The sequence below is a fragment of the bacterium genome, assembly GCA_016703265.1.
Classification (GTDB): domain Bacteria; phylum Krumholzibacteriota; class Krumholzibacteriia; order LZORAL124-64-63; family LZORAL124-64-63; genus CAINDZ01.
The window spans coordinates 115,344-346,029 of sequence record JADJCK010000005.1; the positions used below are offsets into that span (position 1 = coordinate 115,344).

Sequence of the window (230,686 nt, forward strand, 5' to 3'; positions counted from 1 at the left end):
CTGTTCGAGCACTCGAACAACGCGTTCGCCGGGCAACGACGTGTCGACCTCGATCGCCAGCAGTTCCCGAACGCCATCATCCAACACGTTCAGCGTCCGGAACCGGCGACCGCTGTACAGCGTGTCGTGCATGAAGTCCAGCGACCAGACCATGTTCGGTGCAGCCGGTACCGCTAACGGCTGCCGCGGGCGATCACTCAAGCGCTTCTTGGTCCGGCGCCGGTGGTTCAGCCCCAACTCGCAGTACACCCGGTACAGCCGCTTGTGATTCCACTGCCGGCCGTGCAGGCGCAGCTGGTCGTGGTACTTCCAGAAGCCTCGCCGGGGGTACTTCTCGGCAAGGCCCTGCAAGGCGTCGATCACCTCAGCGTCGCGCACCAGGCGATCCTGAGGCGTCTTGTACCACGCGGCACGCGACAGCCCGACGGCGGCACAGGCCCGCTGAACCGACAGGTTCCTTTCGGCCACCAGATACCTCACGGCTTCTCTCTGCTCCGGTGGCCTTAGAGTTTTTTTTGGATCAGGCTCTTCAGCGAGTCGTTCTCCAGGCTGAGGTCGGCGTACATCCGCTTCAGCTTGGCGTTCTCGGCCTCGAGCTCCTTGATCCGCTTCAGTTCCGGCACCGACAATCCCCCGTACTTCGACTTCCATTTGTGGTAGGTCGACGGGCTGATCCCGTGCTTGCGGCAGATATCCTTGATCGCAACCCCGGCGTCGGCCTCGTTGAGGATCGCCACGATCTGGGTCTCGGTGAATTCGGACTTCCTCATCAGAACCTCCTGGCTTCAGTATGCCAGAAAGCTCTACTTCTCAACTGTCTGAATTATGGGTGAGCTTACGTAACCAGTGCAGTAATTCACGCCGCCTGGCAGGGCGATGGGTTGCGCAGGCGTCGCGCCGGCCTTCTTCTCCGTGGAGTCCCGTCCGCAGGAAGAGACAGGGGTTGCATCAAACGATGAGCACGGCCTGGTACGCAGACACACGCGAGGCATTCATGGCAATGCCCTCGGACACGATAAGAGATCAATTGGCGGCGCGTGCCGCCACAGCGGGTCTCGATGTCCCGCCGGATCAAAGCGATGAGTGGTTGCATAGCACGGCAATTCTTCAAGAGCACCCGGGGATCAGGTACAGATAATCAGAAGTGCGCTGCAATCCGAAGCAGGGCATGCCGTCCATCACGTGATCTTGGAATATGACTTCCGGAGACGTGGCCTACGCATGGACTGTGTGCTTCTCGCTGCGGGAGTGCTATTTGTAGTCGAGTTCAAGAGAACATCCGTGGGCAAGGCCGAGCGCGAACAAGTTATGAACTATGCAGTAAATTTGATTGAGTTCCACAAGGTGACCCAGGACTGGTGCCGAGACGGGCTGGGTATCGTTGTCCCTGCGATTGTACAAACGTCGTCGTCAGCGCGTAGCGCGCCAAGTGGCCGGGATTTGCATCAGGCGCTTGGGAGAGCGTGGCAAGAGCGCCGATAGTCTCTGGTGCCGGGACTCTCGGGCAGTCACTGAGTCTAGGACTTGCTAACGCAAGAGGCCTGTCATGCCCTGCCATGAATGACTGGCTGACGTCGATGTTCAGTCCATCGTCTTCAATCTTGGACGCTACCCTGTCTCTGTATGGAAATCACGACGTTTCGGCGATTGCAGAACACGCGGCGCCGGCGGAGGAAATTGCCGCGGCCACAAGAGAGATCCGCGCGTTGGCGGATGCGGCCCTGTCGCGCGGTGAAAAATTGGTGGTCTTCCTGTCGGGCGCACCCGGCGCGGGGAAGACGCTCGTGGGGCTGGATTTGGTGATGCGCGGTGAACTGGCTGCTGAAGCAGTATTTGTTACGGGCAATGCCCCGCTGGTCGAGGTGCTGCACAAAGCCCTAGCCACATCGTACCTGGCTTCGGGAAGGCGCGGCGGTTCGTGGGCGGCAACAGGCTATCGGCGTGAGGATTCTGCGATTGTAGCGGGTGCCGCCACCCACAAAATCGTGAAAGCTCATCGATTCTTGGGTAGCATCGGTTCCCGCCATGCCAATGTCGACGGTCGGATACTTGTCTTCGACGAAGCTCAGCGAACCTACGCCAAGGGCCGGCCCGTACAGGGGCGCGCGCTTGTCGATCACGAGGCGAATCTAGTGTTGTCCGCGCAAGAGGAGTCGTTTCGGGGTCAGGGTTCCGTTGTTGTCGCGTTGATTGGACACAATCAGGCAATTAATAGCGGTGAGCGGGGAATGGTTGCGTGGCTTGAAGCCGCTGACGCGCTAGGTTGGACTTTCGCGGCTTGCGATGACACGATGAATTTGGCTGAACTTGATGGTGACACGCGATGGAAGGGCCACGAGAGACGAATCCGCATGGCGAATGGGCATCTGCGGCAGTCGATGCGGTTTTACCGCAATGTCGAAATGGAGCAATGGGCGGACGCCGTGCTCTCAAATGATGCTCCCAGGTCCGGCGAAATCGCTCAGCGTCTTCGTGCGGCCGGCATCGAGATTCAGATGACTCGCGACCTAGAATCGGCACGAGAGTGGGCGCGCGACAGGGCTGTTGGGGGATTGCGCGCTGGCATTATAGCGTCGGGCCAGGCGCGACGATTAGCTGCTGCCGGCCTGTTTGTCGATCACAAGCCCGACATCGCGAGCTGGATGCTTGCGCCTAGCGCGGACCTGCGATCGTCAAACGCGCTAGAAACCGTCCAGAACCAATACCAGGTGCAGGGGCTCGAACTCGATTTTACCATCGTTGCGTGGGACCTGGATCTGCGGCGTGGCTTGAGTGGCTGGCAATCTCACAAGATAGTCGGTGATGGATGGCGCAAGGACCGGCATTCTGGGAATCGCATCGAACGGATATCGAGTGCTCTTGACAAGATCGAGGCGTGGCATGCTGCTGTATGTCCCAGAAGGGGATGTCAGTGGTCGAGATGATACCCGGCCGCCGCATGAGTATAATGCCATAGCCAAATTCCTGGAACATTGTGGTGTAGTGAAATTGCGGGCCCGCGATGTCGCCTGAATGCAAGAAAGGACTGCCACCTCTGGTGTGTCGCGACATCTTTTGGGGCTCTAGGTTACGCGGTTCGCGTTGCACGTGCTGGTCCGGATTCTGATCGCAATAGCGTCGTTGAAGATTCCGGGAATAATTGCGAATTGGACAATAGCGGGGAAGTCCGGGCGATCGGCGGGACGAACTATGTCAGTAGGCGGGCCCGAGGCCATCCCGTCAACGAGAAGTGGGCGGCAGCGGGTCTCGGCCACGGCTTCCACGCGTGAGACTCTGGCGAAATCTCGGTGCTTTCGGTCCATTTTCCACAGTGTGTGTCTCTTGGCAGGCAATCGAGCAGGTAAGGTGTCTCTAGCGAGCGCATCGCGATAAGGCTGGCGGGAGTGACCTCGTCATGCAGCGAGCAATCTTTCGCGAGGACAACTTGAATGAGGACCCAGTTGGCGAGATTGGCCGCAGCTACATTGGCTTCATTCCGTGACAGGAAGAATCGACGCTCGTTTCCTCGATGGTTGTCTTGACCTCGAGTTGCTTCTTGATGCCATTGCGCGTCGACAAGATGTCATAACCGAAGGCGTCGCTAAGCTGCGACATCCACGCAGCTTCGCATCCCGATTGCAATTCGCCGCGAAAAACGATCTCTTCACCGAGCTTTCCGAGCCAGTGTCGAAATAGGTCGGAATTGTCCGCAGTGCGCCGGGCAGATCGTAGTACTACATCGCGATATTGCGCCAGCCATGCCAAGTGGTTCTCGACATGGGTCGGAAGATACTCGGCCAACACAGTGTCGCCACATACGGCCGTCATGAGCCACTGCGGCTTGCTCACTTCGAGCAAAATGCGGGCGATCATGGCAAGAGTGATGTTGTCGGCGTGGTGGCCGAGAGACGCCAGCCGGTCACCCAAGATGATCGAATCGTCGCCGATCTTCGCCAGTTGTTGATCGATCAAATACTGAGCCATCGCGTCGAAATCCGCTGTGCCGGCGATAAATGCTGGCAGGCGTCGAGCCGCGGCTGTCCACTCGCTAATGCTAGGCCTCTTGCCGGTCTTGGCCGCGTAAACCAGCAGGTACACGCAATGGCAATGTCCGCGTGTCGGGGTCAACGCGTTGCCTCGGAGATATGCTGAATTGTGCAATCCCAATCAGAAGATTCCACGACGGACCCGGCGTTGGTCTCTGGCGCATCCCCATCCTGGGCGACGTACTCCTCAGGAAGTGAAACCGCGACAAGAGCGGGGTCGTCCATCAGTGCCGCAAGTGTCACCACCTTCGCCCGCAGGCGGCCATCGACAACTTGATCGATGGAATTCTTGCTTGCAAGGATCGTGAAGCGAGTTTGTGTGTCGTCCGGCAGTCCAAGACGGTGAATTCTGTCTTGCTCTGCGGGTAGTGCCCCGCACTGAATGTCCTGTCCAGATATACCGCGTGGTGGCACCAGTGATGCAAGCTGATTCCCTCCCCACATGCCGCAGGATTTGCAAGCAGCACAGAACAGGTCGAATCGTAGCGGAATCTGTCGAGTTGTTCTTCTCGTGTAGTTACAGCGGACTTTGAGGCTGAGTCGACCGGGGGAATGCCTCCGTGCACAATCGCTGGATTCCACTCGGCAAGCAGGCGACGTAGCTGTCGCAGATTGCGCACAAAGCTGGACCAAATAAGAACCTTTTCGCCATTCTCCGCGGCTGCACCGACGATGCGCAAAATTTCGCGGTACTTCCATGGGAGCTCGTAGTCGGTATAGCGGGAAAGAAGGTCGCGGAGCTGTTCGTCGCCGCGCAAGTCCAGCGGCGCGTGGTGGAACGCAATATCATCGTCCGAATCGGACCCGGCGACGAGCAAAGCGGGTTCGTCGCTGCTTCGAGCAGATACATAACGATCTTGCCAAGCTTGCGGAGGGAGTGCTTGCCGGCTCCGTCGAGAGCGAAGGAACCGCGATAGCGCCCGACAAGAGCGGAATAGATAGCGTCCTGAACCGCGCCCATCGGGTGTACGAGGAGCTCGATCTGGGTCGGAGGAAGTCCGAGGTCTGATTTCCTTGTCCGCACGAAGTAGCGCGATATGGCTTCATTGGTTGCGGCGAGCGCGCTTGGCGGGCAATCGACACGACTCTCCATGGCGCAGCTGGGCAGGATTTGATTTGCTTGACCAGGGTAAAGGAATTCAATCATGGCGACCAAGTCGTGGGGGCCTTGCGGCGTTGGTGTGCCAGTGAGAATATCGCGCCGTACGCCCGAGTATGCCATGTCGAGTGCGGCTCGCCCGTGCTTGCCGGCGCCCCCTCTCTTCACGCGATGGGCTTCATCTAGTACAATGTGCGTGCGAGCGCTTGCGGTCCATTCTTGCAAGCGCATATAGTCGCTGCAGAGACGGTGGTAGTTTGTAAGCATAATGTCTGCGGTTGCGGACAATGCGCTTTCGGGCCCCAGATGTACGGCGACTTTTGGCGGTCGGAAAAAGCAGACTTCGGCATCATCCTTCCAGGCGGCAAATGCGGTCAGAGGTGCCACTACTAGCATGCGTTCCACACGCCCTGTAGCCCGCAGTAGCGCAAAACATGCGAGGGCCACGCTTGTCTTGCCGGCACCCGGAACAGAGAAGTCCGCTCCGTGTGGTAGTGCCAGCAAATGCCCCAGGTTGCTAAGTTGAAATGGCTTGAGGCTGCGGCGAAACCCCGCCTCGTGCAAACGTTGAACTGATTGCAGTATCCAATTCCGGCACGCGGTCCAAAGCCGCAGTGCGCTGAACCCGGTCGTCCGCCAGCAGGCGCAGGCGTGCCAACATGGCCGGCCCAAATGTGACTTCCGCGCGAAACATCCGTTGGACATCGCGCAGGACCTCAAGGTTAGCCAGCATAACTTCGACGCGCACAATCATATGATAATGGTCGCCGCCCGTGATTCCGCGGGCGACGGCTTCCTCAAGTCGCGCCCACGCGCCGGTGGGAGTTTGCGCACTGCGCGTAACTATGACGTTGGGTTGTGGTGCGCCCTGAAGCTCGAGGCTGATCATCGCTTCTCCGTCAGTTGGTCCACCGCCGAAAGAAACGTAGTTAGCCGTCCTTGAAATGCGGTTTCATCCCATTCGGGCATGAGTCGCGCGGCGTCTAGTGCAGAAATGGCCTTAAGTGTCGCTTTTGAAGCGCGCTCCAATGCGGCCAGAGGTGCGTGCGCAGTCTCATGGGCGTCCTGGGCATCTTGCGCGTCATCTGCCACGCGGTCGATGGCTTGTTTGGCAAGGTCACATAGATCTTGATAGTCAGCAGTGTCCCCGGTCGTGAGCAGCACGGGCTGCTTTTTATCCAGCCGCGCCAGATACTCAAGAACAGTTCTCGTGCACGAGGGCGCATTCGCACCTCAAGCACATCATCGTACGCTAACAGCCGGAGAGTCGGCGGCCGCGGCCTCGCGCGCCACGTTAACCAGGGGCGCATAGCGATCATCGTTCTGTAACTCGGCGTCAACTCGGGCAGAAGCGTCGTCGCGGCGGAGGTGACGTAGGTCTCGGTAGTTGACGCCCGTGAGGGTGCCAAGATAGTAGACGTCCCGGACTGATTCACCATGGGTGCCTGGGCGATTGCGAGTGGAGTTTTGCGGTTCAGAACGCAGACTCGTGATCCTTGAAATCCGCAAGTTGCTTCGCACCCTGGCTCAATTCTACCAGTTGGTATACTTGTTTAAGCTTGTCGTGTGCATCCTGGACGTCACGCGTGCTGCGGTGCATGATCTTGGCCACATGCTGATAACTGCGAGCGTTCTTCTCGTAAAGTTCCTCGATAAGAAGGGCCTCGTTAATCCACGAGTACTCCTGCTTGAAGTCCCGAGCGATTTGGAGTTCGGTTTCGAGAAGTAGGATCTCATCGTGATTGGCGTCGTCGGGGAGAACAAGACACTGGACGTATTTGCAGTTTAGATTGTGGTCATCGCGGAGCATCCGCCGTAGTGCGGCCACGCGCCTGTTGCCATTGATTAGCACGCCCTCTGCCGTAACAACAGCAGGCTCGCGCTGCCCGCGCTCGCCAATGTCAGCGCACAAATCCGCGAATCCATCCTGTGACGCGATGATCTGCATTTGTACGTCCTGGGCGTGGGCCCCCAGGGGGTCTGCGCTAAAGAGATCCGGCTGGCCAAGGCTGTGCTCCTTCTGCTGCTGTTCCGCGCGTGTGCGGTGATTGAGGGTGTAAAAGCGCACCCAATCCACTTCGAGTGAGACCTTGTATAATAGCTTTTCTGCACGCGGCCACGCGATCAACTCGACCCGCTGAGTCTGTGAATTGATGCGGCCTTTGATGTATTCAAGGCGCTCTTGGTCCAGTCCTCGGTTGCTCATTTTAGCCCCTCACTGATGTGCAGCGTGCGGTGCCGAATCTCATGGAGATGTCTTTGCGCTTGCGGCCGTGGATTTGTTGAAAGTCTATGCGCCCGATGTTGTCTGGTGCTTCGGCGGCCGAAATGCCGAACGCACCGAGAAGACGCTCTGGGAACTGCAAGGCGGTGGTCGCCTCTTCGCGTTTGGAGGCTCTGCTGGGAAGCTTCATCATGTACGACATATACGCACGGTGGTGGCATGGCGATATTCGATCCCAATTGCGCGCTGCTGGCGCGGGCATGGGCGCTGGGGTGTTCCGCAGGGGACTGAAAAGATGACGCCATCCAGGTGATCGTCGGGGTTGCTGGCGAGCTTCTTTTTGATGCGTGATGCGCCGCGCCAAACATGATCTCCCGGATGCTGCTGAAGGCTGTTGCAAATCCACCACAAATAGAGTTCGTCCGCCCACGCCGGTCGGTGCCAGTTGGCGCTGCTGTGGGCGCCGTCAGGGTACCCTTTTTGAATCAGGGCGATAGTTCTACTTTGCCCAAGTTCAATGCGATATACCGTGTCGCTGGTGCGCGCTGGTGCGGAGTAATTACTAATTGCGCCCCGTTCGCGCAAGAATGCTAGAAACGTCTCCGCAAACTGACGTCTGTCTTGATTTGAGGCGGCGAGGCGACCGCGTATGCGCTCGATTGCTGCCGGCAGAGCGCTGACGTACTCGTCGCGTGTAAGTCCAAATCCATTGAGCACCGAGTCGTTCTCCGAGAGGGAGATGTGTATGAGGTTGACAATGTGGTCAATGATCTCCCCGGGAGGCGCGCCGCAATGGCGGCATGGAGAGCCGTTGGCGGCACTCATCGCTCCTGACTCCTCTTCTTTGTGGCGCGCCACGCTTCAATGTGGCGGTCGACCTTTTTGAGAAAATGCCCGTCGCCGGACTGGTGGCCTTGGGCTTCTCTGCGAGATCGATCCTTTCCCACATCGGCAATCGTCGGTGCACCGGCCAGCTTGTCGAGCAGGTTTATGGCCAGGTAGTGAACGACAGGCACCGCAACGCCATCACCCATGGCCATGTATGCGTCATTGTATGTGAAGTGATCGGGGAAAAATGGCTTGCGTTCCAGGCAGCATCCCCGAATCGTTCAGTGAAAATTCCCATTAGTCGTGCCGCTTCGATTCGTGACAATAGTCGACTCTGCAGGTTGCCGCTTTGCGCAAGAGGACGGTTTGCCGGCTGGATCCGCCTTTCGGTGTGCGGAGACATCCGGCGATGCCGTCGAAGCGCACTTCGGCCCGCTGCTGTCCATTGCGAGTGCGTTTGTACAGGAAGCCTATTGCCCCGGTTGTAGACGACTTTGCCGTGCGCACCTTCTGTCGACTCCTGTCCTCCATTAGGCTGATTAGCTGTCTTGTCTTTGTTTGCGAATCCAGAGTGACGTCGGCAGGGTGGGGTTCGATGATAGAGCTTACCTTCACGGGAGAGATGGGCGGTAGTCCGATGTTCCACCATACCCAGCGCGATTTTAGTTCCTCGGGGAGTTGCTCATATGCAGCTTGGAGCGACCGTGGGTGCCATGGTCCCTCCGTGGGCTTTTCGCTGGATACGCTGGAGATATCGAGCAGAGCGTCGACAGCAACAATGAAGATTCGTGGCCGACTCTGCGGCACAAAGAAGCGCGCATCCATGTGCAGGGCTCCGAGGCGCATCCCGAGTGCGGCGAGTGATTCGCATAGGCCGATGAGGTTCTCTCCGTACAATAGCCCGCGAACATTCTCGAGAACGATAATTCGCGGGCGTTGGCCCATGCGATGTAGCTGGAACATTATCTGCCAAAACGGCCAGTAGGTCCCACTGCGTCCTGCCGACATGCCGCGCTGCCACCCGGCCAGCGAAAGGTCCTGGCATGGAAATGAAGCCCATGCCATCTCGACTCCAAGCGGAAGAGGCAAAGGCACGCTCTTCGGATCTGCAGCGTGCGCGGCAATTGCATCTGCAATTACATCGACGCTTCGCGTGTCAAGGTGGGCATCGCCAAAGTTGTGCCGATAGATGCTGTTCTTCCTGGGGTCATTGTCGTTCGCCCATGCACAGGCCCAAGCATGTTTGAGGCCGAGCCGAGCCATGCCGGTTCCGGCAAAGAACTCATAGAACGTGCGGGTGTGCTTCTTTGTTGTCACGAAGTTCCTTCTTTGGGCGTGAGCGTTCCCCGAACGCGGCTCTAAACATCGTATGATTCTATCGTGTCGCCTGAGAAATTCAAGCGCTTGGTGACTTAGATTGGAGCGACGGATCTAGGTCATACTATCGGCACTAGGTTGAGATTTTGGTCCCCGAGGTCGCAATTCTGTCTGCATCTGCTTCAGTGGGAATCAGCACGATGAGTTCAGAGCGGAAGCGCCGGCACTTTAAAGACCCCCCCCAGCTCAGACTCCCTATGCCAGCGGACGAACTCAATCGATGGCCGCGGTGCGCCTTCAATCGGAGACCGTAGCGGCTGTCCGTGCAGCCCGCGAATGCGATCGAGCGTCTCATCGCCGCCGGTGAACTCCGCGGACACCAGGATCCGGCAATCGTCGCTCAACGTCCATGCGCCGGCGTCGAACAGCTTGTGCATTGTTGGTTCGACGGCGAAGCCGTTGTCGACCGTGTCCGGTCCTCTGCACGCGTGCCATTTGATGTGCGCGGCCTCGCAGCGAAATACTGCCCCTTCAGGGCAGCCCGAAAGCCCGTCACGGCGCAGCGATGTTCGTATGCGCGGAGGATGTTCTCGCGGAACCTGGGATCCCGGGGAATTCGATTGACCGTATACTGAGCCGTTTCAGCGACCTGGCCGACCAATGGCAGCCTGAGCCCAACGGAATCCAGAATGTCCTGATGCAGGCTTTCCTCGAAATGGCATTCCAGGACTGTGGCGACGACCGAGCCGAGAAACGCCGGATCGGCTTTCAACAGCGCCGCGAAGCCGTCCTCCAAGTGTCCCGTCGTGGCCCGGAGGGCCGCCATTTGCGGGAAGTCACCGGCTTGAAGGGGGAGGTTATCGGCTCCCGCGACTTCCCAAAGGCCGTCACTGCGCAGGTGCCAGTATGGGAGCTCGGGCTGGTGCCTGGACGCGACCGGGGGCGCATAGGCATTCAGCAGCGGATTCAGCGCGCTTTCCATTTCAGCAAATGGGATGTCGCGCTCGCCGTTCTGAAGCCTCGCGATCGCCAGCAGGAGCAGCAACGGCTTGTGCGGCGCACGACGCGAACCGCGTCGGTACACTTTCAGATTCGTGGCTGCGTGCAGGTATTCGGCAGCGGTGGGCAAGGTTTCAGGTCCCCGCATCGAAGATCTGGTGCAAGTTCAAGGTTTCTCGCCAACATCATACACCGCGCGTCATCTCTCTGGCAATGGAGCTTGGTCGCGGAGTATTGTCGGGCCGGTCCCGGATTAGCTACTATCGGACATCATTGCCCCATCACCCGACCACCCCTTCCTGAGCTCCCCCCGCCCGACATTCGTGTTACTCGACCGACGCTCCAGCAGCTCCGCATCGCGGACAACCCAGATGCCATCGCTCTGCAGATGCCAGAACGGGTACTCGGGGTGCGTGCTCCTGCGGCTGGGCCCAAACTCCCGCAGCAGATCAAACAGCGGCTGGTCGATCTCGCGATAAGCCACCTCGCGCCCCTCGCCGCGCGCGCAGCGCGCCAGCACCAGGAGCAGCAGCAGCGGCTTGTGTGGCGCGCGCTCGCCCTTTCGCGACCACTGGGTCACGTTCGTGATGCGATCAAGGAACTCGCTGCGATTCATGCTCGACCGGGCCCGCGATCGTCGATCCGTCGGCGCCAGGGGGCCGCGCGGCGTGTGTCCGGGAATGATGCGGGGGAAGATACCATGATCGGTGGGGTGGGGTGAATCGGGGGATGTGGGGACTTGCGCCGGCGCAAGTCGCGCAACATCCGGCCCCGGACCTTCAGCCCTGCTCACGCCGGGACCCCCCGATCACCACCGATCTTATGCAACCGCCCCGGCACGATCCCCGGCGCCACCCTGATCTCCCGAGCAAATGAGGCCATCGCCTCCGCGTTGCGGCCCGGCTTCCCGATGCGGCGCGCGCCCGCCGTCCATCCCTGCGGCGCGGGCACGAACCCGACGGCGACGCCCACCTCCGCGCACATGCCGGTCAGGGCGGCCGCGAACGCGTCCGGGTCGGGGGGCATCGTCAGGTGCGGCGGTTGTGGTGGGTGGGGGTGCGGCCTGGGTGCGCTGGGCTCGCCGAGCCGGGTGGTGGTGGCCGGCGGAGCGAGCTGGCGCGGCCGAGGTGGGTCGGGTGAGACTTCTTTCGGTATGGTCTAATTCTCCCGACACTGTCGGGAGAATTGCAAACGGCTGAAAAGTAGTCGGTTACGTCGCGTTTGGGGGGACTTGCGCCGGCGCAAGTCGAGCGGCCCAGGGTGGACGCGCATTCGGTTGCGGGTTGCCGGTCCATCACGCACTTGATCGTCGTTGGCTCCGCTCGCGTTGGTAGAGGAGGTCGCAAATTGCGACCACAGCTGCTGGAGATCGAGTGGCTTCCAGGGCTGCTGTCGGAGCGAGCCCATCTGCACTGTGCCGCGCGCCGCGTTCGCCTCCCGTGAAGGGTGGCGACCTTGTGCGTTTTCAACTTTACCATCAGTGATGGTAAAATTCCAAGGCCGACATTCAATCGGTTACGCGAAATTCGCTGGAACTTGCGCCGGCGCAATTCTGCCGCGCAGCGGCCTGCGCATGGGAAGTCCCGTGCTGACCGCCGCCCTGACGCGCACGCGTGATGCTCCGCACTGGGCTGCACATGACGAAAGCCCGCCTGACGGAAGTTCAGGCCTTTGCCACGGCGCATGTCGTCAGATGTTTTGCGCTAATGCCCAATTCTATCGACTGTGTCGATAAGATTCGTTTCTCAAAAGGTGTGGTGTTTTGTCGGGTCGCCACATTCTGCCGTCACTGACGGCGGAATTCCAACCGTGCGAAAATCAATCGGTTACGTCGCAATGAGCCGCACTTGCGCCGGCGCAAGTCGCCCCGTGCGCCATCTGGCCTGCTGCCTGCCTCATCGCCATCGCGTGTGCGTGCGTGGCCGCCTCGTCGGCGTCATCGCGCAGCCCCAGCAACTCCTCAGGAACGGCTCGTTTGGCGCTCCGCGCGCGGTACGTCGTCGGCAGTGAATCAGCCGCAACGTTGCACCGCGGGCGCCCATCGCCCGCGACGCATCGCGCCGCTTCCGTGAACGCTCGTTGGCACCAGGACCGTGTCGGTACGTCCGGCGGAATGGGATGGAGTCATGCCCAGGAAACGAAAGTCCGTAAATGCAGAGATCCCCGCGCGAACCGCCGGTCCATCGGAGAACTACGACCTGCTGGTGACGGGCATATCCGGCCTGCTGGATGAGGCTCGGGGCACAGTTGTGCGTTCGGCAAATAGCGTCATTGTGGCTGCGTACTGGGAGATTGGTCGACGGATTGTCGAATACGAGCAAGGAGGGCGGGTTCGTGCTGAGTATGGCGAGGATCTGCTCGCACGGCTGGCGCGTGATCTGGAACCTCGATTCGGACGAGGATTCTCCAGACGCGGACTTTACAAAATGAGAACATTTTTTTCGGATTGGCAGAAATTGCCGACACTGTCGGCAAAATTTCAAGCGCCTGTCGAATCGTCAGTTACGCCAATTCCGTTCCCCCTCTCGTGGTCCCATTATGTCCGTCTGATGTCCGTCGAAAATCCCGCCGCCCGATCCCTTTACGAAGTCGAATCGATCCGCTCCGGATGGTCCGTCCGCCAGCTCGATCGCCAGATCAGCACCCAGTTCTTCGAACGAGTCTCCGCTTCCGCCGATCCGGATCGCATGCTCGAGAATGCCCGCAAACCCGCGCCGGTCGACCCCGCCGAACTGCGGCACCACATCCGCGACCCCTACCTCCTCGAGTTCCTCGACCTGAAGGACGAGTACAGCGAAACCGACCTCGAGGACGCTATCGTGCGTCATCTCGAGTCGTTCCTTCTGGAATTGGGCGCCGGCTTCACCTTCGTGGCGAGGCAGAAGCGCATCCGCATCGGCGACGAGTGGTACCGCATCGACCTGCTGCTCTACCACCGCGCCCTGCGCTGCCTAGTCGTGGTCGACCTCAAGCTCGGTCGGTTCTCGCACGCGGATGCCGGCCAGATGAACCTCTACCTCAACTACGCGCGCGAGCACCTCATGGGCCCCGACGAACACGAACCGGTGGGCCTGATTCTCTGCAGTGCCAAGAACGACGCCGTGGTCCACTACGCGATGGGCGGCAATGAGGTTGTCCGGCAAACGGCCTGCGGCGAGGGCCCCTTACCAGACAGCCTCGCTTTGAAGCCCGGACTCATGGCACGCGCGGTCAGGTGCGGCAATCGTCGTCGCCGGACGCACCACGCCAGACCGCCAAGAGGATGTGCCAAAAGCACTTGCGCCGGGCGCGCTCGTCAGGCGCGGCCGTTCGCCGGTGACCTCACTGGAAAACATACCAAAATACTCGGAAATAATGCTAGCGTGGCGCACGGTCGCCTCTCGCGCCCTCGCGCGACCGTTCCTCGAGATCTGGAGGCCCACCATGAAATCCAACCAGATTCCCCTCGCCTGCCTGGCTGCACTCCTGATCACGTTCGTGTCCCCGCCGACGCAGGCCGGACCACCGGACGCTGCAAACTCGAAGGTCCACTTCCCCATCGCCGATTCCGCGGACTACACGATGGTGCTGTACGTCCTGCCGGACGGCACAGGGCCCGGCCTGACCAACGCAAAGGTCCTTGACCCGTTTCTGGGGACCATCAACGCGACGATCCTCGTCGAGCTCCGCGACAGCGACGACGTCCTGGTCATCGGCTATCCCGCAGTCGACGTCTGGCTGGAGGCCCGGGATGGGGGCTTGTCCATGTGCAGCGACAATCCGGCGATTGCCGATTTCAATTCAGAGTACCGCGCCGGTCTGGGCTTCGAATATTGCACGGAATTCTCGGGCCCGTTTTACGGGGGCGGCCACACGGATCTGGCCGCGGGGGATCAGGTGGTCGTGATGACGGCCTCGACGGGTTCGACTCCGATAACCTCCCCGCTGAACGACCTGCAGATGAACAGCGCCGACATCAACGGCGACCTGATCATCGACCTCAATGACGTGCCCCTGTTCACCAGCGACTACTACCTCGGTGTCTATGTCTTCCGTTCGGATTTCCACGCTGATGGCTTCGTGAACCTCAGCGACATCGGGGTCTTTGCCACGACCTACAACAAGAGCTGTCCCTGAGATGGTACTGTCCGGGGGGAGCGGTGCCTGAAGCCTCTGTCTTCATTAACTTTCCTCCAACCGCGAAAACGAGGTTGTCCAATAGAGGGCCCATCAAGAAGGCCCAATACTGGACAACCTCATTTCCACTCGGATGACCTGACGAGAGAGCCGCGCCCCCGGGGGCGCAGCCCTCCCCAACAACAAACCTACCTCACGATCGTCAACCTCTTCGCCCCCAACCGCTCCCCACCCAGGTCCAAACTCACGAAGTACACGCCCGCCGCCACCTGGCGCCCGCCATCATCGCGCGTGTCCCAGCGCGCCTCGAAGCGGCCGGCCGGCATGCGCCCCAGATCCACCTGCCGCACGCGGTGGCCGCGCAGGTCGTACACCGAGTAGCGCACCGAAGCGTCCTGGGCCAGCGAGAACGAGAGTGTCGACTCGCCGCCGGTGGGGTTGGGCCCGATCGAATGGAAGATGCTGATGCGCGGCTCCAAAGAAGCCGCGTCCGACGTCGACAGCAGGTTCAACGTGCCGATGCCGCTCGTGACGCTGCCGCAGCCGTTGGACACGACCACCTTGTAGCCGCCCTGGTCGGCGAAGGCCACGTTGGTGATGGTCAGCACCTGGGTCTGCGAGCCGCTGATCGTCGAGCCGTAGGGGCCCAGGCCGTCGACCAGGGGCACGTCGTTGTGCAGCCACTGGTAGCTCAGGCCGGGGAAGCCGCCGCCGGCAGCCGACGAGAACATCACGGTGGCGCCCAGGTTCACGTTCTGCGAGAACGGCGAGGGGCTCAGCGAGATCCAGGGCACGCCCGTCTCGGTGTAGCGCGCCCAGCGCGGCGAGTACGTGGTACCGCCCTGCACGCTGGTGAATTCGCCGCCCGCGTGCACCTCGTTGAACAGGGTGCCCAGCGCCACGACGCCGTTGTTGGCGCCGCCCGAGGCGTCGTGCCAGCTGGCGCCGTCCCACCAGGCGATGTTGTTGCAGCTGACGCCGCCCGCCGCGGTGAGCGTAGCCGCCGGCGTAGAGCCGGCCGCCGTTCGTCTTGAGTGCGCGCACGCCCACCGAGTTCGTGCCGCCCGAGCCCAGGTTGTAATAATTCGCGCCGTCCCAGCGCGCGATGTTCGGGCTGCCGGCCAGGCCGGGGAACTGGCCGCCGATGATGAGGCTGCCGTTGTAGACCTCCAGCGCGAACACCCAGCCGCTGAAGGTGCCGCCCACCTGCGACCAGCTGGTTCCGTCGAAGCGGGCCAGGCCGCCGGTGGCGATGCCGTTCGCGCTGGTGAACGTGCCGCCGGCGTAGAGGTAGCCGTTGTATTCCTTCAGTGCGTACACCTCGCCGCTGGGCATGCCGCCGATGTTCTCCCACACGTCGGTGGTCTCGTTCCAGCGCGCGACCCTCTGCAGGGCCGTGCCGCCCGACGACGAGAAGTTGCCGCCGGCGTACGTCGTGCCGCCCATGCGCTCGATGGAGTAGACGTTGAAGTTGAAACCGGCGCCCATCGGCTCCCAGGCCGGGGGCGGGAAGGCGCTGATCGGGTTCTCCCGCCAGCGCGCGATGCGCAGCGCGCCGACGCCGCCTGCGGTCGTGAAGATGCCGCCGGCGATGAGCTCGTTCGAGCCGTTGAATCCCGGGTACTTGAAGGATTCCAGGGCATAGACGGCGTTGTTCATGCCGGTGCCGAACGGGCTGAGTGCGCCGCCGTTCCAGCCGGCGATGTTGCTGGCCGTGCCCAGCCCGAGCGTGGGCTGCTGGAACGAGCCGCCTGCCACCAGGCGGCCTGCGAACGTTGTCATCGCGAGCACGTAGCTCGCGCTGCCGCCGCCGAACGGTGCCCACACGCTGCCGTTCCAGTGGGCGATGTGGTTGGCCGTGCCGCCCGCAAAGGTGAAGGCGCCCACGGCAATCAGTTCGTTGCGGTACGAGGTCGTGTCCTCGACCCGGTCGTTGGTGCCGCCGCCCAGCGCCTGCCACGCCGAGCCGCCCGGCGGCCAGAAGGCCACGTGATTGACCGTCGCCGCGCCGGCCGTGATGAAATCGCCGGCGATGACGATGCCCTGGTGGATTGTCACGCTCCAGATCGTGGCGGCAACATTGCCCGGAGTGTCGACGCCATTCTCGAAGGTGTGGAAGGTGCTTCCGTTCCAACCGACCATGTTGTTGCAGACAACACCGTTGAACGTGCGGAAGCCGCCGACGACCAGCAGTTCGCCTGCGAACACATCCAGGTCGTAGATGCCGCCACCATCGGTGCCGTTGGTGACGGTCGCGAAAAGCCCGCCGCCGGGGTATCCGTGCGTGAGGTGGATGGCGCCCAACTTGTAACCGGCGGCGCACAGCTCGCCGTTGAACTCCGCAAGCGCACGCACGGCCGTGCCCGTCTGCGAGCCGAAGTCGGCCTCTTCGACGTCATCCCACAGGTTCGCGCCGGCATTCCACCGCGCGATGTAGTGTGCCGGGATGCTGGCCTGCGTCGTGAAGTGCGTCATGAACGTGCCGGCGATGTAGAGCGAGCCGTTGTAGACGATCATGTCGTTCACGTTGCCGGTGTTCGTCGCCGAGAGGCCCTCCCAGGTCGTGCCCGTCCAGCGCCGCACGGTCTGGTCGAATGTGCCCACATCGTTGTCCCCGTCGCAGCCGGCGACGAGCTGACCATTGAACACGACCAGGCTGTACACCGAAAGCGGGATGCCGAACCCGAACGGCGACCACTGCGCCGTCGACGGATCGTACTGCGCGATGTTCTGCGCCGCCACGCCGCCGATCGAGGTGAAGTTGCCCGCCACCACCAGCCGTTCCTGGATCGGGCCGGCGCCGTCCGGGTCCCACGTGATGGAGTCGTAGATGTTGCCGTTCGAGCCGTTGGGCAGCGTGCCGTCGTCCATCGGGCCCTGGATCCAGTCCTCGCATTGGGCCGCAGCCACGGTGGGCAGCAGCAGCGCGGAAGCCAGCACCATCGCCACCGCGGTCTTCATTCGCAGATTCATCGGATTCTCCTCGGTCGCACAGGGTGGAGGCGGAGTTGCCGGCCGTCCATCCAGGACGGGTCGACGGCGTCACGCCGTTTCGTGCTTTCGAGGAGTCATACGCTCGGGGATGTCGGGGCGAACACGGTTGGCGGCGCCCGCTCATGACCGGGCGTGTTCAATGAAGGGCTGCCTGCCCCGGGTTCGGGTTCCGCCGGTACGCCGCCCGGTCCAACTCGCCCAGCGAGCGGATCGGCGTCGCCGGCGAGAGGTACTTCGCCAGGAATTTCCAGATCTTCACCCGCGTCTCGCGCGCCGCCCGCGTATCGATGCGGTCGAAGCTGTGGCCGCCCGGCACGTCCTGGAAGATCTCGTACTCGAATTCCTTGTCCTCGGCCTTCAGCGCGCGGATCAGGTGCTCGACTTCCAGCACGTTCACGTCGTCGTCGTTGGTGTTGGTATGGATGAGCAGCGGCGTTGCCAGCTTTGCCGCGTGGTTGACGGGCGAACGGCGACGGTACTCGGCCACGTCCTCGTTCGCGGTCTTGCCGATGTGGAACGCAGCGGAGAATTCCTCGCGGTAGTCGTCCTCGTAGTAGCCCATGCGCGCGACCAGGTCGCTGACCGGCACACCGGCGAAGCAGGCCGCGTACTCGCTGGGATTCTCGAAGATATCCATCAGCGCGATCAACCCGCCGTGGCTCCAGCCGACCACGCCCACCCGCGTGCCGTCGATGTACTCGAAGTTCTCGACCATGAAGTCGCGTGCGGCGTTGTTGTCGGCGATCTCGAGGCCGCCGTAGTCGATATTCTCGTAGAACGTCTTGCCGTAGCCGGTGCTGCCGCGGTACTCGGGCGCCACCACCACGTAGCCCTGCGCCATCAGCTCGCGGATGATGTGCGTGTGGTACGTGGTGAAGTTGGCGTGCACGCCGCCGTGGGGCAGCACGATGAGCGGGTGCTTCTTCGCGCGGTCCAGGTCCCTGGGCACGAAGGTATAGGCCCAGAACTTCAGCGGGTTGTTGGCGCCCATCGCGGTCGGATTCTCCACATGCGCGCGCGGCGGTCCGGTGATGAAGACCTTGTCGATCGCGGCGACGTCGCCCACCCGGTGGTACCAGAGGACGTCGTCGACCGCCTTCTCCAGCGTATCCAGCCGGTGGTCGAGTGCCTCGAAGCGCTTGTCCAGCTGCGTGGAGGTGGCCGGCGTGGTTGCGGCGGGGTCCTGCGCCATTGCCATCGTGGCCGTGCCGGCCAGCGCCAGTGCCAAAGCCACAGGCAGCGTCGTGACGAGGGGGAAACGGTGACGGCTCATCAGCAACGCCCTCCGGTGTGCGTGGTCCCGCCTGTCGCGGCCAACGGAGCGGTCATGCCACGGTTGAAGAGGTCGCGTCAACGGACCGACGACCTCGCTGGCCCATACAAGACAAATTAAGTATCATATCCATGCACTACGACCCTCCCCGAAAGGACTCCCGACATGGCCCACCCTGAGCGATGGAGGCGGTGCGCGGGTGCCGTGCGTCTGGAACGACCGTCCGCCGGCAGCCTGCTTGTCCTGTTCCTCCTGTTGGCCGCCGCTTCCGCCCAAGCCATTCCCATCGACCAGTGGACCTACAAGCTCGTCAACAACCAGCACTCGCAGACGCTCAGCCTCGGCTTCGGCGACGTCGATCGCGACGGACTGGTCGACATCGTCTCGGACCAGTACTGGTTCCACAATCCAGGGGGCGACATGCTGGGCGCGTGGACGCGCGTGGCGCTGCCCGTCGGCATGGGCGCCTTCGCGGTCACCGACGTCGACGGCGATGCTTTTGCCGACATCATCGCGCAGAAGACCGTCGGCGACCTGAACCTCTACTGGCTCGAGGCGACCAATGCCGGCGCTACCGCGTGGAGCCAGGTGCTCATCGGCGCGGTGCCTGTCGCCAGCCATCCCGAGGGCGCGCAGGGCTACCGCCTGGGGCAGATCGAGAGCGGGGGCAAGCCCGAGGTCGCCATCTCGAGCGGCGGCGGCATCTACTACTTCCGCATCCCGGCCAATCCCGCTGCCGGTGCGTGGCCGCGCGTGCGCATCAACGCGGCGCCGTCCGATGAGGGCTTTGCTTTGGGCGACGTCGATCGCGACGGCCAGCTCGATGTCGCCGCCACCACCGGCAACGCCAAGGGTGTCTTCTGGTACCGCAATCCCGGCGACGGCGGCGCCGACTGGTCGGGCACGCAGGTGGCCACCTTCACCGAGGCGGACTACCCCGATCGCACCGAGCTCGGCGATTTCAACGGTGACGGCCGGCTCGACATCGTCGCGAGCGAAGAGAACGGCATGCCGAACAACGCCTCGACCATCTGGTGGGAGCAGCCGCTGAACGCATTCGCCGGCAGCTGGACGGCGCACCCCGTCGTCACGCAGGGCAGCACCAACAGCATGGACGTGGCCGACATGGATCAGGACGGCAACGTCGACCTGGTGCTGGCCGAGCACTACGGCAACCTGCGGTTGCAGGTGTGGACGGGCAACGGCGCCGGCGTGCTGAGCCTGAACGTGCTCGCGACCGGCATCGAGAGCCACCTCGGCGCGCGCACCGTCGACCTTGACGGCGACGGCGACCTCGACATCGTCAGCATCGCCTGGAACACGCCGCAGAACATCCACCTGTGGCGCAACGACAACGGCGGCGGCGCCTCGCCCGTGCCGGGGACCGGCGGCGTGCCTGCCTCCGGGCTCATCGCCTCGCTCGAGGCCTGGCCCAACCCGTTCAACCCCGCCGTCGAGTTCGCCGTCGGGATGAGCGGCGCGGCGCTGCTGCGGGTCGACATCCACGACGTGGCCGGCCACCGCGTGCGGCAGCTCCACGACGGCTTCGCCGCTGCCGGCGTGCTGACATTGCGCTGGGACGGGGACCGACGACCAGGGCGCCCGCCTGCCGGGCGGCATGTACCTGGTGCGGGCGGCCTCCGGGGCGGCGCTGGTGGTGGCGAAGGTGTCTCTGGTCGGGGACGGGCGGGCAGCGCGTTAAGGGGATCCCGCGGCCCCGCTGCGTTCTGCCGCCGCATGCCGGCACTTCGTGCTTGCGGCATCACGTTTATAATTGTCCTATCATGAGAGCGTCGCGAGACCTTTCGGGATTTTTGCGACCGGTGTGGCCGGAAGTTGCAGCGGTAGCCAGGCTCCAGGGCACGAATGGATAGGAGGGCACCTCATGTGGATGGGCCCGATGTTGCGATGGATCGCGGCCGTGGGGTCGATGCGGCTGCGGCCGTTCGGGTTGGCGGCCTGCGCGGTGGCCATGGCTGCCATGCTGCTCCCGGCAGCGGGCGTGGCCGCTGCATTTTTCATCGGCATCGGCGGCGACGACGACTATCCAGGCACCCCGGCGCAGCCGCTCAAGTCGATCCAGCGCGCGGTCGACCTGGCCGCGGCCGGCGACACGATCCGCATCCTCGACGGCACGTACTCGGGCGCCGGCAACGCCAACGTCCGCTGGAGCGACCGCAGCCTGACCTTCATGTCCGACAGCGGCAACCGCAAGGAATGCGTGATCGACTGCAACGGGGCCGACGGATTCCGCTTCCTCGACACCGTCCTCACCGACACGCACCTGGTGCGCTTCAACGACCTTTCCGTCGTCGACGCCGACACGGCGATTGCCGTGCTGCGCACCGGCTTCAGCAACATCACGCCGGTCGACTTGCAGATCAGCCGTTGCGCCCTGCGCGACGGCTACGTGGGCGTGGCCTCGCACGGCGGCAATGTGCTGCTTGTCGACAGCGTCCTGGCGGACAATGAGCTGGCCGGCCTGCACGGCGGCTACGCGATCGGCCTGGCCATGAGCGGCTGCGAGGTGCGGGGCAACGGGACCGGTCTGTTCTTTACGCAGATGTACGGCCCCGGTCCCGTCGTGCTGGAGAACACGGCCATCGCGCTCAACGGCACCGGCATCCGGTACTGGCAGGAGAGCGCGAACATGGAGCTGCGGCAGTGCCGCGTCGATTCGAGCCTCACCGGCCACGGCCTGCGGGCCGGCTCCGATTTCAGCGTCCTGACCATCGACGGCTGCACCCTGCGCGGCAACGCCCAGCACGGCATCGCCAACACGCAGGGCACCTATCTCGTCGTCAACGACACGTACATCGCCGACAACGGCACCTCGGGCATCGCCATGCCGGCCGGCTACGCGGCACTGGACCTCGAGAGTGTCACCATCGTCGGCAACACGTCGTGGGGCATCGGCCCGTTCACCTGGGCTGCGCTCGAGGCGCCGATGGTTCCCATGGGGCCCCGCAAGAGCGACAAGGACCCGGCCCATCACATCCGCATCAACAACTGCGAGGTCTCGGGCAACGGCGCCGGCGGCGTCGCGATCGCGGGCGCCTACGACCCGATCCGCGTCACGTCCAGCCTCGTTGCGGACAACCAGGGCCTCGGGCTGCAACTGGGCGGCACGACCGCCGAGGCGACCTGCCAGCTTACTTCGCTGACGATCGTCGCGAACCGCGGCAACGGCATCGACGTGGTGGCGGGCCGGTGCACGGCCACGAACCTGCTGGTCACGAACAACCGGGGCGCTGCGGCCAAGGTGCTGACCGGCAGCGACCTGACGCTGGGCTGCTCGAACCTGTTCGGCAACGGCGGCGGCGACTGGGTCGGCGCCGTGCAGTCGCAGTTCGGGCTCTACGGCAACCTGTCGGTGGACCCGCTCTATTGCGGGCTGACCGCCGCCGACTACTTCGCTGCGCGAGGATTCACCCCTCGCCGCGGCCAACAGCGACAGCTGCGGCACCATCGGCCGCTTCGACGCCACGTGCCCCGCACCGCCCGACACGGTGCCGCCACTGCCGATCATCCTGCGCGACGTGCCCGGCGACCAGGGCGGCGCCCTCTCCGTGTCCTGGCCGCGCCATCAGCGGGACTCCGAGCTGGCCACCCTGCCCGTGCAGGAATACCTCGTGCAGCGCCACTGGGGCCTGGCCTGGCAGACGCTGGGCACCCTTGCCGCCACCGGCGCCGACACCTACAGCGTCGTGGTCACTACGCCCGACATCATGGTGCTGGGCCAGCCCGCACCGCTGGCACCCTATCGCGTCGTGGCGCTGACGGCCGCGCCCGGTGTCACCTACACATCGGCCGCCGACAGCGCCTGCTCGTTCGACAACCTGCCGCCGCCCGCGCCGGTCGTCGAGCTGGTGGAGTCCGAGGGCTTCCGCACCCTGACCTGGAGCCTGCCGCCGATCCTCGACCTTCGTTCGGTGTGCGTGTTCCGCGGCACCGAGCCCGGCTTCGTGGCCGGCGAGCCCGTCGGCTGCCCGAACAATCCGTACTTCGTCGAACACGACCTGGCCGGGTACTACTACCGCGTGCAGTTCATCGACACGCATGGCAACGCCGGCGCATTCTCGGAGGAACTGCACGGCCAGTATGTCTCGGACGTTCCCGGCGCCGGGCCGGTCGTCCTGCGATTGCTCCCCAACCGGCCAAACCCGTTCAACCCGCAGACGACCATCAGCTACGAGCTTCCGAGCGCCGGACGCGTGCGCCTGTCGGTGTTCGACCTGGCCGGTCGCTGCGTGCGCATGCTGGTCGACGCCGACCTGGGCGCCGGCCACCACGAGATCGTCTGGGACGGTCGCGACGACACCGGCCAGCGGCTGGCCTCCGGGCAGCTTCTGGCGCGACTGATGTCCGACGGGCAGATGCGGTCGCTGTTGATGGGGTTGGTGAAGTAGGGCGATTCGGTTGTCGCGGCGGCGGACCGTGAATAATATTGAAAATATGTAGTCATTTGCGCTACCATGCCGGGGCCTGCCCATGTCGCCGCTGCGGCGGTGGGCAAGGTGTTCTCGCCCGTGGAGTTCTGCATGGGGGGTCACGAGATATGCATACTCATCGGGTCATTCCTCACCGTTTGGCCGCGCTCGCGTTCGCGACCGCGATCATCATCTTCGCCCTCGCCGCCACCGATGCCGTCGCCACAACCCGGTACGTGGCCCCGTGGGGCAGTGACCTCAACCCCGGCACGGCGCTGTTGCCGATGGCCAGGGTGCAGACGGCGATCAACGCTTCGAGCGACGGCGACACGGTGCTGCTGGCGGACGGCACCTACTCCGGCACCGGCAATCGCGACATCGACCTTCACGGCAAGGCCATCCGTGTGGCGTCGAGTTCGGGACAGCCGCAATCGTGCATCATCGACTGCACCCACGACGGCGTGACGCTGCACTACGGGTTCATCTTCAGCGGCTTCTATAGCGCGCCGGCCGAGTTGTCCGGCCTGACGGTGATGGGCGCCCGGACGAGCGGTGACACCGCCGGCGCGCTGATGATGCCGGACGGCGCTTCCGAGGCGGCGACCGGCGCGGCGCCGGTGCTGGACCACGTGCGTGTCGAAGCCAACACCGGCAACGGCTTCTATGTGGGCTATGCGCGCCGCATGTTCACGGCGACCGACTGTTCGTTCTCCGCCAACTCCGGCAGCGGTGGCGTTTCACGGTCGGTGCACGCCATCGGCGGCCACAGCTTCGTGCGGTGCCAGTTCGTCGGCAACGGCGTGTCGGGGTACCGGTCGGGAGCCTACTGCTCCTTCCCGACGCAGAATCTCTACGTGGACTGCGAGTTCAGCGGGAACGTCCAGGACGGCTATCTCTGCACGAACACGCTGTGGCAGAGCGAGAACTTCAGCAACTGCACGTTCGCGGACAACGGCGGCCATGGCGCCAGCGTCAAGTACGCGGTGACCTACACCGGCTGCACGTTTGCCGACAACGTCGGCTGGGGCCTGCGGTTCGACATCATGGCCGGTGATCCAGGCGGCGTCACGGTCGGCACCAGCGCCTTCGAGCGGAACGACGCGGGCGGCATCGGCTGTTTCAGCGCCACGACGCTGTTCGGCAACATCAACGTGACGGACTCGACGATCTTGGACAACGGCGGCGCCGGCTTCACGGGTCTGGTCACGCGCACGGCCGGGAGCGTCAGCGGCTGTGTCATCGCGAACAACGGCGGGCCCGGGCTCGAACTCAGGCCGCTCGTCCCGCCCACCTACCCGAGCCCCGTCACCGGCAACTTCGTCGTGACGCGGAACACCATCGACGGCAACACGGGCGCGGGCCTCAGCCTCCGCTTCGAGAGCGGCCACGACCCGGCCACCGATGTCATGGGTGTGTCCGTGTCGCGCACCATCATCAGCGGGCATGTCACGGCGGCCTCCATCGCCGGCATGGTGCCCGGCGCGCTCAGCGTGGAATGTACCGACGTGTGGGGCAACACGGGCGGCGACTGGGTCGGGGCGCTGGCGCCGTTTGCCGGCCTGGACGGCAACCTGAGCGCCGACCCGATCTACTGCGGCAGCGCGATCCCCGAGGACCCGTGGTCGATCAGCGCCGCGTCGCCGTGCACGGGCGACGACGATCCGGCCTGCGGCCCGATCGGCGCGCGCGGCGTCGGCTGCGGAACCTACATCGACTGGTGCAACCTGGCCGGGCCGCCCGTCGTGTACGCGGCGGCCGCGGGTGTGGCCGGGCCGTTGACGGGATACGTCCAGATCATCGGCGTCACGTCGCTCGCCGGCGCCACGCCCGGGTTGCTGGCCCAGGCAGGCTGGGGGCCGAGCGGCTCCGATCCTGCCGCCGGCGGCTGGCTCTGGGCACCTGCGACCTACTACCGGGATGTCCACGGCCTCGATGTCTTCCGCGGGTGGTTCACGGTGGGCGCTTCCGGAACGTATGCCTGTGCATTCCGCTACGGATTCGCCGGCGGACCCTGGGTGTACGGCGATCTCGACGGGAGCGACAACGGCTACCAGGCGGCCCAGGCCGGCCAACTCGTGGTGGGCACAGCTTCGGGCACGCCCGATGTCCAGCCCGCGCAGCTGCGCCTGCACGCGGCGCAGCCGAACCCGTTCAATCCCTCGACCACCCTGCGCTTCGACCTGCCGACCGCCGGCTTCGCGCGGCTTGCGGTGTACGACCTGGCAGGACGGCTGGTGCGCACGCTGGTCAGCGGGCCGATGGAGGCGACAGCGCACACCGTCACCTGGGACGGCCGCGACGACAGCGGCCGGCCCGTGAGCGCGGGCGCCTATGCCGTGCGGCTGGAGGCCGACGGGCAGGTGCGCTCGCAGCTGCTGGCGCTTGTGAAGTAGGAAGGCCGTGGGCCGCGGCGGCTCCCGTCGCCGCGCTCCCGATGATATCGCAGGATTCCCGCCCGGGCCCGGTGAGGGCCCGCGGCGGTTTCTTCGCCTTTCCGGCCGGCGAATCCTGATCCTCAATTTTCGACGTAAATAGCGGCTTTCATGTGCGATACGTCCATTCCCGACGGCTCTCCCGTGGTATACTCGTTCCAGCGCCACGGTGAGCCGTGGCGGCACGCGGGGGACGGCATCCTTGACGGCGCATCGCGAAGTTCTGAAGCTCGGGGGTACCTGATGTCTGCCCGCACCCTGCTGTCCTGCCTGTTGCTCACGGCGCCGCTCGCTTCTGCGGCCGGGGCCGCGCCGGTGGCCTGGCATGTCAGTCCTGCCGGCAGTGACGCCGCCGCGGGCACTGTCGGCGCGCCGTTCGCGACCATCCAGTTCGCCGTCGATATCGCGGCCGATGGCGACACCGTGCGCCTGGCCAGCGGGACGTACAGTGGCGCCGGCAACGCGCCCGTGGCCTGGGCCGACAAGAGCCTGGTCATCGTCTCGGCGGACGGCGACCCCGGCTCCTGCATCGTCGCCTGCGCCGGGCAGGACGGCTTCCGCTTCCTCGACACCGATCTTTCCGATGCGCACGGGTTGCGCATCGCGGGCATTTCGTTCGCCGACGCCGACACGGCCGTGGCCGTTCTTCGCACGGTCAACGGCCTGAACCCGCGCGTGTGGTTGAGCCTGACCCGGTGCACGGCGCGCAACGGCAACGTGGGCGTGGCGTCGAACGGCGGCTGGCTGGTGCTCGATGACTGCGCCTTCAGCGGCAATGCCACGGCCGGCATCGCGGGCGGCTTCACCTTCGGGCTGACGATGAGCGACTGCATCGTGCGCGACAACGGCGTCGGCCTCATGTTCACGCAGATGAACCCGTCACCCCACGCCGAAGTCACGGGCTGCGCGTTCGTGGGCAACGGCAGCGGCATCCGCTATTGGCAGGAGGGCGGCGGGATGACGCTGCGCCAGTGCCGCGTCGATTCGAGCACCACCAGCCACGGCATCCGCACCTCGAGCGACTTCGAGGGGCTGCTCCTCGACGGCTGCACCGTCAACGGCAATGCCGGGCACGGCATCGCCAATTCGCAGGGTTCTGCCGTGATCATGACCGGCGGCGAGGCGTGCGGCAACGGCCTCAGCGGCGTGGCTACGGACGTCGCCGACGCGGCGCTGCGCCTGGATGGCGTGCGGCTGGCGGGCAACGGCGGTTGGGGTGTGGGGCGCTACCTGCGCAGTGACGGCAAGTCCGGCCCCGACGATTCCGGAGCCGCGGGTCCCGGCGTCAGGGACCAGGGCACGGCCAGCGGCTCGCCCGACAAGGATCCGGCCCACGATATCGACATCCGCGGCTGCGACATCGTCGGCAACCTGGCCGGCGGCGTGGCGTTGACGGGCGTGTTCGATCCGCTGGTCATCGAGGAGTCGACCATCGCCGGCAACGGCGGCGCCGGCCTGCAGGTGGGCAGCACGCGTGCCGGCGCGCTCTGCGGCATCGCGCGGGTGACCGTGGTCGACAACCAGGGCGACGGCGTGGAGGTGACCGCCGGCGCCTGGGATCTCACGCAGGTCCTCGTCTCGCACAACCAGGGCCAGGCCGTGCTCGTGTCCGGGGCGGGCGCCACGGTCTCGCCGTCCTGCACCGACCTGTTCGGCAACCTGGGCGGCGACTGGACGGGCGCACTGCTGCCCTACCTCGACACGGCGGGCAACGTGAAGGTCGACCCGTTCTACTGCGACCTTGCCGCCGGCGACTACACGCTGCGCGACGATTCACCGCTGTCCCCGGCCTACAGCGACGGCTGCGGCCTCATCGGCCGCCATGAAGTGGCCTGTCCCGCGCCGCCTTCGCTGGTGGCGCCGGTGCCGCGCGGCGCCGAGTCGCTGGCCCTGGCCAGCTGGCCGAACCCGTTCAACCCGCGCGCGACGGTTGCCTTCGACCTGCCGCGCGCCGCCCACGCACGCCTGGCGCTGTACGACCTGGCCGGTCGCCTGGTGCGCGTGCTGGTCGATGAACAGGTGAACGCGGGGCGCCACGAGGCCGTCTGGGACGGACGCGACAACGCCGGCCGCAACGCCGCCTCGGGCGTCTATGTGGCGCGCCTGGTCAGCGCGGGGGCCGGCGGGTCGGTGCGGATGCACCTGATTCGCTAGAATTCTCAGGCCAGGCGCCGCAGCACTTCCAGCAGCTCGACCATCGCGCCCGTGTCGCGTCCGCAATAGGCGCGCAAGGCGCCGAGGATCGCCTCGCGCTCGCCCGGCGCCAGGTCCGTGGCGTACACCGCGCGCAGCCAACTGCGGCCCGCGGACTGGCCGTCGGCGATCACCAGGTCCTCGTAGCCGCTGCCCGTCCACGCGGGCAATACCGACTTCAGCGAATACGAACCGTGCTGGGCCGGATGATAGACCGCGAACGTGCGGAACGGGTCGGCCAGGTCGCGCAGGCGAGCGCCCAGGTCGGCGGCCATCGCGGTGTGGGCCGGATAGGCACGGCCCAGCGACGCCAGCACCTGCTGTTCGAAGGTGGCGTTGAAGGCCAGCACGGTGCCGCGCGGACCGATGGCCCGCAGCGCCTCCAGCAGCGCCGGCCGCGGATCGTCCTGCGTGTCGGAGAGGAACTCGACGTGCCGCGATGAAGGCTCGCCGGGCGCTTCCTGCACATGCAGCGAGAACTGGAACGGCACCTGCTCGAACGGGCGCGTGCCGTCGAACAGCGGCACGGCCGGGTTCAGCGATTCGAAGTCGAGGTGCCACAGCGGGTACTCGAGCTGCGCGAGCAGTTGCTGCACCGCCGCCCGGTCCACGTGCGGCGCACCGGCGGTCACCGCCGCCTTCTGCACCAGCTGCAGACCCGACAGCTCGCGGTCGGGCACATCGCCCACGCCTTGCCAGCCGCGGTCCAGCCAGCCGAACGCCTTGCGGCCGGCCCTCACCATGGTGGTGACGTTGTTGTCCGGCAGGTTGCCCCAGCACACAGGCAGCATCGCGCAGTGGAACGGGTCGCGACAGTGCGGGCCGATGGGCACCTGCGGCCGCTCCCCGCCGATCGTCGCGGCGAACCGCGCGAACAGCGGCGACACCTCGGGCATCAGCGCGCGCACCTCGTCGGTCACGTCATCGCGTGCGAACAGACGCTCCGGCTCCACCGGCCCCTGGCGCACGTAGCTCGTGTCGATGTGCATGAGGTACAGGCGGTCCAGCTTCACGCCCGCACCCTCGATGGTGCCGGCCTGGAACGCCACGTCCCACAGGTTGATTTCCTTGACCCGCGTCGACGACTTCACCTCGATCAGGTCCCACGCCTGGCCGCCGCCCGCCGCGGGCGTCAGCACGTCGGCCCGCACATAGCGCCTTCCCGCCGGTTCGTCGCACAGGAAGCTGGCCTCGAACACGGGGCGCCGCTCCTGCAGCATCGCCCGTGTCACGGCCACCGTCGCCTCGATGTCGGGACGGTCGCCCGGGCCCGCGCCCGCCGGCACCTCGACGCCGCCCGGGAACAGCAGCTTGGCCAGGTCGCCCACGGTGTGGCCCATGTCGAACACGTACTGCATCGACGGCGGCGGCGCCGGGATCACGTCGCGGTCGTTGTACTGGGTCCACAGCAGCAGGGGGCATTGCAGGCCGGAGAGGAACTTCGACTTGGAGATGACGGGGTTGGCCGTGCCCATCGGGTGTCCTTCCGCAGTTGTCCGGTGATGGGCGAGGCGGGCTTGGCGTGGATTATCGCTCCTGGGGGCGCGCGAGTCCATGCCGGGATCGCCGATGCTCCGGCGGCGCGGGAGTGTTGTCGAGTGCGTGGGGTGTGAAACGAGGTTGTCCAATAAAGGGCCCGCAGCATGGGCCTTTACTGGACAACCTCATTTGTACTCCGGGAGAGATGAAGCATTCCCGGGTCAGCGGCCCGCCTGGCGGTCCGCCATGGCAGCCCGCGCAGATTCCATCTCGGCCCGCAAGGCCAGGTGAGCGGCATGCATGGCCGCAAGTTCCTGTTCCAGCCGCGCCGCGTTGGCCTCCTGCGAAGCCAGCTTCTCGCTGAGCACCTCGCCCGGCGTCTGGGGCCCGCGGGTGGGCGCATCCTCGCCGTCGCCGACGGCCAGGAGCGTCGGCGACACGGTCCCGTACGATGTGGGCACGTAGAGCAGCGTGAGCGACACGTCCTCGACATCGATGACGCCGGACGCCTCGGTGCCCATCAGGTGGACCGTCACAGGCGTGCCCGCCGTCGCGGTGAAGACACCGTTGAGGTGCACGGGAATGGAATAGGATCCGCTGGCGGCGCCCGTGGCGATCGCCACGTTCACGTCCTGCGCGGTGCCGAAACCGATACCGTCGTCGGACAGGCCGAGGGCGCCACTGGTCGCGGTGCCGCTCGTGTGGGTGATGCGGGCCACGCTTTGGCCCAGGGCCAAAACGAAGCCGTTGGCCGGTGGCGTGAGCGTGCGCGACAGGATCGACGCGACGGCGGTGTTCATGGAGGTGAAGTTGGTGTTGGTGACGCTGGCCAGGCCCGGCTCGTTGAACGATTCGACGGAGTTGATGCCGCCGATGGGGAACCGGACAGAGTCGTCGAGGGGCTCGTTGAGTTCGATCACGGCGGACTGTGTAAAGCCCGCGAGCGACAGGAGCGGATCACTATTGAACTCGCTGAGGAGCATAGCAAAATTGCTAAGGCGGCTCTGGAGGACAAGAGTGCCGTCCCCGAATACGTCGGATCCAAACTCGGCGACCATGCCGCCGTTTACAGCGCGACACGTCAGGTTCGCCTCGCCTTCCGGGCCGACCTGCGTACTCAGGACGGACGCGAATCCCCGCTTGATGTTGATGCCCGCCGTGACGGTGTCCGCCGCCTGCGCCCGCAGCGCGAACGGCGTCGCGCTCAGTTGCGTGCGCGGCAACTCGGCCTCGCCGTTCACGCGGATGCCGATGAAGCGCGGCGACGTCCTGGCCACGGCGCCGCTCAGGGGCGACACCGAGCCCAGCGCCACCGCAAACACGCCATTGCTGACCGGGACGCCGGTGTGCGCTTCGCTCCACAGGGCCGTTCCGCCGCTCGCCGTGTTGTAGACGGCGATGTCGAGGTTGACGGGGACCTCGAGCGGCTGGCCGCCCGCGTCGGTGAGGAATCCCTGGAAGGCAATGGTCTGGGGCACGGCAGCGTACGCCGCGGCGCCGGCGACCAGGGTGGCCGTCACGGCCACGAGTCTCAGCAGGTTCAGGGTGCGACAGGGGCGGATCATGGCTTCGGTCTCCTCGGAAGAAGGTATCGGTGACGCCTAGCGGACCATCAACATGCGCTTGGTGGCCGACCAGTCGTTGATGTTCAGGCGCGCGTGGTACAGGCCGCTGGCGACCGGGGCGCCGCGGTCATCGCGTCCGTCCCAGTGCATGGTGTGGCGCCCGGCGGGAAGCGTGGTGGCGAGCAGTCGGCGGACGCGCCGGCCGGCCAGGTCGAAGACCTCGAGCGAGACCTCGGCGTTGCGGGCCACGCTGAACGCGAGCGTGGTGCCGCCGCTGAACGGGTTGGGGTGGTTCGGCGCCAGGGCGTTGGCGAAGGTGGCGCCGTCCGCGGCTGGATCCTGCGGGTCGGGCCCGACTGCGCTCACGTAGCCGAGCCCGGGGCGCCAGAAGCCCTCGGTCAGGACGTAGCTGCCGCCGGCCGTATGCCCGACGACACCCGCTTCACCGACGGTGCCGGCCAGGCGGAAGCTGCCGCCGGCGCTGCCGACCGCGCCGCCTGATATCGTGGGGCTGGTCAGCGTCGCGGCCCCTGCGGCAGCCGGTGTCAGTCCCATCGTGCCGCCAGCCAGGGCCAGGGCCAGCGGGAACGCGCGGATGATCGATGGTCGCATGTCGCGGTCTCCTGTCTGTATTGGTTCAGCCTCAGCGCACCAGCATCATCTTGCGCGCCTGTGCCACGCCGTCGATCTCCAGTCGGTACACGTACATGCCGCTGGCCAGGCCCTTGCCGTCGAATCGCACGTTGTGGTCGCCGGCCGGCAGGTCGCCCTCGAGCAGCGTTGTCACGGCGCGGCCGCGTGCATCATACACGCGCAGCACCGCATGCGCATTGCGGTCCAGGCGGAAGGCGATCTCGGTCAGGGGATTGAACGGGTTCGGCGCGTTCTGGGCCAGTGCGCCGGCCGCCGACGGCAGCAGGCCCACGCCCGAGGTCGTCGGCAGCGTGTGGTGCGCGAAGTTGTACGAGGTCACGCAGCTGTTCACGGTGCCCGCGCCGCTGACATAGAGCTCGTTCCCGTCCAGGAGGATCATGTTCGAGACAATCGGCGCATTGCCGGCGTAGGCCGACCAGTCGGCGCCGTCCCAGACGGCCAGCCCGTTGGCCGGCACGCCACCGGCGGTCGCGAAGGCGCCGCTCACATAGAGAAGGCCGTCCCGCATGTCCATGCCGAAGGCGGACCATTCCAGGCCCGTGCCCAGGGCATGCCAGGTCGTTCCGTCCCACCGGGCGATGTAGTTGATGGGCTGGCCGCCGGCCGCGGTGAACAGTCCCCCCACATAGAGCGACAGTCCGTCGGCGCCGTCGCTGGCGACGTAGAGCTCCTCGCCGATGGCCGGGGACCCGGATCCGGTCGCCGTGAGGCCACCGCCCACGGCCGACCACGCCGTGCCGTCCCACTTCGCGATGCGGTTGGCGGCCACGCCACCGGCCATCGTGAAGTTGCCGCCCGCGTAGAGGTCGTGGCCGCCAGCGCCGTTCGGGCACAACCTGAGGACCTCGACCTTGGCGTTCGTACCGGAGCCCAGGGGGGTCCACTCGGTGCCGTCCCAATGCGCGACGTTGTATGCGTTGTAGATGCCTGCGGTGGTGAAAACCCCGCCCACGTAGAGGTCGGTGCCGCTGGTCGCAACCGTGCGCACCTCGCCGTTGACGCCCGTGCCCACGGTCTTCCAGGCGCCGGCATCCACGTCCCAGGCGGCGATGTACTTGGCCGCGGTCGACCCGGCCTGCAGGAACAGGCCGCCGGCGTAGATGACCTTGCCGCCCTCGGCGTCGATGCCCACGCCCGTTTCCCAGACGGTATTGTCCGGTGCGTGGCCGTTGCCGATGGCATGCCACGACGTGCCGTCATAGCGGGCGATGTTCTTCACCGGCGTCGTCTCGGCGGACCGGAATACGCCACCGACAAAGAGGTTGCCGCCGCCCATGCCGTCCGGCATGACGACCATGGCGTCGATGCTGGACGAGCCGGTGCCCGCCATGCTTTCGCCGACCGCCGACCACGCCGTGCCGTCCCAGCGCGCCAGCTTCGGGGCGTAGCTGCCGCCCGCATAGTCGAAGCTGCCGCCCACGTAGAGGTCGCCGTTCAGCACGGCGAACGCGCGAGCGCCATAGGCGCTCAGTCCGCTTCCCATGGCGAATCAGTTGCTGCCGTCCCACCGGGCGATGAGGTGGACGGAGACGCCGCCGGCCGAGGTGAAGCTCCCCGAGGCGTACAGGTTGCCGTCCTGCACGCCCAGCGCGGTGACGATGTTGTTCACGCCGGCACCCAGCGGACTCCACGTCGTGCCGTCCCAGCGTGCGATGCGGCTGAGCGCGGTGGCGCCCGAGGCCGTGAAGCTACCGGCGGCGTAGAGGCCGTCGGCGCCGGCCACCAGCGCGTAGACGGTGTTGTTGAATCCGTCGCCCAGCGGGCTCCACGCGGCGCCGTCCCAGCGCGCGATGCGGCTGGCGGCCACGCCACCGGCGGCGGTGAAGGAGCCCGCGGCGTAGAGGTCGCCGTTCCAAACGGCCAGGGCCTGGATGGTCGCGCCGGAGAAGCCCGTCCCCAGCGCCGACCAGTTTGCGCCGTCCCAGCGCGCGATGCGGTTGACAGGCACGCCGCCGGCCATCGTGAAGGAGCCGGCTGCATAGAGGTTGGTGCCGTCGGTGGCCAGGTCGCTGACCCCGTTGTTCACGCCCGTCCCCACGTCGGACCAGTCGGCACCGTCCCAGCGCGCCAGGCGGTAGTGGTTATCGCCGGCGATGCTGAACGTGCCGCAGAGGTACACATCGCTGCCGACAATCGCCAGCCCCGACACCTGGCCGTCGGTGCCGCGCAGGGTGAAGCGGTCGTCCCAGCCGTCGCTGCAGTCGACCTTGTCAGCACTGGTGAAGCGGGGCGCTCCGTCCGCACCGGTTTCCAGGTTCCAGCCCCGGGCGTCGAAGCTCCCGCGGGCGTCCGGCAGCAGCGAACCGTCGGGGGCCAGGGCGGTCTCGAGGCGGGCCGCCGCCGGCTCTGCGGCCGTCCCCGAGGTCGCCATCAGGAGAAACAGGCAGATAGCGACGATCCGTGCGCGCGGGCTCGTGCGCATATGTTGTTCTCCGGTAATGAGTTGGATGTTGACGAACGCTATTCCGGGATGAATTTCCGTGTTATCGCTATGATTTTACCCTGTCAGGAGCATGGGGTGCAAGGAGAGTTTTTGACTCTTTGTAATATGGAAATGCGACCTCGCCATCAACGCAACTGGTCACCGGGCCCCGGGTTGCGCTATGGTGCCCCGCGTTCGCGGCCCGCTCGGTTGGCACCGTTTCGGAGGAGTCCCGATGATGTTCGCGCTGGTAGGTCGACGGGTCGTGACGGCCTGGGCCGTCGTTGCCCTTGGCAGCATCGCCATGGTGCCGGTTCCGGAGGCGCAGGCGGCATCGCCGCGTGGCGCGGCTGTAGCTGGAGCGCCCGCGGCCGTGGGCGGCGAGGTGGCCGCCGAACCCCTGGCCATCGGCGAGACCTTCACGCTGGAATCCACGGTGCTGGGCGAGGTACGACGCATCAACGTCTACGCGCCCACCGGCGCGTTGGACGTGCCGGACGCCCGCCTGCCGGTCCTCTACATGCCCGACGGCGGCCTGGCCGAGGACTTCCTGCACATCGCCGGGCTGGTGCAGATCGGCGCGGCCAACGGCACCATGCGCCCGTTCCTGCTGGTCGGCATCGAGAACACCGAGCGACGCCGCGACCTCACCGGCCCGACAAGCGATCCCGAGGACCTGAAGATCGCCCCGCGCGTCGGCCGCTCGGCCGAGTTCCGCTCGTTCCTGCGCGACGAGTTGATGCCGCTGATCGATGCCCGCTATCCCACGAGCGGCGAGACAGCCATCGTCGGCGAGTCGGCGGCCGGCCTGTTCGTCGTCGAGACGTTCCTGATGGAGCCCGGGCTGTTCGACACGGCCATCGCCATCGACCCGAGCCTGTGGTGGAACCGCGGCGATTTGGTTTTGCGGTCCGGCGCGCTGCTGCGCGCGCGGCCGTGGCGCCTGGCCAACACACTGTGGCTGGCGAGCAGCGATGAACAGGGGATCGCCGTGCCGGTCGCGGCGCTGGCTGAATCGCTGGCGGTCTATACCCTGGCCGCGGGCGTGCCGGCCGTGGCCGATTCGGCGGCCGGCGGCGAGCTCAAGGCGGAGACGCCGGGGCTGCGCTGGTTCCACCTGCCGCTGCCTTCGGAGAAGCACGGGACGATCTTCCATCCGGCGGCGTTGCGGGCGTTTCGGGAGGCGTTGGGGGCACGCTGAGGAGGCGCCTCAACGCACCAGCGCCACACGACCGCCGGTGAACGAATCGCCCGCGCGCGCCCGCACGAGGTAGATCCCTGCCGCCACATCACGCCCGGCATCGTCGCGACCGTCCCATTCGCCGGTCCACGTGCCGGGCGTCAGCGTGCCGCTCCACAGGCGGCGCACCAGGCGCCCATCGAGGGAATGGACCGTGACGTCCGCACCGGCTGATTCCACCGCCGACGGGGCCACTTCGAAGGTGATCGTCGTGCGCGGGTTGAACGGGTTGGGGGTCGCGCGCAGGCCGGTGATGTCGGCCGCCGGCAGGGGCGCTGCGGACGGTGTGCCGGGGCCGACGCGTACCAAAGCGTCCTTCGTGACCAGCGGCAGAAGGACCAGGCCATCCATGTAGAATTTCGTTCGGTACGGTGCCAGGAGCAGCAACTCGAGCCTAGTCATGGCTTCTACGTTGCGACAGCGGAACGAGAACCGATAGACGACGCCCGGTCCCGTCACCGAGTTTCCGGCGCACAGCAGGCTGTGGCTGACGCGCAGTCGGCCGGCCAGGGTGTCGGCCTGGAATACGTGGAAGCGTGCCCCGCATGCCGCCGTCATCAATAGGCCTTCCTGCGTGGACGGGTCGGTCGGAGGCAGGAACTGCAGCGCCGCAGGGTCATACGAGAGGTAGGCGTCGTAGGCGTTGAAGGCCGGGCCCTCCACCGGCACCACCAGGTCCACCTGCAGGATATCGCCGGCCAGACCCTGCGCCGGCACGGGGATCACCGACAGCCGCATCGTATCGGTGGCGGCGGTGGCCATGTCGCCGGCACATGCCGGTCCGGGCCGGGCGGTGGCGGCCACCATCACCACCAACATCGCCATCACCGCCAGTACCCGGGCCCCGCCTGTTGTACGGCCGTTCGTGGTTGGGCGAGTCATCGTGTCTCCTCCCGGCGGGCGCGGTTGCAGGTCGCGCTCACCTGAACATGGACTTCAGCGCGCCCCAGGCCGCGCGCTCATTGCCGACAGCGCAGTCGAATTGCACCTGAGCGGCGGTCGCGACAAAGGGGATGGGCGCGTTCAGGCCGGTGCGCAACAGGCCGCTGCGCAAGGTGATGGGCGTGACGCCGCCGGCATGGCCTTCGAACGTGATGCGCACGACGGCACCGGGTCCGCTAACCGAACAACCCAGGTTGGCCACGTCCACGGCCACGGTGTCGGCGACGGCGGGTCCGAACCAGTGCAGGAATGAGGGGCAGGCCGCGCCTGTGACCAGCGAACCGGCTGTCACGCTGAGCGGGCGAATGACGTCGCTGTCGTATTCAACGACCAGCGAACAGCCGCGGAGGTCGGTGGCCCCGGCGTCGACCAGCACGTCGATCGTCCAGATCTCATCGCACTGGAACTGCCCGTTGTCGGGCGTGAAGCTCACTGTGGTCTGTGCCGCGGCGGCCGCGGCCAGCAGACACAACGCCAACGCTGCGGGCAGGCGGTGCGCGGCGGCAGTTGTGCGTTTGGCGAATGTTGTCATGCTGCATTCTCCCCGAAGTCGAATCCGATGTCACCGGCATAACGATTGCCGCCGGGGCGGCGGTCCTGTGACCGCCGCCCCGATGGCGGGTTGCTGCCCTACTTCAGCAGGGTCAAGTGACGGCTCTGCGTCCGATCCGGCGCGACGAAGCGGGCGATGTAAGCGCCCGACGCCGCCTGCCGGCCCTGGTCATCGGTACCGTTCCAGACCATGACATGCGGCCCGGCCGTCATGTCCTGATCCACGAGCGTCCGCACCAGTTCGCCGCGCACCGTGTAGATGCGCAACGTCACAGGACCGTCCTGGGCCAGCACAAAGCTGAACTCAGTCGACGGGTTGAACGGGTTCGGCACGTTCGGTCGCAGTTCGGAAACCGACGGCAGGTTGACCGGCGGCAGGTTGTTACCTGCGCCGTTCACGACCACCGGCTGGTTGGCCGCATCACGAGCCGTGACGTTGCCGATGCCGATCCGGGGATCACCCGCAGCCAGCGTGCGGAACGAGACCGTGGCGAGAACGCCTTCGCCCGCGATGCCCTGGTCACGCACGCCCATCAACGCGGCGTCGACCGTGCCGGGGGCAGGAGACAGGACCACCGCCAGTTCGCCTTGGCTCTGCAGCAGGTCGCCCGGGCGCATGCTGACGGGCTCGGCGATCGCCGGGTCCCAGGTCAACGGCACGCTCAGGCCCTGCAGTTTGCCGTCAGCCGCCAGGATGACGGCCACGTCGAACGTCGTGCCCACCGTACCCGGCATCTCCGCCGCCACGGCGATCGCATTGACGGCCGCCGGCTGCGCATGCGGCACGAGCTTGCTGACCAGGTCGTAGTTCATGGCGAACACGATCAGGTCTTCGAACTGCACGCGACTGTCGGTCATCGGCCGCGCATTGACGCTGTAGCCGGTCGTCCGGCCCACGTCCAGGTAGTTGAAGGGGCCGTTGTGTGCCACCGTGATGCCGTAATGGGCACCCAGAAGCGAGATGTCCGCCGTGCTCACCAGATTGTCGCCGCTGCCGGCGGTGATCTCGTCGGACACGTCGCCCAGATGGTAGTTCAGCGTGCCGCCGGTCAGGGCCGACGCCGCCGAGACATTGCCGCAGCCGTCAGTCACGAACGCGGCGTAGTACCAGAAGTCACGCGTGGCCGGCTCGTCGATGTAGCTCAGGGCCGTGGCCGACACCTGGGCGACATGAGTCCAGCCGGCGCCCGGCGGAGCAGTCGGCACGGCGCCGGTTCCGTCGTCGTACTCGGGATAGTCGCCGAAGCCTTTGCGCCACAGGTCGATGAACTCGGCGTCGCCACCGGGGGCGGTCCACGCCAGGGTGATCTTCGTGGTGCCGTCGCTGTCGTTGCCGAGCTTGACCTGCGTTGCGGTCAGGCCCGTCAGCACCGGCGGATTGGTCAGGTCGATGGAGACTTCGCCCGGCGCGCCCGGTACGCCCAGCAGCAGGACGTTGCTGCAGTCGCGCACGTCCACGGCGGTCACGGTCACGGTGCCGATCGCGTCGGTGAGCACGCCCGGCGCCTTGGCCAGGTTCAGGTTGAACAGCACGCCGCCGCCGGTCGGTCCGCACGGTGAACCCAGGACGGCCCGGTCCACCGTGTACGAGCCGCCGCCGTTATCGACGATTTGGTGGTTCAGGTTGGAGAATCCGCTGCTCCAGCTGCCCACTCCGGTGGCCATGGGGATGGACGTGGACGGAACGCCCGTGCACAGCACCAGTTCGGGGCTCAGCTGGAATGTCACGCTGACGCCCCGGCTGGCCGTTGTGTCCAGCCGGTTGAACGTCACCGGGATAGTGACGCAGGCGTTGGTCGGCGTCAGGCACAGCGCCGCGTCGCCGACGCTGACGTTGTTGTCGCCGTACATCACGCAGGCGCCGTTGACGGCATCCAGCCACGGCGCGTACGTGGCGCCGGTGGAGATGTCGTCGCCGAGGCTCGGGTTGCCGACGATGTTCGGACCACTGTCGTCGCCCCACCAGTTGCAGGTGGCGGTGACGGTCGTGGCCGCGTTCGTGGAGAGTCCGTAGGAAATGTTGTCGTGAATATTGCAGTTAACGACTGTGGCGTCGATCGACGAGCCCGGGTACTCGTACACCACGATCCCGGAGTCCCAGTTCGTGACCTCGCAGTCATCCATGGTGAAACTCAACGGCCCATCGCTGTAGGCGCTCGGGCCCCAGCTGAGGGCCAGGCCGGTGCCGACAAAGGTGCTGCCAGTCAGGCTCACGCTGGCGGCAACCTTATCGCCCGAGGTCATCTTTTCCGCTTTCGTAGGGGCTGCGGAAGCAGCTTGCCCGAAACAAGGGCCTTGCCCGGAGGTGTACGCGTAGAAGGCGTCACCCGTCGGGTTGGCCACGGTGCTGTCATCAAAGCTCCCGTCGGCGTCAATGAAGTACACGCCCGTTTGCGACGTGAGGACAGTGCAGTCGTCGAAGTGGGCAGTCGCTGGTCCGTAGACAAGCAGGCCCGTCGCCGTAACCGAAGCAGGGGTGTAATGCACACCTGAGACATCGCACCCGGTCGCAAACACCAGGGCGTTTCCAGATACCTGGATGCCGTTCTGGGCGGTGATCGAGGTCGGGCCCTGCCCGACCGTCGTCACACCCGTCAGGTGGGCGGTCAGGCCGGAACCGGTCATGACCACGCCTGTCTTCTGGAAATCATCCACGAGGACGTCCGTCATCGTGAAGGTGTGGGGCGTCGCGTCGGTGACGGTCGTGTAGACGCCCACGCCATGCTGAGTGCCGCTGAACGGCGTGTCCATGACGTTAAGGCAATTCACGTTCGTCAGCGATCCGCCCGAGTTCCAGTAACTGACTCCGCTAAACCGGTTGTTGCTGTTGCCACGCCCGAGGCCGTCGATCGTCAGATCTGCGATGTCAACGCCATCGGCATGGTCGACGAAGACGATGGGCTTCTGCACGTAGCTCGTCGTGAACGACAACGGCAGCACCACTGGCGAATCGATGAATGTCAGGCCGACACCCGCGCCGGTGATCGAGAGGCCGTCCACGTCGATGTGGACCTGCTCGACGTAATGTCCAGCAGCGACGGTGATGTCATCGCCGGGATTGGCTGCGTCGACGGCGGCCTGGATCGTGAAGTAGCCGAGGCTCTGCGTGACGTTCATCACCGGGTATTCTACGGTGACGTAATAGTTGCCGACGACAAATCCGTCGCCGTTGTTGTCAACATAGTTGGCGGCGGTGTCGCCGAACATCCAGTTGAAGCCGTACGCGACGTTTGTGCCGAACTCACGGGGAGCCCCTGAGCCGACGGCATTGACCGGGTTAAGGATATAGGCGGCCGAAGGTGCCGCGACGATCAGGCCAGCGACGTCCGCAAACGTCAGGCTCGGCGAGCCGGCATAGGTGTGAACCCAACTGGTGCCGCCGGCGGCTCCGGGCGTTTCGTAGACCTTGCAGACAGTCGTCTGCAGGAAGGCCCAGCCGGACGAATACCAGCGGTCGGCCGCCCACTCGGCGTTCGAGGGCTCGTTGGCGATCACTGCATAATTCCCGGCGCCGTCCGTGACCCACATGTTGAAGTAGGGGCCATACAACGACCCGGAAATGGACACATTGTCAAGCCTGTCAACATGAAGTGCACCGACTTGCTCAACGGTGGCGCCGTTGAGCAGGTTTGTTCCCAAGGCCGCTTTCTGGCCACCTTCGTAGATCTGGAACTCGACGGCTCCCGCACCCAGGTCCAGGCGGTCGACGATGTTGGGCGGAGATCCCGAAACAGTGGCGTTACGAATGACAAACGCATCCCAGCCCGGGTCCACGTTAGCGCCCTGCGCCCACGCCGCCCCCGCCGCCAGCAGCAGCGTGAGCAGACACAAATAGAATCTCTTCATGGTTTTCTCCCGTTTCAGCGAGTCGGAGTTGCCCAGTCGGGGAGGCGGCGAGCGGCCTGCATTTCCGGCGTCGCGCATCCCGCGTGAGGAATCAAGAGCGAGCGAATCACCTCCCGAACGGACGCTCGGCAGCCGTGAAGTCTTGGTGACAGGTCTTGGGCGAGACCGGCCCTGACGCACCTAATGGCGCCAACGGGCCCGAAGCAGGGGGTCGACAATAGAGGGTGTCCTGAGCATACAGAGGCAACACAATGGGCGAGATTGTCGGCACGATCTTCTGCGGGGGACCCTATCACAGGCGCAGGTGGGAAATCAAGGGGCTCACGTCCCCCATGAAACAAAATCGCGATTAATTCTGCTAATCGGGGCACCCGGATCCGCGATGGCGGTGGAATATTTCGGGCCGCCGGACACATTTTGCGATGGCATTCATTGATTCCCGGTCCTTACTTGTACTACAATAATCGACGTCGAATCGCCCGAATTTGACAGGGAAGTACCATGATGCTGCTGTTTGCGACCGAATTCCCCATAGACCACGGTCAGGACCCGATCGTGTTCCTCAAGGTTGTGCGCGAGTGGATCCTCGCCACCGAGGGCACGGCGCTGACCGAGGCCGATCTGGAACCCTTCATCGAGCGTGACGAGCTGACGGTGGCCGCCGGCGACGAGCTGGTGCGCCTGCTGCGCGTCAACGTTCCCGAAGACCAGTCCGTGGCCGTCGGCTACGCGCGCGAAGAGGGCCCGCTCAAGTGGGCCACGACGCTCGTGTTCTCGCGGCAGGCCGACGACACCTGGGTGTCGGTGCGCGTCTCCGTGGATGCGCGCGAGCGCGGCCTGCCCGTGCCCCCGGCGAAGAAGCCGGTCATCGTCCACACCCTGCTCGACGAGCTGGGCGGCGCGATGGACGGCGCCCTGGCCGCGCGCACCACGCCGGTGCGCCTGTCCGACCTGGACATGGAACTGGCTGTCCGCTGCGTGTCCGGCGAGGCGGGTTGCCGCCTGCCGGTGGTGTACGTCAGCGTCGACCAGACGGGCGGCCACGTGCTGCACGTCGACGCGCTGGCCCTGGCCCTGGCCGGCACCGCGCACGTGCTGGTCGAGCCCGACCGCATGTTCTCGATGCAGCTGAAGCATCTGTCCGGCTCGCGCAATGTCTATGGCGGCACCATCGGCGTGCACTGGCCCGACGGCAACGGCCGGCGGCCGTTCTTCGTCGGCGGCTCGTTCCGCACCGCGGCCGACCTTGGCCCGGCCGTGATCGAGGAGATACGCCGCGCCCTGGTGAACCGGCCGCCGATGCCGCGCTGTGCCTGGGCCACCGTGGCGCAGGCCCACGCCCTGCTGACGCCGCCGGTACTGAAGTCGAGCGAAGCCGAGGGCTAGGCGTCGGCGCGCCCGTGTGTGCTGCCTTTGGATCAGGGCCCCGGGGAATGCCCCGGGGCCCTTTCCATTACTGCACCCGAGTACATTGACAGGTGGTATAACCGTGGTTATACTAGCTTCATGAAGACCGCGATCTCCATCCCCGACGAGCTGTTCGAGGCTGCCGACAACATGGCCCGGCACATGGGCTTGTCGCGCAGCGAGCTCTACCGCACCGCCCTGGCTGCGTTCCTCGCGGCGCATGCCGAATCGTTGATCACAGAGCAGCTCGATGCCGTGCATGGGGCGACTCCCGCCGGCGGCCTTGATCCGGTGCTGGCCCGGTTGCAGGGCGCCAGCCTGGTCCGGGAAGACTGGTGATCAGCCGCGGAGAAGTCTGGTGGGCCGAATTGGCCGACCCGCGCGGCAGCGAGCCGGGCTTCCGGCGTCCGGTGGTGGTGGTGCAGGCCGATGCCTTCAATCGCAGTCGCATCGGCACTGTCGTCGTGGTCGCGATCACGTCGAACCTGGGTTTGGCAGCGGCTCCCGGCAACGTCCTGCTGCCCGGCTGCGACTCGGGCCTGGAACGCGAATCGGTGGCCAACGTCTCGCAGGTCCTCACGCTCGACCGGCGCTTCCTCGGCACGCGCGTGGCCGCGCTCCCGCCCGACGTGATGGCGGCCATCGACACCGGCCTGCGCCTGGTGCTGTCGGTCTGACCGCACACACTCCCTCAGGATCCGGTTGCATCCTTTCCCCGCCCGCCCGTATTGTGCCCCTCATCGGCCGATGATGCGCATTCGCCCTGGCTTCGCGGCATATCCGGTTGGCCCCGCTGCGAGGGGGAATGGCATGCGACGACTGTGGAAGCCGGTCCTGGTACTGGCGGCCGTGCTCTGCCTGGCGCTTGTGCTCTTCTCCCTGTACATGGAGAAGAACAGCACCTACACCTGCGACACCTGCGGCTCCGTCATGCTGGTCACCGAGCGCATGCTGCTGCCGGGCGGCGGCACCACCACCTGGGTGCGGCAGCGCCCGGGGATCGAGACCTGCGTGCACACGCTCAAGCCGGGCGCCAACCTGGGGCATTACGACCGGACCATCGCCGACGGGCAGCTGGTCCTCGTGCGCCGCAAGGAGGCTTACGGCGGGTTCATCATCGATCGTCGCCTCGGCAATCCCGACCGCGTCGAGATCACGTGGTGGTATCGTATCGATGGCGACGGCCACCTGGGACACTCCGGGGTCCACACCGGCACGGAAGCCTGTCGCTTTCCGCAGAACATCGAGTTCGGGCCGTTCAAGCTGGTCTGGTCGCCGAAAACGGACGGCAGCACCGTGGGCTACGGATTCGGGCCCGGCCTGAACAGGCTCGACCACGAATTGGCGATCTGCGCCACGGACCTGGGGGGCGTCGAGGACGTCGACGCGGCCTCGCCGCAGTGGCAGTACCGGCGCTTTTCCGAATAGCGCCATCACCCGCAACGGGAGCCAAGATGGGCAAGCGCCTGGGCCTGGTGGCCGACCCGCTCTTCCTGCGGCACGAGAAGCCGGGCCACCCGGAGCGCCCCGAGCGCCTGCTTGCGGTCACCGCCGAACTGGAGCGCACCGGCCTTGCCCTCCGACTTCACGACGGTGCCGTCGCGCCCGGCCACGCAGCCCGAGATCCTGCGCGCGCACGACAGCGCCCACCTCGACCGCGTCGTGCGCCTGTCCGCGCAGGCGCCCCTGATGTTCGACGAGGACACCTACGGCAACGATCACACCCTGGCCGCGGCGCTGCACGCCGCCGGAGGCGCCGTCGATCTGGCGGTGCGCGTGCTCTGCGGCGACCTGGACCGCGGCCTGGCCCTGGTGCGCCCGCCCGGGCACCATGCCACACCCGCGGCGACGATGGGCTTCTGCGTCTTCAACAACGTGGCGATCGCCGCGCGCGCGGCGCAGGCGGCCGTCATGGCGAACGGCGGCGCCACGCCCCGCGTGGCCATCGTCGACTTCGACGTGCACCACGGCAACGGCACACAGGACATCTTCTTCGACGACCCTTCGGTGCTCTTCGTGTCCCTGCACCAGTTCCCGCTGTGGCCGGGCACCGGCTGGTTCACCGAGGCGGGCGTGGGGGTCGGTCGCGGCGCCAACCTGAACGTGCCGCTGCCGCCCGGCGCCGGTGATGCGGGCCTGCGCGCCGCCTACGCGCGCCTGGTGCTGCCGGCACTGCAGCGCTTCGCGCCCGACCTGCTGCTCGTCTCGGGCGGCTGGGACGCGCACTGGCGCGATCCGCTGGCGCAGTTGCAATACACCCTGAGCGGGCAGGCCTGGCTGGGACAGGAGCTGGTGCGCGCGGCCGACGCGCTGTGCGGCGGCCGCCTGGTGGTGGTGCTCGAAGGCGGCTACGACACCGAGGTGCTGGCCCACGGCGTGGCCAACCTGGCGCGGTCGCTAGCGGGGCGCGATGAGGTATCCGACCCGCTCGGCGCCGGTGACGCGGGGGAGACCGATGCGACGACACTGATCGACCAGGTGGCCGCGCAGCTCGACTGATTAGGTCCGGCTCAGCCCCGCCTCCCGACACCCAGCTTCTTCATGCGGCTCTGCAGCGTCGTGGGCTTCAGGCCGAGTCGTTCGGCGGCGCCGTCCGCGCCGTAGATCCGGCCCCCGCACATCTCCAGCACATGGCGCAGGTGACGTCGCTCGGCAGCGGCCAGCGTCAGGTCGAGGTCGGCATCGACTCCGGCTGCGGACGTCGCCGCCATCGTCTCCGCCATCGTCGCTGTGGGGTCGCCCTCGCCCGTGGCCGCGCGCCGCGCACCACCCATGAAGAACCGCGCGTCCAGCGCCCCGGCGGACTTCATGATCGTCGCGCGCTCCAGCGCATTGACCAGCTGCCGCACGTTGCCCGGCCATTCCTGCGCTGCCAGTTCGCGCAGCGCCGCGTCGTCGACCGTCCAGGGGCCGCGGCCGGTGCGCCGCGCCAGACCCGCCAGGATGGTGGCCACCAGGCGCGGCAGGTCATCGGCGCGTTCGCGCAGCGGCGGCACCTGCAGCGGGAACACGTTCAGGCGGTAGAACAGGTCCTCGCGGAAGGCCCCGGCGCGCACGCGTTCCTCGAGGTCGCGGTGCGTGGCCGCGAGGATGCGCACATCCACCTTCACCGTGCGGTCGCTGCCCACCGGCTCGAACGTACCTTCCTGCAGCACGCGCAGCAGCTTGGCCTGCGCCGCCGAAGGCATGTCGCCGATCTCGTCGAGCAGCAGCGTGCCGCCGTTCGCGGCCAGGAACCGGCCGGGCCGCGCCGAGCCGGCGCCGGTGAAGGCGCCCTTCACGTGGCCGAACAGCTCGCTCTCCAGCAGCGACTCGGGAATGGCCGCGCAGTTGAGCGACAGGAACGCCTGCGCGCGGCGCGGGCTCCAGTGGTGCAGCGCGCGCGCCAGCACCTCCTTGCCCGTGCCGGTCTCGCCCAGGATGAGCACGGGCGCGGTCGTGCCCGCCACCTGCTTCGCCTGAGCGACCAGCCCGCGCATCAGCGACGACCGGCTGCCCTCGAGCGGCGCCGCCGGGTCGTGCGCCTCGTCGCGCGAGGCCAGCACCCGCTGCCGCTCGTCCAGCTGCTGGCGGTAGCGCTCGAGCAACTCGGCCTGTTCCGCGTAGCGGAAGGCCAGCGAGATGATCTGCCCGTACACCTCGGCCATCTCCACCGTGTTCTCCTGGTAGCTGTCGCAGACCACGCGGTCGAACGTGATCAGCCCCAGGTTGCGCTCGCCGGCGTACAGCGGCACCACCATGCACGAATGGCCGTGGGGCAGGTCGAGGATGCCGTCGTAGGGATCGCCCTCGCCTCCCGAGTGGTCGTGCTCGCGCAGCACCACCGGCCGGCGGTGCTCGAAGGCGCGTGCGATCGACGGGAAGTCGCGCAGGCGGATGCTGTGCTGCCGCACCTTCTCGTCGGCCAGGCGGCCGCGCGCCGCCAGCACCCGCAGCTCACCCTCGGCCAGGCCCAGCACCGCGGCCAGGTCGTGGGGGATCAGCTTCTGCAGCGAATCGAGCGCGCGGCTGAGCACCTCCGGAAGGTTCTCCGGCTCGCTGGCCAGGCGCGCCAGGTCCTTCAGGTCGCGGGTCGCATCGTAGATCGCGGTCATGGCGGGAGCCTTTCCGGGGGGCGCGGCGGACAACGAAATTTCGGTGAAGAAACGAAATATCGGTGATGAGTGCAACGATTATTCGGTGTTTTTCCAGCGGGCGCCAGGTCGAATTTCCGTAAACAATGATGCCACAACAAGATAATCGGATGATGGTGACTGGCCCCACCCTTGCGTTAGGCAGACCAAGCTAACCAATCACCCGCCCCCGAGGGCGACCCACCCGCAAGCAAGGAGAGTCCACCATGAGCAATCAGAACGTGATCAACGGCCTGAACGGGATCCTCGCCGACAGCATCGTCATGTACCAGAAGCTGCACCACTACCACTGGCGCGTGAAGGGCCGCGGCTTCTACCAGCTGCACGGCATGTTCGAGGCCTTCTACGACGAGTTCGCCGAAGTGACCGACAGTGTGGCCGAGCGTATCCTGATGATCGGCGGCGCGCCCCTGGCCAGCCTCACCCAGGCCCTGGAGCTGGCCTCGGTGAAGGAGGATGTGACCGTGCCCGACGGCCAGCGCATGGTGGCCAACCTGGCGACCGACCTGGAGTCGTTCCGCGCCAAGGTGCGCGGCGTGGTGGAAATGGCCGATGAGAGCGGTGACCGCGGCACCGTCAACCTGCTGGACCCGATCGCCGACGGCCTGGACAAGAAGCTGTGGATGATGGAGGCGTACCTGGCCGGATAGCCGGCCGGCCAGGATCGCCGCGGAAGGGAGTCGACACGTACCACTCGGCACAAGGGGGAGAAATCCATGAAGAAGGACAAGGACCAGGACAGGAAGCTGACCACTGCCGCGGGGGCACCCGTGGTGGACAACCAGAACTCCATGACCGCGGGCCCGCGGGGGCCGATGCTCATGCAGGACGTCTGGTTCCTCGAGAAGCTGGCCCACTTCGACCGCGAGGTGATTCCCGAGCGCCGGATGCACGCCAAGGGCTCCGGCGCCTTCGGCACCTTTACCGTCACGAACGACATCACCCGCTTCACGAAGGCGAAGCTGTTCGGCGCCGTCGGCAAGAAGACCGACCTGTTCGTGCGCTTCTCGACCGTGGCCGGGGAGCGCGGCGCGGCCGACGCCGAGCGCGACATCCGCGGCTTCGCCATCAAGTTCTACACCGAGGAGGGCAACTGGGACCTGGTCGGCAACAACACGCCGGTCTTCTTCCTGCGCGACCCGCTCAAGTTCCCGGACCTCAACCACGCGGTGAAGCGCGACCCGCGCACCAACCTGCGCAGCGCGAAGAACAACTGGGACTTCTGGACCTCGCTGCCCGAGGCGCTGCACCAGATCACGATCACCATGAGCGAGCGCGGCATCCCCGCCTCGTACCGCCACATGCACGGATTCGGCAGCCATACCTTCAGCTTCATCAACGCGCAGCAGGAGCGGTACTGGGTGAAGTTCCACCTGCGCTCCCAGCAGGGAATCAGCAACCTGACCGATGCCGAAGCCGAGGCGCTCGTCGGTCGCGACCGCGAAAGCCACCAGCGCGACCTGTTCGACGCGATCGCGAAGGGCGACTTCCCGCGCTGGACACTGTCGATCCAGATCATGCCCGAGAAGGACGCGGCAAAGATGCCGTACAACCCCTTCGACCTGACCAAGGTCTGGTACCACAAGGACTACCCGCTCCTCGAAGTCGGCGTCATGGAATTGAACCGCAACCCCGAGAACTACTTCGCCGACGTGGAGCAGGCCGCCTTCAACCCGGGCGCCATCGTGCCGGGAATCGGCTTCTCGCCCGACAAGATGCTGCAGGGCCGGCTCTTCTCGTACGGGGACGCGCAGCGGTACCGCCTCGGCGTCAACCACCACCAGATCCCGGTCAACGCGGCACGTTGCCCGGTGCATGGCTATCACCGCGACGGGGCCATGCGCGTCGACGGCAACCACGGCGGCACCATCGGCTACGAGCCCAACAGCGAGGGCCAGTGGGCCCAGCAGCCGGACTTCGCCGAGCCGCCGCTGGCCCTGGACGGCGCCGCCGCCAACTGGGATTTCCGCGAGGACGACGACGACTACTTCACGCAGCCCGGCCTGCTGTTCCGGCTGATGACGAAGGACCAGCAGCAGGTGCTCTTCGAGAACACGGCCCGGGCCATGGGTGATGCGCCGATGGAGATCAAGATCCGTCACATCGGCAACTGCCGGAAGGCGGACCGTGCCTACGGTGAAGGCGTGGCCAGGGCGCTGGGAATCGCCCTGGCGGATGTTCCCGACTGAGGTCGATGCAGGAAGGCAGGGGGGCTCGCGCCGCTAGTCCAGCGGCGTGAGCCCTTCACGTATCGCGTACTTCGTCAGCTCGGCAATGCTGTGGATCCCGAGCTTGTCCATCAGCGACTTGCGGTGCGACTCGACCGTCTTGGCCGACAGGGTCAGCCGGTCGGCGATCTCCTTCGTGGCCAGGCCCTCGGCCAGGAGCTGCAGCACCTCGCGTTCCCGTCCCGAGAGCAGGGCGAACGCGCCGCCTTCGCCCTGCCGCGCCATCTGCACGTAGTCGCGAATGACCTGCTCGCCGACCGCCGCGCCCAGGTGCACGCCGCCGTCGCGCACCGTGCGGACGGCCACCAGCAGTTCGTCGAAGCCGGCGTCCTTCAGCAGGTAGCCGCGGGCGCCGGCGCGCAGCGCCTCGAGCACGTAGCGGCGGTCGCTGTGCATCGAAAGGATGATCACGCGCACCGACGGCGCTTCCTGCGCCAGGTGCCGCGTCACCTCCAGGCCGTTGAGCCCGGGCATGGTGATGTCGAGCACGGCCACGTCGGGCTTCAGTTCGCGCGCCAGGTCGAGCGCGGTCAGGCCGTTGTCCGCCTCGCCCACCACCGTCAGGTCCGGCTGTGCCGACAGCAGCGGGCGCAGGCCCGCGCGGAAGATGCCGTGGTCGTCGGCGAGCAGGATCGTGGTCATCGCGGCCCTCCGGGAATGACGGCGCCCAGGCGCACGCGCATGCCGCGCCCCGGGGCCGAATCCAGTTCCATGCTCCCGCCCAATTGGCGCAACCGTTCCTCGATGGCGAACAGCCCGAACTGCGCCCCCGAACCGAGCCGCGCCTGGGCCGGGTCGCAGCCGCGGCCGTCGTCGGCCACCTCCAGGGTCACGACCCCGTCGCGGATCTCCAGCGTGACCTCGACCGCCTCGGCCTGCGCGTGCTTCACCACGTTGTGCAGCAGCTCGCGGGCCGATTTCCAGAGCGTCACCTTCAGGTCGTCGGGCAGCGGGTCGCGCGAGCGCTGCCGCACCTTCACGCGCAGCCCGTGCCGGCGGGCCGTGTCCTCGCCCAGCCATTCCAGCGCCGGCCCCAGGCCCAGTTCGTAGAGGATGGGCGGCGACAGCTCGAAGGTCAGGCCCCGCGTGTAGCGGATGGCCTGGTCGCTGAGCGAAACCAGTTCCTCGAGCGCGGCGTCGTGGCCGCCGAACATGGCGTCGCCGCGCAGCGACTGCAGGCGGATCTTCATCAGCGCCAGGGCCTGTCCCGGGTGGTCGTGCAGGTCTTCGGCGATGCGACGGCGCTCACGCTCCTCGGCCAGGCTCACCTCGGCAGCCAGGCGTCGCAGGCTTGCCGTGCGCTCGGCCACCTGGCGTTCCAGCGACTCGTTCACCTCGAGCAGCGTCGCGTCGTCCTGCCGGTGCTGGAACCAGGCGCGCAGCATCTCGGCCAGCGAGCGGATCAGCTCGCGCTCCTCCACCAGGAACGGCCCTTCGGCCGCTGCCGGGCGCTCCTCCAGGTAGGCCACCGTGATGTCGCCGGTGCGGCCGTCGCGCAGGCGGAAGGCCTCGGTCTGCAGCCACGGCGTCTCGCGGAATCCGGGCGTGGACCAGGTGCGGTCGCCGCAGCGGATGCGGCCGGCAGCCACGTCCGGGTGCATCCACGCCCGCGGCAGGCTGGCCGCCACGGCGGGCACGATGTCGTCGAGGGGGCTGGAGGTGTCCTGGAGCAGCCGCGCGGCACGGTGCAGCGCCGTCAGTTCCTTGACGCGTTCCTGCAGGCGGTTCTGGAGGGAATCGGGCAAGGGACGCCTTCCGGGTCCTGGACGCCTTCCGGGTCGGGCGCGGCCCATCGAAACTAGCCCGTGGACGAGGTCGGGACAAGGAGCACCCACTCAGGAAAAGCCTGAGCCCGAATCAGGTTCGGCCTGATTGCCCGGCCCCCGCCCGGGCAACCATCGTGTTGGGGCCACGATTCCCCCATCTTCCCGCGGGAGGGTCCCATGTTCGACTCCGGCCATACCGGCTTCATGCTGCTCGCCACCAGCCTCGTCATGTTGATGACGCCCGGGCTGGCCTTCTTCTACGGCGGGCTGGTGGGACGGCAGAACGTGCTGTCCATCATGATCCAGAGCTTCGTCTCGATGGGCGTGACCACGGTCCTGTGGTTCGTCTGCGGCTACTCGCTGTGCTTCTCCGGCGGCGCCGGGGGCATCATCGGGAACCTCGACCAGGCCTTCCTGCGCGGCGTCGACGCGACCACGCCCTACGGCGACGGCTCGATCCCGCTGCTGGTCTTCGTGGCCTACCAGATGATGTTCGCCATCATCACGCCCGCCCTGATCACGGGCGCCTTCAGCAACCGCGTGCGCTTCCCCGCCTACCTGGTGTTCCTGGTGGCGTGGCTGATGCTGGTCTACTTCCCGTTCGTCCACATGATCTGGGGCGGCGGCCTGCTGGCCAAGTGGGGCGTGCTCGACTTCGCCGGCGGCATCGCCGTGCACAACATCGCCGGCATGGCGGCGCTGGCCTCGGTCCTGTTCGTCGGGCGGCGGCGCGTGACCGAGCAGGGTCCGCACTCGATCCCGCTGGTCGCCCTCGGCACCGGCCTGCTGTGGTTCGGCTGGTACGGGTTCAACGCCGGCAGCGAGCTCAAGGCCGACCACATCACCGCGCTGGCCTTCATGAACACCGACGTGGCGGCCAGCTTCGCCGCCGTCACCTGGATGATCATCGAATGGTCGCGCGTGCGGAAGCCCCGCTTCGTCGGCCTGCTCACCGGCGCGGTGGCCGGCCTGGCAACGATCACCCCGGCGGCCGGCTTCGTCTCGACGACCACGGCGGCACTCATCGGCGTCATCGCCGGCGGCGTCTGCTACCTGGCCGTTGAACTCAAGAACCGCCTGCACTGGGACGACGCTCTCGACGTCTGGGGCGTGCACGGCGTGGGCGGCGCGCTGGGCATCATCCTGCTGGGCGTCTTCGGCTCGGTGGCGATCAACAGCGCCGGTGCCGACGGCCTTATCCACGGCGGCAGCACGTTCTTCTTCAAGCAGGTCGCGGCCGTCGCGGGCTCGAGCCTCTACGCCTTCGGGTTCACCTGGGGCATGCTGTGGCTCATCAACAAGGTCACGCCGGTGCGCACCACCGAGCAGATGGAAAAGACCCTCGACGAGTCGCTGCACGGCGAACAGGCCTACCTGGCCTGAGAAGTGGAGATTGTCATGCGCAGGACGATGATCGCAGGGCTTGTGCTCCTGCTGGCCGGCGCCGCAGCGGCGCAGGAAACGCAGATCTCAGGCTTCGTGGACGCCGCCTGGTTCTATGATGCCGCCACGAAGGCGGGCGAGTTCGGTGTCGACCAGGTCGAGGTCGACGTGGAGCACCAGGCCGGCGAGCGCGCCCTCGTGCGCGCCGACCTGGAGTGGCTGAAGGACGGCGAGGGCTACGTGGCCCAGGTCGAGCAGGCCTACGTGCAGTACACCGCGCGCTGCGGTTGGGCCCTCAGCTTCGGCAAGTTCAACGCGCCGATCGGCTACGAGGTGCTCGACCCCACGGGCATGTTCCAGTACAGCCACTCGCTGCTGTTCACCTACGCGGCGCCGACCAACCTCACGGGCGTGAAGGTGGCGCGTGACCTGGGCGCGGGCTGGGACCTGGCCGCGCACCTGTCCAACGGCTGGGACCGCTCCACGGCCGACAAGCACGTGACCGTGGGCGGCCGGCTGGGCCTCGTGCGCGGCGGCTTCAGCGGCGGCCTCAGCGCCATCTCGGGCAAGGAAGACATGCCGGGCGAGGGCGAGGGCGATCCGTCATCGCCCCTGACGCGCACCGTCTTCGACTCCGACCTGTCGCTGGTGCGCGGTGCCTGGCGCTTCGGCGGCGAGGTCAGCCTGGGCGACGTCACCACGGCGGGCGGCGACGCCCAGTGGCTGGGCCTGATGGCGATGGCGCACGTCGACTTCAGCCCCCGGGCGGGCCTGACATTGCGCGTCGACCACCTGGACGACCAGGACGGCTGGCTGTTCGGCACCGTCGACGGCCAGGTCCAGGCGCGGCGATCACTGACGATCGCCCCGACGTTCACCCTCGCCGACGGCCTCGGCGCCCTCGTGGAGATGCGCATCGACCAGAGCGACCGTGAGGCGTTCCTCGACAGCGACGGCCTGCCGACCGACAGTGCCGTCACGTTTGCGGTGGAGATGACCGGCAGCTTCTAGCTGCCGGCTGCTGGTCGTGACAGAAAAAGGGGGCCCGCTCGCCCGGGCCCCCTTCGTCTGCCTGGATGCCTACAGCCGCTCGGCCGCGAACGTGTCGCCCTGGTTGAAGTCGCCCGTCTCGAACCCGAGCCGGAACCACCGCTCGCGCTGTTCGCCGGTGCCGTGCGTGAAGGCGTCGGGCACCACGCGCCCCTGCGTCTGGCGCTGCAGGTTGTCGTCGCCGATCGCGTTGGCGGCCCGCAGGGCCTCCTCGATATCGCCCGGCTCGAGGATGTCGAAGCGCCGCTGCGCGTGGTGCGCCCAGAGGCCGGCCAGGAAGTCGGCCTGCAGTTCCAGGCGTACGGAAAGTTCGTTGGCATCGCCGCGGCCCGCCCGCTCCATGCGGTCGGTGATGCCCAGCAGGTTCTGCACGTGGTGGCCGATCTCGTGGGCGATCACGTAGGCCTGGGCGAAGTCGCCGGCAGCGCCGAACTGTTCGCGCATCACGCGGTAGAACGACAGGTCGATGTAGACGGTCTCGTCGCCCGGGCAGTAGAACGGACCCACGGACGAGCCCTGGCGTCCGCACGCCGACTGCACCTGGCCCTCGAAGAGCACGAGCCGCGGCTCGCGGTAGGTCTCGCCGGCGGCCGCGAAGATCTCGCGCCATACCTCCTCGGTGTCGGCCAGCACCACGCTGACGAACCGGGCGCCCTCGTCGCTGGCATCATCGACGGGCAGGCCGCCTGACTCGATGCCGGCAGACTGGCCCGAACCCGACTGCTGCTCCAGCAGCGCCGTGGGATCGCCGCCCAGCAGCGTGTAGATGATCAGGACGACCAGTCCGATGCCGCCCAGGCTGCCGCCGATCACGGCCGGGCCGCCCCGGCCCCGGCGATCCTCGATATTGCTGCTTCCCCGACGGCCCTGCCAGCGCATGCGTGGTTCCTTCCTGACGATGTTCGGCCCCAAACCCGACGATGTCGCCTCCCCACCCTACCGGCGACAGGCGGGGGCGTCAAACCGGATGCGGGCCGCCGGGAACCTTCCACGGTCTCCATCGATTGACAGCAGGTTGCGGGTGCCCGCAGATTCAGCCATGCCACCCCGGCGCCTCGCTCGATCGGCGACCGCAGGTAAACGGACTCCTCCCGGCGTTCGTCTTGTGGTCCGTAGCGAGGAGGACGCACATGGGAAAAGCCGATCATGACCTGCAGGGCGGAGCTTCACCCCCCGAAGCCGCGCCGGAAACCGACCTGATTCTGGCCCGCGCCGCCGCCCAGGGCGACGAGGAGGCCTGGCGCCGCCTGTACGACGCCACCTGCCAGCCGCTGTTCAACTTCCTGGTCTACCAGACCGGCGACCGCGAGGCCGCGCGCGACCTGCTGCAGGAAACCTACGTGACGGCGCTCGGGCGCCTGGACACGTACCGCGGGCAGGGCACGCTGCTGAGCTGGCTGCGGGCGGTGGGCCTGCGCAAGAGCCTCGACTGGCGACGGCGCGTCAAGCTCGGCGTCCGCAAGGTTGCCGCGCTGGCCCTCGAGCGCACGTCCCTCACGTCTTCCAGCGCCGAAGCGACGTTCCCCGCCCTGGGGGACGGCTTCCAGGCGGCCCTGAACCGCCTGTCGCCGCACCAGCGCGCCGCGCTGCTGCTGCGCGAACTGGAAGACGCACCCTTCGCCGAGATCGCCGCGGTCCTGGGCTGCGGCGAGCCGACGGCGCGGGTCCATCATCACCGGGCCTGCCGCAACCTGCGCACCTGGCTGCAGGGCGGCGACGACCTGGTCTTCAGCGAGCTGCCGGGAGGTAACCAGTCATGAAGCGCTACCTGAAGCACGATCGTTACCGGCTGGACGAACACGAGGCCGGGAGTCTGTGGTATGCGGTGCGCCGCGAGTTGAAGGACAAGGAAGGCGGCGGAGCGCACCGTCCCGCCGCGCGTGCCTGGCGTCCGGCGCTGGCGACGGTGTCGGTGGTGGCGATCGCCGTCGTGACGGTGTCGTGGTGGCTGGCCGGTCGCGGCCCGTCACAGGCGGAGCATGCCGCGCTGTCCGGCGGCGGCACCACCGTCGCGGCGCTCGAGGCACATGAGGCGCCTGCGAGGAACCGCCGAACCGGTGGCGTCGCCGGCCTCGCCGGCGAGTCCCAGGAGGCGAGGCCGCCGCGAACCGCACCGACTCCGGGCCGGCCGTGGCCGCCGAGCCGCGCCTGGTCGTCGCACAGAAGGCGACCGTGGCTGCCGACCGCAGCGGTGTCATCACCGGCCGCGTGGTCGACCAGTCCGACGGCACGCCGGTCGCTTTCGCCAACGTGATGCTCGTGGGCACCACGAGGGGAACCAGCACCGACTCGGCCGGCGTTTTCCGCTTCGAGCAGATGGAGCCCGGCCGCCGCCATGAACTGCAGGTGGTGATGCTGGGCTACGCGCCGCTCGACGTGGCGGTCGATCTGCCGGTTGACGGGCGCGCCGACGTGGCGTGCGGGCTGGAGCCCGTGGTGGTCGCCGCGCTGCAGCCGTTCGACGTGACCGGTGAACAGTACATGGTCGAGATCAAGAGCGCGGTGACCGAGAGCCGGGCGACCGGTGAGACCTTCGACAAGTACGCCATCGACTCGGTCGAGGATGCCTTGTCGAAGCAGGCCGGGGTCGTGTACCGCGCCGGCGAGAAGTACGTGCGCGGCGGCCGCTCGGGCGAGGTGTCGATGCAGATTGACGGCAGCGCGCCCAGGCCTGCCCCGGCGAGCGAAGGCGCAGTGCAGGTTTGGCCGTGGGGCAGTCCCGCGGCCGATCGGGCGGGGCCGACGCGAGCCGCGAAGCGCGCGATGCCGCAGCTCCGGCTCCGTCACCGGCGGCACCACGCCCCCCAACGGCGAGAAGTTCGAGCTGATGTACTTCGAGCACGCCGGCGTGAACCCGTTCGTGGCGACCGACGACGACGCGCTGTCGACCTTCGCCCTGGATGTGGACAATGCCTCGTTCTCGCTCGCCCGCAGCTATCTGGACCGCGGCGAACTTCCGCCTGCCGACGCCATTCGCGTGGAGGAGTTCGTCAACGCGCTGGACGCCGGCTGGCAGCGCCACGGCTCGGAGACCTTCCGCATCGGGCTGGACGGCGGGCCGTCGCGCTTCGGCGAGGGCTACCACCTGCTGCGCGTGGGCATCGTCGGGCGCAGTGTCGAGGACGGGCGGCGCAAGCCGGCCAACCTGGTCTTCGTGATCGACGTCTCCGGTTCGATGGACCGCGAATCGCGCCTGGGCTCGGTCAAGCGCGCGCTGCGCACGCTGGTCGACGAGCTGGGCGAGGGCGATCGCGTGGGCATCGTAGTGTACGGTTCGCGCGGCGACGTGCTGCTGCCGCTGACCGACGTCTCGCAGCGTTCGACCATCCTCGGCGTCATCGACGGGTTGCAGCCGAACGGCAGCACCAACGCGGTGGAGGGGTTGACGCTGGCCTACGACCTGGCGCGGCGCAACTACGATGCCGGCATCATCAACCGGCTGGTCCTGTGCTCGGACGGCGTGGCCAACACCGGCACCGCCACCAGTGCCGAGGGCATCCTCGCGCTGGCTCGCCGCGGCTCGGACGACGGCATCACCCTGTCGACCGTCGGTTTCGGCATGGGCAACTACAACGACGTGCTGATGGAGAAGCTCGCCGACCAGGGTGACGGCAACTACTTCTACGTCGACGGCCCGCGCGAAGCCGAGCGCGTGTTCCGCGAGAACCTGACCGGCATGCTGCAGACCATTGCCACGCAGGCGAAGGTGCAGGTCGAGTTCGATCCGCGTCGCGTGTCCCGCTGGCGGCTGTTGGGCTACGAGAATCGCGACGTGGCCGACCGCGACTTCCGCAACGACGCCGTCGATGCCGGCGAGGTGGGCGTCGGGCACCAGGTCACCGCGCTGTACGAGCTCAAGCTGGTGGGTGAGGGGCGCAGCGGCGATGACGACGAGGACGATGCCGCGCGCCTGGGCACCGTGCACCTGCGCTGGGAGGCGCCCGAGCACGATACCAGCCACGCCGGGAAGGTCACCGAGATCGAGCGCGACATCACGCGGGGGATGTTCGCGAAGTCGGAGCCGGACGGCTCGCCGCACCGCCGTGCGCAGGCGCTCGCGGCCGAGTTCGCCGAGATCCTGCGCGGCAGCTACTGGGCGAAGGAGAGCCGCCTGTCCTCGCTGGTGCCGGTCGCCGACGGCCTGGCCCGTGAACTGCCGCGCGACCAGGCCGTGCAGGACCTGGCCCGCATGGTCCGCCGGGCGGCGGATCTCAAGGAGGGGGACGGGGGACGACACCGCCAGCCGTTGCGGGACGAGTAGCCGCACCGGCGGCGGGCCCGAATCGGCCGGGCCGTGAAATGGGGCCCGTGGCGGACGAAGCGCCACGGGCCCCGTCCTTTCCGGGTTGGCCGCTCCTCGGATGACCTGCGGGGCGGTACGGGTCAAATGAACACCATTATCATCCAGAATCGGTTATCATGGGGCCCGTGGTCCGGGAGTGGAAGAATCCCCCTTGAACGGGGAATGGAAGGCCGCCTGGTCGGGGCGCGTGTGGGGAAGGTGCGGGATGTCGAAACGGATTCTGCTCGCAATGCTGCCGGTCCTGCTGGCCGGCGCCGGGCCGGCGCGTGGTGACACGCCGCAGCCGGCACCGACCACCCCGGCCGAACTCATCGCCGCCTCGCGCCACGCCTTCGACAATCGGTTCTACGCGCGCGCCGACTCCCTGGCCGAAGCTGCCTGCGCACGGTTGGAAATTGAAGGTCGTTCCGACCCGCTCGAGCACGCCACCGCCCTGGTGTGCCTGTCGCGCGCGCGCACGGCCCGGCGCTCCCTGGCCGACTCGGTGGCGGTGCGCTCGGCCCGCCGGGCGCTGGCCATGCTGCCCTCGGGCGCCGGCGATCGCGACCTGGTGCGGGCCGACGCACATGATGTGCTCTCGCTCATCCTCGATGAGCAGAACCGCGCCGATCTCGCGCTCGATCATGCGCGCCGGGCTCTGGCCCTGAGGCGCGCCGGCTACGGTGAGATACACGAAGAAGTGGCCGAGTCCTGGTACCGGCTGGGATCGGCGCAGATGAGCCTGGGTCAGGTAGACTCCGCCCTGGTGACGATGCGCACCGGGCTTGAGACGCGCCTTGGCTGCAATATCGAGAGCGACCGTCGCATCGGCGACTTCCACACCGAGATCGCCGAACTCCTCGAGAAACAAGGCGATCCCGATGCGGCGCGTGCCGAACTCGACATCGCCCTGCGGGAGTACGAAACGCGCAAGGGGCGCGCACATTCGGCAATGGTCCAGGGTCTTCAAAGGGCCGGACTGTTCGAGATGCGGAACGGTGACCTTTCGCGCGCGGTCGACCTGTCGCTGCAGGCCCTGACGGTGGCCGAGTCGGTGAAGAACTTCAGTCCCGCCAACTTGGCCCTCCTGCGGGGAAACCTGGCGGTCATGCTGAGCGAGATGGGCGATTTCGCGCGAGCCCACCGCCTGCTCGGGCAGGTGGTGCCGGTGTACCAGGCGGAGCTCGGCATGGACCATCGGCAGACCCTCTGGGCCGAGGTGGCGCTGGCGACGACCGAGGCTTCCCTTGGCGATACTCTCGCCGCTGCGGCCCGTTTCCGCAGTGTCTGTGACCGGTTCGAAGCGGCCGGTTCCATCACCAGTACCGGCTCGCTCACGCAGGCACGGGTCGGGCTGGCCGAGCTTGTCGCTGACCGCGACCCGCGCGCGGCGCTCGCCCTCATTGATGCCGCCGAGGCCGTCGAGCGCCTGCGACCCGACCCGAACTGGGGAGCGATGGCAGACGTGCAGATCATCCGGATGCGCCTGCTGGCCGACCTGGGCGATCGGGCGGGGGTGGCGCGAGCCGATACGGCCCTCGAGCGGACCTTGGAGGAACACGACCTGCACGGCACCGATACCGGGATCGGGGCGCTGGCCGCAGGCAGCCTGGCGCTGGCCAAGGTGGGACGCACGAAGGAGGCGGTGGCCCGCGCGCGCGCCGGTGCGTCGTTGTCGCGTGACCGGATGCTGCGCGACCTGCGTGCCCTTCCCGACCGCGAGGGGCTGACGCTGGCCGGCGAGCGTTCGACTTCACTCGACGCGCTGCTGAGTCTTGTGCTGGCGGGACACGGCGACCCGGCCGTCGCCTGGGACGAACTGATCCGCTGGCGGGGACTGGTGCGCGACGAAGTGATGCGCCGTCGCCTGCCCGCAGTGGCCCTGGGCGATACGTCGGTGCTGCGCGCCCATGCGGCGTGGGCGGCGGCGACCCGGCGCCTGGCCCAGTTCGAGGTGCGCGCGGCCGGTGCCACCGACGAGGCGGCGCTGGTGCGCCTGGCTGAACTGCGCGCGCGCGCCGACGACGCCGAACGTCGTTGGGCCACGGTGGCACCTCGGACGCACGCTCCGGCAGGCAGCGGCACCGGCGACGTGAACCTCGAGGCAGTGCGCTCGGCGCTTCCTTCCGGCTCGGCCCTCGTGGCGTTCACGACCGTGCGCACGCGTGGCAAGCCCGATCACCTGGCCGCGTTCGTGCTCGACCGGCAGGGCCGCGTGCGCGTGCGTGACCTGGGCGCCGTATCCGGGATCGAGGCCGCCCTCTCGCAGTGGCGATCGCTGGCCGGGCGCTCACCGAAGGGGCAAGCCGGCGCCGAGCAGGCGTGCCGTGATGCCGGTCGTCGGTTGCGCGAGCTGACCTGGGATGTCATCGCTCCGCTGACGGGCAACGCCAAGGACGTGGTCGTGGTTGCCGATGGCCCACTGCACCGCATGGCGTGGGCTGCGCTCCCGGTGGATGACGAGGCGTACCTGGTCGAACGCGGTCCCGGCCTGACGGTGCTCGAATCCGAACGCGACCTGCTGCGGGCAGCCGAACCGACGCCATCCTCGGGACTGCTCGCGGTCGGCGGCGTGAATTTCGCCGGAGCGATGGAAACGTCGCCCGCGTCCGCGCCCGCTGCCCCGCGGCCGCTGGCTGTCGCGTCGACGCGCGCCATGCTGCCCGACTGCCGGTCCGGGCTGGCGCCCGTTTTCGCCGAGTTGCCTGGCACTGTGCGCGAGATCGAAGCCATCGCCCGCGAGCAGGGCACCGACGTGCAGGTGCTGCGCGGCGGTGCGGCGACCGAGGCGGCCTTCAAGCGATTGGCCCCGGGAAGGCGCGTCATCCACCTGGCCACGCACGCTGTCGCCCTCGACGATCTCTGCACAGCAGGGATGGCCGAAGGTGAACGCGGCGTGGGCGGCGTGGCACCTGCCGGCGGGGCGGGCGCGAGGCCGGCCGCCGGGGAAGCGCCGCAATCGCCGTGGCTCGGCCGTCGCGTGGTGCTGGCTCTGGCCGGGCCAATGCCGCGGCCGACAGCGATGACGAGAACGAGGGCCTGCTCACCGCCAGTGAAGTGGCCATGCTGGATCTTCGGGGTACCGAGTGGGTGGTGCTGTCGGCGTGCGAGTCGGGCGTGGCGGAGAACTGGAATCGCGAAGGCGTGCTGGGCCTGACCCGGGCGTTCCGCCTGGCCGGGGCCCGCGCCGTGATCGCCAGCCAATGGGCAGTGGACGACGATGCCACGTCGGAGTGGATGACGGCCCTGCATCGCGCGCGGGTTGCCGGGGCCTCCGGGACGGGCCGCGCGATGCAGGAGGCTTCGTGCGAGATCCTGCGCGCTCGCCGGGCCGACGGCCGCGGCACGCATCCGTTCTACTGGGCGGCCTTCACCGCGACCGGCGAATGAGGACGGAAGCGCCGCAGGGCGGGAGGGTGTGATGGATGTGAGCGCAAACGGCGGACCGGTCGGGGACAGCGACGGCTCCCGCGACATCTCCCTGCTGGCGACGAGCGAGCTGATCTCGCTGGCACGCGGGGGCGACGACGCGGCGCGCGAACAGCTCCTGGCGCGCTACCTGCCGCGTCTGCAGCGCTGGGCCAGCGGCCGCCTGCCGCTGCGCGCCCGTTCCCTGCTCGACACCACCGACCTGGTGCAGGAAACACTGTTGCGCACGCTGCAGGGAATCGACCGGGTCGAGGTGCGCGGGCCCGGCGGTTTCCAGGCCTATGTTCGCCAGGCGGTCCTCAATCGTATAAGGGACCAGGTGCGCTGGGCCGGGCGTCGCCAGGGTCGCGAGGAGCTTTCCGAGGACCTGCCGTACCATGGCCCGTCGCCCCTGGAACAGGCGATCGGCGGCGCCGTGCTCGACCGCTACGAGCGCGCGCTGGCCGGTCTCGGCCGGGAGGACCAGGAGTTGCTGCATCTGCGCATTGAACTCGACTTCGATTACGGCGAGATCGCCTCGATGACCGGGCGGCCGAGCCGCGACGCGGCGCGCATGGCCGTGCAACGCGCACTGGGTCGCCTGGCGGAAGCGATGGGCCATGAGGGCTGACGACGATCGCCTGGCCGGGCTGCTCGGGTCCGTCTCCGACGGCGAGGTCATCGACTGGGACGCCGTGGTGCGCCGCATGGGACCGGCCGAACTGCCGGTCATCGAGGCGCTGCGCGATGTGGACCGCATTCACAGCTTCAACCGCGGGCTGCAGCGTGCAGGGGCTTCCGGTGATCCATTGCCCGACAGCCCCGGCGACGTGCCGCGCTGGGGCGACCTGCTCCTTCTCGAGCGCTGCGGCGTCGGCGCCCAGGCCGAAGTCTACCGTGCCTGGGATCCCGGCCTGCGCCGCGAGGTGGCGCTCAAGCTGCTGCGGGCCGGCGCTCCCGGCGCCGACGCCGGCGCCGACCGTTCGCCGCTGCTGGCCGAGGGGCGCGCCCTGGCCCGCATCCGGCATCCGCACGTGGTGGCGGTGCATGGCATCGACGAGCACGACGGACGCGTGGGCCTGTGGATGGAACTCGTGCGGGGCGAGACGCTCGAGGAACATGTGCAGGCGCACGGAATGCTCACGCCAGGCGAGGCCGCGCGCCTGGGGTGTGAGATCGGCTCGGCGCTGGCTGCAGTCCATGCCGCGGGCCTGCTGCATCGCGACATCAAGCCGGCCAACATCGTGCGCGACGCCGACGGCCGCTTCGTGCTCACCGACTTCGGCCTGGGGCTGGCGCGCCGCGAAGCGCCCGCCGCGACCATGGCCATTGCCGGCTCGCCGATGTACATGGCGCCCGAGCTTCTGTTCGGCTCGGCGCCCGACGCGCGTGCGGACATCTACGCGCTGGGCATGCTGGTGTGGTACGCGCTCACCGGCAGGCATCCGTTCCCGGCCGGCACGCTCGAATCCCTGCGCGTTGCCGCGGCCAATGGACCGAGCCCATCGCTGGCTGAATGCCGGCCCGGCTTGCCGGCCGCGCTGCTGGCCGCGGTGGCGTCGGCGACGGCGCCGGCGGCGTCACAGCGCCCCGGACAGGCGACGGCGTTCGTCGAGGCCCTGGCCACTGCCGCGATCGGAGCCGCAGCACCGGCGTCTGCCGGTCGCCGTGCCGCCTGGCGCGTCATGGTCGTGGGCGCTGCGGCGATCGTCGCCGTGGCGGCCATCGTCGTGGTTGCCGGGCGCGATCGCGCGCCGGGTCCGTTGACGCCGGACGCCGCGTGGTCGGTCGAGGCGACGCTCATGCGAGACGGCGAAGGTGCGCCGACGCCGTTGCTCAACGACGATGTGGTGGCGCCGGGCGATCGCCTGCTCCTGCGCTGGCGCGCCAGCCGTCCGGTGTGGGTCTACGTGCTCAACGCCGACGACCAGGGCGAGGCGTACCTGCTCTTTCCGCAGCCGCGTTTCGACCTGCGCAACCCGTTGCCGGCCGACTCCACGCTGGTCCTGCCCGGCCCGATGGCCGGGCGCGAGGTTGCCTGGACCGTCACCAGCGCCGGTGGCCGCGAGACATTCCTGGTCGTTGCCGGTCCCGAGCCTGTGCCCGAACTGGAGCCCGGTGCCTCCGGCCTTGCGGCCCCGGATCCGGGGCGGGCCGTTGCCTACACGGGTGTCCAGGCGGGCGTGATCGAGCGGTTGCGCGGCGTCGGGGGCCTTGCGGAGGCGGCGGCGCCGCGGCCGGCCACGGACGGCGGAGCGGCCCTCGGGCGCTTCCGTGCGCTGGCCGGCCGTGAATCGGGCGTGACAGGCCTGTGGGTTCGGGAGATCGTCCTGCGCAACCCACGCTAGTCCGTTGGAGGAGCCATGCCCCGCAACATCGAGATCAAGGCCCGCCTCGGCAGCGGGCCGGCGCTGAAGGATGTGGAGGCGCGTGCGGTCGCCCTCGCCACCGACGGCCCGCACGAGATCATCCAGGACGACACGTTCTTCCGCTGCGACAGCGGACGCCTCAAGCTGCGCGCCTTCGCCGGCGGCCACGGCGAACTGATCTACTACCGCCGCGCGGACGCGGCCGGACCCAAAGAATCGTTCTACACCATCGCCCCGGTCGAGGATCCCGATGCGCTGCGCCGGGCGTTGACCCTGGCCCTGGGCACCATCGGCCGCGTGCGCAAGCGGCGCACGCTCTACCTGGTCGGCCGCACGCGCGTGCACCTGGACCGCGTCGAAGGCCTGGGCGAGTTCCTGGAACTGGAAGTGGTGCTGCGCGACGACGAGACGGCGGAAGTGGGCGAGGCCGAGGCACACGCGCTGATGGGCGAGCTGGGCATTGCGCCGGCGCAACTGGTCGAAGGTGCGTACCTGGACCTGCTGGGCGCGGCGACGGACTGATCTCCTTGCCTCCCGGAATCGAGCGCGGGGCCCGTCGGTATCGGCATACCGGCCGGGCCCCGCGCTTTGTTGCCTTGGAAAAGACCGACTCCCGCTACGGGTAGATGGCCTGCGCCGTTCCCGCCGGCCCCGCGGCCGCCGCCGGTCCGACGCCGCCGCGAAGGCCGCCGCTGCCGCCGTTACCCGCCAGGCCCGTGGCCATGCTCGGGGCGCCCATCAGCACGGGCGCCGACGTGCCTGCCTTGTAGAGGCAGATCGACGGCCCGCCCGGTCCGCCCTGGCCGCCGCCGCCGCCACCGCCGGCGCCGCCCACTCCCCCGAAGCCGCCGCCGCCGCTGTGGTCCGCGCCGGCGCCGCCGCTGCCGCCCGTGCCACCGGCGCCGCCCTGGCCGCCGTTGCCGCCGGCACTGCCGTCGCCGCCGTGGCCGGAGGTGAATACGCAGTCCGCGCTGAAGGTCGGCGAACTGTTGTAGAGGAACACGGCCAGCGAGGCGCCGCCGCCGTCGCCGCCCTGGGCGCCGTTGCCGGCCTGGCCGCCCCCGCCGCCGCCGCCGCCGCCGCCGCCTCGGCCGGCCGAACAGCTCAGGGTCTGGTCGTAACCGCTGCCGCCGCCCCCGCCGCCGCCGCCCCCGAAGCCGGGGAAGCCGGTGGTACCGTTGCCGCCGTTGCTGCTGACCCAGGAAATGCCGAAGACGGATCCGACGGTCGAGGGGGTGCCGCTGCCGTTGCTGCCGGGATTGCCCGATGAGCCGGGGTTGCCGTTGCCGCCGGTGACGCCGAACGCCGCACAGGAGTTCGCAGCCAGGCCACCGGTGCCGCCGTTCGCGCCGCCCGATGCCGTGGCCCCCGTACTGCCGTTGCCGTTGAAGCCCCCGGTGCCGCCGCTGCCGCCGGTGCCATAGGTGGCCGCCCCGCTTCCGCCCGCGCCGCCACCGGAATTGTTGGGACTGCCGTTCTGCCCGGGATTGCCGGTGGCCCCCGCATTGCCGTTGCCGGCGGCCGAGATCGCCGCTCCGTCGGCGCCGGCGCCCGACGTGAACGCGCAGTCGTTGAACGTGAGGTCCACGCAACTGGCCAGCCACAGCCCGATCGACGGGGCGCCGGGCAGGGTCGCAGCAGGCGCGACAAAGGCGAGCCCGGTGATGGTGGCACTGCTGACGTTCAGGTGCGGCACGGCTGCGGAGGTGGCCAGCACGGTCGAGCGATCGCCGGCGCTGCGCGTCCAGTCGCTGCCGTCCAGGCCCCCGATCACCGAGACGCTGTCGCGCAAGACAACGCTCTCGTTGTAGGAGCCGGCTGCAATCAGGACCAGGGGCTTGCCGGCTTCCTGCGCCAGGTCGAATCCCCTGGTGATCGTGGCCACCGGAGCGATGCGCGAACCCGGATTGATGTCCGAGCCTGTCGCCGCCGAAACATAGATGTCTTCCACGGCCGTGAAGCGGACGACAGCCAGGCCGATGGCGCCCCGGTCGTCGGTGACACGCACCTTGACGCGATAGTCGCCGGTCGCCGCGTAGGGGTTGGAGATCGTGCTCGCCGGACCGGAGTACTCGAAGACGCCGTCATCCTCGAAATCCCATTCGTAGAGCACGATGGAACCGTCCAGGTCGCTGGCCACGCTGGTGAACGAGGCCATCAGCTGAGAGACGCTGGCGCCGTCCACGGGACTGGTGATGGACACCATCGGCGGCATGTTGTTCTCGCGCAGCAGCGTGATGCCCGCAACCTCGACGCTGTCGCCGGCCGCGGCGATGGCGCCGCCGGCGCTGCCGTCCAGCCAGCCGCCGTGCGTGGCGATCAGCGTGTAGGCGCCGGCCGGCACGTCGCGCATCACGTAGTCGCCGTTCAGGTCGGTGACCGCGACATACGACGTGCCCTGGCAGTAGACGACCGTGCTCTGGTGGTTGCCCGCGTTCTGGAGCGAGGCGACGCCGTGGAACGTGCCGGTCGGGATCAGCGCGATGTCGACGAAGGTGGTCTCGGCGAGGGCGGCGGCCCGCAACTCCGGCACCGTGGCCGTGGCGCGGCCCGCCTGGTGGTCGCGGGCCTCGGTCGTCACCAGGTACGCGCCGGGCTCCAGGCCTGCGAAGGCGTACCAGCCCCGGCTGTCGGTGACGGTGGCGCGGCGACCGGTGCCGGACTTGTCGCCGGCAGCGCTCGCGGCGGCGGCCACATCATCGCCCCGCGCCTGGGCGTCCAGGCGCGCCCGCACGCTGGCGGCCATGCCGCCCTGCATGGGCTCAGCCGTCACCACGACGCCGGCCACGGCACCCCCGTCCAGGTTGCGCACGGCGCCGCCGAGGACGGCGCCCGTCTCGCGCTGCGGTTCGGGCAGGGGGCTGACGCCCTGCTGGGTGTTGCAGGCGCCCAGCAGCAGCGTCGCGGCCAGGAGGAACGGCGCCATCAGGCGGCCCGGGCGGAGAAGGGGCGAAGTCGACATCGGGAACTCCCGCTGGTTCGTGGTTGATGAACAGATGATGCCCATGACTCAGCGCACCCGGACAAATGGCCGCGTCACCACGGCGCCACCGGCCTCCAGGCGCAGGTAGTAGCGGCCCGCGGGCACCTCGAAGCCCTGCGTGTCGCGGAAATCCCAGTCGAGCGTGCGTTCGCCGGCAGCCGCGTCGGCGTCGGCCCAGGCGCGCACGCGCCGACCGGCGACGTCGTAGACCGCCAGTGATGCGGCGCCGGGCGCACCCAGGCGAAGGCGGAAGCTCACTTGCCCGTGCGCGGGGTTGGGCCAAGGGGCATCGATGCCGGTCGTCGGCAACTGCGCCGCGATGTCGATGCCGCTGGCCGAGTCCGTCACCACGACGTCGCGCACCAGCCCGATGCGATAGTCGTCCACGCGGACATCCAGGTGGTAGGTGCCGGCCGGCACATTGTCGATGCACCAGGCGCCGGCGGCATCGCTGGCGGCATGGAGGCCCGTGTCCGACCAGTCGGTCAGGCGCAGGAAGACGCCCGCGCGTTCGACCGGGGCCAGGGTCAGCGCATCGCGGACCGTGCCGCAAAGCGTGCCCGCGATGGCGGGCGCAGCCACGAGGGCCAGGCTGCAGGCCAGAATCATCTTCAAGGTCATGATTCCCAACGGTTTCGTCGGGGTGGGCGTTGAGCCGCCCGGCGGGGCGCCTCGCGATGCGACGAAACCATACCAGATTCATCGGCCATATCTCAAGGGTCTTCGGGGCGAACACCTGAAAGAAGCGCGGCGTCCGCTTTCGCGAACGCCGCGGCTTTCGTTTCCAGGGCCGGCCCTTTCGGGTTCAGCCGTCGAGGGCCGCACCGTTCGAGAGGATGACGTCGCTGTAGAAGCGCCCGCTGTCCTTGATGGTGCGGGCCTGGGTGGCGGGGTCCACGTGCGCCAGGCCGAAGGTCTTGGCGTAGCCGCAGGCCCACTCGAAGTTGTCCAGCAGCGACCAGGCGAAGTAGCCGCGCACGTCGACGCCGTCGGCGATGGCGTCGCGGATCGCTCCCAGGTGAGAGCGCAGGTATGCCGTACGCAGGGGGTCGCGCACGCGTCCGTCCGTATCGACCGGCGGGTCGGCGAATGCGGCGCCGTTCTCGGTGATGTAGATGGGCAGTTCGCCGTAGCGGCTGCGGATCCAGTTGAGCACCTGCCGGAAGCTCTCGGGGCGCACTTCCCAGCCGGTCTCGGTGTAGAGGGCGCCGGCCTGGCGAACGGGAGCGGCGCCGGTAGGCGCGGCGTCGGCGTCGGCGCGGTTGACCGAGCGCGTGTAGTAGTTCAGGCCGAGGAAGTCGATGGGCTCGCCGATCACCGCGAAATCGCCGGAGGGGAACGTCGGCCAGGCGTTGCCGAACATCTCCTTCATCTCGTCGGGGTAGCGCCCCAGGCGGAGCGGGTCCAGGTACCAGCGGTTCATGTAGGCGTCGGCGCGCCGTGTCGCGTCCAGGTCGGCAGGCGCGTCGCTGGCCGGGTCCTTCGGCTCCAGGTTGACGACGATACCGATGTTGCCGGAAGCCTCGGCCCGCAGGCAGCGCACGGCCAGGCCGTGTCCGCGCAGCAGGTTGTGGGCCGCCTGCGCTGCGGCAGCCAGGTCGCGCCGGCCGGGCGCGTGCACCCCGTGTACGTAGCCGCCGTCGACCACGACCCAAGGCTCGTTCAGCGTCATCCAGTTCGTGACCCGGTCGCCCAGGCGTGCGAACACCACGCGCGCATAGTCGGCGAACCACTCGGCGCAATCGCGCTCGGCCCAGCCGCCACGTTCGTCCAGGGCGTAGGGAAGATCCCAGTGGAACAGCGTCGGCAGCGGCGTGATGCCGGCCTTGAGCAGGCCGTCGACCAGGCGGTCGTAGAAGTCGAGGCCCGCCGTGTTCACGCGCCCGGTTCCCTCGGGCAGCACGCGGCTCCACGACAGGCTGAACCGGTAGGCCTGCAGCTGCAGCTCGCGCATCAGCGCGATGTCCTGCGGCCAGCGACGGTAGTGGTCGCAGGCGATGTCGCCGTTGTCCCCGCCGGCAATGCGCCCGGGCAGGTGCGAGAACATGTGCCAGTTGCTGGCGCCGGCGCCGTCGGCCAGCGGCGAACCCTCGATCTGGTAGGCGGAAGTGGCCGCGCCCCAGAGGAAGCCGCCCGGAAACGTGCTGCTCATGCCGTGGTGCCGCCCTCGCCCAGGGTGATCTCGACCCGATGCCGCGCGCCGTCGCGCCTGAGGGGCACGCGCGCGCGCCCGGCGCAGGGGACCAGTGACTCTCCGTCCATCGTCACGGCGACAACGGCGGCACTGCAGCCGCCCGGGTTCGCGACGACGATCTCATAGGTCGTACGGTCGCCGGGCAGTCGCCATTCGACGCTGAACCGCGGCCAGTCGTCGGGAACGCAGGGAGCCACGACCAGCACTTCGCCTTCTTCGAGCTGCACGCCCAGCACCGACTCCAGCGCCACGCGCTGCAGCCAGCCGGACGAGCCGGTGTACCACGTCCAGCCGCCGCGCCCCACGTGCGGTTCGGCCCCGTAGACGTCGGCGGCCACCACGTAGGGTTCAACCAGATACCGCGCGCATCCGGCCGGGGTGGCCGCATGCAGCACGGGATTCAGGAGGTCCAGCAGTGCTGCGGCACGGTCGCGCCGGCCGAGTTGGGCCATCGCCCGTACGACCCACGTGGCCGCGTGCGTGTACTGGCCGCCGTTCTCGCGCACGCCGGCCACATAGCCGCGGATGTAACCCGGGTCGCGCGGCGTGTCGACGAACGGGGGCGTGAGCAGCCGCACCAGGCGCTCGTCGTCGCTGATGAGCTGCGACTCGACCTGGTCCATTGCCGCTTCGGCACGCTCGCTGGAGGCCACTCCCGAAAGCACGGACCAGGCCTGGGCCAGTGCATCGATGCGGCATTCGCGGTTCTCGTGCGAGCCCAGCGGCGCGCCGTCGTCGTAGTAGCCCCGGCGGTACCAGCCGCCGTCCCAGCCGCCGTCATTCAGGGATCCGGCCAGCTTCCCGCGATGAGCGCGGTACCTTGCTGCGCGCGCGTGGTCACCGCGGCGCTCGCAGAGCGGGGCAAAGGCGTCGATGATGCTGACCAGGAAGAAGCCCATCCAGGTGCTCTCGCCGCGGCCCTGGTGGCCGACGCGGTTCATGCCGTCGTTCCAGTCGCCGGTGCCGAACAGCGGCAGGCCGTGCGCGCCGACGGTCAGCGAGCGGTCCAGGGCGCGGCAACAGTGTTCGAACACGCTGCCTTGCTGTCCGCTGTCGGTGGCCCAGACGAAGACCTCGTCCTCGCCTTCGGGCAGCGGCCCGGCCGTGAGGTACGGCGCAGCCTCGTCGAACACGCCCCAGTCGCCGCTCTGGCGCGCGTACTCGCAGGCGATGTACGGCAGCCACAGCAGGTCGTCGGCGAAGCGCGTGCGGATGCCGGCCTCCAGCGGCGGGTGCCACCAGTGGAGTACATCGCCCTCGCTGAACTGGTGACCGGCGTGCAGCACCACCTGGCGGCGGGTCAGCTCCGGCCACATCGGCAGCAGGGAGAGCGAGTCCTGCAGCTGGTCGCGGTACCCGAAGGCGCCGCCCGACTGGTAGAAGGCCGAGCGACCCCGCACCCGGCACGACAGTGTCTGGTAGGCGAGCCAGCCGTTGAGCATCAGGTCGAGCGCCGGCGACGGCGTCGTCACCCGCAGCCCGCCCAGGCCGTCGCGCCAGAAGTCACGCGCCCGGGTCCAGGCTTCCTCGCACGCCCCGGGCTTCGACAGCGCCGACAACAGGGCCAGCGCGCCGTCCTCACCGCGTTCCTGGCCCAGCAGGAACGTGATCTCCGCCGACCGTCCGGCCGCGACCTCGAACACGGTCTGCAACGCGAAACAGGGCTCCAGGCCGCTGCCCGTGCGGCCGTCCAGTGCAGGGGCGCCCAATGCCGCCGGGCACGAGGCGTCGCGCCCGGATCCCAGGAACGCCGCACGGTCGGTCGTGACGTGCACGGCCGTCACCGGAGTCGACGCCACGGCGGCGGCGAACGCGACATGGTCCCCGAAGACACCCGCGGAACGGTTGCCGGCCAGCAGGGCGCCGCTTGCAGCGTCGCGTGAGGTGACCACCAGGCGACCGTCCTGCGCCGCCAGTCCACCGAGCACCAGCTGGCTGCAGGCGAACAGCGACAGGCGCCGGGCGGAAGTTCCCGTATTGGTCACGCGCACGCGGCACAGGCGCACCGGGCGGTCGCGATCCACGAACACGGTCGTCTCGAGTTCGAGCTGCGCGGGGGCCGAGAGGTGCCTGAGGGTGCGCGTGTAGCCGAATCCGTGGCGCACTTCGCAGGCGCCGCCGCCGGCCACCGGTCCCGGCAGGCACGAAGCGACCGCGCCCGTCTGCTCGTCGCGCAGGTACAGGGCCTCGGACGGGGGATCGAGCACCGGGTCGTTGCTCCAGGGCGTCAGGCGGTTCTCGCGACTGTTGTCGCACCAGGCCGAGCCCAGGGCCGTTTCACTGATGATGCAGCCGAAGCGGTCGTTGGCGATCACGTTCGTCCACGGCAGCGGCGGCAGGTGCAGGCGGCCCTCGCCGTCGGGCTCGAGCCGGATCACGTATTCGCTGCCGTCGGCATTGAAGCCGCCGCAGCCGTTGAAGAAGCGCAGTGTCTCGTCACGCGGCAGGAGAGCGGGACCCTGCCAGGCCGGCAGCGCCGCGGCAGGGAGCCGTGCGCCTGCGCCCGGCAACGCCGGCAGTCCGTCGCTGATGACCAGGCGGGCAAATGCCTCCAGCGCCTCGGCGTCGCCGCCGGTCAGCTCGGGGGCGGTCGAGATATCGACCAGCCGGATCGGCAGGCCCAGTTCGAGCCAGAACGCGTGCAGGGTCGCCAGTCTTGTAACCGTTTTCGGTTGGGCGGTAGCCGACCGGACGACCACCAGCGTGTCGCCGGCGCCCAGTCCCAGTTTCGCCAGGGCAGGGCGCACACCCTCGCCGCGGGCCAGGGCCCCGGCCGGGGCCCGCAGGCGCGGATCGCCTTCGAGGATCGCGGCCGCCAGTTCGCGCGCGGCGGCGTCCTCGGCCGGCGTCCAGCCGCGCGTTGCAGCATCGGAAGCCGCACGTTCCGCGGCAGCGGCGAAGGCGGCGTCGACCGCCGCCGGGTCGGACGCGAGCTGCGCCAGGGCCAGCGCTGCCGCGCGATCGTCGCCGACGCCGAGCAGGAACGTGAACGTGGCCGTGGCGTCCGGCGCCAGCGTGCAACCGCGACGCAGGCTGGCCACCGGATCGAGCACATTTCCCGTGTTTCCGCCGAGAATCGCACCGGGCGCCAGCGCCGCCGGTTCGTCGCGATGACGGCCGCGCCCGCGCCACTGCAGGCGGTCGGTCTCCCATTGCAACGGACCCTCGCCGGCCAACACATGCACCAGCACGGGCCAGGACTCCTGCGGCGAGCGCTGGCGGCGCCGCGCCAGGATGGCGCCCAGCGCAGGCTCGGCCTCGGTCTGGATGAAGAGCTTGGAGAATCCCGGATGCGCGGCGTGCGCGGCCGGCTCGTTCAACACGAGCTCGGCCAGCGACGTGACGTCGAGCCGCCGCGTCCGCGACGACCGGTTGACCAGGACCAGGCGCCGCAGTTCGGCGCGACGTCCGGGGATCACGCAGGTGGTCAGCGAAGCTTCGATTTCGTCCTGCCGGTGGTCCAGCCGCACAGCACCGTTTTCATAGGTCGACCCGGCCACCCGGCTCCCGCCGGCAGGGTTGCCGAGGCGCCAGCAGGTTCCCGCGTCGAGGTCGCGCACATAAAAAAGGAGGCCGTCGCGAGTGCCCGGTTCGGGCTGGGCGCCGGTCGTCAGCGCCACGTTGCCGGCCTGCGAGAAACCCGTGCCGTCGGCTCGGCTGAAAACCATGTAACGCGATTGTTGAACTGGGGATGGCCCGCCGAGCACCACGGCAGAAAAAACCAGCCCGCCGCCGGGGCGGGCAACATTCGTTGATGGATTAGGCAAGGCCTGGTGCCTCCTGGCGGCAGCGGGACGGCGCCACACGGCGCCGGGCATGGCGTGAATCCTACGTTGTCCGGGGCGGGTTTGTCAAAGAGGGCTTGACACGATCCCCGGAAGTATGAAACCGTTTACATCGGAAGCGGACGAAGGAGCGTCAGCGCGGCTGGATCGGCTGGAGTGGGGGGATGCCCCGCCGGCGCCGGAGGATCGGCGGGCGGGGACAGCAGGCGGGACCAACTTGGCCACGATTCGTGATGTCGCCCGTGTCGCCGGCGTTTCCATCGCCACCGTCTCCCGGGTCTTCAACAACCACACGCTGGTGAACCCCGATACGGCCAGTCGCGTGCTCGAGGTGGCTTCCCAGCTCGAATACTGGCCCAACGGCGCCGCGCAGAGCCTGACCACCAGGCGAACGCATACGCTGGGTGTCATGCTCCCGGAACTCTTCGGCGAGTTCTATTCGGAAGTCATCCGCGGCATCGATCGCCAGTCCCGCTCCCACGACTACCAGATCCTCCTTTCCAGCTCCCATTCGAACGGCGAAGAAGTCCTCATTGCGGGCCGGGCCATGCTCGGTCGCATCGACGGGCTCATCATGATGGCGCCGGACGAAGCTTCGATTGAAACCGTCGAACGTGTGCGCCGGCGGGTGCCCGTGGTGCTGCTGAACCCGCGCGTGGAAGTTGAAGGCTGCTGTTCGGTGGCCTTCGAAAACTTCAGCGGGGCGCGCGCCGCCGTGGCCCACCTGGTCGGTCTCGGCCACCGCGATATCGCCATGATCGCCGGCCCGCAGGGCAACGTCGACGCCGAGGAGCGCACCCGGGGGTTCCGGAAGGCGCTGGCGGACGCCGACCTGGATCCCGACGCGGCGCTGGTCATCCAGGGGGACTTCCGCGAATCGACCGGCTACGAGGCCGGCGTGGCCATCCTGAGCCACCGGCCGCGGCCGACGGCCGTGTTCGCGGCCAACGACGGCATGGCCGTGGGCCTGCTGGCGGCGCTGCGGGCGGCGGGTCGGCGCGTCCCGCGCGACATTGCCGTGGTGGGTTTCGATGACATCGCGATGGCGGGCTACCTGAACCCGCCGCTGACAACGGTGCACGTGGATGCCTGCGGCCTGGGCCAGCGCGCCGTGGACCTGATGATGGGGGCCATGGAAGCCGGTTCGGCGGGCGGCAGCCTGCGGCAGTTGCTGCCGGCGGTGCTCACGGTGCGGCAGTCGTGCGGCGCCGATGTCGCCGGCACGGGGATCTTCGAGGAAGCGGCCGGCGGCGCGGGGCCGGTCAGGCGGGTACGGAAGTAGACCGCGGGGGGAACGACGTTACGGCAGACAGGAAACCGGAAAAAGTCAGTGCGGCGAACGATCTGGACGCGAAACAGCACCCTTCTGGAGGTAGCAACATGAAAAAGTGGATCACGACTCTGCTGGTCGGCGGAGTCATCGCAGCGGCGGTGCTGCCGGCGTTCGCGCAGGCGCCCCGCGAAGACGCGATCTGGGCCCGCACGGCCCAGGCCGACATCACGCTCGACGGCGTGCTCAACGAGGCCGACTGGGCCCAGGCCGAGTCCTGGGTCATCGAGTACGGCGTGGACGCGGGCATTCCGGGCAGCGGTTTCAAGACCGAGGCCGGCTGGAACCCGCCCGCCAATCCCACCTACGCCACGGTGAAGTTCCTCGTGCGCGGCAACCAGCTCTACATGGGCGCCGTGGTGCTGGACAACTCGGTGGGCGGCAGCGCCTCGTTCAACCGCTTCGACGGGTTCCTGATGGGCCTGAAGAACCACGCGGCGGCCGGTACCCCCAAGGGCGTGCTGGAATACCTCTACTCGTGGTGGCACGATGAAAACCTGGATCCGCAGCCGGTCGGCCAGATGCCCGGCTTCATCGGCGCCTGGGCCGAACTGCCGCACGGTTCACCGCGCACGCCCGCGCAGATCGACGCCTGGGACGCGGTGACCACTGTGCAGGGCACCTCGAACAGCGACACGGTCGCCGACACCGGCTACACGACCGAGATGCGCTTCAACCTGACGCCCATCGGCTACGACGTGACCGACGCCAACGGCGATGTCGTCGAGTTCAACATGTCCATCTACGACTGCGACGGCTTCTGGCCGATCAGCCCCGTCACCTTCAGCGCCAACCGCGTCTGGTGGCAGGGCCCCTGGGGCAACGACACCTGGTACAACGAGGTGCGGATCCACGCCCGTCCGGACGTGACCACCGCCTCGGGCCCGGTGCCGGCCATTGCGCCGGACCTGGTCATCCAGGCCATCGACGCCGTGCCCACCCTGGACGGCTCGCTGAACGAAGCCGTGTGGACCAGCCCCGACATCTACGCGTTCGACATCCGCTGGGACGATGCCGCCCTGCGCGAGACCTATCCCGGCGTCGGGCCGTTCCGCGCGGGACAGTTCCAGCCGAGCGTCAACGGCGGCCAGGCCTTCATCATCGACCCGGCCGATGCCACGGTGAAGATGTACCACCGCGGTTCGAAGCTGTACCTCGGCTTCGACGTGCGTGACGCGGTCGTGCAGTACCATGCCGACGTGAACCGCTGGGACGGCGCCATCGTGACCATCAACGACCGCGTGCTGCGCGGTGCGGACCAGACCCTGCTGGGCCTGCGCCTGGCCTTCCAGGTCGCGCAGGACGGCACCGCCTCGGCCCAGGACGACCTGCTGAGCATGGTGACGGCCGGCACGGCGCAGATCGCCGCGCACATGAACGCCGGCACCACCGTCGACACGCTGGGCCTGCAGATGGACAACGGCTACTCCGTCGAGCTTGAGATCGACCTGACGGCCATCGGCTATCCGGCCAACCTGGGCGACGGCGCCCTCTTCATCGGCGTGAACCTGTTCGACGGCGACAGCTTCCAGACGGCGACCGACAGCTACGGCACGCGCACCTGGTGGCAGCGCGAGTGGCAGGGCACCTGCTGCCCGGCCATCGCCCAGCTCGAGGCCGGATACATCGCCGGTGTGGGCGGCCCGTCCCCGTTCGAGGGCTACGCCCAGGCGCTGGGCAGCCTGAATCCGTCGCCGCGGCCGCAGGTGGCGTTCGCGATGCCGGACCGCAACCTGGTCACGATCGAGGTCTACGACGTACGCGGCCGCCTGGTCGAGCGTCGTGAACTGGGCAACCTGGAACAGGGCGAGGCCAATGTGCCCCTGTTCGCGAAGGAAGACCCTGCCGCGGGTGTGTACCTGTACCGCGTGCAGTTCGTCGACCCGGCCACCGGCCACGTGCGTGGCTCGCTGACCGGCAAGACGATGTTGATGAAGTAGCTTCGTACGACTTGCAGGACTGTCGGCAACCGGCCGCCGCGCCTGGCCACACGGCCCGGCGCGGCGGCACGGGTGTCCCACGGACGGAAGAACGAAAAGGCGGATCGCTGGTGTCGCTGCACCTTCACAATTCGCGGGCCCTGGCCCTGGTGTCCGCCGTGTTGCTGCTGCTGGCTTCGCTGCCGGCGGCCGCGGGCACGACGGGCACGATCTCCGGCCGCGTGCTCGACCCCGACGGCAAGCCGGTCGTGGCTGCCACGGTAATCGTCGTCGGCACGCGCCTGGGCGCCTATACCGACGCCGAAGGCAAGTTCCTCATCCTGAACGTGGCTCCCGGCACCTACGACGTGAAGGCGAGCCGGCTCGGCTTCAACGCGGTGACCATGAGCGGCGTCATTGCCTCGGCCGACAACACGACACGCATCGACCTGAAGATGGGCGACACGAACCTGGCCACCGAAGAGGTGGTCATCGTGGCCGACCGTCCGCCGGTCGACGTGAAGGAAACCAGTTCGCAGGTCACGCTGACCACCGAGGAGATCGAGGAACTGCCGGTGCAGAGCCTCGAGGACGTGGTCAACCTGCAGGCGGGCGTGGTCGACGGCCACTTCCGCGGCGGCCGCCAGGGCGAAGTGCAGTACCAGGTCGACGGCGTGAGCGTCAACAACGCCTTCGACAACAAGTCGAGCCTGAACATCGACCGCTCGCTGCTGCAGGAAGTCCAGGTCATCAGCGGTACCTTCGACGCCGAGTACGGACAGGCGATGAGCGGCGTCGTCAACGCCATCCTCAAGCAGGGCGGCGAGTCGTACCGTGTCGAGGGCGAGTACTACACCGGCGGGTTCCTGTTTCCCGGGCGAGAGGACATGCGCAAGACCAGTGACGACATCCACGTCACCGGCACGCACAACATGCAGGCGACCCTGAGCGGCCCCCTGCCGTGGGACAAGACCAACTTCCTCATCAGCGGCCGCCGCTACCAGTGGGACGACTACATCCAGAGCGAGCGCATCTACAACCCCACCGACGACCACGAGAATCCGCTGGACCGCAACAGCCCGTTCATCGCCACCGGCGACGGTGACAAGTCGCCGCTCGGCTACACGAACGAGTGGTCGGGCGTGCTCAAGCTGAGCAGCAATCGCCTGACGGAAACCCGCCTCAGCTACCAGGCGCTGTTCAACTCGCGCGAGACGCGGCCCACCGACTGGAAGTTCCGTTACATGCCCGACGCGTTGTCGATCAAGCGGACGTTCTCGCTGGCCCACGGGTTCGACGTGACGCACACGCTGGGGGCTTCGACGTTCCTCGACTTCAGCGCCCGCCAGAACCTGTTCGACTACACGGACCACCTCTATGAGGATCCCTACGACCCGCGGTACGACGCGACGCCGGCGCTGAATTCGACCCTCAACCTGGGCGACTACTTCTACCAGGGCGTGCAGCTGACCCACTACATCCAGAAGACGACGACCTACATCTTCAAGGGTTCGGTGGTCAGCCAGCTCGACAGCGAGAACCAGGCCAAGGCGGGCTTCGAGCTGAGCCTGCCCGAGGTCGAGTTCGGCACCCCGGTTTGGCTGAGCTTCATCAACAACGAGCTGGTGCGCAAGACCGGCGACCACGAGCAGGCTTCGCTGAAGCGCTTCCCGGTGATGGGCGCCGCCTACGTGCAGGACCAGATGAACCGCAACGACCTCATCGTGCGGTTCGGGGCGCGGCTCGACTACTTCGACGCGCGGTCGACCATTCCCAGCGACCTGGCCAACCCCGCCAACGCGATCGCGGGCGCGCCCGAGTCGGTGCCGCAGGCCACCACGGTCAAGGCGACGATCTCGCCGCGGGTCGGCGTGGCCTATCCCATCGAGGACAAGGCCGCCATCCACTTCGCGTACGGGCACTTCCGGCAGCTGCCGTCGGTATCGACGATGTTCTCGAATTCCGATTATTCGATCCTCGACGAACTGCAGGCCAGCGACCCCAACTACAACGCGATGGGCAATCCCGATGTGCGGCCCGAGTCGACGGTCCAGTACGAAGTCGGCTACAAGCAGGTCGTCAACGACGACTTCGGCTACGACCTGACCATCTACTACAAGGACGTGCGCGACCTGCTGGGCGTGGAGTTCATCGACACCTATACCGGCGCCACCTACTCGCGCCTGACGAACGTCGACCACGGCAGCGCGCTGGGCGTCACCCTGGCGCTGGACCATCGGCGCGTGGGCCCGCTGAGCACCTCGCTCGACTACACCTGGCAGCAGGCGATGGGCAACTCCAGCGACCCGAGCGAGACCGCCACGCGCGCGCCGCCGGCGAGGACCCGCGGCCCCGCCTGGTGCCCTTCAACTGGGACCAGCGACACACGATCAACCTGACGGCGGCGCTGGACGCCCCCGGAAACTGGACCGTGTCCACCGTGGCGAAGATCACCAGCGGCCAGCCGTACACGCCCGTGACCGAGCAGGCCTACGGCTTCGGCGCCGCCACCAACTCGGGCCGCAAGCCGGCCGGTTTCCTGGTGGACGTGCGGGCCGAGAAGAAGCTGGGCAAGGACGGCGAGGGCGGCCTCTTCATCCGCGTGTTCAACCTGTTCGACTCGCGGTACTTCAACGGCGCGGTCTACCCGACCACCGGCAGTCCCTACTACAGCCGCACCGACAGCTTCGATGAACGGCTGGCCCTGGCCGACCCGACGCGATTCTACCCGCCGCGACGCCTGGAAATGGGCGTGCGCTGGGGCTGGGGAGGCAAGTGATGGCCTGGCGCAGCAGTCTTCCTGAAAGGCGGAGCCCGTTGACGGTTCGTTACCCGCTGATCGATATGCGCCGCGTGGCGGCGGCATCTGCCGGCCTGCTGGCGGCATCTCTTCTGGCCATGTCCGCACGCGCGGATGTCGTGGTCCCGGTGCCGCAGGACCAGCGCGGCCGCGCCGACGCCGAACGTGCCGGCCAGCACGACGCCAACAACATCCGCACCATCTTCTGGAACTACGGCATGGTCGGCGACTATCCGCGCGACCCCGTGAACGTCGACCTGAGCGTGTTCCACTCGGCCGAGGCGCCCAAGGGCAGCGGCATGAACTACAGCGACGGCGTGACGCCGTTCGTGCTGGCGAAGGTACAGACGACCGGCGGCCAAGAGATCTACATCATGGAAACCGGTTTCCGTGAGCGCCAGGGCGTGAGCCCGTACTTCGACCGCGACATGCGCTTCGAGCCGCGCCCCGGCTACTTCCAGGCTGACCCCGCGCTGAACCCCGGCCGTTCGCCGGCGCTGAGCAACGATCCGCGCACCTGGCCTTCCTACTGGCCCGACCGACTGGACGACAGCGATGATCCGGGCTGGGAAGGCAGCTGGAACGGCTACTTCGGCAAACAGATCGTCGCCGACCAGGAAAGCTACATGGTCCTGGACGACGACTACTACGATGCCTGGAACTACTTCCCGGACAGCCGCGACGAGACCCGCCGTGGCCTGGGCCTGCGCATCGAGGTGCGCGGCTTCCAGTGGGCCAATCCGCAGGCCCGCAACGTGATCTTCTGGCACTACGACATCACCAACGAGAGCACGACCGACTACAACGACAACATCGTCTTCGGCCTGTACATGGACTCCGGCGTGGGCGGCTCGGCGCTGTCGTGTGACGGCATCTACGAGTCCGACGACGACAATGCGTACTACCAGGATGTATTCAACGGCCAGGCGATCAACCTCGTGTACACCTGGGACAACGGGCAGAACGACGACGACCAGAACGATGGCCGCGGCCGCGACCTGGCCGGATCGTGCTCTCGCACCGGCTATCTTGGTTATGCCTACATGGAGACGCCGGGCAATCCGACCAACGGGCTGGACGACGATCGCGACGGCATGACCGACGAGCGCCGCGACGGTGGCCCGGGAACGCTGGTCGAGGGTGAGGAAGCGATCCTCGCCTGGGTGACCGGGGCCTACAACCTCGAAAGTTTCGAGGCGGAGTATGGTCCCGTTGCCCTGCGTCCGGCTTTTCGCGCCGGTCGCTGGTGGACCGGTGACGAGGACATGGACTGGGTTGCGGCCAATCACGACCTGGGCGCCGATGGCGTGCTCGGCGATGTCACGACGCCGCCCGACACCGGCGAGGGTGACGGCATGCCCAGCCCCGGCGAGCCCAGCTTCGACGGTACCGACCTCAACGAGTCGGACCAGATCGGGCTCACCGGCTTCAAGTTGAACCGCATCAGACCCGGGCAGGGCAACCCCGACCAGACCGTGGACGGCGTGGTGTTCTTCACCGACGCCCAGGACTGGCCGCAGCGGTTGTACGAACAGTTCACCGACGCCAATCCCCTGGACCGTTTCGACGAACCGCTGGCTTCGAACTACAACATCGCGTTCCTGTTCGCCTCGGGCCCGTTCCGCCTGGCGGCCGGCCAGACCGAGCGCTTCAGCCTGGCCATGGCCTACGGCGCCGACCTGATCGAGCTTTCGCGCAACACGCAGACAGTGCAGCAGATCTACAATGCGAACTACCGCTTCGCCGTGCCGCCCAAGCTGCCGACCGCCACTGCCGAGGCCGGTGACGGTTACGTGCGCCTGTCGTGGGACGACGTGGCCGAGCGCGGCGCCGACTCGGTGACCGGCGAGGAGGACTTCGAGGGTTACCGCATCTACCGGTCGACCGACCCCGAATTCCGCGATCCGCAGGTCATCTCGACGGGAACCGGCTCGGGCCCGCTGGGCAACGGCAAGCCGATCGCCCAATTCGACCTCGACAACGACTATTCCGGCTACTCGAACCTGGCCATCGAGGGCGTGCAGTACTACCTGGGCACGAACAACGGCATCACGCACACCTGGACCGACTTCAGCGCCATCAACGGCCAGCAGTACTACTACGCCGTGACTGCCTATGACCGCGGCTCGGAAGCCTTCAATTTCTACCCGTCCGAGAACGCGATCGCGCCGACGCGGACGCCTCGCGGCGGTCTGATCCTGCCCACGAATGTGGTGGCGGCGCGGCCCGAGCCGCGGGTGCTGGGCTTCCGGCCTGCCACGGCCGACACGGCGGTGGCCGTTGCCGGGCGCGGTGCCGGCTCGGTGGCGGTCGAGGTGGTCAATTCGGGCCTCGTGCCCGATGGGCACACGTTCCGCGTCGGATTCCTGACATCGCATGAGGACAGCCTGGCTGCCGAACACTATTCGCTCACCGACATGACCTCGGGCGTGACCTGGTTCACGACCGGCGCCGACCTGCAGGGCGAGGGCATCGGCCCGGTGGGCTCGGGTCTGCTGCCCATCGTGACCACGGGCGGCGAGGTGTCGGTGGACATGGAGGAAACGGGCTTCCTTCCGAACAGCCCGACCAATGCGCAGTTCACCGTCAACTACGAACGCAGCGTGCTGTCGATCAACCGCCTGCGGTCGGGCTACCCCGACGACATCACGATCTTCTTCTACGACACGGTGGTCGACACCTCGGTGGCCATCCCGTTCTATCCGGCCACACCGGCGAAGTTCGAGGTGATCGCGCACGGTCCCGACGGCGACCGCCGCCTCGATTTCGTGTTCCGCGACCGCGACGCCAACCAGACCCTGAACCGCACCGACGAGGCGCTGGACATCGTCACCTACATCGAGGGCGATGTGGCCCCGAAGGTGACCTGGCGCGTGAAGGCCGCAGCAGCAGCTACCGTGCCGCCGGCGGCCGGTGATGCCTGGGCGCTCCGCCTGGTGCGTCCGTTCGGCGCCGACGATGCCTACGAGTTCACGACCTCGGGCGAGTACATGGACGCCGCCGGCGGCGGGCAGAAACTTGCCCCTTACGTCGTGCCCAATCCGTACCTGGCCTCGGCCAGCTTCGAACCGCAGCGGTTCGCGGTTTCCGGGCGCGGCGAGCGGCGGATCGAGTTCCGCGGCCTGCCGGCCAACTGCACCATCCGCATCTACAACCTGATCGGCGAACTGGTGCAGACGCTTCGTCACGACGGCTCTTCGGAGGGCATGGTGGCCTGGGATCTTCGCACGAAGGACCAGCTCGACGTGGCTCCGGGCCTGTACATCTTCCATGTGGACGGCGGGGCCGCTGGGTCGGCCACCGGCAAGTTCGCGATCGTCAAGTGATCGCGGGGAGCGACATGAGGAAAGCGTCACTCGCATTGTTGATCGCTGCCGGATGCCTCGCAGGGACTGCGGGACAGGCCAGCGCCCAGACCAAGGTCGGCTCGACGCTCGGCACGTTCCTGCGGATCGAGCCGGGCGCCCGGGCGCCGCCCTGGGCAATGCCGGCTCGGCCCTGCCGGGCGGCATCGAGGCCGTCTACTACAACACCGGGGCGCTGGGGCTCATCGAGGGCGCGGCCGTCTCGTACTCGCACGCCGACTGGTTCGCCGGCATCAGCCACGACTACGTGGGGATGGCGCTGCCGGTCAGCGGGCTGGGCAACATCTTCGCCAGCGTGACGGCGCTCAACTCGGGCGACATCGAGGTGCGCACGGTCGAGGACCCGCTGGGCACGGGCGTGAACTACACGGTGAGCAACGTGGCGCTGGGCCTCGGCTACGGACGACGCATCACCGAGCGCTTCGCGGCGGGCCTGCAGGCCAACTACGTCACCGAGAAGATCTGGAACACGTCGGACCGCACGATGACGTTCAACCTGGGTGCGCTGTACCAGCTGAACGACAACGGCGCCCGGCTGGGGTTCAGTCTGGCCAACATCGGCACCAGTGCGCGTTTCACGGGCCGTGACCTGAACATCACCTATGACCAGGATCCCGACTCCTACGGCGACAACAACGCCCTGCCGGGCGAGCAGAGCACCGATGCGTTCCCGCTGCCGGGCCTGTTCCGGCTGGGCCTGAGCTGGCCGGTCACCTTCAGCGAGCGCAGCCACCTGCTGCTGCTGGCCGAGGGCCTGCATCCGAACGACAACAGCGAGAGCATGAACCTTGGCGCCGAGTGGGAGCTGCGCGACCTGCTGGCGCTGCGCCTGGGCTACCAGACGCTGTTCCAGACCGACAGCCAGCTGGGCCTGACGTTCGGTTTCGGCGTGAAGGGCAAGCTGGGCGGCAACAGCTACCGGTTCGACTACGCCTGGGCCGGGCACGAGTTCCTCGATGACACGCACCGCTTGACCATGGTGGTCGAGTTCTAGGGTCGGCAACGGCCGGCGCGCGGGCGCCGACCGGGAAAAAGGGACGGACAACATGGCGATGCAACAGACAAGCGGACGGAACTGGCGGCGGCCGGCGGCCTGGGCCTGGGTGGCGCTGCTGGTGGTCGGGCTTGCGGCCGGGCTGGCCCTGGGCGGCGCCGACGGTGCGCGCGGCACGCGCGAAGACCTGCCCGTGTCCATCTCGGGCGGCCAGTCGCTGACGAATGAGGCCCTGCTCGACAGCCTGCAGCGCACCGCGTTCAACTATTTCTGGTACCAGGTCAATCCGGTCAACGGCCTCATCCGTGACCGCAGCCAGGCCGGATCGCCCTGCAGCATCGCCGCGCAGGGCTTCGGCATCACGGCCATCACCATCGGCATCGAGCACGGCTGGGTAACGAAGGAAGTCGGCCGGGCGCGCATCAAGCTGGGCATGCAGACGCTCTGGAACGGCACCCAGGGCAGCGCGGCCGCCGGCGTGAACGGCTACAAGGGCCTGTTCTACCACTTCCTGGACATCAACTCCGGCAACCGCACCTGGACCTGTGAGCTCTCGACCATCGATACGGCGCTGCTGATGGCGGGCGTGCTCGACGCGAAGCAGTACTTCCACACGATGGACCCGCTGGACGTGGAGATCCGCGCCCTGGCCGACTCGCTGTACAACCGCGTGGACTGGGACTACATGCGCAACGGCGGCGCCGGCATCCGCATGGGCTGGAAGCCGGAGACGGGCTTCAACACGTTCGGCAACTGGATCGGTTACAACGAGGCGATGATCCTCTACGTGCTGGCGCTCGGCTCGCCGACGCACCCGGTGCCCACCACGACCTGGACCTACTGGACCAGCGGCTATTCGTGGCGCACCTACTACACCCAGAGCTACGTGTACTTCCCGCCCCTGTTCGGCCACCAGTACTCGCATTGCTGGATCGACTTCCGGGGCATCCCCGACACGTACATGGCGGCGCGTGGCATCGACTACTTCGAGAACTCCCGCCGGGCTACCTACGCGGCGCGTTCGTACTGCATCGCCAATCCGGGCGCTTTCGTCGGCTACGGCGAGAACCTGTGGGGCCTGACGGCTTCGGACGATCCGTTCGGCTACGCGGCGCACGGCGCGCCGCCGGCGCAGAGCGACAACGGCACCATCTCGCCGACGGCGGCCGCCAGTTCGATCCCGTTTGCGCCGGAGATCGTGCTGCCCGCCCTGCATCACATGTACGACGTCTGGGGCGCCGGCCTGTGGGGCAAGTACGGCTTCCGCGACGCGTTCAACCCGACCCTGTTCTGGTGGGGCCAGGACTGGCTGGGCATCGACCAGGGTCCGATCATCATCATGATCGAGAACTACCTGAATGGCTCGGTGTGGGAGCGCTATATGCAGAATCCCCAGGTCGTCCAGGGCCTGAAGCGCGCCGGCTTCCAGAACGTGTCAGCCGCGCCGCAGCCGACGCCGGGACCGCTCTCGGGCATCGAGCTGTACCAGAATGCCCCGAACCCGTTCCACGGTTCGACGACGATCTCGTTTGCCGTGCCCCAGGCCGGGCCGGTGACCTTGAAGCTCTATGACCTTCGCGGGCGCCTGGTGCGCCATGTCGAGGCGGAAGCGGAAGCGGGCGACCTGCAGCAGATCACGCTGGACGGCCGGGGGCTGCCCAGCGGCGCGTATGCCTATTCCCTGGAGTCCGGCGGACGCAAGGAATGGAAGCGCTGCATCATCGTGAAGTGAGTCCGGTCATGAGGAAGAGCCGGCAAGGGAGGTGGTGTGGAGACGATGGAGCATGTGCTGGAGCCTCGTACCGGAGGCAAGTTCACGTACCTGGAAAAGTCAGCGAACCTGGATCAGGACATCATTGTGGTTTCACCCAAGGGAGCATCAACCATGAACAAGATCAGCAAGCTCGCCATCGTGGTCGCGCTGGCGGCCCTGGCCGCCGGTTCCGCCCTGGCCACCCCGGTGCCCAGCACCGCCGTCGTCATTCCGCGCGTCTTCAACGACACGCCCTTCTCGGTGCTGACGACCGCGAACGGGTTCCCCGGCATGATCCAGTTCGACGACACTTCGGTGGCGCCGGCCGGTTGGGCCAATCTGCACACCTGGCGCGTTTCGCAGGACGGCATCTCCGCGATGGACGTCATGAACCAGGACGGCTTCTCGTTCAGCGCCGACGTGACGATCAGCGGCGCGAACGGCGAGGCCGGCCTGCAGGTCACTCCCTGGTGGAGCCAGGCCGACGGTCGTTTCAACATCCGCACCCCGGACGGCGAAGTGGCCGTGTTCGGTGGCCGCCTGCCGTTCTATTCGTTCACCGCCGCCCACGGCAAGGTGTACGTGGCCGGCACGACCGTGCGGCTGACGATGATCTACACGCCGACCCCCGAGATGGACGCGACCCATCCGGCCACCATCGAGTACATCTACAACGACGGCGTTGCGGTGAGCAGCGGCCCGCTGGCCTTCGACGAGGGCAATCCGAGCGAGAACCCGCCCCATGGCCTGTGGGGCATCCTGAACCCGGCGACCGTCGGCGGCTACATGCAGTTCAACAACATGAGCGGCCAGATCGGTCAGACCATGACCACGTCGTGGGGCAATGTGACCTTCAAGGACCTCGGCACCGTCGTGTCGATCGAAGCGTCGACCTTTGGTGGCGTGAAGGCCCTGTTCCGGTAGTCCGGGCGGGGTCTGTTTGAGAACCGGGGGCCTGCCCTGCCGGGCCCCCGGGGTTTCCCGGGCGAGCGATCGCCAGCCGGTATGGGACAGTAAATTGGATGCAAACGCACCTATTTATTTGTTCCTGTAACGGGGGAAATTGTGGTATGATCGGGTGAGTTCCGGCTGGGAGGGGCTCGCCAAAAAGCTAGTCGCCGTGCTCGAATCGACGGGAAATCAGTCCTTCCGAACGAAGAGCAACAGCGGATGTTCAGCAAGAGGAGCAACAGCATGACGAAGTTGGCAAAGATTCTCATCGTGGCCGCGCTGGTGGCCATCTCCGCAGGGTCCGCCCTGGCCATGGGTGTGCCCAATTCGGCCGTCGTGATCCCGCGCGTGTTCAACGACGCCCCGTTCTCGAACCTGACCGTCGACAACAGCTACCCGTCCATGATCACCATCACCGATGAAGTCGTGCCGCCCGCGGGCTGGGCCAACCTGCACGTGTGGCGCCTGTCGCAGGACAGCATGTCGCCCATGCAGTTCGCCAACAACGACGGCTTTGCGTTCGGCGCCAGCGTCCGCCTGAGCGGCAACGGCGAAGCCGGCATCCAGCTGACCCCCTGGTGGAGCGAGGCCGACGGCCGCTTCAACATCCGCACCCCGGACGGCGAAGTTGCCGTGTTCGGCGGTCGCCTGCCGTTCTACTCGTTCACCGCGAATCACGGCAAGAGCTACGTCGGCGGCACCTGGGTGCACATGACGATGATCTACCGTCCGAACCAGGACATGGACGCGTCGAACCCGGCCACCATCGAGTACATCTACGATGACGGCATCCCCGTGAGCAGCGGCCAGCTTCCGTTCGACGAGGGCAACCCGTCCGAGGATCCCCCGCACGGCCTGTGGGGCATCCTGAACTTCGCGCATGCCGGTGGCTATGTGCAGTTCAACAACATGGTCGGCTCGCCGGCCGGCACGCAGCTGACGGCTGAGTACTGCACGTTCACGTTCCAGGACCTCGGCGCCGTTGTCGGCGTGGACGAGACCAGCTGGGGCGGCGTGAAGGCCCTGTTCCGCTAGTCTTCGTCGAGTCGATTTTCTGATCGGCCGATAAGGGCCCGGGGCAACCCGGGCCCTGTTTTATTGAACTTATGAGCCCGGCAGGGCCGATTTCGGCCAAGCCGCCGGAATCCGGTCCGCGTTTCACGGATTTCATCCCCACAGGCCCAAGTCGAGAGTGTATAATCGATAACAGGAGATCGGATGGAAGGTCCATCGATTCTCAACAATCAACCGAAGGAATGGCAGCATGAAGAATTTCGCCAAGCTCCTGATCGTTCTGGCGTTGGTGGCCGTCGGTGCCGGCACCGCGCTGGCCGCGGGATCGCCCAACTCGCTGGTCGTCCTGCCCCGCATTTTCAACGACGATCCGTTCTCTGTCCTGACGATCACCAACAACTACCCCACCGGCATCTGCATCACCGATGAAGTGGTGCCGCCGGCGGGCTGGGCCAACCTGCACGCGTGGCGCTTCTCGCAGGACGGCGTGACGCCGATGCAGTTCGCCAACAACGACGGCTTCGCGGTCGGCACCAGCGTCCGTATCTCGGGCGACGGCAACGGCGAAGCGGGCATGCAGATCACTCCCTGGTGGAGCGAAGCCGACGGCCGCTTCAACCTGCGCACGCCCGATGGCGAAGTCGCCGTGTTCGGTGGCCGCCTGCCGTTCTACTCGTTCACGGCCAACCACGGCAAGAGCTACGTCAAGGGCACCTGGGTGCACCTGACCATGATCTACCGGCCGAACCAGGACATGGACGCCACCAACCCGGCGACCATCGAGTACATCTACGACGACGGTATCGCCGTCAGCAGCGGCCAGCTGCCGTTCGACGAGGGCAACCCGTCCGAGGATCCCCCGCACGGCCTGTGGGGCATCCTGAACTTCGCCCACGCCGGCGGCTACATGCAGTACAACAACATGATGGGCCAGCCCGCGGGCACCCAGATGACGGCCGAGTACTGCGGGTTCACGTTCGTGGACCTCGGCGCCGTGGTCGGCATCGACGAGACGACCTGGGGCGGCGTGAAGGCGCTGTTCCGGTAGGGTCTGCGTGGGTCCGATACTGGTGAACGAAAGGGGCCCGGGGCAACCCGGGCTCCTTTGCGTCTGGAGGATCAGGATATCCACGACCCGTCCAAAGCGATTTGAACCTCACTGGCCGCGTGGTTGTTGGCAGGCTATCGTTGAGCTTCGCAATCGGTTGAACCGGGAGGCGGGCTTGGCGGAATCACGAGCAGCGAAGACCACCGACCCGGGGGAGGCCCGCCGCGGCGCCCTGTACGGCACCGCCGCCTTCCTGTGGTGGGGGTTCGCCCCGCTCTATTTCAAGGCCGTCGGTTCGGTGCCCTCGCTCGAGGTGCTGGCCCATCGCATCAGCTGGTCGCTCGTTTTCCTGATGGTCCTGATGGCGTTCCGCGGCGGCCTGCGGCCGACGCTGGCCCTGTTCCGCGACCGTCGCACGCTGCTGACGATGGCGGCGACGACCTGCCTGATCGCCGTGAACTGGCTGGTGTTCATCTGGTCCATCGCGAACGACCGCCTGGTGGAGGCGAGCCTGGGCTACTTCATCAATCCGCTGGTCAATGTGGCGTTCGGCGCCATCTTCCTGCACGAGCGCCTGCGCCGCCCGCAGCTGGCGGCGGTCGGCCTGGCGGCGCTCGGCGTCGCGTGGCTGACCATCCGCCTGGGACACCCGCCCTGGATCGCGCTGGTGCTGGCGATCAGCTTCGCCATCTACGGATTGCTGCGGAAGCTGGCGCGACCGACCGGCATCCAGGGCCTCACGCTGGAAACCACGCTGCTTGCGCCGCTGGCGATCGCGTTCCTGTGCTGGCGCGAGGCGCGGGGCGAGCTGGCCTTCGGGCACGCGGGGCTGCGGATCAGCCTGCTGCTCTGCGCCGCCGGGCCCATCACGGCGCTGCCGCTCATCTGGTATGCCGAGGGCGCGCGCCGGCTGCGCTTCGCCACCGTGGGCTTCCTGCAGTACCTGTCGCCGTCGCTGCAGTTCCTGCTGGCGGTGCTCGCGTTCGGCGAGCCGTTCACGCGCGTCCACGCGGTCGGTTTCGGCGCCATCTGGGCGGCCCTGGTGGTCTATTCGTGGGATACGGCGCGGGGCTTGCGTCGCGCCTGAACGTGTGCGGGTCAGTCCTCAATGGAAATCATGGCTCGGACTCGGCACCGGCACCTGTGACAGCCGCGGTTCCCAGATCGTGTCGATGATGATGTGCGCGACGCCGTCGGCCGTCTGGATCTTCCCCGTCACGCCCATCAGCGACAGCGTGCGCGCCAGCACGCGGAACCGCTCCCAGATGTCGTTCCACGCCAGCGCGTTCACGAAACCGGTTTCATCCTCCAGCGTCATGAACGTCACCCCCTTGGCCGTGTGCGGCCGCTGCCGGCAAATCACAATGCCCACATAATCGCACCGCACCCCATGCCTGAGCCGGTTGACCTCTTCCGCCGTCGGCCACCCGCGGTCCCGCAACGCCCCCGCAGCGGCTCCAACAAATGCGCCCGAGGACTGTGCCCCCCCCGCTTCCAATCCCAGTTCACACTGTCAAACCACCCCAACTCGGGAAGCACGGGCGCCGCCGCCTCCGGCAACGCCAACAACAACTGCTCCGGCCGATCCCGCCGACTTATCCCATGCACCACCCAAAGCGCCCGCCTCCGCTCCGCCTCAAATCCCGCCAGCCCCCCGCACTCGGCCAGCGAAGTCAGAGTCTCAATCGGCACCTGTGCCCGCCGATGCAGATCAGCAATGTCCCTGTATGGCCGCATCGCGACGATGCGCTCCGCCACCTCCCGCCGCATCCCCTTGACGTACCGTAAGCCCATGCGGACCGCCATTGGAGTTGGTGACGCGACGGAGGTGTGTGTGAGTCCGCTCCAGGCTCCGCGCTTCGCCCTTCGGGCTCGCTCGGGCCTTCGGCCCGAGTCGCCAGGAGCGGACCCACACACACCTCCGTCGCACACCGGCTCTAATATGCAGTCCCAATCGCTTAATGTGACGTCTATGGGGAGAATGGGGATCCCGTGGCGTTTCGCATCTTCCACGATCGTCCCGGAGGTGTAGAAGCCCATCGGTTGTGCATTCAACAGGGCACAGGTAAACACGTCGGGGTGGTGGCACTTGAGCCACGAGGTGGCATAGGCGATGAGCGCAAAGCTTGCCGCATGGTTGGAAGACGCGCTCGGCAAAGTCGGGCGCTATTCCCTTGGCCACCATGCGCGTGACGAGCTTGTCGCGGTGCTGCTCCATCGGCCCGTGCGAACGCCAGGTGGCCATGTCGCGGCGCAGCTGGTCCGCCTCGCCGGGCGTGTAGTCGGCCGCGACCATCGCCAGGCGCATCACCTGTTCCTGGAACAGCGGCACGCCCAGGGTCTTGCGCAGGATCGGCTCCAGCGACGGGTGCGGGTACGCGACCTTCTCGCGCCCGTGCCGCCGCTCGATGTACGGGTGCAGCATGCCGCCGGTGATGGGCCCGGGCCGGATGATCGCCACCTGGATGACCAGGTCGTAGTAGTTGTCCGGCCGCAGCCGCGGCAGCATGTTCATCTGCGCGCGGCTCTCGACCTGGAAGGTGCCCACCGAGTCGCCGCGGTGCAGCATGGCGAAGGTGGGGCGGTCGTCGCGCGGGATGCGCGCCAGTGACATCTCCAGGCCGCGGTGTGCGCGCAGCAGCTCGAAGGCGCGGTGCAGGTGGTTCAGCGCGCCCAGACCCAGCAGGTCGACCTTGAACAGGCCCAGCGACTCGACCGCGTACTTGTCCCACTGGATGACCGTGCGGCCGGGCATGGTCGCGTTCTCGATCGGCACCAGGTCGTGCACCGGCTCGTGCCCGAGCAGGAATCCGCCGGGATGGATCGAGAGGTGCCGCGGCACCTCCTGGATCTCGTCGACCAGGCGCCGGAAGTGGGCGATGAGCGGCGAGGCGGGGTCGAAGCCGGCGCCGCGGAACGTCTCGTCCTCGATGTCGTCGGCGCGGTAGTGGCTGGCCAGCTTGGCCAGGCGGTCCAGGTTCACCGCCGGCAGCCCCAGCGCCTTGCCCACCTCGCGGATGGCCGAACGCGGCCGGAAGCGCACCACGTTGGCGACCATCGCTGCGCGCTCGCGCCCGTACTTCTCGTAGACGTGGCGGATGACCTCCTCGCGCCGGTCGTGCTCGATGTCCAGGTCGATGTCCGGCGGCTCGGCCCGCTCGCGCGAGATGAAGCGCTCGAACAGCAGGTCCACCTCGCGCGGGTTCACGGCCGTGATCTTCAGGCAGTAGCAGGTGATGGAGTTGGCCGCCGAGCCGCGCCCCTGGCAGAGGATGCCCTGCTCGCGGCAGAACCGCACGATCTCGTACATCGTCAGGAAGTAGCCGTCGTAGTCCAGTTCGTGGATCAGCGCGAGTTCGGTGTCCATGCGCGCGCCCATGTCGCGCGGCACCGGGTCGCCGAAGCGCTCGCGGGCGCCCTGCCACGCCAGGTGGTCCAGCCAGCGCGCGGTCGACATGCCGAACGGCAGGTGTTCGGATGGGTAGCGGTAGCGCAGGTCGCCCAAATCGAAGCTGCAGCGTTCCGCGATCTCGAGCGTGCGGGCTACGGCGGCCGGGTCGTCGCGGAACAGCCGCGCGAACGCGCGCGGCCCGAGGATGGCATGGCGGTCGTTGGGGCGCAGGCGCAGCCCCGCCTGCTGGACGGTCACGCCCTCGCGCACGCAGGTCAGCACGTCCTGCAGCGGGCGCTTCTCCTTCACGTGGTAGAGCACCTCGACCGTCGCGACGGTGCCCAGCCCGAACCGCGCGGCCCGGCGCCTGAGGCGGGCCTCGGCGCGCAGGTCGGTGGCCTGGCGATGGCGCGCCACCAGCGCGTACAGCCGGTCGCCGAAGGCCTCGCGCAGCGTTCCGGCCGTGCGCGCGGCGCCGCTGCCGTCCTCGCGGGCCAGCAGGCTGGCGCCGCTGCCCCACAGCGCGAGCAGGCCGTCGGCGTGGGCGGCGATCTCGTCCCAGGTGACGAGGCAGGTGCCCTTGGGCGAGCGCAGCCGACCCGCGGTCAGCAGGCGGCACAGGTTCGTGTAGCCGCGGCGATCGGTCGCGAGCAGGATGATGGTTGACGTATCAACCGGCGGGGCGCCGCCAAACGGGTCAACGCTGCCGGAGGCCAGGCCGGCGATGGTTGACGGGTCAACCATCACGCCGCCGTCGCTGCGCATTGCCGCCAGGCCCGCGTCGACCACGGTCACCTGGCTCCCGATGATCAGCGCCACGCCGGCGCCCCTGGCCGCCTGGTACGCCGCCGGCACGCCGTACACGCCGTCCTTGTCGGTCAGCGCCAGCGCCGGCAGCTTCAGCGCGGCCGCGCGCGCGACCAGGTCGTCGGGCGCCGAGGCGCCCTCGAGGAACGAGTAGTACGACTTGCACCACAGCGGCACGTAGGTGGACATGGGCGCGCCTACTCGACGAAGCCGTGCAGGTACCAGCGCTGCTCGGCCTCGGCGTGGAACAGCCACAGCACGCGACCGCCGTCGGCTTCCAGGTAGTGGTAGGCGCGGCGCACCTCGCCCGACCACCAGCCGCCCGAGAGCAGGAACGGCCCGTGGGCGCGCAGCGCGTCCTGACCCAGGGCCGGCACGCCGGGCGTCGCGGCCGCGCGCACCAGCTGCGCAGGGTCGGTGAGGATCAGCTCCGGACCGCCGCCCACCAGCGGGCGCGGACGTGGCAGCACGCGTCGCACGAGTTGCGGACGCGGAGCCGTCGCAGTCGCAGTCGCCGCCGTTTTCGCAGCAGCCGCAGCCGGCTCCGGCGCAACCGCACCGGTGATGTCACGCCAGCCGTAACCCTGCTCGGGCAGGTGGCCGGGACGCAGCTCGGCGCGGGCCACGGCGCTGTCGCCCATCTCGGCGCGCAGGCGGGCCACCGCGCGCAACGCGGCTTCGGGATCACGGCGCGGGCGACGACGGAACAGTTCCAGCGCCTCGGCCGGCGCGGCGGTCGGTGCGATGGAGACGGTCACCCGTTCCACGCCCGCGGCCAGGTCCAGGTTTTCCAGCCGCAGGCGCACCAGTTCGGTCAGCAGCACCACGTCGAGCGTGGGGGAGGCCGGCCGCAGGTCGTGCGACAGCAGCGTGCCGGCGCGATCGGCCAGCCGCAGTTCCAGGCGCAGCAGTGCCACCGCGCGCGTCTCGTCGGCCAGCCTGGCCAGCAGCGGATGCAGCCGGCGCTTGATGACGAAGAGCAGGCGCCAGGCGTCGGTCTCCGGTTCGTCGAAGTGTTCCTCGGCGCGCACCGGCTCGGGCGGCAGGGCGGGTTGCAGCGGGTCGAAGCCCAGGCCGCGCGCCAGCTGCACCAGCTTCAGCGTGCCGGCGCCGAACCGCGCGCCGAGGCCCGCGGCCGGCAGGCGCAGCAGGTCGTCGATGGTCTTCAGGCCCAGCCGCGTCAGGTCGTCGCGCACGGCGGGGGCCAGGTCCAGCCGCGAGAGCGGCACGCGGCGGCAGGCCGCCTGCTCGGCCGCGGGCGCGTCGAGCACCAGCACCTCGCGGTGGGCGCGGCTGAGGCAGCAGGTGCCGAAGCGCGAGTAGCCGACGGTGACGCCGGCCGTGAAGTGCGCGCGCTGCAGCGACTGCCACAGCCGCGCCGCCCACTGGCGCGGCGTGCCGTCGACGCGCTCGAGCCCGCCCGCATCCAGCCAGAACACGCCGGGATCGTCGCCCGCCGGTTCGACGCGCGGGCTGTAGCGCAGCAGGTGACGGTGCAGCGCGGCCACCGCCTTGTCGCGGCGCGTGTCGGTGACCGTGGTCGCGCGCAGCCGGTGGTCGACCGACAGCGCCGCCGCATAGCGCATGCCCGGCAATATGCCGACGCGCAGCGCCGCCTCGTTGACCCACAGCAGCGGCGCCAGCGGATTGTCCTGTTCCACGACGGCGGCCGGCTCGCCGCGCCACTCGGGCTGCCGGCGCAGCACCAGCTGCAGGGGAAACGCCGGCAAGGCCACGCAGGCGATGCGGTCGGTGCGATGGATGGCGGCGGCGCGCGCCAGGAGCGCGGGGCGGGGGCTGTCGTCCTCTGCTTCTTCACAACCCGCGGCTTCGCAGTCCGCAGCCTCGCCGCCGGTGACGGGCTCACCCGCCTCGTCGAGCGGCACGCGCCGCGCTTCCGCGCCGGCAGTCCGGCGATGCGCCTCAGGAAAGGCCCTCCGGACCATGCCGCACCTCCCGCCAGGTCCAGCCGGGTCCGCGGCGCTTGTCCTTCAGGGTGGTGATTTCGCAGGTGAAGCGGCGCCCGTCGCGCGAGCGCCTGCGCGCGGCCTGCCCGCGCAGCGAAACGAGCGAGCCGAGCGACGACTCGCCGGGCTGCTTGTCCGTCAGGCAGACCACCGCCGCGTCGTGCTTGAGCGCCAGCTGCACGAGGCGCCCCTGCAGGGGCGTGGGCATGGCGGCACTCGTCCCCAGATCGAGTACCACCAGCCCGAACGCCCCCGAACGCAGGAGCACATCGGCAGCGCGGCCGGCCAGCAACGCGTCCTTCGCCTGCACGACGACCAGCGTCGCGAGGTCGACGCCGCAGGTCGCCGCATCCGGCGGGAAGAAGATCGCCCGCGTGGCGCTGATCCACGCCACCGGCTCGCCGTCGCGCTGCGCGTCGACCACCAGACTGACAGCCGTGGAGAGCAGCGCGCCGTCCTGCCCGGCGCTCAGCTCGCACAGGCGACCCGCCAGCTCGGCGCGCGACCAGGCGGGTCGCCCGGCAGGCACTGGCTCGAGCGTCTCGCCCAGGCGGCGCAGCGCCGGATGGGCCAGCACGTTCGCTTGGGCCAGAACGTCCAGGGCCAGATTGCCGTCGACCGGATGATCCAGACCCGACGACAGGGACAACGATGCTGGATCATGGGCTGCGATAGCCATGACCGACCTCCACACGGGACGGTGACCGGGCTGATCCTCGATCTCATCGCCCGACGCTGGGGGCGCCGGGTTGCCGCCGGCCCGCAGGGAGCCGGTACCCAGACAAGCGTGGGCTTCAGGACAAGCCGTCAGGCCAGCCGTCGGCGCACTTCCACAACCTTGCCCAGGATCCGGATCTCCGTCTCCGGCGTGAAAACCCCTGGTGCGAACACAATGGGCGCGAAGGCCGGGTTCTCCGGCTGGAGGACGATCTGCCCTTCGCGCAACCGCAGCCGCTTCACCGTAGCCTCGTCCCGCACCTGGGCGACGACGATCTCGCCGTCACGTGCGGTGTCCTGCCGACGCACGATGACCACATCGCCCGGCAGGATGCCGGCGCCGGTCATGCTCTCGCCCCGCACGGTCAGGGCGAACAGTTCCTCGTCGCCGGCCAGGCCCTCGACCGCGAGCCAGCCGTCAGGATCCTCGATGGCCTCGCGCGGCGCGCCGGCCTGCACGCGGCCCAGCCGCGGCACCATCCGGATGCCCGGCGCCGGGCCGCTGTCCGCGGGCAGGCGATACCCGCGGGAACGGCCCGGCGACTTGGCCAGCCGCCCATCGGCGACCAGCGCCTCGAGATGCTGCCGCGCCGACTCCACGGCCTTGAACCCGAACGCCTGCTGCACCTCGCGCACCGTGGGCGGCGATCCGGCGGCCAGCCGCTCGCGCACGAAGGCCAGCACCTCGGCGCGGATGGTGCCGCGGGGGCGGGAGGCTTTCGGGGTGCTGCGCGGGGGCATGGGCCTGATCTCCTGTTGAAGGTGCTTCCTGATGAAGGTGCTTCGGTTGACAGGGATGATTTAAGCAGACAAATGACTGTTTTGTCAATCGTGAAATGCGAAAATATGGCGAATAAACGGCGTGAGGTGCCCGGTACAAGGGATGGGGGCGCACCCCTCGGATTGGCCACAAGATGCGGCGTCAGGAGTTGCGCCGGCGCAAGTCGATGGGCGCGTCGGTGCGCCATCGGCCCTGCGGCGGCGGGCGCCACGGCGACCAGGGGGGATGTTATAAAAAAGGTGACATGGCTATGATTTGTATATCACAGTAGCGTTATGTAAAAAATAACAATGTTTTTAATTTGTTTGAAATCAACATATTGCCAACGGCCCGACGATTGCAATGCCTCCCCTCAAAGGAGGTCCATCATGACCCACGGAACCCAGACGACCCTCGCCGAACTCGCCGTGACCCATCCCGACGCCTCGCGCATCTTCCACCGCGAGCGCCTTGACTACTGCTGCGGCGGCAAGCGCACGCTGGCCGACGCCTGCCAGGAGCGCGGGCTCGCCGCCGCCGCCATCCTCACCGAGATCGAGAGCCTGGAGCACGATCGCACCACCAGTGTCTCCTGGGCCGAGCGCCCCCTGGCCGAACTGGTGCCGTTCATCATCAATCGCTACCACGATGAACTGCGCCTGGAACTGCCGGAGCTCATCGCGCTGGCGGAGAAGGTCGAGGACCGCCACGCCGATAAGACGACCGTGCCGCACGGGCTGGCCGCGCACCTGAAGCAGGTGCAGGCCGCCGTGCTGGAGCACCTGGCCAAGGAGGAGCAGATCCTCTTTCCGATCATCCTCGCCGGGAACGGAGCTCTGGCCGGCGCTCCCGTGCAGGTGATGCTGCACGAGCACCATGAGCACGCCCGCAATCTCCAGCGCACGCGCGACCTGGCCCACGACTTCGTGCCCCCGGCAGAGGCGTGCACGACCTGGGAGGCGCTCTACCTGCGGCTGGGGATCCTCGAGGCCGATCTCATGGAGCACATCCACCTGGAGAACAACGTCCTGTTCCCGCGTGCGCTGAACGAACGCTGAGCGGGGGCGGCGAGTACGGGCCACGCGCGCTACATTGGCGGACTCATGCGCAGGCTGTGGGCCGTTCCGGACAAGGGTGGGGAAGATGCCGCGATTCAGGATGGGCACGTTGAGCAGGACCGTGTTGGCCGCCCTGGCCATCGGAGCGGCCGGCGCCGGAGCCGCCCTGGCTGCGGCGCCGCAGCACCGCCTGGCGCTCGAGCTCGAGGCCGGGCCCGCCTGGCAGAGCTACAACGACGTGCAGATCCCCAACAACGACACGGCCACGCGCTTCTCGCTGAGCGACGCCGTCGGCAAGGGGCCGTGGGCCGCCGGGCGCGTCTACCTCACCTGGCACCTGAGCGAGGCCAGCGACCTGCGCGCCCTGTACGCGCCGCTGACGATCAACGAGCCGGGCGAACTGGCCGGCCCGGTGTCGTTCGCCGGCGGCGACTTCAACGCCGGGCAGGCCCTCGCCACCTTCAAGTTCAACTCGTACCGGCTCACGTACCGCCACCGCTTCCACGAAGGGGAGCGCTGGTCGTGGTGGTGGGGCGGCACCGCGAAGATCCGCGACGCACGCATCGCCCTGGAACAGGACGGCGTCATCGCCGCGAAGGACGACCTCGGCTTCGTGCCGCTTCTGCACATCTCCGGCGAGTGGCGGCCGGCGGCCGCCTGGCGCGTCACCTTCGACGCCGACGCGCTGGCCGGCGGTCCCGGCCGCGCCGAGGACGTGGCGCTGAAGCTCTCGCGCGACCTGGGTGAGCAGGTGCGCCTGGCCGTCGGCTACCGGCTGGTCGAGGGCGGCGCCGACGTTGACGAGGTCTACACGTTCACCTGGCTGCACTATGCGGTGGCTTCGGTGCGGGTGGATTTCTAGGCGGCCGTGCAGCGGTCGCCTAGCCCTTCTTCAGGAAGCTCTCCGCATCCACCAGCCGCGCACCCTCGGCCTCGTCGGTGATCGCGTACTGGAACCACGGCTGCACATCATACGCGCCCACGTTGCCGTGGCGGTCGATGGCCAGGTAGCCCACCTGCACCTTCGACAGGTCGTCGTTGCGGTGGCGGTGGCGGATGCGCGCGATGCCTTCCTCGCACGCCTGCTGCGGCGTGGCGCCGCCGCGCATCAGTTCCACGATCAGGAAGGTGCCGAGCGTCTTCATCACTTCCTCGCCCACACCTGTCGCACACGCGGCGCCCACCTCGTTGTCGACGAACAGCGAGGCGCCGATGATCGGCGAGTCGCCGACCCGGCCGTGCATCTTGTACGCGAGGCCGCTCGTCGTGCAGGCGCCCGACAGGTTGCCCGCCGCGTCGATGGCCAGCATGCTGATGGTGTCGTGGTTGTCGCCGGGCTTGATCGTGCGCGCGCTGCTGGTGCTCTTCGGGTCGGTGGGCGGCGTCCACGGGCTGTACTCGGCCTTTTTCAGCCACTCCTGCCACTCGGCGCGAGCCTTGTCCGTCAGCAGGTCCTGATCGGTGAAGCCCTGGGCCAGGGCGAAGCGGCGCGCGCCCTCGCCCACGAGCATCACGTGCGGCGTCAGTTCCATCACCTTGCGCGCCACGCTGACCGGGTGCATGAAGCCCTGCAGGAAGGCGACGGCGCCCGCTTCGCCGCGTTCGTCCATGACGCAGGCGTCGAGCGTGACGTGACCCTCGCGGTCGGGGCGACCGCCGTAGCCCACGCTCATCACCTCGGGGTCGGCTTCGGAGATGCGCACGCCCGTCTCGACCGCGTCCAGCGCGCGGCCGCCGCCGGCCAGCACCGGCCAGGCGGCGGCGTTGGCGGCCAGGCCGTGCCGCCAGGTGCTGACCACCAGCGGCTTGCGCCCGGCGCCCTCGCGCGGGGGCACCACGTGGTCGATCAACGGCATGCGCGACGAAGCGCCGCCTCCCGCCTGCGCCAGTGCCTTGCCTGCTCCCAGGGCCTGCACGGCCCCGACTGCCGCCAGCCCCGCGCCCGTGCCGATCAGGAACTCGCGCCTCGTGGTCATGGTTGTCTCTCCTTTTGGCCCCTGCCGGCAGCCGCCGGCTCGATGAGCACCGTCGCGATCTCGCCGCCCGCCAGCGGCACGGTCACCGAACGCCCGTCGGCCGCCAGCACCGGCGCCTCGCGCAGCACCGGCAGTTCATCCTCCAGCAATCCCATCTTGCGGCAGGCGCATGCGATGAAGCCAAGCCTGAGCGCGGCCTCCACCGGCGCACCGTCCAGGTTGCACAGCCGCACGACCAGCCCTTCGCCGTCGCGGGCGCGCATGATCGCCGTCACCGACACCCGCGGCTCGCTGCAAGCCAGCAGCGAGGCGCCGCCGGGCACGCTGCCCGCGCCCACACCCTGGTGCGTGGGCGGCGCGGCGCGGTAGCGCTCGCTCTCGAACGGCACCTCGTCGGCGAAGAGGTCGGCGCCGCCGGGCATCACCGCGTAGTGGAACGTGCGCCGGCCGATGAGCTGGGCGTCGGGCGTGTACAGCGTGGGGCCCGCGTTCGTGTTCTTGCGCGCCGCGAAGTCGTCGCGCGACAGCCAGTCCACGCAGCGCATCAGCGTCAGTGCGTACACGGCGCGGCCCTGGCCGTCGTCCAGCACCTCGAACTCGGGCAGGCCGCGGTTGAAGACCGCCAGCGAAGCGGTGCCGTCGCCGAGCAGGCTCCAGTCCTGTTGCGGCCAGGTCGGCGGCGCCGGCTGCGGCCAGTCGGGATTGGTCGGGCGGCGGCAGGGGCGCCGGTTCAGCATGAAGGCGCCGTCACTGACCACCTCGCTGCAGGCCAGCCCCGTGGGGAACCAGGCGCGCAGGCGGTGGTCGAAGGCGCGGTTGTTGATCGTCGTCTCGATGTCCAGGCGCCGCGAGCCGGTGGCCAGCGAGATGCGCACTTCCACATCGCACGGCGTCGTGCGCGGGTCGCGGCCGCGGCGGCCGCGCGTCAACGACCGCGGCAGGTCGAAGCGCAGCACCGTGACGGCCGCGCCCAGCAGCGGGGTCGAGTCGATCACGCGCAGTTCCCCGGGCGCGCCGCCGGCGAACACCGTCTCGGGCACGGGAGCGGGGCCGAAGTCGTATTCGTCGCCGGCGTCCTCGCTGTCCTCGAGCAGGTTCAGGCCGTCGTAGACATGCCCGTTCGCCAGGTCGGTCAGGTCGATCGTGCCGTCGGGGTGCAGCACCGCGCGCACCAGGCCGTTGTCCAGCACCGCGTCCTCGCCCGCGCGCCGGGCGGACACCGGCGTGAACGAGTCGCGCGCCGGCAGCGGACCCGGCTCGTCGGTGAGCCTGTACAGCGCGTGGCCCACCGCCGGCAGGTCCCTGGCCAGGAAGCGCAGGTGCAGGAAGCAGTCCTTCACGCCCTGGTCGCGCTCGTTGCCGATGATGCGGTCGCCGAAGCGCTTCAGGTACGGCTCGAGCATCGCCAGCTGGTTGCCGGCCGAGATCTCGGCGCGATAGTCGATGCCCCAGAATCGCTCGAGGAAGCGCCGGCGCACGATCTCGCACGGCACCGGCCGGCCCTGCTCGTCAACCAGCCGCAGCTTGCCGAGGTCGTAGCCGAACGGCTGCAGCACGACCACGCGCTCGACCACCTCGGTCCGCTCTCGCGGCAGCGGGTTGGCCACGGCGATGACGGTGTCGCGGTCGTCTTCCGGAGCCGGCCCGAACATGGGGCAGATGCGGTTCAACCGCCGCGCCAGCCAGTGCTCGCCGGTCTGGCGAACGGCGCCGAAGCGCGTGACCATCTCGCGGTGCACCTCGTCGGTGCTGCAACCGCAGATCGAGTCGTGGGGATGGTTCCGCAGCAGTTCCTTCCAGGCGGTGTCGAGCAGGCCACCCGGCCACGACTCGCCGCCCAGGAAGTGCGCGGCGGCGGCCAGCGGTTCGATCACGCGCGCCAGCAGGCCCTGGCAGGCTTCGTTCTCCTGCTTGAGCGGCATGCGCGACGACCATACGCCCGAGAGGATCAGGTGGTCGCGCCCCCCGAGCAGCTCGCCGCTCCACGCGGGACGCGACGCGTCCGGAGCCTCGGCACGCGCCGCGGCCAGGAAGTCCTCGAAACGCCCGTGCGTGAACTCCGTGCCGGCCCAGATTTCGCGCAGCTTCGCCATGATGTCGCCGAAGCGCTGCTGCGGCCCGAAATGGTCGCAGCCGTTGTTGAGCAGCGCGGGCTCGGCGCCGGGGCGTGCCGCCATCTTCGCGAACAGTTCGCCCACCTTCTCCGCGGCGCGTTCAGGGCAGGGGATGCGCGCCGTGTGCGCGTGCCAGATTTCGGCGAAACCCAGGCCGCCGGCATTGCAGTACCCGTCGCACTGGTTGACCGCCAGTACCTCACTGCCGTCGGGCGCCGCCCAGCGGAAGAGCCAGCCCAGCCGCGCGGCCTCGTCGCCCAGCCCGCGCGTGAAGATGAACGAGTCGATGCCGCACAGCCGCAGCAGCTGCGGCATCTGCGCGATGTGCCCGAAACTGTCGGGCATGTAGCCCACCTTCTGCAGCCCGCCGGCCGGCACGGCCAGGCGCCCGTACTGCAGGTTGCGCACGGTGGCCTCGCCGCTTACCAGGAACTCGTCGGGCAGGATGTACCACGGGCCCACAGCCAGGCGCCCGGCCGCCGCCAGTGCGTCGATGCGCGAGCGCTCGTGCGGCGCCGCGGCCAGGAAGTCCTCCAGGGCGCAGCCCTGCCCGTCCAGCACGAAGGCCCGGAACGAGGGATCGGCCTCGAGCTGGTCGAGCACCTTCGTCACCACCTCGAGCAGGTGCACGCGGAAGCGGTTGAACGGCAGGTACCACTCGCGGTCCCAGTGCGTGTGCGAGACGAGGAAGGCGCGTCGGGGCTGGCCGGTGACGACTGGTGTTGCGGGGGGCGTAGCGGGTTCCACTGCGGATGCTCCCAGGGGTGGCCTGCGCGTCAACCGCGGCAGGCATCCAGTACGGTGGCGACCGTCGTGGTCGCCACGCAGACGGCGGTGTCGGCGGCGCCGTAGTACAGGCACAGCCGGGCGTCGGACAGCGCGCAGCCGTCGGCATCCACGCGGTCGACGGTCAGGCCGCTGGGGAAGACGACGTTCGGCACCTGGCCGGTCAGTTCGTACAGGGCGCGCGGCTCGAAGATGTTCTCGTCCGTGCGCGCGATCACGCGGCGCGGGTCGTCGCGGTCCAGCAGCACGGCGCCGGCCTGGTAGATGTTGACGCTCCGGAAATGCGTGGCCACGCCGTGGTACAGCAGCAGCCAGCCTTCTTCCGTCAGGAGCGGCGGCGGCCCGGCGCCCACCAGTTCGTCCCAGAACCGGAAGCGACCCTCGAACACGGTGCCCTCGGGCTGCCAGCGCCGCAGGTCCTCCGACGACGACAGCGTCACGGCGCTGCCCGACGGCGGCGCGTCGGGCCCCTGCGGCCGGTTCGGCCGCTCCAGCATGAGCCAGCGCCCGCCTACCCGGCGCGGAAACAGCACGCCGTTGCGCGTGTCCTCGCGTCCGGTCACGGCCAGCGGCACGAGGTGATCCAGCCCGGCAAAGCCGGCTGCCGGGTCGCCCGCCGCCCGCCACACCACCAGGCGGCAGCCGCGATCGGTGTCCACGGCGGTGACCACGTGCAGCGTACCGTCGCACACGGTCAGGCGCGGGTCGTACACATGGAAGACCTGCAGGTCGCGCTTCGCATGCGGCTCGCGCAGGCTGTCGACACCTTCCAGCACCGTCGGCAACCCGGCGCAGGTGAAGCTGCGGTCGGTGCGCCCGCGCGCCGGCACCAGGAACGTGCGGCGTCCGCGGCTCTGCACGCGCAGCAGCAGGTACGGCACGCCGTCCAGGCGCACGGCGCCGGGGTTGAACACGGCGCTCGGCTCGATCAGTCCCGGCATGGGCGGCAGGTCGCGCCGCGTGATGATGGGCCCATTGGGGTGGCGACGCAGGATCACGGCAGGCGCTCCAGTCTTCCGGTGTGATCGATGACGGCGGCGCCCAGCGGCGTGGCCAGCGCGGCGCGGAACCAGTCGTCACCGCCGGCAAGTGTCAGCTTGAAGCCCGGGATCATCGGGATGTCCCGCTCGGCGAGGCCCGGGCCGTCCGGCCACAGCGGGAGCCGTTCCTCGCCGAGTCCCAGTTCGGCCAGCGTGGCGGCGAATCGCCCGTTGGCCTCGTGAAAGCCCCGCTGCCGGTAGTACACCGGCATCAACAGCGTGGCCATCGCGATGCGCGTGTGCTCAGGCGACGCCTCGAACCCGAGCCCGCCGCCGTCGTCGAACAGCACCTCGCCCCACATCTCGGGGCAGTGCATGGCGATCAGTCCCTGCGGCGACCACACCCAGTTGTCCTCGGGCAGCGGCTTGCCGGTCCGCTCGTCGACGATCTTCCGGTAGGCGCCGGAGGCCACCTCGGTCCGCCACTGCACACGCGAGAAGTTCAGGCGCCAGACATCGCCAGGTTCGGGCGGGCAGGTGCGCCCGGCAATGGCCCCGAGCACGCGCCAGGGGATCGCCAGTTCAACCGACCAGCCGCGGTCCACGTCGCGCGGGTCGTTCAGCGTACCGTCGACCGCCACGGCCGACTGCAGCCCGGCGATGTCCCAGGCGTCGATGGCCGGGCCGCCGTCGCGGTACGGGCGCGCCAGCAGCAGGTCCCACACCGTGCCCAGCGCGTTGATCTCCAGTTCACCGTAGAGATGGTTGTCGCTGTCGGGGTCGATGAAGACCTCGAAGTCGTTGTCGTGGTAGATCACCGCATCGCGCTCGCGGAGCGTGGCCCAGACATGGGGCTCGTCGAGCCGGGCCGCCACGTAGAGGTGGTTGTCGTCCCAGCCCAGGCGCACGCGCGTGAGATGACGGGGCGGGTCGGCCAGCGGCCCCTGGATGTCGGTGAAGGGTGACGACCACGGCGCCGCCTGCCACGCCGCCTCGTCGGGGACTCCGTCGATGACGGGCGCGGAGGCCAGGCGCGGGCAGACATAAGTGGCCGGCGCCCAGGGCACGAGCGGATGATCGAAGGGGAAGCCGGTGGCAGGGGACAGCAGCACGGCCAGCCCCCCCAGGGCCAGCAAGGTGAGGTTCCGCGGGGTCCTGCCGAAGTGGCCGTCGCGCACGAATGGCCCATCCTGGACGCGGGTGAGCTGGATCGGATCGAAGCGAAGGCCATCCTATCACACGGACTTGTCGCCGTCACGGCTCCGTGGGCCCGCCCTGGTCACGCACCACGATCTGGTCGGCGTACAACCAGCTCGGCTGTCCGGCCTCGGGGTGCCAGTCCGGGCAGGTCAGCCCGCTGACGGCATGCACGCGCACGAAGCGTGCGGTGTCCTTTGGCCAGACCGCGAACGGGACCACGACCTTGTCCTGCACCCGGTCCGGCACCGTGTGCGTGCCGTCGCCGGCGTGACGCCAGGCGATACCGTCGTCGGAGAGATGGAAGTGGACCACCAGCGGCGCGAAGATGCGTGCGTTGGCGTCCTGCAGGAAGCGCACGAGCACCACCTTCACCGGCACCGGTCCGCCAAGGTCGATGGTCGCGTCGAGGTCCGCGCCTGCGCAACTGAACCAGCGGCCGTCATCGCGACGCCAGGTGCCGAGGACGCCATCGGTCAGGCGAGATGCGTCGCCCGGGTCGAAGGTCGGTTTCAACGCGACGGCACGGCCGAGCGCGTGGTGCCGGGCCAGTTCCACCACTTCCGGGGCGCCGCATGGCCGGCCGTCGACCAGCAGCTGCGTGAACACCGTCAGGCTCTGGTCGCCGTAGTCGACCTCGATGCTGTGACCCGCCACGGGGCGCCATTCGATATCGGCTGCAGGCAGGTCCTCGGGCCGCGCGCCGGGCCCGCCCGTCCACAGCGCCCACATCGACTGCACGGTGCAGCTCACCGCGGGTGCCTCGCCGGCCACGGCGGCGGCCAGCGGGCCCTCGAGGTTCCAGCGCAGCACGTGCCGCGAGCGCACGGTGTCCCAGGCCGCGTCGACCCGCAGCGGGCGACTCGAGGCGCCGGGCCTGATGTCGAGCGCGGCGAACAAGGGACCGTGCCGGCGCAGGCGATCCAGGAAGGCGCGCGGATCGCGGACCGCAGGCCGTGACCACAGCGCCTCGGCCATGGCGGGCAGGCGCGGGAACAACTGGCGGTCCAGCTGCTCGTGCGAAACGTACTCGGTCCACAGGTTGGCGGCGCCGCCCAGCACGTGCGCCTGTTCGGCGGGCGTCAGGCCCGGCGGCACGGGGTCGAACGCGAGCACGCGCGCCAGGTCCAGCACGCCGGGGTCGTAGTCGAAATAGCAGTGCGAGGTGGGTGAGACGACGGTGTCGTGACCCGCGCGCGCGGCGGCCAGGGCGCCCTCGACGCCGCGCCACGACTGAACCACCGCACCGGGCAGGGAACCGGCCAGGCCGCCCTCGAGGATCTCGTCCCAGCCGACCAGCCGGCGCCCGCGCAGGGCCAGCCAGTTGCCCATCCGGCGGATGAACCAGCTCTGCAACTGGTGCTCGTCCTGCAGTCCTTCGGCCGCCAGGCGCGCCTGGCAGCGCGGACAGTCGTGCCAGCGGTCGCGGGGCGCCTCGTCGCCGCCCACGTGGATGAACACCGAAGGGAACAGCTCCAGCACATGGGCGAGCACGGTCTCGAGAAAGGCGAACACCTCCTCGCGGCCGGCGCAGTAGATGTCGGGGAAGATGCCCCACTGCGTCTGCACCGCGAAGGGACCGCCCGTGCAGGACAGTTCGGGATAGGCGGCGAGGGCGGCCTGGCAGTGGCCGGGCATCTCGATCTCGGGCACCACGGTGATGCCGCGCGCCTGCGCGTAGGCCACGACTTCGCGCACGTCGCTCGTGGTGTAGAAGCCGCCGTGGCGACCGCCTCCCGCCTGCTCGTCGCGCCAGGCGCCCACCTGCGTCAGCCGCGGCAGGCCCGGCACTTCCAGGCGCCAGCCCTGGTCCTCGGTCAGGTGCCAGTGCAGGACGTTGAAGCGGTAGAGCGCCAGCCGATCGATGACGCCGAGCACGGACTTCACCGGCTGGAAGTGGCGGCCGCTGTCCAGCAGCAGTCCGCGCCAGGCGAAGGCGGGGCCGTCGTCGATGGTCCCGCACGGCCACCCCTCGTGGCCATGGGCGGCGCAGAGCTGGAAGAGCGTGGCAAGTCCTCGCGCGAAGCCGGCGCGATCCGCCGCCCGCAACTCCAGTCCCAGGGGCGCGATCAGGAGTCGGTAGCACTCGGTCGGAAGGTCGGGGTCCGCGGCCAGGCGCAGTCCGGGTGAACGGTCGACATCGCCGTCTTCGAGGGGGGCGGCCGCCTCGAGCCGGCGCCCGAGGGCCGCGACCAGGCTGTCGGCCGCGAAGGCGGCCAGCGAAGGATCGCGCACACCGGTGTCGACCCGGACCCGGGCCAGGTCTTCCGGGCGGAAGTGACCCGACGCCGGCCGCCAGGAGCGTGGGGCGGGGATCAGCGTCTCGATGGCGTGAGGCAGGTGCATGATGCCGGCTGACTCCCCGGTGATCGGGTCCTGGCGGGCCATCCGGGCGGCCGGGGACCATCATGACCGCCCTTGGTCGGCCTGTAAACCCGGGTTATCGTTGTCCCATGACCATGAACCGACGCCGCGCCAACCTCCTGCTGATGACGGCCGCCGCCATCTGGGGCTTCGCCTTCGTGGCCCAGCGCCTGGGCATGCGCCACCTCGAGCCGTTCACCTTCAATGCGTCGCGCTTCCTGCTCGGCACGCTGGTGTTGCTGCCCTTCCTTCCGTTGTCGGGTCGCCGTCCGGCGGGCACGCCCATGACCGGCCGCGGCGAGACGCTGCGGGCCTGCGGCCTGACCGGGCTGGTCCTCTTTACGGCGGCTACGCTGCAGCAGTACGGCATGGTCCACACCACGGCCGGGAAGGCCGGCTTCATCACCTCGTTGTACGTCGTCTTCGTGCCGATCCTGGGCCTGTTCTTCGGGCAGCGCGTCAGCCGCTTCGCCTGGACGGGAGTCGCGCTGGCCGCCGTGGGCCTGTACATGCTCAGCGCAACGGGACCGCTGGAGATTGCCCCGGGCGACGGGCTCGTGCTGCTCTGCGCCCTGTTCTGGACGGTGCACGTGCAGCTGGTCGGCGCCTATGTGCAGCGTGTACCGGCGCTGCGGCTGGCCGTCGGACAGTTCGCGGTGGCGGCGGTGTTGTCGACGGCGGCGGCGCTGGTCTTCGACACCTTCAGCCTGGAGGCGATGCGGTCCGCCACGGTGCCGCTGCTCTACGCCGGCATCTTCTCGATCGGCATCGCCTTCACGCTGCAGGTAGCCGGCCAGAAGTACGCCCGGCCCACCGATGCCGCGATCATCCTCAGCTTCGAATCGGTCTGGGCCGCCGTCGGCGGCGGCCTGCTGCTCGGCGAGGTGCTCGGCGCCCGCGAGCTCGCCGGCTGCATCCTGATCCTCGGCGGCATTATCGTCGCCCAGCGCGGACCGGCGCCCTTGCCCGCGAAGCCCTAGCTGAACACGCCGCCGCCTGCCTCCTGACCGCCCCGTGACCGTTCCCTGGCCGCGTTCTGGCCACTGCCCCGGACCGGCAGCCCGGGCCCCTGTGCCCGAAACGGCCGCCTTCCGGGCGTTTCCGGCCCGCAAACGCGCTTTGGCGGCCGGTACGCTTCCTGCTTGGGACCGCACGGAGCATTCCGGCAACCGGCCAACGGTCGCCCGGCGCGACAGCCGGCAGCCGCCACCGAGGAGGACGATGATGGGATTCGACGTCAACAAGGCCCGCGCCCTGCACTTCACCCGCATGCAGCAGGCGCTCGAGGAGGGGCTCAAGTCCATCGAGTCGGCGCGCTCGCCGAACGAGGCGGACGCCGCCCGCCAGCGCGCGCAGCGCCGCATGGAGGAGTTGAACCGCAAGTGGGCCGAGACCTTCGGTGACGAGGACGGCGCCGGCGAGGCCTGACCGCTCTCACTGCCTGGTAGAACGCGACTCAAACGACGGGCCCGACGACCGCGACCGTGTGCTAAGATTTCCCCGGCCTGCATCCGGAGGAGTTCCAGCCCATGAGCCTGCGCCGCGCCCGTCGTTTTTTCGTTTCCTGCCTCACCGTCCTGGCCGCCGCCGGGTCACTGCCCGCTGCGGGCGTCGCCGCCACTGGCGTGCACACGACCTGGCTGTGGCACATGCACCAGCCCATCTACTGGCCGACGCAGAGCACTTGGACGCCGGGCCGCTACGAGACCGCCTTCGAGACCATCACGCTGAACCACAGCCAGAACGACGAGTTCACGATCTTCAACTCCGACGATCGCGTTGCCGACTACCAGTGGTACCCGAAGGACGCGCTGCAGTCCGTGCTCGACCTGCCCGATGCCGGGGCGCAGGTCTCGTTCGCGGGGTCCCTCATCGAGAACATCTTCAGCCTGGGCAATGCCGGCTGGAACGGCGGCCGCTACGCCCCCAACTGGTACAGCCACACCCGCACGGCGATGGGCTGGAGCACCTCGCAGGGTCAGCGGCGCCTTGACCCCGTGCTGGCCGGCTTCCACCACGCCATCAACCCGCTGCTGGACGACAACGCGTTGCGCATGGAACTGGCCTGTGCGCGCGAGATCTGGAACGACGCGTGGGGCCCCGGCGCCATCTCGACGGGCTTCTTCCCGGCCGAGATGTGCTTCAGCGAGCGCATGATCCCGGCGCTGGTCGACGCGGGCATCACCTGGACCGTGGTGCCCGACCTGCACATCGCGCGTGCCTGCGCGGACTATCCCTACCAGGCCAACCTCGACAACTGCGACCCGCCCAACCGCGCCGACCAGGTGAACCCCGCGCAGGCGAACTGGACGAACCACACCATCTCGCGCGGCGTCACGCTGAAGGTGCCGGTCCCGTACGGGTTCACGCCGCACCGCGCGCAGCACGTGGACCCGAACACGGGCCTGGCGAAAAGCCTGGTCGTCGTGCCGGCAGCCAATGCCATGAGCTGGGAGGAGGGGTACTCGCTGTTCGGCACCGGCGGCATCGACGCCATCGCCGCGCAGAACGACCCCGCGCGTCCCATGCTGGTGCTGTTCGCCCACGACGGCGACAACGCCTGGAGCGGCGGCTACAGCTACTACCACGAGAACGTGAACCAGTTCGCGCACGCGGCCGCCGGCAAGGGCTACCGGCCCTCGACCGTGGCCACCTACCTGGCGCAGCACCCCGTGCCGGCCGGCGACGTGGTGCACGTGGAGGACGGCGGCTGGGTGAACGCCGACGGCGATTTCGGCTCGCCGCAGTTCATCAACTGGAACTGGCCTCCGGTCAACGCTGCCGGCAGTTTCGATATTCCCGGCGGCTGGGCCGAGGACGAGCGCAACTGGGCCGTGCTCACGGCGGCGCAGAACCGCGTCGAGACCGCGGCGGCCATCGTCGGCGCGGTGGACCCGGCGAAGGTCGTCGATCCGCTCAGCGGCGCCAACAGCGCCGAGCGCGCCTGGCACTACCTGCTGGCCGGCTACGAGAGCGGCTACATGTACTACGGCGCCTCGCTGGACATGGAGATCAAGGCGACGCTGGCCTGCAACCAGGCCGTGGCGCTGGCCGACCCGATCGTTGCCGGCGGCGCCGATACGGTGGCGCCCACGGTCTGGCTGCCGCAGCGACTGCCCTGGAACCCGGGCGGGTTCGGCGGCGGCGCACTGTGGGGCTGGCCCTCAGGCGAGGGTGCGGCGATGTCGTCGTCGTTCCACGTCTGGACCTTCGCCCACGACGTCTCGGGCCTGGCGCGCGTGCAGCTGCTCGTGCGCGAGGACACCGACGGCGTGAACGACACCGCCACCGTCGCCAACGAGACCTATGCCGGCGGCGCCGGCGTCGGTGCCTGGACGGCGCTGGATATGACCCGTCGCGTCATGCCGGCGGGCGAACCCTGGGACATGGGCAGCATCGACCTGACCGTGCTGCCGACGCACATCGCCGACCAGTACTGGCTGCAGCTGACCGGCTATAGCGACGTGCTGCTGGACTACACCATCGAGGCCGAGGATACCGAGGGCAACATCAAGCGCACACCCATCCAGCACGTGTATGTGGGCACAGGCGGCAGCACCGGCGGCGGCGACGAGGGCTTCGTGATGGACGGCGTGCTCGACGCCGACGTTCCCGTGCTGGCTTCGGCCGGCGGCGCCACGCTGTGGGGCAAGGCCCGCGACGGCTGGCTGTACCTGGCGACCGATGCGCCGACGGCCCTGGCCGGGCGCGACATCTTCCTGATGGTGAGTGACGGGTCCGGCACCCTGCGCAATGCGCCCTGGGCCAAGGCGGGCCAGGCTGCAGCCTGGCAGTGGTTCCTGGCCCGCGAATCCGGCAACGGCTGGACGGGCTGGTTCAACGCCGGCGAGGCGGTCCAGTCCGGGAACCCGGCGCTGGTGACGGGCTCGGGCGCGGTTCTCGAGGGCGCCGTGGACCTGCGGGCCTTCATGCCCGATGACTGGCCGCTGCCGCCGAGCGTGGACGTGGCCATGGCTGCCTACGCCACGAGCGACGGCGGCGCGCTGCAGGGACAGTTGCCGGCCGGCGACGGCGATGGCCACCTCGAGTCCGTCGAGTTCGTTTCCGTGCCGCTCTACGTGGCCCCGGCGCCCCTGCCGCCCGGGCCGGTGCGCCTGGCGGCCTGGCCGACGCCGTTCAACGCCCAGGTGAAGCTGGTTCTTGAGGGCGCGGACGACGGGCCGGTGGCTGTCGAGATCCACGATGCGCGGGGACGCACGGTGCGGCGCCTGTCCGGCCTGGCGACCGCGGGCCGCGCCGAACTGGTGTGGGACGGCCGCGACGGCAACGGCCGCACGGTGGCCAGCGGCACCTACTTCGCCAGGTCTGGCGGTGCCCGTCCCGCCGCGGCCAGGCTCACACTGGTCAAATGAAAATGAAATACGTATCGATTTGTGGCGTCTTTGTGATATTCTCGCGGTAGAGTGGCGCGCGTTCGGGGTGGCGCATCGCCACAGTCGCTGACGAAGTCCGGGTATTCGCCCGCCCGGAGACGCCGCACCCATGAAAGTTGCGGACGTGAAACGGTGGCGTGCCACCAAGGCCTTGCCGGTCTGGCTGGGTCCCGCCCTCTGGGGCCTGGCCCTTCTCAGCGTCTTCGCCGTGTACCTCGGCCTGGCGCAGAGGTCTGCCCGCCTGACGCTGCAACGCGAAGTCGGGCTCGACGCGCGCATAGTGCGCGAGAGCGCCCGCCTGCACCTGCAGACAAACCTCGATTACCTGGAAATGCTCGCCGCCGAGCGCGCACACGGCGCGCTCGACGCGGTCACGTTCCAGGACCTCGGCGGCCGCTTCGTGGCCGACCATCCCGAACTCATCTGCATCAACTGGGTCGAGGCCGACTTCGTCATCACCGACGTGGCGCCGCGCGAGGGCAACGAGCACATCATCGGCCTGCCCCTGATCCTGCCCGAGCCCCAGCGTGCGTCACGTCTGGCCATGTCCGAGCGCCGGCCGGTGTACACCCGTGCCTTCGACGTCATCCAGGGCATCCGCGCCTTCGAGGTGTGGGTGCCGGTCTTCGACAGCGACACGTTCCTGGGCCTGCTCGGCGGTGTCTATTCCTACGAGGAACTGCTGGGCGTTGCCGTGGGGCAGGGTGTGCGTGCGCGCAACCTGGTGAGTGTGGTCGACGACGCCGGCGTGCCCATCGTCGATCCCGTGGCGACGGGCGTGCTGGACCGGACGCTGGAGCGCGAGATCGAACTGACGCCGTCCGAGAACGGGGCCCGGCTCAAGCTCTCGCCGTATGTTCGCGGCATGTCGGACCACCTCATGCGCGGGCTGGAACTGGCGTGCCTGGCGCTGGTCGTGGGGATGGTCCTGGCGATGTGGCGCCTGCGCCGCGAGGTCGATGCGCACCGCCGCACCGAGAGGGCCCTGGGCGCCAGCGAGGCCAAGGCGCGCGGGATCATCGATCACGTCGGGCTGGGCGTCGCCGTGGTGGACGCGGAAATGGTCGTGCTCGACACCAATCCCCGGGTGCGCGAGTGGTTCCCCATCGTCGATCCCGGCCGGCAACTGCATTGCTTCGAGTGGTTCTGCGAGGAGAAGCGCGACAGCGCCTGCGAAGAATGTCCGGTGTCGCGCACGCTGCGCGACGGGGTCGTGCACGCGGCCACCAGGACGGTCCTGCGCGACGGCGTCACGCGCTCGTACCACCAGGTCTCGTCGCCGGTCCTCGACGAAGAGGGCCGGGTCACCGCTGCCATCGTCATCATCGAGGATGTGACCGAACGCCTGGCTGCGCAGGCGCAGGCCAGCCAGAACCAGAAGATGGAGGCGATCGGCCGGCTGGCCGGCGGCGTGGCGCACGACTTCAACAACATGCTGCAGGTGATCCTCGGCCATGCCGAACTGGCGCTCGACGAATGCGGGCCGGACGATGCCGTGGCCGGGAATATCCGCGAGATCGTCGGCGCCGCCGACCGTTCCGCGGGGCTGGTCGCGCAGCTGCTGGCGTTCGCCCGGCGGCAGGTGACGGCGCCGCGCAACCTGGACCTGAACGCCACCATCGACGGCACCATCTCCATGCTGCAGCGACTGATCGGCGAGAACATCGCGCTGGAGTGGCGGCCGGGCGACGACGTCTGGCCGGTGCGCATGGACCCGGCACAGCTCGACCAGGTGCTGGCCAACCTCTGCGTCAATGCGCGCGATGCCGTCGGCGACACGGGGAACATCGTGATCGAGACGGGCAACGGCGCCTTCGACGAGGCGTGGTGCGCCGCCAACCCCGATTTCAAGCCCGGCGACTATGCGCTGTTGACGGTCAGCGACGACGGCTGCGGCATGGACCGCGAGACGCAGGCGCGCCTGTTCGAGCCGTTCTTCACCACGAAGTCGCTTGGGCGCGGCACCGGGCTGGGCCTGGCCACGGTCTACGGGATCGTTCGCCAGAACGGCGGCTTCATCAAGGTCTACAGCGAGCCGGGCCGGGGCACGACCTTCCGCATCTGCCTGCCCCGCCACGCGGATGAGGCGGCGCTGCCGCCCGCGGAGGAGACGATGGCTGCGGCCGCCACCGGGAACGAGGTGCTGCTGCTGGTCGAGGATGAGCCGCGCCTGCTCAGCATGGCGCAGGCGATGCTGACCAGGCTGGGCTACCGCGTCGTGGCGCAAGGGTCGCCGGAGGCGGCCCTGGCGGCGGCCGCGCAGCTGGAGGGGCCCATCGACCTGCTGGTGACCGACGTGATCATGCCCGGGATGGACGGCCGCGAACTGTCGCGGCGCCTGTGCGAGCGCCGGCCGGACCTGCGGACGCTGTTCATGTCGGGCTATTCGGGGAACATCATCGCCCACCACGGGGTCCTGGAACCGGGCGTCCATTTCCTGCAGAAGCCGTTCACGACCCGCGACCTGGCTGCCGCCGTGCGCGCGGCCCTGGACTAGGTCGACGGAAATTCCCTTGCAACCTCCCGTCGGAGCGGTGCGTCTGTGTCAGGTAGCCCCTCAACGATGGGGCCCCCTATCCGTCCTGCTTCCGCGGAGGAGCGCCATGAATCGCCGCCCACTGTCACCCGTGGCCGTGTGCCTGGTCCTGATCGCGTGCCTGCCCACCCTGCTGGCGGCAACGCCGGCCCGCTCGGCCGAGATCACGCGCGAGTTCACGTTCGCTTCCCGCGATCTCTTCGTCGGCAACCTGATCGGCGCGGTCGAAGTCCGTGCGGGAACCGGCGATGCCTTCCGGGTGACGGTGCACCTGCGTGGCGACGACATGACGGCCGACCTCGTGAAGCTGGAGCAGGAGAACGATGCGCTGCGCATCCGCTTCCCGCTCGATCGCCACGACAAGTACGTGTACCCGGCGCTCGGATCGGGGTCGCGTTCGACCTTCTCGATGCACGAGGAGGAAAGCACCGAGAAATCGTGGCTGCGGCGGACGTTCCGGATGATCTCGGGCCGCAAGGTGACCGTCCGCGGCTCCGGCACCGGACTCGAGGCCTGGGCCGACGTCACGGTCGAGGTGCCCGCGGGCCGCTCGTTCGTGCTGAGGCACGGCGCGGGCGAAGTGACGGCAACGGGCCTGCAGGCCGACCTCGACCTCGATACGCATGTCGGTGCCGTCCGCGTCGATGGCCTGGTCGGCGACCTGCGGGCCGACACGGGCAGCGGCGACGTGACGGTCGCCAACGTTGACGGCGAGCTGGACATCGACACCGGCAGCGGCGAGGTCGAGGTGCGCGACTGCAAGGCCGGCGAGGCGCGCCTGGATACGGGCAGCGGCCATGTCTCGGTGGCGGGCCTCAGTTGCCGCTCGCTGATCATCGACACCGGAAGCGGCGGTGTGGATGCCGTCGGCGTGGGCGCCGACGAGGCCACGGTCGATACCGGCAGCGGCGATGTGGAACTGCGCCTGGACCGCATGGGCAGCGGCCGCTTCCTGGTCGATACCGGCAGCGGCAGCGTCGAGATCGTCCTGCCGGCCGATGCCTCGGCCAGCATCACCGCCGACACCGGCAGCGGCGATATCGAAAGCCGCATCGCCGGTCTGGGCTTCGAGAAGCTGGACGACGGGCGCCGCCGCCTGGTCGTGGGCGGGGGCGAGGCCCGCGTGGACCTCGAAACGGGCAGCGGTTCGGTGAGCGTGACGCGGCACTGACCCGGGCACTGTTGCGAGGCGTGCCTTTACCGTATCTTTACCTGAGGTCCGCGTCCTGCACGCTGGCGGATCGAAATACCGGGTCTCCCGTCTTCGGCGGGGGACCCGGGTTTCCTTTTTCAAGACCGGCCATTTCCGCCGATTGCAGCTATCATGGGAGGGCGGGACCGCCTCCAACCAGAAAGGTCCACGCATGACCGATGGCCAACGCCCTCATCTGCTGCTCCTGCCGGGACTCCTCAACGACAGCCGCCTTTGGCAACGACAGATAGACGATCTCGCGGATCTCGCTGCCATCTCGGTGGGTGACCTGACGGTTGCCGACACCATCACGGCGCTGGCCGCCGCCGTCCTGGCTGCGGTGCCGGCGCCGCGCTTTGCCCTGGCGGGGCTGTCCATGGGCGGCTACGTCGCGCTGGAGATCATGCGCCAGGCCCCGGAACGCGTGCGCGCCCTGGCGCTGCTGGATACCACCGCGCGGCCCGAGACGAGCCGGTCGCGCGAGGCGCGGCAGGCCCTGATGGCCATGGCCGAGACCGATTTCCCTGCCGTCAGCGCCACGCTGTTGCCGAGAATGGTCCATCCGTCGCGGCTGGATGACGTTACGGTCGTCGAGACCATCCACGCCATGGCGGCCACTGTCGGGAAGGCGGCCTTCCTGCGCCAGCAGACGGCGATCATGCATCGCGCCGACAGCCGGCCGTTCCTCCACGAGATCAAGTGTCCGACGCTGGTGCTCTGCGGGCGCCAGGACGTGGTCACGCCCGTCGAGGTCCATCAGGAACTCGTGGACAGCATTGCCGGCTCCAGCTTCACGGTGATCGACCAGTGCGGGCACTTGTCGCCGTTGGGGCAGCCGCAGCAGGTCACCGACGCCCTGAAGGGCTGGCTACTGCGAGTCGCCCACTAACTTGGTTGTGCCGCCGAAATTGTGTCCGGGTACCCGGCAGCGGGTGATCGGTGGGTATGGGGAGTCTTGGCGTCAATAAAAGCAATGAAAGGTCATCCATTCGGGCAGCCCGGGGGGGCGATTCGGGCCAGACACAATTTCGACGGCACAAGCATGGGGGCGCATTCGGGTCAGGCGCGCCGCAGCGCCTCGAGCTGGTACGGCCACGTGCCCGGCGGCAGCGGACGCCCGCGCGCGTCGAAGCTGCCCGCCCGTTCCAGCGCCGAGCGGCCCACCAGGCGCCGCCACTGGGCGTCGTCGTAGCAGCGCAGGTCGTAGGCGTCGTCGAAGTGGTCGGTGCGCCCGGGGCGCGTGACGGTCAGGTGGCTGATGGCGCGCTCCAGACGGGCGCGAGGCGTGCCCGGTTCCGGCGGCAGCCAGTTGATGAGCTGGCTGACGCGGCAGTTGCCGCGGACGGCGGCCCAGAGATCCTCGTCCGGCCACAGCCAGTCGTAGTCGGTCAGGCTGATGCCCACGACGTACAACCCGCCCGGCCGCAGCAGGTCGCGCACCTGCGCGAAGTGGGCGAGCATCGCCTTGTCGGTTTCGAGGTGGCGCAGGGAATTCACCGTGATGAAGGCGAAGTCGACCGAGCCCGGCCGCAGTCCCGAAGCCGTGGCGGCGCCGGCGAAGTCGGCCAGGTCGGCCTGGAACAGGCGCGGGCGGGCGGCCCGGCTGGCCGATGACGAGGTGCGCCCGCCGGCGCCATCCCCGCCGACCTTGGCCAGGCGCGCGGTCGCGTAGGCCAGCATCGCCGGTTCGCGATCGAACCCGGCCACGCGCCGGCCCCGGGCGGCGGCCACGCGCAGGCAGCGGCCGGTGCCGCAGGCCGGTTCGAACCAGAGGCGCCCCGGGGCAGGGGCCGTGCCCGGCGCCAGTGACCGTTCCACCCGCTCGAGGGCATCGATTTCCGCCGCCGTACCCGGCGTGTAGAGGATGTCGTAGAGGGAAGGGTCGGCGTATAGGCCCTGGGCGGCCTCGGCCCCCGATTCCGGCCGCGATCGCTCTGCAATGGTGCGCTTGTCCGCCATGGAGGCCCACACTCCGGTTGCCGTGTCCCGAACGGCCGCCGTCCGGTCCGGCAGCATCGCCGAGACCTTGCCCCACCGTGCCCGCCCGTGCAACATTCTTCCCGGTCCTGCGCATTGATCCTGTTTGCCCGGCCCGTGCCGTATCCCCGTCGCCAGGAGGTTTTCCGTGAAGCGCCTGAGCCTGCTTTCCCTCGCGTTGCTGCTCGTGCTGGGAGCGGTGGCGACCGCCGCCGACCAGCCCGCCGGCCCGACCGGCTACCTGCTCCGATTCGCCGATATCGGCGGGGGCAACATCGTCTTCACCTACGAGGGCGACCTCTGGATCGTGCCGGAGCAGGGCGGCGAGGCGCGCCGCCTGACCTCGCACTCAGGCAGCGAGGTGATGGGCAAGTTCAGCCCCGACGGCGCCCGCATCGCGTTCACGGGCGAGTACGACGGCGGCAACGACATCTACCTGGTCGACGCCGTGGGCGGCGAGCCGCAGCGCCTGACCTGGCATCCGTCGGCGGACACGATGCTGGACTGGTGCCCGGACGGCAGCGGCGTCGTGATCACGAGCGCGCGCGACTACCCGTTCCGCGGGCAGCTCTTCAAGGTGTTCCTGGCCGGCGGCATGGAGATGGCGCTGCCGGTCGACCGGGGCTCGCTGGCTTCCGTTGCGCCCGACCACAGCGGCCTGGCCTACAACCGCATGAGCCAGCAGACCCGCACCTGGAAGCGCTACGAGGGTGGCCAGGCCCAGGACATCTGGGTGAAGGACTTCAAGACCGGCGACATCACGAAGATCACCGACTGGACGGGCAACGACAGCTTCCCCATGTGGGGCCAGGGCGCCATCTATTTCCTGAGCGATCGCGAGGACGGCACGCTCAACCTGTACGCCTACGACACCGCCAGCAAGGGCGTGAAGCGGCTGACGTTCTTCAAGGACTACGACGTGAAGTGGCCGTCGTACGGCGACGGCAAGATCGTCTTCCAGCACGGTGCCGGACTGAAGGTGCTGGACATCGCCGCCGGGAAGGTGCGCGAGGTGCCCATCTCGGTGCGCTCCGATCGCCGCCACGTGCACGAGGAATTCATGGATGACGCGCCGACGATCGGCTCGTTCGGCCTGTCGCCGGGCGGCGAGCGGGCTGTGCTGGAATCGCGCGGCGAGTTGCTGAACCTGCCCGCCGACGAAGGCGATGCGGTCAACCTGACCCGCACCAGCGCCTCGCGCGAGAAGTACGGCGCCTGGAGTCCCGACGGCGCCCAGGTCGCCTTCATCAGCGACCGCACCGGCGAGGAGCAGCTCTACGTGATGCCCGCCCGCGGCGGCGACTGGAAGCAGCTGACCAGCGGCACCTACGGCTTCACGAAGCAGCCCGTCTGGTCGCCGGACAGCAAGCGGATCCTGTTCGCCGACAAGTTCCTGAAGCTGAACCTGGTCGATGTCGCCGCCGGCAAGGCCTCCGTGATCGCGCAGAGCGACTACGACGACGCCTGGGAACGCTGGGGCATCATGGACTACGTGTGGTCGCCGGACAGCCGCTGGGTGGCCTACACCAGCCAGACCGGCAACATGAACGAGGAGATCTGGCTGCACGACACGAAGACCGGCGCCAATACGCGGGTGACGGACAACATGTACAACAGCTGGTCGCCGAGCTTCTCGGGCGACGGCAAGCACCTGTACTTCCTGTCGATGCGGACCTTCAACCCGATCATGTGCCGCATCGACCAGCAGCACATCTTCCTGGACACCGCCAGGCCGTACGTGGCCCTGCTGCAGGCGGGCGGGCGCTCGCCGTTCTACAAGGCGGACGTGGAGGTGCCGGTGAGCGCCGCCGACGCGGGCAAGGCCGACGTGAAGAAGGATGCGAAGAAGGATGCGAAGAAGGACGGCGGCAAGGCCGACAAGGCGGCCGTGGAGATCGACCTGGCCGGGCTGCCGCAGCGCATCCTCGCCTGCCCGGGCGTGGACGCCGGCAACTGGTTCCGCCTCGAGGCCTGTGACGGCGGCTTCCTGATGCTGCGCAAGAACGACCCCGAGTTCCTGAAGTACCAGCACGTCGATGACCGCACCGGAGGGGCGCTCGACCTGGTCAAGTACAGCCTGGAGGACCAGGAGCCCACCGACCTGATCACCGGCATCGCCAACTACCACCAGAGCGCCGACGGCAAGAAGCTCATCTACCGCGCCGGCAATCGGTACGGCATCGTCGATGCCGGCAAGCCCGCCAAGGTGGGCGACGGCAAGCTGGCGACGAACGCCGTCAAGCTGCGCGTGGACCACCTGGCCGAGTTCCGGCAGATGTTCGACGAGGCCTGGCGCATCCAGCGCGACTTCTTCTACGACAAGAACATGCAGGGCACCGACTGGCAGGCCATGCATGACAAGTACGCGCCGTTCGTGGCCGGCTGCGGCTCGCGCACGGACCTCAGCTACCTGATCGGCGAGATGATCGCCGAGCTCAACCTGGGCCACACCTACGTGCAGGGCGGCGACATGGAGCCGGGTCCGGCGCCCATCCGCACGGGCCTGCTGGGCTGCGACTTCACGCGCGACGAGAAGCAGCCGTACTACCGCTTCGCGGACATCGTGCCCGGCGTCTCGTGGGACGAGGCGTACCGCTCGCCGCTGACCGAGCCGGGCGTGAACGTGAACAACGGCGACTGGCTGATCGCCATCGACGGCGTCGAGGTGCAGTACCCGACGAACGTCTTCGCCCACCTGGTCGACAAGGCCGGCGCGTACGTCACCCTGACGGTGAACGACAAGCCGTCGGCGACGGGTGCGCGCACGGTGCGCGTTCAGACGTTGCGCAGCGAGTTCGGCCTGCGCTACCGCGCCTGGGTCGACGCCAACCTGGCCTACGTGACGAAGAAGACCGACGGTCGCATCGGCTACCTGCACGTGCAGAACATGGGCGAGGAGGGCCTGGTCGAGTTCGGCCGCAGCTACTACCCGCAGACGGAGAAGCCGGCCCTGATCTTCGACGAGCGCTACAACGGCGGCGGCTTCACCGGCGACATGATCATCGACCGGCTCGAGCGCGAGCTGTGGTCGATCACCATCCCGCGCGAGGGCAAGGACGGCCGCAACCCCGAACGCGTGTTCCACGGGCCGGTCGTGGTCCTGATCAACGAGGACACCGGCAGCAACGGCGAGTTCTTCGCCGAGGCGATCAAGCGCCGCGGCCTGGCCAAGGTGATCGGCATGCGCACGTGGGGCGGTTCCATCGGCATCGAGCCGCACCAGGACCTGGTCGACGGCGGCGGCACCACGCCCCCGCAGTTCGGCATGTACACGCTGGACGGGCTGTGGCCCATCGAGGGCTGGGGCGTGGAGCCGGACATCGTGGTGATGAACCTGCCCAAGGACGTGGTCGACGGCAAGGACACCCAGCTGGACTACGCCATCGACTACCTGCTGAACGAGCTGAAGGTCAACGGGGCCAAATGGGCCGTGCCGGCGGTGCCCGCCTATCCCGACAAGAGCAAGCCGCGGATGAGCGCCGACCACATCGGCAAGTAGGGCCGCTCCGCAGCCGGACGGCGGTTGATGTCACGAAGCCCCCGCGGACGCAGGTTCGCGGGGGCTGTGCTTTTCGACAGTCCGAACCTCCCCGCAGGGTGCGGTCTTCGGCCTTCGTCCCGGGCGCCGGCGCAATAACCTGTTGTCTTGAAATATGATAGACAATGGCCAGATAGATACAGTTGTGGTGGCGCAAAATAGTGGCGATAATGATGCCGTCAGTGGAAGCGGACCCAACCGGGAGCGGAACGATGACCGAGCAGCGCGACAACCCCACCTGCGGCGAAACCGGCTCGCGCCGCTTCAGCCTCGACGAGCTCGCCGCGCTGTCGGGCCTGCCGCCGCGCACGGTCCGCTACTACATCCAGGAGGGCGTCGTCGACCGGCCGGAGGGGATCCGGCGCGGCGCCTGGTACGAGCACCGTCACCTCGAGCAGTTGCTGGCGATCCGCCGGTGGCAGGCCGCGGGCCTGTCCCTCGAGCGCATCCGCGAACTGGTGCGCCGTCATGTGGAGGATGACGTGCCGAGCGCACCGCGCCGTCCGGGCGATATCGAAGTTTGGAGCCATGTCGCGCTGGCCGAGGGACTCGAGTTGCTGATCGAGCCCGGTCGCGCCGGACTGTCGCCGGAGCAGTTGCGCCGGCTGGCGGTCACCTGTATGCAAGCCGCCGACCGTATCCGGTCAGGCAAGGAGTGACCATGAGCAGCCAGATCCCCATGACGCATGTCGACCGCGTTCCTTCCCTGTCCTGCATCCCGGGCTTCACGGCGCCGGTGCTCGAATCGGTGTCGCTGGATGTCGATCTCGAGGACCTGTTGGCACTGGTTGAAGTGCGCCAGGGCTTCGCCAACCGGGACGGAGAGCCCGTCGAGGCCGTCTACACGTTCCCCGTGCCGCGCGGGGCCGTGCTGCTGTCGTTCACCGCGAAGCTGGGGGAGAACGAACTGGTCGGTCGCATCATGCCTGCGGCAAAGGCCGAGGACGACTACGAGGAAGCCGTGGCCGGGGGTGACGCCGCCATTCTCCTGCAGGAAGCCGAGCCCGGGCTCTACACCGTGAACATCGGCAACCTGCTGCCGGGCGAGACGGCGCTGCTCACCTATCGGTATGCCCAGTTGCAGTACTGGCAGGCCGACACGTTGCGCTTCGCGCTGCCGACAGTCGTGGCCCCGCGCTACGGCCGCCCGTCGCAGTCGGGCCTGCAGCCGCACCAGGAGATCGAGACCGACTACTTCGCGCACCACGAGGCAGAGTTCAGCGCCCGTATCCGCGGCGCGCTGCTCGACGCTGAGATCACCTGCCGGACCCACGCCATCGCCGTCGAACGGCAGGCCGACCAGGCGATCGTCCGCTTTGCCGACAGCGGCACCCGCGCCATGGATCGCGACATCGTGCTGCAGCTGCGGCGCGCGAAGCCGGCCGTAGCCAACGTCGTGGCCGAGCCGACCGCGTCCGGCGGCGGGCAGGTGGCGCTGCTCACCCTGTGTCCCGGGCAGGGCCGGCCGACGTCGCCCGAGGGCCGCTTCGTCAAGATCCTGGTCGATTGTTCGGGCTCGATGGCCGGCGCCTCGATCGGGCAGGCGCGCGATGCGCTGCGGCGCATCCTCGATTCACTGCGTCCGCAGGACCACTTCGCGATCGTGGCGTTCGGCTCCACGCACCGCAATGTCACGGCCGAGACGCTGCCCGGCACGCGCGAGGCGATCGCCGCCGCGCGCGAGGCGGTCGCGACCATCCACGCCAACATGGGCGGCACCGAACTGGGCGCCGCGCTGCTGCCGCTGCTGGCGCGCCGCGATCCGGACGGACGCCAGGGGGACGTCTTGCTGGTGACCGACGGCGAACTTGCCGACCAGGTCCTGGTCGGGAAGGCCGCCGCCGTCGGCGGACGCATCTTCACCGTCGGTGTCGGCTGTGCGCCGGGTGAAAGCCTGCTCAGCCGCCTCAGCGAACAGACCGGCGGCGCCGCCGAGTTCGTGACCCCCGGTGACGATGTTGCCGCGCGCATCCATCGGCATTTCCAGCGCCTGTTCCGGCCGCGGGTCACCGCGCTCGAAGTGACGTGGCCGGGCACGGTCATCACCGAGCGAAGGGACCGCGACGGCGGCCTCTTCGCCGGCGACACCGTGCACCTGCTGGCGCACTTCAAGGGCGCAGGTGAAGGCGAGGTTGCCGTGCGTTGCGAACTGGAGGACGGCACCGGCGGCAGCACCAGCCTGCCCCTGCGCCGCCTGGCCGCCGCCGCCGGCGCCGTGCCCGCCGCGAGCCTGCTCGAGCGCCTGCTCGCGGCCGGCGAGCTGCGGACCGCGACAGAGTCCCGGCGAAGCCTGGCCCGCAAGGCCGTGGTGCGGTTGACCGAACTGGCGGTGCGTTGCGAACTGCTGAGCCCGTGGACCTCGTGCCTGATGGTGGCCCTGCGTGATGACGATGCGAAGACCGACGGGCAACCGTCGTTGCGCAAGGTGGCGCAGATGCCGGCGGCCGGATGGGCCGGCCATGGGGTCATCAGTGCCGAACTGTGCTGCTCCCGGGCCGGCTTCATGGAGATGGAGCCCGCCATCCATCGTGACACGGTCCGTTTCTGCCTCTCGGCCATGCCGGAATCCGTCAGCCCGGTTCCTTCCGCCACCTGGACGCTCGGGCGCCTGGCGGCGCTCGGGGTGCCGCAGGCCGTCATCGACGAGGCACAGCACCTGGTCGCCGGTGGCCACGACGAGGAGCTGACCTGCCTGCTCCTCCTTCGCGAACTGCTCCAGGCCGGACTGAAGCTGCGCCTGGGCCGGGACCGTGCGCGCCTGGTCCGCCGCGGGGCCCAGGAGGCGGCGGCCCGCGACCCGGATCTGGCGGCGCTGGTGGCCCAGGTGATTGCCGCGCAGGCCGGAACCCTGTTCTAGCTGCCTGCCGGACGCCCGTCCGCGCCGGCCCGGGTCGCCATGCCCGGGCCGGCGACTTTCCGGTCACCTCACCATCCTGCAAGTTCTGATTTGGAAACGGGATCCGTCATCCGGAGCCGCAATCGGGCCTCAAGCCGGGTTGCACCGGGCCGATGATTCCGGCAGGGCGGGGTCCGGCGTGTGGTTCGCCGGACTGTCCGTGGAACGGTGACTGCCCCGGAAGGATCGGCCCCGTAACATGATCGCGCTTCTTGGCATCCTCGTGGTCATCGGCTCGGTGCTCGGTGGATTCGGTATGGCGAAGGGTCCCTTCGCCACGCTCTACCAGCCGGCCGAGCTGGTCACCATCTGCGGCGCCGCCTTCGGCACCATCATGATCAGCACACCGATCAAGGTGCTCAAGCACCTGGGCCAGATGTTCCCGATCATCTTCAAGGGCTCGCCATACACGAAGGCGACGTACATCGAGCTGCTGACCATGCAGTTCGAGGTGTTCTCGAAGATGCGCAAGAACGGCCTGCTGGCGCTCGAGGAAGACGTGGCCGATCCCGCGGCCAGCCCCACCTTCCAGAACTACCCGAAGTTCCTCGGCAACAAGAAGGCCGTAACCTTCTTCTGCGATTCGCTCAAGCTGCTGATCGACGGCACCGACGCCGGCGATGCCGAGCACATCATGACGTCCGACATGGCGACGCAGCAGGAAGAGGGCGCACTGCCGGCCGGCGTGATGCAGAAGGTCGGCGACGCCATGCCGGCGCTGGGCATCGTGGCCGCCGTCATGGGTATCATCGTGACGATGCAGAGCCTGGACGGCCCGCCGGAAGTGCTGGGTCACCACGTGGCCGCCGCGCTCGTCGGCACGTTCCTGGGCATCCTGTTCTCGTACGGGTTCTTCCAGCCGCTGGGCGGCGCCATCGAGTGCATCGCCCGCGACGAGAACAAGTACATGCAGTGCATGATGGTCGGCCTGATCAGCTCGGCGCAGGGCGCCTCGCCGCGCACGGCGATCGAACAGGTGCGCCGCGTGATCTACACCTCGGAGCGGCCGACTTCGGTCGACGTGGCCGAGGCCGTCAATTCCATCAAGTCCCGCGTCTAGCGCACGGGGAGACGGGAACCGATGTCGGGCAAGGAGAAACACAGCCGTCGGCACGCGAGCCACGGTGCCGCGCACGGCGGCGGCCACACCGGCGGCGCCTGGAAGGTCGCCTACGCCGACTTCGTGACCGCCATGATGGCGTTCTTCATGCTGATGTGGATCCTTGCCGCCAGTTCGCCGCAGCAGAAGGCGGCCATCGCGCAGTACTTCCGCTCGGAGGGACCCTTCCGCAACGGCGGCTCCTCCATGACCGGCAGCTTCTCGGGCGGCCCCGGCTTCATGGAGATGCCGGTGCACAACAGCATCATGGAAGAGACCATGACGCTGGAGACGGCCGCGCAGGCACTCGGCGAGGCGCTCGACGGCGGTGCCGGCGGCGAACCGGGCGAGGGCGGCGAGCCCGTCGAGGGTGGCGCGCCTGGAGCGGGCGGCGCCCCGGCGAGGCGGGGCTCGGCGACATGAAGGACCAGGTCACGATCACGCTCGGCGACGAAGGCCTCGTGATCGAGATCACCGATGATTCCCGCGAGGAGCTGTTCGGGGTCGGCAGCGCCGACATGAACCCGGTCTTCGAGAAGACCCTCGACGCGATCGCAGCCAAGCTGAAGGGCCTGCCCAATTCGGTGCGCATCGAGGGCTACACCGATGCGCGCCCGTATCCGCCGGGCATCGACTACTCGAACTGGGAACTGTCGTCGGACCGCGCCAATGCCGCGCGGCGGCGCCTCGAGCAACGCGGGCTGGCACGTGGCCGCTTCGAGAGTGTCGTCGGCTACGGGGACGGCCGCCTGGCGGCGCCGTCGACACCGTTGTCGCCGGCCAACCGCCGCATCACCATCACGGTGCTGCGCGAGATCCCGATCAAGCCCGAGCCGGTCCAGCAGAGCGACGGGCCCGTCACCGGGTTCAGGCCGTTCGGCGAGACCGTGCAACCGAGCCACCGCCTGCCGCCCGCCGAAGAAGCGCAGCCGGATACGGCTCCGCATGGAGCGGCAGGCAGCGACCACAACGAGCGTTGAGGCGCTGCCGCGTCGAGCCGGCGGACAGACGACAGCCTGAACCCGCATCATGCGTTGATTTTGTGTGGTTTAGTGTGCGAGGCTGCCGGCCGTCAGCGGAGCGGACGCCTGCCCACTCATCAAGATATCCCCTGAATGCGGCTCTTTTGCACTGAAAATCCCGCCGCGACTTGCTTTCCGGTCTCAGGATTGCGTAACATTATGGCACGAGATGGATTCTCCCCAGGACCAGACTTAGACCAAGTCACGGGCATGAGGCCTGACCGGCCGCTGCAGCCAGCGCGGTCGTCTGTCGCATTTTTCCAAGCAGGGGCGGAGGGGCACATGAAGCGTTTGATCACGATGGTCGCGGTGGCCGGCCTGGTGGCCGGCACGGCGATGGCGGCCAAGCTGCCGTCGAAGGAAGCGCCCGCGAGCGGGCGGGCCTGGTCCTCGGCCAAGTCGTACGTGCTGGAGGGCTTCGAGGGGTCGTTCGCGCCGGCAGGCTGGATCCTGGGCGTGGGCGATGCCTCGCATACCTGGGTGCGCGACACGCAGGTGCCGTACCAGGGTGCCGCCGCAGCAAAGGTGGGCTGGCAGGCCGCCATGCAGCAGAATGAGTCCCTCTCGTTCAGCTGGCCCGTCGGCGCCGGTGAGGACCTGTTCTTCGCCACGCAGGGCAGCACCTACTGGACGATGAACGCGAACTTCACGGTCGAGGTCAACGGCGCCGTCGTCTACGACTTCCACGCCGCCAACTCCGGTACCTCCTGGCTGTGGGAGTACGTGCAGGTCGACCTGGCGGCGTACGAGGGCACATCGCCCACGTTCACCTTCCGCTACGCGGGCAGTGACGGCGCAGACCACTACCTGGACTCGGTGCGCGTCGGCGCCTACAGCCCGCCGCCGCCGCCCGACCCGGTCGACTTCTGCAGCGCCGTGTACCAGGGTACCGGCACGCACTTCACCGGCAACACCTGCGACGGCGCCAACACCGTCTCGCTGCTGGGCTGCGCCGGGTACAGCGAGAACGGCCTGGAGCACTACTACGAGATCGAGGTGCCCGCCGGCTGCTTCTTCACGGCCAACGTGACCTACAGCAATGCCGACGGTGCGCTGTGGCTGCTCGACAGCTGCCGGGCGCCCGGCGGCGCGTTCGGCTGCCTGGGCTTCACCGACGAGACGCTGAGCGGCGGCGCCGAGACGATCAGCTACACGAACCCGACGTCGTCGATGCAGGTCGTCTATCTCGTGCTCGACAGCTGGGGCACGAACGCCTGCGGCAACTACACATTCGATTTCATCAGCGATTGCGCGGTGGCGACCGAGAGCGAGAGCTTCGGGGCGGTCAAGGCGATGTTCCGCTGATATGGGTTGACCCGTGCGAGAGGCCGCCTTCCCTGCGGGAGGCGGCCTTCTCTTTTTGTTCCGACCGTCTCCTGGGCGCCTGCAGCAGGCGCGCGCCTCAACCCTGCCGACGCGCCGCCTTCAGCGCCTCGCGCACCCGCACCAGGCGCGCTTCAGCCACCTCAGGCAGGCTCGCGAAGCGCGGCAACTGTGCCTCCAGGGCGGCCAGCGCGCTGTCGGCGGCAGCCGTGCGCCCCAGGCCGAGCAGCGCCTCGAGCAGCAGCACCTGCCCGGTGACCTGCCTGGTGTCGTCGGCCGCCAGGTGCAGGCGTCGCCAGTCGATGATCGCCCGTGCCTGGGCCTCGGCTTCTTCCCATTGCCCCCGACTGGCCAGGTTGTCGAAGTAGCGCGCGCGCCCCGCCGTGCGGTCCGGCTTGTCCTCGCTGAAGATCTCGGCGGTCAGCTCGATGTAGTCCAGGTGGTAGGGCGCCGCTTCGGCATGGCGGCCGGCGTCATCGAGAATGTATGCCGTGTTGCCGAGCGCGGTGGCCATGACCGCTCCGTTGGCACCCACCTGGCGCAGCATCGCCAGAGCTTCGACCTGCAGGGTGGCCGCCTCGTCCTTGCGGCCCTGGCGGAACAGGTTGGTGACGAGATTGCCCATCGAGCGGGCGACCTCGTCATGCGGGCCGCGGTGGACTTCCTGCTGGAGGGCAACCTCACGACGGAAGTGCGCCTCGGCGTCGGCATGCAATCCGCGATCCTGCAGCGTCATCGCGTGGTAGTAGGCGTTCATGGCGGCCAGGTAGGGGTTCGGCGTCGGCAGCTGGTCGAGGATGTCGCGCGCCACCACCAACAGGCTCTCGGCAACAGCGGGGCGCCCCCGCTTCCGTTCAAGGTCCGCGATGTCGTGGATCGTCGCCGCGACGGCCGGGTAGATGGGCCCGAACAGCCCTCGCTGCACGGACAGCGCCTCGTGCATCAGTGAATCGGCGGCGTCGACGCGGCCCGACTCGGCGTAGACCCCAGCCAGGGTCGACAGGGACACGGCAATATCGCGGTGGCGGGGCCCCAGTGCGCGGCGACGGATTTCCAGCGCCGTGGTGAGGCTCGATTCGGCCGCGGCCAGGTTGCCCGCGCCCGCCTGCGCCTCCCCGATGCGCCACAGCAGGTCGGCCTTCAGCGGATGGTCGGGCCCATGGGAAGTCTCGACCACGGACAGGCCTCGCGCAAACGTCGCCACCGCATCGGCAAAGCGGCCGGCGTCGCGCACGGACTCGCCCTGCTTCATCAGGAGCTGCACCGTTCGCGGGTCGTCGGGCCGGTAGGCGCGTGTGTAGATGGGTGTCGCCAGGGCAATGAGGCTGTCTGCCAGCTCGGTCCGGCTGCGCTCGTTGGCCAGGAAAGCGTACGACAGCAGCGTCTGTGCATACTCGAGCGAGTCCGGAGCCGCGGTTTCCTTCGCGATCGTCACGGCCAGCCGGCGCAGGCTGTCGCACTCGTCCCACCGGACCAGCGAGTAGCAGACGTCCGCCAGGACATCCAGGGCGGGGACCATGAGCGAACTGCGCGGCGGCACATGCGGCAGGGCCGCCCTGATCAGCTGTTCGGTTGCCGCGTAGTCGCCGCGGCTGTGCAGCGTACGCGCCAGTTCCATCTCCACCTTCAGGCGCTCAGGCGCGGACGGCGGCAGCAGCGAGTCGGCCAGCGCCCGTCCCCGCTGCAGGTGCCGTTCCGCGAGATCGTACTTGCCGAGGGCGCGGTAGGTGCCGCCCAGCGACTGGCGCAGCGCCAGTTCGACAATCGGCCGCGTGGACAGCTGCCCCTGGTCCAGGTCGGCTGCGGCGCGGTCCAGCACCTCGGCGACGGTCACTTCGTTGCCGCGCGCCTGCTCGGGCTGGACGGATTCGAGCATGCCCTGCATGAAATCCGTGACGGCCTCCGCCTGGTCCAGCCGTGCCGCCGCCAGCTTCTCGGCGCGCGTGGCGCGCACCGCCTGCCAGGTGCTCACGACCACGCCCAGCACCAGCGCCGTCGCCACGCCGGCCGCAGCCACCACCAGCGGCCGGTGGCGGCGCGTGAACTTGCGCAGCAGGTAGACCGTACCCGGCGCGCGGGCCGAGATGGGCTCGTCGTCGAGGTAGCGCTGCAGGTCCATCGCCAGGCCGTTGGCCGAGGCGTAGCGCTGCTCGCGGTCCTTGGCCATCGCCTTGGCGGCGATCACGGTGAGATCGCCGGCCAGCCGGGCATCCAGCTGGGACAGCGGCGGGGCCTCGTCCTCGCGCAGTGCGCGCAGGGTTTCCTCTAGCGGACGCCGGCCCAGTTCCAGCGGCGGGCGCCCGGCCAGCAGTTCGTAGAGGATCACGCCCATGGCGTAGACGTCGCTGCGCGTGTCGAGGTCGTTGGGGTCGCCGGCCAGCTGCTCGGGGCTCATGTAGGCCAGCGTGCCGACCAGCTCGCCGTGCGACGTGACCAGCGACGTCCCGAGGTCGACGTCGGCCGGGCGGGCCACGCCGAAGTCCAACACACGCGGCCGGCCCTCGCCGTCGACGAGTACGTTGCCCGGCTTCAGGTCGCGGTGGATGAGCCCGCGCTGGTGCGCGTGGTGCACGGCGTCACACAGGCGGATCATGCGCTCGACGCGCTCGCGCAGCGCCGGCGAGGTTCCCTCCCCGCCGCCAGGCGTTCCCTTCCTGCCGCGCGCCCATTCGTTCAGACGCACGCCCTCGATCAGCTCCATGGCGATGAAAGGCAGAGGACCGTCGGGCGTCTCGGCGGTGCCTGCCTCGTAGACCTGGGCGATGCCGGGATGTTGCAGGCGACCGAGGAAGAGCGACTCGTGCGCGAACCGGCGGCGCAGGTCGGCCGTCGCCAGCTCGGGCCGGATCACCTTCAGCGCGACGCGCCGGCGCGGCTCCTCCTGCTCGGCTTCATACACGATGCCCATGCCGCCCTGGCCGATGATACGCAGGGGCCGGTAGCGGCCGACCCGCGGCGGCAGGTTCGTCGCGGCGGCGGCGGGAACCACGGTCCCGTCGCTGTGGCCGGTGACAGTCCGGTCGTCAGGGGGATGGCTCGGCCGGGTCAGGTCGTTATCGGGCATGGTGGCTCCCTCGCTGGGTCGAGCGGGCATTCTAGCCGATGGAGAATATGAATAGCAATATCACTTATGCGCCAACGTCAGGGCGCACAGTCACTTGAAGGGTCAAAATTTCCGCTTGCTGTATCTTGAGTGTATATGTATTGTCTAAGACAGTTTCTGTACATGACACCGCGATGCACGCCGTGGCGCGGTTTGACCGAAGAGAAGGAGACAATCATGCGGAAGCTGGGACTCTGGACAATGCTGCTGGCAGCCGTAGCCCTGATGGCCGGGCTGGGTGGCTGCTCCTCGAACGACTCGGGCCTGACCGGTCCGGACACCGGGATCAAGGGGGCCGGCGACGCCAGTGACGTGGGCGAGGTGCGTACCATCGACGGCACCGACATCGTGGACACCGCCATCGGCGCCGGCGGCTTCACGACCCTGGTGGCCGCCGTCCAGGCCGCCGGCCTGGAAGGCGCCCTGCGCGGCGAGGGCCCGTTCACGGTCTTCGCGCCGACCGACGACGCCTTCGCCAACCTGCCCGCGGGCTTCGTCGCGCAGCTGCTGCAGCCGCGCAACCAGGCCAAGCTGCAGGAACTGCTGCTGTACCATGTCGCGGCCGGTGAGACCTTCTCGAACCAGCTGCGCCGCGTCCAGTTCGTGCCCACGCTGTCCGAGAAGTACCTCTGGGTGCGCAAGCTGTGGAACGGCACGGTCAAGGTCAACAATGCGCGCGTGATCGCGGCCGACGTCGACGCCAGCAACGGCGTCATCCACGTGATCGACAAGGTGCTGGTGCCGGTGGGCTTCGAACTGGTTCCCGAGGAGCCGACGGCCGACATCGTCGAGACCGCGATCGCCGCCGGTGCATTCAACACGCTGGTTGCGGCGGCCACTGCCGCCGAGCTCGTCGGCGCGCTGCAGGGCGAAGGCCCGCTGACCGTGTTCGCACCCACCGATGCCGCGTTTGCGAACCTGCCCGCCGGCCTGGTGGAGGCGCTGCTGCTGCCCGAGAACAAGGCCAAGCTGCAGGAACTGCTGCTGTACCACGTCGTGGCCGGCCGCATCCTGAAGGGCGACCTGAACGTCTACCAGCGCGTGCCGACACTGCAGGGCAGCCAGGTCGCCGTCGTCAAGTGGTTCGGCAACGTGTGGGTCAACACGTCGAAGGTGACCGCCGCCGACGTGCTGGCGACCAACGGCGTGATCCACGTGATCGACCGCGTGCTCATCCCGCGAGGCTTCCGCCTGGACACGAAGTCCGGCAGCTTCTCGCAGGAGAGCCTCGAAAAGCTGATGAAGCCGGTGGACGACGCGGAGCTGCCGCCGACCGAGTTCCCGGCCGAGTACCAGGACAATGCGCTCTAGGATCCGGGCACTGACGAACGGAGGCGGGCCTCTACGGAGGCCCGCCTCTTCCCATGCGTGGTCAGCGTTCGGCGCGGCGCGCGATCCCCTTGAGCATGCCGGCGAACACGAGCTGGTGCACGGGGAAGAGCGCATACCAGTACGCGCGGCCGAGCCAGCCCACGGGATCGAAGATCGCCGTCTGGCGGATCACGGTGTGGTCGCCCTCGGCGGTCACCTCGAATTCGAGCCACGCCTGGCCGGGCACCTTCATCTCCGCGATCAACCGCAGCCGGCGATCGGGTTCCAGGGCCTCGACACGCCAGAAATCGACCGTGTCGCCCACCTGCAGGCGGGTCGGATGCGCCCGGCCGCGCCGCATGCCGACGCCGCCGGCCGCCAGGTCCATCAACCCGCGCAACTGCCACAGCCGGTTGCAGGCGTACCAGCCGTTGTCGCCGCCGATCGACCGGATCGGCGCGAAGGCGGCCGCAGGCGTGGCCCTGGTGCCCAGCGTGCGCGAGTCGACCAGGCGGGTGCCGAAAGCCACGCCGCCCCACGGGCGCTGGCGGCCCGCCGACGAGAGGGCATCGGACCAGCGAGTGAGCGCGAACTCCTGTTCCTCGTAGGCCAGGGCCCGTCGGATGGCCTGGGCGATGCCCATCGGCCGCACCGCGAAGGCGGTCAGTGCGGCGGGATCGCGCACGACGGTGGGATGCACGATGCTCTCGATCAGCTTGCGGCCGATGCGCGCATAGAGCGGCGTCACCAGCCCGAGCCACAGGCTGGACAGGTAGGGCGTCAGCACCGGTACCGGCAGCGTCCGCAGCTTCATGCCGCGCTGGTGGGCGTACTCGCGCATGATGTCCAGATAGGAGACGCGGTCGGCCCCGCCGATTTCGTAGATGCGGTACTGCGCCACCGGCAGCACCAGCGCCGCCGCCAGGTACTCCTGCAGGTCCTCGATGCCGATGGGCTGCGCCATCACGCGCACCCATCTGGGCGTGATCATGACCGGCAGCCGCTCCACCAGCGAGCGGATCATCTCGAAGGACAGGCTTCCCGAGCCGATCACGATCGAAGCACGGAATTCGAGGACCGGCACGCCGGACTCGCGCAATACCCGTCCCACTTCCTGCCGGCTGCGCAGGTGTGTCGAGAGATGTTCCTCGTCGCTCGCCAGCCCGCCCAGGTAGATGATGCGCCCGACGCCGGCCGCCTTCGCGGCCTCGCCGAAGTTTCGCGCGGCCTGCCGGTCGGCCTCTTCGAAGGCGCCGTCGGCACCCATCGAGTGCACGAGGTAGTAGGCGGCTTCGACACCCTGCAGCGCCCGGTCCAGGCTGGCACGGTCCAGGACATCGCCCGCGACCACCTCGGTCGAGGCGGCGACTTTCGGCCGGAGCACCTCCGGTCGCCGGGCCAGGGCTCTCACACGATGGCCCCGCTTCTCCAGCAGCCGCAGCAGGCGTCCGCCCACGTAGCCGGTGGCGCCTGTCAGCAGGACCGTGCTCCCTCGCCGGGATTCATCCATGTTGCCGCTCCTCGGTCCGGGTGTCCCCGATACTATGGCGCTGATCCGGCGCATCACCAGAAGATTCGGCGGGCAATGAGCGCGCGGTCGGCCAGGTTGGCGCGATCGGCCAAGTCGGCGCGATCGGCCAATTCGAACGGGATCCCGTCATGAGCCCGCGCATCGCCATCGTGGGGACGGGCATCGCCGGGCTGACTGCCGCCCGGCTCCTGCAGCGGCGCCACGACATCACCGTGTTCGAGCGCGACCGTCGCATCGGGGGGCACAGCCACACGGTGGTTGTCGCCGATGGCGCGGGCGAACTCGGCGTCGACACCGGATTCATCGTCTTCAACCGCCGCACGTATCCGAACTTCACCAGGATGCTGGAGATCCTGGGCGTGGCGACCCAGCCCGGCGACATGAGCTTCAGCTTCCGGGACGACGGCACGGGCCTGGAGTACGGCGCCCCGGAACCGTGGCGGCTCTTTGCGCAGCCCGGCAACCTGGCGCGGCCTTCCTTCCACCATATGGTGCGGGAGATCCTCCGCTTCTACCGCGAGGCGTCCGCGTGGCTGGAGCAGGCTGATGAGGGCACGGTGCTCGAGGAGTTCCTGGCCGAACGGGGGTACTCGCACAATTTCATCGAGAGCCACCTGTATCCCGTGTGTGCGGCCATCTGGTCGAGTCCGCACGCGGCGATGGGCCGGTACCCGGCCGCGGCACTGTTCCGCTTCTTCGCCAACCACGGACTGCTGTCGCTGACCGGTCGCCCGCAGTGGCGCACGGTGACCGGTGGCTCGCGCCGCTACGTGGAGAGACTGACGGATCCGTTTCGCGACCGCATCCGGACCGGGACTCCGGTCGTGCGGATCGTACGTGACCGCGACGGCGTGACCATCCACACGCCGGAGGGCGGGCCCGAACGGTTCGACCAGGTCGTGCTGGCCTGCCACGCCGACCAGGCGCTGGCCATGCTCGACGCGCCGACGGCCCGCGAGGCCGAGGTCCTTGCGGCCTTTCCCTACGCCGCCAACGAGACCGTACTGCACTCCGACACCCGGATCCTGCCCCGTCGTCGGCTTGCCTGGGCCAGCTGGAACTACCACCGGGGCGCCGGCGGCGACCGGGCCGTGACCATGACCTACGACCAGAACCGACTGCAACGCCTGCGCTCGGAGCGGCGCTACCTGGTGACCCTGAACCGGACGACCGACCTCGATCCCGCGCTGGTCCACGCACGCATGAACTACGAGCACCCGCAGTACGACGCGCGGGCCGTGCGCATGCAGGCTGCTGTCGACGAACTCAACGGGACCAACCGCACCTGGTACTGCGGCGCCTACTGGGGCTACGGCTTCCACGAAGACGGCGTGGTGAGCGGCCTGAGGGTCGCGCGCGCCTTCGGCGAGGAGCTGGAACCGTGACGAACGGCGACAGGACGAACAGCGACAGGACGCGCAGCGCCATCTACGAGGGCCAGGTCGACCACGACCGGTTGCGGCCGCGTCGCCATTGCTTCCGCTACGGCATGGCCTACCTCTACCTGGACCTGGACGAGTTGCCCGGCGTGCTGGACGTCCATCCGCTGTGGTCGGCCCGGCGCCCGGCGCCCGCGTGGTTCCGCGAGGCGGACTACTTCGGGCGCGGCGCGGTGCCGCTGGCCGAGGCGGTTCGCGATGCCATCGAGGGCCACTCCGGCGAGCGTCCCACGGGGCCCATCCGCCTGTTGACGCTGCCGCGCACCTGGGGACAGTGCTTCAACCCCGTGAGCTTCTACTACGTCTTCGCGCCGGATGGCACGACGCTGCGCTGGTTCCTGGCGGACGTGTCGAACACGCCCTGGAACGAACGGCATGCCTACATCCTCGGACCCGCGCCGGACGTTGCCGCGGGCGAGCCCTGGCGTCCCTCGCACCGCAAGGCGTTCCATGTCTCGCCGTTCATGGAGATGGCCATGGACTACCGCTGGACGATCACCACGCCCGGCGAGCGGCTGCAGGTCCGCATCGACAACCACGACGCGGAGGGCCGCCTGTTCGGCGCCGGCATCTCCCTGGAGCGACGGCCGCTGGACAGGCAACAGCTCGGTCTCTACCTGCGGCATCACCCCTGGATCACGGCCAAGGTCCTGGGCGGCATCTACGTGCAGGCCCTGAAGCTCTCGCTCAAGCGCATCCCGTACGTGCCGCATCCCGGCGTCAAGGAGTCCCGATGAACGCGATCCTGAACGGCGCCGCCGTGCCCACGCGCCGGCAGCGCCTGTGCCGGCGCCTGCTCGTGCGCGCGCTCGCCGGCATCGAGGGTGGTCGCCTGGTGCTGTGCGACGGCGACGGACGGCATGCGGTGGGACAGGGGCCGCAACTCGAACTGCACGTCCGTGATGCGGCGTTCTATCCGGCGGCCCTGCTGGAGCAGAGTGCGGGCGTCGGCCGGGCCTACGCCTGCGGCTGGTGGACCTGCAGCGATCCCGTGGCACTGGTGCGGCTGCTGGCGCGGAACGAGCCGGTGATGCGGCGCTGGACCGCACCCACGCTGGGATTGCTGGCGCCGTGGCACCGCTACCAGCTCTGGCGCCGCCGCAACACGGAGGCCCAGGCGCGCGACAACATCCTGGCGCACTACGACCTGGGCAACGACTTCTTCGCCGCCTTCCTCGATCCCGGCATGACCTACTCGTGCGCCGTGTTCCAGGAACCCGGGGACGACCTGCAGGAGGCCCAGGCCAACAAGCTGGACCGGATCTGCCGCAAGCTCGATCTCGGCCCGCAGGATCATGTCCTCGAGATCGGCACGGGGTGGGGCAGCTTCGCCCTGCACGCCGCCGCGAACTACGGCTGCCGCGTGACGACGACCACGATCAGCGCCGAGCAGGCGGTCCTCGCACGCGAGCGCATCGCGCGGGCCGGCCTGGCCGACCGCATCACCGTTCTCGAGGAGGACTACCGCCGTCTCACCGGGACGTACGACAAGCTGGTGTCCATCGAGATGATCGAGGCGGTCGGGGTGCGCTACTTCCCGGCCTACTTCAGCGCCTGCAGCCGCCTGGTGCGTCCGGAAGGGGCGATGCTGCTGCAGTCGATCGTGGTGGACGATCGCCACTTCCGGCACGACGCGCGCCACGAGGATTTCATCAAGCGCTGGATCTTCCCGGGCGGGGTGCTGCCTTCGGTGGAGGAGATCGCCCGTCGCGTCGCCGCGGACACGGACCTGCAGATGGCCCACCTCGAGGACCTGACGAGCCACTACGCCGAGACGCTGAAGCACTGGCACGCCAACCTCACGTCCGCCTGGGGCGGACTGAAGGCCGCGGGCCGCGACGAAACCTTCCTGCGCATGTGGGAATTCTACTTCCACTACTGCCGGGGCGGGTTCCTGGAGCGCCGGGTGGGTGTGGTCCAGTGCGTGCTGGTCAAGCCCCGCTGCAGCGGGCTGGTCCTGCTGCAGCCGCGGGTGGACGCCTGGCACGACGCCCGTCCCCGCCAGGGGGTGTGTCATGGCTGAGGTGCGCGTCCTTCTTGTCCTCGGCTGGGCGGTCGCCGCCGCGGCGATGGCCGGGCTCTGGCTGACGCAGCGTCGCACGGGCAACGCCGGGGTGGTTGATGTGGGGTGGGCGGCTGTCACGGGCACGCTGGCGCTGCTCTACGGCGTGTCGGGAGAAGGCGAGCCTTCGCGACGGCTGCTGCTGTCCGTCCTCGGCGCGGTGTGGGGTTGGCGGCTGGCCTGGCACCTGTGGCGCGACCGCGTGTGGCGCCGGCCCGAGGAAGGGCGCTACGTGACCCTTCGCCGGAAATGGTCGCCCCACGCCGACCGGGCGTTCTTCGTCTTCTACCAGGCGCAGGCACTGGCCGCCGTGGCGCTCTCGCTGCCGTTCGCCCTGGCGGCGCAGGCCGGGACCGCGTTTCCCGCGCCGTCGGACCTTGCGGCCCTGGTGCTGGTGGTCGTTGGCGTTGTCGGCGAGACGGTCGCCGACCGGCAGCTGCTGGCCTTCAAGCGGGACCCCGCCAACCGCGGCCGCACGTGCCGGACGGGCCTGTGGCGCACCAGCCGGCATCCCAACTATTTCTTCGAGTGGATCCTGTGGTGCGGCTTCGGCCTGCTCGGCTTCGCCGCGCCCTGGGGCTGGACGGGCGTGGCGGCGCCGTTGCTGATCCTCTGCAGCATCGTCTTCGTCACCGGCATCCCACCTACCGAGGCCCAGGCCCTGGCCAGCCGCGGGGACGATTACCGCGCCTACCAGCGCACGACCAGCGCCTTCGTGCCGTGGCCGCCGCGCCGGGACAGGGGGATCGGCTGATGTGGTACCAGGGCATCCTCGATCGCGGGCTCGTTCCCGACGGCATCATCCGCCTGGCGATCCGCAGGCGGTGCGCCGAGCGCCTGCGCATCGAGCGGGCCCGGTTCAATCTCGAGGCATTCGTGGCCGGGTTGAAGACGATGCCGGTGGCCCTGCATGCCGACCTGGCGAACGAGCAGCACTACGAAGTCCCGCCCGCATTCTTCGGACTGGTCCTCGGGCCGCGCCGCAAGTACAGCTGCGCTCTGTTCCCGGACGGCGTGGCCGACCTGGCCGAAGCCGAGGAGCGCATGCTGGCGCTGACGGCGGACAGGGCGGGCGTGGCCGACGGCCAGCGCATCCTGGACCTGGGCTGCGGGTGGGGGTCGTTCTCGCTCTGGGCCGCGGAGCGCTACCCGGCGGCCCGGCTCGTCGCGGTCTCCAACAGCCGCGACCAGGGCGCATTCATCCGCGCCGAGGCCGCTCGCCGGGGCCTGGCGAACCTTCAGGTCGTGACCGCCGACGTGAACGACTTCGTGCCCGACGGCACGTTCGACCGCGTGGTCTCGATCGAGATGTTCGAGCACCTGAAGAACTACGAGGAGGTCCTCGGGCGCATCGCCGGCTGGCTGGCGCCGGGCGGGCGATTGTTCGTGCACATCTTCTGCCACCGGGACCTGGCCTATCACTACGAGAGCGAGGGGCCCGACGACTGGATGGCCCGCCACTTCTTCACCGGCGGCACGATGCCCGCCTGGGACCTGCTCGAGGAGTTCCCCGGACACCTGCAGGTCCTGCGGAAGTGGTGGGTGCCCGGCACGCACTACCGCGACACCTGCGAGGCCTGGCTGCACCGCATGGATGCCCGCCGTGACGAGGTCGGCGCCGTCCTGGCTGAAGCCTATGGCCCCGACCAGGTGACGCGCTGGAGGGTCCGCTGGCGCGTGTTCTTCATGGCCTGTGCCGAACTCTTCGCCTACGGCGGCGGCAAGGAGTGGTTCGTGGGGCACTACCTGCTGGGGCGCAGGGAGTAGTCTGCACGATTGCAGCCGATGACGTTGCTGCGCGCCGCGGTGACGACAAGAGGCCCGGAACGATCCGGGCCCCTTGCGTTACCGGGTACTGCAGCGGCTGGCACCGGCCCGCGCAGGCCGGCGGTCAGCGCGGCGTGGGGTCCGCTTGCCGCAGCCACCGGTACAGGGTCATGCGTGAGACGCCAAGCTGGCGCGCCGCTCGCGCCTTATTGCCGCCGGTGCGCGCGATCAGCGATTGCAGGGCGCTGCCGCTCAGGCGAGGGTTCCGCGCTTCCACTACCTCGGCGGTGTCGTCGATGACCAGGCAGTCGCCGACGTCGTCGCGCCGCACGACCACCGGCAGGCCGTGCCGGCGGCACAGCCAGGCCTGCTGCGCCACCGCTTCCAGTTCGGCCACGTTGCCGGGCCAGTGATGTTCGGCCATCGCCGTCAATGCCGCCACATCGAACACCGAGCGGGCGGTGAGCGTCGATCCCTCCAGTCGCGACAGGAAGTGATCCAGCAGCGGCAGCACGTCCTGCTTCCGTTCGCGCAACGGCGCCACGCGCACCGTCATCAGCCGCAGCCGGAAGTAGAGGTCGGGCCGGAAGCGGCCGGCTTCGGCCAGGGCTGCCAGGCCGTCGCCGGCAGTGGCCATGATGCGTACGTCCGGCGCCATCTCGCCGCCGTCACACCGCCGGCGCCAGGCGCCATCGCGCACCAGGCGCAGTGTCTCCATCTGCAAAGCCGGGGGCAGGGCCTCGATGCCGGCCAGCAGCAGCGTGCCGCCGGCGGCTCGCGACAACAGCCCGCTCGTGCCGTCGCCCGCTTCCCCTTCCAGTTCCCAGGCCAGGGTCGCCGAGTCACCGCCGGCGCAATCCAGGCGCAGGAACGGCAAGGCACCGCGCGGACCGTTCTCGTGCAGGCGGCGAGCCAGTGCGGCCCGGCCGGTGCCGTCCTCGCCGAACAGCAGCACCGGGCCGGTGTGCCGGGCGAAGCCGTCACAGCGTCGCAACGCCTGTTGCAGGGCCGCCGACACCGCCACGACACGCGTCGAGGGAGCGCGCTTGGCCGAGAAGGTGCGCCACAGCGGCTGTTCGGTGTCGCCCCGCAGGCGCAGGCGCGACAGTTCGGCCACCACGGCGGCGATCTCGCCCGCCAGGCCCGGCACGCCGAGATCCTGGCTGGCCTGCTGGGCTCGAAGTGCGCTGCGCCAGGCCAGGGCCATGGCATCGGAACCGGCGCCATGCGTGCCGCCGACCTCGGGCGCGCGACGCAGCACGCGGGCCAGGTGGTAGTCGCACGTCATCGCTTCGTGGCGCGCCGTCATCGCGTGCAGCTCACCCGAGGCTTCCTCCAGCTCGCGGCGGGCCACCGGCAGCCTGCCGAGATGCCCGGCGTTGACACCCAGGCAGCGACGGATGATGGCGGTCTCGTAACGGTCGCCGACTTCGACGGCCATCGTCAGCGCCTCGTCCAGCACGCGCAGGGCGTCGACATGACGGCCTTCGAGGTCAAGGCATTCGCCTTCGCGACGCAGCAGCTCCATGACCAGGTCTCCGCGGGGCGCCAGCCGGCGGGCCAGGCCCATGGCGCGACGGTAGTAGACACGCGCTTCGGCGGGGCAGCCTTCGTCACGGCAGACATCGCCCAGGAACTCGAGGGCCAGCGTTTCCTCGCGCGTGAAGCGGTGCTCCCTGGCGGCCGCGTAGGCCTCGAGCAGGTCGGTGCGGGCAGCGGCGAATTCCTCGCGCAACCGCCGCACGTTGCCCAGCGCCAGCCGGGCACGGCACTGCATGTCGGGCAGCTTGCCGACCAGCGCCAGTTCCGAGGTGAGCAGTTCGGCCGCCGGTTCGTAGTCGCCCTGCTTGTAGCAGACGATGGCGAGATTCTGGTAGTTCTGCGCCAGGCGGGCGCGGGCGCCCAGCTGGCTGTTGATGGCCAGGCTCTTCTCGAACCATCGGCGCGACTCGTCGAGCCGACCCTGCGAAAGGAACGTCCAGCCGAGGAAGTTGGCGGCGACGGCGCCGCGCACCGGCTCGTCGAGCACGGTGAAGGCCGAGCAGGCGAACTCGACATGGCTCACTGCTTCGCGCAGGTGTCCCTGCCAGCGCAGTGCGGCGCCCAGCAGCAGGCGCAGTTCCGCATGCACGGGATCAGCCGTATCGGTGACGGTTTCCAGGAGGCTGGCCGCCTCGGCGGCCACCTCGTCATGGCGTCCCTCGAACAGGGCCAGGTTCAGTTCCAGCGCGCGCAGCGCCGGTTCGTCGGCCCGCAGCCCGTCGATCTGCGCATCGGCCAGCCAGCGACGGACCTCGTCGTGGCGCTTCAGTTCGACCAGGCACCAGGCGCGCAGCAGGGCGGCGGCCCGGCGATCGTCCGCGTCAGCCTCCGCGGACAGCGCCGGCGACAGCGCGGCGATGGCTTCGGGGTGCCGGCCCAGCCGGTACAGGCGTCGCGCATCGCGCAGGGCACTGCCGGGGTCGGCGGATTCGCGTTTCAGGCCGCGTCCGGCAGCGGGCATGGCCGCGGCTTCGGCGCGTTCACGGCGATGGCGGTCAGGGCGCACGGTGCCACCTCCCAACCGACAATCCACGCCACCAGGAAGCAGCGTCGGCGCGATCCACACGGACGAGCTTGAAGCAGACGGACCACGGCTGCCCTGCCGGAGCCACGACCGGCACCAGCAGGACCATGTCCGCCTGCTCGCTCGTGGCGACGTCCTCGGCAGGCACCGGCCGCTCGGTCCGGATGGAGGGGGAAGATGCGCCGGGAGTCACGTCCGACGGGCGCAGCACGCCGTCGCCGGGATCGCCGGCGGGTTCGTCGCTGATGTTCGGCCGGATGGCCAGGCTGGCTGAGGCGGGCCACAGGGCCAGCCAGAGGGTCAGGGCCAGCAGGAGGGCAGCGGGGCGACGTCGCGAAACAAAGCGGTCCATGGGCGGCTCCTGGGAGGGGGAGCGGGTCCTGATGGTCCGGCAAGTTCCGTCTCGTCCGGCCGAGTGGGCCGTCCCTCTTCCGCGCCGCCGCGTGAGCTCCCTGAGGGGCATCGCGTGGAGGAGGCTACGGGTCGGGGCCGTGCCCGGGGTCATGAACTTCTTGAGCGGAGACTAGCATCCCGCTCACGAAAGGGTCAAGGTTATTTTTGGTTTCGCCTTATTAAGTGCGTTTATGAAATTGATTTCGACATTGTGGCAGGTACGATTTTTGATGTTATGGCGCAAATGTGTCACACGCCAGGTGTCACATCGGCGGCCTCCCGGAGCCGGCAGAAATGTCCATTTGAAGGGAACCCTGAGCGGCGCCGCGGGTTGCGTGGGTGCCGCCGGGCGGAAATTGCCGGGTGGCCGCTTCCCGCACGCACGGCACGGACCAAAGGCTAAATGCAGATAGCCATCGGGTCCGGTCGGATTTTTCGGCGGCAACGGCAAGCGCTCGTTATATTTGGCGCGCACCGCACGACCCTGGACGGGCTGTACGAGGCTTGCATCCCACGCGTGCCGCGGTCACCCGCAACCCTGGATGGTCACCGTGAAAGGTTTCTTCAAGAACCCGGTCATCGCCTTCCTGTCGTCGCTGAAGCTCAGCGCGTTCCTCATGGCGGTGGTCGCCTTTGCTTCGGCCAAGGGCACGTTCATCGAATCCGCTGTCGGCCGCGACGGCGCGTACGACCTGGTGTACGACGCCTTCTGGTTCGAAGCGGTGCTCGCACTGCTCTGTATCAGCCTCGGGCTGTTGTTCTTCCGGCGCTGGCCGTACCGGCCGCGTCAGTACGGGTTCATGCTCGTGCATGTCTCGATCGTGCTGATCCTCGTGAGCGCCGCCATCACGCGCTACTTCGGCTACGAAGGCATCATGAGCATCCGCGAAGGCGCGAGCTCGGACTTCATCTATTCGAACCACAAGCATGTGACCGCCACGAGTGACGGCCAGTCGGCCGACATGAAGGTGCGCCTGTGGCAGGCGGGCACGAACAACCACAAGCAGAAGATCACGCTCGGCGGGCAGGAGTACACGCTCGCAGTGACGGAGTACTTCCCGCACTTCACCGAAGCGTGGACTGCGGCGCCCGGCGGCCCGGCGGCCCTGCAGTACGGTGTGCTGGTTGAGGGACAGATGAGCGACGGCATGCTGATCGAAGGGGACCGCGCGATGATCGGCCAGGCCGAGGCGCGTTTCCTGACGACGCCCTTCGGTGATGCGATGGCCACCTCGCGCTACGGCGACCTGCGGCTCCGCATTGGCGGCGAGACCTGTGCCTTCCCGGTGCAGCCGGAAGGCAATCCGGTCGTGACCTGCGGCGGGCACAAGTTCCAGGTCACCGAGTTCCAGACGTCGTTCACTGTGGGCGGCGTCGCGAACGCCGAGGGGCCGATGGTCAACCCGATGGTTCGTGTCGCGATCACGGCGCCCGACGGCCGCAAGGGCGAGCGGATCCTGTTCGCCTACCATCCCGATTTCTCGATGGGCCACAGCGGCGCCGAGGAGTCCTTCGCCGACCTGGACCTGGTCTACCAGGTCAATCGCGGCGTCGAGTTCACGCGCGGCGGCACCACGGGCGTGCAGGGGCGCGCCTCGTTCCCGCTGACCGCGGCGAACATGCAGACACAGTCAGGGGAGAACGAGATCCCGGCCGGCGTCGTGTTCGACGTGGTCAAGGACATGCTCTACCGCAACACCGAGAACGATTTCGGCCTGGTGCCGACAGCCACCTTCAGTTCGGTGGTCAAGGCGCCGTCACTCAGCCAGGACGGCAATGATCCGCCGGCTGCGCGCGTCGTGCTGCGCGATGCGGCGGGCGCCGACCTGGCCAACGTCATCTGCATTGAGCAGGAGCGGCCGGTGACCGTGCAGGCGGGTGGTCGCAATTTCGAGCTGTCGTATGGTCCGCGCATCGTCAAGCTGCCCTACACGGTCACGCTCGACGACTTCGTGCTGCAGACCTATCCCGGGAGCGAGAACCCGGCGACGTACGAGAGCTTCGTGTCGCTGGACGACCCGCAGATGGGGGTCAGCGGAAGGAAGGTGCACATCTTCATGAACAGCCCGATGAACCACCGGGGTACGAAGCACTTCCAGTCGTCGTACGATCGTGATCGGCGCGGCACCGTGCTTTCGGTCAACCATGACCCGGGCAAGCTGCCGACCTACATCGGCTACGGGATGATCTCGCTGGGCTTCCTGCTGATCATCCTCAAGGACCTGCTGTTCCCGGTGAAGTCGCGGAAGGCGACCGGCGGCAGTGCGGCGGTTGTCGCGGGCGCCGGCCTGCTGCTGGCCCTGGCGCTGGTGGCCCCGCGCTCGGCACTGGCCCAGGCGCACGACCCGAACGACGGCACGGACCACTCGGGCCACAACCACGCGGTGAGCACGACGGGGTTCGTGGCCCTGTCCGACCCCGCGCGCGAGGCGGCCTCGCGGCTCATCATCCAGGATTTCAACGGCCGCATGAAGCCGCTCGACACGATGGCGCGCGAAATGGTGATGAAGGTCGCCAAGCGCACCAAGTTCGAGGGCCGTGAGCCGGTCGACCAGTACCTGAGCTGGTCGCTGAATGCGAACTTCTGGTGGGACAAGCCGCTGATCCAGGTGAAGCACCCCGGCCTGAAGTCGCTGCTTGGCGTCGATGCCTCGATCAAGCACGTTTCGGCCGCCAGCCTGTTCGACGCGCAGGGACGCTACAAGCTGACCGAAGCCGTCGAGGAGGCCCATCGCACGCCGGACCGCGAACGCTCCAAGCTGCAGCGGCAGTTGATCAGCTTCGATGAGCGCTTCGAGATGCTGTACATGACCTTCCGCGGGTCGACACTGCGCGTGTTCCCGATTCCCGGCGATGCGAACAACACCTGGCAGGACATCGCCCAGACCACGCCGCGGCTTGATGCCGCCCAGAAGCAGCAGTACGGCGCTGCCTTCGAAGCGTTGTCGCGCGGCTTGCAGACCGGCGACAACGCCAGCGTGATGGCCGGCATCACGGGTGTCGCCTCGCTGCAGCAGCAGTACGGCGCCAAGGTGCTGCCGCCGACCAAGCGCCTGAATGCCGAGCTGTTCTACAACCGCTCGCACCTGTTCTCGTGGATGATGCTGCCGCTCCTGGGGACCTTCGTCGTCCTGATGGCTGTCTACATCTGGAACCTGTTCCGGAACAGCAGCCATCGGCTCAGCTTCCGCAACCCGTTCTACACCGCCGGCGTGGCGATGTACGCGATCGCCTTCGTCGGCATGGTCACGGCCTACGTTCTGCGCTGGATCGCCTCGGGTCGCGCACCGATCAGCAACGGGCACGAATCGCTGCTGTTCATCTCGCTCGCGGTGGCGCTCGCGGGCCTTATCTTCGAGTTCGTCTACCGCCTGGGGGCGCCGGCTTCGCTGGGCGGCCTGCTGACGACGATCATCCTGGGCGTCTCCATGTTGTCGACCTTCGATCCGGCCATCGGCCCGCTGGTGCCGGTGCTGGTCAGCTATTGGCTGAACATCCACGTGACCATCATCACCGCCAGTTACGGCTTCCTGGGGCTCTCGGCCCTGATCGGCATGTTGACGCTGATCCTCCTGATGACCAAGCGCCAGGGACGGCAAAACGTGCGCGAGGCCATCGGCACGCTCGACAACATCAACAAGCACATGACCATCGCGGGCCTGGGCCTGCTGACGGTGGGCACGCTGCTGGGCGGCGTCTGGGCCAACGAATCGTGGGGCCGTTACTGGGGCTGGGACCCGAAGGAGACGTGGGCCCTGATCACGATCCTGGTCTACGCGGTGGTGCTGCACTTCCGCTGGATGCCGGCGATGCGTTCGGTGTGGCTGAACGCTTCGCTCAGCACGGCGGCCGTCAGTTCGGTGGTCATGACCTACTTCGGCGTGAACTACTTCCTGTCGGGGCTGCACAGCTACGCGGCCGGTGATCCCATGTCGGTACCGGCGTGGGTGTATATCGGCGTCGTGATCATGGCGGTGCTCATCGGGATCGCGGGGCTCGTGGACCGCAATCGACGCTGGGACGCGGCGGCGTAGCAGAGACGCCCGTAGAAACAACGATCCCGGACCTGTCCTCGCCCCTTCGGGGCTGCGGATTGGTCCGGGATCGTTGTTTCTACGGGCGTCTCTGCTAGGCAACAGCGACAGCGTCGGATTCGGTCAGCCCCGCGTGTCTTGCCACTGCGTGCGGGTGGCATCGACAACTGGAGTCAATGGGTGCCCCAGGATTTTTCGCCGGCTTCGATGGCGACGGGGAGCGTGTTGGCCTTGCCGGGCAGGGGACAGGTGGCGTATGGGGTGAAGACGCACGGCGGGTTGTAGGCGCGGTTGAAGTCGAGGACGACCGTGCCGTCGGCGGCGGGGGCGGGGGCCGAGAGGAAGCGGCCGCCGCCGTAGGTGCCGTGGTTGTTGGTGGCGTCGCCGAAGACCAGGAAGAGTTCCTCGCCGGGCGCGCCGGTCGGCGACAGGCGGTATTCCTTGCCGGACAGCTCGAAGACCAGCGTGCCGGGGCTCGGCTCGTCGGACTCCTGACCGAGCACGTTGGGCACCTTGACCGTGCCGGGGCCGCCCTCGAGGCGCGCGGTCACGCGCCAGCGGGCATCGACAGGATAGCGGTCGATGCCCTGGAAACTGCGCAGGGTCTCCGATTCGCGGTCCTTCACGCGCACGAAGAACGCGCCTTCGCGCTGCACCACGAAGAACAGCAATGATCCGCAGGCCAGCGTGGTGGCAGGGCCGTCATGGTCGGTGGCGAGCGTCAGGGCCGTGACCGGGGCGTTGGCTGAGTCGGCCAGGGTCACCATGGTGCCCGGCGCCGCGGAGAACGACCAGCGGCCGCCGACAAAGGCCAGTTCGCCCACGTGGGCCGGCGCCTTGTCGACCAGGCGCACCAATGCGGTCGAATCGGAACCGACGGTGTTTACGCGTGTCGGATCCAGTTCGTGCAGGCCGACCAGCGTCAGCCAGCCGGTGTCGCTGCGCAGCCGTTCGACGCGCTGCGCATGCCAGGCATCGACTTCCGCCACGTATTCCGGTGTCGTCGTAGCCGCCTCGCGCCCTCCGCAGGCCGCCACCAGGAGAAGGAGAGGCAGCACGGGCCATCCGGCCCGCGTCGTCAGGCGTCGCTCAGTCGGCATCATCGGCCACTCCTTTGGAAAGGGCTCTGGCTCCCGCGCGCAGCGCGTCCCAGGCCTGTTGCACGTGCTCGCGCTGCGTGGCGCGCTGGCCGATCGCCAGGCGCAACGTGGTGACGTCATCGAGTCTGGTGTGGGTCAGGTAGATCGTGCCTTCGCGGTTCACGTGCGCCATCAGGGCGGCGTTGCGCTCGTCGAGCGTTGCCGGGTCGGTGATCCCGGCGGGGCGCCAGCGGAAGCAGACCGTGTTGAGCGGCACCGGAGCCAGGCGTTCCCAGTCGGGTGCGGCGTCGACCCAGCCGGCGAACTCGCGGGCCAGTTCCAGGTGACCGGCCACGATCTCGCGCAACCGGCGCGCACCGTAGCTGCGCAGCACGAACCACAGCTTGAGGGCGCGGAAGCGTCGACCCAGCTGCACGCCCCAGTCCATGTAGTTGACGACCTCGGCGTCGCGCGTGGTGCGCAGGTACTCGGGGTGGATGGCCATGGCCTGCTGCAGGTGGTCGGGATCTCGCACATAGAAGGCCGAGCAGTCGAAGTTCGTCAGCAGCCACTTGTGCGGATTGAAGACGAGCGAGTCGGCGTGTTCGACGCCGTCGAGGATCCAGCGCATCGCGGGCAGGATCGCGGCCGTGCCGGCCAGTGCCGCGTCGACGTGGAGCCAGACGTCGTGACGTCGGCAAACCGGGCCGATGGCCGCGAGCGGGTCGATGGCGGTGCAACCGGTCGTGCCCACGGTGGCGACCACCGCGCAGGGGCGCAGGCCGGCCGCCGTGTCGGCTGCGATCAGGCGCTCGAGGTCGGCGGGATCGAGGCGCCGCTCGGCGTCCAGGTCCACGGCAACAACGTTGTCGGCGCCGAAGCCGGCCAGTCGCGCTCCCTTGAGCACCGATGAATGCGCCTCGCGCGATGCGTAGATGCGCAGCGCGCCGTTGCCGGCGGCGCCGGTTCCGGCGGCACCAAGCCCGGCGCGGTTGGCCTCGAACCCCGTCGTCCGCTCGCGTGCGCAGACCAGCGCGCAGAACGTGGCGGTCGAGGCCGTGTCGTGGATGACGCCGTGGAACCCCTCGGGCAGTCCGATCAGCTGCCCGAGCCAGGCCATCATGCGCTGCTCGAGTTCGGTCGCGGCCGGGCTCGTCTGCCACAACATGCCGTTGACGCCGAGTCCGGCCGAGAGCATCTCGCCGAGGATGGAGGGGCCGCTGTTGTTGGCCGGGAAATAGGCGAAGAATCGCGGGTGGTTCCAGTGGGTCACGCCCGGCATCACGTCGCGTTCGAAGTCCGCCAGGATCGCCGCCATCGATTCGCCCTCTTCAGGCGGCGATGCCGGCAGCGCGGCGAGAAGGTCGCCCGGGCGACTTTGACTGCACACGGGATAGCGATCGGCATGCTCGAGATAATCGGCGATCCAATCGACGACCTCGTGTGCGTGGAGGCGGAACTCGTCTGGCTTCATGCGGGCTCCCGAAAGCAGGGACTGGAAACGCGGCACCGGGCCAGGACAGCCTGACCCGGTGCTCCGCTTCTGTCAACCCGCGCGCAGCGCGCACGGTCTATTTCGGCTTCTTGGGACTGTTGAGCATGATGAAGTTCTTCTTCGGCGGTTCAGCACCGCCGTCGGCCGGGACGGTGGCCGCTACGGGAGCCGCGGGTTCAGCGGCCGGTTCGGCTGCCGTCGCCGGCGCCGGCGCCGCCGCATCGGCAGCGACGGGCGCCTTCTTCTTCGGCCGGTTGAGCATGAAGATGTTCGAGCCGCCCGGTTCGGCGTCGCCTGACTCCGGCAGGCTCGGCCGCTGCCGGGGCCGCCGGGGCCGGAGCCGCCGGAGCTGCCGGAGCCGCAGCGGTGGTCGGGTCGGGCGCCGCCGGCGCTGCGGTCTCGGACGGGGTCGCCGGCTTGGCCGCCTTCGGCTTGTTCAGCAGGAACACGTTCCGGTTACTGCCGCCGTCAGCCTGAGGCGTGGCAGGTCCGGCAGGGGTCGGAGCCGCAACCGGTTCGGGCGACGCCGCGACCGCAGGCGCCGGCGCCGGTGCCGGTGTCGGTGTCGACGCAGCCGCCACTTCAAGATCCGGAGCCTTCACGAGCGGCGGCGCAGCCTCCGGAGCCGCCGGCGCATCGGTGCCCAGCACCTCGGCCACCGACGGCTTCCGGCGCGGCTTGCCGAGCATGAACACGTTGCCGTTGCTGCCGTTGTCCACCTTGGGCGCTGCCGCGACCGGGTCGGCTGCCGGGGTCGGAACGGCGGCCGGTGCCGCGGCCGCGGCAGGGGGCGCCAGCGGTTCAGGCGCGGGGACCGCGGCCGGCGCAGGTGCGGGCTGGGCCGCGGCGGCGATCGCCTCGGCCGTGGCGTGCGCGACCTCGCGCGGCGTCGGCTCGGGCGCCACCGGGTCGTCGTCGATGCGCGCGGCCGGTGCGGGCGCCGGCTGCGGCGCCGGTGCCGCGGCCACGGGCGCAACGGCAGGGGTCGGCAGCGGCAGCGGTTCGGCCGGGGCTACGGCCTGCACGCGGCGCGGCGGATCGAGCATCAACTGGCCCAGGTTCTGCGAGACCTTGTTGATGGCCGCCACGTTCTTGATGATCTGCCCGATGGCTTCCTCGTATTGCCGCGCGGTTGCCAGCACGTCGTTCACGGTCTGGTCGATCTCGCTGGTGGCGCGGTTGGTCTGCTGCGCGAGGCCCTTGACCTCCTGAGCGACGACGGAGGTGAAGGCTTCGCCGGTGCGCCCGGTGTGGATGGCTTCGCCGTCGATCTGCGATGCGATCTGCCGGGTGCGCGTGGCCAGCTGGGTCACGCGACCGACGATGCGGCTCATCTCGCGCGCCGAATCCACCAGCTCGGTGGCGGCCTCGGCCGTGAACGAGGCCGCGTTGTTCGCATTGCGCACGATCTTGTAGCCCTCGGCCGTGTCCTGCGCGATCTCGTTCAGCGAATAGAGCATGCCCTGCAGGGCAAAGCCGACGGAGTCGATGGCCTGGCGCATCTTCTCGGTGTTGCCGGCGATGTTGTTCATGTCGACGGACATCTGGTCGACGGCGGCGTTGACGTTGTCGAAATCGATGACCGGGGCATACGGCGCCGCGCGCCCGGGGCGAGGGGCGCGAAGCGGGTTTGCCGAGGCGTATTCGGGCATCGCGACCTCGTCGCCCGCGCCCATGCCGGTACGGGTACCCTTGTGCGCAGCGGAGCCCGGCGTCGAAGCGTTGTCCCGCTTCCGGCGTGCCGGCAACTTGCGCACCACCAGCAGCACGACACCCGCCACGCCCAGCCCGGCGGCGGCCCACACGGCGTAACCGGCCAGGGTCGCACGCTGGGCGGCACCGCGCCGGATGCCGTCGGTGGCTTCGGTCAGGCGCTGCGCCAGGACGGTGTGGTTGGTGTGCAGCCCGGCCAGGGCCTTCTGGCCGGCGGCGCTGTAGGCCGAATACTGGCCCGCGGCCAGGTCGCCCAGCGGCATGCCCGTCTCGAGCCACACCTGCGAGGCCTGCTCGAGCGCGTGCCGCGCCGTGGCGTCGGTGACCTTGGCGACGCGGCGGGCATGGCCGTCGTCGAACGGCACCTGGCCGCCGGCGAGCAGGGCGCCCAGGCCCTGGTCGAAACTGACCAGGGTGCGCCCGAGGGCCATGCGTGCGGCCAGCACCTCGTCACGGCCCGTGCCGTTTGCCAGCGAATCGGCCTGCACGACCAGCGCACCGATGAGCACCTGTTGGCGCGCGGCGACCTCGAGCTGCACGGCGGTGGCGCCGCCCTGTTGCCGCGTGAGACCGACATAGCCGACGGCAGCCAGCATGAGCAGGCCGACCGCAGCCAGGGAAAGATTGAGCACTCGCCTCGTGGACATCGCGATCCTCCATGAATCCGCGTCGGCAGACCGGACGGTCCGCCATGCCGCAATCCATATCGGCCCCCGAGGCCCCCTGTTGAGCCAAATTGCGGCGGGGTCATGAGGTTGTTCCCTCCGGCGACGGCGGGCGGTATCCTCACCGGCAGGTCGGGGCGCCGCCCCGGAAGCGGAGGTCTGCAGGTTGGATATGCGGAAACCGGAGGTTTCGCGGCTGGGGCCGGCGCTGGGGGCGACGGTTGCCGCCGTCTGCGAGCAGGTCGGCCGGGCCGGGGGCCGCGCCTGGCTGGTAGGCGGGACGGTGCGCGATTGCGCCCTGGGACTGGCCCCGGCGGACGCCGACCTGGAAGTGTTCGGAATCGAGCCGGAGGCGCTACGGGCCCTGCTGGAGCCGACTTTCGCGCTGGACCTGGTTGGTCGCTCGTTCGGGATCTTCAAGCTCCGCGACTGTCCCGTCGACGTCGGCCTGCCGCGACGGGAAAGCAAGAGCGGGGTGGGCCACCGCGGTTTCGAGATCCACGCCGACCCGCACCTGCCCCTGCCGTTGGCCGCGGCGCGCCGCGATTTCACGATCAACGCCGTCTATCTGGATCCGCTGACGGGCGAGGTGGCTGACCCCTGGAACGGCCTTGCCGACCTCGCGGCGCGACGGCTGCGCCACACCTCGGAGGCGTTCGCCGAGGATCCCCTGCGCGTGCTGCGCGGCATGCAGCTGGCCAGCCGCTATGAGCTGTCGGTCGACCCCGCCACGGTGGCGGCGTGCCGGCGCATGACGCCCGAGGGCCTGGCCCGCGAGCGCCTCTTCGGCGAGTGGGAAAAGCTGCTGACCTGCGGCGGACGACCTTCGCTGGGCCTCGGCTTCCTGAACGACACCGGCTGGCTGGACTACTACCCCGAACTGGCGGCATTGCGCGGCTGTCCCCAGGATCCGCGCTGGCATCCCGAGGGCGATGTCTGGACCCACACCGGCCACAGCCTGGATGTCTTTGCGGGCGAGTTGAGCGGGGATCGCGCCGACGACCTGGTTGTGGGGCTGGCCGTGCTCTGCCACGACCTGGGCAAGCCCGGCACGACCGAAACCGTGGATGGCCGTGTCCGCGCCTACGGGCACGAGGGCCTGGGGGGCGACCGTGCACGCGAGTTCCTCGGCAGGCTCACCGAAAGTCGCGCCCTGGTGGAGCAGGTGGTGGCGCTGGTTCATGAACACATGCGCCCGAGCGCGCTGCACAAGGCGTCGGCCTCGGATGCCGCGATCCGGCGGCTGGCGGTCAGGGTCGGCCGCATCGACCGGCTGGTGCGCGTGGCCCGGGCCGACGCGCTGGGGCGACCGCCGCTCCCGGACGACGGCTACCCGGCGGGGGACTGGCTGCTGCAGACGGCCCGTCGCCTGGCCATCGAGACGGGGCCGCCGGCGCCGATCGTGCTGGGCAGGCACCTGATCGCGCTGGGGCTGGAGCCGGGGCCTGATTTCGGCAGGCTGCTGGACCTTTGCTACGAGGCGCAGCTTGCCGGACGCTTCACGGACGAGACGGGAGGCCGGGTTTTCGCGGCGCGCCTGGCGCACCGCAAGGGCGGCTGAACCGGCGGTCGCATCAGGTTCAGCTCAGGCCCGAATCAGCCGTTGGCCGATTCCGCGGCGGCAGCTACGGGCAGGAACCGCGCCGCCTCGATCCCGAACGTCTCGAGATGACGGCCCCAGGCCGCCGCTGCGGTCTCGCGCTGACCCGATCGCACCTGCTCATAGATGGCGTTCCAGGAATTCAGCGGCACCGTCGGCTCGAAACCGCGGCGCAGCGCCTCGCGCCAGCCGCGCACGGACAGGGCCTCGAGCCGGGCGATGTCCCGCTGCAGCGTCTGGTTCGGGCAACCGTCGAGCAGGAGCAGCGACCAGCGCTGCGACAGCGGCGCCAGGTCGGCGGCCCGCTCGAACGGGGGCGCGGTCGCCCGCAGGCGGGCGCGGCCGATCAGGTTCTGCAGGTCCATCAGGCGCTGCGGCACGGGCGGCGTCAGCACCAGCGCCAGCGGCGCCAACCGGGCCAGCACCTGCTGCGCCTCGCGGAAGGGCGTCGATACCAGCGGCGGGATCAGGAAGCCACGCCCGACATCGCTGCCCAGGAACCCCGCGGCCTCCAGCCCCAGCATGGCCTCGCGCAGGGGCGTGCGGCTGACGCCCAGTTCCGCCGACAGGTGCGACTCGTTCACGCGCGCACCGGGCACCAGGCGCTGGTCGATCAGTCGGGCCAGGATCTCCTTCTGGACATCCTCGCGCAGCGGCTTGCGCTGGATCATGGCGGCTCTCCGGCAGCTGGTGGTGGCCTGATGGTTCCGGTCGTTCCCGCCATTATGGCAAACGACCGGCCGCGATTCCAGTCGGTCGGCGTGCCCGATGCGGATTTCACCGATTCCGGCCCCTGCCATGCACATCCTGGGTACGCAAGGACCCGCGGGGGCTTGCGGGGAACGACGGGTAACGGGGGGCAGGGCAATTCGAGACACCGCGGCAAGCGGAAGGGTAATCTGCCCGATGAGGTAAAAGGCATGAGCGAGCTGAGTCATCTCCTGGAATTCCGCGGCGGGACCTTCACGGTCGACATGTTCGCGAGCCCGGCTGTACAGGCCGCCTACCGCGTGATGCTGGAAGGCGACATCGTCGAGGCGGAAACGCGCTTCCGCCGTCTCATTGACGACAACCCGCGCGACCACGAAGCCCTGGCCGGCCTGGCCGTCTGTACCGCCGAGGACGGCGGGCGCTTCCTGACGGCCGAGAAGCTGGCCCAGCAGTCGGTGCGGCTGGCCCCCAAGTCGGCAGCCGGGTACATCGCGCTCGGATACATCCACCTGCGCGGTTCGCGCCTGGAAGAAGGCTACCGCTACCTGATGAAGGCCAAGCACCTGGCCCCGCGCGACCCCCGGCTCTCGGCCGGATTCGCGCTCTACGACCGCGAACGGCCGCCGGTCATTGCCGACCTTTCGCGCCTGCACCCGGTCAACAGGGTCCTGGGCGGTGTCCGGACCGGCCTGCGCTCACCGGCCCAGCGGGCCATGGGCCTGGCCTGCCTGGCGGTCACTGTCTACATGGCCAGCACGCTTATCGGCTGACCGGCCAATCAGTTGGCTCTGGGGCGTCCCCGCCGGCGGCGGGGGCGCCCCTTTTTTTGATCCAGCACCGAACCATTGACGAAGTCGGTGCGTCTGTGGGCTGATGGGTGCAGACAGGCGGGCCGCGATGGGGCGGGACCGCAGCCGACCGGAAGCGGGATGGACCAGGCACAACTGCTGCAACGATGCCAGGCGGGCGACGAACTGGCGTGGGAGGTGCTCGTGAGAACGCATCAGGGAAAAGTGTGCGCCATCGCGTGGCACTACCTCGGCGACCAGGACGAGGCGCTCGACATCGCGCAGGAGATCTTCGTCCGCGTCTATCGCTCGCTCGACGCCTGCACCGAACCCGATCGTTTCGAGCACTGGCTGACGCGCATCGTGCGCAACGCCTGCATCGACCAGTTGCGCCGGCGCAAGGCGCGGCCGCCGCGCCAGGACATCCCGGCCGACGAGCTGAACTCGCTGGCGGCGAACGCCGCCGATCCCGAGCAGCAGTGGTTGAGCACCTCGCGCCAGAAGCTGGTGCACCGGGGACTGCAGAGGCTGAGCGACATCAATCGCGAGATCATCGTGCTCAAGGATATCCAGGGGCTGCCCCTGGAGGAGATCGCCGGCCTGCTCGACCTGCCGCTGGGCACCGTGAAGTCGCGCAGCAGCCGGGCGCGCGTGGAACTGGCGCGCGCGATCGTGGAACTGGAAGGCGGGCCCGCGGGCGGCCCCATGGGCGTGGAGGCGGTGTCGTGAACGACCGTCGTGGCGACCGCGAACTGTTCCTGCGCAACGTGCTGGCCCGCACCAGCGGGTCGCCGTGCGCGCGCGCAGAATCGCTGCTGCCCGACCTGAACGATGGCCTCCTGGCGGAACTCGATCGGCAGCTGGTGCAGGCGCACCTCGAACACTGCGCGCCGTGCCGTTCGCTGGCCGTTGCCATGGGCTGGGCCGGGCCGGTGCTGCCGCAGCTGGCGGTGGTCGATCCGGGCCCCGGGTTCACCGAGGCCGTGCTGGCGCGCACCTCGCGCCGCCAGCGGCTGGCCATGCCGGCGCCAAGCGCGCGTCCGGGCGGCCTGCCGGGCCTGATGGACCGCCTCGGCCGCTGGTGGGGCGACCGTGTCCTGACCCCCGGCTTCGCGTCACAGGCAGCCTATGCAGCCACCGTGGTGCTGGTGCTGCTGACCGCGGTGCCGGGCGCGCCCCTGCGCGGAGTGCCGGGCGCGGCGTTGAAGCTGATGACGGCTGGTCCGTCCGCGGTGCCGGGCACGGCGTCCGTTTCTGGATGGGTCGATGCGCAGATGGCCGAGGCGCAGGCCGCCTTCGCCGCGCAGTGGAGCGGTGTCGATGCCGCCTTCGACGCCCGCCTGGTACGCACGGCCGAAGCCCGCAACCAGGCCGCGGCCCACGCCGGCTCGGCCCTGCGCGAACTGGAGAATCGCCGCCTCAGCGAGGCGGGCTACGAAGCACTCGGGGCCATCGACGCCTCGCGCCGCATCTGGACCCTTTGGTGGCATGGTGATGAACCGACGACGGAAGAGTGAAAGGAGCGGGACATGAACGGCAGCGACATGAACGACAACTACGGGGCGCAGGGTGCCCAGACGCAAGGTGGCCAGCCGTACGGTGCGCCGCCGCAGGGCGCGACCACCCCCGGGTATGTCCCGGGGAACTGGGATCGGCCGCGTCGGTCGCCGGCGCTGGCGACGATCCTCTCGATGATGCCCGGCCTGGGCCAGATCTACCTGGGCTACTACCAGCAGGGCTTCACCAACATGGCGATCTTCGCCGGGTGCATCACGGCGCTCAGCTCGAACCGGCTGGAAGGCATCGAGCCGTTCATCGCCTTGGGCATGGCGTTCTTCTTCATGTACAACATGATCGACGCGAACCGCCGCGCCCATCACCTCAACCGGGTCGCGGCCGGGCTCAGCCCCGAGCAGTTCCCGGACGAGTTCCCGCTGCCGAAGCCCCGGAGCTCGATGTTCGGCGGGGTGATCATGATCGGCATCGGCATGCTGATCATCCTCGACCTGAACTTCGACGTGCCCCTGGACTGGATCGAGGACTGGTGGCCGCTGGCACTGGTGCTCCTCGGGGTCCGCATGGTCTGGCAGGCGAAGCGCAAGGCGCACTAGCGGCGGCAGGTGCCTGCCGGCGGGGAGTCAGGGGCGGCCCGGTCGGGCCGCCCTTTTTGATACTGCAACACAAGATCTTCTGATTTTTGAGGCTTAAGTTGATGGCGCCGCGGTCGAATAGTGCAAATAATCAAAAGTCTGGCGACTGGACGGACCTCATGACCGTCAGCCGCGTCCTCGCCCCAAGGGAAGGCCGCCATGCCCAGGATCCTGGTTGTGGATGATGAAGAGCAGATCCGTCGGATCCTCCGGCTGACGCTCGAGCGCGCCGGTCACGAGGTGGATACCGCGGCGGACGGCAACGAGGCCGTCGCCCGGTTCGACCCCGCACGCCACGACCTGGTGATCACCGATATCGTGATGCCGGAGAAGGAAGGCATCGAGACAATCCAGGAGTTGCGGCTGAAAAGTGCCGACGTGAAGATCATCGCCATCTCGGGCGGCGGGCGCATCAGCCCCGAGGAGTACCTCGACTGGGCGAAGCGCTTCGGCGTGCACTGCACGTTCACCAAGCCGATCGATCGCGACGACCTGTTGCGCACGGTAGCGGAACTGACGGGGGCGCCGACCCCTGAACCCCACCTGTGCGGGGGCCGGGCCCGGCGCTAGCGGCGCCCTGCGAGGGCAGACAGGCAGTCGTGGGCGAACGCGGTCAAGGACGGATCACGGGCACCCATCACGAGCACCACGTCTTTCGGGCGCGCCTCCGCCGCGATCAGCGACGCGAGGCGCGCTCGTTCCTTTTCAAAGCGGGCGTCGCGTCCCCGGTGTGCGATCCCCGCGACCAGGTCCGCCGATGAGATGTCGCGCGTGACGGTGCCTCCGGCGAAGAAGATCTCCGGCATCCACAGCACGTCAACCGGGTCCAGGTGCGCGCTGAAGGCGTCGATCAGCGCCGCCTTGAGGAATCGGGTCGGGCCGTACCCATGCGGCTGGAAGACGGCCAGGACGCGGCCCCCGGGCGCCAGGCGGCCATGTGCCGTGGCCAGCGCGGCGGCCAGCTTGTCGGGGTTGTGCGCGAAGTCGTCGATGACCTCGACGCCGCCGACGGAGCCCACGCTCTGGAATCGGCGCGAGATGCCGCCGAAGGCGCGCAGCGGGGCGGCCATATCGGCCGGAGGCAGTCCGGCCTGCGCGCAGGCGGCGATGGCGGCCGTTGCGTTCAGTACGTTGTGGCGCCCCGGCTGGGCCAGCGTGAACGCATCAGCTCCCACGCGAAACGCTGCCGTGGCCGGCGCCAAGGCGATGTCGACGGCGCGGAAGGCCGCCTCCCGGGCGTCCGGTTCGGCGCCGAAGAGCACGGCACCCAGCCGGACATCGGCGAGGTTCTCGTCGGCGGCAGCCACGAACGGCCCGCGGGTGCGGGCGCGGAACGTGCGGAACATCGCGAGGATCTCGTCGGGCTGCTTGTGGTCCAGGCCCAGGTTGAGCACCACGCCCAGCCACGGTTCGTAGCGCACGAGGCTGCCGTCACTCTCGTCGGCCTCGACCACGAGCCACGGCTGGCCGCCGTCGGGCGCCGGCCCGGGGGCTGCCACGTTGCCTGTCTCGCCGCGCGCGACAAGTTCGGCCAGCGCGCCGCCGGTGAGCAGGCCCGGACAAAGCCCGCAGTCGCGCAGGATCGTGTAGATCATGCCGGTGACCGTCGACTTGCCGCTGGTGCCGCTGACAGCAATGCTGCGATGCGAGGCGACATGCTGCGCCAGCAGCTCCGAGCGGTGCAGGATCGGGATGCCGGCCGCGCGTGCGGCCGCGACATCCGGCACCTGATCTTCGACCGCGGTGGAGACGACGAGGCCCGAGCATGGCCCGAACTCGGGGCGCGTGAACGAGCCGTCCTGCGGGACGATGACCACGCCGGCGCCCTCGAGTTGTGCGCGCAGGTCGGGGTGCTGCCCCAGGTCGAAGGCGCGATCGCTGCCGCTGGCGCCGGCGCCGCGGAGCACCTCGAACAGGGCCAGCGCGCTCATGCCGCTGCCGCCGACGCCGGCGAAGTGCAGCCGCGAACCGTTCGTGGGAACCTCAGAGGATGACAACCGGATCGCCTTCCCGCACCAGGTCGAAGAGCGTGATGACGTCGGCGTTGGCCAGCCGCACGCAACCGTGCGAGCAGGGTGTGCCCAGGCGCTCTTCCGCATTGGTGCCGTGCAGGTAGATGTAGCGTTCGGCCGAGTCCACCCCGGGACCGCGGTTGACGCCGTCCTCGAGCCCGACCAGGGTGATCACGCGGGTGAGGATCAGGTCGGCGGAGTGCGCATCGCTGCCGCAGCCAACGCCGTCGGCGCCGGAATCATGGTCGTGCGGCCACACCCGTCCGGTGGCCTCCCGGCTCACGAAGACCATCCCGGGCGGTGCACCCTGGCCGATGCGCTGCAGGATGCGGTGGACCCCCGGCGGCGTGCCCCCCGAACCCTCGCGCGCATCCACGCCTGCGGCCGCCGTCGAAACGGGCCAGTTGTCGAGCGGCGTCTTCCCGTGCATGAGGTGGAGCTGCTGGGCGGCGACGTCGACCAGGAGCCAGCGCGCGACGCCGTCCGGGGCGTACCGTTCGACGCGCTCGAGCCCTTCGGCGAAGGGCGGCGGCGCCGGCGGCAGGGAGGAGTTGTCCGGGGAGGGGCGGGTCACGACGTCCTTGCCAAGCTCCGGAATAGAGGCCACTTTGGGTGTTAAATTAATATCGACCGCCGTGGCGGTCCATCCTACCGCCCGGCAGCGGGCCGACGAGGCAGGAGAAGGCCAATGTACGACATCGATGCCTCCCTTGACACCCAGATCCTGGCTCTCGGGCGACACCGGCCGGCCGTGGTCTTCGTCGAGGCGACGGATCCGCGCGTGATCGAGGCGGCGTGCCGCCTGCCGCGATTCATCCGCCCCGTGTTCCTGGCTTCGGAGATGGCGGTCAAGGCCGTCGCGCACAGCGAACTGCGCCACGTGGATCCCACGCGCATCGAATTCACATTGGCCGAGAGCGCGTTCGTCGACGTGCGCGAACGCACCGACCTGGTCGACGAGTTCGCGCGCGCCTGCACCGAACTGCCGCGCGCGATCCGTCGCACCGACAACCTGGCCGAGGCGCGGGAGCTGATGTCGGACCCGGCGCGCTTCGGCATCATGGCTGTCAGGCAGGGGCACGCCGACATCGTCGTCGGCGGCATCACGCACGAGCCGCACGACTTCTTCCGTCCCATGCTCCGGCTGCTGGCCAAGCAGGACGTGCTGAGCGAGGCCGGCGTTTTCGTGCTGCCGGACAGCCATCCGGAAGGCATCTTCCCGCACAACATCCTGGTCGTGGGCGATGTCGGCGTGAACGCGTCGATGACGCCCGAGGCGCTGGCGCATGTTGCCGTGGGCACCTGCGCCGTGGCGCGCGACCTGTTCCCGGAAGAGGTGCTGCCCGTCATCAACGGCGCCATGGTCTCGTACTCGAACCGCGGCTCGGACGAGGGACCCAGCCCGGAGCTGGTGCGCAAGGCGGCAGCGATGGTGCCGCAGATCCTGGCCGAGCGCGCGGCGCTGGGCGAGCGCTACCGTTCGATCCACATCGAGGGCGAGGTCAAGATCAGCGTGGCGCTCTCGCAGCGCGCGGCGCACCTGTACCGGCGCGGGCAGGAAACGGCCTTCGTGGGCGGCACCAACGTGCTGATCGTGCCCAACCTCGACACCGGCAACCTGCTCTTCCACCTGTATGCCACGCGCTATCCCGAGGCGCGCAAGTTCAGCGTGATGTTCGGCCTCCGGTTCCAGGGCGTGGACCTGCCGATGGACAGCACCGCGGCTGACGCCGCCGTGGCCATCAAGGCCTGCACGCTGCGCCTGCACCGCTTTGGGCACTGGCAGCGGACGCCCAAGGACACGTTCTTCCCGCGCCACCGGATCCTGGCGATCAACCCCGGCTCGACGTCGACCAAGATCGCGCTCTACGAGGGCGACCTGGAGACGTTCACGCGCGAGATCGAGCATCCGGCCGCTGATCTGCAGCCGTTCGAGGGCAAGCGCATCGTCGAGCAGTACGGCATGCGCAAGGAACTGGTGCTGCGCGTGCTGGCCGAGCACGGATTGTCGGTCGACGACCTCGACGCCGTGGCCGGGCGCGGGGGCTTGTTGCAGCCGATCCCGCACGGAACCTATGTGGTGAACGACCGCATGCGCGACGACCTGCTGAACGGGCATGGCCCCGATCACGCCTCGAACCTGGGCGCGTTGATCGCGCGCGAGCTGGTCGAAGGCACGGGCAAGCCTGCCTTCATCGTCGATCCGGTGGTGGTGGACGAGGCGCCCGAGCGCGTCAGGGTCACCGGCATGAAGGCCATCCGGCGCAAGGTCATCAGCCACGCGCTGAACCAGATCGCGACCGCGCGCCGCTACGCCCGCGAGAATGAGACCTTCTACGAGTACCTGAACCTGATCGTCTGCCACATGGGCGGCGGCATCACCGTCGGAGCGCATGCCAAGGGGCGCTACATCGACGTGAACAACGGCCTGGACGGCGAGGGCCCGTTCAGCCCGCAGCGTTCGGGCGGCGAGCCGACCGGCGACCTGATCCGCCTGTGCTTCAGCGGGCGCTACACGCTCGAGGAGCTGCTCAAGCTGAACAAGGGGCGCGGCGGGCTGCTGGACCTGCTGGGCACGGCCGACTTCCGCGAAGTCGAGCGCCGGATCGACGCCGGCGACGACGAGGCGCGCCACGTCTACGAGGCGATGGTCTACCAGATCGCCAAGGCGATCACCGGGCTGCTGCCGGCCTTCGACGGCGCCCACGTCGACCGGGTGCTGCTGACCGGCGGCATGGCCCGCAGCGAGCGCCTGGTGGCGGACATCAGCCGCGGCGTCTCGGCGCTCGGCTGCGGTGTCACGGCCTATCCCGGCGAGAACGAGATGCAGGCGCTGGTGCGCGGCGCCCTGCGCGTGGTGCGCGGGCGCGAGAAGGCGAAGCAGTACGAACCCGCCCCGGAGGCCAAGGCATGACCGCCATCACCAGGCTCGACGATCTGCTCAGCGGGTTGAAAGGCGCCGCACCGCGCCGACTGGCCGTGGCCGCCGGCCACGATCCGAACACGCTGGAGGCCGCGATGCGCGCCGCCGCCGAGGGCATCGCCCTGGTGACGCTGGTGGCCGACAAGAGGCGCCTGGACGAGATGGCCGCCATGTTGGGACCCCTGCCGGAGGGCGTGACCGTCATCGACGAGGCCGACCCGTCGATCGCCGCCGCGCGTGCGGTGGCGCTGGTGCGTTCCGGGCAGGCCGACGTGCTCATGAAGGGTCTGGTGGCGACCAGCGACTACATGAAGCGGATTCTCGACCGCGAGCTGGGACTGCTGCCGCCGGGGCGCGTGCTCTCGCACGTGACCGTGCTGGAGTTGCCCAGGTTGCCGCGGCTGCTCTTCGTGGCCGACGTGGCCATCATCCCGCAGCCGGACGTGGCGGCGAAGCTGCAGATCATCGAGTACTGCCTGCATGCGGCCCGCAGCTTCGGAATTGCGCGGCCGCGGGTGGCCCTGGTCACCGCGACGGAAAAGGTGAGCGCCAAGATGCCGGCCACCGTCGAAGCCGACGAGATCCGGCGCCTGGCGCTGGACGGCCGCTTCGGCGACGCCATCGTCGACGGGCCGCTCGCGCTCGACGTGGCGATTTCACCCGAGGCCTGCCGCATCAAGGAACTGGATTCGCCGGTGGGCGGCCTGGCCGACATCCTGGTGTTCCCGAACATCGAGACCGGCAATGTCTTCTACAAGTCGGCGACCCTCCTGGCCGGCGCGCGCGTGGCCGCCGCCGTGGTCGGCACCACGGCGCCCTGCGTGCTGACCAGTCGCGCCGACGATGAGGAATCGAAGTTGCTGTCCATTGCGCTGGGCTGCCGGCTGGCGGGCTGATCCGTCGGTCGGGGGCCGGCGCGCCACACGAAAGGCGCGTCCATGCCGAACACCCATGACAACCTGAAGGAAGCGTTCGCCGGCGAGAGCCAGGCGTTCCAGAAGTACACCTCGTTCGCCGAGGCGGCGGAGAAGGAGGGACGGCCGAACATCGCGCGGCTGTTCCGCACCACGGCGCAGGCCGAGCGCATCCATGCGGCCGGCCACTTCCAGGCGCTCGAGGGTGTCGGCGGCACGGCCGACAACCTGCGCGAGGCCATCGGCGGCGAGACCTACGAGTTCGAGAAGATGTACCCGCCCATGCTGGCGCAGGCGCAGGCGGAGGGGCACAAGGCGGCCCGCATGTTCCGCTTCGCCGTCGAGGCGGAGAAGGTGCACGCCGTGCTGTACGCGCGCGCCCTGGAAGCGGCGACGCGCGGGGAGGACCTGGCCGAGTCGAAGTTCTACCTGTGCCCCGTCTGCGGGCATATCGAGTTCGGGACCCCGCCGGAGAAGTGCCCGATCTGCGGCGTCCCGGCCGCGAAGTACGTGCAGGTCTGAGGAGGGGCGACGGCGTCCCGCCCGCGTTGACCACCGCCCTGGGCATGAGAAAGGCCCCGCCGGTTTCCACCGGCGGGGCCTCGTGCGTCTCCGGGAGCGGGGCTGTCCCCGCGCCGGGTCAATCCTGCGGCTCTACTTGACCAGCGTCATGCTCCGGGTGATGTCACCCTCGGCCGTACGCAGGCGGTAGAAGTACACACCCGACGGGACCTGGACGCCTTCGTCCGACTGGCCCGCCCAGATGTAGTCGTGGTTGCCGGCGTCGAGCTCGCCCGTCGCCAGCGTCCGGACCAGCGCACCGCGCACGTCGAACACCCGCAGGTCGACCAGACCACGCGTCGGCAACGCGAAGCTGATCTTCGTCGCGGGGTTGAACGGGTTCGGCACGTTCTGCGAGAGGGCCAGCAGCGTGGGCAGCTGGTTCTCGACGCCCGAAATGTAGTCCTGCACGGTCATCGTCAGCGGGACCTGCACTTCGGGATTCGCCAGGTCGTTGCTCAGGATGCGCACCATGCCGGTGTGCACGCCCAGGCTCAGGCCGGACGAATCGAGGTTGACCGTCAGGTCGGCGCTGCCGCCGGCCGGGATGGAACCCGCGGACGGCGTCACCGTCGCCCACTCCGGCAGTGCCGTGAACTTGATGGCCAGGTTGTTGTGCAGGTACGTCGCATTGTACGCCACCTGCAGGCCGACCGTGCCCGTCGCGTTCTGCATGCCCACCGTGGCGCTGTTGCCGGCGCCGCCCAGCGTCAGGTACTGGTACGTGATTGTGCCCGACGGGGTCAGGATCACCTGGAAGGTCAGCGGGATGCTGCCCGTGTAGGTGTAGACGCCGTCCCACTGGATCACCAGGTTGCCGCCGACATTCTGGTAGAAGATGTCGCCGCTACCCGCGGTCGTCAGGTTCAGGTCGTCCCAGAACGGGGCCAGCATGTTCAACGGCGCCGAGGCGCTCGGAATCGCCGTATTGGAGTACGTCGTGACCGTGCTCGAGAAGCTGATGAAGCCGTTCGAGCAGACCCGGAACGTGGTGAACTGCTGGTCGTAGTACTTGAAGGTGAAGCCGATCGGGAACGGTCCCAGGTTGGAATCGTCGCCGGTCGTCATTGCCGCGGTACCCGTGTCGCCGATGTCGGTCCAGTTGAACACCGGGCCGCCGACGGCGTCACTGTCGATCCAGCTGTAGCCGAAGGCATCCGGGCCGCCGCTGCCCATGGGGGTCACGCCGAACTCGTCGTCCTGCGCGTCCTTGGGGCGCTCGGCAGCGGGAGCCGCAGCCTTCGCGTTGGCCACCAGCTTGTTGTACAGGTCCGGCGAGGGCACGGTGTAGTTCAGCGTGCCGGTGCCGTTGTTCTCGATGTGGATGTTCGCGGTCCGCTGCTGGTTGGGCGGCACCGTCTCGTTGATCGAGGCCGGGGTCACCACGATGCCGGCGTTGTTCAGGCCCGTGCCCGACAAGGTCACCGTCAGCGTCGGATGCGACACGTCGTTCGTCGTCAGGGTCAGCGTGCCCGTGGCCAGGCCCGCAGCGACCGGCGCGAAGGTCACGCTGATCGCCTGGGTGGCGCCGGGAGCCACACTGAACGGCGCGGCCACGTTGGCCGTGAAGACCGGGTTGTCGATCGACAGGCCCGTCACCTGCAGCGAGGCGCAGCCGACGTTGGCCACACCAGCGGCCAGGACGGCGTTCTGCGTCAGATAGACGTCACCGAAGGCCAGGTTCGTCGGCGCAACCTGGGCATCCGGCGAGCCCAGCAGGTTCAGGGTCACCGGCACGGCGACGTCCGCCGAGTCGGGGTCGTTGCTGAGCACGTGCAGGTTGGCGGAGTACGTGTCGCCGCAGAGGCCGGCGGCGTCGAAGCCCACCGTCACGATGGCGCTGCCGCCCGCAGGCACGGTGCCCGCGTTCGGGGTCGCCGACAGCCAGGGCGTCTGCGACTCGAAGCGGATGGCCATGTTGTTGTGCACGTAAGCCGCGTTGAAGTTCGGCGCCAGGCCGATGTCCATGGTCTCGTTCTGGATGCCGATGGTGGCGCCATCCAGGACCGAAGGCATGTTCTGGTAGTGGAACTCGATCTTGCCGCTCGGATACAGGTGGATCTGGAACGCGTACGGTCCGCCCGTGCCCAGGCGCGGAACGTCCTTGTACTCGATGATCAGCCTGGTGCCGTCGTAGTAGTAGTACGCGTCACCCGCGCTGCTGAAGGTCAGGTCGTCCCACCAGGGGGCGACCAGGTTCTCCGGCGCCGTGGCGCTTGGCAGGTTCAGGTTAGAGTAACTGGCCAAGGCCACGTTCGTGAAGCTGATCCAGCCGTTCGTGCAGGCGCGGAACGACGAGAAATCGGTGCCGTAGAACGGGAAGTTGAACCCGATGTTGAAGGCGCCGAGGTTCTGGTCGTCGCCGGTGAACGCGATCGGCGTGCCGACGCCCGAGATCTCGATCCAGTTGTAGACCGGACCGCCGACCTCGTCGCTGTCCTTCCACTTGTAGCCGAAGGCATCCGGGCCGCCGGCGCCGGTCACCACAGGGGCGCCGATGCGCGGGTCGACCGCACCCTTGGCCAGGTCGATCGGCTCGGAGCCGGGCACGGGCGCCGCGCTCTTGTTGAGCACGGTGATGTACTCGGCGTCGGGGATCGTGAAGTTCAGGTCACCGAGGCCGCTGTTCGTGATGGTCAGCTGCTGGGTCGAGGTGCCGCCGGTGGGCAGCGTCTCGGTCAGCGAGGCCGGGGCCACCGCGATGTTCGGGAAGTCCAGGCCGGTGCCGCCCAGGGTCACCACGAGCGACGGCGAGTCGGAGTCGTCCGAGGTGATCGTCAGGTTGCCCGCGATGACGCCCGGCGTCGTCGGCGCGAATTTCACCGGAACACTCAGCGTGGCGCCGGCGATGATCACCACAGGCGTCGCCTGCGTGGTCGAGAAGTCGCCGTTGCTGAAGCTGAGGCCATAGATGTTCAGGTCGGCGCAGCCGCCGTTGGTGATGTCCACGTTCAACACCGCATTGCCCGTGATGTAGACCGACCCGAAGGCCAGGCTCGTCTGGGCCAGCGCGATGTCCGGCGTGCCGGTCAGGTTGATGGTCGCGGGCACCACAACGTCGGCATTCGTCGGGTCGTTGCTCAGTACATGGATGTTGGCGTTGAACTGGCTGCCGCACAGGCCGGTGCCGTCGAACGTCACGGCGATATTGGCGCTCGCGCCGGCAGCCAGGCTGCCGCTGGTGGGGCTGATGGCCAGCCACGGCGGCAGGAAGGCAAAGCGGATCGCCAGGTTGTTGTGCACGTAGGCGGTGTTGAAGGCGACCGTCAGGCCGTCCGTGCCCGCCTCGTTCTGGATGCCGACGGTGGCGCTGTCGAACGGCGCCGTCATCGTCAGGTAGTGGTACTCGATGGTGCCGTTCGGATACAGGTGCATCTGCATCGAGTACGGGCCGCCGGTGTTGTAATTGTCCCAGTTGGTGTACTGGACGATCATCCGGGTGCCGTCATAGTAGTAGTGGCAGGTGCCGCCGGTGGGCAGCAGGTCGTCCCAGAACAGGGCCGCCATCGCCAGCGGGGCGCCGGCCGAAGGCAGGGCCGAGTTCGCATTGGCGGTCGCCGACGACGTGAAGCTCACGAAGCCGTTCGAGCCGATGCGGAACGTCGTGTAGTCCACGCCGTAGAACGGGAACGAGAAGCCCAGGTTGAACGGCCCCTGGTTCGAGTCGTCGGTCAGGGTCACCGAGGTGCCCAGGCCCGCGATGTCGATCCAGTTGAACGCCGGGCCGCCGGGGCTGTCACTGTCGGTCCAGTTGTACCCGAACGCGTCGGGACCGCCGGAGCCGTTGATGCCCGCGCGCAGGTCGGCCTCGCCCTTGCCCAGTTCGACGTATTCGTACTGCTTGACGGGGGCGCGGTCGGACTTGGCGGGGATGATGTAGGACGGGGTCGGGATCGTGAAGTCGAGCACGCCCACGCCCGTGTTGGTCACGGTCAGCGTCTGCGTCTCGGAGCCGCCGGTCGACAGCGACGCGGACAGCGAGGTCGGCGCCACGGCGATCGTCGGCGGGGCCAGCGTGGTGCCGGCCGGGCTGTTCGAGAAGTCGCCGAAATTGCCGTACTCGTCCTTGGCGCGAATGCTGAAGTAGTAGGTCGTCGAGGCGACGAGGCCATTGACCTGCATCGTCTCGGCGGTGCCGGACACCGCGGGGTCGGGTTCGCCCGTCACCTGCGTGGCGGCGTTCCAGCCGGCCAGGTCGGTGATCGGGGCGGCCGCGTAGCGGATGTCGTAGCTGCTGGTGGTGCCGACGATGCCGTCATCGCCGGGGGCCGTCCAGTTCAGCTGCAGCCAGTTGGAAGCCGCGGTGCCGACCGCCAGGTCGATGACCGTGCTGGGCAGGGTCACGTCCGGGTCGGCGATCAGCTTCAGCAGGTTCAGGCGGCCACCTGTGATGCACAGGCCGGACAGCGCCGGAACCGCGTCGTTGCCGAGGTTCATCAGCAGGGCCTTGCCGTCGTCCACCGAGATGGACGGGAAGCGGCCGCGCAGCATCGCCATGGCGCCGGCCACGTGCGGGGTCGCCATCGAGGTGCCCGAGAAGTTCTGGTACGTGTTGCCGGGCGTGGTCGACCAGATGTAGAGGCCGGGCGCGGCGATGTCGACGGTCGTGGCGCCGTAGCTCGACGACCACCAGCCGGGCTCGACAACGCGCTGGTCGCGGTTGTTGGTCGCCATGACCGCGATGACGTTGTTCACGTTGTAGTTGCTGGGATAGTTCGCGGTGACGTCGTTGTCCTGGCCGGAGTTGCCGGCCGCCGCGACGAAGAAGATGTCCGCGGCATAGGCGGCCTGGATGGCCGCTTCGAGGGCCGCGTCGTAGCCGCCGCCGCCCCACGAGTTGCTCATCACGTCGACGCCCATCAGCGTGGCGTATTCGATGCAGCTGATGGCGTTGGCGGTCGAGCCCGAGCCGCCCGACGTCAGGAACTTGCAGCCCATGATCTTGACGTTCCAGTTCACGCCCGCCACGCCGATGCCGTTGTTCGCGACACCGCCGATGGTGCCGGAGCAGTGCGTGCCGTGGTCGTTGTCGTCCATGGGGTCGTTGTCGCCGTTGGCGAAGTCCCAGCCGTGGATGTCGTCGATGAAGCCGTTGCTGTCATCGTCGATGCCGTTGCCGGCGATCTCGCCGGGGTTCGACCACGCGTTGGCCGCCAGGTCGGGGTGCGTGTAGTCGACGCCGGTGTCGATGACCGCGACGACCACCGACGACGAGCCGGTGAAGACGTCCCAGGCCTCGACCGCGTCGATGTCCGCGCGGGGGTGCCGGCGTTGCCGCCGTCATCGAGCTGTCCCGTGTTGTTCAGGCCCCAGAGGTCGCCGAAGCGGGGATCGGTCGGGGTCTCGAGCGCGTAGAGCAGGTAGTTGGGCTCTGCGTACTCGACGTTCGGGTTGGCCTCGAGGGCCGCAACGGCCGCCTCGACCGAATTGTTGCCGACCTTCCAGTGCTCGGCGCCGATGAACGTGAATTCCTTGACCTTCTGGCCCTGCACGAGCAGCGCCTTCTGGGCCGAGGACACGCCCGGCTTGAACTTGACGATGAGTTCCCCAGGTACCCATTGCCGGCTGGTATCAACAGCCGCACTGGCTCCCGTGGCGAACAGGCCTGCCATGGCGATAGCCAGCAGCAGGAGCGACAGGATTCGCTTCATGTTGGTTCCCCCCAAAAAAAGCGAGTGAACGTGGCGAGGTCTTCGCGGACTTCACGGCAAGGACCAGGCACTGGTGGCAGCCGATGCCTGGCAAAGCGCTCCGGACGCGATGGACAGCGGGTCGATTCTACCAATACCGGGCTGATTTTTTCAATCAATTAGTAATTTGCACTTATGGCGACTTTGTGAATATTGCGACATGATATCAATAAAACGAGCGGTATGGAATAAATGAAGGCCGCCTGGTCAAAAACAGGCGGCCATCATCAAGTCCTGACGGATTGGACTACTTCTTAGGTCCGTAGCCGTCTTTGTAGCGCAGGATCTTCGCCGGACAGCCGGCCACGATGGCGCCGTCGGGCACGTCCTTGGTCACCACGGCGCCGGCGCCGACGACGGCGTTCTTGCCGACGCGCACCGGCAGGATCGTGGAATTGGAGCCCAGGCTGGCCCCGTCCTCGATGCGGGTGGCCTTCCACTTCTCCTTCTCGGGCTGCGGCGGCATGGTGTCGTTGATGAACATGACACCGTGGCCGACGAAGACGTCGTTGCCGATGGTCACCAGCTCGCAGATGAAGGTGTGGCTCTGCACGCGGGTGCGATCGCCGATGACGACGCCGCCCTGCACCTCGACAAAAGTGCCGATCATGCTGTCGCGGCCCACCTTGCAGCCGTACATGTTGACGAAGTTCCAGACCTTGGTGCCCTCGCCGATCTCGCAGTCGCGGATCAGCTGCCTGTCGTTCACCGGGTAACTCATGGCGATGTCCTGTCTGTTGGGGGGCGGCGCGGGAAAATCGGCGCGCCCATTATCGTACATGGAGCCCGGGGCGTCCACCGCCGGAACCATCCTCCCGTTGCACAAACGGCCCGGATGGCGGATCCTGACCCCCGGAAGGAGCGCCATGAAGTGTCCCGCCTGCCGCGTGCCCATGTACGTGGCCGAATACCAGCAGATCGAACTCGACCTCTGCGGTCGCTGCGACGGCGTCTGGTTCGACGGCGGCGAGCTGGCCCTGCTCCTTGGTGATGAACCGCCCCTGGCCGCCACAGAGGCGGCCCCGGACGAGGCGACACGCACCTGTCCCCTGTGCGACAAGCCCATGGCGAAGGTGAATATCGGTCCGGGCCGGCGGGTAGTCGTGGACCAGTGCCCGCAACGGTGCGGCCTGTGGTTCGACGGCCCTGAACTGGCGGAACTGACGACCGACCTGGAAACGGCGGGCTGGTGCCTGTCGGCGAAGGTGCGCGGATTCCTCCGGGAGATGTTCCCGGCGAAAGGTGGCAAGTGATGGCTCTGCTGATGGTCCCCCTGCTGGTGCTTCTGGGTCTGGCCGCGGTCCTGGCCATGTGGGGTATCGGTGTCTACAACGGCCTCGTGGCGGCCCGCAACCGCGTCAAGGAATCGTGGGCGCAGGTCGACGTGCAGCTGAAGCGCCGTTTCGACCTGATCCCGAACCTGATGGAGACGGTGAAGGGCTACATGCAGCATGAGCGCGGCACACTGGAAGCCGTGACGCAGGCGCGCGCAGCCGTGTCAGGCGCGGGCAGCACGGGCCAGCGCATCGAGGCGGAAGCCGGGTTGTCGGCGGCGCTGGGCCGCCTGTTCGCGGTGGCCGAGGCGTATCCCGACCTGAAGGCCAGCGCGAACTTCGCCAGCCTGCAGGAAGAGCTGGCCAGCACCGAGAACAAGATCGGGTTCGCGCGCCAGTTCTACAACGAGACGGTCATGAACCTGAACAACAGGGTCCAGATGTTCCCGGGCAACCTGATCGCCGGCATGTTCCACTTCGGCGCCGAGACCTTCTTCGAAGTGAAGGACGAGGTGCAGCGCGAGGCTCCGAAGGTCTCATTCAACTGAGTTTCCTTGCAACTGAGTCTCCTTCAACTACTGACGGGGCGCCGGGCATGTGGGAACAGATCGCGGCCAACCGCCGCAAGTCCACCCTGCTGGTGATCACCGCGGCGCTGCTGCTGGCATTGCTGGGCTGGGCGGGCGGCGAGTACTTCCTGGGCCAGGGCGGCGGCACGGGCGGCGTGCTGCTCGCCCTTGTCGTCTGGCTGGTCATGACGCTCGCGGCCTGGTTCCAGGGCGACAGCATCATGCTGTCTGTGGCCGGCGCGCATCGCGTGCAGAAGGCGGACTTTCCCCAGCTGTTCAACATCGTCGAGGAGATGACGCTGGCGGCAGGCCTGTCGAGGATGCCGGCGGTGTATGTCATCGACGATCCCGCCCCCAATGCGTTCGCCACCGGCCGGCGGGCCGAGAACGCGTCGGTGGCCGTTACCAGCGGCCTGTTGCGCACGCTCGACCGTGATGAACTGCAGGGCGTGGTGGCGCACGAGATGGCGCACGTGCGCAACCGCGACATCCAGCTGATGCTGTTCGCCGGCGTGCTGGCCGGGGCCATCGTCATCCTCGCCGAGACGGGATTGCGCGGCATGTGGCTGGGCGGGGGCCGCAGCCGCTCGCGGCGCGAGGGTGGGGGCGACAGCTCGGGCCTGGTCGCCATCTTCGCGATGCTGCTGATGATCCTGGCGCCGATCATCGCGCAGCTCATCTACTTCGCGGTCTCGCGCAAGCGGGAGTACCTGGCCGACGCCTCGGCCGCCTCGTTCACCCGCTACCCGGAAGGGCTGGCCTCGGCGCTGGAGAAGATCAGCCGGGCGCCGCAACGCCTGGGCGGGGCCACCTCGGCCACGGCGCCCATGTACATCATCAACCCGCTCAAGCGTGCGGGGCAGGCGGCGGCCAACGCCACCAGCACGCATCCGCCCATCGACGAGCGCGTGCGCATCCTGCGTTCGATGGCCGGCTCGGGGCTGGCCGAGTACGAACGCAGCTTCCGCGCCGTGACCAACGGTGGCGGGGTCATCCCGAAGTCGGCGTTGAAGGAGGATGCGGCAGCGCCCGCGCCGGCGCGGCCCGTCGCGGGCCCGGCGCCGTCAACGCGCGAGAACGCACGGCAGGTCGACGACTACTTCTACAGGCAGGGTGGTTACCGCCGCGTGGACTGCGCCTGCGGGACCACACTGCGCATCCCGCCCGATTTCGCCTCGCCGGCGGCCAAGTGCCCCCGCTGCGGCACGCTGCACGACCTTCGCTGATTTCGCGAGTGCAGCAACGCTCAGACGTCGCGATCGACGACCACGTCCTTGTGGAAGCCCTCGGTCAGGAAACGCGCCACCATCGCCGGGCCGTATTCGGTGCCGATGCTCTCGGGGTGGAACTGCACGCCGTACAGCGGCCACTTGCGGTGCCTGACACCCATGACCAGCCCCTCGTCGGTCCAGGCCGTCACGCGCAGGCAGTCCGGCAGCGAGGCGCGCTCGCCCACGAGTGAATGGTAACGCATCACCTCGAGCGGCTCGGGCAGGCCGGCAAAGAGGCCGGCGTCGTCGTGGAGGATGAGCGACGTCTTGCCGTGGCAGGGCTCGGGTGCGCGCACGATGCGGCCGCCCATCGCGTCGATGATACCCAGGTGGCCCAGGCACACGCCGAGGATGGGCACTTCGGGCCCCAGTTCGGTGATGGCTTCCAGTCCCACACCCAGGTAGCCGGGGCGGTCGGGGCCCGCCGGTCCCGGCGAGATGACAAGACGCCACGGCGCCAGCGCCCGCAGCTCGGGCAGCGACAGGGCGTCGTTGCGGAACACGAGTGGTTCACGCCCGTCGTCGAGCCCCGCGACGAGCTGGAACAGGTTGAAGGTGAACGAGTCGTAGTTGTCGAGGATGACGACAGGTCCTCGTGCACTCATATTCCGTCCCTTTCAGTGCACCCGTCACGGGCGATTTCCAGCGCCGCCAGCAGCGCCCGGGCCTTGTCCAGGGTCTCGCGGTACTCCGCACCCGGTTCACTGTCGGCGGTAACGGCGCCGCCCACCCCGAACGTCACCCGGCCATTCGTGCCGATGAAGGTGCGGATGATGATGCTCAGGTCCATGGCCCCGTCCCAGCCCAGCCAGCCGAGCGCGCCGGCGTAGATGCCGCGCGGCATCGGTTCCAGCGCCTCGATGATCGCCATCGCTTCCAGTTTGGGCGCTCCCGTCATCGAGCCGCCGGGAAAGCAGGCGCGCATGGCGTCGAGGGCGTCCCGCCCCGGTTTCAGTTCCGCGGTGATCGTCGAAACGAGCTGGTGCACCGTCGCGAACGACTCGACGATGCGCAATTCGGGCACCGCTACGCTGCCTACCGCGGCGACGCGTCCGAGGTCGCTGCGCACGAGATCGACGATCATCGTGTTCTCGGCGTTGTCCTTCGGGGAATCGGCCAGGTCGCGGCGCAGGAGTTCGTCCGCGGCGGGCGTCGTCCCGCGCGGTCGCGTGCCCTTGATGGGGCGGCTCTCGAGCCGGCCGCGGACGTCCAGGCTGAGGAAGCGCTCCGGCGAAGCCCCGGCCACGGTGACGCCGCCGGCGCGCAGGAAGGCGGCGAACGGCGCCGGGTTCACCGCGCGCAGCGCTCCGTACAGGCGCCAGGGGTCGCAGGGCAGGGGAGCCGAAAGCTGCTGCGTAAGGCAGATCTCGAAGGCGTCGCCGGCCAGGATGTGGTCGCGACAGCGCTCGACGGCTTCACGGTAGGCCGTCTCGTCGCAGGCGGCCGTGACGAGGGACAGGTCCGGAGCGCGGTCGCAGGCCGGTGGGGCCGGCGGCTCGCTGGTGGCCGGGTCGGCCGGGTCGCTCCGGCCCTGGGTTGCGCCGAGTCTGGCCTGCCAGGCGGCGAGGCGCGCCTCGAGATCGCGTTCCGCCGCCTGCGGGTCACAGCCGCGCCCGGTGGCCACGAGCGTGGTGGTTCCGTTGGCGTGGTCGTGGCACAGCACGTCGTCGCAGGCCAGGAACAGGAGGTCGGGGGCGGCCGATTCGGTGCGGTCCTGCCGCCAGGGCAGGCGCTCGGCGGCCCAGGCGGCGTCGTAGCCGAACCAGCCGACCAGGCCGCCGCCGAAGGGAGCCTGGTCGTCGGCCGGCCCTGTCGCCGGCCCGTAGGCCTGTCGCAACAGGCGCAGCGCCTGCCACGGGTCGCCGGACAGGTCCAGGCGGCGTGGCGACCCCGGGCGCGAGCCGTCAGGTTCGCGCCAGACCGTCAAGGTGAGGTCGAGCGTGCCGCCGGTGCCCTGCCGGCGGCGGCCGGACAGCTGCGCGCAGGGTTCGCCGCCGGCAAAGGACCAGCGGCCGAGCCGTCCGTCCGGCAGGGCGCTGTCGAGCAGGAAAACCTCGCCGGCGGGCGGGAACAGCTCGACGGCGCGCCAGAACGGCATCGCCGTGGCCGCCGTCATCCGACGGCGGGCGGCGTGGGCGCACACAAACGAAAAATCCACGTTGTTCTCCGCCGGTATTTGCGCCGGTTCCGGTTGGCAGCATTGACACGAGCCGATGCGGGAAGGTACTTTTGCCCGACTATCCCCGGACCCGCGGTTCGGGGTTCAATCTCTGTCGGCGGCACAGCTTCGGCAAGGAGCGCCGCCGCGCCGGCCCGGTGTCCCCACACACCCGGTTCCGGCCGCCCCGCCCGGGCTGTCGGGTTCGCGGAGTCGACGTTGAAATTGCCGCGCCCAAAAATGCCGCGCCCAATAATGCCGCGCCCAATAATGCCGCGCCCAATAATGCCGCGCCCAATAATGCCGCGCGTATTAGTCTCGCGATACGTGACCGTCCTGCTGGCGGTCTCCGCGGCGACGTGCGCCCTGGCCGAACCGCGCACGAACCTGCTGACGAACGTCGGCCTGCTCGGCATCACGCTGACCAACCTGGGCTATTTCGGCAACGCCTTCAGCAACCGCAACCAGCCCTCGGGTGAGTACCCGCTCTACAGCAACGTCGAGCACATCTACCGCGGGGGCATCTGGGTCGGGGCCCGGGCCTCGGACGGAACCGTGCACGTGTCGACCGGCGCCCAGGACGCCAACGGGCTGCAGGAAGGCGACGACATCCGCGAGTTCGAGGACTTCTACGACACGGACAACGCAGGCAATCCCGAAAACTTCGTGCGCATCTGGTCGAACAGCCAGAACGCCGACAACTACAATCCGGCGGCGCTGGCCACCCAGCATTTCGAGCTGTTCTTCGACGACTACACGCAGGTCGAGTCGGGCAACCATACGCCCCTCGGAGTGAAAGTGCGGCTGCGCGCGCTGGCCTGGGGCAATCCGTTCGCCGACGACTTCGTGATCATGGACTATACGCTGGTCAACGTGAGCTCCGGCGAACTGCGCGACGTCTACCTGGGTTTGTGGCTCGATACCTCGGTCGGCAACACCGAGTACAAGACGCCCTACGACTCGCAGGCCACCAACCGCTGGGACTACTGGGACGATTACAACGGCGCCTTTGGGCCGGTCGGTGTCGTCGAGCCGAGCGCCACGGTCGAAGACGACCCGAATATCTGGATGGCCTACGAACACGACGCCGACGGCGATGAAGGCCTCGCCACGAGCTGGATCGGCTACCGGGTGCTGGGGACGAACCTGGCGCCTGCGACCGGTGACACGGTCCCGCCGGTTTCATTCAACATGTGGCGGTTCCGCGGCGTGCCCGAGCGTGACGACGAGTACGAGAACCCGGATGAACCCGGGGTCATGCTGCCCGGCAAGTACCAGATCATGAAGAACCACAACTTCGACGTCGGCGACAAGCCGGAGAACAACTTCGCCGCCCAGTCGAACTGGGTCAGCATGATGTCGACGGGGCCGTTCACGACCTGGGCGCCCGGCGACACGCTGACCATCACCTTCGCCATCGTGGCGGCGCCCGATTCGCTGGGACTGCTCTCGAACAGCAAAGTGGCGCAGGTGGCCTATGACGACGGCTTCACCATCCCGTCGGGCCCGCCGTCGCCGCGCATCACTTTCGCGACCGACAACAATTCGGTGATCATCAGCTGGGCGGCCGGCGACTCGCTCGATACGCAGGGCCAGGTCCTGCCCACCGACAGCCCGCTGCGCTCGCCCGAGCACCACATCAGCCTCATCACCGGCCGCGAGGACTTCCAGGGCTATCGCATCTACCGTTTCCAGGGCACCTCGCTCTCCGGCAACCCGTTCGAGACCGCGACGATGGTCGCGCAGTTCGACCGCATCGACGGCATCGGATTCGACACCGGGCTGCCGCCCGGGGGCGAGGACGGCCGGCGTCGCTTCACCGATACGGGGCTGCTCGACGGCTTCCCCTACTGGTACGCGGTGACGACCTTCAGTGCGCCCGACATCGAGGACGGCCTGCCCGAGTTCGAGAGCGGGTTCAACGAGAACGCCGATCTCGTTTTCCCGGGCCCCGGCGCCGCCGATTCCGGTGCCACCGGCGGCGTCGGCGTCTACCCGAACCCGTACCGTGCGGCGTCGCTGTTCGACTCCCGCGCCACCGGCGGCATCGCCGAGACCGGCCGCAAGCTGTGGTTCACGGGGCTGCCCGCGCGCAGCCGGATCCAGGTGTTCACGCTGGCCGGCGACCTGATCAAGACCCTCGAGCACGACGACCCGAACTCCGGCCAGGAAGCGTGGGACCTGATCAGCGAGCCCGTGCGCGCGATCGCCTCGGGTCTCTACATCTACGCGGTGACGGACCTGGACACCGGCGATGTCCAACGCGGGAAGCTGGTGATCATCAAGTGACCAGGGTAAGGCGCGGCCGGGTGACTTCGAACGCGTGGACGGTGCTGGTGCCGGCCCTGCTGGCGACGGCCGTCACGGCGGCGGCCATCATCGCCGGATGCGCGGCCAACGAACCGTTCGACCCGACGACGGTGCCGAACCAGGCGCCGGTCGTGCGGCTCTTCGTGGGTCCGGTTGACCCGGGCGGGACCCTGAACGCGACCAGCTACTACCGCCGGACTTTCCGTTGGAGCGGCACCGATACCGACGGCTGGGTGCGCCAGTTCTACGTCTCGATCCGCACGCAGGCCGGCGTGCCGGCACCGTGGGACACAACCACGCGCACCGACACCACGATGACCTTCACCCCCGACGACATCGGGCACGCCGAGGCGACGTTCCTGCTGGTCTGCCGTGACGATCGCGGGGCCCTGAGCGACACCGTCGTGCAGTACGTGCCCATGCGGAATTTCCCGCCCGCAGTGAACTTCGAGAGCGATTTCGACCCGCTGCGCAACCTGCAGCGGGAGCTCATCGACATCAACGGGCAGGTCACCACGAACCCGTCTGCGGCGGTCGACACGAACTACTTCAACTGGGGCCCGATGAACTTCCGCATGTTCGCCCTGGACCTCGACGGCGCCGAGACGATGGACGAGTTCTACCGCTACACGCTGGCCGACGGCGACGCGCTGCCGACCGTCGACGAGGGTGAACCGGGTGCCGACCCGAACCTTGCCTGGGTTCGCGTGCCGTTCAACTCGAGCGCCGACATCAAGAAGTTCGAGATCGTGCTGGACGATGTGCCGGCCGGTCCGGCGCGTACCCTGCGCATCTCGGTAAAGGACGAGGCCAATTCGGACGCGAATTTCAGCTACACATGGGAAGTGCGTGCCCCCAAGGGGCCGGTGCTGTTCGTCGGGGAGGGACTCAGCCCCACGGGCCGCGCATATTACGAGAACCTCCTCAACGCGCGCTACGGTGTTGACGGTTGGGACCGGTATTCGTTCTGGATCGTGAATTCGCCGGATTCCCCTTCGCTGCTGCTGGAGACCTTCCGCAAGTTCGAGGCGGTGCTCTGGACCGACGCCGGCTCCGGCAGCGCGAACCTGCAGCGTGTCTCGGCCCTGAACGGCGTGCTACAGCAGTACCTGTGGCCGATCGACGACTCGGATCCCGGCGCCTTCCTCTACGTGTCGAAGGCACTGGTCGGTCCTACCAGCGGCCTGACTTCGGCCTTCCTGCAGGCGGTGGTTGGGGTCAGCCCGACGCCGTCGCCGGCGGCACCGTTGAACATCCCGACCGCCAAGCAGGCCCTGCACCAGGGCGGCACGCTGCCCGACATGATCACGACGCGGACCACCACGGGCAGCGGCGTGGGCATCCAGCGGCTGGCCGCTGGCGACAACGAGCCGCTCTACCGCATGGAAACCTGCACCTGCTACGGCGACCCGCGCCGTCCGCAGGAGCCGTATGACCCGATCGTCGGGATCCGCGTGCCGGCACGGGCGACTTCCGCGCTGGCGCGGTTCGCCGGGCTCAGCCTGCAGTTGGATATCTTCGAGGCGACCCAGGCGGCCGCCGTCATCAACGGCATCCTCGAGTCCGAGCTGGGAGTGGTGGTGCCGTGAGCAGGGGCCTGACCACCATCGCTGTCGTGATGCTGTTGCTTGCTGCGGCCATCGGCCCGGCCGCTGGCCAGACGTCCGGAGGCCAGACGACAACCGGCCAGACGTCAGCAGTGACGGATCCCCTGTCCCCCTGCACCATCAAGGGGCGCATCTTCGACGCCGAGAGCGGCGAGACGATGCCCTACACGAACGTCTTCATTGCCGGCACCAACTCCGGCACCATGGCGTTCACCGACGGGTTCTACATCCTGCGCGGGCTGCGGGCCGGTACCTACACAGTGAAGGCCTCGTACATTTCCTACGGCGTGGGTTCGCAGACCGTGACGCTGGCGCCCGGCGAGATCGTCAACCTGGACTTCCGCCTGGAAGTGCAGGCCATTCTGGCCGAGACGCTGGAGATCGCCGCCGACCGCGCGCTGATCGAGGTCGACCGCACCGGCAGCAGCCACTTCCTGAGCGCCCAGCAGCTGGCGGCCATGCCCCTGGACCAGATGGTCGACATGATCGCGCTGCAGCCGGGCGTGACCATGCAGGACAACGAGATCCATATCCGCGGTGGTCGCGCCGACGACACCATGTTCGTGGTCGACGGCATGTCGGTGAACGACCCGCTCGGCGGCGGCGGCTACGGTTACCAGATGGACCCGGCGATTATCAACGAGATCGAGGTCCTGACCGGCGGCTTCAATGCCGAGCACGGCCAGGCGGTCAGCGGCGTGGTCAACGTGACCACGAAGGAAGGCAACGACTTCCTCGAGGCGCGGGCCAGCTTCAAGCGCGACTACCTGCTGCGGACGGTGCCCAAGAACGACTACACCGACTGGCGCGACCTGACCGATTTTACCGAGCCGCAGAACATCGACATCTGGAAGGCTTCGCTGTCGGGCCCCGATCCGTTCTCGGCCGGCCTGCGGCGCCTGGGCCTGAACCTGCCGGGCACGCAGTACCTGCTGGCCAGTGGCTCGCTCGAGACCAAGGACGGCCACCTGCCCATCTTCAGCCGCCAGAACCGGCTCGAGTCGCCGCTCTACAACGACCGTTTCTGGTCGCCTCGCGCGGACAACAACTGGAACGGAATGATCAAGTGGACGTGGAACCTGGACCCGGCCCGCAAGATCAACCTGAACGTCAGCCGCAACGTGGGCATCAGCCAGGGCTTCGACCTGGCGGGCGAGGGGTATCCGTTCAACTTCCTGCGCAACCTGGACAAGTACGCTGTCTTCACCAACGAGAATATCCTGACGCAGGCCTACTACCGTCAGGTGCTGGGTGACAAGTCGTGGTTCGAACTGACGCTGGGGCGCAACTTCAACCGCCAGCACACCAACGTCAACGGCAACGACGACTACACGACCTATGAGCCGCGCGGCAACGTGGGTAACCTGACCGGGCAGGTCACCGGCAGCGAGGACCGCTGGCACGACCACTACTCCGAGTCCTACACGCTCAAGGGCGCCTATTCGTTCATGGGCGGCGGCCACAACGAGTTCAAGACCGGCGTGGATTTTTCGTCGACCGAGATCCAGCTGATCGACCTGGCCAGCGGCCTGGCCTCGCCGCCGCCGGGCAAGCTGGGCATCCGCGAGGATATCTTCGTCGCGCACACGCTCACCGGCGCGGCGTACTTCCAGGACAAGGTCGAATACCGCGGGCTGATCCTCAACGCGGGGCTCCGTTCCGACTTCTGGGCGCCGGGGCGCGAGGTCGAGGACGTCATGACGCACCCCGACGACTACCTTTTCGTCACGCCGGAGATGGCCGACGAGTTCTACGCCGGTACGACGCGCGCACTGGGCCGCAACTGGAAGGTGCGGCTGTCGCCGCGCCTGGGCCTGAGCTTCAAGGTGACCGAGCGCGACAAGTTCTTCTTCAACTACGGCCATTTCAACCAGTGGCCGCGGTTCCTCTACGTGTACCCGCAGCTCACGGCCACCTCGGCCACCAAGGTGCAGCTGCTCGGCAACCCGAACCTTAACCCGAAGATCACGGTCGAATACGAGACCGGGATCCAGCACGAGTTCGGCGGGCTGTGGAGTGCGGGCGTCACGTTCTTTAATCGCGACATCTTCGACTACGCCAAGAGCGTGGCGCTGAACTCGGTGTTCGTGTTCGCCGAAGACACGCCCGATCCCAACGATACGGGCACCACGACGATCAACCCCGTGCGCTATTTCAACGGCGATTCGGCGCGCAGCCTCGGTGTGGAGTTGTCGGTGGTCAAGCGCACGACGCGCTGGGTGAGCGGTTCGGCCAACCTGGAACTGCAGCGTTCGACCGGCACGAACAGTTCGGCCGACGAAGCCTACCTGCAGGCGGCTTTCGGGCAGGACTACGACGGTTCGGCCAACCTCGGCAGCCTCACGCGTTCGCCGCTGCTGTGGGACAAGCCGTGGGCTTTCAGCCTCAATGCCGACCTCTCCATTTCCGAGAAGGATCGTCCGTCCATCCTCGGCTGGACTGTGCCGCCCAACTGGAGCCTCAACCTGCTGCTGCAGGCCGAGGCCGGCCAGCGCTATACGCCGATGATCTACCTGGGGCCCAGCAACTACCTGCGCGGTTCGGAGTACAGCGAGGTCGGGCCCATGAAGTCTTCGGTGAACCTGCGGTTCAACAAGTTCTGGAAGTTCGGCCAGCGCGAGCGCCTGACGTTCTCGCTCGAGGTCCGCAACCTGTTGAACCACAAGAACTACCGACGCATCAATCCGTGGACGGGCGACGGCTACAAGCTCGGTGACTTCAACCCGGGCTGGACCGAACCGCAGGGCGAGGAAGGCTTCACCACCGACAGCGAGCCGTACGCCACCAGCGTTGTCGACCCCAGCTACCTCGAGGACCCGCTTACGGTCCTGTGGGGGGTGAGCTACGCATGGTAGGAACGCGTGCCCGTCGCCTGGCTGTGGCCGTCTCGGCCGGTGTCCTATTGTGCGCGGCAGCGCCCGCTGCCCGCGCCGGTGACCTCCTGCGCCTGTTCGGCGAGGAGAACGCCGGTACGTCCAGCGCCCAGTTCCTGCGCATTCCCGTGGGCGCCCGCGCCGTGGGACTTGGGCAGGCGTACTCTGCGCTGTCGACCGACGGCGCCGCGATCTTCTGGAACCCGGCCGGGCTCATGCGCACGCCGGGTCGCAGCAACTACTTCGCCAGTCATGTGGCATGGACTGCCGACATCGACCTGGACTTCGCCGCGTACCACCGCCGCGGGCAGAATTTCGCCTACGGACTGATGTTCGGCGCCCTGCGTTCGGGCGATATCCTGCGCACCGACGAACTGCACCAGGAAGGCACCGGCCAGTACTTCAATGCCAACCAGTTCTTCGTCGGCGCCAGCCTGGCGCGCGCCATGACCGACCGGTTCTCGATCGGCATGACCGCCAAGTACTTCCAGGAGAATCTGGACGAGTACCAGACGAAGGCGATCCTGGCCGACCTCGGCATCCTCTACTACGTCGGCGTGGGTGACCTGCGCGTCGGATTTACCGTGCGCAATTTCGGCACCGACATCCGCCCGGGCGGCACGCCGCCGGCGACGCCGGACGGCTACGTGGCAGCCGCCGACTTCCAGAGCTTTCCGGCCCCGACGGTCGGCGCCTTCGGTGCGGCCAGGACCTGGAATTTCTCGTCGAAGGTGGCCCTGCTGACTACGGCCGACTTCAACCATCCTTCCGACTACTCCGAGAGCTTCCGCCTGGGCGCGGAGCTGGCGCTGCGGAACCAGTTGTTCCTGCGCGGCGGCTTCGAGACCAACCGGCCCGAGGGCGGGCTGGCCGCGGGCTTCGGCCTGATGGTCGAGCGCCACCAGTTGAGGATCCGCGTCGACTACGCGTACAGCGACATGGGCAGCTTCGGCGTCATCCACCACTTCTCGATCGACCTTTCCCCGCTGTGGCGGCGGCCGCCGGCCGCGATCGACCAGGGGAGGCTGCCCTGATGCGCTTCCGCGGCCAACACGCGACGCTGACTGCCGCCGTGTCCATGCTGGGCGCGCTGGTGCTGGCCTTCAGCGGCACCGGTTGCGGCGAGAAGATCGCCATCCCGCAGCCTGTCGGCCTGTTTTCGGTCGCCGCCTGGCTCGAGGATGACGCGTTCGTCGATCCCGATGCACGCCAGGTGGCCCAGTCGCTGGCCGGGTTGTTCGTGGTCACTCCCGATTCGGTGACCAAGCGCGACCTCGAGTACAACATCGTGGCCGGTGCCGGCGGCTTGGTTGACGCCACAACCGTCTGCGTGGGGCCGAACGACGAAGTCGTCTATGTCTGGGACCAGGGCACGCACAGCCTGCACTGGTATGCCGTGTCCGACCTGCAGGAACTGGGGAGCGCACCGCTTCCGGAAGTGCTGGACGCGCGGCAACTGTTCGCCGACCCGGCCGGCATCGAGATGGTGCCTGGCGCCCGGACGTTCCTCTACCTGACGGATCCCGAGTCGGGCGTCGTGCACCGTTACGCATTCGACGACTTCAACGGGCCGTCCGCGTTCGGCATCCTCACGCGCTCGGAGGGCGATGGGGCCCGCTCGGTCCATGTGGCGGCCGGCATGGCCACCGACGCCGAAGGCTTCCTGCTGGTCTGCGATGCGGACACACTGCGGAACTGGGTCATCCGCTTCGACGGCACGCCCGACCTCGACGACACCACGCCGGCCGTGGGTGACGACGACCCGCTGCGTGGACGGGCCGTGGAGTTCGAGGTGACCTGTGAGCCGTCGGCGGCGACCGATTTCGTCCTCGGCGACGCCGCCGTCTGCGGCCAGTCGGGCTGGGTCGGCGCTCCGAGCGCCGAGGCGGGCGAATTCGACACGCCGGTCGCCGTGGCTGTCGACGGCAGCGGCCGCATCTTCGTGGCGGACCAGGGCAACAACCGCGTCCAGATCTTCGCTCCGGGTGGCCAGTACTTCCTCCAGTTCGGGACGGCTGCGACCTGTCCGGCACCGTCATCGCTGGCGCTGGTCGACGTCCGGGTCGGCACCGGTATCGACGACGTGAACCACGCCGCCTACGTTTTCGTCGTCACGCCGGGCACGGGGCACGTGCGGCGCTTCATTTCCAACGAGCACTACATCTACATCCACCGCGAGCCGCCCCCGGTCCGGCCGTAGGTCGATTCCGTATCCCGGCATCAGTATTCATTACCGGTGCATTCGTTTTCATTTAAGTATCACGCATACAAGCCGATGACCATCCTCGAACGGGTACGTCCGCCATCCCCATTCGGGAGGAGAAGCGGTGGCCCGCCTGGGGGAGGCATTTCAATACTATGGCACTCAGGGAGAAAGTCATCGCCTCGGTGGTCGCCTGCCTGGTGGTCGTTCTGGGCTTGTCGGCCGCCTACAATGCCGTCTCGGTCAATCGCATGGCATCCCGGCAGGCTGCGGCCGCGACCGAGTTGACGGCTGCAAGTATCACCGCCGCCATGTCGGTCTTCGGCGAGACCGGGGACATGAACGGCCTGCAGATGTACCTGAAGAACGTCTCGGCGATGCCGGCGCTGGCCGAAGTGCACGCCGTGCGCGCGCCCAAGGTGGCGGCCGAGTTCGGCGTCCGCGCCGGCGCCGATCCCCTCGACGACATCGACCGGCAGGTGCTGAAGGACGGGCAGGAGCACGTGGTTATCGACGCCAAGGCCCACACCTGGCGCACGGTGACTCCGGTCAAGGCAGTAGCCAGCTGCCTGGGTTGCCACGAAGCCAATGTGGAGGGTGACGTGCTCGGCCTGGCCAGTGTCACGCTCGACACGAAGGAATCCGATGCCGCCCGCAACCGGGCCAGCTTCGCGACCTTCGCCTCGGCGCTCATTGCGCTGTTGGTCGTGGCCGGCGCGCTGGCCGTCCTGATCAACCGCCTGGTGATCGCGCCCGTGCGCTCGGTGGCCGGCCGGTTGCTGGACGATGTGTCGAACCTGACCGGCGCCGCGAACGAGCTCAGTGCCACCAGCGGCCAGATGGTCGACGGAGCCAACAACCAGGCCGCGAGCCTGCAGCAGACCTCGGCTTCGCTCGAGACGATGGCGGCGCAGACCCGCGCCAACGCCGGCAGCGCCGAGAAGGCGCAGGGCGTGGCGCGCGAAGCGCTGGAGCACGCCCGTCGCAGCAGCGAGGCCATGTCGGGCATGCTGGGCGCCATCGCCGAGATCAAGTCCTCGAGTGATCGCACGGCCCAGATCCTCAAGACGATCGACGAGATCGCGTTCCAGACCAACCTGCTGGCCCTCAACGCTGCGGTGGAAGCCGCGCGCGCCGGCGACGCCGGCCGTGGCTTCGCCGTGGTGGCCGAGGAAGTCCGCAACCTGGCCCAGCGCAGCGCCCGTGCCGCTCAGGAGACGACGGCCCTGATCGAGGCGTCCCGGCACAGCGCCGACCACGGCGTCGAGGCCTCGAAGCAGGTCGGCGACATCCTCGAGGAGATCACCCGCAACGTCGACCAGACCGTCGAGTTGATGGCCCGCGTGGTGACCGCCAGCGAGGAACAGGCCGACGGTATCGGCCAGATCCGGGTCGCGGTGGGGCAGATCGACCAGGTCAGCCAGCGGAACGCCCAGATCGCCGGCAACAGCGAGACCGCCAGCGAGAACCTGAACCGCCTCGGCACGGGCCTGGGCGAAGTCTCCGAGCAGCTGACGCGGATGGTCGGCCGCTGACCGGTGGAACCGGCCCCGGCGGCCCGGTTTGCCGCTGGCAGCAGGCCGGTTGAAGCGGTAATATTCCGGAAACAAGGCGGCGACCCGGGACGGACGTGTTCCCGGGTCGCCTGCTTACCGTTGCCGCCCGCCTTCCGGAAGGCCGACCGTGGATCTAAGGTCCCTCAAGCGCCAGTTCCCCAAGAAGGAACAGCCGGCCACGCCGTTCTACCTGTCGATCGCCGGCAACATCGGCGTCGGCAAGAGCATGATCACGACCATGCTCGGCGAAGTCTTCGGCTGGCGCATGTTCTTCGAGCCGGTGATCAACAACCCGTACCTGGACGACTACTACCGCGACATGCAGCGGTGGAGCTTCCACCTGCAGGTCTACTTCCTGAGCAAGCGGTTCGAGGTGCAGCGGCAGATCCTGATGCAGCCCGGCTCGGCCGTGCAGGACCGCACGATCTACGAGGACGTCGAGATCTTCGCGCCCACCCTGCACCGGCGCGGCTGCATGGATGACCGCGACTACGAGAACTACCGCGAGATCTTCCGCAACATGACCGCATTCCTGCAGCCGCCCGACCTGATCCTGTACCTGAAGTGCCGTCCCGAGACGGCGCTCGATCGCATCCGCCAGAGGGCCCGCAGCTGCGAGTCGGAGATCCCGCTCGATTTCCTGTGTGACCTGGATGCGGCCTACCTCGACTGGATCGAGCGTGCGCCTGCCCTGTGTCCCGTGCGCACATTGGACACCGAGGCCATCAACCTGCGCGACGACACCGCGGCCCAGGCCGAACTGCTGGGCATCATCCGCGAATTCCACCACGAGAAGCACGAGCGGGCGGTCATTTGACCGCCGCCCCGGAGGCCGCGTTGAAACTGGGCGACTACCGACCGAGTGACCTGCTGCGCGGGAGCGCCATCGGCGACGACGTGCTGCGGTTGCTGCCGAAGACCGACCTGCACTGCCACCTGGACGGCTCGTTGCGGCTGGCCACGTTCATGGAGCTGGGGCGTGCTCGCGGGATGGACATGCCGGAAGATCCGGAAGCCGTCCGCGCCCTCTATTTCCCGCCCGACCGGCAGGCCGTGACCCACGAGTTCCTCAAGCATTTCGACCACACCGCGGCCGTCCTCCAGGACGAGGCCGGGCTGACCCGCGTCGCCCGGGAGCTGGCCGAGGATTTCGCGGCCGAATCGGTCTGGTGCCTGGAGGTGCGCTTCTGCCCGTTGATGCACCAGCGGGAGGGCCTGAGCGGGGACCAGGCGGTGGCCGCGGTGCGGCGGGGCCTGGACGAGGCGCAGGAGCGCACGGGGATCACCGCCAACATCATCGTGACGGGCTTGCGACAGATCGATCCGGCGCACTCGCTGGAGATGGCGAAGCTGGCCGTCGACTGGAAGGGCCGCGGCGTGGTCGCCTTCGACCTGGCCGGCGACGAGTCGGATAACCCGCCCAAGCGCCACGCCGAGTCGTTCTACCACGTGATGAACAACAACCAGAACGTGACCATCCATGCGGGCGAGGGTTTCGGCGCCGCTTCCATCCACCAGGCCCTGCACCGCTGCGGAGCCAACCGCATCGGCCACGGCACGCGCCTGGAGGAGGATCCCGACCTGTTGGCCTATGTGGCCAACAACCGCGTGCCCCTGGAAGTCTGCCTGTCCAGCAACCTGCAGAGCTGCGTGGTGGACGACCTCTCGCACCACCCCTTCCGGCACTACCTGCAGAAGGGCCTGCGGGTGTGCCTGAACACCGACAACACGCTGTTCGCGCGCACTTCGCCGGTGGGTGAGCTGCGCCTGGCCGTGGACACGTTCGACCTGACCCTGCTGGAGACGGAGAATCTCCTCATCAACGGCTTCAAGAGCGCGTTCCTGCCCGAGCGCCGCAAGCGCGAGATGGTGGTGGCGGCGCTGGCGCGCTTCGCCGCGCTGCGCGACGAACTCGACCTCGACAGCCGGCCCCGCGCCGTCGGGTCGTGAATGATCCGGTACGGTTCCCGACCCCGAGGGTCGGGTCCGTTCGCTGACCAGACCCTGGTCTTCATGGGCGGCGGGCCCGTTCCCGCCGGGCGCTGCGGCCGCCGTTTGCCGTCACACGGCGTGCCCCCGGCGGCGCGCGGAAGGAGCCTTCGCATGCGTCGCTATCTTGTCGCCGGCAACTGGAAGATGAACCTCGGGCCGGCCGCCGGTCGTGAACTGGCTGCCGGCGTGGCGGAACGTCTGCGTGGGCGTAACCTGCGCGGCGACGTCCTGGTGTGCCCGCCGTACGTGACTATTCCTGCGGTTGCAGGCCCCGCCGACGGGAACCCGCTGCTGCTGGGCGCGCAGAACTGCGGCGACCAGGACGGCGGCGCCTTCACCGGCGAAGTGGCGCCCTCGATGCTGAAGGAGGCGGGCGTCCAGTACGTCATCATCGCCCACAGCGAGCGCCGCCAGTACCAGCGCGAGGACGACGACCTCTTCGTGCGCAAGATCAACCTGCTGCACGCCGCCGGCCTGAAGGCCATCTTCTGCTACGGCGAACTGCTGGGCGAACGCAAGGCTGGACGCGAGCGCGAGGTCGTCCAGAAGCAGCTCGAGGGCGTGCTCCCGCGCCTGGAATTCGCCGACCCGTACAACACGGTGCTGGCGTACGAACCGGTGTGGGCCATTGGCACGGGCGAGACGGCCACGGCGGTCCAGGCCCAGGAGATGCACGCCTGGTCGCGCGAGATCGTGGCCCGCCTGCTCGGCGCCGGCCCCGCTTCGCACATGCGGATCCTCTACGGCGGCAGCTGCAAGGCGAGCAATGCCTGCGAGCTGTTCGGCCAGACGGATGTCGACGGCGGCCTGATCGGCGGCGCCAGCCTGAAGGTCGATGACTTCGTCGGGATCGTCGAAGGCGCCGAAGCGGCCATCGGCTGAGACCGGCCACCACCGTGCCTACTTTCGCAAGCCAAGGAGAACGCCGTGCGTGACCGCATTGTACCGTCGGGCCTGGCCGCAGCACTGGTTGCTTCGTGCGTCCTCGCCCTTGTGACCGCTCCTGCCCAGGCGGCCCCTCGTCGCGCGCAGCCGCAGCCTGCCCCGCTGCTGCCTGAACTGCCGGCCAACACCGAGATCCTGCGCCTGGAGAACGGGCTGCCCGTGGTGTTGCTGCGCAATCCGGGTCAGCCCATGGTGGGCATCTACACACAGGTGCTCGTGGGCTCGGCGCGCGAGGACTTCCGCACCAGCGGCATGAGCCACATGCTCGAGCACCTGCTGTTCAACGGTACGCAGGAGTACACGCAGGAGGAGTTGTACCAGGCGGCGGATGCAGTGGGCGCCTACAACAACGCGAACACGACCGATTTCTACACCAACTACATGATGGTGGTTCCCGCCGAGCACCTGGAGAAGGGGATGGACCTGCAGTCGCAGATGCTCTTCTACTCCCTGGTGCCGGCCGAGAAGTTCGCCAAGGAGCAGGGCATCGTCGTGGGTGAGATCGTGCAGGGGCGCGACCGTCCGGGCGAGTTCGCCGAGAACACCCTGCGCGAGGTCATTTTCGCGGGATCGGACCTGGAACTGCCCACCGTCGGCACGATGGCCACCATCGAGCACATGAATCGTGACGACGTCTATGAGTTCTATCGCCGCTGGTACGTGCCCAACAACATGATCCTGACCGTGGCCGGCAACTTCGACCGGGCGCAGGTGCTGGAATGGCTGGAGAAGTACTACGGCGGCGTGCCGCCCGGTACCCTCACCCGACCGGACCAGCGGCCGGCCCGGCCCATCGAGACGACGCGCGGCGTCACGCGGCGCGGCGGCGATTCGCGGGCGCTGGCGCTGGTCTTCACGGCGCCCACCTGGGGGCAGGACGACCACACGGCGTTCCTCGTGCTGAACGAGTTGCTCACGCTCGAGGGCAGCGGCATCATCACGCGCGCCCTGGGCGCCGTCGACGAGGCGCAGCGTCCCGAGGTCTCGAGCTGGTGGGAGGCGGCGCCGGGCTACGGCCGTCTGGTGTTGCGCTTCGAGCTCCAGGAGGGCACCGATGCCGAGACGCTGCTGCCGCTGGTGCAGCGCGCGGTGGCCGATGCCGCCGACGGAGGCATCGACGAAACGGCGATCCGCGGCATCGCCCGGCTCAACGCCACACAGACCCTGCTCAACCGCGAACAACTGCGCATGACCGGCATCTACATCGCCGACGCGCTGGTGCAGGGTGGCCCCGACGCGTTCGTGGGTTACCTCGACCGCCTGAACGCGGTCACCGCCGACGACGTGTCGCGCGTGCTCGACCGCTGGCTCGCGGGAGCGCCGTGCCTGGCGGTCCTCATCGAGCCGGCGGCGCCGGCGGCTCCTGCAACGCAGGGGCCGCCCGCGGGAATGCCCGGTGGTGCACCGGCGGGCATGCCGGGGCGGATGCCGGCAGCAGCCCCGGAAGCGCCGAAGGAGCCCGCAGCGCCGGCCGTCCCGGCAGCGCCCGCGGCGCCCGAGGTCGAGCGTACGGTCCTGCCGACCGGCGCCGTCGTGGTCAGCCAGACCAATCCGGCCAGCCCGCTCACGGCGATCCACCTGACGGTGCGCGCCCGCTCGCGGCTGGACCGCGAACTGGCCGCAGCCGGCGCCGTGGACCTGGCGCACCGGCTTCTCGACGAGGGTTTCGCCGGCTGCAACGGCGAGTGCCTGGCGGCGCGCCTGCGTGAGTTGGGTGCGCTCGTGAAGAAGGTTGACGACCCCGGCATCCCGATGGACGACTACTACACCAGCGGGCGGTACAGCTTCATCCGCGTCGAATGCGCGGCCGGGAACGGCCGCGAGGTGCTGGCCTTGCTCGCCGAGGCGCTCCGCGGAGCCGCTTTCGACGAGGCCGGTTTCACGCGCCTGCGCGGCCAGCGCGTGGCCGACCTGGGCCGCCAGCAGGGCAGTGCCCGGGTCGTGGCCGACGCACTCCTGGACCGGGAACTGTTCGGCGACCACGCCCTGACGATGCCCCCGGAAGGCGACGCGCAGTCGATCGGCGGCCTGACCTATCGCCAGGTGCGCGCGGTGTTCGGCGAGGCGTTCGCGCCACGCAACCTGATCATCGCCTGCGTGGGGCCCCAGTCGCACGCGCAGTGGTGTGCCGACGTGGCCGCGCTCCTGCCCGGACGCGGCGTTCCGACCGCGGCCCTGCCGCCGCTGCCGGTCACCGCAGCGGCCGGCGCCGCGAAGGCGACGGTGGGCGGGCAGCTGACGGCCATCCGCCTGGGCTCGGTTTTCGATGTGGCTCCGGGCGATGAACGCGCCCTGGGCCTGCTCGTGTCGATTCTCAGTGATCGACTGGCGATGGAACTGCGCGAGACCCGCGGCCTCAGCTACAGCGTCGGCGCTTCGGTGGAGCTGGAGGCCGGACAGGCGACCATGACGGCGTGGCTGAACCCGCCGAGCAACCGCGGCGAGGAAGGACGGGTGGCCCTGCGCGAGTTCATCGAGGGCTTCGACCCGGCGACGATCACGGCCGAGGAAGTGACGCGCACACACGCGGCGCGGCGCGGGCGCCTGATGATGCGGCGGCTGTCCTCGCTGGGGCAGGCCTACTACCTGGCGATGGCCGAACTGGACGGTGACCTCGCGGCCTACGCCCGCGGCCTGGCCGGCGGCGAGCCTCCGGCGTTGACCGACCTGCAGGCGGCGGCCGTCAAGTACCTGGCCGGACGCCCCTGGGTCGAAGTGGTCGTCGACTGACGAACGGTGACGGCGGCCCCGCAGCCGCCGCGAAAGGCGAAGGCGATGCACCTGCGCAAGAGCGTATTGACAGTGTCGGCGGCAGTCCTGGTGGCGGGACTCATGCCGGTGAGCGGCGGGCGCGCCGCGACGGCGGAGCCGGCGCCGGTGCTCGCGCATGCGGTCGAGGCAATCTTCAATATCGAGGTTCACACCATCTCCCTGCGGGATCGTGTCACGGTGCCCGCCGGCCTCGAGTGCCTGCGGCTGGGTGACGGCCTGGCCTACGAGATCGTCGCCGGGCAGGGCGCGCTGCAGTCGGGCGCAGCCGCCGCGATCACGCGTGTGGAGGCGACCGAGGCGGACGGCGGGCCCTGGCAGCGCCTCGACCTCGCGGCGGCGGGCCTGGCGCAGGGCGGCGAACTGGTGCTGTCGGCCCGGGGCACGTTCAACGCGCCGGTCGACGAGGTGGAATTCTCGCGCGAGAACGTGGGCGGGGAAATCTCGGCGACCATCTCGGCCGAGGGTATCTACATGTCCTCGATGTCGGGCTGGCTGCCGACTGCCGAAGGCGCCCTGGGGACCTACGACCTCAGCCTGGACACGCCCGCCGGCTACGAGACGGTGACGCAGGGCAAGCTGGTGGAGCACCGGGAAGCGAACGGCCGGCTGCACACCCGCTGGCGTTCCGACGACCCCAGTGACAGCCTCGACCTGGTGGCCAACCGCTTCGTCGTCACCTGCGAGACCATCCGCGAAGGGCTGGAGTCGTGCACCTACCTGCTGTCGGATGAGCCCGAGCTGCGCGCCACCTACCTCGAGCGCACGCGCGCCTACATCGCCATGTACGAGGAGATGATCGGGCCGTATCCCTATGCGAAGTTCGCCACCGTCGAGAACTGGTTTCCGACCGGCTACGGCATGCCTTCGTACACGCTGCTGGGCGGCCAGGTGTTGCGCCTGCCGTTCATCCCGTACACGAGCTTCGGGCACGAGATCGCCCACAACTGGTGGGGCAATTCCATCTTCGTCGACCTGGACGAAGGCAACTGGTGCGAAGGCCTGACGACCTGGTGTGCCGACTACCACTACAAGGAACTGGAAGGCCCGGCGGCGGCCCGTGAATACCGCCGCAACCTGCTCAAGGACTACGCGGCCTACGTGACCGACCCGACCAAGGACTTCCCGCTGAGCGCGTTCCGCAGCCGGCACAGCGGCGCCACGCGTGCCGTCGGCTACGGCAAGAGCACGATGGTTTTCCACATGGCCGACCGGCAGGTCGGTCGCGAACGCTTCCTGGCGGCCCTGCGGGAAGTGGCCTCGACGCACCGGTTCCGCGCTGCCGGGTGGAGCGATTTCCTGACTGCGTTCGGGCTCGACACGGGCTTCGCCGAACAGTGGCTGACGCGGGTGGGGGCGCCGTCACTGGCGCTGGCCGACGTCAAGTTCGAGGCGACGAAGGTCACGTTCCGTTTGCGGCAGGCGGCGCCGAGCTATGACCTGTCGGTGCCGGTGCGCGTGACGGCCGCCGGCGGCGCCGAGACCGAGCACGTGGTCGAACTGCGGGGGGCCGAGGGCTCGTTCACGCTGCCGGTGGCCGGCGCCACCCGCCTGGCTGTCGATCCCGACTGCCATCTCTTCCGGCGACTGGACCCGGCCGAGATCGAGCCGACCATCAGCCAGGTCTTCGGCAGCGACCGCCACGTCTTCGTCGTCGACCAGCCGGCCGGCCCGCTGGCGGACGCCGCGCGGGCCTTCGCGCGCGCCTTCACCGAGAGCGACAGCGCCGTTGTCGTCGACGGCCTGCCGGGCGAAGAGCTGCCGGCCGAGGAAGGGCGCACCGCCGTGGTTCTCAATCCCGGCCCGGCCCTGCTGGCGAGGTTCGCGGCCCCCGGCCTGACGGTCTCCGGGCGCACGTTCTTCCTCGAGGGCAAGCGCTACAGCCTGGACAGCACCGACCTGGTCTTCGCCGCGGCCGATCCGCGCCGTCCGGGCGCCACGGCGCTGGTCGTCCTGTGCGGCTCGCCCGCCCGCCTGCCGGGCCTGGCCGACCGCGTTTCCCACTACGGCAAGTACAGCTGGCTGGCCCTGCCGGCGGGCCAGGGACGGCCCGAGCGGGGCAACTGGGCTGCCGGGGCGTCGCCGCTGCTGGCGGTGCGCTGAAACGCGGGCGCAGGCGGGGTTTTGGCCCTGCCGGACCGGCCGCAGTGTGCTAATATGGTGCTTCCCACGCCGGCCCCCGGGGCCGGTCGGTCACGTTCACCCTGTGGGTGGAAACATGGCGTTCGCGGAGCGGACATTGCCTCGGACATCGCCTCGGACATCGCCTCGGAGATGTCCGTCGCCGGCGCGCCTGCGCGGGCCTCGCCGCGCGCTGCATCGCGCGGCACCGCTGGCCATGGCCTGCCTGTGCCTGCTGCTCGCGACGGGCTGTGGCGATGATCCCGTATCGCCGAAGTCCGGCCGGCAGTGGGTCACCACGCTCGAGCCGCAGTACACCAACCGCGCGGTCTGGGGCCTGTCGGCCACGCACTTCTTCGTGACCAGTGAACGCGGCGCCGTGAGTCGTTACCGCGATGGCGCCTGGACCACCTGGCACTTCGAGTATTTCCAGAACCTGCGCTCGGTGTGGGGTACGGCGGCCAACCGTGTGTTCGTCGTGGGCGAGAGCGGCCTGTGCCTGCGCTACGACGGCGAGAACTGGGTCTCGATGTACGCCGGCACGACCCGCGACCTGTACGGCCTGTGGGGCACGGCCTGGGACAACATCTACGCGGTGGGCCAGGACGGCGCGCTGAGCCGCTTCGACGGCACGTCGTGGACGGCCCAGGACAGCGGCACCGACGGCACGTTGTATGCGGTCTGGGGCGCAGCGGCCGACGACATCTTCGCGGTGGGCCGCGACGGCATCATCATGCACTTCGACGGCGCCGCCTGGACGCCCATGGACAGCCCGACAAGCCAGGCCCTCGACGCGGTCTGGGGCACGAACGGCAGCGACGTCTATGCCGTCGGCGCCCTCGGGGCCATCGTGCACTACGACGGCGAGTCCTGGCAGGTCGAGGACAGCGGCGGCGTCTTCGACCGGCTCTGGGACGTGCGCGGCCTGCCCGGCAAGGATCCGGTGGCCGTCGGCGCCAACGGCGTCTTCCTGACGCGCGAGGACGGCACCTGGCGCAGCCGCACCGTGGCCGGTGGCCGCTACCTCTACGGGCTCTGGGGCGACGGTGACAGTTCCATGCTGCTGGTCGGCTACAACGGGCTGGTCATGCGCCTGACCGACCCCGCCTGGGAGACGTTGAACGAAGGGCGCACGCACTGGCTGACCGGCATCTGGGCCGCCGATTGCGAGACCGCCGTCGCCGTGGGCAAGTCGGGTACCGTGCTGCTGGGCGGCGAAGGCGGCTGGCTGGATATCTCGCCGCAGTACCCGGGCATCGACTGGTCGGGTGTGTGGGGCATGGGACCGGATGATTTCTTCATCGTCGGCAACCACGGCGTCATCATGCGGTACCAGACCGGCAGGCCGTGGACGGTCTGGGAACTCGTCTCGGGCGTGAACCTCGAGGCCATCTGGGGCATCGACAACGGGAGCATCTTCGCCGTGGGCCAGAACGGCGCGATCTTCCACTTCGATGGTTACGTCTGGGAAGAGATGGAGAGCGGCACCACTTACCCGCTGCTCGCCGTCCACGGGCGCGGGGTGCAGGATGTCTACGCGGTCGGCCTGGGCGGGACCATCGTCCACTTCGACGGCATCGTCTGGACGCCGCTCGAAAGTGGCGTCTTTGGGCCGCTGGAAGCGGTCTGGTGCCGTCCGGGCACCGAAACGGTGATCGTCGGCGACGCCGGCCTCTCGTTGCACGGCACCGGCGACGGGTCCGGACAGACCATCTGGGAATCGCGCGGCAGCGGCGCGTCGTTCCCGTTGTTCGGGCTGACCGGCGACAGCCGCGGCAAGGTCTACGCCGCGGGCAGCAACGGCCTCGTGCTCGAGTACGAGGGCGAAGGCTGGTCCGAACTGCCCACCGGCCGCCGCGACCAACTCGACGCCATTGCCCTGGACCCGTGCGGGAACCTGCTTTGCGCCGGATATTGGGGCCTGATCCTCGAATACACCGACTGACGGGCCTGCGCGGCCCGCCGCCGATAGCCGTCGGCCATTGCCCGCCGACACGACCCGACCCAAGGAGAAACCATGTCGACGCTGGAATCCCTGCAGCCGTCTGCCGTGTGGAGGATCTTCGAGAAGATGAGCGCGATCCCGCGCGGTTCGGGCAACGAGGCCGCCGTGCTGGGCATGTTCAAGGGCTGGGCCGACCGTCGCGGCCTTCCCTGGAAGCAGGACGAGGTGGGCAACCTGCTGATCTGCATCCCGGCCTCGCCGGGCCGGGAGAACGCGCCGACGGTGCTGATCCAGGGCCACGTCGACATGGTGTGCGAGAAGAACGCCGCCACCGCGCACGATTTCACGCGCGATCCGCTGAAACTCGTCGTCGACGGCGACTGGGTGAAGGCCACCGGCACCACGCTGGGCGCCGACAACGGCATCGGCGTGGCGATGGGCCTGGCGCTGGCCGACGACCGCACGGTCGTCCACGGCCCGGTCGAGGTGCTGCTGACGGTGGACGAGGAGCGGGGGCTGACCGGCGCCGCGGGCGTGAAGCCGGGCTTCTTCACCGCGAAGAAGATGATCAACCTCGACTCCGAGGATGACACCGCCATCTTCATCGGCTGCGCCGGCGGCCGCGATACGCGCTACGAACTGAAGAACCGGGCCGCCAAGGCGCCGAAGGATTCCGTGGGCCGCAAGGTGACGGTCCTGGGCCTGCGCGGCGGTCATTCGGGCCTGAACATCCACGAACATCGCGGGAACGCCATCAAGATCCTGGCGCGGGCACTGCAGGCAGCCGCCGCGCAGATGGACGTGCGGCTGGTCGAGATCAACGGCGGCAGCATGCGCAACGCCATCCCGCGCGAATGCGAAGCGAAGGTGACCGTGCCCAAGGCCGAGGCGCGCCGCTTCAAGCAGCTGCTCGATGCCTTCTTCGGGCGCATCGCCGCCGAGGAGCTGGCCGGCGTCGACGACAACTTCGCCTGGAAGGTGGCGACGGCCCAGGCGCCGCGCTGCTTCTCGCGCGAGTGCAGCGCCACGACCCTGAACCTGCTGTCGGCGATTCCCAACGGCGTCGGGGCGATGAGCCTGGACATTCCCGGGCTGGTCGAGACGAGCACGAACCTGGGCGTGGTCAAGACAGACGGCCTGCGCGTGGAGATCGTCTGCTGCAGTCGTTCGTCGGTCATGTCGTCCCTGCACGACCTGGTCGAGCAGCACCGCGCGCTGGGCCTGCTGGCCGGCGCCGAGGTGGAGCAGCCCCAGGGCTACCCGGGCTGGAAGCCGAACCTGGCCTCGCCGCTGCTGGCGGTCACCCGCCAGCGCTACCAGGAGGCCTTCGGGAGCGAACCCGAACTGCTGGCGATCCATGCCGGGCTCGAGTGCGGCCTGCTGACCGAGAAGTACCCCGACCTGGATATCGTCTCGTTCGGCCCGAACATCCGGGGCGCCCATTCGCCCGACGAGAAGGTCCAGGTATCTTCCGTGGCGAAGATCTGGAAGCTGTTCGCCGCGACGATGACCGAGTTGGCCGGGGCCTAGGCGCGACCACGCGGCAACCCGGCGCCGGCAGACGGCGGCCCTGCCCTGCAGGGCCGCCGCCGCGCTTCCCCGCTCGGCCTGTCCCCAAGTTATCCCCAAGTGCCTGCAGTCCGGTATTCAGACTTCGTCGATCCACTAACTGCTTGCGGGTGTCGGTTTTATATAAATGTTAGCGAAATGTTGATTTCGTCTCCCGCGAAACACGCCCCGGTTTATCCCCCGACGTTGCACGGGGCGGCAACCTGTTGGCAAACGGACACATTCGGATCCTGGGGGGCGATCCCCGGTTGCCTCGTCCGCGCGCGTGCGCGATCATAGCCGCTGATCCCCCAACCCGTTCCGCGCGGTGCGCGGCGACTGTTGTCCGTGTGTGGCGACCAGGCGGAGGCACACCCATGTCGAGGTTCGGCGAGGCCGGCAAACGCGACGCCGGCACGCGTTCGGACTGCTGGATCGGCGTCGAACTTAAGGACGCCGGCGGCATCACCATCTCCCTGCAGAGCAAGGTTGCCGCCTACTACGGCGATTCGATCAGCACCCAGCTGCAAGCCGGTTGCAGCGCGCTGGGCGTGACCCACGCGGCGCTGACAGTGGTCGACGCGGGGGCCCTGCCCGTACGTGCTGGCCGCCCGGCTGGAAACCGCCGTGCGCAGGGCCGGGCACGTGCCCGCCGCGCCCTGGTTGCCCGCGGCGCGAGCCGGCCTGGCCGCCGCCGGCGAACGCGGCCGGCTGCGCCGCAGCCGCCTCTACCTGCCCGGCAACGAACCCAAGTTCTTCCCCAACGCAGCCCTGCACGGGGCCGACGGCGTGATCCTCGACCTCGAGGACTCGGTCGCGCCGGCCGAAAAGGACGCCGCCCGCGCGCTGGTGCGCAACGCGCTGCGCACGCTCGATTTCCTGGGCGCCGAGCGCATGGTGCGCATCAACCAGGGCGCGCAGGGACTGGCCGACCTGGAGTGGATCGTGCCGCACGGCGTGCAACTGGTGCTGATCCCGAAGGTGGAGGACCCGGCAGAGGTGGTCGCCGTCGCCGGGCGCATTGCCGCCCTGCGGACCGGGCCGGACGCCGCGAGCACCATCCACCTGATGCCCATCATCGAGTCGGCGCTCGGCGCCTGGCGCGCCTACGAGATCGCCAAGGCGAGTCCCGACGTGGTCGGTCTCGCGATAGGGCTGGAGGACTATACGGCCGACATCGGCGCCCAGCGTACATCCGCGGGCACCGAGTCGTTCTGGGCCCGCGCGCAGGTGCTCAACGGCGCCCGCGCGGCCGGCGTGCAGCCCATCGATACGGTGTTCAGCGACGTCGGCGACGAGGCCGGCCTGCGCGCCTCGGTGCTCGAGGCCAAGTCGCTGGGTTTTGTCGGCAAGGGCTGTATTCATCCGCGGCAGATCGGCGTCGTGCACGAGGCGTTTGCGCCGACCGCCGACGAGATCGACAAGGCCGTACGTATCGTGCGCGCCTACGAGGACGCGCAGGCGCGCGGACTGGGTGTCGTGAGCCTCGGCACCAAGATGATCGATGCGCCGGTGGTCAAGCGCGCCCTGGCCACGGTCGAACTGGCGGTGCGCATGAGGCGCCTGGATGCGGAGTGGCGCGAGTCGCTGCCCGCGCCGGCCGCCGGGCGTGTCCGCAGCGAAACGGGAGGTGGCGAATGAGCCGCCTGGTAAAGAATGCCGCCGGTCGCCTGGTGCCGGTCGAGATCAACGGGCAGCCGGCCGTGCCCTATGCCGGAGTCGGCCGTCACCACCCGACCGGCCGCAGGGCGGGCCCGCTGGTGCGCAGTTGCAGCGACTACCCCTCCGACGGCGACAAGACGATCGAGTCGATCAGGGAAGCGCTGGTCAATGCCGGCCTGAAGGACGGCATGACCATTTCCACGCACCACCACCTGCGCAACGGCGACCGCGTGGCCAACCTGGTGTTCGCGGCGGCGGCAGAGCTGGGCGTGAAGGACCTGCGCTGGTTCCCCAGCGCCAGCTTCCCCTGCCACGACGGCATGATCGCGCATATGGAAAACGGCGTGATCCACCACATCGAGGGTTCGCTCAACGGCCCGCTGGGCGACTACTGCACCGAGGGACGCATGCGCGGCACGGCAGTGCTGCGCAGCCACGGCGGACGCTGGCAGGCCGTGCAGGACGGCGAGGTCCACATCGACATCGCGGTCATTGCCGCCCCCACGGCCGACCCCTTCGGCAATGCAACGGGCGATCGTGGGCCGGCCGCCTGCGGGCTGCTCGGGTTCGCGCTGGCGGACAGCCAGTATGCCGACCATGTCATCGTCGTGACCGACAATCTGGTGCCGTTTCCCTGCATTCCCTGGCAGATCCAGGGCAACAACGTGGACCAGGTCGTGGTTATCGACTCGATCGGCGACCCGGCGAAGATCGTCTCGGGCTCCACGCAGGTGACGAAGTCGCCCGATAGACTGCTCATCGCCGAGTTGACCGCGCGTTTCTGTGACGAGGCCGGCATCATCCGCGACGGCTTCAGCTTCCAGGCCGGTGCCGGCGGCACCGCGCTCTCGTTCGGGCTCTTCCTGCGCGACATCATGCGGGAACGGAAGATCAAGGCGCGCTTCGTGCGCGGCGGCTCGAACCAGTACCTGGTCGACATGCTGGAAGAGGGCCTGACCGACTACATCCTCGACGGCCAGACCTTCGACCTGGCCGGCGTGCGCTCCATGCGCGAGAACCCCGGTCACGTCAACACGTCGCCCTTCACGAGCTACAACTGGCACGGCAAGGGCAACTTCGCCTCGATGCTGGACTGCGTGGTGCTGGGCGCCACCGGAGGTCGACCTGGGCTTCAACGGCAACGTGGTCACTCACAGCGATGGCCGCCTGCTGCACGGCATCGGCGGTTGGCAGAACTGCCTGTTCAGCAAGTGCACGATCCTGCCCATTCCCAGTTTCCGCGACCGCATCCCGGTCATTGTCGACCAGGTGACCACCCTCTGCGGGCCGGGCGAACTGATCGACGTTATCGTGACGGAGCGCGGCATCGCCATCAACCCGCTGCGGCGCGACCTCCTCGAGGCGCTGAGCGGAAGCTCCCTGCCGATTCGCCCCCTGGCCGAGATCAAGGCCGAGGTCGAGGACCTGTGCGGCGGGCCGGCGGCCAAGCCGCGCCTGACCGAAAAGGTCGTCGCGGCCATCAAGTGGGTCGATGGCACCGTCATCGACTCGGTCAGGCAGCTGGAGAAGCAGTAGGAAAACCGGACAGACAGGCGGTATGACATGAGCCAGACGAACGGACGCGGCGCCTATGTGATCGGGATCGGCATCTTCCTGGGCCTGGCGGTCCTGGGACTGCTGCTCGGACGGGGCGCGTTGCAGGTTCGCAAGCTTGACCGCACGGTGACGGTGAAGGGACTGGCCGAGCGCGATGTGCCGGCGGACATCGCCCTGTGGCCGCTGCAGTTCACGGCGGCCTCGAACGACGCCTCGGCGCTCTATGCCACGGTGGACAAGAATGCCGGCATCATCACCGGTTTCCTGCGGGCGGCGGGCTTCACCGACGACGAGATCACCATCTCGCCGCCGTCCGTGACCGACAAGCTGGCGCAGCAGTGGGGCGGCGACAACGTCCCTCTGCGCTATTCGGCGACGCGGACGGTCACCGTGTACACGCCCCGGATCGAGCTGGTCCGTGCCACGCAGAAGCGGCTCGGCGAGCTCGGTCGCGACGGCGTCGTGCTCGGCGGCGACGCCTACCAGAGCCAGACGCAGTTCCTGTTCACCAAGCTCAATGACCTGAAGCCGGCCATGATCGAGGAAGCGACGCGCAACGCGCGCGAGGTGGCGGTCAAGTTCGCGCAGGACAGCGAAAGCCGGCTCGGGCGCATCAAGTCGGCGCAGCAGGGCCAGTTTACGGTCGAGGATCGCGACCAGAACAACACGCACATCAAGAAGGTCCGCGTCGTCTCGACCGTCGTCTACTACCTGGCCGACTGAGGCATCGGCGCGGCGCGCAGACAGGAGGGCTGACGGACTTGCTGCGTACCTCCTGTTCAATGAGGCCCCGGCGCCATGCCCGACCGTCGTCGACGTGGGACGCCGACGAGCCTGCTGCGCGCTCCGGCCTGGTCAGACGCTGGCCCCCGTCATCGACAGCGGGGTCCGCAGGACGCCCTCTTGCCGAGGACGATCACTGCGGGAGATGACCGGCATCATTCCGGCAGCCGGCTGCTGACCCAGCCTTGGGCAGGGGGTTGCTTCCACCTGACCGTTCATGACCTGGCGCAGTGCTGACCTGGACGCGTGGCTGAGGGCGTTCGATCGCATCGCCGACCCCCGCAACCAGCCCCGTTCGTGCTGGGGGGTCTCGCACCCGCAGACGAAGGGAGATCCGGCACACCCGGCAGCCGGGCCCTTTCGCGCGGCGGCACGACCTGCACGGGCTGGCGGCCGCCGCGCCGCCCCCCCCCCCCCGGGCGGGCCGGCGGCCGGGCGACCGCCGGCCGGGGGCCCCCCGCCCGGGGCCCTGCGGCTGGAGCGGCGTGCATCACCTGGCCGGTGGCCTGCGCCCGTGGGCCGAGTCGGGCCGCCCCATGGACCTGCCGCCCGATCCCGCGGAGGCCTCACCCGACAGGACCTGAAGCACACCCGCACGGCGCGCGGGCCGGCCGGGCCGGTTCGCAACGTCGACCACGGAAAGGAAGCCGCTCGCCCATGGCCTTCTACACCGATTTTGCAGGGCACTATGACGAGGTGTTCCCGCTGCGCGGGGACGTGCTGAAGTTCCTCGAACGCGAACTGCCCGCCGAGGGCAAGGTCCTGGACGTCGGTTGCGGCACCGGTGCCTGCTGCGGCCACCTGACGAAGCCCGGCCGCACCTGCCTGGGCATCGACCTGGACCCGGGAATGATCGCCCAGGCCGAGAGCCGCTATCCGGAGGCTGAATTCCGCATCCTCGGAATGCAGGAGGTGGGCCTGCTGCCCACCGGCGGGTTCGCCGCCGTCATCTGCCTGGGCAACGTGCTGCCCCACCTGCCCCTGGCCTCGCTGCCCGGCTTCCTGGCGGCCGTGCATCGCCTGCTGCGGCCGGGCGGTGCCTGGGTCTTCCAGACGGTGAATTTCGACCCTGTCCTGGAGCGCAAGTCGCACGTGTTCCCCATCATCAGGGTTCCCGGGAACGGCCTTGCCTTCCACCGCGCGTACGAGAACATCACGCCGGGGCGAATGGAGTTCGTCACGGCGCTGACCGATCCGGACCGCATCATCTTCCGCGGTCGCGAGATCCTGTACCCCCTGACGAGCGTCAGCTACCGGGCCCTGCATCCGGCCGATCGCTGGACGCCGGTGCTGCACCACGCCGATTTCAACGGGCGTCCGTTCGAGCCGGAGTCCGATTCGGGCAGCATCTGGGCCTGGCGACGCCGTTAACGAGGTCGCGCCGGGCACATTTGCCGGCAGTTCGCGAAGGCCGGTTGAAATCGCGCCTGACCGGCGGTATTGTACCAGCGCCGCCAGGCGCCGCGATCGGCGCCCGCAGGTCGTTCGGAGGAGCCGTCGACCTGGACCCGCTCAACACCCGAGGATCGGTGCCCGATGAAGACGGAGCTGCTTCGTATTTCCCGCCGATGGGCCCTGCTGGGCCTCCTGCTGACCGCTACTCTGATCATGGGCGCCGCCACGGTGTCCGCCGCCGAGAGCCTGGCCCCGGCCCGGGTCACGGGCGATTTCGCCTCTGCCATCGTCCTCGACGTGAACACGGGGATGATCCTGGAAGCCTACCGCGAGCACGAGCGCCGTCCGCCGGCCTCGATGCTCAAGATGATGACCGAGCTGGTGGTGCTCGAGCGCATCGAGGCCGGCGTCCTGACCCTCGATGACATCGTGACCGTGTCGGGCAACGCCGCCAAGGTGGGCGGCTCGCAGGTGTACCTGAAGGACGGCGAGCAGTTCACCGTCCGCGACCTGTTGATGGCCCTGGCCATCCACTCGGCCAACGATGCCGCCACCGCACTGGCCGAGCACGTGGCCGGCAGCACGGCGGCCTTCGTCGAGTTGATGAACGCCAAGGCGCGTGACCTCAACATGAACAACACCGAGTTCCACTCGGTGCACGGCCTGCCGCCGGCGCGCGGCCAGCGGTCGGACATCTCCACCGCATACGACATGACCTTGTTGGCTCGCGAGCTGCTCAAGCATCCCGAGTCGACAGAGTGGGGTTCGATGGCCGAGGCGCCGTTCCGCGGCGGCCAGTTCACGCTGCACAACCCGAACCGCCTGATCGGCAAGTTCCGCGGACTCGACGGCCTGAAGACCGGCTACACCAAGCCCGCCGGCTTCTGCGTGACCGCCACCGCCGAACAGAACGGGCAGCGCCTGCTGTCGGTCGTCATGGGCTGCTCGACCAACAACGCCCGCGCCTCGGAAACCACCCGCCTGCTGACCATGGCCTTCAACATGTTCGAGCCGGTGAAGATCATCGACGGCCCCGGCGACGCGCTGCCGCAGATGCTGGCGGTCAAGGACGGCAAGGTGCGCGAGGTGCAGGTCACATATGGCGAGGCGCTCACCGTGAGCGTGCCCCGCGGTCGCCGGGCCGACCTGGTGATCGAGCGTGAGATCACCAAGCAGGCAACGGCGCCGCTGGCTGCCGGCGCCGAAGTGGGTCGCGCCCTGGTCAAGCTGGGAGACCGCCTGCTGGGCAGCGTGCCCATCATCACGATGCAGGAAGCGCCCCGCGGCAGCTGGTTCCACCGGCTGGTCCACTGATGGACAAGAGCCCGCTGCCGCATCGCCCGGGCCGATCCGTTCGGCCGCGGGCGATGCTGCGGCGGGCGGCGATGGCGGCGGCCCCTCTCGCTGTCCATCCTGCAGCGCGCCTCGCCTTCCTCCTGCTCGCCCTGGGGGCCGCGTGCGGCGGCTGTGCCGGCACCGCCGGCCGCAGCTGCGACGCCGACCGTGCGCTCCTGCGCGCCATTGTCTCCGATTCCCTGGCCATCGACCCCTTCCTGGCGCTGACGCCTGCAGCGCAGGCTGCGCGTCGTGGCGACGCTGTCGACCTGGCAAGGGGGGCCGCGCAGGCCCGCGAACCGGGCGAGCGGATCCGCCTGGCGGCAGCGGCCGTGGCGGCGGCCCCCGACGATCCGCAGCTCTGGCTGGCGGCGGCCGACGCCTGGCGCGCCGCCGGCGACCAGTTGCAGACAGCCACCGCGCTGGGAGGCGCGGCGGCGGCTGTGCGCCGCCTCAACGACGCCGGCGCGCCCCTGGCCGCGCGTGGATCCGCCTTCAGGCGCGAAGCGGCCCTGGCCACGGCCCTGACCCGCGCCTGGCACCACTACGAGCGGGCCGAGTGGACCGACGCCGATGACTGGGCGCTGGCGGCGATGCAGGTCGAGCCCGCCAGCCAGGGCGCCCTGCAACTGCGCGGGCTGGCGCAGGGGCGCCTGGGCCAGACGCCCCGCGTGCTGGAGATCACCGCCGAACTGCAGCGCCTCGACATCTTCACGCCGTACCTGCGCTGGGTCCTGGCCGTGCACGACGAGAGCCTTGGCCGCCTGCGCGGCGCCCTGAACCAGTGCCTGAACCTGCGTCCGCAGGCGTCGCGCGCGCTCGAGTGCTATCGCGACATGGGCGCCTTGGCCGAACGGCTCGGTGAATGGACGCTGGCCGAGGACTGGTACTCCCAGTCGGCGGCTGCCAGTCCCTTGGCCGGCGATCCCTGCCTGGAGCGCCTGCTGCTGCCGCGCCTGGAGCCGGGGGAGAAGGGGCGGCCCTCGCGCGAAGCGCCGGTCTGGCTGGCCATGGGGCGGAACTACATCACCGGATCGCTTTCGGCGTACGCGCGGCACGCCCTGGGCCGTTTCGAGGCCGCCGCCGACGGAGCGGACCGCGGCCTGTGGGGCGGCCTGGCCGTCAATGCGGCCGGGATCATGCTGAGACGTGAACCTGCGCACCCGCAGGCGCTGCGCCTGCGCGGCCTCGTCTTCGCGGCCTCCGGCAACGCCGACCTGGCGCGCGATGACCTGCGCCGCGCCTCGATCGCGCTGGCCGAGGCCGGGCAGCCAGCCGACGCACGCGTGGAAGCCGAACTGGGCCGGCTCCTGCTGGCGCGCGAGGACCTGTCGGGCGCGTTGCCGCGCCTGCGCAGCGCCGTCCGGCTGGATCCGCAGGCCGCTTCCGCCTGGGCCGACCTCGGCATGGCCCTGGCTACGGCCGGCGATGCCGAAGGTGCCCTCGCCGCCCTCACCCGTTCCGTTGATCTGGCCCCCGACCGCCCCACGGCGTGGTACAATCGGGGTTGCTGCACATGCATGCGCACCGGCTCGACGAGGCCGAAAGCGACCTTGGCCGGGCCGCGCGCCTGGCGCCCGACAACGCCGACATCGCGCGGCTCCTGCAGCAGGTGCGCCTGGCCCGGACCCGCTCCGGCGCCGGTGGCGCCAAGCCCTGAGCCGGGCAGGACTGCCGGCTCACCGGATTCCCCGAACCCGACCCGGAGCGCGCCGATGTCCATCCGCCCGAGCATGCGCCCCACGTTCGAGATCCCGATGAAGGTCGACGGCACCCGCACCATGGCCCGCATCAAGGCGCGGCTCGAACGCGGTGGCGGCCGCGTCACCGGGCAGGTCGTGGGCTGCTATGCCTACATCCAGCTGCCCCCCGAGCAACAATCACTGTTGTCGCCGTACCTGAACCTGCAGCTGTTGCCGCGGGGCGATCGCATCGTGCTGCACGGCCGCTTCAGCCCGCGCCCCAACGTCTGGACGGGATTCATGGCCGTCTACGGCGTGCTTTCCCTGGTCGGCCTCGGGGGCGTCATGCTCGGCTGGGCGCAGACCACCGTCGACGAGTATCCATGGGGCTTCTGGCTGGGGCCCGCCGCGCTGGCGTTGATCGCCTTCGTCTACGGCGCGGCCGTCATCGGCCAGGGCCTGACCCAGGACGAGATGTACCTGCTGCGGAACTTCGTCGACCGCATGGTGGCCGGTGACGAGCGGGATGATGACGATCCGGCCGCACCCGAACCGGACACGGACAAACCACGCACGGACGAACCGACTGCAGACCAGGCATGACCGGACAACAGCCAGGCAATCCGCTGCACGGCCTGACCCTGGAACAGATCCTGGTCAGCCTGGTGGGCCATTACGGGTGGGACGAGCTCGGGCGGCGCATCCGGATCCGCTGCTTCACCACCGACCCCAGCGTCGAATCCAGCCTGAAGTTCCTGCGCCGGACTCCCTGGGCGCGCAAGCAGGTCGAGGATCTCTACCTGCGCATGGGAAGAAGGCGGTCCGGAAGGTAGCAGCCGGCAATACTGTTCGCACCGCCCGCTCCGGCGGCTCCTGCACTACGTTGACAATGGAGGACGCCGCCCCCGGCCGGGAGCGGCGTCCTCTTCCATCACGATCCGGGTTGGCCGTGCCCGCTACTTGTCCCGCGGGAATTCCCCGCTGGTCGGCACCTGCACCGGCTCGTCCTTGATCTTCTGCAGCAGCACCTCGACAGCCTTCTCCAGCTGCGGATCGCGCCCGGCGATCTCATCCTCCGGCAGGTTGTCCAGGTCGATGGTGGGCTCGACGCCATGGCCCTCGACGTCCCACTTGCCCTGCATGTCAAACAGCCCGAACTCGGGGAACGTGACGCCGCCGCCATCCATCAGGCCCAGGCCGCGGCTGATGCCCACGAGCCCGCCCCAGGTGCGCGTGCCGATGACCGGGCCCAGCTCGTAGTACTTGAAGTAGTAGGGCAGGGCGTCGCCGCCGCTGCCGGCGTAGCCGTTGCTGATCATCGCCATGTGGCCGGCGAACGCCGTGCCCGGCGTGCGCCAGTCCTGCCCGAAGCGCGGCTTCCACAGGTTGACCAGCTTCTGCCGCAGGATGTTCATGAAGAAGTCGGGGATGAACCCGCCGCCGTTGAAGCGCTCGTCGATGATGAGCCCTTCCTTGCGCAGGTTCGGGTAGTAGCCCTTCGCGAAGCCGATCTGGCCGCCCACCGCGGTGTTCGGCAGGTGCAGGTAGCCGATGCGGCCCTTCGAAAGGTCGTCGACGCGGCGCCGGTTGGCCTGCACCCAGGCCTCGTAGCGCAGCGCGCCGTCGTCGGCGATCGGCTCGACGGTGATCTCGCGGCTGTCCTTGCCGTCGGCCTTCTTCCCGACCTTCAGCACGACCTGCCTGCCGACCTTGTTCTCGAACAGGCTGTACGGGTTCATCGGCGCCTTCAATTCGATGCCGTCGACCGCCAGCAGGTAATCGCCGGTCGCCACCGCGATGCCTGGCGCCTGCAGCGGCGTGGGCGTGTCGGAGTTCCAGTCGCGCTCGTTGTAGATGCGCCCGAACCGGTAGCGGCCGCTGGCCGCGTCGAGGGTGAACGTGCTGCCGAGCAGGCCGGTGCCGACCCTCGGGGACTTGGGCACGTCGCCCGTCTCGACGTACGTATGCGAGCAGTTGAGCTCGCTGATCAGTTCACCGAGCAGGTAGGCGAAGTCGGCGCCGTGCGTGACATACGGCACCAGTTGGCCGTAACGCTGGTACATGCGGTCCCAGTCCACGCCGTGCATGCCGGGGTCGTAGAAGAAGTCGCGCTCCTGGCGCCAGGCGTCGCGGAACATCTGCCGCCACTCGGCGCGCGGGTCGACGCGGGCTTCCATCTCGGCGGTGCGCAGCGGCTTCTCGGCCGGCTTCTGCTCGGCCTTGGCCTCGACCAGGCCAAACGTCTCGCCCGAACGGTACAGCATCTGCTTGCCGTCGGCCGAGAGCACATAGCTGTCGACCTTCTCCAGCGCGGGCTTGGCCTCGCGCTCCTTCATGTCGAACACCATGACCGAGGCGGCGGCGCCGGGGCCGTCGTCACGGCCGCCGCCGGGCGTGAACGGGCGGCTCAGGTAGAACAGCTTGCCTTCGGCGAACTGCAGGCGCATGTAGTTGCCGGACGGGATGTCCAGCGCCACCTGGCGGTCGATGAGCCCGGCCGTCTCGATGACGACGGGCTTCTCCGACTTGGTGTCCTTGTCCTTCTTGTCGCTCTTCTTGCCGTCCTTGGCCTCTTCCTTGTCGGCGTCCTTTCCTTCCTCGCCCTCGTCGCCACCGGCGCCGACTTCGTCGCTTTCGGGCGGGAACGGGTGGGCCACATCGGCACGCAGCGTCGCCACGTAGATGCCGTCCATGTTCGTCCACAACGGGTTCAGGTCGAACCCGCCCAGCGTGGGTGCGAAGTGACGGCTCGAGACGAAGAACAGGTAGTCGCCCTTGTCGTCGAAGCAGGGTGCCGACGAATCGTTGAAGTCGGAAGTCACGCGGTGCGTCTTGCCGCCGGCCACCTCGTACAGGTAGATCGAGCGATAGCCGTTGGATTCGCCCTTGGCGTAGGCCAGCCAGCCGCCGCGCGGCGCCCAGCTCCAGTTGTCGATCTCGCCGGAGGTCGAATGCCCGACCAGCGTGGAGGCGCCGCTCGTCGCGTCGACCAGCCAGAGATTCATGTCGGCGTCGTTGACGGCCAGGTGCTTGCCGTCGGGCGACCAGTCCAGCTGCAGACGGTAGGTCTTCGAGCCGCTGGTGAGCTGCTTCCGCCTCGCCGCGGCCGTCGGCGCCCTTCAGCCAGATCTCGTACTCGCCGGTCCGGTCGCTCAGCCAGGCCACCTGCTTGCCGTCGGGCGACCAGGCGGGAGCCAGGTCGCGCACGCCCGGCGTCATGGTCAGGTTGCGGACATCGCCCTTCTCCGCCGGCACCGTGAAGATCTCGCCGCGAGCGGCGAAGACGGCGCGCTTGGCGTCCGGGGCCACGCCGGCGCTGGTGATCTGCTCGGCCACGGACTTGATCACCGGGCGCGTCAGCACGTTGTCGCTGTGCAGCGAAACGGTCACCTTGCGGGGCTGGCCGCCCTTCAGGTCGAGCACGTACAGCCAGCCGCCGTTCTCGTAGACGATCGAGTCGGTGCCCAGGCTCGGGGTCTTCACGTCGTACTCGTCGTGGAACGTGACCTGGCGGTGCTGGGCGGTCTTCGTGTCGTAGGCCCAGACCTGCAGGCGATCGGTGCGGTCACTGGTGTAGTAGATCGTGTCGCCGTGCCACATCGGGAAGTTGTCGGAGCCCGCCCAGTCGGTGAGGCGCTGCGACCGATTGGCGGCGAAGTCGTAGGTCCACACGTCCGGGGCCCAGCCGCCCTTGTAGCGCTTCCAGGTGCGGTTCTCAGTGGTGACGCGGTTGAAGGCGATCACCTTGCCGTCGGGCGAGTAGCTCGACAGGCCGGCCGTCGGCAGGATCATCTTCACCGGCAGCCCGCCGTCCACGGGCACCGTGTAGAGCTGCAGGTCGCGACCGGTGTTGCTCTCGCGGCCCGACTGGAACCGGATCGACTTGCCGTCAGGCTGCCAGTCGATCACGCGGTCGAACGAGGGGTGCCAGGTCAGCCGCCGCGGCTCGCCGCCGGCAGCGTCGACCACGTACACGTCGTGGTTGCCGTCGTAGTTGCCCGAGAACGCGATCAGCTTGCCGTCGGGCGAGAACTTCGGCTGCGAGGCGTAGCCCGGGGCCGCGGTCAGTCGGCGCGCTTCGCCGCCCTTGGCCGACACGGTCCAGAGGTCGCCGGCGTACGTGAAGACGATCGTGTCCCCGTGGATGTCGGGGAAGCGCAGCAGGCGCGTGTCGCCGAAGTCGGGGGCGGCGGCGGCGGGGTCGGCGGGCGACGCGGCCAGTGCGATGGCAGGCGCCAGCAGCACCAGGGCCAGGGCCAGGGCGTGACGCCAGGATCGGCGCGGATTCCGGCCGGCGGGCGGATTCGGGCAGCGGAACATGGGAACCTCCAGGCTGTGTGCAGGGGGATGGGGTCGCGGCCCGGGTGCCCGGGCCGCAACCTGTCTATGACGCAATCAACGGGTCGCAGGTTGCGCCGGCTGGCGACGCGGCAGGGGCCGGGGATCGGCGGCCAGCGCGCCGGCCAGCCCGGCGATGGCCTCGACGTTCCGGTTCACGAGCACCGGATCCACCTTGTCCAGGTTGTCGGCCGGCGAGTGGTGGAAGTGGAAGTAGGTATCGCCTTCCACCCGGTGCCCGATGCCGGGCACGCCCAGCTCCACCAGCGGGTGCACGTCGGCGCCCGAGCCGCCGGACGTCACGGACTCGGCGCCGAACGCCGCAAGCGGGGCCGCCAACTCGGCTACCCGTGCCACGGCCAGCGAGTCGCCGGCCACGGAGAAGCCGCGCGGCGCAAAGGCGCCCGAGTCGCTCTCCATGGCGACCACGTGGCGGTCGATCTCGCCCAGATGGGCATCGCGATAGGCCCGGCCGCCGTAGACCCCGATCTCCTCGGCCGTGTACAGCACCACGCGCACCGTGCGGGCCGGTCGCCGGCCTTCCAGCATCAGCTCGCGTGCCGCCGCCATCATCATGGCGCAGCCGGCCGCGTCGTCGTGCGCACAGGTGCCAACGTCCCACGAATCGAGGTGCGCACCCAGCAGCACGATCTCTTCCGGCCACTTCTCGCCGCGGATGTCGGCCACGACGTTCGCACAGGGTCCGTCGCCGAGATTGCGCGCCTCCATGTACAGGTGCACGCGCGGCCACAGGCCGCGATCGGCCAGGCGCTGCAGGCGCGCGGCGTCCTCGACGGTGAGAGCGGCGGCGGGAATGCGCGGCGCGTCGTCGGCATAGCGCATCATGCCGGTGTGCGGCGTGCCGAGGCTGAACGGCGTCACCGAGCGGATCAGGCAGGCCACGGCACCGTGCTTCGCGGCCGTGCTGGCGCCCTTGCTGCGGTACTGCACCGTGGTCCCGTAGTCGACCCACGGCATGTTGAACAGCACGATGCGTCCGCTCGCCTCGCCGGCGCGCTGTTCCAGTTCCTCGAAACTGCGCACGACGAGCACTTCGGCCTCGATGCCGTCCGGCCCGGTGCCGTCGCTCAGCCCCAGCCCGAGCAGTTGCATATCGAAGGGCGCCGGGGCCGTGCACCGCGCCCACTCGCGGCCGCGTGTCCACACCGGCACCGTTACCGGTTCGGTCCAGACGCTGTCGAAGCCGGCGGCGCGCAGCGTCGTGACGGCCCAGTCGACGGCGCGCGCCATCTGCGGGCTCCCGGCAGGGCGGCTGCCCACCAGGTCGCACAGCGAAGCCAGCGTGCGCCAGGCGAAGGTGGCCGTGTCGGCGGGGGCCGTCACGGACGTCTGCGCCATGGCCGGCGCGGCGCCGGCCAGCAGCAGCCCCGCGAACAGGAACGCCGCGCGGCTCGGGCGAGGGGAGGGGCGCGAAAGCATCGGGGCACTCCTTGGGGCAGTCGAGGGGACCGGCGAGGGCCCGGCGAAGGCCAGGCGACAAAGGGAAGGCGGCCGCCGTTTCCGGCGGCCGCCTGCGGCCAAAGATACCAGATGACGCCCGGGCTGTCAGCCCGCGCGTGTTCAGCCTTCGAGCTTGCGGAAGACCTTGTCGATGCGCCGAACAGCCATGTTCAGCTCGGCCTTCGTGATGTTCAGCGGCGGCGCCAGCCGGATGACGTTCTCGTGCGTCTCCTTGCAGAGCATGCCTTCCTTCATCAGCGCCTCGCAGTAGGGGCGGGCCTTGCGATCGAGCACCACGCCGATCCACAGCCCGCGGCCACGCACCTGCTTGATGCTCTTGTACTTCATCTCCTGCAGCTTGGCCATGAACCAGGGACCGAGCTTCGCGCTGTTCTCGATGAGTTCCTCTTCCACCAGCACCTTCATCGCCTCGCGCGCCACGGCCATGCCCAACGGGTTGCCGCCGAAGGTTGAGCCGTGGTCGCCGGGATTGAAGACGCCCATGACATCCTCGCGGCTGAGGAACGCCGACACGGGATAGAAGCCGCCGCTGAGCGCCTTGCCGACGATGACACCGTCGGGCTGCACATCCTCGTGCTGGAAGGCGAACATTTTCCCGGTGCGCCCCAGGCCCGACTGGATCTCGTCGCAGATGAGCAGCACGTTGTTGTCGCGGCAGATCTTCTCGGCCTGCTTCAGGAATCCCTCGGGCGGCAGCTTGATGCCGGCTTCGCCCTGGATCGGCTCGACCAGGAAGGCGGCCGTATTCTCTGTCACGGCGGCGGCCAGCGCCTTCGCGTCGCCGTAGGGGATGATCACGAAGCCCGGCGTGAACGGCCCGAAGCCGTCGCGGTACTGCTCGTCGGTGGAGAAGCTGACGATGGTCGTCGTGCGTCCGTGGAAGTTGTCGGCGCAGACGATGATCTCGCACTTGTCCTTCGCGATGCCCTTGACCTTCTCGCCCCACTTGCGCGCGGCCTTCACCGCGGTCTCCACGGCCTCGGCGCCCGAGTTCATCGGCAGCACCTTGGGGAAACCGGTCAGCGCGCACACTTCCTCGCAGAAGTGCGGCAGTTGGTCGTTGCGGAACGCGCGGCTGGTGAGCGTCACCTTCGCTGCCTGCTTCTTCAGCGCCTTCACCAGGCGCGGATGGCAGTGCCCCTGGTTGACGGCGCTGTAGGCGGCCAGGAAGTCCATGTAGCGCTTGCCTTCGACGTCTTCGACCCAGACGCCCTCGGCCTTGCGGATGACGATGTCCAGCGGGTGATAGTTGTGGGCTCCGAACTGGTCTTCGATGGCGATGAGCTTGTCGGTCTTCAAGGCGTTTCCCTCCGGATAAATCCTTTGGCGCCGCCGCGCGCCTGACGCGAAACCGCATCGCCAAAATAGTGTGCCGGCAGCGGTATTTCCACCGTCCACGGGCGACTCCGTCACTTCCCGGAAAAAATCCCTCGGGCCGCAATTAGTGCTTTACATACAAAAGTACTTCAGTTATTAAAGCATGGCGCCGGGTCGAGAGGACCGGTTTCGGGAAGGATCCCGGGCCGGGACGACCAGGTGCAGACGACCGGTCGGGGACGTGGGGAGCTTCGGTTCGCCACGGCGAGAAGGCCGGTCTGGTCCAACGGTTCGGCCAGCCGGGTCCTGACGGAGCGACGGATCCCCGCAAGGGGTCGGAGAAGGATCTCCGGGCGGCAATGAGGGGCGGGTTCACTGGTCCTGGGTGCCAGCCGCCCCTCGCCGACCGACCGCTGCGCACGGATGCGCGCCGGTCGCGTCGGAAGGCCACGGTCCGTTTCGGCGGTCTGGAACCAATGGACCCGCAACAGGAACTGGCAGGGCGGCCATTCCTGGATCTCAGGGACCGGCCCGGACCGACAACCGGGAACACACCGGCCGGTCCCTGAACAGCGCAGCGCGAACGGCAGCGACGCCGCACGGATGCGGCGAGCCTTCGCGGCGATGACGCCCGGCAGGGAGGCCGGAAGTCATGGCGCGAGCCAAGAACCCCGCCCCGGCCCGGCCGGAGCGGGAACGGCTGTCGCCGCTCATCCACGGCCGGGTCAGGCTCATGCTCCTGTCCCGGCTCGTCGCCATGCCCACCGCCCACACTTTCACCGACCTGCGGGCGGCCCTGCGCCTGACCGACGGCGTGCTGTCGGTCAACCTCACCAAACTCGAGGCCGGCGGGCTGGTGAGCGTCGAGAAGACGTTCGAAGGGCGCCGTCCGCGCACGCTCGTGCGCATCACCGCCCAGGGCGTGGCCCAGTTCCGCCAATATGTCCAGGACCTGAAGGCCATCGTGCCGGGACTCGCCGGTCGCTGAACGCGGCTGCTCAGCGTCCGCGGGGCAGCCGTCTGCTGCTCGCCCGCGGGTGGTCTGGCGGCAGCCGGTGTCAATGATCACGAACTTGCCATAAAGATGAGATGTGTTCTCGATTGGAGACAAAGTGGCAATAAGACGAATTTGATGTTGTTGTCAAAATTATTAACGCAATATAAATCAATCACTTAACTTGGAAAAGAGGCGGTCATTATCATAAAGAAAGCGCGTATGTATCTTGCTGTGTGTGGGTGTACCAGCCGACGGTTCGGCTGGTTTGACATGGAGGTAGTCGCCCATGAACACCACCCACACGCAACCCCGCAGGATGCAACGCAGCCGCCGCGGCGCCATCGCCATCTTTCTGATCCTGATCGGCGGACTGCAGGCGAGTCCTGCCCTTGCGGCCATCGCCCGGACCGTGCGCTGGACGGCCAGTCCGGCCAAGAATGCCCTCGGACAGCCCCTGCCGCCGGCCGTCAGCTACGAAGTCTGGCTCACCGTGCAACCAGCTTCCGAGACGATGGTCGCCACGGTTCCCGATACGATGTGGACCCTGCAGGCGCAACCGGGCACCACGTACCGCGTTCGCGTTCGCGGGGTCAGCGCTACGGGCGTGAGGTCAGTCTACAGTGCCCTTTCCGATCCGTGGCAGGCGCCGGGCACATCGGCTGCGGACCTGCCGTCACTGGGCCGGCTCGGTCCGGCACGGCCCAACCCGTTCAACGCGCGCACCGCCATCACCGACCTCGTGCCGGAGGGCCTGGCGACCGTCGCCGTGCTTTCACTCGATATCTACGACGTGCGCGGCCGGCACATCCGGGACCTGGAGGTCGACCGCAGTCCTGGTGCCCACGAGGCCGTCTGGAACGGCTCGGACGACTCCGGCCATACCGTACCGGCCGGAATCTACCTGGCGCAATACACCTGCGGCGGGCATCGGTCATCCCTCAAGCTCGCTCTCGTTGCCTGAGGCGCGTGCCGCTTCACGATGTCGCCGCTAGGTTGTCTGTCTGGAGGTGTCGCATGAAGAGGATATCCCTGCTGCTGGTTCTGGCCCTGTTCGCAAGTGCAGGGGCGGCGCCGGCCGGCGTCGACGTTGACTTCGGTGCAGCCGCACCGCTGGGCGACGACGGCGGCCTGTTCGTCTCGATCTCGTCCCGCTATTTCGACCGCGAGCCGCGCGTCATCGAGGACTGGGGACGGCGCTACTACCCCGACCCGGACGACCTGGCCGTGGCGCTGTTCCTCAGCCGTCACTGCAACAAGGGACCGGAATACGCTTTCGGCCTGCGGCAGCAGGGGCTCGGCTGGTTCGAGATCTCCAACCGCTGCCAGGTGCCTGTCGACGTCTACTTCGTGACCGTGTCACGGGACCCCGGACCGCCTTACGGCAAGGCCTACGGCCACTGGAAGAAGCACCGCAAGGACGGCCGCCACGTCATGGTCCTCAGCGACGACGACATGCGCCACCTCGTGGGCGCGCGCATGATCCACGAGTACTACGGCGTGTCGATCGAGACGGCGATGCAGTGGCGGGCCTCGGGTCGCGACATCCGCGCGGTCATGGCTGACCGGTACCGCGAGCGCCACGGCAAGGGGCACGACAAGGGCCGTGACGATAATCGTTCGGACGACCACCGGCCCAACAAACTGAAGGGTGACGACCACAAGGGCGGTGGCAAGAAGGACAAGGGCAAATAGCGTCAACCGCCGTTGTCACATGCAGTTCCATAGGAACTAATATTTGATTTTTACTGCGCTTGTGGTATCATTTACCGATGGCCCGCGGTGCGGGCCCCTCCCGCCTGCCAGCGCGGCCGCCAGATCCCGGCCCGTCGCGCCTGCAGGCCCTTCCGTATGCGCGAGGTCCGCCCGATGAAGAAGCCCGTCGCCCGCTTCTGTACGTTCCTGCTGCTCCTGATGGCCCTGGTACCCGCCGCGCGGGCCGACGTCATCATCTCGGAACTCTGCGATCCCCGATTGAACTACCTCACGGATCGCTACATCGAGATCTACAACTCGGGCGCCGCGAGCGTAAGCCTGACGGGTTGGCAGCTGGTCGCCGTCGGCAACGGTTCCGACATCTTCACCTGGAACCTCTCCGGGACGATCGCGCCGGGTGAAGCGCTGGTGGCCGGCGGCACGGCGCCGGTCGTGGCCTTCCCGATCGATTTCGCGGCTGCTGCGTGGGCCGCGAGCAACAGCACCTGGAACGGCAACATCAACGACGGCGCCAAGCTCAAGAACGGCTCCGGCACGGTGGTCGAGAGCCTCGTCGTGCCGTCCACGAACTTCGAGAACAAGACGATGGTGCGCAACGCCGACGTCAGCACGCCGAGCCTGACGTTCAACGCCGCGCAATGGACGTCGACGGCGGTCGATACGCCGACCCAGGCGACGCCCGGCGTGCACAATCCCGTCGTTTCGCAGGGGCCCGGTCATCAGCGCCGTCACCACGAACCCCGCAGGGCCCCTGCCGGGTCAGACCGTCAGCGTGCAGGCGACGGTGACCGACGCCAATGCCACGATCACCACCGTCACGCTGAACTGGGGCCTGGTTTCCGGATCGCTGACCAACGCCATCCCGATGTCCGACATCGGAGGCGGCACGTGGGCCACCTCGGCATCGATCCCGTCGCAGTCCGCAGGCGCGACCGTCTACTATGCAGTCACTGCCGCCAACAGCATCCCGGCCCAGACCGTGTCCCCGCAGCAGAGCTACGCACTGCCGACCGTGGTGGCCGTCGCGGCCATCCAGGGAACGGGCGCCGCTTCGTCGTACCTCGGCCAGACCGTGGTCACGTCGGGCGTCGTGACGGCGGGCTTCGGCACCACGTTCACGATCCAGGACGGCGCCGGCGCGCGCAGCGGCCTGTGGGTCTCAGGTGTCGCGGCGCCCGCAACCGGCACCCTCGTCGAGGTGCGCGGTGTCGTGGCCGAGACCAGCGGCAACACGATGCTCACCACGGCCCAGGTCAACAGCTATGCGCCGGGCGTGCTGCCTGCGGCCGCCGTGCTGACCACGGGCGAAGCCATCGCCGAGGACTGGGAAGGCGTGCTCGTGCAGGTGGTGGACGCCTCCTGCACGCTGAGCGCCGCTGCGACCCCGCGCTGGGAGGTCACGAACACCGGCGGCGCCATCGCCGTCGACGACCTGGCGGTCTCGCCGAACCTGGTGCAGGGCACGCGCTACACGATCACCGGGCCCGTCAGCGGCAACAGCACAGCTGACGGCGTGGTGCCGCGCAGCGCCGCGGACATCGTCTTCGTCGGTGACACCTACGTGCCGCTGATCGTGGCGGTCGTGCCGGCCGGTACGACCAGCCTGCAGGTGAAGTTCTCCGAGCCGGTCGCCGCGGCCACGGCCAATGTGGCCGGCAACTACCTCGTGAGCGGGTGCACGGTCCTCGGTGCGGCGCTCGTCCCCGGCCAGCCCGAGACCGTGGCGCTGACCCTGACCGTGATGGGCACCGGCAGCCACACGCTCACCGTGGGCGGCGTCGCGGACCTGTACGGCAACGTCGTGAGCGGCGCGCAGGTCGTGTTCAGCTACTACGGCGGGAACATCCCGGCGGGCTATTACGCGTCGGCTGAAGGCCTGGTCGGCGCGCCGCTGCAGGCCGCCCTCGAGAGCATCATCGACGGCCACCAGTCGGTCAGCTACGACGGCCTGTGGACGGCGTTCTATACCACCGACGACAAGCCCAACGGCAAGGTCTGGGACATGTACTCGGACATCCCCGACGGCATACCGCCCTACGAGTACACGTTCGGCGTCGACCAGGGCGGCCAGGCCGGGAGCGAGGGCACCGGCTACAACCGCGAGCACTCGTGGCCGGCCAGCTGGTACGGGTCCACGTCGCCCATGTACACGGACCTGTTCATGGTCTACCCGACCGACAACGACGTGAACAACCTGCGCAGCAACTATCCGTTCGGCGAGGTCGGCGTCCCCACCGAGACGACGCTCAACGGCAGCAAGCTGGGACCGTGCGCCTACCCGGGCTACAGCGGGACCGTGTTCGAGCCCATCGATGCCTACAAGGGCGACTTCGCGCGGGCCTATTTCTACATGACCACGCGCTACTACCTGCAGGACGCCAGCTGGCCGGGCAGCCCCATGACCGACGGCGCCGTGCTGTTGCCCTGGGCCGAGGCGATGCTGCTGGAGTGGAACACCGCCGACCCGGTGAGCACGAAGGAGATCGACCGCAACGAGGCGGTGTACGCCATCCAGGGCAACCGCAATCCGTTCATCGACCGGCCCGATTTCGTGCAGAAGGTCTTCCAGCCCGAACTCAGCCCGGTGCCGCAGCCGGTCCTGACGGAGGCTGTGGTGCTGCACCAGAACGTGCCCAACCCGTTCAACCCGTCGACGGTCATCCGCTACGAGCTGACGTCGCCGGTCGAGGTGGAGCTGCAGGTGTACGACCTGGCCGGTCATCTCGTGGACACGATCTTCGCCGGACCGGAGTCGGCCGGACGCCACGAAGCCACCTGGCAGGGACGCGACGAAGCCGGCCGTTCCGTGGCCACGGGCGTGTACTTCTACCGGCTGCGCGCCGGCAGCGAAGTGCAGACGCGGCGGATGGTGTTGAGCAAGTAGCCGCAGGCTGCAACGGCGGCCGTACGTGACAATGAAGGGCCGGTCGGGCGTCCCGCGGGACGCTGCGACCGGCCCTTCGCGTTGCCCGGCAACGGCCCGCCGTGCCGTGGCGGCACCGCGACGACATGTCTATCCTGCCGCTTCGCACGCCCACATCAATGACCCCTGCCATGGCAGCGGGCCGTGTTTCCATACACTGAGTCATCCACAGGGAGGACACCCATGAAGACCAGGACCATGCGAATGAACCCGGCTGTTCACATGCTGGCGCTGGCGGCCGTACTGGCGCTCGGCGCGCCGGTCGTTGCGAACGCCGCCGTCGTCTCCTACACCGCCACGTTGAGCGGTGCTGCCGAATCGCCGCCCAACGCCTCGATGGGTACGGGCTTCGCGCAGGTCGACATTGATCCCGTCGCCCATACGATGAACGTGTTCATCACCTTTGAAGGCCTGTCGGGCGTGACCACCGCCTGCCATATCCACGGACCGACCACCGTGGCCGGCACGGGGACGGCGGGCGTCGCCACCACGACGCCGACGTTCCCCGGATTCCCGGCGGGCGTGTCGGCCGGCATGTACGACCAGCTCTTCGATACGACCCTCACCGCGAGCTTCAACGGCTCCTTCGTGGCCAACAACGGCGGCACTGCCGCGACGGCTGAGGCCGCCCTGTTCCAGGCCATCACCGACGGCAAGGCCTACGTCAACGTCCACAGCAACCTGTTCCCCGGCGGCGAGATCCGCGGCTTCCTGACCGCGGCCGCCACGCCGACCGACCTGTCCAGTTGGGGGCAGGTGAAGTCGCTCTATCGTTAAGCCGCGCTGGGGCGCGACGCGCCGTCCATCGCTGAATGTGCTGACGGCCACCTCTGGTTCACGGGGGTGGCCGTCGTCCTGATGCCGGCTGCCCACGGCTGGCAGGAACGCCCACAATGGCCTGAACAAGGCTTTGCCGGGGCCTAGACATCTTCCGCAGCATCTCTGCACCTTTCCTTCAGGCCGTGCGCAGCGGCCCTTTCGTAGGCTTGTCGCACGGGCAGGCGGCAGGCGCCGCTGGTCCCGCGACGACAACGCCACGGAAGCGGAAGGAACTCTGTCATGAAAGCGCTCGGAAATGTCGCCATGTTCGCAGCCATGTTCGCCCTGGCCTGGGTGCCCACGAGCCCGGCCGATGTCATCCAGACCGACTGGTCGGGCGGGGGCGGCCTGACGGGGCCGGTCACGGATTGGACGCGTCGATTCGATGCGGCAGCCGGCGTCTCGTGGCTGGCGGTGCCGGGTCAGGTCGCGCTTGCCTCGCAGGCCGTGGTGCCGGCCGTGCCGCACCTGCTGGCCGATGCCCAGGACGGGGCGTTCGGGATCGACGGTGTCGATATCGACGGTGACGGCGACACCGACATCGTCACCGCTTCGGAGACCAGCGGCGACCTGCTGGTCTGGATCAATGACGGCGCCGGCACGCCGACCTTCACGCCCCATCCGGTCGACGATGCGTACGGCGAAGTCGCGGCCGCCAGCGCCGCCGACCTGGACGGCGACGGCGACCTGGACCTGGTGGCCACCACCGGGGCCATCGGCAGCCGCATCACCTGCTATCTGAACGGGGGCGGCTCGCCGCCGGCGTGGACGCCGGTGAACCTCGAAACGAACTGGAGCCAGGCCTGGGAGATCGCCACCGGCGACGTGGACGGCGACGGCCACATCGACGTGATCGGCACCAACCTGACCCTGGGCGACGTTGTGTGGTGGCGCAACGACGGCAACGTGCCGATGGGTTGGACACGCCACGTCGTCGACGCGGCGGTCAATGGCGCCCACTCGGCGCGGGCCGGCGATATCGACGGCGACGGGCGGGCCGACATCCTGGCCACCGGCACCACGTCGCAGCAGGTGGCCTGGTGGCGCAACGAGGGTGGCGATCCCGTCACCTGGACCAAGTACGTGATCACCACCGGGTTCTTCGGCGGGCGTTCGGTGCGGCTGGGCGACATCGACGGTGACGGCGACCTCGACGCGCTTGCCTGCGGTTTCGATGCGCGGGTCCTGTGGTTCGCGAACCTCGGCGGCAATCCGGTGGCGTGGTCGGCGCAGTTGATCACCGGCGCCCTGGGGCAGGCGCACCAGGTCCAGCTGGCCGACATCAGCGGTGACGGGCGGCTGGACGTCGTCGTGGCGGGCTACGGCGGCAACGCCGTGGCCTGGTTCGAGAACGGCGGGGGCACCATGCCCATTGCCTGGACACGGCGCAATGTCGATACGGCCCTGCCGCGGCCGCTTGCCGTGGGCACGGGCGATGTGGACGGTGACGGCGCCCTGGAGGTGCTCGCCTCGTCCAACACCACCGATCTCTTCCGCTGGTACGACACGTCGACGTTTGTCGGCGCGGGTGAACTGACCGGGAGCATCCTCGACGCCGGCGCCGGTGGCGCGCTCACGCTGGACTGGGTCGCCGAGGTGCCTGCCGGCGCCGAGCTGCAGTTCGTCGTGCGCGGCGGCGAGGCCCCCGAGGCGCTGGGGCCGTGGTCGGCGCCCATCTCCACGCCCGGCACCCAGCTTGAACCGCTCGGGCGCTACGTGCAGTACAAGGTGCTGCTGGCCTCGGCCGACCCGGCCGTTTCACCACAGCTGTCCGAGGTGGCGGTACGCCAGTCGCTCGCGCCGGTGCCTGGAGTGGAACAGGGAATGGAGCTGGGTGTCTTTCCCAATCCGGCCAATCCGCGCGCGGTGATCACCTTCGACCTGCCGCGCGCCGACGAAGTGCGACTCGAGCTGTTCGACCTGCGGGGCAATCTCGTGCGAAGGCTGGTTGAGGGGCCGCACGCTGCGGGGCGCCATGCCGCGGCGTGGGACGGCACCGACGACGGCGGCCGCGCCGTGGCCAGCGGCAGCTACTTCGCCAGGCTGGCCACGCCGCAGGGAACGTTGCGGACGCGCGTGACCCTACTGCGCTGAGCCGCCCGGTTCGGCCACGAGCACGAGGTCGCTGCCTGACCGGGCGACGGTCGACAGCAGGACTTCGCGGCCGTCGCCCGAGACGTGGAACTCGCCTGTCGCGTTGTCGGGCAGTTGCACCTCATTGCGCACGGTGCCGGTCGCGAAGTCGCGGAAGGAAAGCCAGGCCACGGCTCCGGTCACGCGCGTGAACCAGCAGCCGTCGGCCGTCACTTCCAGGTTCTCGGTGCCCGCACCGTCGTCCTCGGGCACAGAGAGCCTGTCTTCGCGGCCGCCGGGAAGTCCGCGGAACAGGCCGGGCTCCGTTTCCCGGAAGTAGGTGAGGGTGCCGTCCGGCTGTTCGTGCAGCGAGAGGCAGCCTGGGCAGGGAACATCGACGGCGCTGGTGCCGTCGAGCCGGACGCGCCCCACCTGCCATTCGGCGCCGCGTTCTCGCGAATAGAAGATACCGTCGCCGTCGGCGGACCAGTGGCCGAGCCGGTAGTGGCCGCCGTCGGGTGTCACCTGCCTCTGCAGGCCGCTGGTCACGTCGACGACGACGATCTGCAGCCAGCCGTTTCGCGTCACGTTCACCGCCACGCGCCTGCCGTCGGGCGACCAGCGCGGCTTGCGCAGGGCGTCGCCGGCGAACGCGGACAGCTGTCGCACGGCTCCACTGTCGCGGTTCAGCAGCCACAGTTCCCGCGATCCGCTGCGCTCGGAGACGAACAGCACCGTGCGCCCATCGGGCGAGAAGCGGGCGCCGGTGTCCAGGCGGGTCGACGGCGCCACGGCCTGCGCCTGTTCCGGCGTCGCCAGGGCGCGTATCTCCAGTTCGGTGTCCAGCAGACTGTCGACGAAGACCAGTTGCCCGTCATCGCGGCCGCAATCGGGGTGCAGGGCCCGGTGTCCCTTCGTCGGCAGCAGTTCGGGCGCGCCGCCGGCCACCGGCACGCGCCACAGCTCGTAGGTGCCCCGCAGCGTGGCCGAGAGGACCAGCGACCGGCCGTCGCCGGCCCAGTCCAGGCCGCCGGTCGTCGAGAAGCCGCCCGTCAGGCGCCGCACCTCGCCGCCTGCGGACGGCATCACCAGCACTTCGCGCGACGAGCCGCGGTCGCTGCGCACGAAGGCCAGCTGGGAGCCGTCGGGCGAGAATCGCGGCCAGGTGTCGCCGCGCGAGAGGGGCTCGGGCGTGGTCACCGGTTCGATGCCGCCGTCGGCGATGCGCAGGCGCAGCAAACGCATCGGCGCCTCCTGCCCGTCCTTGGCGGAGTAGACGATCGAAGCCCCGTCCGGGGCCCAGTCGTGCCCGCCCAGTGCCCAGTGCAGCGGACCCAGTTCCTGGACGGGCCCGCCCATGGCCGGGGCCACGCACAGGCGAATTCCCTCGGCCACCTCGCGCGCGAAGGCCACCCGTTCACCGTCGGGCGACCAGGCGGGCGAGGTCTCGTCGCCGGGCTCTTCCGTCAGCGGAAAGGTCTCGCCGGTGGCCACCCGCAGCAGTTGCACCCGGAAAGTCACCGCGCCTTCCTCGCGCCGGGCAAACGCCACCAGGCTGCCGTCCGGCGATTGCGCCGGCCAGCCTTCCTCGCCCGGGAAGGACGTCAACGGGCGCTCCTGCCAGGTGACAGGGGCCGGTTCCGCCTTGCGGCCCGCATCGGGCCGGAACCACACGGCCGCCACGACGATCGCGACCGCCCCGGCCGCCACTGCCAGGGCCAGCCATCGCGACCTGCCGCCCCGGTGCCGCAGGGGGAGACCGGTGGCCATCGGCGTTTCCGGGGGCGCAGCGGCACCGGTGGCGGTCGCGGCCGGGGCCGGCCCGACGGCAGCGATCAGCCGATAGCCCTGCTTGGGGATGGTCTCGATCACCGCCGGAGCGCGCGAATTGTCGTCGAGCAGGCGGCGCAACTGCGACACGGCCTGCGTGAGCGCGTCTTCCTGCACGACGGTCCCGGCCCAGACCGCGTCCAGCAGTTCGGTCCGCGTGACGACCTCGCCGGGCCTGGACGCGAGCTGGACCAGCACGGCCATCAGGCGCGGCTCCATCGTGCGCTCGACGTCGCCGCGGCGGACCAGGTGTCGGCGCGGGATCACGTCCCAGTCGGCAATACGGAAGTTCTCGCTCAGGGTCGGGCCTCCGGGGCAGCGCGCGGTCCAGCGGGGGACGGGGGCAATGTACCAAAAGGCGCGCCGGCTGTCCTGTGCCGGCGCCGGACCGGTTCAAGTGGTGGAAGCCGATCTTCGTCCCGGGGCCGGATTCCGCTCAAGTTGCCGGGCGAACCTGCCGATATCCGTCGCGTCAGGGACCGTCCACCGCCACAAAGGCCGTCCTCTGCCGGGAGAAGTGCCGGGATGATCGCCAACGCCATCAACGCCGCCCTCGGCGGCATGCAGCGCAACCAGGACGCCTTCGCGCGCCACGCGCACCGCATCGCGAACGCCGGCACGGCGCCGGCTGAGGGAACCTCGGGGGTGAACCTGCAGGAAGAGATGGTCGGGGTGCTGGTCTCGCGCCGCGGGTGGGAAGCCAACCTGCCCGTGCTGCGCGCGGCGGACGAGATGCTCGGTTCGCTGCTTGACGTCCTGGCCTGAGGCCCGCCCGGACGCGCCAGGGGCAGTCGAAGAAAAGAACCGCCGGCAGGCGCGCCCCGAGGGGCGACTCCTGCCGGCGGTTTCGTTGACCCGGCGCTGTCGATGGACGACGGCCCTCAGTGCTGGTGCACCGTCTGGCCCGATGGTCCGTGCGTGGTCGTGGCCGGCTCACCGGTCGCATCATGCCACCAGCGGATGAGCCCGGTCTCGAACCGGTCGAGGGGGAATCCGTCCTTGCGCGGCATGACCCGCACCGAGAACCCGCGGCGTCCGGCGCGGCGACAGGGAATCTCCCCGCGGAAGACGACGGTGCCGTCCGCCGCCGGCGACCCCTGTGCGAACATGGTCGCTGTCTCGCCGGCCTCGATGTGCCCGGTCGCGTCCAGCAGGCCGTGGTACACCTCCACCAGCACCTCGTCGGCAGTGATGGTCCCGAGGCGCACCTTCGCCGTGACCGGCAGCATGGTGCCCATGGGCTGGGCCTGCAGCGGCGGCGCATCGACCCCGACGATCGACACGTTCGGCCAGTTGTCGTGCAGCCGGCGACGCCAGCGCGCCAGTTCCGTCGCCAATGCGTGGCCGTCGGCCCCCATGCGCCTCACGTTGTCGAGGCAGGGGATGTAGAAGCGCTCGGTGTACTCTTCCACCATGCGATTCGTGTTGAACTCGGCATTCACCGTGCGCATGGAGTTCTTCATGATGCGTGTCCACTCGCGGGGCACGCCGTCGACGCCGCGCTGGTAGAACGCAGGCACGATCTCGTTCTCCAGAAGGTCGTAGAGGGCCGTGCTCTCGACCTCGTCCTGGTAGCTCTGGTCGTCCAGCTCCTCGCCGGCGCCGATCGCCCAGCCGTTGTCGGTTTTGTAGCCCTCGCACCACCAGCCGTCGAGCACCGAGAGGTTGATGCCGCCGTTGGGCGGGACCTTCATGCCGCTCGTGCCGCTGGCCTCGAGCGGGCGCCGCGGGTTGTTCAGCCACACGTCCACGCCCTGCACCAGGTAGCGCGCCACCTCGATGTTGTAGTCCTCGACGAAGACGATCCGCTTGCGGAACTCCTCGCGCTCGGCCATGTGCACCAGCTGGCGGATGACTTCCTTGCCGGGGTGGTCCTTCGGGTGGGCCTTGCCGGCGAAGATCAGCTGCACCGGCCGGTCCGGGTTGTTCAGGATGCGCTTGAGGCGCTCCGGATCGCTGAGGATCAGCGCTGCGCGCTTGTACGTGGCGAAGCGCCGCGCGAAGCCGATGGTCAGGGCCTCGGGATCCAGCGCCTCGCTGGCCGCCTTGATCCAGATGCGATTGGCACCACGCCGCTTCAGCTGCCGCCGCAGGCGACCGCGCACGAAGCCGACAAGCCGTTCGCGCATGCGTTCGTGGGATCGCCACAATTCCGCGTCGGGAATCTGGTCGACGCGGTCCCACAGCGTCTTGTTCGTCGGCTCCTCGTACCAGCGGGGCCCGAGGTAGCGGTCGTAGAGCCGCGCGATCTCGGAACACAGCCAGCTGCGCGTGTGGATGCCGTTGGTCACGTGCGAGATCGGGATCTCCGATTTCGGCACATCGGGCCACACGCGCTGCCACATGTCGCGGGAGACATGGCCGTGCAGTTCGCTGACGCCGTTGGCGAACCGGCTCAGGCGCAGGGCCAGGACCGTCATGCAGAAGGTCTCGCTGTTGTTGTGCGGGTCCTGGCGCCCCAGCGCCAGCAGCCGCTCGATGCCGATACCCATCTCGTCGGCCTTGCGGGACAGGTAGGTGCGGATCAACTCGGGTGCGAAATGGTCGTTGCCCGCCGGCACCGGCGTGTGCGTGGTGAAGATGTTGCTAGCACGCACGATCTCGAACGCCGTTTCGTAGGTCAGGCCGCGCTGCTTCATCAGCAGGTTGATGCGCTCCAGGCCGAGGAATGCCGAGTGGCCTTCGTTCAGGTGGCATACCGTCGGCTCGAGACCCAGCGCAATCAGCGCGCGCAGGCCGCCGATGCCCAGCAGGATCTCCTGGCGGATGCGCATCTCCGTGTCGCCGCCGTACAGGCGTGCCGTCAGGTCGCGGTCGTCGGGCTGGTTCTCCTGCAGGTTGGTGTCCAGGAGGAACAGCGGGTTGCGGCCCACCTGCACGCGCCAGATCTGCGCGAAGATGGAGCGGCCGGGAAAATGCACCTCGATCAGCCGCGGCGCGCCGTCACGGTCACGCTCCAGCGACATCGACATGTTGAAGAAGTCGTTGACCGGGTACTCTTCCATCTGCCAGCCGTCGTGGTTCAGGTACTGGCGGAAGTAGCCGGACTGGTAGGCCAGGCCCATGCCGACCAGGGGAACGCCCAGGTCGGTCGCGGACTTCAGGTGGTCGCCGGCCAGGATGCCGAGGCCGCCCGAATAGAGCGGCAGCGACTCGTGCAGGCCGAACTCCAGCGAGAAGTAGCCGATCAGGCCTTCGCCCACGCCCTGGTGCTCGCTCTCGTACCACGTCGGGCGCGTGAGATAGCGATTGAGGTCTCCCTGCACGCGCTCGAGGTGCGCGAGGAATGCCTGGTCACGTTCGAGTTCGCGTACGCGTTGCGACGACAGCGAGCCGAGCACCGCCACCGGGTTGCCGGCGTGGTGGTCCCACTGGTCGGGATCGACGCGCCGCAACAGCGAGATGGCCTCGACGTTCCAGCTCCACCAGGCGTTGCGCGCGATGTCGAGCAACGGCTTCAGCGGTTCCGGCAGGTTGGGCGTGACGACGAACTTGCGGATCGATGGCATGGGTCGTTCTCCTGGGCGGCTTCGTCAGACGCCGAATCGGGCATCGTGGGCAGTCACATTCGCTTGTCCGACTTTGATTTCGGCGCGGACCAGCGATAATAAAGCACACAGTGGGGGTCGGCCACCAAAAGCTCTCGCGAGACGGCGCCTCTCTGAAAACAGGGAAACATGATGACCGACTGTGAATTGGCGGACTTGTGCAGGGTCCTGGAGGCTGTCCTGCCGCCTGCGGTCCTGGACGCGCGGCCGGCTGCCGCCTTCGCCGGGGTCCACCTGCGCGGTGCCGTGTCGCTGCCGGGCGTCGCCGAGGTCGCCTCAGATCCGGTCGCTCTCGACCGCCTGCTTCCGTCCATCTTCCTGCCGCCTCGCCATCGCCCGCTGCTGGTCCTGGCCGCATCGCCCGAAGGCACGCTGGCGCTGTCCCGTGCGCTGGCGGCGCGCGGCCGGTCACGCGTGACGGCCATCCCCCTGGCCGATGCCGACTGGGAGCGCCTGCCGCCGCACCTGCTCGAGCGCGGGCCCGTCGTGCGCACACTCTGGTCGCCGCCCGCCTGGCTCGTCGCGCATGCGGACCTGCTGCCCCCGCCGGCGTTGGGTCCCGCGCTTGACGTCGGTTGCGGCAGCGGTCGCGCTGCCGTCTGGCTGGCCGCACGCGGCTGGCGGGTGTCCGGACTCGACCACCAACCGGAGGCGCTTGCGCTCATGGCGCACCTGGCGGCCAGCCGCCGTGCCAGCGTGACGCCGTTGGCTGTGGACCTGCGGCGGCCCGGCGCCGTACCTGCAGGCCCGTGGGCGCTGCTGGTCAACTTCCGTTGCCTGGACCGGCCGCTGCTGGCTCGCTGTCATGAACTGGTGGCGCCGGCGGGCGTGGCCGTCGTGCGCACGTTTCGCGAGGCGCCGGGCCTGGCGCCGGACGTGAGGGCCGCCCACAGGCTGCAGCCGGGCGAACTGGCGCACGCCTTTGCCGGCGCGCGCTGGGAAGTGCTGGCCCACGAAGAGGGATTCGATGACGATGGTCGCCCGGCCGCCGGTGTCGTCGCACGGCGGCGGGCGATCACGTGAGGGATCTCACTTGAGAAGCGTCACCTTGGTGGTGACCTGCCGGCCCGGGCTGTCGACGAGGATCAGGTAGGTTCCCGAAGCCAGTTCGCGACCATTGTCCGCACGGCCGGCCCACGAGACGCTGTTGGTCCCGGCGGGGAATTCACGATCGGCCAGCCTGGCCACGACCCGCCCGTCGATGTCGTACACGCAGATGCGCACGCGCTGCGCACGACCCAGTTCGAAGCTGACCGACGTGGCCGGGTTGAACGGGTTCGGCGCCGCCACGACCTGGCTGACGCCCGGCAGATCGGGCTCGAAGTCGAGCGTCGCCTGCGCCATCAGGGTCCATTCGCCGCCGGCGAACGCCGCGTAGAGACGGAACGTGAACGGCCCCTGGCCCTGCAGCGTGGCCGCCGGATCCACGGCCGCATACTGCCCGTTGCCGTCTCTCGTGTACGCCACTTCCCAACTCAGATCGGGCGTCACGGTGCGGGCGCCGGTCAGCCGGAACTGCGGGACGATACCGAGCCCGTCCGGCAGGCTCCACGTCAGCTGCGCCTGCGGGCCGTCCCAACCAGCGTTCAGGGTGAGCGTCGACGGAAGCGGTGACCCGCAGCCGGCCGGCCAGGCGCCGAGAGTGAGCCCACCGTTGCTGTAGGGATGGCAGGGAGAAGTGTCCTGGAGATTGAACGCGACCGAGCCCGGGTCGCCGTTGACGCAGAACAGCGGGTCGCGCGACAGGTTCGAATCGCCCATGCCCTGGGGCGCCGCGGCGCCGATCCAGTTGCCGCCGGCGTTGCCGAAGAGGTTGCTCTGGAAGAGCTGCGGGCCGTAGGTGCCGCCGGAGTAGAGGCCCGCGCCTTCGTGGAACGCGACGATGGTCGCACTGATCGCTGTTGTCGCGTTGCTGCTGTAGACGCCGGCGCCCCGCCACAGGCCGCGATTGCCGACGAGGGTGCAACGCACGAGCGTGGCGCCGGAATCGGCGAAATTCGCCATGGCGCCGCCGTACCGGGCCTCGTTGCCGGTAAAGGTGCAGGCGAAGAACATCGGCTTGGAGTCGAGGTCGCTGAAGGCGCCGCCGCCGTAGCCGCGATTGCCCGACGTCACGTTGTCGACGAATACCGTCGACATGACGACCGGCGACGAATAGTCGCGGCAGGAGAGGCCCGCGCCCCAGTCGGCGCTGTTGCCTTCGAAGCGGCAGTTCTGCAGGCTGGGTGAGCCGTACAGCGTGCAGTCCATGCCGCCGCCGCCGCCGCCTGCCGTATTGCCCGTGAACACACACGCGCTGAATGTCGGGGCGGATTCGAAGACCCAGACAGCGCCGCCGTTACGGGTGGCGCTGTTGTCATGGAACACGCAATCGGTAACGACGACGGCGGCATTGTTGAAGAGGATGGCGCCGCCGCTCGCATCGTGCAGCGTTTCGCCGTCCGCACGGCCTCCGGTGAAGGTCAGGTTCCTGATCTCCGACGTCCGCGCATAGTTCTCGCAGCTGAGGATGCGCCCGGCGCCCTGCCCGTCGATGACGACTTCGGCCGCCGTGGCACCGTTGCCGGCCAGGACAACGCCCTCGGGCAGCGCCAGGCCGGATTCACGGTAGGTTCCGGGATTCACCAGCACGCGATCGCCGGCGCCAGCCCTGGTCAGGGCGGCCCGGATCGTGGAGTAGTCGCGGGGTACGATCAAGTCCGCCGCTTGCGCGGGGGGCCCGGCTGCCAGAATTCCTGCCGCCAGGAATCCGACCAGGTTGGTCAGGATCAATCTCCGCAAATCCGTCTATCCTCCGTGCGCACACCCTGAAAGCGCGTCCATGGATCCTTGCTACACCGGTGGCGGGACCGGTTCAGGGGGGTCGATGCAATATGCGGTCCGCTCGGGGCTCCAGGCAACAGGAAACCCGCTTCAATCCGTTTTCATTGCGTTAGCAATGCTGCGAAATCGCGGGCAACGTGCGCAGTGGCACGACGGTTCCTGATCTTGTATCTTGGAACGGGAACGGAATTAACCGGACGCGTCTCAAGGGGCGCCTCAAGCACCGGCGGGGCGGAATCAGGTATGGCAAAAAAGCGCATTGTTTCACTTGTCCTGGCCGGCGCGGCCCTTGCCGCAGGGTTGGGTGCGGCTGTCTACCTGACAGCCGGCGGCGCCGACAAGCTGCGGCCGCGCGATGTGCCGGTGCGCGTGGCTTTCGCCGCCCCCGCGGCCGCGGCGGACCGTCCTGCCGTGTCCCACTACGAGGCCCAGGTCCGCGATATCACGCGCGGCGATGAAGAGCTGGTCAAGCCGCTCGAGTTCACGCTTGCGAGCGGTCCGGTCGACTCGCACGTCGTGTGGCTGATGCTCGACTACTACCACTCCTACCTGGTGCGCGTGCGCGGTGTCGCGGCCGGCGGCGCCACCGGGCTGTGGTCGGACTGGTCGGACCCGCACGAGAACAGTTCGCCCTGGGAAACCCCCGAGCCGCCCGGCGATTGAGCGGCGCCAGGGGCAGGCAGGACACATGTGATTTGGCCCCGCGTGCCGCGGGGCCTATTCTTTGGCCGGCGGCGGCGGACACTTTCACGGGCACTTCCGTCGCCCGCGCACCCCATTCCCGGAGCGGACGCTGTGCAGGTCGGGCTGATCGGACTGAAATTCACGGGCAAGACCACGCTTCACAACGTGATCACCGGCGGCAATCGTGCGACCGGCCAGGGTGGGGTCGACCCGCACCTGGCGGTGGGCCGCGTGCCCGACGACCGCCTCGAGCGCCTGACGGCGATGTTCAACCCCAAGCGCACCGTGTACGCGAGCATTTCGTGGGTCGACATCCCCGGCTTTGCCGGCGGCGCCGGCGCCGACGGCGCGCACGAAGCCGTTCGCTTCCTGGAGCACGGTCGCAAGGTGGACGCGCTGGCCCAGGTCGTCCGCTGTTTCGACGGCGGCTATGGTGCTCCCGACCCGCTCGGTGAACTGGAGACCCTGGCCCTGGAACTGACGTTTGCCGACCTGCAGATCGTGGAAAACCGGCTGGAGCGCCTGACCAAGGAAAAGGCCCGCCTGGGCAAGGTGGCCAACCCGCTCGAGCCGCCGCTGATGGAGCGCTTCCGGGAACAGCTTGAAGCCGGCCGCCCGCTGCGCGAACTGACGTTGTCGCCGGACGAGGCGAAGCTTTCGGTCGGGTATGCGTTCCTGACCAGCAAGCCGATGATCATCGTCCTCAACCTCGAGGAAGGCGTGGCGGCCGACGCCGCGCTGCTGGAAGCAGCCTCCCGCGCCGGGGCCGAGGTCGTGTCGCTCAGCGCGCGCGTGGAGGCCGAACTGGGCGAGTTGTCCGACGAGGAAGCCGCCGAGTTCCTGGCCGCCCTCGGCGTGGCCGAGCCTGCGGTGGGCCGCATGATCCGCGCGGCCTACGGTGCGCTCGAACTGCAGAGCTTCTTCACCGTGGGGCCTGACGAGTGCCGCGCCTGGACCGTGCGCCGCGGCTCTGCCGCCCCGGTGGCCGCCGGCGTCATCCATTCCGACCTTCAGCGCGGTTTCATCCGCGCCGAGGTGACCGCCTACGATGACCTCATCGCGGCCGGCGACATGGCCGCGGCCAAGGCGGCCAACAAGGTCCGCCTGGAAGGCAAGGCCTACGTGGTGCAGGACGGCGACATCCTCGAAATCAGGTTCAGCGTGTGAGCGCGCGCCGCGGCCCTGCCCTTCCGGCAGCCGACCCCGGCTGCCATGGGCCCAGGCGCACGTGGCCGGCCCTTGGCGTGGCGCTGGCGCTCGTTGCCGCGTTCTGGACCTTCTACTTCCCTCAGGCCGAGCGCTCGGTGTTCGGACGTGTACCCATCCTCGACGAGATCTACTACCTGGAGCGCGCCGCCACGGCGCCGGATGCGCGCGAACCCCACTACATGTCGCCGCTGTACCCGCAGCTCATCGACCTGGCCGGCAGTGCGACCGAAGCGCCGGGAACGCGCACCTTCACTCCGGATCGGCTGCGCGGCATCCGGTTCGTCCAGTTGGCGTGCTGGCTCGGCATTGTCGCACTGCTGCGCCTGATGGCCGGTCGCTGGCTGGCGCCGGTGGCCGGCCCGGGGTGGCGCCGCACGCTGGTGACCTGGCTGCCGGCGGCCCTGTTCGCCCTCTACCGCCCGGCCGCCGTGTACGTGATGACGGTGCTGCTCGATGTGCCGCTCGCTTTCCTGGTGACGGCGTTCCTGGCGTTGGCGACAACGGCTGCCGTACCCCCGACCACCGCGTCCGGGGCCTGGCGCGCTCCGGTGCGGGCCGCCCTGCTGGGGGTGGTGGTCGGACTGGCGACGCTGTTGCGCGGCACCTCCCTGCTGCTGTTGCCGGTGGGCATGCTGGCGGCCGCCTGGCCGCCCGGTCCGCGGGCGCGACGGGCGCTCATGGCCCTGGTCGTGGCGGCGGCCGCGGCCGCGGCGATGGCCCCGGCCGTGGCGCACAACTCGCGCGCCGCCGGGCGCCTGGTCGGACCCGCGCTCAACGGCGGCGTGAACCTCTACATCGGCAACGGGCCCGAGGCGAACGGATTCTATGTGGCGGTCGTGCCGGGCTCGTGGCTGCTGGATCCGGCCGGCCGTGCTTTCCTGGCCGAGCGCTTCGACAAGCCGGCCATCACCCTGGTGCAGGCCGACAGTCTGTGGGCCGACGCGGCGCTGGCCTCGGTCCGCGAAAAGCCACTGCGTGCGGCAGGATTGTGGTTGAAGAAGGTCTGGCTGCACCTGCAGGGCTGGGAGATCGACCAGTTGACGACCATCGGCGGCTGGACGCGCGCGGCCCCGGCGCTCCGCACGCTGCCGGTGCCGTATGCCTTGCTGGTCGTGCTCGGGCTGGCGGGACTGGCCGCCTCGTGGCGCCTGCCGGCGGCGCGCTGGTGGTCGTTCACGCTGCTGGCGCTGCTGGCGGTGCAGAGCGTGTTCTTCGTCGTCTCGCGCTATCGACTGGCGCTGGTGCCCGCCCTGGCCCTGCTGGCCGGACTGGCCGCGGCGCGACTGCTTGCGCTGGACCGCGTGTCGCTGCGTCGGCAGCGCTGGCCCCTGGCGGCGGCCGCGGCCCTGTTGCTGGTGATCCCCTGGGGCTTGGGCGACATCCGTCGCGACTGGCGGGCGCTGGCGGCCGCGAACGAAGCCCTGCGCTGGGCGGAGGTCGGCGTCGCCGACCGCGATGAGGCGGCGCTGGCGCGAGCCGAGACGCTCTACCGGCAGGCCGTCGATGGTCACGCCGGCGGCCCGGCGCCGTGGCTGGGACTGGCGATGGTCCTCAAGGAGCGCGGCGAAGCGGCCGCCGCCGAGCAGGTGCTGGTTGAGGGTGCCGCGGCCACCTCGCAGAACCTCGACCTGCTCAAGATGGTGATTCGCCTGCAGCTGGAGCAGAAGCGGCGCGATGACGCCTTCCCCCGCGTGCTGGCGGCGTTGCGCGACCATCCCCGCGATGCCGACCTGCTGCACCTGGCTGCGGTGTTGAACGAGCAGGCCGGACGCCGCGAACCGGCGCTGGCCGCGGCCCGCGACTTCCGTCGCCACCATCCGCGCAACCCGCAGGCGTACGTCGACCTGGGCATCCTGCTGGCCCGCGGCGGCGAACTGGCTGCGGCCGAGGCCGTGTTCCGCGAGGGGCTGCTGGTGGCGCCGGGCCACGCCGACCTGACGGCAAACCTGGCCCGTGTTGTCGAGGATCGCGCGCGTTGACCGCTGGAAACGCCGACCAGGCGCGTTAGGCTGCTCGCATGCATTGATCCCGGCGATCCAGACACTCACGCCCCCCCGGGGGGCGGCAACCTCCAGAGGCAGGAACCATGAACACGAATCCCATCACCGCCCGCCGTCTTGGCCTGGCGGCCATCCTGGCGATCCTGGCCCTGGGCGCAGGCCCTGTCCCGGCCCAGCACGACGAATCGCAAGACCGCGACGCGATGCCTGCGATCGCCGCCGACGATGATGATGACTTCGGCCCCGGCGGCGGCCGCTTCGAGGGACGCATGGGCCGCCGGCTCGGCCTGACGGAAGGGCAGCAGGATGCCGTCGCGAAGATCCACGAGGCCGGCCGCGCGCGCGACCTGCCGCTCCGCAAGCAGCTGCGCCAGCTGCGGCACGACCTGAAGGGCGAGATGATGAAGGATGAGCCCTCGGAGAAGGCCGCCCTCGCGATCGTGTCCCGCCTGGGTGACGTGCGCACGAAGCTGCAGTCCGGCCGGCTGTCCGATCGCCTGGCGGTCCGCGCACTGTTGACCGAGGAACAGCGTGAGCGCCTGCCGCAGTGGGGCCTCGAAGGCGAACGCGGCGGCCGCGGCGAGCGCGGTGGCCCGCGCGCCGGGCACATGCGCGGTGGACGCGGTGGACGCGGTGGGCCCGGCTGCGAGGCGCCGGCATGCGACGGCAATGGTCCCGGCCGTGGCGGCCCGGGACAGGGTCCGCGCGGACCGCGCTGGCACCAGGAACGGGACGCGGACTGACGAAAGGCCGTGAACGGCGTGTCGGAACAGCGGCCGCAGTGGGATGATGACGAGCTCATGGCCCGCACGGCGGCGGGAGAGGAGGCGGCCTTCCGCCTCCTCGTCGACCGCTGGCAGCGCGATGTGCTCGCGTTCCTCATCCACATGACCGGCTCGCGCGACGACGCGGGAGGACCTGGCCCAGGAGACGTTCGTGCGCGTGTTCCGGCAGGCGGGAAACTATCGCGCCGAAGGTCGCTTCCGGAGCTGGCTGTTGCGCATTGCCGGCAACCTGGCACGCAGCCGGCACCGCCGTCGGCGACTGTTGAAATGGCTGCCGCTGGACACGGAAAAGCACGACGTGGCCTCGTCGCTGCCGTCGGCCGACCGCGGCATCGAAGCCGAACAGACGGCGCAGGTGGTGCGGGCGGCCATCGCCAGGCTGCCCGAGAGGCAGCGCCAGGCGCTGGTGCTGCACCGGTTCCAGGGCTTGCGCTACGCGGAAGTGGCCGACGCCATGGGAACCTCCCTGCCCGGGGTGGAATCGCTGATCCAGAGAGCGTTGGCCGGGCTGCGGACCGACCTGGCGCGAAGGGGAGAGACACCATGAAGCACGTGACCGACAGATTGGCCGCCTGGCTGGGCGGCGAACTGGAGGCGGCCGAAGCCGCGACGCTGGCGGCGCACCTGGAGGTCTGCGCGGACTGCCGTCGCGAGGCGGCGGAAGCCCGTGCGGACTGGGCGCTGCTCGAAGTGGCGGCCGTATCGGCTGCGGAGGCTGGACCGGGAAGGGTACCTGCCATCTGGCCGGCCGTTCGCGCGCGCACCTTCGGACGCGACACCGCGGGCTGGTTCTTCGGGCGCAGTCCCGCCACCCGCATGTCGCTGGCCGTGGCAACGGTTGCCATCGGCGTGCTGTGCGGCCGCCTGACCGGCAGCCTGTCCGGACCCGCGAAGGCGGTGGCCGACGATGACAGCGGCCTCGCTGCCGTCTGGCTCGAGGAATCCTCATGGCACGACGAAAGCAGCGGCGGCCTGGCCGACACCTGGCTAGCCCTGGCCGGAACCGACGATGTGCAGGCAAGCGCCGAGGCGCAGGGAGGTACCAAATGAACCGGCTGCTGCGCCTGTTCCTGCTCGTTTCGCTGGGCCTGAACCTGGGCCTGGGCTGGGTCGTGCTTAAGAACCTCCGCGAACCCGAACGGCGCCTGCCCGCTTCCGGGCGGGCGTGGCGCGAACGGCCGGCCCCCGACGATTCGG

At 68.7% G+C, this 230,686-nt stretch carries 161 protein-coding genes and 9 pseudogenes (2 of these 170 only partly in view); 107 read left to right on the top strand and 63 right to left on the bottom strand.

The features are described 5' to 3' along the window. Nucleotides 1–770 (bottom strand): annotated as a pseudogene (locus IPG61_10255) (IS3 family transposase); it reaches 350 nt to the left of the window's first position. 786 nt (nt 771–1,556) lie between these two features. On the opposite strand from IPG61_10255, the gene IPG61_10260 reads away from it, so the two are divergent. Beyond that, nucleotides 1,557–2,924 carry a DUF2075 domain-containing protein gene (locus IPG61_10260; protein MBK6734456.1) on the top strand — a complete coding sequence of 456 codons (1,368 nt, stop codon included), beginning with the start codon at nt 1,557–1,559 and terminating at the stop codon, nt 2,922–2,924. 535 nt (nt 2,925–3,459) lie between these two features. Here the strand turns inward: IPG61_10260 and IPG61_10265 are convergent. From IPG61_10265 to IPG61_10310, 10 genes are all read right to left on the bottom strand, one after another. Beyond that, nucleotides 3,460–4,077 (bottom strand): hypothetical protein, encoded by a 618-nt coding sequence (locus IPG61_10265; GenBank protein MBK6734457.1) that lies wholly within the window; start codon nt 4,075–4,077, stop codon nt 3,460–3,462. Nucleotides 4,078–4,542: 465 nt separating this feature from the next. Next, nucleotides 4,543–5,571: a hypothetical protein gene (locus tag IPG61_10270; GenBank protein ID MBK6734458.1), complete on the bottom strand. Its 1,029-nt coding sequence runs from the start codon at nt 5,569–5,571 to the stop codon at nt 4,543–4,545. 70 nt (nt 5,572–5,641) lie between these two features. Further along, nucleotides 5,642–6,013 carry a hypothetical protein gene (locus IPG61_10275; GenBank protein MBK6734459.1) on the bottom strand — a complete coding sequence of 124 codons (372 nt, stop codon included), beginning with the start codon at nt 6,011–6,013 and terminating at the stop codon, nt 5,642–5,644. Beyond that, a complete protein-coding gene (locus tag IPG61_10280) occupies nt 6,010–6,288 on the bottom strand; it encodes a hypothetical protein (protein MBK6734460.1) in 279 nt (92 codons plus the stop codon). Before IPG61_10280 ends, IPG61_10275 begins: the two co-directional genes overlap by 4 nt. A 310-nt stretch (nt 6,289–6,598) precedes the next feature. Continuing rightward, nucleotides 6,599–7,330 carry a ParB/RepB/Spo0J family partition protein gene (locus IPG61_10285; GenBank protein ID MBK6734461.1) on the bottom strand — a complete coding sequence of 244 codons (732 nt, stop codon included), beginning with the start codon at nt 7,328–7,330 and terminating at the stop codon, nt 6,599–6,601. Nucleotides 7,331–7,537: 207 nt separating this feature from the next. Beyond that, complete coding sequence (locus IPG61_10290; protein MBK6734462.1) at nt 7,538–8,173, bottom strand: hypothetical protein; 636 nt, start codon at nt 8,171–8,173, stop codon at nt 7,538–7,540. After that, on the bottom strand, nt 8,170–8,388 hold the full coding sequence (locus IPG61_10295) for a hypothetical protein (protein ID MBK6734463.1): 219 nt from the start codon (nt 8,386–8,388) through the stop codon (nt 8,170–8,172). Before IPG61_10295 ends, IPG61_10290 begins: the two co-directional genes overlap by 4 nt. 85 nt (nt 8,389–8,473) lie before the next feature. Beyond that, the gene (locus IPG61_10300) at nt 8,474–9,493 is read right to left on the bottom strand and encodes a DNA cytosine methyltransferase (protein MBK6734464.1); all 1,020 of its coding nucleotides are present in this window, start codon (nt 9,491–9,493) and stop codon (nt 8,474–8,476) included. 206 nt (nt 9,494–9,699) lie between these two features. Further along, entirely contained in the window at nt 9,700–10,068 is a 369-nt protein-coding gene (locus tag IPG61_10305) for an HNH endonuclease (protein MBK6734465.1), read from the bottom strand. 677 nt (nt 10,069–10,745) lie between these two features. Further along, the gene (locus IPG61_10310) at nt 10,746–11,108 is read right to left on the bottom strand and encodes a hypothetical protein (protein ID MBK6734466.1); all 363 of its coding nucleotides are present in this window, start codon (nt 11,106–11,108) and stop codon (nt 10,746–10,748) included. A 1,510-nt stretch (nt 11,109–12,618) separates the two neighbouring features. On the opposite strand from IPG61_10310, the gene IPG61_10315 reads away from it, so the two are divergent. Together IPG61_10315 and IPG61_10320 are read left to right on the top strand one after the other, a co-directional pair. Further along, on the top strand, nt 12,619–14,115 hold the full coding sequence (locus IPG61_10315; GenBank protein ID MBK6734467.1) for a DUF1016 family protein: 1,497 nt from the start codon (nt 12,619–12,621) through the stop codon (nt 14,113–14,115). Further along, nucleotides 14,054–14,608, top strand: coding sequence for a hypothetical protein (locus tag IPG61_10320; GenBank protein ID MBK6734468.1), 555 nt, complete (start codon nt 14,054–14,056; stop codon nt 14,606–14,608). Before IPG61_10315 ends, IPG61_10320 begins: the two co-directional genes overlap by 62 nt. Before the next feature lie 524 nt (nt 14,609–15,132). Here IPG61_10320 and IPG61_10325 read toward each other — a convergent pair. Next, a pseudogene (locus IPG61_10325) lies at nt 15,133–15,693 on the bottom strand (immunoglobulin domain-containing protein). A 2,045-nt stretch (nt 15,694–17,738) separates the two neighbouring features. Continuing rightward, nucleotides 17,739–18,800: a S9 family peptidase gene (locus IPG61_10330; GenBank protein MBK6734469.1), complete on the bottom strand. Its 1,062-nt coding sequence runs from the start codon at nt 18,798–18,800 to the stop codon at nt 17,739–17,741. Nucleotides 18,801–19,079: 279 nt separating this feature from the next. On the opposite strand from IPG61_10330, the gene IPG61_10335 reads away from it, so the two are divergent. From IPG61_10335 to IPG61_10360, 6 genes and pseudogenes are all read left to right on the top strand, one after another. After that, nucleotides 19,080–20,663 carry a VCBS repeat-containing protein gene (locus IPG61_10335; protein MBK6734470.1) on the top strand — a complete coding sequence of 528 codons (1,584 nt, stop codon included), beginning with the start codon at nt 19,080–19,082 and terminating at the stop codon, nt 20,661–20,663. A gap of 112 nt (nt 20,664–20,775) precedes the next feature. Continuing rightward, a pseudogene (locus tag IPG61_10340) lies at nt 20,776–21,018 on the top strand (DUF1565 domain-containing protein). Between the two features lie 507 nt (nt 21,019–21,525). Next, a pseudogene (locus IPG61_10345) lies at nt 21,526–22,119 on the top strand (right-handed parallel beta-helix repeat-containing protein). Nucleotides 22,120–22,384: 265 nt separating this feature from the next. Beyond that, on the top strand, nt 22,385–23,284 hold the full coding sequence (locus IPG61_10350) for a hypothetical protein (GenBank protein ID MBK6734471.1): 900 nt from the start codon (nt 22,385–22,387) through the stop codon (nt 23,282–23,284). A 149-nt stretch (nt 23,285–23,433) separates the two neighbouring features. Further along, complete coding sequence (locus IPG61_10355) at nt 23,434–25,698, top strand: right-handed parallel beta-helix repeat-containing protein (GenBank protein MBK6734472.1); 2,265 nt, start codon at nt 23,434–23,436, stop codon at nt 25,696–25,698. Nucleotides 25,699–25,980: 282 nt separating this feature from the next. Continuing rightward, nucleotides 25,981–27,891: a right-handed parallel beta-helix repeat-containing protein gene (locus IPG61_10360; protein ID MBK6734473.1), complete on the top strand. Its 1,911-nt coding sequence runs from the start codon at nt 25,981–25,983 to the stop codon at nt 27,889–27,891. Nucleotides 27,892–27,896: 5 nt separating this feature from the next. Here the strand turns inward: IPG61_10360 and IPG61_10365 are convergent, their stop codons facing one another. The 5 genes from IPG61_10365 to IPG61_10385 all read right to left on the bottom strand — a co-directional run bounded on the left by IPG61_10365 (nt 27,897) and on the right by IPG61_10385 (nt 34,050). Further along, entirely contained in the window at nt 27,897–29,405 is a 1,509-nt protein-coding gene (locus tag IPG61_10365) for a DUF2779 domain-containing protein (GenBank protein MBK6734474.1), read from the bottom strand. Between the two features lie 225 nt (nt 29,406–29,630). Then, on the bottom strand, nt 29,631–30,974 hold the full coding sequence (locus IPG61_10370) for a hypothetical protein (protein ID MBK6734475.1): 1,344 nt from the start codon (nt 30,972–30,974) through the stop codon (nt 29,631–29,633). Between the two features lie 36 nt (nt 30,975–31,010). Then, on the bottom strand, nt 31,011–31,586 hold the full coding sequence (locus IPG61_10375; GenBank protein MBK6734476.1) for a T9SS type A sorting domain-containing protein: 576 nt from the start codon (nt 31,584–31,586) through the stop codon (nt 31,011–31,013). Nucleotides 31,587–31,617: 31 nt separating this feature from the next. Further along, nucleotides 31,618–33,111, bottom strand: coding sequence for a T9SS type A sorting domain-containing protein (locus IPG61_10380; GenBank protein ID MBK6734477.1), 1,494 nt, complete (start codon nt 33,109–33,111; stop codon nt 31,618–31,620). 6 nt (nt 33,112–33,117) lie between these two features. Next, nucleotides 33,118–34,050 carry a hypothetical protein gene (locus IPG61_10385; GenBank protein MBK6734478.1) on the bottom strand — a complete coding sequence of 311 codons (933 nt, stop codon included), beginning with the start codon at nt 34,048–34,050 and terminating at the stop codon, nt 33,118–33,120. A gap of 304 nt (nt 34,051–34,354) precedes the next feature. Here IPG61_10385 and IPG61_10390 point away from each other — a divergent pair, with 304 nt between their 5' ends. Further along, nucleotides 34,355–35,251: an alpha/beta hydrolase gene (locus IPG61_10390; protein MBK6734479.1), complete on the top strand. Its 897-nt coding sequence runs from the start codon at nt 34,355–34,357 to the stop codon at nt 35,249–35,251. Between the two features lie 9 nt (nt 35,252–35,260). Here IPG61_10390 and IPG61_10395 read toward each other — a convergent pair whose 3' ends face one another. The 3 genes from IPG61_10395 to IPG61_10405 all read right to left on the bottom strand — a co-directional run bounded on the left by IPG61_10395 (nt 35,261) and on the right by IPG61_10405 (nt 40,630). Beyond that, nucleotides 35,261–36,172: a hypothetical protein gene (locus IPG61_10395; protein MBK6734480.1), complete on the bottom strand. Its 912-nt coding sequence runs from the start codon at nt 36,170–36,172 to the stop codon at nt 35,261–35,263. 37 nt (nt 36,173–36,209) lie between these two features. Continuing rightward, on the bottom strand, nt 36,210–36,764 hold the full coding sequence (locus tag IPG61_10400; GenBank protein MBK6734481.1) for a hypothetical protein: 555 nt from the start codon (nt 36,762–36,764) through the stop codon (nt 36,210–36,212). A gap of 98 nt (nt 36,765–36,862) precedes the next feature. Further along, a complete protein-coding gene (locus IPG61_10405; GenBank protein ID MBK6734482.1) occupies nt 36,863–40,630 on the bottom strand; it encodes a hypothetical protein in 3,768 nt (1,255 codons plus the stop codon). Nucleotides 40,631–41,131: 501 nt separating this feature from the next. Between IPG61_10405 and IPG61_10410 the strand changes: the two genes are divergently transcribed. The 5 genes from IPG61_10410 to IPG61_10430 all read left to right on the top strand — a co-directional run bounded on the left by IPG61_10410 (nt 41,132) and on the right by IPG61_10430 (nt 44,536). After that, nucleotides 41,132–42,016 (top strand): hypothetical protein, encoded by an 885-nt coding sequence (locus IPG61_10410; GenBank protein MBK6734483.1) that lies wholly within the window; start codon nt 41,132–41,134, stop codon nt 42,014–42,016. A gap of 120 nt (nt 42,017–42,136) precedes the next feature. Further along, entirely contained in the window at nt 42,137–42,376 is a 240-nt protein-coding gene (locus IPG61_10415; GenBank protein MBK6734484.1) for a ribbon-helix-helix protein, CopG family, read from the top strand. Beyond that, entirely contained in the window at nt 42,370–42,714 is a 345-nt protein-coding gene (locus IPG61_10420) for a type II toxin-antitoxin system PemK/MazF family toxin (GenBank protein MBK6734485.1), read from the top strand. Before IPG61_10415 ends, IPG61_10420 begins: the two co-directional genes overlap by 7 nt. A gap of 133 nt (nt 42,715–42,847) precedes the next feature. Beyond that, nucleotides 42,848–43,465 (top strand): hypothetical protein, encoded by a 618-nt coding sequence (locus IPG61_10425; GenBank protein ID MBK6734486.1) that lies wholly within the window; start codon nt 42,848–42,850, stop codon nt 43,463–43,465. A 144-nt stretch (nt 43,466–43,609) separates the two neighbouring features. After that, nucleotides 43,610–44,536: a histone deacetylase gene (locus IPG61_10430; GenBank protein ID MBK6734487.1), complete on the top strand. Its 927-nt coding sequence runs from the start codon at nt 43,610–43,612 to the stop codon at nt 44,534–44,536. A gap of 11 nt (nt 44,537–44,547) precedes the next feature. Here IPG61_10430 and IPG61_10435 read toward each other — a convergent pair whose 3' ends face one another. After that, entirely contained in the window at nt 44,548–46,131 is a 1,584-nt protein-coding gene (locus IPG61_10435; protein MBK6734488.1) for a sigma 54-interacting transcriptional regulator, read from the bottom strand. Nucleotides 46,132–46,376: 245 nt separating this feature from the next. Here IPG61_10435 and IPG61_10440 point away from each other — a divergent pair, with 245 nt between their 5' ends. Continuing rightward, a complete protein-coding gene (locus IPG61_10440; GenBank protein ID MBK6734489.1) occupies nt 46,377–46,820 on the top strand; it encodes a DNA starvation/stationary phase protection protein in 444 nt (147 codons plus the stop codon). 66 nt (nt 46,821–46,886) lie between these two features. Next, nucleotides 46,887–48,359 (top strand): catalase, encoded by a 1,473-nt coding sequence (locus tag IPG61_10445; GenBank protein ID MBK6734490.1) that lies wholly within the window; start codon nt 46,887–46,889, stop codon nt 48,357–48,359. Nucleotides 48,360–48,392: 33 nt separating this feature from the next. Here the strand turns inward: IPG61_10445 and IPG61_10450 are convergent, their stop codons facing one another. Together IPG61_10450 and IPG61_10455 are read right to left on the bottom strand one after the other, a co-directional pair. Beyond that, nucleotides 48,393–49,040 carry a response regulator transcription factor gene (locus IPG61_10450; protein MBK6734491.1) on the bottom strand — a complete coding sequence of 216 codons (648 nt, stop codon included), beginning with the start codon at nt 49,038–49,040 and terminating at the stop codon, nt 48,393–48,395. Further along, the gene (locus tag IPG61_10455; protein MBK6734492.1) at nt 49,037–50,143 is read right to left on the bottom strand and encodes a hypothetical protein; all 1,107 of its coding nucleotides are present in this window, start codon (nt 50,141–50,143) and stop codon (nt 49,037–49,039) included. The genes IPG61_10450 and IPG61_10455 overlap by 4 nt, the downstream gene beginning before the upstream one ends. Before the next feature lie 198 nt (nt 50,144–50,341). Between IPG61_10455 and IPG61_10460 the strand changes: the two genes are divergently transcribed. Together IPG61_10460 and IPG61_10465 are read left to right on the top strand one after the other, a co-directional pair. Further along, nucleotides 50,342–51,547: an ammonium transporter gene (locus tag IPG61_10460; protein MBK6734493.1), complete on the top strand. Its 1,206-nt coding sequence runs from the start codon at nt 50,342–50,344 to the stop codon at nt 51,545–51,547. Between the two features lie 15 nt (nt 51,548–51,562). Further along, nucleotides 51,563–52,558 carry an outer membrane beta-barrel protein gene (locus IPG61_10465; GenBank protein ID MBK6734494.1) on the top strand — a complete coding sequence of 332 codons (996 nt, stop codon included), beginning with the start codon at nt 51,563–51,565 and terminating at the stop codon, nt 52,556–52,558. A gap of 69 nt (nt 52,559–52,627) precedes the next feature. Here the strand turns inward: IPG61_10465 and IPG61_10470 are convergent, their stop codons facing one another. Continuing rightward, the gene (locus IPG61_10470; protein MBK6734495.1) at nt 52,628–53,476 is read right to left on the bottom strand and encodes a neutral zinc metallopeptidase; all 849 of its coding nucleotides are present in this window, start codon (nt 53,474–53,476) and stop codon (nt 52,628–52,630) included. Nucleotides 53,477–53,727: 251 nt separating this feature from the next. Here IPG61_10470 and IPG61_10475 point away from each other — a divergent pair, with 251 nt between their 5' ends. From IPG61_10475 to IPG61_10510, 8 genes and pseudogenes are all read left to right on the top strand, one after another. After that, entirely contained in the window at nt 53,728–54,357 is a 630-nt protein-coding gene (locus IPG61_10475) for an RNA polymerase sigma factor (protein ID MBK6734496.1), read from the top strand. Nucleotides 54,358–54,727: 370 nt separating this feature from the next. Further along, nucleotides 54,728–55,012 (top strand): annotated as a pseudogene (locus tag IPG61_10480) (carboxypeptidase-like regulatory domain-containing protein). A 412-nt stretch (nt 55,013–55,424) separates the two neighbouring features. Continuing rightward, nucleotides 55,425–56,858, top strand: coding sequence for a von Willebrand factor type A domain-containing protein (locus IPG61_10485; protein ID MBK6734497.1), 1,434 nt, complete (start codon nt 55,425–55,427; stop codon nt 56,856–56,858). A 247-nt stretch (nt 56,859–57,105) separates the two neighbouring features. Continuing rightward, entirely contained in the window at nt 57,106–60,036 is a 2,931-nt protein-coding gene (locus tag IPG61_10490) for a CHAT domain-containing protein (GenBank protein MBK6734498.1), read from the top strand. Next, a complete protein-coding gene (locus IPG61_10495) occupies nt 59,997–60,269 on the top strand; it encodes a CHAT domain-containing protein (protein ID MBK6734499.1) in 273 nt (90 codons plus the stop codon). Before IPG61_10490 ends, IPG61_10495 begins: the two co-directional genes overlap by 40 nt. Nucleotides 60,270–60,300: 31 nt before the next feature. Then, a complete protein-coding gene (locus tag IPG61_10500) occupies nt 60,301–60,918 on the top strand; it encodes a sigma-70 family RNA polymerase sigma factor (protein ID MBK6734500.1) in 618 nt (205 codons plus the stop codon). Beyond that, the gene (locus tag IPG61_10505; GenBank protein MBK6734501.1) at nt 60,908–62,635 is read left to right on the top strand and encodes a protein kinase; all 1,728 of its coding nucleotides are present in this window, start codon (nt 60,908–60,910) and stop codon (nt 62,633–62,635) included. The genes IPG61_10500 and IPG61_10505 overlap by 11 nt, the downstream gene beginning before the upstream one ends. Before the next feature lie 15 nt (nt 62,636–62,650). After that, complete coding sequence (locus IPG61_10510) at nt 62,651–63,178, top strand: class IV adenylate cyclase (GenBank protein ID MBK6734502.1); 528 nt, start codon at nt 62,651–62,653, stop codon at nt 63,176–63,178. A 94-nt stretch (nt 63,179–63,272) separates the two neighbouring features. Here IPG61_10510 and IPG61_10515 read toward each other — a convergent pair whose 3' ends face one another. From IPG61_10515 to IPG61_10530, 4 genes are all read right to left on the bottom strand, one after another. Beyond that, nucleotides 63,273–65,618, bottom strand: coding sequence for a PKD domain-containing protein (locus tag IPG61_10515; GenBank protein MBK6734503.1), 2,346 nt, complete (start codon nt 65,616–65,618; stop codon nt 63,273–63,275). Between the two features lie 48 nt (nt 65,619–65,666). Then, a complete protein-coding gene (locus IPG61_10520; GenBank protein ID MBK6734504.1) occupies nt 65,667–66,254 on the bottom strand; it encodes a carboxypeptidase regulatory-like domain-containing protein in 588 nt (195 codons plus the stop codon). A 190-nt stretch (nt 66,255–66,444) separates the two neighbouring features. After that, nucleotides 66,445–67,791, bottom strand: coding sequence for a beta-glucosidase (locus IPG61_10525; protein ID MBK6734505.1), 1,347 nt, complete (start codon nt 67,789–67,791; stop codon nt 66,445–66,447). Beyond that, nucleotides 67,788–71,501 carry a glycosyl transferase gene (locus IPG61_10530; protein ID MBK6734506.1) on the bottom strand — a complete coding sequence of 1,238 codons (3,714 nt, stop codon included), beginning with the start codon at nt 71,499–71,501 and terminating at the stop codon, nt 67,788–67,790. Before IPG61_10530 ends, IPG61_10525 begins: the two co-directional genes overlap by 4 nt. 334 nt (nt 71,502–71,835) lie before the next feature. Between IPG61_10530 and IPG61_10535 the strand changes: the two genes are divergently transcribed. From IPG61_10535 to rarD, 11 genes are all read left to right on the top strand, one after another. Next, on the top strand, nt 71,836–72,900 hold the full coding sequence (locus IPG61_10535) for a LacI family DNA-binding transcriptional regulator (protein MBK6734507.1): 1,065 nt from the start codon (nt 71,836–71,838) through the stop codon (nt 72,898–72,900). 98 nt (nt 72,901–72,998) lie between these two features. Further along, nucleotides 72,999–74,888 carry a hypothetical protein gene (locus IPG61_10540; GenBank protein MBK6734508.1) on the top strand — a complete coding sequence of 630 codons (1,890 nt, stop codon included), beginning with the start codon at nt 72,999–73,001 and terminating at the stop codon, nt 74,886–74,888. A 110-nt stretch (nt 74,889–74,998) separates the two neighbouring features. Continuing rightward, nucleotides 74,999–77,266, top strand: coding sequence for a TonB-dependent receptor (locus tag IPG61_10545; protein MBK6734509.1), 2,268 nt, complete (start codon nt 74,999–75,001; stop codon nt 77,264–77,266). After that, complete coding sequence (locus IPG61_10550) at nt 77,227–77,646, top strand: TonB-dependent receptor (GenBank protein ID MBK6734510.1); 420 nt, start codon at nt 77,227–77,229, stop codon at nt 77,644–77,646. The genes IPG61_10545 and IPG61_10550 overlap by 40 nt, the downstream gene beginning before the upstream one ends. Before the next feature lie 38 nt (nt 77,647–77,684). After that, the gene (locus IPG61_10555) at nt 77,685–80,993 is read left to right on the top strand and encodes a hypothetical protein (protein MBK6734511.1); all 3,309 of its coding nucleotides are present in this window, start codon (nt 77,685–77,687) and stop codon (nt 80,991–80,993) included. Between the two features lie 52 nt (nt 80,994–81,045). Beyond that, nucleotides 81,046–82,026: a PorV/PorQ family protein gene (locus IPG61_10560; GenBank protein ID MBK6734512.1), complete on the top strand. Its 981-nt coding sequence runs from the start codon at nt 81,046–81,048 to the stop codon at nt 82,024–82,026. A gap of 52 nt (nt 82,027–82,078) precedes the next feature. Continuing rightward, nucleotides 82,079–83,758 carry a T9SS type A sorting domain-containing protein gene (locus IPG61_10565; GenBank protein MBK6734513.1) on the top strand — a complete coding sequence of 560 codons (1,680 nt, stop codon included), beginning with the start codon at nt 82,079–82,081 and terminating at the stop codon, nt 83,756–83,758. A gap of 153 nt (nt 83,759–83,911) precedes the next feature. After that, complete coding sequence (locus IPG61_10570; protein ID MBK6734514.1) at nt 83,912–84,703, top strand: hypothetical protein; 792 nt, start codon at nt 83,912–83,914, stop codon at nt 84,701–84,703. Nucleotides 84,704–84,973: 270 nt separating this feature from the next. Further along, the gene (locus tag IPG61_10575; GenBank protein MBK6734515.1) at nt 84,974–85,765 is read left to right on the top strand and encodes a hypothetical protein; all 792 of its coding nucleotides are present in this window, start codon (nt 84,974–84,976) and stop codon (nt 85,763–85,765) included. Between the two features lie 229 nt (nt 85,766–85,994). Continuing rightward, nucleotides 85,995–86,792 (top strand): hypothetical protein, encoded by a 798-nt coding sequence (locus IPG61_10580; protein MBK6734516.1) that lies wholly within the window; start codon nt 85,995–85,997, stop codon nt 86,790–86,792. Nucleotides 86,793–86,967: 175 nt separating this feature from the next. Continuing rightward, complete coding sequence (gene rarD / locus IPG61_10585) at nt 86,968–87,879, top strand: EamA family transporter RarD (protein ID MBK6734517.1); 912 nt, start codon at nt 86,968–86,970, stop codon at nt 87,877–87,879. 18 nt (nt 87,880–87,897) lie between these two features. Here rarD and IPG61_10590 read toward each other — a convergent pair whose 3' ends face one another. The 5 genes from IPG61_10590 to lexA all read right to left on the bottom strand — a co-directional run bounded on the left by IPG61_10590 (nt 87,898) and on the right by lexA (nt 94,415). Then, nucleotides 87,898–88,110, bottom strand: coding sequence for a hypothetical protein (locus IPG61_10590; protein ID MBK6734518.1), 213 nt, complete (start codon nt 88,108–88,110; stop codon nt 87,898–87,900). 393 nt (nt 88,111–88,503) lie between these two features. Next, nucleotides 88,504–91,179 carry a DNA polymerase III subunit alpha gene (gene dnaE / locus IPG61_10595; protein ID MBK6734519.1) on the bottom strand — a complete coding sequence of 892 codons (2,676 nt, stop codon included), beginning with the start codon at nt 91,177–91,179 and terminating at the stop codon, nt 88,504–88,506. A gap of 8 nt (nt 91,180–91,187) precedes the next feature. Continuing rightward, on the bottom strand, nt 91,188–92,936 hold the full coding sequence (locus IPG61_10600) for a DNA polymerase Y family protein (protein ID MBK6734520.1): 1,749 nt from the start codon (nt 92,934–92,936) through the stop codon (nt 91,188–91,190). Continuing rightward, entirely contained in the window at nt 92,914–93,636 is a 723-nt protein-coding gene (locus IPG61_10605; protein ID MBK6734521.1) for a recombinase A, read from the bottom strand. The genes IPG61_10600 and IPG61_10605 overlap by 23 nt, the downstream gene beginning before the upstream one ends. Before the next feature lie 128 nt (nt 93,637–93,764). After that, nucleotides 93,765–94,415 carry a repressor LexA gene (gene lexA, locus IPG61_10610; GenBank protein MBK6734522.1) on the bottom strand — a complete coding sequence of 217 codons (651 nt, stop codon included), beginning with the start codon at nt 94,413–94,415 and terminating at the stop codon, nt 93,765–93,767. Between the two features lie 408 nt (nt 94,416–94,823). Between lexA and ytfE the strand changes: the two genes are divergently transcribed. After that, the gene (gene ytfE / locus IPG61_10615) at nt 94,824–95,492 is read left to right on the top strand and encodes an iron-sulfur cluster repair protein YtfE (GenBank protein MBK6734523.1); all 669 of its coding nucleotides are present in this window, start codon (nt 94,824–94,826) and stop codon (nt 95,490–95,492) included. A gap of 109 nt (nt 95,493–95,601) precedes the next feature. Continuing rightward, on the top strand, nt 95,602–96,354 hold the full coding sequence (locus tag IPG61_10620; protein ID MBK6734524.1) for a hypothetical protein: 753 nt from the start codon (nt 95,602–95,604) through the stop codon (nt 96,352–96,354). 19 nt (nt 96,355–96,373) lie between these two features. Here the strand turns inward: IPG61_10620 and IPG61_10625 are convergent, their stop codons facing one another. From IPG61_10625 to IPG61_10645, 5 genes are all read right to left on the bottom strand, one after another. Further along, a complete protein-coding gene (locus tag IPG61_10625; GenBank protein MBK6734525.1) occupies nt 96,374–97,468 on the bottom strand; it encodes a N(4)-(beta-N-acetylglucosaminyl)-L-asparaginase in 1,095 nt (364 codons plus the stop codon). Further along, nucleotides 97,465–100,329 carry a hypothetical protein gene (locus IPG61_10630; protein MBK6734526.1) on the bottom strand — a complete coding sequence of 955 codons (2,865 nt, stop codon included), beginning with the start codon at nt 100,327–100,329 and terminating at the stop codon, nt 97,465–97,467. The genes IPG61_10625 and IPG61_10630 overlap by 4 nt, the downstream gene beginning before the upstream one ends. Nucleotides 100,330–100,358: 29 nt before the next feature. Next, on the bottom strand, nt 100,359–101,366 hold the full coding sequence (locus tag IPG61_10635) for a hypothetical protein (protein MBK6734527.1): 1,008 nt from the start codon (nt 101,364–101,366) through the stop codon (nt 100,359–100,361). Beyond that, nucleotides 101,363–102,526 carry a carbohydrate-binding family 9-like protein gene (locus tag IPG61_10640; GenBank protein ID MBK6734528.1) on the bottom strand — a complete coding sequence of 388 codons (1,164 nt, stop codon included), beginning with the start codon at nt 102,524–102,526 and terminating at the stop codon, nt 101,363–101,365. Before IPG61_10640 ends, IPG61_10635 begins: the two co-directional genes overlap by 4 nt. A 76-nt stretch (nt 102,527–102,602) precedes the next feature. Continuing rightward, entirely contained in the window at nt 102,603–104,891 is a 2,289-nt protein-coding gene (locus IPG61_10645) for a beta-N-acetylhexosaminidase (protein ID MBK6734529.1), read from the bottom strand. Nucleotides 104,892–105,004: 113 nt separating this feature from the next. Between IPG61_10645 and IPG61_10650 the strand changes: the two genes are divergently transcribed. The 6 genes from IPG61_10650 to IPG61_10675 all read left to right on the top strand — a co-directional run bounded on the left by IPG61_10650 (nt 105,005) and on the right by IPG61_10675 (nt 113,920). After that, on the top strand, nt 105,005–105,889 hold the full coding sequence (locus IPG61_10650; protein ID MBK6734530.1) for a DMT family transporter: 885 nt from the start codon (nt 105,005–105,007) through the stop codon (nt 105,887–105,889). Nucleotides 105,890–106,130: 241 nt separating this feature from the next. Next, nucleotides 106,131–106,337, top strand: coding sequence for a hypothetical protein (locus IPG61_10655; GenBank protein MBK6734531.1), 207 nt, complete (start codon nt 106,131–106,133; stop codon nt 106,335–106,337). A 101-nt stretch (nt 106,338–106,438) separates the two neighbouring features. Then, nucleotides 106,439–109,282 carry a hypothetical protein gene (locus tag IPG61_10660; protein ID MBK6734532.1) on the top strand — a complete coding sequence of 948 codons (2,844 nt, stop codon included), beginning with the start codon at nt 106,439–106,441 and terminating at the stop codon, nt 109,280–109,282. 145 nt (nt 109,283–109,427) lie between these two features. After that, complete coding sequence (locus IPG61_10665) at nt 109,428–111,800, top strand: response regulator (protein ID MBK6734533.1); 2,373 nt, start codon at nt 109,428–109,430, stop codon at nt 111,798–111,800. 106 nt (nt 111,801–111,906) lie between these two features. Next, nucleotides 111,907–113,010: a DUF4097 family beta strand repeat protein gene (locus IPG61_10670; GenBank protein ID MBK6734534.1), complete on the top strand. Its 1,104-nt coding sequence runs from the start codon at nt 111,907–111,909 to the stop codon at nt 113,008–113,010. A 193-nt stretch (nt 113,011–113,203) separates the two neighbouring features. After that, nucleotides 113,204–113,920, top strand: coding sequence for an alpha/beta fold hydrolase (locus IPG61_10675; GenBank protein ID MBK6734535.1), 717 nt, complete (start codon nt 113,204–113,206; stop codon nt 113,918–113,920). 170 nt (nt 113,921–114,090) lie between these two features. Here IPG61_10675 and IPG61_10680 read toward each other — a convergent pair whose 3' ends face one another. Next, the gene (locus IPG61_10680; GenBank protein MBK6734536.1) at nt 114,091–114,990 is read right to left on the bottom strand and encodes a class I SAM-dependent methyltransferase; all 900 of its coding nucleotides are present in this window, start codon (nt 114,988–114,990) and stop codon (nt 114,091–114,093) included. A 166-nt stretch (nt 114,991–115,156) separates the two neighbouring features. On the opposite strand from IPG61_10680, the gene IPG61_10685 reads away from it, so the two are divergent. The 7 genes from IPG61_10685 to IPG61_10715 all read left to right on the top strand — a co-directional run bounded on the left by IPG61_10685 (nt 115,157) and on the right by IPG61_10715 (nt 124,868). Then, nucleotides 115,157–118,507, top strand: a complete 3,351-nt coding sequence (locus IPG61_10685; GenBank protein MBK6734537.1) for a PD40 domain-containing protein — start codon at nt 115,157–115,159, stop codon at nt 118,505–118,507. A gap of 251 nt (nt 118,508–118,758) precedes the next feature. After that, complete coding sequence (locus IPG61_10690) at nt 118,759–119,205, top strand: MerR family transcriptional regulator (protein ID MBK6734538.1); 447 nt, start codon at nt 118,759–118,761, stop codon at nt 119,203–119,205. Between the two features lie 2 nt (nt 119,206–119,207). Next, a complete protein-coding gene (locus IPG61_10695; GenBank protein ID MBK6734539.1) occupies nt 119,208–121,403 on the top strand; it encodes a VWA domain-containing protein in 2,196 nt (731 codons plus the stop codon). Between the two features lie 238 nt (nt 121,404–121,641). Next, a complete protein-coding gene (gene motA, locus IPG61_10700) occupies nt 121,642–122,502 on the top strand; it encodes a flagellar motor stator protein MotA (protein ID MBK6734540.1) in 861 nt (286 codons plus the stop codon). A 21-nt stretch (nt 122,503–122,523) separates the two neighbouring features. Then, entirely contained in the window at nt 122,524–122,964 is a 441-nt protein-coding gene (locus IPG61_10705) for a hypothetical protein (GenBank protein ID MBK6734541.1), read from the top strand. Next, nucleotides 122,961–123,521, top strand: coding sequence for an OmpA family protein (locus IPG61_10710; protein MBK6734542.1), 561 nt, complete (start codon nt 122,961–122,963; stop codon nt 123,519–123,521). The genes IPG61_10705 and IPG61_10710 overlap by 4 nt, the downstream gene beginning before the upstream one ends. A 324-nt stretch (nt 123,522–123,845) precedes the next feature. After that, nucleotides 123,846–124,868: a hypothetical protein gene (locus IPG61_10715; protein ID MBK6734543.1), complete on the top strand. Its 1,023-nt coding sequence runs from the start codon at nt 123,846–123,848 to the stop codon at nt 124,866–124,868. A gap of 97 nt (nt 124,869–124,965) precedes the next feature. On the opposite strand, the gene IPG61_10720 is transcribed toward IPG61_10715, so the two are convergent. Further along, entirely contained in the window at nt 124,966–127,950 is a 2,985-nt protein-coding gene (locus tag IPG61_10720; GenBank protein ID MBK6734544.1) for a serine/threonine protein kinase, read from the bottom strand. A gap of 216 nt (nt 127,951–128,166) precedes the next feature. Here IPG61_10720 and IPG61_10725 point away from each other — a divergent pair, with 216 nt between their 5' ends. Further along, nucleotides 128,167–129,300 (top strand): fasciclin domain-containing protein, encoded by a 1,134-nt coding sequence (locus tag IPG61_10725; protein MBK6734545.1) that lies wholly within the window; start codon nt 128,167–128,169, stop codon nt 129,298–129,300. A gap of 61 nt (nt 129,301–129,361) precedes the next feature. Here the strand turns inward: IPG61_10725 and IPG61_10730 are convergent, their stop codons facing one another. After that, nucleotides 129,362–130,810: an SDR family oxidoreductase gene (locus IPG61_10730; protein MBK6734546.1), complete on the bottom strand. Its 1,449-nt coding sequence runs from the start codon at nt 130,808–130,810 to the stop codon at nt 129,362–129,364. Between the two features lie 149 nt (nt 130,811–130,959). Here IPG61_10730 and IPG61_10735 point away from each other — a divergent pair, with 149 nt between their 5' ends. The 5 genes from IPG61_10735 to IPG61_10755 are packed head-to-tail and all read left to right on the top strand — an operon-like array spanning nt 130,960 to nt 136,099. Further along, a complete protein-coding gene (locus IPG61_10735; protein ID MBK6734547.1) occupies nt 130,960–132,216 on the top strand; it encodes an FAD-dependent oxidoreductase in 1,257 nt (418 codons plus the stop codon). Further along, nucleotides 132,213–133,007, top strand: coding sequence for a DUF1365 domain-containing protein (locus tag IPG61_10740; protein ID MBK6734548.1), 795 nt, complete (start codon nt 132,213–132,215; stop codon nt 133,005–133,007). The genes IPG61_10735 and IPG61_10740 overlap by 4 nt, the downstream gene beginning before the upstream one ends. Continuing rightward, nucleotides 133,004–134,293: a class I SAM-dependent methyltransferase gene (locus IPG61_10745; GenBank protein MBK6734549.1), complete on the top strand. Its 1,290-nt coding sequence runs from the start codon at nt 133,004–133,006 to the stop codon at nt 134,291–134,293. Before IPG61_10740 ends, IPG61_10745 begins: the two co-directional genes overlap by 4 nt. Next, nucleotides 134,286–135,086 (top strand): DUF1295 domain-containing protein, encoded by an 801-nt coding sequence (locus tag IPG61_10750; GenBank protein ID MBK6734550.1) that lies wholly within the window; start codon nt 134,286–134,288, stop codon nt 135,084–135,086. The genes IPG61_10745 and IPG61_10750 overlap by 8 nt, the downstream gene beginning before the upstream one ends. Then, nucleotides 135,086–136,099 carry a class I SAM-dependent methyltransferase gene (locus tag IPG61_10755; GenBank protein ID MBK6734551.1) on the top strand — a complete coding sequence of 338 codons (1,014 nt, stop codon included), beginning with the start codon at nt 135,086–135,088 and terminating at the stop codon, nt 136,097–136,099. The genes IPG61_10750 and IPG61_10755 overlap by 1 nt, the downstream gene beginning before the upstream one ends. A gap of 124 nt (nt 136,100–136,223) precedes the next feature. Here the strand turns inward: IPG61_10755 and IPG61_10760 are convergent, their stop codons facing one another. Further along, the gene (locus IPG61_10760; protein ID MBK6734552.1) at nt 136,224–138,647 is read right to left on the bottom strand and encodes a tetratricopeptide repeat protein; all 2,424 of its coding nucleotides are present in this window, start codon (nt 138,645–138,647) and stop codon (nt 136,224–136,226) included. Further along, nucleotides 138,637–139,017, bottom strand: coding sequence for a hypothetical protein (locus IPG61_10765; protein ID MBK6734553.1), 381 nt, complete (start codon nt 139,015–139,017; stop codon nt 138,637–138,639). The genes IPG61_10760 and IPG61_10765 overlap by 11 nt, the downstream gene beginning before the upstream one ends. A 592-nt stretch (nt 139,018–139,609) precedes the next feature. Here IPG61_10765 and ccsA point away from each other — a divergent pair. After that, complete coding sequence (ccsA, locus tag IPG61_10770) at nt 139,610–143,092, top strand: cytochrome c biogenesis protein CcsA (GenBank protein ID MBK6734554.1); 3,483 nt, start codon at nt 139,610–139,612, stop codon at nt 143,090–143,092. Nucleotides 143,093–143,265: 173 nt separating this feature from the next. Here the strand turns inward: ccsA and IPG61_10775 are convergent, their stop codons facing one another. From IPG61_10775 to IPG61_10785, 3 genes are all read right to left on the bottom strand, one after another. After that, nucleotides 143,266–144,195: a DUF1684 domain-containing protein gene (locus IPG61_10775; protein ID MBK6734555.1), complete on the bottom strand. Its 930-nt coding sequence runs from the start codon at nt 144,193–144,195 to the stop codon at nt 143,266–143,268. Then, complete coding sequence (locus IPG61_10780) at nt 144,182–145,645, bottom strand: aminotransferase class V-fold PLP-dependent enzyme (GenBank protein ID MBK6734556.1); 1,464 nt, start codon at nt 145,643–145,645, stop codon at nt 144,182–144,184. The genes IPG61_10775 and IPG61_10780 overlap by 14 nt, the downstream gene beginning before the upstream one ends. 197 nt (nt 145,646–145,842) lie before the next feature. Next, a complete protein-coding gene (locus tag IPG61_10785) occupies nt 145,843–148,026 on the bottom strand; it encodes a hypothetical protein (GenBank protein ID MBK6734557.1) in 2,184 nt (727 codons plus the stop codon). A gap of 190 nt (nt 148,027–148,216) precedes the next feature. On the opposite strand from IPG61_10785, the gene IPG61_10790 reads away from it, so the two are divergent. Beyond that, on the top strand, nt 148,217–149,605 hold the full coding sequence (locus tag IPG61_10790; protein MBK6734558.1) for an HD domain-containing protein: 1,389 nt from the start codon (nt 148,217–148,219) through the stop codon (nt 149,603–149,605). Between the two features lie 35 nt (nt 149,606–149,640). Here the strand turns inward: IPG61_10790 and IPG61_10795 are convergent, their stop codons facing one another. Further along, nucleotides 149,641–150,315 (bottom strand): GntR family transcriptional regulator, encoded by a 675-nt coding sequence (locus IPG61_10795; GenBank protein MBK6734559.1) that lies wholly within the window; start codon nt 150,313–150,315, stop codon nt 149,641–149,643. Between the two features lie 249 nt (nt 150,316–150,564). On the opposite strand from IPG61_10795, the gene IPG61_10800 reads away from it, so the two are divergent. The 5 genes from IPG61_10800 (at nt 150,565) to IPG61_10820 (ending at nt 153,863) form a co-directional block, all read left to right on the top strand. Beyond that, nucleotides 150,565–151,125, top strand: a complete 561-nt coding sequence (locus tag IPG61_10800) for a tetratricopeptide repeat protein (protein MBK6734560.1) — start codon at nt 150,565–150,567, stop codon at nt 151,123–151,125. A gap of 159 nt (nt 151,126–151,284) precedes the next feature. Beyond that, the gene (locus IPG61_10805) at nt 151,285–151,872 is read left to right on the top strand and encodes a sigma-70 family RNA polymerase sigma factor (GenBank protein MBK6734561.1); all 588 of its coding nucleotides are present in this window, start codon (nt 151,285–151,287) and stop codon (nt 151,870–151,872) included. After that, nucleotides 151,869–152,660, top strand: a complete 792-nt coding sequence (locus IPG61_10810) for a zf-HC2 domain-containing protein (GenBank protein MBK6734562.1) — start codon at nt 151,869–151,871, stop codon at nt 152,658–152,660. The genes IPG61_10805 and IPG61_10810 overlap by 4 nt, the downstream gene beginning before the upstream one ends. Before the next feature lie 12 nt (nt 152,661–152,672). Next, complete coding sequence (locus IPG61_10815; protein MBK6734563.1) at nt 152,673–153,254, top strand: hypothetical protein; 582 nt, start codon at nt 152,673–152,675, stop codon at nt 153,252–153,254. Between the two features lie 198 nt (nt 153,255–153,452). Then, a complete protein-coding gene (locus IPG61_10820; GenBank protein MBK6734564.1) occupies nt 153,453–153,863 on the top strand; it encodes a response regulator in 411 nt (136 codons plus the stop codon). Here IPG61_10820 and IPG61_10825 read toward each other — a convergent pair. Together IPG61_10825 and IPG61_10830 are read right to left on the bottom strand one after the other, a co-directional pair. Continuing rightward, a complete protein-coding gene (locus tag IPG61_10825; protein ID MBK6734565.1) occupies nt 153,860–155,290 on the bottom strand; it encodes a hypothetical protein in 1,431 nt (476 codons plus the stop codon). The two genes, IPG61_10820 and IPG61_10825, sit on opposite strands and share 4 nt — an antisense overlap. Continuing rightward, the gene (locus IPG61_10830; protein MBK6734566.1) at nt 155,277–155,735 is read right to left on the bottom strand and encodes a L,D-transpeptidase; all 459 of its coding nucleotides are present in this window, start codon (nt 155,733–155,735) and stop codon (nt 155,277–155,279) included. The genes IPG61_10825 and IPG61_10830 overlap by 14 nt, the downstream gene beginning before the upstream one ends. A gap of 258 nt (nt 155,736–155,993) precedes the next feature. Here IPG61_10830 and buk point away from each other — a divergent pair, with 258 nt between their 5' ends. From buk to IPG61_10845, 3 genes are read left to right on the top strand one after another with little or no spacing between them, the layout of a single operon-like run. Beyond that, nucleotides 155,994–158,219 (top strand): butyrate kinase, encoded by a 2,226-nt coding sequence (gene buk, locus IPG61_10835; protein MBK6734567.1) that lies wholly within the window; start codon nt 155,994–155,996, stop codon nt 158,217–158,219. Then, nucleotides 158,216–159,124 (top strand): phosphate butyryltransferase, encoded by a 909-nt coding sequence (locus tag IPG61_10840; GenBank protein ID MBK6734568.1) that lies wholly within the window; start codon nt 158,216–158,218, stop codon nt 159,122–159,124. The genes buk and IPG61_10840 overlap by 4 nt, the downstream gene beginning before the upstream one ends. 42 nt (nt 159,125–159,166) lie before the next feature. Further along, nucleotides 159,167–159,664 (top strand): rubrerythrin family protein, encoded by a 498-nt coding sequence (locus IPG61_10845; protein ID MBK6734569.1) that lies wholly within the window; start codon nt 159,167–159,169, stop codon nt 159,662–159,664. Nucleotides 159,665–159,796: 132 nt separating this feature from the next. Here IPG61_10845 and IPG61_10850 read toward each other — a convergent pair whose 3' ends face one another. Then, entirely contained in the window at nt 159,797–164,908 is a 5,112-nt protein-coding gene (locus tag IPG61_10850; protein ID MBK6734570.1) for a S8 family serine peptidase, read from the bottom strand. Between the two features lie 732 nt (nt 164,909–165,640). Then, nucleotides 165,641–166,114 (bottom strand): N-acetyltransferase, encoded by a 474-nt coding sequence (locus IPG61_10855; protein ID MBK6734571.1) that lies wholly within the window; start codon nt 166,112–166,114, stop codon nt 165,641–165,643. A gap of 145 nt (nt 166,115–166,259) precedes the next feature. On the opposite strand from IPG61_10855, the gene IPG61_10860 reads away from it, so the two are divergent. The 3 genes from IPG61_10860 to IPG61_10870 are packed head-to-tail and all read left to right on the top strand — an operon-like array spanning nt 166,260 to nt 168,462. Next, nucleotides 166,260–166,646: a zf-TFIIB domain-containing protein gene (locus IPG61_10860; GenBank protein MBK6734572.1), complete on the top strand. Its 387-nt coding sequence runs from the start codon at nt 166,260–166,262 to the stop codon at nt 166,644–166,646. Between the two features lie 8 nt (nt 166,647–166,654). Then, nucleotides 166,655–167,215 carry a LemA family protein gene (locus IPG61_10865; protein MBK6734573.1) on the top strand — a complete coding sequence of 187 codons (561 nt, stop codon included), beginning with the start codon at nt 166,655–166,657 and terminating at the stop codon, nt 167,213–167,215. A 47-nt stretch (nt 167,216–167,262) separates the two neighbouring features. Then, entirely contained in the window at nt 167,263–168,462 is a 1,200-nt protein-coding gene (locus tag IPG61_10870; GenBank protein MBK6734574.1) for a M48 family metallopeptidase, read from the top strand. A 20-nt stretch (nt 168,463–168,482) separates the two neighbouring features. On the opposite strand, the gene IPG61_10875 is transcribed toward IPG61_10870, so the two are convergent. Together IPG61_10875 and pabB are read right to left on the bottom strand one after the other, a co-directional pair. Continuing rightward, nucleotides 168,483–169,112, bottom strand: coding sequence for an aminodeoxychorismate/anthranilate synthase component II (locus IPG61_10875; GenBank protein ID MBK6734575.1), 630 nt, complete (start codon nt 169,110–169,112; stop codon nt 168,483–168,485). Then, nucleotides 169,109–170,665, bottom strand: coding sequence for an aminodeoxychorismate synthase component I (gene pabB, locus IPG61_10880; protein ID MBK6734576.1), 1,557 nt, complete (start codon nt 170,663–170,665; stop codon nt 169,109–169,111). Before pabB ends, IPG61_10875 begins: the two co-directional genes overlap by 4 nt. Before the next feature lie 300 nt (nt 170,666–170,965). On the opposite strand from pabB, the gene IPG61_10885 reads away from it, so the two are divergent. The 20 genes and pseudogenes from IPG61_10885 (at nt 170,966) to IPG61_10980 (ending at nt 201,781) form a co-directional block, all read left to right on the top strand. Continuing rightward, nucleotides 170,966–172,954, top strand: coding sequence for a hypothetical protein (locus tag IPG61_10885; protein ID MBK6734577.1), 1,989 nt, complete (start codon nt 170,966–170,968; stop codon nt 172,952–172,954). Between the two features lie 20 nt (nt 172,955–172,974). After that, entirely contained in the window at nt 172,975–174,564 is a 1,590-nt protein-coding gene (locus IPG61_10890) for a hypothetical protein (GenBank protein ID MBK6734578.1), read from the top strand. Beyond that, nucleotides 174,561–177,437: a TonB-dependent receptor gene (locus IPG61_10895; protein MBK6734579.1), complete on the top strand. Its 2,877-nt coding sequence runs from the start codon at nt 174,561–174,563 to the stop codon at nt 177,435–177,437. Before IPG61_10890 ends, IPG61_10895 begins: the two co-directional genes overlap by 4 nt. Then, entirely contained in the window at nt 177,431–178,489 is a 1,059-nt protein-coding gene (locus IPG61_10900) for a PorV/PorQ family protein (protein MBK6734580.1), read from the top strand. The genes IPG61_10895 and IPG61_10900 overlap by 7 nt, the downstream gene beginning before the upstream one ends. Before the next feature lie 449 nt (nt 178,490–178,938). After that, nucleotides 178,939–179,655, top strand: a complete 717-nt coding sequence (locus tag IPG61_10905; GenBank protein MBK6734581.1) for a hypothetical protein — start codon at nt 178,939–178,941, stop codon at nt 179,653–179,655. 158 nt (nt 179,656–179,813) lie between these two features. Then, nucleotides 179,814–181,193, top strand: a complete 1,380-nt coding sequence (locus IPG61_10910) for a hypothetical protein (protein ID MBK6734582.1) — start codon at nt 179,814–179,816, stop codon at nt 181,191–181,193. A 148-nt stretch (nt 181,194–181,341) separates the two neighbouring features. Continuing rightward, a complete protein-coding gene (locus tag IPG61_10915; GenBank protein MBK6734583.1) occupies nt 181,342–182,031 on the top strand; it encodes a deoxynucleoside kinase in 690 nt (229 codons plus the stop codon). 20 nt (nt 182,032–182,051) lie between these two features. Next, nucleotides 182,052–183,164 (top strand): adenosine deaminase, encoded by a 1,113-nt coding sequence (gene add / locus IPG61_10920; protein MBK6734584.1) that lies wholly within the window; start codon nt 182,052–182,054, stop codon nt 183,162–183,164. Between the two features lie 153 nt (nt 183,165–183,317). Continuing rightward, nucleotides 183,318–184,088 carry a triose-phosphate isomerase gene (locus tag IPG61_10925; protein ID MBK6734585.1) on the top strand — a complete coding sequence of 257 codons (771 nt, stop codon included), beginning with the start codon at nt 183,318–183,320 and terminating at the stop codon, nt 184,086–184,088. Between the two features lie 45 nt (nt 184,089–184,133). Further along, nucleotides 184,134–186,881, top strand: a complete 2,748-nt coding sequence (locus tag IPG61_10930) for an insulinase family protein (protein ID MBK6734586.1) — start codon at nt 184,134–184,136, stop codon at nt 186,879–186,881. A 45-nt stretch (nt 186,882–186,926) separates the two neighbouring features. Continuing rightward, nucleotides 186,927–189,023 (top strand): hypothetical protein, encoded by a 2,097-nt coding sequence (locus tag IPG61_10935; protein ID MBK6734587.1) that lies wholly within the window; start codon nt 186,927–186,929, stop codon nt 189,021–189,023. Nucleotides 189,024–189,258: 235 nt separating this feature from the next. Continuing rightward, the gene (locus tag IPG61_10940) at nt 189,259–190,986 is read left to right on the top strand and encodes a hypothetical protein (GenBank protein MBK6734588.1); all 1,728 of its coding nucleotides are present in this window, start codon (nt 189,259–189,261) and stop codon (nt 190,984–190,986) included. A gap of 72 nt (nt 190,987–191,058) precedes the next feature. After that, on the top strand, nt 191,059–192,516 hold the full coding sequence (locus IPG61_10945; GenBank protein ID MBK6734589.1) for an aminoacyl-histidine dipeptidase: 1,458 nt from the start codon (nt 191,059–191,061) through the stop codon (nt 192,514–192,516). 395 nt (nt 192,517–192,911) lie between these two features. Then, nucleotides 192,912–194,175: pseudogene (locus tag IPG61_10950) on the top strand (HpcH/HpaI aldolase/citrate lyase family protein). Beyond that, a pseudogene (locus tag IPG61_10955) lies at nt 194,172–195,732 on the top strand (citrate lyase subunit alpha). The pseudogenes IPG61_10950 and IPG61_10955 overlap by 4 nt, the downstream one beginning before the upstream one ends. Nucleotides 195,733–195,759: 27 nt before the next feature. Next, the gene (locus tag IPG61_10960) at nt 195,760–196,476 is read left to right on the top strand and encodes an SIMPL domain-containing protein (protein ID MBK6734590.1); all 717 of its coding nucleotides are present in this window, start codon (nt 195,760–195,762) and stop codon (nt 196,474–196,476) included. 717 nt (nt 196,477–197,193) lie between these two features. Next, nucleotides 197,194–197,907 carry a class I SAM-dependent methyltransferase gene (locus tag IPG61_10965; GenBank protein MBK6734591.1) on the top strand — a complete coding sequence of 238 codons (714 nt, stop codon included), beginning with the start codon at nt 197,194–197,196 and terminating at the stop codon, nt 197,905–197,907. A gap of 165 nt (nt 197,908–198,072) precedes the next feature. Then, entirely contained in the window at nt 198,073–199,245 is a 1,173-nt protein-coding gene (locus IPG61_10970; GenBank protein MBK6734592.1) for a D-alanyl-D-alanine carboxypeptidase, read from the top strand. 71 nt (nt 199,246–199,316) lie between these two features. Then, entirely contained in the window at nt 199,317–201,551 is a 2,235-nt protein-coding gene (locus tag IPG61_10975; GenBank protein ID MBK6734593.1) for a tetratricopeptide repeat protein, read from the top strand. Next, complete coding sequence (locus IPG61_10980) at nt 201,548–201,781, top strand: DUF2132 domain-containing protein (protein MBK6734594.1); 234 nt, start codon at nt 201,548–201,550, stop codon at nt 201,779–201,781. The genes IPG61_10975 and IPG61_10980 overlap by 4 nt, the downstream gene beginning before the upstream one ends. Nucleotides 201,782–201,904: 123 nt before the next feature. Here the strand turns inward: IPG61_10980 and IPG61_10985 are convergent, their stop codons facing one another. The 5 genes and pseudogenes from IPG61_10985 to rocD form a co-directional block, all read right to left on the bottom strand. Beyond that, entirely contained in the window at nt 201,905–202,687 is a 783-nt protein-coding gene (locus tag IPG61_10985; protein MBK6734595.1) for a hypothetical protein, read from the bottom strand. Between the two features lie 210 nt (nt 202,688–202,897). Beyond that, nucleotides 202,898–203,212 (bottom strand): annotated as a pseudogene (locus IPG61_10990) (hypothetical protein). 112 nt (nt 203,213–203,324) lie between these two features. Further along, a complete protein-coding gene (locus IPG61_10995; GenBank protein ID MBK6734596.1) occupies nt 203,325–205,268 on the bottom strand; it encodes a PD40 domain-containing protein in 1,944 nt (647 codons plus the stop codon). A 75-nt stretch (nt 205,269–205,343) separates the two neighbouring features. Beyond that, nucleotides 205,344–206,726 (bottom strand): M20/M25/M40 family metallo-hydrolase, encoded by a 1,383-nt coding sequence (locus IPG61_11000; GenBank protein ID MBK6734597.1) that lies wholly within the window; start codon nt 206,724–206,726, stop codon nt 205,344–205,346. Between the two features lie 141 nt (nt 206,727–206,867). Then, entirely contained in the window at nt 206,868–208,067 is a 1,200-nt protein-coding gene (gene rocD / locus IPG61_11005; GenBank protein MBK6734598.1) for an ornithine--oxo-acid transaminase, read from the bottom strand. A 670-nt stretch (nt 208,068–208,737) separates the two neighbouring features. On the opposite strand from rocD, the gene IPG61_11010 reads away from it, so the two are divergent. From IPG61_11010 to IPG61_11020, 3 genes are all read left to right on the top strand, one after another. Beyond that, on the top strand, nt 208,738–209,073 hold the full coding sequence (locus IPG61_11010; GenBank protein ID MBK6734599.1) for a transcriptional regulator: 336 nt from the start codon (nt 208,738–208,740) through the stop codon (nt 209,071–209,073). Nucleotides 209,074–209,368: 295 nt separating this feature from the next. Beyond that, a complete protein-coding gene (locus IPG61_11015; protein MBK6734600.1) occupies nt 209,369–210,043 on the top strand; it encodes a hypothetical protein in 675 nt (224 codons plus the stop codon). Between the two features lie 53 nt (nt 210,044–210,096). Next, nucleotides 210,097–210,774, top strand: a complete 678-nt coding sequence (locus IPG61_11020) for a hypothetical protein (protein ID MBK6734601.1) — start codon at nt 210,097–210,099, stop codon at nt 210,772–210,774. Between the two features lie 311 nt (nt 210,775–211,085). On the opposite strand, the gene IPG61_11025 is transcribed toward IPG61_11020, so the two are convergent. Next, nucleotides 211,086–211,487 (bottom strand): hypothetical protein, encoded by a 402-nt coding sequence (locus tag IPG61_11025; protein ID MBK6734602.1) that lies wholly within the window; start codon nt 211,485–211,487, stop codon nt 211,086–211,088. A 518-nt stretch (nt 211,488–212,005) separates the two neighbouring features. Between IPG61_11025 and IPG61_11030 the strand changes: the two genes are divergently transcribed. The 3 genes from IPG61_11030 (at nt 212,006) to IPG61_11040 (ending at nt 216,631) form a co-directional block, all read left to right on the top strand. After that, a complete protein-coding gene (locus IPG61_11030; protein MBK6734603.1) occupies nt 212,006–213,679 on the top strand; it encodes an endonuclease in 1,674 nt (557 codons plus the stop codon). A 261-nt stretch (nt 213,680–213,940) separates the two neighbouring features. Further along, complete coding sequence (locus tag IPG61_11035) at nt 213,941–214,495, top strand: CHRD domain-containing protein (GenBank protein MBK6734604.1); 555 nt, start codon at nt 213,941–213,943, stop codon at nt 214,493–214,495. Between the two features lie 282 nt (nt 214,496–214,777). Continuing rightward, entirely contained in the window at nt 214,778–216,631 is a 1,854-nt protein-coding gene (locus tag IPG61_11040) for a VCBS repeat-containing protein (GenBank protein ID MBK6734605.1), read from the top strand. On the opposite strand, the gene IPG61_11045 is transcribed toward IPG61_11040, so the two are convergent. Next, nucleotides 216,620–218,707, bottom strand: a complete 2,088-nt coding sequence (locus IPG61_11045; protein ID MBK6734606.1) for a PD40 domain-containing protein — start codon at nt 218,705–218,707, stop codon at nt 216,620–216,622. The two genes, IPG61_11040 and IPG61_11045, sit on opposite strands and share 12 nt — an antisense overlap. A gap of 258 nt (nt 218,708–218,965) precedes the next feature. Between IPG61_11045 and IPG61_11050 the strand changes: the two genes are divergently transcribed. Next, nucleotides 218,966–219,205 (top strand): hypothetical protein, encoded by a 240-nt coding sequence (locus IPG61_11050; GenBank protein ID MBK6734607.1) that lies wholly within the window; start codon nt 218,966–218,968, stop codon nt 219,203–219,205. 116 nt (nt 219,206–219,321) lie between these two features. On the opposite strand, the gene glgP is transcribed toward IPG61_11050, so the two are convergent. Next, the gene (glgP, locus tag IPG61_11055; GenBank protein MBK6734608.1) at nt 219,322–221,949 is read right to left on the bottom strand and encodes an alpha-glucan family phosphorylase; all 2,628 of its coding nucleotides are present in this window, start codon (nt 221,947–221,949) and stop codon (nt 219,322–219,324) included. A gap of 171 nt (nt 221,950–222,120) precedes the next feature. On the opposite strand from glgP, the pseudogene IPG61_11060 reads away from it, so the two are divergent. Then, a pseudogene (locus tag IPG61_11060) lies at nt 222,121–222,645 on the top strand (hypothetical protein). Between the two features lie 372 nt (nt 222,646–223,017). On the opposite strand, the gene IPG61_11065 reads toward IPG61_11060, so the two are convergent. Next, a complete protein-coding gene (locus IPG61_11065; protein MBK6734609.1) occupies nt 223,018–224,685 on the bottom strand; it encodes a right-handed parallel beta-helix repeat-containing protein in 1,668 nt (555 codons plus the stop codon). A 369-nt stretch (nt 224,686–225,054) separates the two neighbouring features. Here IPG61_11065 and IPG61_11070 point away from each other — a divergent pair, with 369 nt between their 5' ends. The 7 genes from IPG61_11070 to IPG61_11100 all read left to right on the top strand — a co-directional run. Beyond that, entirely contained in the window at nt 225,055–225,474 is a 420-nt protein-coding gene (locus tag IPG61_11070; GenBank protein ID MBK6734610.1) for a hypothetical protein, read from the top strand. A gap of 132 nt (nt 225,475–225,606) precedes the next feature. Next, nucleotides 225,607–226,662 carry a redox-regulated ATPase YchF gene (gene ychF, locus IPG61_11075; GenBank protein MBK6734611.1) on the top strand — a complete coding sequence of 352 codons (1,056 nt, stop codon included), beginning with the start codon at nt 225,607–225,609 and terminating at the stop codon, nt 226,660–226,662. Beyond that, on the top strand, nt 226,659–228,683 hold the full coding sequence (locus IPG61_11080) for a hypothetical protein (protein ID MBK6734612.1): 2,025 nt from the start codon (nt 226,659–226,661) through the stop codon (nt 228,681–228,683). Before ychF ends, IPG61_11080 begins: the two co-directional genes overlap by 4 nt. A 107-nt stretch (nt 228,684–228,790) precedes the next feature. Next, the gene (locus IPG61_11085; GenBank protein MBK6734613.1) at nt 228,791–229,447 is read left to right on the top strand and encodes a Spy/CpxP family protein refolding chaperone; all 657 of its coding nucleotides are present in this window, start codon (nt 228,791–228,793) and stop codon (nt 229,445–229,447) included. 193 nt (nt 229,448–229,640) lie between these two features. Next, complete coding sequence (locus IPG61_11090) at nt 229,641–230,036, top strand: RNA polymerase sigma factor (GenBank protein ID MBK6734614.1); 396 nt, start codon at nt 229,641–229,643, stop codon at nt 230,034–230,036. Then, nucleotides 230,033–230,539 (top strand): zf-HC2 domain-containing protein, encoded by a 507-nt coding sequence (locus IPG61_11095; protein ID MBK6734615.1) that lies wholly within the window; start codon nt 230,033–230,035, stop codon nt 230,537–230,539. The genes IPG61_11090 and IPG61_11095 overlap by 4 nt, the downstream gene beginning before the upstream one ends. Then, nucleotides 230,536–230,686: the beginning of a periplasmic heavy metal sensor gene (locus IPG61_11100; GenBank protein ID MBK6734616.1), read on the top strand. 464 nt of this gene lie beyond the right edge of the window; 151 of the gene's 615 nt are visible here — the first part of the coding sequence; the start codon lies at nt 230,536–230,538; its stop codon lies beyond the right edge, outside the window. Before IPG61_11095 ends, IPG61_11100 begins: the two co-directional genes overlap by 4 nt.

Bases quoted from the DNA above. Each gene is read 5' to 3' on its own strand.
- IPG61_10260 (MBK6734456.1), top strand. From the start codon at position 1,557: ATGAATGACTGGCTGACGTCGATGTTCAGTCCATCGTCTTCAATCTTG.
- IPG61_10275 (MBK6734459.1), bottom strand. From the start codon at position 6,013: ATGATCAGCCTCGAGCTTCAGGGCGCACCACAACCCAACGTCATAGTT.
- IPG61_10285 (MBK6734461.1), bottom strand. From the start codon at position 7,330: ATGAGCAACCGAGGACTGGACCAAGAGCGCCTTGAATACATCAAAGGC.
- IPG61_10290 (MBK6734462.1), bottom strand. From the start codon at position 8,173: ATGAGTGCCGCCAACGGCTCTCCATGCCGCCATTGCGGCGCGCCTCCC.
- IPG61_10295 (MBK6734463.1), bottom strand. From the start codon at position 8,388: ATGGCCATGGGTGATGGCGTTGCGGTGCCTGTCGTTCACTACCTGGCC.
- IPG61_10310 (MBK6734466.1), bottom strand. From the start codon at position 11,108: ATGAATCGCAGCGAGTTCCTTGATCGCATCACGAACGTGACCCAGTGG.
- IPG61_10315 (MBK6734467.1), top strand. From the start codon at position 12,619: ATGCCCAGGAAACGAAAGTCCGTAAATGCAGAGATCCCCGCGCGAACC.
- IPG61_10320 (MBK6734468.1), top strand. From the start codon at position 14,054: ATGGTGCTGTACGTCCTGCCGGACGGCACAGGGCCCGGCCTGACCAAC.
- IPG61_10330 (MBK6734469.1), bottom strand. From the start codon at position 18,800: ATGGCAATGGCGCAGGACCCCGCCGCAACCACGCCGGCCACCTCCACG.
- IPG61_10355 (MBK6734472.1), top strand. From the start codon at position 23,434: ATGCATACTCATCGGGTCATTCCTCACCGTTTGGCCGCGCTCGCGTTC.
- IPG61_10360 (MBK6734473.1), top strand. From the start codon at position 25,981: ATGTCTGCCCGCACCCTGCTGTCCTGCCTGTTGCTCACGGCGCCGCTC.
- IPG61_10365 (MBK6734474.1), bottom strand. From the start codon at position 29,405: ATGGGCACGGCCAACCCCGTCATCTCCAAGTCGAAGTTCCTCTCCGGC.
- IPG61_10370 (MBK6734475.1), bottom strand. From the start codon at position 30,974: ATGATCCGCCCCTGTCGCACCCTGAACCTGCTGAGACTCGTGGCCGTG.
- IPG61_10375 (MBK6734476.1), bottom strand. From the start codon at position 31,586: ATGCGACCATCGATCATCCGCGCGTTCCCGCTGGCCCTGGCCCTGGCT.
- IPG61_10380 (MBK6734477.1), bottom strand. From the start codon at position 33,111: ATGGGAAGCGGACTGAGCGCCTATGGCGCTCGCGCGTTCGCCGTGCTG.
- IPG61_10385 (MBK6734478.1), bottom strand. From the start codon at position 34,050: ATGCGCACGAGCCCGCGCGCACGGATCGTCGCTATCTGCCTGTTTCTC.
- IPG61_10390 (MBK6734479.1), top strand. From the start codon at position 34,355: ATGGTGCCGGTTCCGGAGGCGCAGGCGGCATCGCCGCGTGGCGCGGCT.
- IPG61_10395 (MBK6734480.1), bottom strand. From the start codon at position 36,172: ATGACTCGCCCAACCACGAACGGCCGTACAACAGGCGGGGCCCGGGTA.
- IPG61_10400 (MBK6734481.1), bottom strand. From the start codon at position 36,764: ATGACAACATTCGCCAAACGCACAACTGCCGCCGCGCACCGCCTGCCC.
- IPG61_10405 (MBK6734482.1), bottom strand. From the start codon at position 40,630: ATGAAGAGATTCTATTTGTGTCTGCTCACGCTGCTGCTGGCGGCGGGG.
- IPG61_10410 (MBK6734483.1), top strand. From the start codon at position 41,132: ATGATGCTGCTGTTTGCGACCGAATTCCCCATAGACCACGGTCAGGAC.
- IPG61_10415 (MBK6734484.1), top strand. From the start codon at position 42,137: ATGAAGACCGCGATCTCCATCCCCGACGAGCTGTTCGAGGCTGCCGAC.
- IPG61_10425 (MBK6734486.1), top strand. From the start codon at position 42,848: ATGCGACGACTGTGGAAGCCGGTCCTGGTACTGGCGGCCGTGCTCTGC.
- IPG61_10435 (MBK6734488.1), bottom strand. From the start codon at position 46,131: ATGACCGCGATCTACGATGCGACCCGCGACCTGAAGGACCTGGCGCGC.
- IPG61_10440 (MBK6734489.1), top strand. From the start codon at position 46,377: ATGAGCAATCAGAACGTGATCAACGGCCTGAACGGGATCCTCGCCGAC.
- IPG61_10445 (MBK6734490.1), top strand. From the start codon at position 46,887: ATGAAGAAGGACAAGGACCAGGACAGGAAGCTGACCACTGCCGCGGGG.
- IPG61_10450 (MBK6734491.1), bottom strand. From the start codon at position 49,040: ATGACCACGATCCTGCTCGCCGACGACCACGGCATCTTCCGCGCGGGC.
- IPG61_10460 (MBK6734493.1), top strand. From the start codon at position 50,342: ATGTTCGACTCCGGCCATACCGGCTTCATGCTGCTCGCCACCAGCCTC.
- IPG61_10465 (MBK6734494.1), top strand. From the start codon at position 51,563: ATGCGCAGGACGATGATCGCAGGGCTTGTGCTCCTGCTGGCCGGCGCC.
- IPG61_10470 (MBK6734495.1), bottom strand. From the start codon at position 53,476: ATGCGCTGGCAGGGCCGTCGGGGAAGCAGCAATATCGAGGATCGCCGG.
- IPG61_10475 (MBK6734496.1), top strand. From the start codon at position 53,728: ATGGGAAAAGCCGATCATGACCTGCAGGGCGGAGCTTCACCCCCCGAA.
- IPG61_10485 (MBK6734497.1), top strand. From the start codon at position 55,425: ATGTACTTCGAGCACGCCGGCGTGAACCCGTTCGTGGCGACCGACGAC.
- IPG61_10490 (MBK6734498.1), top strand. From the start codon at position 57,106: ATGTCGAAACGGATTCTGCTCGCAATGCTGCCGGTCCTGCTGGCCGGC.
- IPG61_10500 (MBK6734500.1), top strand. From the start codon at position 60,301: ATGGATGTGAGCGCAAACGGCGGACCGGTCGGGGACAGCGACGGCTCC.
- IPG61_10505 (MBK6734501.1), top strand. From the start codon at position 60,908: ATGAGGGCTGACGACGATCGCCTGGCCGGGCTGCTCGGGTCCGTCTCC.
- IPG61_10510 (MBK6734502.1), top strand. From the start codon at position 62,651: ATGCCCCGCAACATCGAGATCAAGGCCCGCCTCGGCAGCGGGCCGGCG.
- IPG61_10515 (MBK6734503.1), bottom strand. From the start codon at position 65,618: ATGTCGACTTCGCCCCTTCTCCGCCCGGGCCGCCTGATGGCGCCGTTC.
- IPG61_10525 (MBK6734505.1), bottom strand. From the start codon at position 67,791: ATGAGCAGCACGTTTCCGGGCGGCTTCCTCTGGGGCGCGGCCACTTCC.
- IPG61_10530 (MBK6734506.1), bottom strand. From the start codon at position 71,501: ATGGTTTTCAGCCGAGCCGACGGCACGGGTTTCTCGCAGGCCGGCAAC.
- IPG61_10540 (MBK6734508.1), top strand. From the start codon at position 72,999: ATGAAAAAGTGGATCACGACTCTGCTGGTCGGCGGAGTCATCGCAGCG.
- IPG61_10560 (MBK6734512.1), top strand. From the start codon at position 81,046: ATGCCTCGCAGGGACTGCGGGACAGGCCAGCGCCCAGACCAAGGTCGG.
- IPG61_10565 (MBK6734513.1), top strand. From the start codon at position 82,079: ATGGCGATGCAACAGACAAGCGGACGGAACTGGCGGCGGCCGGCGGCC.
- IPG61_10570 (MBK6734514.1), top strand. From the start codon at position 83,912: ATGAACAAGATCAGCAAGCTCGCCATCGTGGTCGCGCTGGCGGCCCTG.
- IPG61_10575 (MBK6734515.1), top strand. From the start codon at position 84,974: ATGACGAAGTTGGCAAAGATTCTCATCGTGGCCGCGCTGGTGGCCATC.
- IPG61_10580 (MBK6734516.1), top strand. From the start codon at position 85,995: ATGAAGAATTTCGCCAAGCTCCTGATCGTTCTGGCGTTGGTGGCCGTC.
- IPG61_10590 (MBK6734518.1), bottom strand. From the start codon at position 88,110: ATGACGCTGGAGGATGAAACCGGTTTCGTGAACGCGCTGGCGTGGAAC.
- dnaE (MBK6734519.1), bottom strand. From the start codon at position 91,179: ATGTCCACCTACGTGCCGCTGTGGTGCAAGTCGTACTACTCGTTCCTC.
- IPG61_10600 (MBK6734520.1), bottom strand. From the start codon at position 92,936: ATGGTCCGGAGGGCCTTTCCTGAGGCGCATCGCCGGACTGCCGGCGCG.
- IPG61_10605 (MBK6734521.1), bottom strand. From the start codon at position 93,636: ATGGCTATCGCAGCCCATGATCCAGCATCGTTGTCCCTGTCGTCGGGT.
- lexA (MBK6734522.1), bottom strand. From the start codon at position 94,415: ATGCCCCCGCGCAGCACCCCGAAAGCCTCCCGCCCCCGCGGCACCATC.
- ytfE (MBK6734523.1), top strand. From the start codon at position 94,824: ATGACCCACGGAACCCAGACGACCCTCGCCGAACTCGCCGTGACCCAT.
- IPG61_10625 (MBK6734525.1), bottom strand. From the start codon at position 97,468: ATGACCACGAGGCGCGAGTTCCTGATCGGCACGGGCGCGGGGCTGGCG.
- IPG61_10645 (MBK6734529.1), bottom strand. From the start codon at position 104,891: ATGCACCTGCCTCACGCCATCGAGACGCTGATCCCCGCCCCACGCTCC.
- IPG61_10650 (MBK6734530.1), top strand. From the start codon at position 105,005: ATGAACCGACGCCGCGCCAACCTCCTGCTGATGACGGCCGCCGCCATC.
- IPG61_10655 (MBK6734531.1), top strand. From the start codon at position 106,131: ATGATGGGATTCGACGTCAACAAGGCCCGCGCCCTGCACTTCACCCGC.
- IPG61_10660 (MBK6734532.1), top strand. From the start codon at position 106,439: ATGAGCCTGCGCCGCGCCCGTCGTTTTTTCGTTTCCTGCCTCACCGTC.
- IPG61_10670 (MBK6734534.1), top strand. From the start codon at position 111,907: ATGAATCGCCGCCCACTGTCACCCGTGGCCGTGTGCCTGGTCCTGATC.
- IPG61_10675 (MBK6734535.1), top strand. From the start codon at position 113,204: ATGACCGATGGCCAACGCCCTCATCTGCTGCTCCTGCCGGGACTCCTC.
- IPG61_10680 (MBK6734536.1), bottom strand. From the start codon at position 114,990: ATGGCGGACAAGCGCACCATTGCAGAGCGATCGCGGCCGGAATCGGGG.
- IPG61_10690 (MBK6734538.1), top strand. From the start codon at position 118,759: ATGACCGAGCAGCGCGACAACCCCACCTGCGGCGAAACCGGCTCGCGC.
- IPG61_10695 (MBK6734539.1), top strand. From the start codon at position 119,208: ATGAGCAGCCAGATCCCCATGACGCATGTCGACCGCGTTCCTTCCCTG.
- motA (MBK6734540.1), top strand. From the start codon at position 121,642: ATGATCGCGCTTCTTGGCATCCTCGTGGTCATCGGCTCGGTGCTCGGT.
- IPG61_10705 (MBK6734541.1), top strand. From the start codon at position 122,524: ATGTCGGGCAAGGAGAAACACAGCCGTCGGCACGCGAGCCACGGTGCC.
- IPG61_10710 (MBK6734542.1), top strand. From the start codon at position 122,961: ATGAAGGACCAGGTCACGATCACGCTCGGCGACGAAGGCCTCGTGATC.
- IPG61_10715 (MBK6734543.1), top strand. From the start codon at position 123,846: ATGAAGCGTTTGATCACGATGGTCGCGGTGGCCGGCCTGGTGGCCGGC.
- IPG61_10720 (MBK6734544.1), bottom strand. From the start codon at position 127,950: ATGCCCGATAACGACCTGACCCGGCCGAGCCATCCCCCTGACGACCGG.
- IPG61_10725 (MBK6734545.1), top strand. From the start codon at position 128,167: ATGCGGAAGCTGGGACTCTGGACAATGCTGCTGGCAGCCGTAGCCCTG.
- IPG61_10730 (MBK6734546.1), bottom strand. From the start codon at position 130,810: ATGGATGAATCCCGGCGAGGGAGCACGGTCCTGCTGACAGGCGCCACC.
- IPG61_10735 (MBK6734547.1), top strand. From the start codon at position 130,960: ATGAGCCCGCGCATCGCCATCGTGGGGACGGGCATCGCCGGGCTGACT.
- IPG61_10745 (MBK6734549.1), top strand. From the start codon at position 133,004: ATGAACGCGATCCTGAACGGCGCCGCCGTGCCCACGCGCCGGCAGCGC.
- IPG61_10750 (MBK6734550.1), top strand. From the start codon at position 134,286: ATGGCTGAGGTGCGCGTCCTTCTTGTCCTCGGCTGGGCGGTCGCCGCC.
- IPG61_10755 (MBK6734551.1), top strand. From the start codon at position 135,086: ATGTGGTACCAGGGCATCCTCGATCGCGGGCTCGTTCCCGACGGCATC.
- IPG61_10765 (MBK6734553.1), bottom strand. From the start codon at position 139,017: ATGGACCGCTTTGTTTCGCGACGTCGCCCCGCTGCCCTCCTGCTGGCC.
- IPG61_10775 (MBK6734555.1), bottom strand. From the start codon at position 144,195: ATGATGCCGACTGAGCGACGCCTGACGACGCGGGCCGGATGGCCCGTG.
- IPG61_10780 (MBK6734556.1), bottom strand. From the start codon at position 145,645: ATGAAGCCAGACGAGTTCCGCCTCCACGCACACGAGGTCGTCGATTGG.
- IPG61_10785 (MBK6734557.1), bottom strand. From the start codon at position 148,026: ATGTCCACGAGGCGAGTGCTCAATCTTTCCCTGGCTGCGGTCGGCCTG.
- IPG61_10790 (MBK6734558.1), top strand. From the start codon at position 148,217: ATGCGGAAACCGGAGGTTTCGCGGCTGGGGCCGGCGCTGGGGGCGACG.
- IPG61_10795 (MBK6734559.1), bottom strand. From the start codon at position 150,315: ATGATCCAGCGCAAGCCGCTGCGCGAGGATGTCCAGAAGGAGATCCTG.
- IPG61_10800 (MBK6734560.1), top strand. From the start codon at position 150,565: ATGAGCGAGCTGAGTCATCTCCTGGAATTCCGCGGCGGGACCTTCACG.
- IPG61_10805 (MBK6734561.1), top strand. From the start codon at position 151,285: ATGGACCAGGCACAACTGCTGCAACGATGCCAGGCGGGCGACGAACTG.
- IPG61_10815 (MBK6734563.1), top strand. From the start codon at position 152,673: ATGAACGGCAGCGACATGAACGACAACTACGGGGCGCAGGGTGCCCAG.
- IPG61_10820 (MBK6734564.1), top strand. From the start codon at position 153,453: ATGCCCAGGATCCTGGTTGTGGATGATGAAGAGCAGATCCGTCGGATC.
- IPG61_10830 (MBK6734566.1), bottom strand. From the start codon at position 155,735: ATGCACGGGAAGACGCCGCTCGACAACTGGCCCGTTTCGACGGCGGCC.
- buk (MBK6734567.1), top strand. From the start codon at position 155,994: ATGTACGACATCGATGCCTCCCTTGACACCCAGATCCTGGCTCTCGGG.
- IPG61_10840 (MBK6734568.1), top strand. From the start codon at position 158,216: ATGACCGCCATCACCAGGCTCGACGATCTGCTCAGCGGGTTGAAAGGC.
- IPG61_10845 (MBK6734569.1), top strand. From the start codon at position 159,167: ATGCCGAACACCCATGACAACCTGAAGGAAGCGTTCGCCGGCGAGAGC.
- IPG61_10855 (MBK6734571.1), bottom strand. From the start codon at position 166,114: ATGAGTTACCCGGTGAACGACAGGCAGCTGATCCGCGACTGCGAGATC.
- IPG61_10860 (MBK6734572.1), top strand. From the start codon at position 166,260: ATGAAGTGTCCCGCCTGCCGCGTGCCCATGTACGTGGCCGAATACCAG.
- IPG61_10870 (MBK6734574.1), top strand. From the start codon at position 167,263: ATGTGGGAACAGATCGCGGCCAACCGCCGCAAGTCCACCCTGCTGGTG.
- IPG61_10875 (MBK6734575.1), bottom strand. From the start codon at position 169,112: ATGAGTGCACGAGGACCTGTCGTCATCCTCGACAACTACGACTCGTTC.
- IPG61_10885 (MBK6734577.1), top strand. From the start codon at position 170,966: ATGCCGCGCGTATTAGTCTCGCGATACGTGACCGTCCTGCTGGCGGTC.
- IPG61_10900 (MBK6734580.1), top strand. From the start codon at position 177,431: ATGGTAGGAACGCGTGCCCGTCGCCTGGCTGTGGCCGTCTCGGCCGGT.
- IPG61_10905 (MBK6734581.1), top strand. From the start codon at position 178,939: ATGGTGCCTGGCGCCCGGACGTTCCTCTACCTGACGGATCCCGAGTCG.
- IPG61_10910 (MBK6734582.1), top strand. From the start codon at position 179,814: ATGGCACTCAGGGAGAAAGTCATCGCCTCGGTGGTCGCCTGCCTGGTG.
- IPG61_10925 (MBK6734585.1), top strand. From the start codon at position 183,318: ATGCGTCGCTATCTTGTCGCCGGCAACTGGAAGATGAACCTCGGGCCG.
- IPG61_10935 (MBK6734587.1), top strand. From the start codon at position 186,927: ATGCACCTGCGCAAGAGCGTATTGACAGTGTCGGCGGCAGTCCTGGTG.
- IPG61_10940 (MBK6734588.1), top strand. From the start codon at position 189,259: ATGGCCTGCCTGTGCCTGCTGCTCGCGACGGGCTGTGGCGATGATCCC.
- IPG61_10945 (MBK6734589.1), top strand. From the start codon at position 191,059: ATGTCGACGCTGGAATCCCTGCAGCCGTCTGCCGTGTGGAGGATCTTC.
- IPG61_10960 (MBK6734590.1), top strand. From the start codon at position 195,760: ATGAGCCAGACGAACGGACGCGGCGCCTATGTGATCGGGATCGGCATC.
- IPG61_10965 (MBK6734591.1), top strand. From the start codon at position 197,194: ATGGCCTTCTACACCGATTTTGCAGGGCACTATGACGAGGTGTTCCCG.
- IPG61_10970 (MBK6734592.1), top strand. From the start codon at position 198,073: ATGAAGACGGAGCTGCTTCGTATTTCCCGCCGATGGGCCCTGCTGGGC.
- IPG61_10975 (MBK6734593.1), top strand. From the start codon at position 199,317: ATGGCGGCGGCCCCTCTCGCTGTCCATCCTGCAGCGCGCCTCGCCTTC.
- IPG61_10980 (MBK6734594.1), top strand. From the start codon at position 201,548: ATGACCGGACAACAGCCAGGCAATCCGCTGCACGGCCTGACCCTGGAA.
- IPG61_10985 (MBK6734595.1), bottom strand. From the start codon at position 202,687: ATGAACCCGTACAGCCTGTTCGAGAACAAGGTCGGCAGGCAGGTCGTG.
- IPG61_10995 (MBK6734596.1), bottom strand. From the start codon at position 205,268: ATGTTCCGCTGCCCGAATCCGCCCGCCGGCCGGAATCCGCGCCGATCC.
- IPG61_11000 (MBK6734597.1), bottom strand. From the start codon at position 206,726: ATGCTTTCGCGCCCCTCCCCTCGCCCGAGCCGCGCGGCGTTCCTGTTC.
- IPG61_11010 (MBK6734599.1), top strand. From the start codon at position 208,738: ATGGCGCGAGCCAAGAACCCCGCCCCGGCCCGGCCGGAGCGGGAACGG.
- IPG61_11015 (MBK6734600.1), top strand. From the start codon at position 209,369: ATGAACACCACCCACACGCAACCCCGCAGGATGCAACGCAGCCGCCGC.
- IPG61_11020 (MBK6734601.1), top strand. From the start codon at position 210,097: ATGAAGAGGATATCCCTGCTGCTGGTTCTGGCCCTGTTCGCAAGTGCA.
- IPG61_11035 (MBK6734604.1), top strand. From the start codon at position 213,941: ATGCTGGCGCTGGCGGCCGTACTGGCGCTCGGCGCGCCGGTCGTTGCG.
- IPG61_11040 (MBK6734605.1), top strand. From the start codon at position 214,778: ATGAAAGCGCTCGGAAATGTCGCCATGTTCGCAGCCATGTTCGCCCTG.
- IPG61_11050 (MBK6734607.1), top strand. From the start codon at position 218,966: ATGATCGCCAACGCCATCAACGCCGCCCTCGGCGGCATGCAGCGCAAC.
- glgP (MBK6734608.1), bottom strand. From the start codon at position 221,949: ATGCCATCGATCCGCAAGTTCGTCGTCACGCCCAACCTGCCGGAACCG.
- IPG61_11070 (MBK6734610.1), top strand. From the start codon at position 225,055: ATGGCAAAAAAGCGCATTGTTTCACTTGTCCTGGCCGGCGCGGCCCTT.
- IPG61_11085 (MBK6734613.1), top strand. From the start codon at position 228,791: ATGAACACGAATCCCATCACCGCCCGCCGTCTTGGCCTGGCGGCCATC.
- IPG61_11095 (MBK6734615.1), top strand. From the start codon at position 230,033: ATGAAGCACGTGACCGACAGATTGGCCGCCTGGCTGGGCGGCGAACTG.